The sequence below is a fragment of the Pseudomonas ogarae genome, assembly GCF_014268695.2.
Lineage (GTDB): Bacteria > Pseudomonadota > Gammaproteobacteria > Pseudomonadales > Pseudomonadaceae > Aquipseudomonas > Aquipseudomonas kilonensis.
The window spans coordinates 1,970,832-2,199,517 of sequence record NZ_CP077086.1; the positions used below are offsets into that span (position 1 = coordinate 1,970,832).

General features: G+C 59.9%; 213 protein-coding genes and 3 pseudogenes (2 of these 216 cut by a window edge). 162 read left to right on the forward strand and 54 right to left on the reverse strand.

From position 1 onward, the window contains the following. On the reverse strand, nt 1-246 hold the 5' end (the start) of the coding sequence (locus HU749_RS08790) for a helix-turn-helix transcriptional regulator (RefSeq protein ID WP_057448540.1). The gene continues 504 nt to the left of window position 1, outside the view; only the first 246 of its 750 coding nucleotides appear in the window; the start codon lies at nt 244-246; its stop codon lies beyond the left edge, outside the window. Nucleotides 247-381: 135 nt separating this feature from the next. On the opposite strand from HU749_RS08790, the gene HU749_RS08795 reads away from it, so the two are divergent. Then, nucleotides 382-1,200 (forward strand): UDP-2,3-diacylglucosamine diphosphatase, encoded by an 819-nt coding sequence (locus HU749_RS08795; protein WP_079305217.1) that lies wholly within the window; start codon nt 382-384, stop codon nt 1,198-1,200. A 145-nt stretch (nt 1,201-1,345) separates the two neighbouring features. Here the strand turns inward: HU749_RS08795 and HU749_RS08800 are convergent, their stop codons facing one another. Beyond that, nucleotides 1,346-1,933 carry an HD domain-containing protein gene (locus HU749_RS08800; protein WP_095963611.1) on the reverse strand — a complete coding sequence of 196 codons (588 nt, stop codon included), beginning with the start codon at nt 1,931-1,933 and terminating at the stop codon, nt 1,346-1,348. A 14-nt stretch (nt 1,934-1,947) separates the two neighbouring features. Next, nucleotides 1,948-2,259 (reverse strand): Mpo1-like protein, encoded by a 312-nt coding sequence (locus tag HU749_RS08805; RefSeq protein ID WP_186649684.1) that lies wholly within the window; start codon nt 2,257-2,259, stop codon nt 1,948-1,950. Nucleotides 2,260-2,578: 319 nt separating this feature from the next. Between HU749_RS08805 and HU749_RS08810 the strand changes: the two genes are divergently transcribed. Beyond that, entirely contained in the window at nt 2,579-3,592 is a 1,014-nt protein-coding gene (locus HU749_RS08810) for an AraC family transcriptional regulator (protein WP_095963631.1), read from the forward strand. A gap of 4 nt (nt 3,593-3,596) precedes the next feature. Here the strand turns inward: HU749_RS08810 and HU749_RS08815 are convergent, their stop codons facing one another. Next, complete coding sequence (locus HU749_RS08815) at nt 3,597-5,051, reverse strand: TrkH family potassium uptake protein (RefSeq protein ID WP_014337125.1); 1,455 nt, start codon at nt 5,049-5,051, stop codon at nt 3,597-3,599. A 161-nt stretch (nt 5,052-5,212) separates the two neighbouring features. On the opposite strand from HU749_RS08815, the gene HU749_RS08820 reads away from it, so the two are divergent. After that, complete coding sequence (locus HU749_RS08820) at nt 5,213-5,776, forward strand: NAD(P)H nitroreductase (RefSeq protein ID WP_095963630.1); 564 nt, start codon at nt 5,213-5,215, stop codon at nt 5,774-5,776. 102 nt (nt 5,777-5,878) lie between these two features. On the opposite strand, the gene HU749_RS08825 is transcribed toward HU749_RS08820, so the two are convergent. The 3 genes from HU749_RS08825 to phhA all read right to left on the reverse strand — a co-directional run bounded on the left by HU749_RS08825 (nt 5,879) and on the right by phhA (nt 8,312). Continuing rightward, nucleotides 5,879-7,072 (reverse strand): amino acid aminotransferase, encoded by a 1,194-nt coding sequence (locus HU749_RS08825; protein ID WP_079305220.1) that lies wholly within the window; start codon nt 7,070-7,072, stop codon nt 5,879-5,881. Beyond that, nucleotides 7,072-7,428, reverse strand: a complete 357-nt coding sequence (locus HU749_RS08830) for a 4a-hydroxytetrahydrobiopterin dehydratase (protein ID WP_003184087.1) — start codon at nt 7,426-7,428, stop codon at nt 7,072-7,074. The genes HU749_RS08825 and HU749_RS08830 overlap by 1 nt, the downstream gene beginning before the upstream one ends. 98 nt (nt 7,429-7,526) lie before the next feature. After that, entirely contained in the window at nt 7,527-8,312 is a 786-nt protein-coding gene (gene phhA / locus HU749_RS08835) for a phenylalanine 4-monooxygenase (protein WP_186649687.1), read from the reverse strand. Between the two features lie 290 nt (nt 8,313-8,602). On the opposite strand from phhA, the gene HU749_RS08840 reads away from it, so the two are divergent. The 60 genes from HU749_RS08840 to HU749_RS09135 all read left to right on the forward strand — a co-directional run bounded on the left by HU749_RS08840 (nt 8,603) and on the right by HU749_RS09135 (nt 73,405). Next, nucleotides 8,603-10,165 (forward strand): sigma-54-dependent transcriptional regulator, encoded by a 1,563-nt coding sequence (locus HU749_RS08840; RefSeq protein WP_079305227.1) that lies wholly within the window; start codon nt 8,603-8,605, stop codon nt 10,163-10,165. Between the two features lie 323 nt (nt 10,166-10,488). After that, the gene (locus HU749_RS08845; RefSeq protein ID WP_014337130.1) at nt 10,489-11,226 is read left to right on the forward strand and encodes a flagellar basal body rod protein FlgF; all 738 of its coding nucleotides are present in this window, start codon (nt 10,489-10,491) and stop codon (nt 11,224-11,226) included. Between the two features lie 49 nt (nt 11,227-11,275). Further along, complete coding sequence (gene flgG, locus HU749_RS08850; RefSeq protein ID WP_024617478.1) at nt 11,276-12,061, forward strand: flagellar basal-body rod protein FlgG; 786 nt, start codon at nt 11,276-11,278, stop codon at nt 12,059-12,061. Between the two features lie 72 nt (nt 12,062-12,133). Next, complete coding sequence (gene flgH / locus HU749_RS08855; protein ID WP_018614454.1) at nt 12,134-12,829, forward strand: flagellar basal body L-ring protein FlgH; 696 nt, start codon at nt 12,134-12,136, stop codon at nt 12,827-12,829. Between the two features lie 45 nt (nt 12,830-12,874). Then, nucleotides 12,875-13,945, forward strand: coding sequence for a flagellar basal body P-ring protein FlgI (locus tag HU749_RS08860; RefSeq protein WP_161798353.1), 1,071 nt, complete (start codon nt 12,875-12,877; stop codon nt 13,943-13,945). A gap of 14 nt (nt 13,946-13,959) precedes the next feature. Next, nucleotides 13,960-15,264 carry a flagellar assembly peptidoglycan hydrolase FlgJ gene (gene flgJ, locus HU749_RS08865; RefSeq protein ID WP_046063051.1) on the forward strand — a complete coding sequence of 435 codons (1,305 nt, stop codon included), beginning with the start codon at nt 13,960-13,962 and terminating at the stop codon, nt 15,262-15,264. 10 nt (nt 15,265-15,274) lie between these two features. Continuing rightward, nucleotides 15,275-17,341, forward strand: a complete 2,067-nt coding sequence (flgK, locus tag HU749_RS08870) for a flagellar hook-associated protein FlgK (RefSeq protein ID WP_186649689.1) — start codon at nt 15,275-15,277, stop codon at nt 17,339-17,341. A gap of 13 nt (nt 17,342-17,354) precedes the next feature. After that, entirely contained in the window at nt 17,355-18,920 is a 1,566-nt protein-coding gene (locus tag HU749_RS08875) for a flagellar hook-associated protein 3 (RefSeq protein ID WP_079305231.1), read from the forward strand. A 94-nt stretch (nt 18,921-19,014) separates the two neighbouring features. Beyond that, nucleotides 19,015-22,590, forward strand: a complete 3,576-nt coding sequence (locus HU749_RS08880; protein WP_079305233.1) for a glycosyltransferase — start codon at nt 19,015-19,017, stop codon at nt 22,588-22,590. A gap of 240 nt (nt 22,591-22,830) precedes the next feature. Then, on the forward strand, nt 22,831-23,604 hold the full coding sequence (rfbF, locus tag HU749_RS08885) for a glucose-1-phosphate cytidylyltransferase (RefSeq protein ID WP_079305235.1): 774 nt from the start codon (nt 22,831-22,833) through the stop codon (nt 23,602-23,604). Continuing rightward, a complete protein-coding gene (rfbG, locus tag HU749_RS08890) occupies nt 23,595-24,668 on the forward strand; it encodes a CDP-glucose 4,6-dehydratase (RefSeq protein WP_413037918.1) in 1,074 nt (357 codons plus the stop codon). Before rfbF ends, rfbG begins: the two co-directional genes overlap by 10 nt. Then, nucleotides 24,665-25,225, forward strand: a complete 561-nt coding sequence (locus HU749_RS08895; protein ID WP_079305238.1) for a dTDP-4-dehydrorhamnose 3,5-epimerase family protein — start codon at nt 24,665-24,667, stop codon at nt 25,223-25,225. The genes rfbG and HU749_RS08895 overlap by 4 nt, the downstream gene beginning before the upstream one ends. Further along, on the forward strand, nt 25,222-26,448 hold the full coding sequence (locus HU749_RS08900) for a class I SAM-dependent methyltransferase (protein ID WP_079305240.1): 1,227 nt from the start codon (nt 25,222-25,224) through the stop codon (nt 26,446-26,448). Before HU749_RS08895 ends, HU749_RS08900 begins: the two co-directional genes overlap by 4 nt. Continuing rightward, nucleotides 26,445-27,302: an NAD-dependent epimerase/dehydratase family protein gene (locus tag HU749_RS08905; RefSeq protein ID WP_079305242.1), complete on the forward strand. Its 858-nt coding sequence runs from the start codon at nt 26,445-26,447 to the stop codon at nt 27,300-27,302. The genes HU749_RS08900 and HU749_RS08905 overlap by 4 nt, the downstream gene beginning before the upstream one ends. After that, nucleotides 27,292-28,362, forward strand: a complete 1,071-nt coding sequence (locus tag HU749_RS08910) for a class I SAM-dependent methyltransferase (protein WP_079305244.1) — start codon at nt 27,292-27,294, stop codon at nt 28,360-28,362. Before HU749_RS08905 ends, HU749_RS08910 begins: the two co-directional genes overlap by 11 nt. A gap of 15 nt (nt 28,363-28,377) precedes the next feature. Beyond that, the gene (locus HU749_RS08915) at nt 28,378-29,115 is read left to right on the forward strand and encodes a cephalosporin hydroxylase family protein (protein WP_024617489.1); all 738 of its coding nucleotides are present in this window, start codon (nt 28,378-28,380) and stop codon (nt 29,113-29,115) included. 50 nt (nt 29,116-29,165) lie between these two features. Continuing rightward, nucleotides 29,166-32,099: a TIGR00180 family glycosyltransferase gene (locus HU749_RS08920; protein WP_079305246.1), complete on the forward strand. Its 2,934-nt coding sequence runs from the start codon at nt 29,166-29,168 to the stop codon at nt 32,097-32,099. 229 nt (nt 32,100-32,328) lie between these two features. Then, a complete protein-coding gene (locus tag HU749_RS08925; RefSeq protein ID WP_018611808.1) occupies nt 32,329-33,255 on the forward strand; it encodes a ketoacyl-ACP synthase III in 927 nt (308 codons plus the stop codon). Nucleotides 33,256-33,338: 83 nt separating this feature from the next. Further along, complete coding sequence (locus HU749_RS08930; protein ID WP_186649691.1) at nt 33,339-34,631, forward strand: motility associated factor glycosyltransferase family protein; 1,293 nt, start codon at nt 33,339-33,341, stop codon at nt 34,629-34,631. Further along, the gene (locus HU749_RS08935; RefSeq protein WP_079305250.1) at nt 34,628-34,897 is read left to right on the forward strand and encodes a hypothetical protein; all 270 of its coding nucleotides are present in this window, start codon (nt 34,628-34,630) and stop codon (nt 34,895-34,897) included. The genes HU749_RS08930 and HU749_RS08935 overlap by 4 nt, the downstream gene beginning before the upstream one ends. A 254-nt stretch (nt 34,898-35,151) precedes the next feature. Continuing rightward, nucleotides 35,152-36,003, forward strand: a complete 852-nt coding sequence (locus HU749_RS08940; RefSeq protein WP_079305252.1) for a flagellin domain-containing protein — start codon at nt 35,152-35,154, stop codon at nt 36,001-36,003. A 72-nt stretch (nt 36,004-36,075) separates the two neighbouring features. After that, nucleotides 36,076-36,441 carry a flagellar protein FlaG gene (locus tag HU749_RS08945; RefSeq protein ID WP_079305254.1) on the forward strand — a complete coding sequence of 122 codons (366 nt, stop codon included), beginning with the start codon at nt 36,076-36,078 and terminating at the stop codon, nt 36,439-36,441. An 82-nt stretch (nt 36,442-36,523) separates the two neighbouring features. Further along, a complete protein-coding gene (fliD, locus tag HU749_RS08950) occupies nt 36,524-37,960 on the forward strand; it encodes a flagellar filament capping protein FliD (protein WP_079305256.1) in 1,437 nt (478 codons plus the stop codon). 131 nt (nt 37,961-38,091) lie between these two features. Further along, nucleotides 38,092-38,487, forward strand: a complete 396-nt coding sequence (fliS, locus tag HU749_RS08955) for a flagellar export chaperone FliS (protein WP_014337156.1) — start codon at nt 38,092-38,094, stop codon at nt 38,485-38,487. Between the two features lie 11 nt (nt 38,488-38,498). Continuing rightward, complete coding sequence (locus tag HU749_RS08960) at nt 38,499-38,795, forward strand: flagellar protein FliT (RefSeq protein ID WP_186649693.1); 297 nt, start codon at nt 38,499-38,501, stop codon at nt 38,793-38,795. A gap of 169 nt (nt 38,796-38,964) precedes the next feature. Further along, nucleotides 38,965-40,440, forward strand: coding sequence for a sigma-54 dependent transcriptional regulator (locus HU749_RS08965; protein ID WP_003199076.1), 1,476 nt, complete (start codon nt 38,965-38,967; stop codon nt 40,438-40,440). Nucleotides 40,441-40,550: 110 nt separating this feature from the next. Then, nucleotides 40,551-41,759, forward strand: coding sequence for a sensor histidine kinase (locus tag HU749_RS08970; RefSeq protein WP_437127836.1), 1,209 nt, complete (start codon nt 40,551-40,553; stop codon nt 41,757-41,759). A gap of 5 nt (nt 41,760-41,764) precedes the next feature. Continuing rightward, a complete protein-coding gene (fleR, locus tag HU749_RS08975; protein WP_186649695.1) occupies nt 41,765-43,159 on the forward strand; it encodes a sigma-54-dependent response regulator transcription factor FleR in 1,395 nt (464 codons plus the stop codon). Nucleotides 43,160-43,382: 223 nt separating this feature from the next. Continuing rightward, complete coding sequence (gene fliE / locus HU749_RS08980) at nt 43,383-43,709, forward strand: flagellar hook-basal body complex protein FliE (protein ID WP_003199082.1); 327 nt, start codon at nt 43,383-43,385, stop codon at nt 43,707-43,709. Nucleotides 43,710-43,724: 15 nt separating this feature from the next. Next, nucleotides 43,725-45,509 carry a flagellar basal-body MS-ring/collar protein FliF gene (gene fliF, locus HU749_RS08985; RefSeq protein ID WP_079305262.1) on the forward strand — a complete coding sequence of 595 codons (1,785 nt, stop codon included), beginning with the start codon at nt 43,725-43,727 and terminating at the stop codon, nt 45,507-45,509. Continuing rightward, nucleotides 45,502-46,521 (forward strand): flagellar motor switch protein FliG, encoded by a 1,020-nt coding sequence (gene fliG, locus HU749_RS08990; RefSeq protein ID WP_003199086.1) that lies wholly within the window; start codon nt 45,502-45,504, stop codon nt 46,519-46,521. The genes fliF and fliG overlap by 8 nt, the downstream gene beginning before the upstream one ends. Nucleotides 46,522-46,528: 7 nt before the next feature. Next, the gene (fliH, locus tag HU749_RS08995; protein WP_046062990.1) at nt 46,529-47,374 is read left to right on the forward strand and encodes a flagellar assembly protein FliH; all 846 of its coding nucleotides are present in this window, start codon (nt 46,529-46,531) and stop codon (nt 47,372-47,374) included. After that, on the forward strand, nt 47,364-48,722 hold the full coding sequence (fliI, locus tag HU749_RS09000; protein WP_018611783.1) for a flagellar protein export ATPase FliI: 1,359 nt from the start codon (nt 47,364-47,366) through the stop codon (nt 48,720-48,722). The genes fliH and fliI overlap by 11 nt, the downstream gene beginning before the upstream one ends. A gap of 6 nt (nt 48,723-48,728) precedes the next feature. Next, on the forward strand, nt 48,729-49,178 hold the full coding sequence (gene fliJ, locus HU749_RS09005) for a flagellar export protein FliJ (protein ID WP_079305264.1): 450 nt from the start codon (nt 48,729-48,731) through the stop codon (nt 49,176-49,178). 102 nt (nt 49,179-49,280) lie between these two features. Further along, nucleotides 49,281-49,586, forward strand: a complete 306-nt coding sequence (locus HU749_RS09010; protein ID WP_014337164.1) for an STAS domain-containing protein — start codon at nt 49,281-49,283, stop codon at nt 49,584-49,586. 5 nt (nt 49,587-49,591) lie between these two features. Further along, complete coding sequence (locus HU749_RS09015; protein ID WP_186649697.1) at nt 49,592-51,298, forward strand: ATP-binding SpoIIE family protein phosphatase; 1,707 nt, start codon at nt 49,592-49,594, stop codon at nt 51,296-51,298. Nucleotides 51,299-51,329: 31 nt separating this feature from the next. Further along, nucleotides 51,330-51,674 (forward strand): Hpt domain-containing protein, encoded by a 345-nt coding sequence (locus HU749_RS09020; RefSeq protein ID WP_014337166.1) that lies wholly within the window; start codon nt 51,330-51,332, stop codon nt 51,672-51,674. 88 nt (nt 51,675-51,762) lie between these two features. After that, the gene (locus HU749_RS09025) at nt 51,763-53,136 is read left to right on the forward strand and encodes a flagellar hook-length control protein FliK (RefSeq protein WP_079305268.1); all 1,374 of its coding nucleotides are present in this window, start codon (nt 51,763-51,765) and stop codon (nt 53,134-53,136) included. Nucleotides 53,137-53,369: 233 nt separating this feature from the next. Next, nucleotides 53,370-53,873 carry a flagellar basal body-associated protein FliL gene (gene fliL / locus HU749_RS09030; protein ID WP_046062994.1) on the forward strand — a complete coding sequence of 168 codons (504 nt, stop codon included), beginning with the start codon at nt 53,370-53,372 and terminating at the stop codon, nt 53,871-53,873. 9 nt (nt 53,874-53,882) lie between these two features. Beyond that, the gene (fliM, locus tag HU749_RS09035; RefSeq protein WP_003199105.1) at nt 53,883-54,851 is read left to right on the forward strand and encodes a flagellar motor switch protein FliM; all 969 of its coding nucleotides are present in this window, start codon (nt 53,883-53,885) and stop codon (nt 54,849-54,851) included. Nucleotides 54,852-54,910: 59 nt separating this feature from the next. Next, on the forward strand, nt 54,911-55,369 hold the full coding sequence (gene fliN / locus HU749_RS09040; protein ID WP_003199107.1) for a flagellar motor switch protein FliN: 459 nt from the start codon (nt 54,911-54,913) through the stop codon (nt 55,367-55,369). Next, entirely contained in the window at nt 55,370-55,807 is a 438-nt protein-coding gene (fliO, locus tag HU749_RS09045) for a flagellar biosynthetic protein FliO (RefSeq protein ID WP_079305270.1), read from the forward strand. It begins immediately after the preceding gene. Further along, a complete protein-coding gene (gene fliP / locus HU749_RS09050) occupies nt 55,807-56,556 on the forward strand; it encodes a flagellar type III secretion system pore protein FliP (RefSeq protein ID WP_003199111.1) in 750 nt (249 codons plus the stop codon). Before fliO ends, fliP begins: the two co-directional genes overlap by 1 nt. A 23-nt stretch (nt 56,557-56,579) precedes the next feature. Further along, nucleotides 56,580-56,849, forward strand: a complete 270-nt coding sequence (gene fliQ / locus HU749_RS09055) for a flagellar biosynthesis protein FliQ (RefSeq protein WP_014337170.1) — start codon at nt 56,580-56,582, stop codon at nt 56,847-56,849. Between the two features lie 3 nt (nt 56,850-56,852). Further along, nucleotides 56,853-57,635: a flagellar biosynthetic protein FliR gene (gene fliR / locus HU749_RS09060; RefSeq protein WP_014337171.1), complete on the forward strand. Its 783-nt coding sequence runs from the start codon at nt 56,853-56,855 to the stop codon at nt 57,633-57,635. 3 nt (nt 57,636-57,638) lie between these two features. Beyond that, complete coding sequence (gene flhB, locus HU749_RS09065; RefSeq protein WP_046062996.1) at nt 57,639-58,775, forward strand: flagellar biosynthesis protein FlhB; 1,137 nt, start codon at nt 57,639-57,641, stop codon at nt 58,773-58,775. Between the two features lie 231 nt (nt 58,776-59,006). Then, entirely contained in the window at nt 59,007-61,136 is a 2,130-nt protein-coding gene (gene flhA / locus HU749_RS09070) for a flagellar biosynthesis protein FlhA (RefSeq protein ID WP_095962660.1), read from the forward strand. Between the two features lie 11 nt (nt 61,137-61,147). Beyond that, complete coding sequence (flhF, locus tag HU749_RS09075; protein ID WP_095973956.1) at nt 61,148-62,497, forward strand: flagellar biosynthesis GTPase FlhF; 1,350 nt, start codon at nt 61,148-61,150, stop codon at nt 62,495-62,497. A 116-nt stretch (nt 62,498-62,613) separates the two neighbouring features. Further along, nucleotides 62,614-63,444 carry a flagellar synthesis regulator FleN gene (gene fleN / locus HU749_RS09080; protein ID WP_003184001.1) on the forward strand — a complete coding sequence of 277 codons (831 nt, stop codon included), beginning with the start codon at nt 62,614-62,616 and terminating at the stop codon, nt 63,442-63,444. Beyond that, nucleotides 63,441-64,184 carry an RNA polymerase sigma factor FliA gene (gene fliA / locus HU749_RS09085; RefSeq protein WP_014337177.1) on the forward strand — a complete coding sequence of 248 codons (744 nt, stop codon included), beginning with the start codon at nt 63,441-63,443 and terminating at the stop codon, nt 64,182-64,184. Before fleN ends, fliA begins: the two co-directional genes overlap by 4 nt. Nucleotides 64,185-64,351: 167 nt before the next feature. Further along, the gene (locus tag HU749_RS09090) at nt 64,352-64,723 is read left to right on the forward strand and encodes a chemotaxis response regulator CheY (protein ID WP_008006721.1); all 372 of its coding nucleotides are present in this window, start codon (nt 64,352-64,354) and stop codon (nt 64,721-64,723) included. Nucleotides 64,724-64,741: 18 nt separating this feature from the next. Continuing rightward, nucleotides 64,742-65,527 carry a protein phosphatase CheZ gene (locus HU749_RS09095; protein WP_041475794.1) on the forward strand — a complete coding sequence of 262 codons (786 nt, stop codon included), beginning with the start codon at nt 64,742-64,744 and terminating at the stop codon, nt 65,525-65,527. 30 nt (nt 65,528-65,557) lie between these two features. Beyond that, nucleotides 65,558-67,813, forward strand: a complete 2,256-nt coding sequence (locus HU749_RS09100; protein WP_186649699.1) for a chemotaxis protein CheA — start codon at nt 65,558-65,560, stop codon at nt 67,811-67,813. 48 nt (nt 67,814-67,861) lie between these two features. Next, the gene (locus tag HU749_RS09105) at nt 67,862-69,001 is read left to right on the forward strand and encodes a protein-glutamate methylesterase/protein-glutamine glutaminase (RefSeq protein ID WP_014337181.1); all 1,140 of its coding nucleotides are present in this window, start codon (nt 67,862-67,864) and stop codon (nt 68,999-69,001) included. Beyond that, nucleotides 69,001-69,741, forward strand: coding sequence for a flagellar motor protein (locus HU749_RS09110; RefSeq protein WP_003199135.1), 741 nt, complete (start codon nt 69,001-69,003; stop codon nt 69,739-69,741). The genes HU749_RS09105 and HU749_RS09110 overlap by 1 nt, the downstream gene beginning before the upstream one ends. 15 nt (nt 69,742-69,756) lie before the next feature. Then, nucleotides 69,757-70,641 (forward strand): flagellar motor protein MotD, encoded by an 885-nt coding sequence (motD, locus tag HU749_RS09115; protein WP_079305274.1) that lies wholly within the window; start codon nt 69,757-69,759, stop codon nt 70,639-70,641. A 49-nt stretch (nt 70,642-70,690) separates the two neighbouring features. Further along, entirely contained in the window at nt 70,691-71,482 is a 792-nt protein-coding gene (locus tag HU749_RS09120; protein ID WP_014337183.1) for a ParA family protein, read from the forward strand. 95 nt (nt 71,483-71,577) lie between these two features. Further along, nucleotides 71,578-72,450, forward strand: coding sequence for a CheW domain-containing protein (locus HU749_RS09125; protein WP_079305276.1), 873 nt, complete (start codon nt 71,578-71,580; stop codon nt 72,448-72,450). A gap of 72 nt (nt 72,451-72,522) precedes the next feature. Beyond that, a complete protein-coding gene (locus tag HU749_RS09130; protein WP_003199144.1) occupies nt 72,523-73,008 on the forward strand; it encodes a chemotaxis protein CheW in 486 nt (161 codons plus the stop codon). Between the two features lies 1 nt (nt 73,009). Further along, the gene (locus HU749_RS09135; RefSeq protein WP_003183966.1) at nt 73,010-73,405 is read left to right on the forward strand and encodes a DUF2802 domain-containing protein; all 396 of its coding nucleotides are present in this window, start codon (nt 73,010-73,012) and stop codon (nt 73,403-73,405) included. 182 nt (nt 73,406-73,587) lie between these two features. Here HU749_RS09135 and HU749_RS09140 read toward each other — a convergent pair whose 3' ends face one another. Then, nucleotides 73,588-73,917 carry an EscU/YscU/HrcU family type III secretion system export apparatus switch protein gene (locus HU749_RS09140; protein ID WP_046063001.1) on the reverse strand — a complete coding sequence of 110 codons (330 nt, stop codon included), beginning with the start codon at nt 73,915-73,917 and terminating at the stop codon, nt 73,588-73,590. Beyond that, complete coding sequence (gene fliK, locus HU749_RS09145; RefSeq protein ID WP_095962659.1) at nt 73,914-75,485, reverse strand: flagellar hook-length control protein FliK; 1,572 nt, start codon at nt 75,483-75,485, stop codon at nt 73,914-73,916. The genes HU749_RS09140 and fliK overlap by 4 nt, the downstream gene beginning before the upstream one ends. A 198-nt stretch (nt 75,486-75,683) precedes the next feature. Between fliK and ccmA the strand changes: the two genes are divergently transcribed. From ccmA to HU749_RS09200, 11 genes are all read left to right on the forward strand, one after another. Next, complete coding sequence (gene ccmA / locus HU749_RS09150) at nt 75,684-76,319, forward strand: cytochrome c biogenesis heme-transporting ATPase CcmA (RefSeq protein WP_079305280.1); 636 nt, start codon at nt 75,684-75,686, stop codon at nt 76,317-76,319. After that, complete coding sequence (gene ccmB, locus HU749_RS09155) at nt 76,316-76,984, forward strand: heme exporter protein CcmB (RefSeq protein ID WP_003199151.1); 669 nt, start codon at nt 76,316-76,318, stop codon at nt 76,982-76,984. The genes ccmA and ccmB overlap by 4 nt, the downstream gene beginning before the upstream one ends. Nucleotides 76,985-77,078: 94 nt before the next feature. Next, nucleotides 77,079-77,834: a heme ABC transporter permease gene (locus HU749_RS09160; RefSeq protein WP_079305282.1), complete on the forward strand. Its 756-nt coding sequence runs from the start codon at nt 77,079-77,081 to the stop codon at nt 77,832-77,834. After that, a complete protein-coding gene (gene ccmD, locus HU749_RS09165) occupies nt 77,831-78,007 on the forward strand; it encodes a heme exporter protein CcmD (protein ID WP_014337190.1) in 177 nt (58 codons plus the stop codon). The genes HU749_RS09160 and ccmD overlap by 4 nt, the downstream gene beginning before the upstream one ends. Then, nucleotides 78,004-78,459: a cytochrome c maturation protein CcmE gene (ccmE, locus tag HU749_RS09170; RefSeq protein ID WP_014337191.1), complete on the forward strand. Its 456-nt coding sequence runs from the start codon at nt 78,004-78,006 to the stop codon at nt 78,457-78,459. The genes ccmD and ccmE overlap by 4 nt, the downstream gene beginning before the upstream one ends. 3 nt (nt 78,460-78,462) lie before the next feature. Further along, nucleotides 78,463-80,451: a heme lyase CcmF/NrfE family subunit gene (locus HU749_RS09175; protein WP_046063003.1), complete on the forward strand. Its 1,989-nt coding sequence runs from the start codon at nt 78,463-78,465 to the stop codon at nt 80,449-80,451. Then, nucleotides 80,448-80,984: a DsbE family thiol:disulfide interchange protein gene (locus HU749_RS09180; RefSeq protein ID WP_018606541.1), complete on the forward strand. Its 537-nt coding sequence runs from the start codon at nt 80,448-80,450 to the stop codon at nt 80,982-80,984. Before HU749_RS09175 ends, HU749_RS09180 begins: the two co-directional genes overlap by 4 nt. Further along, nucleotides 80,981-81,454 (forward strand): cytochrome c-type biogenesis protein, encoded by a 474-nt coding sequence (locus HU749_RS09185; RefSeq protein ID WP_018606539.1) that lies wholly within the window; start codon nt 80,981-80,983, stop codon nt 81,452-81,454. Before HU749_RS09180 ends, HU749_RS09185 begins: the two co-directional genes overlap by 4 nt. Next, on the forward strand, nt 81,447-82,649 hold the full coding sequence (gene ccmI / locus HU749_RS09190; RefSeq protein ID WP_186649701.1) for a c-type cytochrome biogenesis protein CcmI: 1,203 nt from the start codon (nt 81,447-81,449) through the stop codon (nt 82,647-82,649). Before HU749_RS09185 ends, ccmI begins: the two co-directional genes overlap by 8 nt. Nucleotides 82,650-82,663: 14 nt before the next feature. Then, nucleotides 82,664-83,071 carry a hypothetical protein gene (locus tag HU749_RS09195; RefSeq protein WP_095962656.1) on the forward strand — a complete coding sequence of 136 codons (408 nt, stop codon included), beginning with the start codon at nt 82,664-82,666 and terminating at the stop codon, nt 83,069-83,071. A gap of 377 nt (nt 83,072-83,448) precedes the next feature. Continuing rightward, complete coding sequence (locus HU749_RS09200; RefSeq protein WP_186649703.1) at nt 83,449-85,542, forward strand: LTA synthase family protein; 2,094 nt, start codon at nt 83,449-83,451, stop codon at nt 85,540-85,542. Between the two features lie 62 nt (nt 85,543-85,604). Here the strand turns inward: HU749_RS09200 and HU749_RS09205 are convergent, their stop codons facing one another. Next, nucleotides 85,605-85,757, reverse strand: a complete 153-nt coding sequence (locus tag HU749_RS09205) for a DUF3309 family protein (protein WP_003183939.1) — start codon at nt 85,755-85,757, stop codon at nt 85,605-85,607. 230 nt (nt 85,758-85,987) lie between these two features. Between HU749_RS09205 and HU749_RS09210 the strand changes: the two genes are divergently transcribed. The 3 genes from HU749_RS09210 to csrA all read left to right on the forward strand — a co-directional run bounded on the left by HU749_RS09210 (nt 85,988) and on the right by csrA (nt 87,546). Beyond that, nucleotides 85,988-86,803, forward strand: coding sequence for an SDR family oxidoreductase (locus tag HU749_RS09210; protein ID WP_018606529.1), 816 nt, complete (start codon nt 85,988-85,990; stop codon nt 86,801-86,803). A gap of 57 nt (nt 86,804-86,860) precedes the next feature. Beyond that, nucleotides 86,861-87,193 (forward strand): YnfA family protein, encoded by a 333-nt coding sequence (locus HU749_RS09215; protein ID WP_079305382.1) that lies wholly within the window; start codon nt 86,861-86,863, stop codon nt 87,191-87,193. Between the two features lie 152 nt (nt 87,194-87,345). Beyond that, entirely contained in the window at nt 87,346-87,546 is a 201-nt protein-coding gene (gene csrA, locus HU749_RS09220; RefSeq protein WP_046063008.1) for a carbon storage regulator CsrA, read from the forward strand. Here the strand turns inward: csrA and HU749_RS09225 are convergent. The 5 genes from HU749_RS09225 to mnmC all read right to left on the reverse strand — a co-directional run bounded on the left by HU749_RS09225 (nt 87,535) and on the right by mnmC (nt 94,966). Next, complete coding sequence (locus HU749_RS09225; RefSeq protein ID WP_003199186.1) at nt 87,535-87,762, reverse strand: YheU family protein; 228 nt, start codon at nt 87,760-87,762, stop codon at nt 87,535-87,537. The two genes, csrA and HU749_RS09225, sit on opposite strands and share 12 nt — an antisense overlap. Nucleotides 87,763-87,903: 141 nt before the next feature. Then, complete coding sequence (locus HU749_RS09230; RefSeq protein ID WP_014337201.1) at nt 87,904-89,094, reverse strand: osmoprotectant NAGGN system M42 family peptidase; 1,191 nt, start codon at nt 89,092-89,094, stop codon at nt 87,904-87,906. Between the two features lie 180 nt (nt 89,095-89,274). Further along, a complete protein-coding gene (ngg, locus tag HU749_RS09235; RefSeq protein ID WP_186649705.1) occupies nt 89,275-91,020 on the reverse strand; it encodes an N-acetylglutaminylglutamine synthetase in 1,746 nt (581 codons plus the stop codon). A gap of 3 nt (nt 91,021-91,023) precedes the next feature. Further along, a complete protein-coding gene (locus HU749_RS09240; RefSeq protein ID WP_186649708.1) occupies nt 91,024-92,796 on the reverse strand; it encodes an N-acetylglutaminylglutamine amidotransferase in 1,773 nt (590 codons plus the stop codon). 187 nt (nt 92,797-92,983) lie between these two features. Continuing rightward, a complete protein-coding gene (gene mnmC / locus HU749_RS09245; RefSeq protein ID WP_079305296.1) occupies nt 92,984-94,966 on the reverse strand; it encodes a bifunctional tRNA (5-methylaminomethyl-2-thiouridine)(34)-methyltransferase MnmC2/FAD-dependent 5-carboxymethylaminomethyl-2-thiouridine(34) oxidoreductase MnmC1 in 1,983 nt (660 codons plus the stop codon). 150 nt (nt 94,967-95,116) lie between these two features. On the opposite strand from mnmC, the gene pap reads away from it, so the two are divergent. Both pap and HU749_RS09255 read left to right on the forward strand, forming a co-directional pair. Beyond that, the gene (gene pap / locus HU749_RS09250) at nt 95,117-96,631 is read left to right on the forward strand and encodes a polyphosphate:AMP phosphotransferase (protein WP_079305298.1); all 1,515 of its coding nucleotides are present in this window, start codon (nt 95,117-95,119) and stop codon (nt 96,629-96,631) included. Nucleotides 96,632-96,734: 103 nt separating this feature from the next. Further along, a complete protein-coding gene (locus HU749_RS09255; protein WP_186649711.1) occupies nt 96,735-97,919 on the forward strand; it encodes a thiolase family protein in 1,185 nt (394 codons plus the stop codon). A 175-nt stretch (nt 97,920-98,094) separates the two neighbouring features. Here HU749_RS09255 and HU749_RS09260 read toward each other — a convergent pair whose 3' ends face one another. Beyond that, nucleotides 98,095-98,292, reverse strand: coding sequence for a DUF6316 family protein (locus HU749_RS09260; protein WP_003199200.1), 198 nt, complete (start codon nt 98,290-98,292; stop codon nt 98,095-98,097). A 190-nt stretch (nt 98,293-98,482) separates the two neighbouring features. Here HU749_RS09260 and HU749_RS09265 point away from each other — a divergent pair, with 190 nt between their 5' ends. Further along, entirely contained in the window at nt 98,483-99,433 is a 951-nt protein-coding gene (locus HU749_RS09265; RefSeq protein WP_186649713.1) for a DMT family transporter, read from the forward strand. 54 nt (nt 99,434-99,487) lie between these two features. Here the strand turns inward: HU749_RS09265 and HU749_RS09270 are convergent, their stop codons facing one another. Continuing rightward, nucleotides 99,488-100,882, reverse strand: a complete 1,395-nt coding sequence (locus HU749_RS09270; protein ID WP_014337208.1) for a class II fumarate hydratase — start codon at nt 100,880-100,882, stop codon at nt 99,488-99,490. 202 nt (nt 100,883-101,084) lie between these two features. Here HU749_RS09270 and HU749_RS09275 point away from each other — a divergent pair, with 202 nt between their 5' ends. From HU749_RS09275 to HU749_RS09305, 7 genes are all read left to right on the forward strand, one after another. Beyond that, the gene (locus tag HU749_RS09275; RefSeq protein WP_018602923.1) at nt 101,085-101,603 is read left to right on the forward strand and encodes a DUF2059 domain-containing protein; all 519 of its coding nucleotides are present in this window, start codon (nt 101,085-101,087) and stop codon (nt 101,601-101,603) included. Between the two features lie 12 nt (nt 101,604-101,615). Next, on the forward strand, nt 101,616-101,915 hold the full coding sequence (locus HU749_RS09280) for a BolA family protein (protein ID WP_186649716.1): 300 nt from the start codon (nt 101,616-101,618) through the stop codon (nt 101,913-101,915). 314 nt (nt 101,916-102,229) lie between these two features. Further along, nucleotides 102,230-103,171 (forward strand): oxygen-dependent tRNA uridine(34) hydroxylase TrhO, encoded by a 942-nt coding sequence (gene trhO / locus HU749_RS09285; RefSeq protein ID WP_014337211.1) that lies wholly within the window; start codon nt 102,230-102,232, stop codon nt 103,169-103,171. Between the two features lie 36 nt (nt 103,172-103,207). Then, entirely contained in the window at nt 103,208-103,810 is a 603-nt protein-coding gene (locus tag HU749_RS09290) for a DsbA family protein (protein ID WP_172898761.1), read from the forward strand. Continuing rightward, nucleotides 103,803-105,629: an ABC transporter ATP-binding protein gene (locus tag HU749_RS09295; RefSeq protein WP_186649718.1), complete on the forward strand. Its 1,827-nt coding sequence runs from the start codon at nt 103,803-103,805 to the stop codon at nt 105,627-105,629. The genes HU749_RS09290 and HU749_RS09295 overlap by 8 nt, the downstream gene beginning before the upstream one ends. Nucleotides 105,630-105,819: 190 nt before the next feature. After that, a complete protein-coding gene (locus HU749_RS09300) occupies nt 105,820-108,279 on the forward strand; it encodes an EAL domain-containing protein (RefSeq protein ID WP_095962652.1) in 2,460 nt (819 codons plus the stop codon). A gap of 77 nt (nt 108,280-108,356) precedes the next feature. Further along, a complete protein-coding gene (locus HU749_RS09305) occupies nt 108,357-109,127 on the forward strand; it encodes an iron-containing redox enzyme family protein (RefSeq protein WP_189664586.1) in 771 nt (256 codons plus the stop codon). A gap of 126 nt (nt 109,128-109,253) precedes the next feature. Here HU749_RS09305 and HU749_RS09310 read toward each other — a convergent pair whose 3' ends face one another. The 5 genes from HU749_RS09310 to HU749_RS09330 all read right to left on the reverse strand — a co-directional run bounded on the left by HU749_RS09310 (nt 109,254) and on the right by HU749_RS09330 (nt 114,272). After that, the gene (locus tag HU749_RS09310) at nt 109,254-110,180 is read right to left on the reverse strand and encodes a GGDEF domain-containing protein (protein WP_079305310.1); all 927 of its coding nucleotides are present in this window, start codon (nt 110,178-110,180) and stop codon (nt 109,254-109,256) included. 353 nt (nt 110,181-110,533) lie between these two features. After that, nucleotides 110,534-111,274, reverse strand: a complete 741-nt coding sequence (locus HU749_RS09315) for a YciK family oxidoreductase (protein ID WP_014337217.1) — start codon at nt 111,272-111,274, stop codon at nt 110,534-110,536. Between the two features lie 230 nt (nt 111,275-111,504). Then, complete coding sequence (mupP, locus tag HU749_RS09320) at nt 111,505-112,176, reverse strand: N-acetylmuramic acid 6-phosphate phosphatase MupP (protein ID WP_003199221.1); 672 nt, start codon at nt 112,174-112,176, stop codon at nt 111,505-111,507. Between the two features lie 4 nt (nt 112,177-112,180). Continuing rightward, nucleotides 112,181-112,879, reverse strand: a complete 699-nt coding sequence (ubiG, locus tag HU749_RS09325) for a bifunctional 2-polyprenyl-6-hydroxyphenol methylase/3-demethylubiquinol 3-O-methyltransferase UbiG (protein ID WP_014337219.1) — start codon at nt 112,877-112,879, stop codon at nt 112,181-112,183. A 61-nt stretch (nt 112,880-112,940) separates the two neighbouring features. After that, nucleotides 112,941-114,272, reverse strand: a complete 1,332-nt coding sequence (locus HU749_RS09330) for a TRZ/ATZ family hydrolase (RefSeq protein ID WP_186649721.1) — start codon at nt 114,270-114,272, stop codon at nt 112,941-112,943. A 106-nt stretch (nt 114,273-114,378) separates the two neighbouring features. Between HU749_RS09330 and mtnA the strand changes: the two genes are divergently transcribed. From mtnA to HU749_RS09505, 36 genes and pseudogenes are all read left to right on the forward strand, one after another. Continuing rightward, complete coding sequence (gene mtnA, locus HU749_RS09335) at nt 114,379-115,455, forward strand: S-methyl-5-thioribose-1-phosphate isomerase (protein ID WP_186649723.1); 1,077 nt, start codon at nt 114,379-114,381, stop codon at nt 115,453-115,455. Between the two features lie 449 nt (nt 115,456-115,904). Then, nucleotides 115,905-118,574, forward strand: a complete 2,670-nt coding sequence (gene gyrA / locus HU749_RS09340; RefSeq protein WP_079305314.1) for a DNA gyrase subunit A — start codon at nt 115,905-115,907, stop codon at nt 118,572-118,574. A gap of 289 nt (nt 118,575-118,863) precedes the next feature. After that, on the forward strand, nt 118,864-119,949 hold the full coding sequence (gene serC, locus HU749_RS09345; protein ID WP_046063021.1) for a 3-phosphoserine/phosphohydroxythreonine transaminase: 1,086 nt from the start codon (nt 118,864-118,866) through the stop codon (nt 119,947-119,949). Beyond that, complete coding sequence (gene pheA, locus HU749_RS09350) at nt 119,949-121,043, forward strand: prephenate dehydratase (protein WP_014337224.1); 1,095 nt, start codon at nt 119,949-119,951, stop codon at nt 121,041-121,043. Before serC ends, pheA begins: the two co-directional genes overlap by 1 nt. A 13-nt stretch (nt 121,044-121,056) precedes the next feature. After that, nucleotides 121,057-122,169 carry a histidinol-phosphate transaminase gene (gene hisC / locus HU749_RS09355; RefSeq protein ID WP_018602951.1) on the forward strand — a complete coding sequence of 371 codons (1,113 nt, stop codon included), beginning with the start codon at nt 121,057-121,059 and terminating at the stop codon, nt 122,167-122,169. 28 nt (nt 122,170-122,197) lie between these two features. Beyond that, complete coding sequence (locus HU749_RS09360; protein ID WP_264084032.1) at nt 122,198-124,405, forward strand: bifunctional prephenate dehydrogenase/3-phosphoshikimate 1-carboxyvinyltransferase; 2,208 nt, start codon at nt 122,198-122,200, stop codon at nt 124,403-124,405. Beyond that, a complete protein-coding gene (gene cmk, locus HU749_RS09365) occupies nt 124,402-125,091 on the forward strand; it encodes a (d)CMP kinase (protein WP_014337227.1) in 690 nt (229 codons plus the stop codon). Before HU749_RS09360 ends, cmk begins: the two co-directional genes overlap by 4 nt. Nucleotides 125,092-125,211: 120 nt before the next feature. Beyond that, nucleotides 125,212-126,906 carry a 30S ribosomal protein S1 gene (gene rpsA / locus HU749_RS09370; RefSeq protein WP_014337228.1) on the forward strand — a complete coding sequence of 565 codons (1,695 nt, stop codon included), beginning with the start codon at nt 125,212-125,214 and terminating at the stop codon, nt 126,904-126,906. A gap of 230 nt (nt 126,907-127,136) precedes the next feature. After that, nucleotides 127,137-127,415, forward strand: coding sequence for a hypothetical protein (locus HU749_RS09375; RefSeq protein WP_079305320.1), 279 nt, complete (start codon nt 127,137-127,139; stop codon nt 127,413-127,415). A 136-nt stretch (nt 127,416-127,551) separates the two neighbouring features. Then, a complete protein-coding gene (gene ihfB / locus HU749_RS09380; RefSeq protein ID WP_003199243.1) occupies nt 127,552-127,848 on the forward strand; it encodes an integration host factor subunit beta in 297 nt (98 codons plus the stop codon). 26 nt (nt 127,849-127,874) lie between these two features. After that, complete coding sequence (locus HU749_RS09385) at nt 127,875-128,099, forward strand: lipopolysaccharide assembly protein LapA domain-containing protein (RefSeq protein WP_079305322.1); 225 nt, start codon at nt 127,875-127,877, stop codon at nt 128,097-128,099. Between the two features lie 191 nt (nt 128,100-128,290). Continuing rightward, nucleotides 128,291-129,364 (forward strand): LPS O-antigen chain length determinant protein WzzB, encoded by a 1,074-nt coding sequence (locus tag HU749_RS09390; protein WP_186649726.1) that lies wholly within the window; start codon nt 128,291-128,293, stop codon nt 129,362-129,364. Between the two features lie 955 nt (nt 129,365-130,319). Continuing rightward, a pseudogene (locus HU749_RS09395) lies at nt 130,320-130,601 on the forward strand (polysaccharide biosynthesis protein); the annotation flags it as partial. Nucleotides 130,602-131,120: 519 nt separating this feature from the next. Further along, complete coding sequence (gene rfaH / locus HU749_RS09400; protein WP_079305386.1) at nt 131,121-131,642, forward strand: transcription/translation regulatory transformer protein RfaH; 522 nt, start codon at nt 131,121-131,123, stop codon at nt 131,640-131,642. Between the two features lie 629 nt (nt 131,643-132,271). Continuing rightward, a complete protein-coding gene (wecB, locus tag HU749_RS09405) occupies nt 132,272-133,393 on the forward strand; it encodes a non-hydrolyzing UDP-N-acetylglucosamine 2-epimerase (protein WP_186649727.1) in 1,122 nt (373 codons plus the stop codon). Between the two features lie 96 nt (nt 133,394-133,489). Beyond that, nucleotides 133,490-134,761, forward strand: coding sequence for a UDP-N-acetyl-D-mannosamine dehydrogenase (wecC, locus tag HU749_RS09410; protein ID WP_079305328.1), 1,272 nt, complete (start codon nt 133,490-133,492; stop codon nt 134,759-134,761). Nucleotides 134,762-134,843: 82 nt separating this feature from the next. Further along, nucleotides 134,844-135,842 carry a UDP-N-acetylglucosamine 4,6-dehydratase (inverting) gene (gene pseB, locus HU749_RS09415; RefSeq protein ID WP_079305330.1) on the forward strand — a complete coding sequence of 333 codons (999 nt, stop codon included), beginning with the start codon at nt 134,844-134,846 and terminating at the stop codon, nt 135,840-135,842. Between the two features lie 3 nt (nt 135,843-135,845). Beyond that, complete coding sequence (gene pseC, locus HU749_RS09420) at nt 135,846-137,006, forward strand: UDP-4-amino-4,6-dideoxy-N-acetyl-beta-L-altrosamine transaminase (RefSeq protein ID WP_079305332.1); 1,161 nt, start codon at nt 135,846-135,848, stop codon at nt 137,004-137,006. Further along, complete coding sequence (pseF, locus tag HU749_RS09425) at nt 137,003-137,710, forward strand: pseudaminic acid cytidylyltransferase (RefSeq protein ID WP_079305334.1); 708 nt, start codon at nt 137,003-137,005, stop codon at nt 137,708-137,710. The genes pseC and pseF overlap by 4 nt, the downstream gene beginning before the upstream one ends. After that, nucleotides 137,707-138,819 (forward strand): UDP-2,4-diacetamido-2,4,6-trideoxy-beta-L-altropyranose hydrolase, encoded by a 1,113-nt coding sequence (pseG, locus tag HU749_RS09430; RefSeq protein WP_079305336.1) that lies wholly within the window; start codon nt 137,707-137,709, stop codon nt 138,817-138,819. The genes pseF and pseG overlap by 4 nt, the downstream gene beginning before the upstream one ends. A 1-nt stretch (nt 138,820) precedes the next feature. After that, a complete protein-coding gene (pseH, locus tag HU749_RS09435) occupies nt 138,821-139,342 on the forward strand; it encodes a UDP-4-amino-4,6-dideoxy-N-acetyl-beta-L-altrosamine N-acetyltransferase (RefSeq protein WP_225919146.1) in 522 nt (173 codons plus the stop codon). Nucleotides 139,343-139,353: 11 nt separating this feature from the next. Beyond that, nucleotides 139,354-140,415, forward strand: a complete 1,062-nt coding sequence (pseI, locus tag HU749_RS09440; protein WP_079305340.1) for a pseudaminic acid synthase — start codon at nt 139,354-139,356, stop codon at nt 140,413-140,415. A gap of 31 nt (nt 140,416-140,446) precedes the next feature. Then, nucleotides 140,447-141,364 carry a polysialyltransferase family glycosyltransferase gene (locus HU749_RS09445; protein WP_139381158.1) on the forward strand — a complete coding sequence of 306 codons (918 nt, stop codon included), beginning with the start codon at nt 140,447-140,449 and terminating at the stop codon, nt 141,362-141,364. 175 nt (nt 141,365-141,539) lie between these two features. After that, the gene (locus tag HU749_RS09450) at nt 141,540-142,604 is read left to right on the forward strand and encodes an O-antigen ligase family protein (protein WP_139381159.1); all 1,065 of its coding nucleotides are present in this window, start codon (nt 141,540-141,542) and stop codon (nt 142,602-142,604) included. Continuing rightward, nucleotides 142,604-143,101: an acyltransferase gene (locus HU749_RS09455; protein WP_079305346.1), complete on the forward strand. Its 498-nt coding sequence runs from the start codon at nt 142,604-142,606 to the stop codon at nt 143,099-143,101. The genes HU749_RS09450 and HU749_RS09455 overlap by 1 nt, the downstream gene beginning before the upstream one ends. Beyond that, nucleotides 143,085-144,308, forward strand: coding sequence for an MATE family efflux transporter (locus HU749_RS09460; RefSeq protein WP_079305348.1), 1,224 nt, complete (start codon nt 143,085-143,087; stop codon nt 144,306-144,308). The genes HU749_RS09455 and HU749_RS09460 overlap by 17 nt, the downstream gene beginning before the upstream one ends. A 201-nt stretch (nt 144,309-144,509) precedes the next feature. After that, the gene (locus tag HU749_RS09465; RefSeq protein ID WP_079305350.1) at nt 144,510-145,727 is read left to right on the forward strand and encodes a glycosyltransferase family 4 protein; all 1,218 of its coding nucleotides are present in this window, start codon (nt 144,510-144,512) and stop codon (nt 145,725-145,727) included. Beyond that, complete coding sequence (locus HU749_RS09470) at nt 145,724-146,317, forward strand: sugar transferase (protein WP_079305352.1); 594 nt, start codon at nt 145,724-145,726, stop codon at nt 146,315-146,317. Before HU749_RS09465 ends, HU749_RS09470 begins: the two co-directional genes overlap by 4 nt. Before the next feature lie 45 nt (nt 146,318-146,362). Next, entirely contained in the window at nt 146,363-147,004 is a 642-nt protein-coding gene (locus HU749_RS09475) for an acetyltransferase (RefSeq protein WP_079305354.1), read from the forward strand. A 116-nt stretch (nt 147,005-147,120) separates the two neighbouring features. Next, on the forward strand, nt 147,121-148,299 hold the full coding sequence (locus HU749_RS09480; RefSeq protein WP_079305356.1) for a DegT/DnrJ/EryC1/StrS family aminotransferase: 1,179 nt from the start codon (nt 147,121-147,123) through the stop codon (nt 148,297-148,299). A gap of 78 nt (nt 148,300-148,377) precedes the next feature. Next, nucleotides 148,378-148,659: an IS66 family insertion sequence element accessory protein TnpB gene (tnpB, locus tag HU749_RS09485; protein ID WP_235868046.1), complete on the forward strand. Its 282-nt coding sequence runs from the start codon at nt 148,378-148,380 to the stop codon at nt 148,657-148,659. Between the two features lie 18 nt (nt 148,660-148,677). Next, nucleotides 148,678-150,025 (forward strand): annotated as a pseudogene (tnpC, locus tag HU749_RS09490) (IS66 family transposase). Between the two features lie 259 nt (nt 150,026-150,284). Continuing rightward, nucleotides 150,285-152,279, forward strand: coding sequence for a polysaccharide biosynthesis protein (locus tag HU749_RS09495; protein ID WP_095962639.1), 1,995 nt, complete (start codon nt 150,285-150,287; stop codon nt 152,277-152,279). A 114-nt stretch (nt 152,280-152,393) separates the two neighbouring features. Then, nucleotides 152,394-152,729, forward strand: a complete 336-nt coding sequence (locus HU749_RS09500; protein WP_079304276.1) for a ComEA family DNA-binding protein — start codon at nt 152,394-152,396, stop codon at nt 152,727-152,729. 124 nt (nt 152,730-152,853) lie between these two features. Then, nucleotides 152,854-153,050: pseudogene (locus HU749_RS29195) on the forward strand (GntR family transcriptional regulator); the annotation flags it as partial. Between the two features lie 15 nt (nt 153,051-153,065). Next, nucleotides 153,066-153,917: an urea carboxylase-associated family protein gene (locus tag HU749_RS09505; RefSeq protein WP_079304278.1), complete on the forward strand. Its 852-nt coding sequence runs from the start codon at nt 153,066-153,068 to the stop codon at nt 153,915-153,917. A gap of 177 nt (nt 153,918-154,094) precedes the next feature. On the opposite strand, the gene HU749_RS09510 is transcribed toward HU749_RS09505, so the two are convergent. Then, nucleotides 154,095-154,262, reverse strand: coding sequence for a DUF2897 family protein (locus tag HU749_RS09510; RefSeq protein ID WP_014337248.1), 168 nt, complete (start codon nt 154,260-154,262; stop codon nt 154,095-154,097). Nucleotides 154,263-154,383: 121 nt separating this feature from the next. Continuing rightward, entirely contained in the window at nt 154,384-155,748 is a 1,365-nt protein-coding gene (gene eat / locus HU749_RS09515; RefSeq protein ID WP_095963609.1) for an ethanolamine permease, read from the reverse strand. A 301-nt stretch (nt 155,749-156,049) separates the two neighbouring features. Here eat and kdpF point away from each other — a divergent pair, with 301 nt between their 5' ends. The 6 genes from kdpF (at nt 156,050) to HU749_RS09545 (ending at nt 164,265) form a co-directional block, all read left to right on the forward strand. Continuing rightward, nucleotides 156,050-156,139 (forward strand): K(+)-transporting ATPase subunit F, encoded by a 90-nt coding sequence (kdpF, locus tag HU749_RS09520; RefSeq protein ID WP_033033323.1) that lies wholly within the window; start codon nt 156,050-156,052, stop codon nt 156,137-156,139. 8 nt (nt 156,140-156,147) lie between these two features. Further along, nucleotides 156,148-157,842, forward strand: a complete 1,695-nt coding sequence (gene kdpA, locus HU749_RS09525) for a potassium-transporting ATPase subunit KdpA (RefSeq protein WP_095973944.1) — start codon at nt 156,148-156,150, stop codon at nt 157,840-157,842. An 11-nt stretch (nt 157,843-157,853) separates the two neighbouring features. Next, a complete protein-coding gene (gene kdpB / locus HU749_RS09530) occupies nt 157,854-159,908 on the forward strand; it encodes a potassium-transporting ATPase subunit KdpB (protein WP_186649728.1) in 2,055 nt (684 codons plus the stop codon). Nucleotides 159,909-160,112: 204 nt separating this feature from the next. Continuing rightward, nucleotides 160,113-160,658, forward strand: a complete 546-nt coding sequence (gene kdpC / locus HU749_RS09535; RefSeq protein WP_186649729.1) for a potassium-transporting ATPase subunit KdpC — start codon at nt 160,113-160,115, stop codon at nt 160,656-160,658. Nucleotides 160,659-160,850: 192 nt separating this feature from the next. After that, nucleotides 160,851-163,502 carry a DUF4118 domain-containing protein gene (locus HU749_RS09540; RefSeq protein ID WP_186649730.1) on the forward strand — a complete coding sequence of 884 codons (2,652 nt, stop codon included), beginning with the start codon at nt 160,851-160,853 and terminating at the stop codon, nt 163,500-163,502. Between the two features lie 64 nt (nt 163,503-163,566). Next, entirely contained in the window at nt 163,567-164,265 is a 699-nt protein-coding gene (locus tag HU749_RS09545) for a response regulator (protein WP_186649731.1), read from the forward strand. Nucleotides 164,266-164,383: 118 nt separating this feature from the next. On the opposite strand, the gene HU749_RS09550 is transcribed toward HU749_RS09545, so the two are convergent. Continuing rightward, a complete protein-coding gene (locus HU749_RS09550; protein ID WP_014337255.1) occupies nt 164,384-165,421 on the reverse strand; it encodes a patatin-like phospholipase family protein in 1,038 nt (345 codons plus the stop codon). A 207-nt stretch (nt 165,422-165,628) separates the two neighbouring features. Here HU749_RS09550 and HU749_RS09555 point away from each other — a divergent pair, with 207 nt between their 5' ends. The 3 genes from HU749_RS09555 to HU749_RS09565 all read left to right on the forward strand — a co-directional run bounded on the left by HU749_RS09555 (nt 165,629) and on the right by HU749_RS09565 (nt 167,722). Next, nucleotides 165,629-165,919 (forward strand): hypothetical protein, encoded by a 291-nt coding sequence (locus HU749_RS09555; RefSeq protein ID WP_039588883.1) that lies wholly within the window; start codon nt 165,629-165,631, stop codon nt 165,917-165,919. 105 nt (nt 165,920-166,024) lie between these two features. Beyond that, complete coding sequence (locus tag HU749_RS09560; protein ID WP_186649732.1) at nt 166,025-166,780, forward strand: CHAD domain-containing protein; 756 nt, start codon at nt 166,025-166,027, stop codon at nt 166,778-166,780. A gap of 144 nt (nt 166,781-166,924) precedes the next feature. Further along, entirely contained in the window at nt 166,925-167,722 is a 798-nt protein-coding gene (locus tag HU749_RS09565) for an acyl-CoA thioesterase (RefSeq protein ID WP_186649734.1), read from the forward strand. Nucleotides 167,723-167,749: 27 nt separating this feature from the next. Here the strand turns inward: HU749_RS09565 and HU749_RS09570 are convergent, their stop codons facing one another. The 3 genes from HU749_RS09570 to HU749_RS09580 form a co-directional block, all read right to left on the reverse strand. Then, entirely contained in the window at nt 167,750-168,124 is a 375-nt protein-coding gene (locus tag HU749_RS09570) for an Mpo1-like protein (protein WP_046063749.1), read from the reverse strand. A 258-nt stretch (nt 168,125-168,382) separates the two neighbouring features. After that, nucleotides 168,383-169,864, reverse strand: a complete 1,482-nt coding sequence (locus tag HU749_RS09575) for a methyl-accepting chemotaxis protein (RefSeq protein WP_046063750.1) — start codon at nt 169,862-169,864, stop codon at nt 168,383-168,385. A 244-nt stretch (nt 169,865-170,108) separates the two neighbouring features. Further along, nucleotides 170,109-170,918 (reverse strand): TatD family hydrolase, encoded by an 810-nt coding sequence (locus tag HU749_RS09580; RefSeq protein WP_018603038.1) that lies wholly within the window; start codon nt 170,916-170,918, stop codon nt 170,109-170,111. 235 nt (nt 170,919-171,153) lie between these two features. Between HU749_RS09580 and HU749_RS09585 the strand changes: the two genes are divergently transcribed. From HU749_RS09585 to HU749_RS09595, 3 genes are all read left to right on the forward strand, one after another. After that, complete coding sequence (locus tag HU749_RS09585) at nt 171,154-172,575, forward strand: MltF family protein (RefSeq protein ID WP_079304294.1); 1,422 nt, start codon at nt 171,154-171,156, stop codon at nt 172,573-172,575. Between the two features lie 100 nt (nt 172,576-172,675). Then, on the forward strand, nt 172,676-173,110 hold the full coding sequence (locus HU749_RS09590; RefSeq protein ID WP_053186701.1) for a DoxX family protein: 435 nt from the start codon (nt 172,676-172,678) through the stop codon (nt 173,108-173,110). 1,209 nt (nt 173,111-174,319) lie between these two features. After that, nucleotides 174,320-174,628, forward strand: a complete 309-nt coding sequence (locus HU749_RS09595) for a hypothetical protein (RefSeq protein WP_024618163.1) — start codon at nt 174,320-174,322, stop codon at nt 174,626-174,628. An 8-nt stretch (nt 174,629-174,636) separates the two neighbouring features. On the opposite strand, the gene greB is transcribed toward HU749_RS09595, so the two are convergent. Genes greB through HU749_RS09610 form a run of 3 tightly spaced genes read right to left on the reverse strand, consistent with a single transcriptional unit; the run spans nt 174,637 to nt 178,356 of the window. Next, the gene (greB, locus tag HU749_RS09600; RefSeq protein ID WP_003199337.1) at nt 174,637-175,134 is read right to left on the reverse strand and encodes a transcription elongation factor GreB; all 498 of its coding nucleotides are present in this window, start codon (nt 175,132-175,134) and stop codon (nt 174,637-174,639) included. A gap of 34 nt (nt 175,135-175,168) precedes the next feature. Next, nucleotides 175,169-177,673, reverse strand: coding sequence for an ABC transporter permease (locus tag HU749_RS09605; RefSeq protein WP_186652263.1), 2,505 nt, complete (start codon nt 177,671-177,673; stop codon nt 175,169-175,171). Further along, nucleotides 177,673-178,356 carry an ABC transporter ATP-binding protein gene (locus HU749_RS09610; protein ID WP_003199342.1) on the reverse strand — a complete coding sequence of 228 codons (684 nt, stop codon included), beginning with the start codon at nt 178,354-178,356 and terminating at the stop codon, nt 177,673-177,675. The genes HU749_RS09605 and HU749_RS09610 overlap by 1 nt, the downstream gene beginning before the upstream one ends. A 10-nt stretch (nt 178,357-178,366) precedes the next feature. Between HU749_RS09610 and HU749_RS09615 the strand changes: the two genes are divergently transcribed. From HU749_RS09615 to HU749_RS09625, 3 genes are all read left to right on the forward strand, one after another. Beyond that, nucleotides 178,367-178,972 carry an arylesterase gene (locus tag HU749_RS09615; RefSeq protein WP_014337266.1) on the forward strand — a complete coding sequence of 202 codons (606 nt, stop codon included), beginning with the start codon at nt 178,367-178,369 and terminating at the stop codon, nt 178,970-178,972. A gap of 56 nt (nt 178,973-179,028) precedes the next feature. Then, a complete protein-coding gene (locus tag HU749_RS09620) occupies nt 179,029-179,322 on the forward strand; it encodes a hypothetical protein (protein WP_003199347.1) in 294 nt (97 codons plus the stop codon). A 226-nt stretch (nt 179,323-179,548) separates the two neighbouring features. Beyond that, nucleotides 179,549-180,520 (forward strand): L,D-transpeptidase family protein, encoded by a 972-nt coding sequence (locus HU749_RS09625; protein ID WP_014337267.1) that lies wholly within the window; start codon nt 179,549-179,551, stop codon nt 180,518-180,520. A 124-nt stretch (nt 180,521-180,644) separates the two neighbouring features. Here the strand turns inward: HU749_RS09625 and oprI are convergent, their stop codons facing one another. Beyond that, entirely contained in the window at nt 180,645-180,896 is a 252-nt protein-coding gene (gene oprI / locus HU749_RS09630) for an outer membrane lipoprotei OprI (RefSeq protein WP_003183784.1), read from the reverse strand. A 635-nt stretch (nt 180,897-181,531) separates the two neighbouring features. Here oprI and HU749_RS09635 point away from each other — a divergent pair. Next, nucleotides 181,532-181,813, forward strand: a complete 282-nt coding sequence (locus tag HU749_RS09635; protein WP_014337268.1) for a GNAT family N-acetyltransferase — start codon at nt 181,532-181,534, stop codon at nt 181,811-181,813. An 83-nt stretch (nt 181,814-181,896) separates the two neighbouring features. On the opposite strand, the gene HU749_RS09640 is transcribed toward HU749_RS09635, so the two are convergent. After that, entirely contained in the window at nt 181,897-182,973 is a 1,077-nt protein-coding gene (locus HU749_RS09640) for a 3-deoxy-7-phosphoheptulonate synthase (RefSeq protein WP_003183777.1), read from the reverse strand. A gap of 267 nt (nt 182,974-183,240) precedes the next feature. On the opposite strand from HU749_RS09640, the gene HU749_RS09645 reads away from it, so the two are divergent. The 4 genes from HU749_RS09645 to cysB all read left to right on the forward strand — a co-directional run bounded on the left by HU749_RS09645 (nt 183,241) and on the right by cysB (nt 186,803). Continuing rightward, complete coding sequence (locus tag HU749_RS09645; RefSeq protein WP_186652536.1) at nt 183,241-184,194, forward strand: putative 2-dehydropantoate 2-reductase; 954 nt, start codon at nt 183,241-183,243, stop codon at nt 184,192-184,194. A 21-nt stretch (nt 184,195-184,215) separates the two neighbouring features. Next, nucleotides 184,216-185,121 (forward strand): 5'-nucleotidase, encoded by a 906-nt coding sequence (locus tag HU749_RS09650; RefSeq protein WP_003199368.1) that lies wholly within the window; start codon nt 184,216-184,218, stop codon nt 185,119-185,121. Nucleotides 185,122-185,217: 96 nt separating this feature from the next. After that, the gene (locus tag HU749_RS09655; RefSeq protein WP_079304302.1) at nt 185,218-185,718 is read left to right on the forward strand and encodes a universal stress protein; all 501 of its coding nucleotides are present in this window, start codon (nt 185,218-185,220) and stop codon (nt 185,716-185,718) included. Between the two features lie 110 nt (nt 185,719-185,828). After that, on the forward strand, nt 185,829-186,803 hold the full coding sequence (gene cysB, locus HU749_RS09660; protein WP_003199376.1) for an HTH-type transcriptional regulator CysB: 975 nt from the start codon (nt 185,829-185,831) through the stop codon (nt 186,801-186,803). Between the two features lie 7 nt (nt 186,804-186,810). Here the strand turns inward: cysB and HU749_RS09665 are convergent, their stop codons facing one another. After that, nucleotides 186,811-187,293: a GreA/GreB family elongation factor gene (locus HU749_RS09665; RefSeq protein ID WP_003199378.1), complete on the reverse strand. Its 483-nt coding sequence runs from the start codon at nt 187,291-187,293 to the stop codon at nt 186,811-186,813. A 2-nt stretch (nt 187,294-187,295) separates the two neighbouring features. Then, the gene (locus HU749_RS09670; protein ID WP_186652535.1) at nt 187,296-187,682 is read right to left on the reverse strand and encodes a hypothetical protein; all 387 of its coding nucleotides are present in this window, start codon (nt 187,680-187,682) and stop codon (nt 187,296-187,298) included. A 121-nt stretch (nt 187,683-187,803) separates the two neighbouring features. On the opposite strand from HU749_RS09670, the gene earP reads away from it, so the two are divergent. Both earP and HU749_RS09680 read left to right on the forward strand, forming a co-directional pair. Beyond that, the gene (gene earP, locus HU749_RS09675; RefSeq protein ID WP_079304306.1) at nt 187,804-188,937 is read left to right on the forward strand and encodes an elongation factor P maturation arginine rhamnosyltransferase EarP; all 1,134 of its coding nucleotides are present in this window, start codon (nt 187,804-187,806) and stop codon (nt 188,935-188,937) included. Nucleotides 188,938-188,985: 48 nt separating this feature from the next. Next, nucleotides 188,986-189,555 carry an elongation factor P gene (locus HU749_RS09680; protein ID WP_003199385.1) on the forward strand — a complete coding sequence of 190 codons (570 nt, stop codon included), beginning with the start codon at nt 188,986-188,988 and terminating at the stop codon, nt 189,553-189,555. Between the two features lie 218 nt (nt 189,556-189,773). Here the strand turns inward: HU749_RS09680 and HU749_RS09685 are convergent, their stop codons facing one another. The 3 genes from HU749_RS09685 to HU749_RS09695 all read right to left on the reverse strand — a co-directional run bounded on the left by HU749_RS09685 (nt 189,774) and on the right by HU749_RS09695 (nt 192,085). Continuing rightward, nucleotides 189,774-190,787, reverse strand: coding sequence for an alpha/beta hydrolase (locus HU749_RS09685; protein WP_186652534.1), 1,014 nt, complete (start codon nt 190,785-190,787; stop codon nt 189,774-189,776). Between the two features lie 35 nt (nt 190,788-190,822). After that, complete coding sequence (locus HU749_RS09690; RefSeq protein WP_003199389.1) at nt 190,823-191,242, reverse strand: organic hydroperoxide resistance protein; 420 nt, start codon at nt 191,240-191,242, stop codon at nt 190,823-190,825. Between the two features lie 381 nt (nt 191,243-191,623). Then, on the reverse strand, nt 191,624-192,085 hold the full coding sequence (locus tag HU749_RS09695) for a MarR family winged helix-turn-helix transcriptional regulator (protein WP_095963385.1): 462 nt from the start codon (nt 192,083-192,085) through the stop codon (nt 191,624-191,626). 144 nt (nt 192,086-192,229) lie between these two features. Between HU749_RS09695 and HU749_RS09700 the strand changes: the two genes are divergently transcribed. Further along, the gene (locus HU749_RS09700) at nt 192,230-192,979 is read left to right on the forward strand and encodes a sulfite exporter TauE/SafE family protein (protein ID WP_095963386.1); all 750 of its coding nucleotides are present in this window, start codon (nt 192,230-192,232) and stop codon (nt 192,977-192,979) included. Here the strand turns inward: HU749_RS09700 and HU749_RS09705 are convergent. Further along, nucleotides 192,969-193,823 carry a LysR substrate-binding domain-containing protein gene (locus HU749_RS09705; protein ID WP_018603125.1) on the reverse strand — a complete coding sequence of 285 codons (855 nt, stop codon included), beginning with the start codon at nt 193,821-193,823 and terminating at the stop codon, nt 192,969-192,971. The two genes, HU749_RS09700 and HU749_RS09705, sit on opposite strands and share 11 nt — an antisense overlap. Nucleotides 193,824-193,920: 97 nt before the next feature. On the opposite strand from HU749_RS09705, the gene HU749_RS09710 reads away from it, so the two are divergent. Continuing rightward, complete coding sequence (locus HU749_RS09710) at nt 193,921-194,139, forward strand: DUF1127 domain-containing protein (protein WP_003199394.1); 219 nt, start codon at nt 193,921-193,923, stop codon at nt 194,137-194,139. A 64-nt stretch (nt 194,140-194,203) separates the two neighbouring features. After that, entirely contained in the window at nt 194,204-195,433 is a 1,230-nt protein-coding gene (locus HU749_RS09715; protein ID WP_186652533.1) for a winged helix-turn-helix domain-containing protein, read from the forward strand. Nucleotides 195,434-195,567: 134 nt separating this feature from the next. On the opposite strand, the gene HU749_RS09720 is transcribed toward HU749_RS09715, so the two are convergent. Then, nucleotides 195,568-196,914, reverse strand: coding sequence for a class II 3-deoxy-7-phosphoheptulonate synthase (locus HU749_RS09720; protein WP_072340590.1), 1,347 nt, complete (start codon nt 196,912-196,914; stop codon nt 195,568-195,570). A 142-nt stretch (nt 196,915-197,056) separates the two neighbouring features. On the opposite strand from HU749_RS09720, the gene HU749_RS09725 reads away from it, so the two are divergent. Then, complete coding sequence (locus HU749_RS09725; protein WP_003199402.1) at nt 197,057-197,812, forward strand: spermidine synthase; 756 nt, start codon at nt 197,057-197,059, stop codon at nt 197,810-197,812. A gap of 490 nt (nt 197,813-198,302) precedes the next feature. Further along, nucleotides 198,303-199,976: a DEAD/DEAH box helicase gene (locus tag HU749_RS09730; RefSeq protein ID WP_014337279.1), complete on the forward strand. Its 1,674-nt coding sequence runs from the start codon at nt 198,303-198,305 to the stop codon at nt 199,974-199,976. Between the two features lie 197 nt (nt 199,977-200,173). On the opposite strand, the gene HU749_RS09735 is transcribed toward HU749_RS09730, so the two are convergent. Further along, nucleotides 200,174-200,941 carry a DODA-type extradiol aromatic ring-opening family dioxygenase gene (locus HU749_RS09735; protein ID WP_186652532.1) on the reverse strand — a complete coding sequence of 256 codons (768 nt, stop codon included), beginning with the start codon at nt 200,939-200,941 and terminating at the stop codon, nt 200,174-200,176. A 104-nt stretch (nt 200,942-201,045) separates the two neighbouring features. On the opposite strand from HU749_RS09735, the gene HU749_RS09740 reads away from it, so the two are divergent. Next, a complete protein-coding gene (locus tag HU749_RS09740; RefSeq protein WP_186652531.1) occupies nt 201,046-201,699 on the forward strand; it encodes a thiopurine S-methyltransferase in 654 nt (217 codons plus the stop codon). A gap of 923 nt (nt 201,700-202,622) precedes the next feature. Here HU749_RS09740 and htpX read toward each other — a convergent pair. Further along, nucleotides 202,623-203,510: a protease HtpX gene (gene htpX / locus HU749_RS09745; RefSeq protein WP_003183732.1), complete on the reverse strand. Its 888-nt coding sequence runs from the start codon at nt 203,508-203,510 to the stop codon at nt 202,623-202,625. A gap of 302 nt (nt 203,511-203,812) precedes the next feature. Beyond that, nucleotides 203,813-205,024, reverse strand: coding sequence for a pyridoxal phosphate-dependent aminotransferase (locus tag HU749_RS09750; protein ID WP_095963474.1), 1,212 nt, complete (start codon nt 205,022-205,024; stop codon nt 203,813-203,815). A gap of 220 nt (nt 205,025-205,244) precedes the next feature. On the opposite strand from HU749_RS09750, the gene msrB reads away from it, so the two are divergent. The 3 genes from msrB (at nt 205,245) to HU749_RS09765 (ending at nt 206,768) form a co-directional block, all read left to right on the forward strand. Then, on the forward strand, nt 205,245-205,640 hold the full coding sequence (msrB, locus tag HU749_RS09755; RefSeq protein WP_046063765.1) for a peptide-methionine (R)-S-oxide reductase MsrB: 396 nt from the start codon (nt 205,245-205,247) through the stop codon (nt 205,638-205,640). 184 nt (nt 205,641-205,824) lie between these two features. Next, a complete protein-coding gene (locus HU749_RS09760) occupies nt 205,825-206,310 on the forward strand; it encodes a glutathione peroxidase (RefSeq protein ID WP_003199416.1) in 486 nt (161 codons plus the stop codon). Then, on the forward strand, nt 206,307-206,768 hold the full coding sequence (locus HU749_RS09765; RefSeq protein ID WP_079304320.1) for a MarR family winged helix-turn-helix transcriptional regulator: 462 nt from the start codon (nt 206,307-206,309) through the stop codon (nt 206,766-206,768). The genes HU749_RS09760 and HU749_RS09765 overlap by 4 nt, the downstream gene beginning before the upstream one ends. On the opposite strand, the gene HU749_RS09770 is transcribed toward HU749_RS09765, so the two are convergent. Further along, nucleotides 206,752-209,073, reverse strand: coding sequence for a hybrid sensor histidine kinase/response regulator (locus HU749_RS09770; protein ID WP_046063766.1), 2,322 nt, complete (start codon nt 209,071-209,073; stop codon nt 206,752-206,754). The genes HU749_RS09765 and HU749_RS09770 overlap by 17 nt on opposite strands. A 163-nt stretch (nt 209,074-209,236) precedes the next feature. Here HU749_RS09770 and HU749_RS09775 point away from each other — a divergent pair, with 163 nt between their 5' ends. Both HU749_RS09775 and HU749_RS09780 read left to right on the forward strand, forming a co-directional pair. After that, nucleotides 209,237-210,127, forward strand: coding sequence for an ATP-binding protein (locus HU749_RS09775; protein ID WP_046063767.1), 891 nt, complete (start codon nt 209,237-209,239; stop codon nt 210,125-210,127). After that, nucleotides 210,124-210,606 (forward strand): GAF domain-containing protein, encoded by a 483-nt coding sequence (locus tag HU749_RS09780; RefSeq protein ID WP_014337288.1) that lies wholly within the window; start codon nt 210,124-210,126, stop codon nt 210,604-210,606. Before HU749_RS09775 ends, HU749_RS09780 begins: the two co-directional genes overlap by 4 nt. On the opposite strand, the gene HU749_RS09785 is transcribed toward HU749_RS09780, so the two are convergent. The 7 genes from HU749_RS09785 to HU749_RS09815 form a co-directional block, all read right to left on the reverse strand. After that, the gene (locus tag HU749_RS09785; protein ID WP_079304322.1) at nt 210,607-213,555 is read right to left on the reverse strand and encodes an HD domain-containing phosphohydrolase; all 2,949 of its coding nucleotides are present in this window, start codon (nt 213,553-213,555) and stop codon (nt 210,607-210,609) included. Between the two features lie 116 nt (nt 213,556-213,671). After that, nucleotides 213,672-217,292, reverse strand: a complete 3,621-nt coding sequence (locus HU749_RS09790) for a transporter substrate-binding domain-containing protein (protein ID WP_172436113.1) — start codon at nt 217,290-217,292, stop codon at nt 213,672-213,674. Nucleotides 217,293-217,303: 11 nt separating this feature from the next. Then, the gene (locus tag HU749_RS09795; RefSeq protein ID WP_014337291.1) at nt 217,304-217,930 is read right to left on the reverse strand and encodes a response regulator transcription factor; all 627 of its coding nucleotides are present in this window, start codon (nt 217,928-217,930) and stop codon (nt 217,304-217,306) included. Nucleotides 217,931-218,390: 460 nt separating this feature from the next. After that, a complete protein-coding gene (locus tag HU749_RS09800; RefSeq protein WP_046063771.1) occupies nt 218,391-219,719 on the reverse strand; it encodes a deoxyguanosinetriphosphate triphosphohydrolase in 1,329 nt (442 codons plus the stop codon). 111 nt (nt 219,720-219,830) lie between these two features. Continuing rightward, entirely contained in the window at nt 219,831-220,163 is a 333-nt protein-coding gene (locus HU749_RS09805; protein WP_046063772.1) for a hypothetical protein, read from the reverse strand. Beyond that, nucleotides 220,160-220,549, reverse strand: coding sequence for a phage holin family protein (locus tag HU749_RS09810; RefSeq protein ID WP_024618372.1), 390 nt, complete (start codon nt 220,547-220,549; stop codon nt 220,160-220,162). The genes HU749_RS09805 and HU749_RS09810 overlap by 4 nt, the downstream gene beginning before the upstream one ends. Nucleotides 220,550-220,551: 2 nt before the next feature. Continuing rightward, nucleotides 220,552-220,866, reverse strand: coding sequence for an ElaB/YgaM/YqjD family protein (locus HU749_RS09815; RefSeq protein ID WP_003199441.1), 315 nt, complete (start codon nt 220,864-220,866; stop codon nt 220,552-220,554). Nucleotides 220,867-221,206: 340 nt separating this feature from the next. On the opposite strand from HU749_RS09815, the gene HU749_RS09820 reads away from it, so the two are divergent. Next, nucleotides 221,207-222,415: an ammonium transporter gene (locus tag HU749_RS09820; protein WP_046063773.1), complete on the forward strand. Its 1,209-nt coding sequence runs from the start codon at nt 221,207-221,209 to the stop codon at nt 222,413-222,415. An 8-nt stretch (nt 222,416-222,423) separates the two neighbouring features. Here HU749_RS09820 and HU749_RS09825 read toward each other — a convergent pair whose 3' ends face one another. Beyond that, on the reverse strand, nt 222,424-224,136 hold the full coding sequence (locus HU749_RS09825) for a cation:proton antiporter (protein ID WP_046063774.1): 1,713 nt from the start codon (nt 224,134-224,136) through the stop codon (nt 222,424-222,426). 189 nt (nt 224,137-224,325) lie between these two features. On the opposite strand from HU749_RS09825, the gene HU749_RS09830 reads away from it, so the two are divergent. The 3 genes from HU749_RS09830 (at nt 224,326) to HU749_RS09840 (ending at nt 225,938) form a co-directional block, all read left to right on the forward strand. After that, nucleotides 224,326-224,562 (forward strand): glutaredoxin family protein, encoded by a 237-nt coding sequence (locus HU749_RS09830; protein ID WP_014337295.1) that lies wholly within the window; start codon nt 224,326-224,328, stop codon nt 224,560-224,562. Nucleotides 224,563-224,654: 92 nt separating this feature from the next. Further along, nucleotides 224,655-224,975 carry a hypothetical protein gene (locus HU749_RS09835; protein ID WP_014337296.1) on the forward strand — a complete coding sequence of 107 codons (321 nt, stop codon included), beginning with the start codon at nt 224,655-224,657 and terminating at the stop codon, nt 224,973-224,975. Nucleotides 224,976-225,047: 72 nt separating this feature from the next. Beyond that, the gene (locus HU749_RS09840; protein WP_186650214.1) at nt 225,048-225,938 is read left to right on the forward strand and encodes an RluA family pseudouridine synthase; all 891 of its coding nucleotides are present in this window, start codon (nt 225,048-225,050) and stop codon (nt 225,936-225,938) included. Between the two features lie 943 nt (nt 225,939-226,881). Here HU749_RS09840 and HU749_RS09845 read toward each other — a convergent pair. Both HU749_RS09845 and mobA read right to left on the reverse strand, forming a co-directional pair. Then, a complete protein-coding gene (locus HU749_RS09845) occupies nt 226,882-227,103 on the reverse strand; it encodes a YgdI/YgdR family lipoprotein (protein WP_003199454.1) in 222 nt (73 codons plus the stop codon). 75 nt (nt 227,104-227,178) lie between these two features. Next, nucleotides 227,179-227,781, reverse strand: a complete 603-nt coding sequence (mobA, locus tag HU749_RS09850; protein WP_095963510.1) for a molybdenum cofactor guanylyltransferase MobA — start codon at nt 227,779-227,781, stop codon at nt 227,179-227,181. Between the two features lie 78 nt (nt 227,782-227,859). Here mobA and moaB point away from each other — a divergent pair, with 78 nt between their 5' ends. After that, nucleotides 227,860-228,399, forward strand: coding sequence for a molybdenum cofactor biosynthesis protein B (moaB, locus tag HU749_RS09855; RefSeq protein WP_003183685.1), 540 nt, complete (start codon nt 227,860-227,862; stop codon nt 228,397-228,399). A 22-nt stretch (nt 228,400-228,421) separates the two neighbouring features. Further along, on the forward strand, nt 228,422-228,686 hold the 5' portion of the coding sequence (locus tag HU749_RS09860) for a molybdopterin molybdotransferase MoeA (protein ID WP_172898786.1). The gene runs 923 nt beyond the window's last position; only the first 265 of its 1,188 coding nucleotides appear in the window; it begins with the start codon at nt 228,422-228,424; the stop codon falls past the right edge of the window.

Consider the following 228,686-nt stretch of genomic DNA (forward strand, 5'->3'; position numbering starts at 1 on the left):
CAGGCATTGCCCGACCCAATCATCACTGGGCACATCCAACACCAGGCAGCGGCTGCCGTGGGGGCTGCCGCAGCCGTGATGCGCGCCGGCCGGTACCACCACGAAGCTTTGTTGTACCACCTGGCTGCCATGCCCTTCGACCTCGAAATCCAGCGCGCCAGACAGCCCGAACACCAGTTGGGCATGGTCATGGCTGTGGGCGATCAAGTCGTGGCTGTAGTGGCGTAGCGTGAGGATCGGTCTCATCGCGGTCTCCCGTGTCAGGCCGCCAGCATACACCGAGGGCGCAATGCCCGGCGCTGTCATGCAATGGACTTGTGTTTGTCATGGGCCATTAACCGCTGGCGTGCACAGTGGCAAAAACGATCAGAGGGTTGCCCAATGACCAGCGCCGAGCTCGCCAGACCCAGCCGCAAACAGCGTGTTCGCACCCTGTGGATTTCCGATGTGCACCTGGGTACCCGGGATTGCCAGGCCGAGCACCTGTCGCAGTTTCTCAAGGGCTATCACGCCGACAAGATCTACCTGGTGGGTGACATCATCGACGGCTGGAAGCTGCGCGGTGGCATGTATTGGCCCCAGGCCCACACCAACGTCATTCGCCGCTTGCTGACCATGAGCAAGCGCGGCACCGAGGTGATCTACGTCACCGGCAACCATGACGAATTCCTGCGGCGCTATTCGAAGCTGATCCTGGGCAATATCCAGTTGGTGGACGAAGCGGTGCACGTCACTGCCGATGGTCGGCACCTGTTGGTGATCCATGGCGATCAGTTCGATGTCATCACCCGTTACCACCGTTGGCTGGCGTTCCTCGGGGATTCGGCCTACGAGTTCACCCTCACGCTGAACCGCTGGCTCAACCATTGGCGCGCCCGTTACGGCTACGGTTACTGGTCGCTGTCGGCATACCTCAAGCACAAGGTCAAGACCGCCGTCAGCTTCATCAGTGACTTTGAGGAAGCCATCGCCCACGAGTGTGTGAAGCGCGAACTGCATGGCGTGGTCTGTGGGCATATCCACCATGCCGAGATCCGCAAAGTGGGTGAGGTGGAGTACCTCAATTGTGGCGACTGGGTCGAATCCTGCACGGCGCTGATCGAGCACTGGGACGGGTCGATCGAGTTGTATCGGTTGGCGGAGGCCCAGGCGCGGGAGGCGCTGGCCAAGACTGAATTGAAAGTGACCGAGCCGGTGTAGGCCGGCCTGACGCTTTCTAAAGCGAACACATAACCCCTGTGGCGAGGGAGCTTGCTCCCGCTGGGCTGCGCAGCAGTCCCTTTTTATGAGCGCTGCGCACTCAAGCGGGAGCAAGCTCCCTCGCCACAGGGATTTGCTGTGTCTGTCAGGCCGGTGTGTCAGTCATCGCCGCCTTGTAGATCGATTGCTTCGGCGCGGCAAACACCCTTTCCAGCATCGGCTCGAAGAAGCTCAACGGCAGCGTGTCGTACTCGGAGTCGAACGCCGCCGCGTCATATTTCGCACAAAAGTCGATGGTCGCCTGGTACTGCGGATGATCGAAAAACTGCTCGCGCAGGTGCCGGTCCATGCCCAGGTGATGGAAGAAGTAATAGCCCTGGAAAATCCCGTGTTTTTCCACCATCCACAGGTTTTCGGCGCTGACGAAGGGCTTGAGGATCGCCGCGGCGATGTCCGGGTGGTTATACGAGCCCAGGGTGTCACCGATATCGTGGAGCAGGGCGCAGACCACGTACTCCTCGTCCTGCCCGTCACGGTAGGCGCGGGTGGCGGTTTGCAGGGAGTGGGTGAGGCGATCCACCGGGAACCCGCCGAAATCGCCGTCCAGCAGCTTCAAGTGGGTCAGGATCCGGCTCGGCAATTGCCGTGCGTAGGCGCTGAAATCGGTCGCGATGAGCGCCCAGTCTTCCTGGGTGCCGTCCTGCATGTGGGTAAAGCGTGCATGGGTGGTCATGGGCAGTCCTTTGGCTAGAACGCAACCTTGCCCAGCAGCATGTCGCGGTACATGACGAAATCGCCGAGCAGGCTGTAGAACGGGTGCTGGAAGGTGGCGGGACGGTTCTTTTCGAAGAAGAAGTGCCCGACCCAGGCAAAGCCGTAGCCGGCCACGGGCAGGGCGAGCCACAACCACCTGCTACCCACGACGAGGGCCATGACGAAAATCAGGATGACCAGGGAGGTGCCGATGAAATGCAATCGGCGGCAGGTGCTGTTGCTGTGTTCGCTGAGGTAATACGGGTAGAACTCAGCGAACGTATTGAATTGTCTGGTGTTTTCCACGACTGCGCTCTCTGTGGTTATTGTTCTGGCGATCGATGCTTCAGGCTTCTCATTCAAGTCTAGAGTGATCATTTGCAACGGCCAGTGACAATGGGCGCCACTCTAGTGTCCGGTCTTACCAATAACGCCCCTTTTGGACGGCTTCTGTTGCCGTCATGCTGCGTTGCCACTCCTCGCCATAGCGGGCTATGACTCGTCGTGGCGCCTTGCCTGACAACAACAGCCGCTCGTCCAAAAGGGGCGTTATTGGTAAGACCGGACACTGCTATCCTTCGCAAATCCAGCCGTACCCTGCGGCTCGTCATGCAAGTAAAACGTCATGAACGAACGAACGACTTCTTCAAGCTGGGCGATGGGGATTGTCAAAGCGTTGGAAATGGACGGCCTGGATTGTCGGGTGCTATTCCAGCAACTGGGGCTGGACTTTGATGCGCTGGACGATCCGGATGCACGTTTCCCCCAGGATTCGATGACGCGGCTCTGGCAACGGGCGGTGGAGGTGTCGGGTAACCCGGCCATTGGCTTGAACATGGGCAAAGTGGTGCGCCCGGCCTCGTTCCATGTGGTTGGCTACGCCTTGATGTCCAGTCGCACCCTGGCAGAGGGCTTTCAACGGCTGGTGCGATACCAGCGGATCATTGCCGAAAGCGCCGAATTGAGTTTTCGTCGGTTGGAAGAAGGCTACGGGCTGATCCTGACGGTGCATGGGGACCATCTGCCCCCCACTCGCCAAAGTGCCGAAGCGTCCCTGGCCTGTGCGTTGGCGCTATGCAGTTGGCTGACCGGGCGCGCCCTGCACCCGGTGAAAGTGCTGTGCCAAGGCGCTGAGCCCTTGGACCTGGCGCCTTATCAGCGAGCTTTCTGCGCGCCGTTGGTGTTCGGCGCACCTTACGACGCATTGATTTTTGAGCGGGCCGACATGGAGGCGCCGCTGCCGACGGCCAACGAAGCCATGGCGCAGCTTCACGACCGGTTTGCCGGGGAGTATCTCGCACGTTTTTCGGAAAGCCGCGTGACCCACAAGGCGCGCCAAGTGTTGTGCCGACTGTTGCCCCAGGGCGAGCCCAAGCGAGACGTAGTGGCGCAGACGCTGCACCTGTCGCAGCGCACCTTGCAGCGGCGTTTACAGGAGGAAGGCACGAGTTTCCAGAGCCTGCTCGAAGACACCCGTCGCGAACTGGCCGAGCAGTACCTGGCGCAGCCGGGCATGACGCTGCTGGAAATCGCCTATCTGCTGGGGTTTGCCGACCCGAGCAATTTTTTTCGGGCCTTTCGCCGCTGGTTCGACACCACGCCGGGCGAGTACCGGGCACGGTTGTCGAGCCAGTCTTGACCGGTCAGTGACGCCAGAACGCCGGGATACACAGCACGAATACCGTAATGATTTCCAGTCGGCCCAGCAGCATGCCGCCTGACAGAATCCACTTGGCCGCGTCCGGCAGCGGTGCGAAGTTGCCAGCCGGCCCGATGGTTTCCCCCAACCCCGGGCCGACGCCGGACACGGTACTGGCTGCACCGGTCAGCGCCGTCATCCATTCCACGCCCAGCAGCGACAGCAGCAGCGCGATCACGCAGATGGTGATGGCGAAGAAGAACGAGAACGTAAGGATCGAGCGGACGATTTCTTCGTCGAGGCGATGACCGTTGTATTTCTGCTTGATCACCGCGCGCGGGTGGATCAGTTGATTAAGGTTGGCCCGCAGCAGGATGTAGGCGACCTGGAAGCGGAAGATCTTGATCCCGCCAGCCGTCGAGCCCGAGCAACCGCCGACGAACCCCAGGTAGAAGAACAGCATCAGCGAAAAATTGCCCCACAAGCTGTAGTCGCCCAGGGCAAAGCCGGTGGTGGTGACGATGGACGTCACGTTCAGTGCCACGTGCCGCAGCGCGTCCAGCCAGTGCAGGTCGGTGGTTGCCCAATACCAGGTGCCGAGCACCAGCCAGGTCACCAGCAGTACGCCGATAAGCCCCTGGACCTGCTGGTCCTTGATCAGCGCCCGGCGATTGCCTCGCAGCGTCGATACATACAGGGCAAACGGCAGGCTGCCGAGGATCATGATGACGATGGTGACCCAGTGCACGGCCGGCTGGGTCCATTTGGCCAGGGACAGGTCCGAGGTGGAAAAACCACCGGTGGAGATTGCCGACATCGCATGGTTGATGGCATCGAACAGGCTCATCCCGGCCCACCAGAGTGCCAGGGTGCCGAGAATGGTGATGCCCACGTAGGACGCCACGATCAACCGCGCCACCATGTGGGAACGGGGCATGACTTTTTCCGAGCGGTCCGACGACTCGGTCTGGAACAACCGCATGCCACCGATGCGCAGCAGGGGCAGGATCGCCACCGCCATGCCGATGAAGCCGATGCCGCCGAGCCAGTGCAGCAGCGAGCGCCACATCAGGATGCCCGGGGACATGTTGTCCAGGCCACTCAGGACGGTTGCGCCGGTGGCGGTGATGCCGGACATGCTTTCGAAAAACGAGTCGGTGTAGCTGATCTTCTGGGTCAGCAGGAACGGCAGCGCGGCAAACACACACACCACCAGCCAACTGCTGACGGTCAGCAGGTACATGTCCCGAGGGCGCAGGTGGATGTGCTCCGGGCGTCCGGGAAGAATCAGGGCCAGGCCGGCAACAAAGGTGATCATGCTCGACCAGAGGAAAGACGGCAGGTCGCTGGTGCGCTCGTAGATCAGCAGCGTGGCCATGGGCACGACCATGAAGATCGCCAGGGTGATCAGGAAGATGCCGATGATGAAACCAATGATCCGCAGGGTCGGCAACGCCATGAAGTCCGCTCAGGCTGAAAGGGAAGGGCGCCATTCTACCTACGGCAAGCGTCCTGTAAACCGGCACCCGGCACCGAGTGGGCGCCGGCTCGCGGATTTTGCGCTAACGAACTCGCCGCACAGCCACTAGAATAGCCGGACATTTTTTCAGGAGGTGGCCGATGCAGGCTCTCGACGCTTTGCTCAACCGTGTTTCCGTCCCGCGCCTGGTGGACCCAGCCCCCACGCCGGAGCAGCGCGAACTCATGTTCGCCGCGGCCATGCGGGCGCCGGATCACGGCCAGTTGCGGCCATGGCGCTTTCTGACGGTCGAAGGGCAGGCGCGCAATCGCATGGGCGAACTGCTGGCCGAAGCGGCGCGGTTCAATGACCCGCTGGTACCGGAAACGGTCGTGGAAAAGGCCCTCAACGGCCCATTGCGTGCGCCTTTGGTCGTGGTGGTGATTGCCCGCCTGCAGGACCATTTCAAGATCCCCAAGTCCGAGCAACTGCTGGCGGCCGGCTGCGCGGCTCATGGCATCCTACTGGCGGCGTATGCCCAAGGGGTCGGTGGGGTATGGCGGACCGGTGAGCTGGCGTACTCGCCGCATGTGGCCAGGGGGCTTGGCCTTGAAGACGGGGAAGAGGTGATTGGTTTCCTCTACCTGGGCACGCCGCAGAAAGAAGCGCGTACGGCACCGAAGGTGGAAACCGCCGAATTTGTCAGCGAGTGGACAGGCCTGTAGGTAGAGAGTCTGGCACAGCGCCTGTGGTGAAGAGGACTTATCTGTGGCGAGGGGATAAATCCCCTCGCCACAAGGGGATCTGTTCAGCTATTTAAAGGCTGGTTATCTGCAAACGTCAGCAATCGCCTCGGCCAGCAGGTCCAGGCGCGTCGCATCGATGCCAGCCACGTTGGCCCGGCCGGTGCCGACCATGTAGACGCTGTGGCGCTCGCGCAGGTGCCTGACCTGTTCCGGGGTCAGGCCGGTGTAGGAGAACATCCCGCGTTGCACGCCGATATGGGCGAAGCGTTCGCGCAAGCCATGGGGTTCGAGGGCCTCCAGCAAGCCGCTGCGCAATTGCGCGATGCGCAGGCGCATGGCCTGGACTTCATCGGCCCAAAGGCTCTTGAGTTCCGGGTTGCCGAGGATGGTCGCCACCACGGCCGCGCCATGGTCCGGCGGTGTCGACCACAGGTTACGGGCGATGTTTGCCAGTTGACTGCGGATGTCCACCAGCTTCTCGGCATCCCGGGCGCAGACGATCAACGCACCCGTACGATCGCGGTAGAGGCCGAAGTTCTTCGAGCAGGAACTGGTGACCAGCACTTCCGGCAGGGCCTGGGCAAACAGCCGGACCGCCCAGGCATCCTGCTCCAACCCATCGCCGAAGCCCTGGTAGGCGAAGTCGATCAGCGGTAGCAGGTCGCGGCTGCGCACCACCTCCAGCACCTGACGCCATTGCTCATGGGACAGGTCGAACCCGGTGGGGTTGTGGCAACAGGCGTGCAGCAGCACCACATCACCCTTGGGCGTCTGGTTCAGGACCGCCAGCATCGCCTCGAAATCCAGACGGTTATCGGTGCCCACGTACGGGTAGTGACTGACCTTGACCCCGGCCGCGGCGAAGATGGTTTCGTGGATCGGCCAGGTCGGGTTGCTCAGCCATACGCCACGGCCCGGCAGGCACTGGGCGATGAAGTCGGCGCTCAGGCGCAGGGCACCGGTGCCGCCCGGTGTCTGGGTGGCGCCGGCACGTTTTGCGCTGATCAGCGGCGAGTCGGCGCCCAGCACCAGCTCGTTGATCAACTGGCCGAACGCAGCGTCGCCGTGACCGCCGATGTAGGTCTTGGTGGTCTGGCGATCCACCAGTCGCTGCTCGGCCTGCTTCACGGATTGAAGAATCGGCGTCAAGCCCTGGGCGTCCTTATAGACGCCCACGCCCAGGTCGAACTTGCTCGGGTTGCTGTCCGCCCCGTAGGCCTCCATCAGGCCAAGGATCGGGTCGCCGGGTACCCGGCCGATGGCGTCGAAATGCATTACTTGCGGCCCTCGGCGGTCTTGGCCACGTCATCGGTGCGGGCGGCCATGATGAAGTCGTTGCGGTGCAGGCCCTTGATGGAATGGCTCCACCAGGTCACGGTGACTTTACCCCATTCGGTGAGCAGGCCTGGGTGGTGGCCTTCGGCCTCGGAGATTTCACCGACGGCGTTGGTGAATGCCAGGGCATGTTTGAAATTCTTGAACAGGAAAACTTTTTCCAGCTGCATCACGCCGTCGCGCACTTCGATGTTCCAGTCGGGGATCTGCTTGATCAGTACCGGCAGTTCTTCGTCGCTGACTTGTGGGGCGTCGGCGCGGCAGGCTTCGCAATGGGCTTGGTTCAGAGTGTTCATGGTGTGTTCCTGGATCGAATTTTTGAAAACGTCGATGCACCCACGCTAAAGCAAAGCCGCGTTGTGCAACAGACTCAATTGAGATTAAAAGACGCGGTTCACGCAGCCTTTGGTGGGAATTTCGGCGTGTGCAGGCCCAGTTCCCGACCGCGCTTGACCATGCCCATGATGTCTTCGTGGGCCAGGTCGAACAGGCGCTTGAGCTTGGGTAGCACGAAATACACCGGTTGCAGGATGTCGATGCGATACGGCGTGCGCATGGCTTCCAGTGGATCGAAGACCTGGTGCTCGGGCTCGTCGGACAGGCAGTACACGGTTTCCTTGGGCGAAGACAGGATGCCGCCGCCATAGATGCGCCGGCCCTGTGGGGTCTCCACCAGGCCGAACTCGATGGTCATCCAGTACAGGCGCGCCAGGTAAACGCGTTCTTCCTTGGACGCCTGTAGGCCGAGTTTGCCGTAGGTGTGGGTGAATTCGGCAAACCAGGGGTTGGTCAGCAACGGGCAGTGGCCAAAGATCTCGTGGAAAATGTCCGGCTCTTGCAGGTAATCCAGCTCTTCACGGGTACGAATAAAGGTCGCCACCGGAAACTGCTTGCTGGCGAGCAATTCGAAAAAGGTCTGGAAGGGGATCAACGCCGGCACCCGGGCGACTTGCCAGCCCGTGGTCTCGCCCAGCACTTGGTTGATTTCGCCCAGTTGCGGGATGCGGTCGTGGGGCAGGCCCAGCTTGTCGACGCCGTCCAGGTATTCCTGGCACGCACGGCCTTCGATGACTTTCAGCTGGCGGGTGATCAGCGTGTTCCACACCGCGTGTTCTTCGGCGGTGTAGTGGATAAAACCTTGCGCATCGGGCTCGCGGGCCACGTACTGCGTCTGCTTCATGCTGCTCTCCTGCTGATTTCCCTCTGGGGGAAGACGTGTTGTTGTTATGTCCAGCGATGTATTAGAGATAACTCGAAGCGGGGGCGTGTGCAGCAGGCTGATGAAGAGGGGGAGGGTGAGGGATTCACCAATTCGTAAAGATTTCGTTACGAATAGACTGTGACTACCGTGTTGCTGGGAATTTCGAGTGGGAAACGGCCTACAACTGTCACATAATCTTGACGGCTATTTACGCTACCGGGCAGAAAAACCTTGTGGCTGGGAACTCCTAATACACATCGGGCCTCTTCATGCGCATCAAAGTCCATTGCCAGAACCGCATCGGCATCCTGCGGGACATCCTCAACCTGTTGGTGGAGTACGGCATCAACGTCGCCCGGGGGGAGGTCGGTGGCGAGCATGGCAACGCGATCTACCTGCACTGCCCGAACCTGATCAACATCCAGTTCCAGGCGCTGCGTCCGAAATTCGAAGGCATCGCCGGGGTGTTTGGCGTCAAGCGTGTAGGACTGATGCCTAGCGAGCGTCGGCACATGGAGCTCAACGCCTTGCTCGGCGCCCTGGAGTTTCCGGTGCTGTCCATCGACATGGGCGGTTCGATCGTTGCAGCCAACCGGGCGGCGGCGCAGTTGCTCGGCGTGCGGGTGGACGAGGTGCCGGGGATCCCCCTGTCCCGCTACGCCGAGGATTTCGATTTGCCGGAACTGGTGCGCGCCAACCAGTCGCGCATCAACGGCCTGCGGGTCAAGGTCAAGGGCGACGTGTTCCTGGCCGACATCGCGCCGCTGCAATCGGAGCACGACGACAGCGAAGCCATGGCCGGTGCGGTGCTGACGCTGCACCGGGCCGACCGGGTGGGCGAACGTATCTATAACGTGCGCAAACAGGAGCTGCGTGGCTTCGATAGTATTTTCCAGAGTTCGAAGGTCATGGCGGCGGTGGTCCGTGAGGCCCGGCGCATGGCACCGCTGGACGCGCCGCTATTGATAGAGGGTGAAACCGGCACGGGCAAGGAGCTGCTGGCCCGCGCCTGTCACCTGGCGAGTCCGCGCGGGCAATCGCCCTTGATGGCGCTCAACTGTGCCGGGCTGCCGGAGTCCATGGCCGAGACCGAGCTGTTCGGCTATGGCCCGGGTGCCTTCGAAGGTGCCCGGGCCGAAGGCAAGCTCGGCCTGCTGGAACTGACCGCCGGGGGAACGCTGTTCCTCGACGGTGTGGGGGAGATGAGCCCGCGCTTGCAAGTGAAACTGCTGCGCTTTCTGCAGGACGGTTGCTTCCGGCGTGTTGGCAGCGATGAGGAGGTGTACCTGGACGTCAGGGTGATCTGCGCCACCCAGGTCGATTTGTCCGAACTCTGCGCCCGGGGCGAATTCCGTCAGGATCTGTACCACCGCTTGAACGTCCTTTCCTTGCACATCCCACCGCTGCGCGAATGCCTCGATGGCCTGGCGCCGCTGGTGGAGCATTTCCTCGACCAGGCCAGCCGCCAGATCGGCTGCGCCTTGCCCAAGCTGGCCTCGGCGGCGATGGACCGTCTCAGTCACTACCACTGGCCGGGCAACGTCCGGCAGTTGGAAAACGTGCTGTTCCAGGCCGTTTCCCTGTGCGATGGCGGCACGGTCAAGGCTGAGCATATCCGCCTGCCGGATTACGGCGTGCGCCAACCCCTTGGCGATTTTTCCCTCGAGGGTGGCCTGGACGAGATCGTCGGGCGTTTCGAGAAAGCGGTGCTGGAGCGCTTGTACTCCGAGCACCCGAGCAGCCGGCAGTTGGGCAAGCGGCTGGGGGTTTCCCATACGACCATTGCCAACAAGTTGCGTGAGTATGAAGTGGGCAAAGAATCCGGCGCGTGAAGATAGGCGTTTCGTGGCGAGGGAGCTTGCTCCCGCTCGATTGCGCAGCAATCGCCAAAAGTGTGGGGTCGCTACGCAGCCCAGCGGGAGCAAGCTCCCTCACCACAGGGGGCGTCCATTGATCAGGTTAGGCGGACACTTGCCGTAAGCGGCACGACACCGCCGGTTTTTCGTCTTCGATACTTTTGCAGAATCCCTTCCAGAACCTCCAGGCCCTTTGTTTCCCGGGGGCATCAGCGCCAGAAAAAAGTTGGTCTGCAAATTGCTTAAGGCTGTGCAACACAGCAGTGGGCGGCAAACGTCCGGCATGCAGAGGAACGACAGTGGACAAGTACCTTTATGTGGCAATGACCGGCGCCAGCCAGAACGCACTGGCGCAGCGGGCCCATGCCAACAACCTGGCGAACATCTCCACCAATGGTTTTCAGAAAGACCTGGAGCAGGCACGTTCGATGCCGGTGTTCGGCGACAGCTTTCCGGCGCGGGCGTTTGCCCTCTCCGAACGGCCTGCCACGGATTTCACCCCGGGTGCGCTGATTGAAACCGGTCGTGACCTGGACGTGGCGGTCAGCGGGCCTGGCTGGATGGCCGTGCAGAACCCTGACGGCGGCGAAAGCTACGTGCGCACCGGCAGCCTCAATGTCGATGCCCTGGGCGTACTTCGGGCCGGCAACGGCATGCCGGTAATGGGCAACGGCGGTCCGATCGCCGTGCCGCCGGAGCAGAAGATCGAGATCGGCCAGGACGGCACCATCAGCATCCGCGCCATGGGTGAAGGCCCGCGGGTGATGGCTGAAGTGGACCGCATCAAGCTGGTCAACCCGGACCTCAAGACCATGACCAAGGGTCTGGATGGTTCGATCCGTACCAAGGACGGCCAGCCGGCGCCCATCGACGGCAACGTGCAGTTGGTGTCGGGTTTCCAGGAGGCGAGCAACGTCAATGCCGTGGATGAGATGACCTCGGTGCTGGCCCTGGCCAAGCAGTTCGAGCTCCACGTCAAGATGATGAACACCGCCAAAGAAGGCGATGAAGCCATGGCTCGGGTCTTGCAGATCTAACTATTAATTACAGCGTCGCGCCGAAAAACAGGCGTACGAGGAGAATCGAATGCTTCCGGCTCTTTGGGTTGCCAAAACAGGTCTGTCCGCCCAGGACACCAACCTTTCCACTATTTCCAACAACCTGGCGAACGTTTCGACCACGGGTTTCAAGCGTGATCGTGCCGAGTTCCAGGACCTGCTGTATCAGGTAAAACGCCAGCCTGGCGCCCAGTCGACCCAGGACAGCGAACTGCCGTCGGGCCTGCAAGTGGGTACCGGTGTGCGCATCGTCGGCACCCAGAAAAACTTCAACGCCGGCAGCCTGCAAACCACCGAGCAGCCGCTGGACATGGCCATCGACGGTCGCGGTTTCTTCCAGATCCTGCAACCGGACGGGACCACGTCCTACACCCGTGACGGCACGTTCCACCTCGACTCCAATGGCCAGATCGTCAACGCCAGCGGTTTCGCCCTGGAGCCAGCCATCGTTATCCCGAACGATGCCCAGACCTTTACCGTGGGCCGTGACGGCACCGTGTCCATCACGGTGGCGGGCAACCCGGCCTCCCAAGTGATCGGCAACCTGCAGACCGCCGACTTCATCAACCCGGCCGGCCTGCAAGCGGTGGGCAATAACCTGTTCCTGGAAACCGCCGCCAGTGGCGCGCCGCAAGTCGGCACCCCCGGCCTGAACGGTTTCGGTACCACGCTGCAGAACACCCTGGAAACGTCCAACGTGAGCACCGTTGAGGAGATGGTCAACATGATCACCACCCAGCGCGCCTACGAGATGAACTCCAAGGTGATCTCCACCGCCGACCAGATGCTCTCGTTCGTTACGCAGAATCTGTAATCACGTCACAACGTCCGTCATTACGTAGACAGGGCGTCCCCAGGGTCGCCTGCAACACCAAGAGGTAGGGTCATGAAACGCTTCGTATCTGTTCTGGCACTGAGTGGGATCACCGCACTCGCGGGCTGTGTCGCGCCGACACCCAGGCCCAATGACCCGTATTACGCCCCGGTGTTGCCGCGCACGCCGTTGCCGGCTGCCGCCAATAATGGCTCGATCTACCAGGCCGGTTTCGAGCAGAACCTGTACAGCGACCGCAAGGCTTTCCGGGTCGGTGACATCATCACCATCACCCTGAACGAGCGGACCCAGGCCAGCAAGAACGCCAACTCGCAAATCGACAAGACCAGCGAGACCAGCGTCGGCCTGACCTCGCTGTTCGGCTCCAGCCTGACCACCAACAACCCGATCGGGAGCAATGACCTGAGCCTCAACGCTGGGTATAGCGCTGACCGGGCCACCAAGGGCGACAGCCAGTCCGGCCAGAGCAACAGCCTGACCGGTTCGATCACCGTGACCGTCGCCGATGTGTTGCCCAACGGCATCATCGCCGTGCGTGGCGAGAAGTGGCTGACGCTCAACACCGGTGACGAACTGGTGCGCATCGCCGGCATGGTTCGCGCCGATGACATTTCCACTGACAACACTGTTCCGTCGACCCGTGTAGCCGATGCCCGCATCACTTATTCGGGTACCGGTGCCTTTGCCGATGCGAGTCAGCCGGGCTGGTTCGACCGTTTTTTCCTCAGCCCGAAGTTCCCTTTCTAGGTGGCCCAGTTGAATCTTAAGCAGCTGTTGATCGGTGCCCTGGTGATGTCGGCGGCCTTTACCGCTCAAGCCGAGCGTTTGAAGGACATCGCCAGCATTTCCGGCGTGCGTTCCAACCAGTTGATCGGCTACGGCCTGGTCGTGGGCCTGAACGGTACCGGTGACCAGACCACCCAGACCCCGTTCACCCTGCAGACCTTCAACAACATGTTGTCGCAGTTCGGCATCAAGGTGCCGGCCGGCTCCGGCAACGTGCAGTTGAAGAACGTCGCGGCGGTGTCGATCAGTGCCGATCTGCCGGCGTTCGCCAAGCCTGGCCAGCAGGTGGATATCACCGTCTCGTCCATCGGTAACTCCAAGAGCCTGCGCGGCGGTACCTTGCTGCTGACGCCACTCAAGGGTATCGACGGCAACGTCTACGCCATTGCCCAGGGCAACCTGGTGGTGGGCGGTTTCGATGCCGAGGGCCGCGACGGTTCGAAGATCACCGTCAACGTTCCGTCGGCCGGCCGCATCCCAGGTGGTGCGTCGGTGGAGCGGGCGGTGCCGAGCGGTTTCAACCAGGGCAACAGCCTGACGCTGAACCTCAACCGTTCCGACTTCACTACCGCCAAGCGCATTGTCGACAAGATCAACGACATGCTCGGCCCAGGCGTCGCCCAGGCCATCGACGGCGGCTCGATCCGCGTCACCGCGCCACTGGATCCGAGCCAGCGGGTCGACTACCTGTCGATCCTGGAAAACCTTGAGGTCGACCCGGGCCAGGCGGTGGCGAAAGTCATCATCAACTCGCGTACCGGCACCATCGTGATCGGCCAGAACGTCAAGGTGTCTCCGGCCGCCGTGACCCACGGCAGCCTGACGGTGACCATCACCGAAGATCCGATCGTCAGCCAGCCGGGGCCGTTGTCCAACGGCCAGACCGCCGTGGTACCGCGTTCGCGGGTCAATGCCGAGCAGGAAGCCAAGCCGATGTTCAAGTTCGGCCCGGGCACTACCCTGGATGAAATCGTCCGGGCGGTGAACCAGGTCGGCGCGGCACCGGGCGACTTGATGGCCATTCTCGAAGCCTTGAAGCAGGCCGGCGCGTTGCAAGCCGACCTGATCGTGATTTAAGGAACACGGCCATGGTGGATATGCGCAAAGGCGCCTTGATCAGCGGGGATTCGGGGTCCTACTCGGACTTGAACCGCTTGAACCAGCTCAAGGTCGGCGACAAGAACAGTGAAGGCAACCTGCGTAAAGTGGCGCAGGAATTCGAGTCGCTGTTCCTCGGCGAAATGCTCAAGTCCATGCGTTCGGCCACCGAGGCCTTGGGCAAGGACAATCCGATGAACACGCCGGAAGCCAAGCAGTACCAGGAAATGTACGACCAGCAGTTGGCCGTTTCCATGTCCCGCGAAGGCGGTGGTATCGGCCTGGCCGACGTGCTGCTGCGCCAGATGTCCAAGAACAAGCCGCTGGTGTCTGGCGAGGCGGCGACATTGTCGGCTGCCAAGCAGCAAGAGGCGCAGGACAAGGTCGCCAAGGCGCCGGTGCCGACGCCAGTGGCGGCCGGGACCCTGCCCACCGATGGCCCGTTGTCGCGTATCAGCGGCCAGCGTCCGTTGTGGGCTTCGCGGGCCGTGAGTGCGCCGCAAGGGGCTGAGGGCGTCCATCGCAACGACATGGAATTGCTCAACCAGCGCCGCCTGGCCCTGCCGCCGAAACTGGCCGACCGCCTGCTCGCCGGCCTGGTGCCTTCGGCGTCGGCCAATGCCGATGTGCCTGCACAGAACCTGCTGCCTGATCGCGCCATCGCCGCCGTCAAGCCGGCCACCGGCGAGCTGGCCAATGGCGACTGGCTGGCCGCGCTCAAGGCTTCCGAGCCCAAAGGCGACATGCAGGTCTATGGTCGCGCCGTGGCACAGCCACCGCTGGCACCGGCGCGCAAGGCCTTCCGCGATGCCGATGAATTCGTCAATGCCATGCTGCCAATGGCCAAGGAAGCGGCGGACCGCATCGGTGTCGACCCGCGTTACCTGGTGGCCCAGGCCGCCCTGGAAACCGGTTGGGGTAAATCGGTCATGCGCCAGCCCGATGGCAACAGCAGCCACAACCTGTTCGGCATCAAGGCCAGCGCCAATTGGAAGGGCGATTCGGCGCGGGCGATCACCAGCGAATTCCGCAATGGCGCGATGGTCAAGGAGACGGCCGAGTTCCGTTCCTACGCCTCGTACCGCGACAGTTTCCATGATCTGGTCAATCTGCTGCAAAGCAACAGCCGCTATCAAGATGTACTGAAGTCGGCCGATAACCCGGAACAGTTTGTACGCGAGTTGCAGAAGGCCGGTTACGCCACCGACCCGAACTACGCCAGCAAGATTTCGAACATAGCCCGGCAGATGACGAGTTACCAAAACTACGCTTCTGCAGGCGCCACCACGACTTTATAAGGTCTGAACCATGAGTTTGCTCAATATAGGGATGTCGGGTCTGTCAGCAAGCCAGACTGCGTTGGTGACCACGGGTAACAACATTGCCAACGTCGATACCGCCGGTTATTCGCGGCAGCAGACCGTGCAGACCACCAAGGCGTCGAACCAATACGGCAACGTGTTCATCGGTTCCGGTACGACCCTGGCCGATGTACGTCGGGTGTATAACGCCTTCCTTGAAGCACAACTGAAAACCACCACGTCGCTCAACAGTGACGCGGCGGCCTATCAGGGCCAGATCACTCCGCTCGACTCCCTGTTGTCGGACAGCGGCACCGGTCTCAACGGGGCGCTGACCAAGTTTTTCGCCTCGGTGCAGAACGTCAACGCCAAACCGGGTGACGATGCATCCCGCCAGTTGCTGCTCAGCGATTCCCAGGCCCTGAGCAACCGTTTCAATTCGATTGCCAGCCAGTTGACGGAGCAGGGCCAGAACATCAACGGCAACCTGTCGAACATGGTCGATCAGGTCAATAACCTGGCGGCCACCGTTGCGCAGTTGAACAAGAAAATCGCCGAAGTCTCCAACGCCGGCGGCGCCCCTAACGACCTGCTCGATGCCCGCAGCGAAACCATTCGCCAGCTCTCGACCTTCACCGGTACGCAGGTCGTCGAGAACGGCAGCAGCCTGGACATCTACCTGGGCTCCGGCCAACCGTTGGTGATGGGCAATACCGTCAATACCCTGGAAGCGGTGCCGGACAAGAACGATCCGGGGCGCATAGGTATTCAGCTCAACAGTGGTTCCAGCTCCATGGACTTGACGTCGGTGCTCACTGGCGGCGAGATCGGTGGCCTGATGCGCTACCGCAGCACCGTACTCGACCCAGCCATGAACGAGCTGGGGCGCGTGGCGCTGGTGGTCGCCGACCAGATGAACAGCATCCAGGCGTCGGGCATCGACATGAACGGCGCCTTTGGCTCCAACCTGTTCACCAGCATCAACAGCACTGCGCAAATGAGTCAGCGCAGCGTTGCGTCGTTGAACAACAGTGCGGGCTCCGGCAACTTCAACGTGTCCATCGAAGACACCGGAAAACTGACCACCAACGACTACAAAATTACCTTCACCAGCGCCACCAATTACACCGTGCAGCGCTTGCCTGACAACACGTCGATGGGCGCATTCAGCACTACGACCACGCCAGCACCGATCGTCGATGGCTTCTCGCTGACCTTCGCCAGTGGCACCGCGGCCGCAGGCGATTCGTTCAAGATCACTCCGACCCGTAATGCGGCGAGCAGCATCAAGACCGAGATGACCGACTCCAAGCGGCTGGCAATTGCCGCGCCGTTGGGCGCCGCCATCGTGCCAGGGGGCAGCGGTACGCTGACCATTCCGGCCAGCGGCCAGCCCACCATGACCACGAAGCTGGACATCTACGATGAGGCCACCACCAGCATCATCCAGAACGGCATCAAGAATTCCATGCCGGTCAAAGTGGTGTTCGGCGCGACGTCCACTGATGGCACCAGCCAGGCTTACCAATTACTCGATGCCAAGGGCTTCGAGATCAGCAATGGCACGATCAAGCCTGGCCAGAGCAACACCCTGAGCCTGAGCGTTCCGCTCACGGACGCCAGTGGCAACCCGATCATGGATTCGTCCGTACCGCCGGTGCAGCGCACCGTAACGTTCGACATGTCCATTGCCGGTGCGCCATCCGAGGGTGCTGGTATCAATGTCAGCCTCAGCCAACCCGGCACCCTGGACAACCGTAACGGCACCGCCCTGGCCGGTTTGCAGACCGCCAAGACCGTGGACACCGGTTCCTCCAGCGCGGGCATTTCCTTGAACGATGCCTACGGCAAGCTGGTGGAAGGCGTAGGTTCCAAGGCCGCCCAGGGCAAGCTCGACAGTGCCGCCACCGGTGCGATCCTGGACAACGCCAAGAACGCCCGCGACTCACTGTCGGGCGTGGACCTGGATGAGGAAACCGGCAACCTGGTCAAATTCCAGCAGTACTACACCGCGTCTTCGCAGATCATCAAGGCTGCGCAGGAAATTTTCAGCACGCTGATCAACAGTCTTTAAGGAGCCGTAGCCCATGCGCATTTCCACCTCCCAGTTTTACGAAAGCACGGCTGCGAACTATCAGAAAAACTTCGCCAACGTGGTCAAGACCAGCGAAGAGGCCAGCAGCCTGGTGCGCGTGAACACCGCTGCCGATGATCCGGTAGGGGCTTCGCGTCTGCTGCAACTGGGCACGCAAGCGTCGATGCTGGCTCAGTACGAAACAAACGCCAACACCATCAAGGCAACCCTGGGCACCACTGAGGCGGTGATGACCAGCATCGGCAATGTGCTGCAACGCGCCAAGGAATTGGCCGTCGGTGCCGGCAACGCCGGCTACACCGATGCCGACCGCCTGGCCAACGCCTCGGAGCTGGCACAGATCGAAGAACAACTGCTGAGTCTGATGAACAGCAAGGACGAGAATGGCAAGTACATTTTCGCCGGCTCCAAGGGCGACACCATTCCGTTCACCCGCAACAACGATGGCAGCTACAGCTATAACGGTGACCAGGTGACCCTCGACCTGCCCGTCGGCGACACCATGTCGATGGCCACCAACAGCACCGGCTGGGAAGTGTTCCAGCAGGCCGTCAACACCAGCCGCAGCCTGGTCACCATGACCGCGCCTGCGGTGGATGATGGCCGCGTAGTACTCTCCAACGGCCAGGTGTCGTCCAGTGTCAGCTACAACAGCAAATTCCGCAGTGGCGAACCGTACACCGTTGAATTCACCAGCGGCACGCAACTGAGAATCACCGACTCCGGCGGCAACGATGTCACCGCCGAAGCCAGTCAGGGCGGCGCTTTTGATCCCAGCAGCAAAAGTGGTCAGGCGGTACAGTTCCGTGGCCTGGAACTGACCCTGAACATCAACCTGCAAACCGGTGATACTGCGGGCACAGTGTTGCCTGGCCACACCTTCACCCTGGCCGCCAAGCCGGATACTTTTGTCACGACCCGCAGCCCGGGCAACCCGACCACGGTCCAGGTCACTGGCAGCGAAATCACCGACCCGGTGGCCTATCACGCCAGTTTCCCTACCGGTGCGGCCGTATTGAAGTTCACCAGTGCCACTGATTTTGACCTCTACTCCGCGCCGCTGACCGCCAACAGCCAGCCGGTGTCCAGCGGTACCCTGGCCGGCAACGTGGCCACCGCCTCGGGCGTGAGCTTTACCCTGGACGGTACGCCTGCCGCTGACGATCAGTTCAGCATCGCGGTCAACACTCACGAAACCCAGAACATTCTGGACACCGTGAACCAGCTGAAAACCGCGCTGAACACGCCGACCAACAACGATCCGATCGCGTTGCAGAAGTTGCAGGCGTCGCTGGCTTCCGGCATCGGCAACCTGGCCAGCGGCACCGATCAGTTGTCCAGTGCCTTGAGCTCGGTAGGTGGGCGTGGCCAGGCTCTGGAAAACCAGAGCGACACGAACCAGAGCCTGCTGTTGGCCAATAACCAGACTCAATCGTCGATTCGTGATTCCGATGCGGCCGAAGTGATGACTCGCCTGACCTTGCAGCAGACCATGCTGCAAGCCTCGCAATTGGCGTTCAGCAAGATCACCCAGTTGGGCTTGTTCAACAAGATCTGAGCCGGTATCGACCGAGCCGCCAACCGTCTTTTTTTAAGCGGTTCCGGGGCTCCGACCTGAAAAGGCCGGGGCCCGCCGCTCGAGAGTTTTAACCGTGAAGTCACTTCCCCTCGTTAGCATCGTTATCCCGGCCTACAATCCTCGGTTCTTCGACCAGGCACTGCTCAGTGCCCTGGCCCAGACCTACGAACACATCGAGATCATCGTTTGCGATGATTCGCCTGGCGATGAGATTCGCCAGATCGTCGACTCCTTCCCTGAACCGTCCCATCCGATCCGCTATTTGCGAAACCCGCAGCGACTGGGGCTTCAGGGCAACCTGTTGCGGTGTGTCGAAGAGGCCAGCGGTGAGTTCATCAAGGTGCTGTGCGACGACGACCGTCTGTTCGCACCGAGCATTGCGATGCAGGCCCAGGCGTTGATGGATCATGCTGACGTGAGTGTGGTGTTTGCGCTTCGGCTGTTGTGCGACGCAGGCAACTTCATCTTGCCACCCCGGGTGGACAACTGCCGCTTCTCGCCGAATGACGCCTTGCTCAAGGGCGACGACATGCTGGCGATTTTCGAGAGCACGCCAACCAACTTCATTGGCAATTTCAGTTCGACCCTGATGCGTCGAGCCGATGTGCTGGAATTGTTGCCAACCCTGATTCAGGACGGTGCCGGTTTTGTTGCGGTGCTCGATTTTGCTTTGTTTGTCTGCTTGATGCGGCGCGGCAACCTGATTGCCTTGAATACCGTGTTGAGTATCGAGCGTCTCTACCCGGAGCGTTTGAGCAAGACCCCGGAAATGCTCAAGGCTGCCAAATCAGAGTGGGAATGGCTGGCGCAGATGCTTGTTGCGCGCAGCGGTGAAGCGGCTCCAGCCTCGGGTTGGGTGCGCTGCATCGATTTGAATAAAATCACTGACCAGCCTCATGCCTGGCAGGAGCTCTGTGTAACCCGCGTGCTGGGCAACCGCAATACCGTCGTCAATGGTCGGGTAGGCGCCCAGAGCGAGAGCTATGCCGAGTTCTACCGTGAATGGCTGTCGATTCGTCGTTTCAGTGAAGTCGAACAGCGTGTCATGCCTGCGCGCATCGACAGCTGGCCGTTGCGTCCGAACATCGTGCCCATTGTCATCGACGGTGCCGGTGACGATGTGGCATTGGCGTCCACGCTGCGCAGCATAGACGGCCAGCTCTATCCGGCCCAGGCTGTCGTGGTACTTTCCGACGCCCGTTGCGAGGCCAATGACCGGGTGTTGCAGTTGCCTTATCAGCCCGATTGGGCGCGGCAACTCAATGCCATTGTCCCGCAGTTGGAGGGCGCGCATTGGTTCTATCTTCTGCGCGCTGGCGATACTCTCCGTGATTCAGCGTTGTTGATCCTGGCCGAACGCGTGGCCGGGAAACCGGGAATTCTCTGCGCTTACAGCGATGAGGGCGCACTGGTAAACGGCGAGTCCATCGAGCCGGTATTCAAGCCTGATTTCAACCTCGACCTGATGCGCGCCTATCCCTACGTCGGCCGGGCCCTGGCCTTCGAGCGTGAGCGTTTCATGACCGTGGGCGGTTTCGACCCGGCCCATGGCGAGCTGGCACCTCACGATTTGCTCTGGCGGTTGGTAGAAGAGGCTGGCCCGCAGACCATCGAGCACATTGCCGAGATTCAGGTGGAATCCAGCCTCAGCTTTGCCCAATGGTTGTCGAGGCCCGAGGTCATCGAGGGCAACGCCGCGATGGTGGGGGCACACTTGGACCGCATTGGGGCGGTTCATGAGATTCGCCAGGATACGTTGCCGTTGATCAATCGCATCGACTACCGACACGGCTCGCGTCCCTTAGTGTCGATCATCCTGCGCACCGGTCACTCGCTTGCAGCATTGCAGCGTTGTACCGAAAGCCTGATCGAACGTACGGCCTATACCCACTATGAAATTCTGATCGTGGACAGTGGCGTCCGAGACCTGGCCATGCTCGATTGGCTGGCGAACATGGCGCAACTGGGCGCGAACATGCTGCGCGTATTGCGATACGCCGGCGATGACAGTGATGCGGCGGTGCACAATTTTGCTGCGGGCCAGGCCCGGGGCGAATACTTGCTATTGCTCAGTCCGCAAACAGTCATTTGTGAAAATGACTGGTTGGACGAACTGATCAATCATGCCCAGCGTCCCGAAGTTGCGGTGGTCGGTGCGAGAATACTCAGCCCCCAAGGCACGATTGTTGGCGGCGGGCAGGTCCTCGGGTTGGCCGGGCCGGTGGGCACGCCATTTTATGGTGAGTCGGCAGCTTCTCGCGGCTATATGCAGCGCTTGCACACCACCCAGAACTGGAGCGCAGTCAGTGGCGATTGCCTGATGGTGCGCAAGCAGGTGTTCGAAGACCTCGGCTGCCTGGACGACGCCACCTTTACTCTCGGCCTCAGCGATGTCGATCTGTGCTTGCGTGCAGGCAAGGATGGCTACTTGGTGGTCTGGACGCCTTATGCGAGTGTCATGCAGGTGGTTGCTCCACGGTCATCATCGGATCAATCCGAAGAAACGACACTGTTGGAGCGTGAGCGCGAAATTTTCTATCGCAATTGGTTGCCCCAGATTGCCCGTGACCCTGCCTACAGTCCTTCTCTGACACTGGGAGCATCCAGTTTCAGCCTGGAACCTTCTCTGCGTCACAACTGGAATCCCTTCTGCTCTCGTGCTTTGCCACTGATACTTGGCCTGCCGGTCAACGCTACTGCGGTTGGTCATTATCGCGTCACGGCCCCATTGGCCGAGCTCGAAGCCGCGGGGAGGGTGATCGCCCGGGTGGCCTATGAGTCACCTACGACCGTTGATATCGAGCGATTGTCTCCAGATACCATCGTATTGCAGGGGCGCTACAGTGAAGGTTCCGCAGGCGACATCCTGCGGATGAAGAAATATTCCGGCGCCTTGAGAATTTTCGAACTCGACGACTATGTGGTCAGCGCGCCTAAGAAAAACACCCACGCCCGTAACAAACCGGTCAACACCGAGCAGATGCTGCGCGAGGGAATTGGTCTGTGTGACCGGGTGGTGGTGACGACCCAGCCGCTGGCCGACGCCTTGTCCAGCATGCATAGTGAAATCCGGGTGGTACCCAACATGCTGCCGCCCGAGCCTTGGGCCCGGTTGTCCAGCCGGCGCGGAACGTCATCCAAGCCTCGGGTTGGATGGGGCGGCGGGACCAGCCATAGCGGCGACCTCGAAATCATTGCGGATGTAGTTCGTGAGCTGGCCAACGAGGTGGACTGGGTATTCTTCGGAATGTGTCCGGACGCGCTACGCCCCTACATCCATGAGTTCCATAGCTCAGTCGCTTTGACCCACTATCCGTTCAAACTGGCCAGCCTGAACCTCGACTTGGCGCTGGCTCCCCTGGAGTTCCACATCTTCAACGACTGCAAGAGCAACCTGCGTTTGCTGGAATACGGCGCCTGTGGCTACCCGGTCATCTGTACCGATACCAAGGCCTACGACGGCTTCCTGCCGTGTACCAAGGTACGTAGCAACAGCACCGAGGAATGGGTCGCGGCAATCCGCATGCACTTGGCCGACCCTGACGCCAGTTATCGGATGGGCGATGAGCTGCGCGAAGCGGTGTTGCGGGACTACATGCTCAGCGGCAAGAACCTGCAACATTGGTTGTGGGGGTGGTTGCCGGATTGATATGTGGGAGGGTAGATCCCCTCGCCACAAAAACAGTGCTCAGTTTCCTTTCTGACCTCTATGCCCCCCGAAACGCTGCCTTCTGAGCTGGCGCGTTTCCTGCAAGCCCCCCTCATATCGCCATAAAACGAGCGCTCGCGGCCCATCGCAGCGCCCGGATCGGCATTGAAGGTGTAATCCCCGCGCCAGCAGAGCGAAACAACGCTTGGCCGAGCCCGGTGATGAACAAGAGGGGAGACGATGAAGGCAGTTATCTTGGCAGGTGGTCTCGGCACGCGGATCAGCGAGGAGTCGCACCTCAAGCCCAAGCCGATGATCGAGATCGGCGGCAAGCCAATTCTTTGGCACATCATGAAGCAGTATTCCGCCCATGGAATCCACGACTTCGTGATCTGCCTTGGCTACAAGGGCTATGCCATCAAGGATTTTTTCGCCAACTACTTTCTGCACACCTCTGACGTCACCTTCGATATGTGCAACAACCGCATGGACGTTCATCAGAACTACAGCGAGCCGTGGCGCGTGACTCTGATCGACACCGGCGAAGACACCATGACCGGTGGGCGTCTGCGTCGGGCGGCGCGTTATCTGGAAAATGAAGAGGCGTTCTGCTTCACCTATGGTGATGGCGTGTCGGACCTCAATATTGGCGCGCTCGTAGATTTTCATTTGTCTCACGGCAAGCTTGCCACCGTGACGGCAGTCCAGCCCCCCGGGCGTTACGGTGCGTTGGAGCGCGACGGCGATAGCGTTCTGGGTTTCACCGAAAAACCTCGAGGTGACGGTGGCTGGATAAATGGGGGCTTCTTTGTGCTCTCGCCAAAAGTCTTGCCTTTTATCACCGATGACCAAACGTCCTGGGAGGCCGAGCCGCTGGCGGCGTTGGCGTCCGAGCAGCAGCTACAGGCGTTCCAGCACGATGGTTTCTGGCATCCAATGGACACCTTGCGGGATAAAAACCACCTCGAAGCCCTGTGGCAAAGCGGCGAGGCCCCATGGAAACAATGGTCTTGAATCCGGAATTCTGGCGTGGCAAGCGCGTACTGGTCACCGGCCATACCGGCTTCAAGGGCAGTTGGCTGACGCTGTGGTTGCAAAGCCTGGGGGCCAGGGTCAGTGGCTTTTCCCTTGACCCGGCCACCCAGCCAAACCTGTTCGAGCTGGCCCGCGTGGGCGAGGGCATCGATGACCGGCGCGGTGACTTGCGCGACCTCGGCGCCTTGTTGGAGCTGCTGGCCGACGTGCAGCCGGAGATTGTCCTGCACCTCGCGGCGCAGCCGTTGGTGCGCGAAGGTTATCGCGACCCATTGGGCACGTATTCCAGCAACGTCATGGGAACTCTTAACCTGCTGGAAGCGGTTCGCCAGGTAGGTGGTGTCAAGGCGTGTGTACTGGTCACCACCGACAAGGTCTACGCCAACCAGGAATGGTTATGGCCCTACCGCGAAAACGAGGCCCTGGGCGGTCACGATCCCTATAGCAGCAGCAAGGCCTGCTGCGAATTGCTGGCGCAGTCTTATGCCGCCTCATTCTTTTCGGCTGAGCGCTATGCCGAGCACGGCCTGGCCCTGGCCACGGCGCGGGCCGGCAACGTGCTGGGGGGCGGTGATTTCGCTCCCGAGCGCCTGATTCCCGACGTGCTTAAAGCCTGGTCGGCAGACGAGCCGGTGACACTGCGTTATCCACAAGCCGTTCGTCCATGGCAGCACGCCCTGGAACCATTGGCCGGTTATCTGCAATTGGCTGAGTGTCTGTATCGACAAGGCCCGGAATTCGCCGGTGCCTGGAACTTCGGTCCAAGTGAAGCCGACATGTGCAGCGTCGGCGAAGTCGTCCAGTTGTTGGCCGAGCGCTGGCCGCAAGCGCCGGGCCTGCGCATCGAGCCAAGCGATTTGCACGAGGCCGGCCTGTTGCGCCTGGACAGCAGCCGTGCCCGGCAGCTGCTCGGTTGGCAGCCGCGCTGGTCGTTGCAACAGTGCCTGGCCCAGACTCTGGATTGGCACTTGGCATGGCAGAACGGCGACGACATGCGGCAAGTCACCCTCGGCCAACTGAACCTGTACCGAGGCGCGTTGTGAGCGAGTTTTCCTTGAAGGCATTGCCGCTGGCCGATCTGTTCAGCGTCCAGCACAAACGCTTCGAAGACCAGCGCGGGCATTTCGCCCGGCTGTTCTGCGAAGGTAGCCTGAGCGCATTCGGCCAGCCGTTCCATATCCGTCAGATCAATCATTCCTGCACCCATGAGCGCGGTAGCGTGCGTGGGTTGCATTATCAGAACGCGGCGCAACCGGAAGCCAAACTGATTACCTGTCTGCGTGGCGAAGTCTGGGATGTGGCCGTGGATTTGCGTCCCGATTCCGACACTTTCCTGCATTGGCATGCCGAGCACCTGAAGGCTGGCGATGGTCGCAGCCTGTTGATCCCGGCCGGGTTCGCCCATGGCTTCCAGACCCTCACCGACGATGCCGAACTGCTTTACTTGCATAGCGCCGACTACGCCCTGGAGCATGAGGGCGGCCTGTCGGTGACTGATCCGCGGCTGGCGATTTCCTGGCCGCTGCCTGTCAATAATCTGTCGAGTCGGGACAGCAACCATCCCTTGCTCGACGAGCGTTTCGCTGGAGTGCGTCTATGAACTGCCGAGGTTGCGGGACTGCCCTGGCTTTGCCACTGATCGATCTCGGTACTTCACCGCCGTCCAACGCCTATGTGCGGGCCGACCAGTTGGATCAGGCCGAGCAGTGGGTGCCGCTCAAAGTCGCGGTGTGCCAGCAATGCTGGTTGGTGCAGACCGAGGATTACACCCGCGCGGACACACTGTTCGACGCCGAGTACGCCTATTTCAGCTCTTTTTCCAGCACTTGGTTGGCCCACGCCGAGCGCTATGTTGCCGAGATGGCCGAGCGCTTCGAACTGAGTGCTGACAGTCGCGTGGTGGAAATTGCCGCCAACGATGGCTACCTGTTGCAGTACGTGGCCAAGCGCGGTATTCCCTGCCTGGGCGTCGAGCCGACGCGCAGCACCGCCGAGGCCGCCCGTGCCAAAGGCCTGGAGATCCGTGAGTTGTTCTTTGGTCGCGAAACGGCCACGCAGCTGAACAGCGAAGGCTGGGCAGCGGATTTGATGGCGGCCAACAACGTATTGGCCCACGTGCCGGACATCAATGATTTCCTCGCCGGTTTTGCGATGCTGCTCAAGCCAACCGGCGTCGCTACTTTCGAGTTTCCGCAACTGCTCACATTGATGGCCGGCCAGCAGTTCGACACGCTGTACCACGAACATTTTTCCTACTTGTCGCTGACGTCCGTGCAAACCCTGTGTGAGCGCAATGGGCTGGAAGTATTCGATGTCAGCCAATTGTCGACTCATGGCGGTTCGTTGCGAGTTTTCGCCCAGCGTGCCGACGGCGTTCGTCGCCCGATCCAGGCCTCGGTGCAACAGCAGTTGCAGGCCGAACTGGATGCCGGCGTGAAAACTGCCGCGTACTACACCACTCTGGCGCCGGCCGCCGAGGCGATCAAACATGGTCTGTTGCGCTTTTTGTTGCAGGCCAAGGCCGATGGCAAGCGTGTGGTCGGTTATGGCGCGGCCGCCAAGGGCAACACGTTGCTCAACTACGCCGGGGTCAAGCCTGACTTGTTGGCGTGGGTGGCCGATGCCAATCCGCACAAACAGGGTAAATATTTACCGGGCAGTCGGATTCCTATCGTGTCGCCCGAGCATATCGCGATAGAGCAACCCGACTACGTTCTCGTCCTGCCCTGGAACTTGCTGAGCGAAGTCAGCCAGCAGTTGGCTGAGGTTCGCCAATGGGGCGGGCAATTCGTCATCGCAGTGCCTGAGTTGACGCTGCTATGAAGGTTTTAGTGACCGGCGCCACCGGGTTTGTCGGCCGTCATCTGGTCACGGCCTTGCTCGCGCGCGGTTGTAAGGTCCGGGCCGTTGCACGCCGGGTGGAACCGGCCAGGGCATTGCCCTGGTTCGACCGGGTTGAATTCGTCGCGACCGATGTCCACGCAGAAGAACTGGACGTCGCTGCCTTGGTCGAGGGCGTCGATGCCTTGGTGCATCTCGCGTGGCCGGGGCTGCCGAATTACCAGGCACTGTTTCATTTCGAACATAACTTGCTGGCCGATTATCAGTTCATCAAACAGGCTGTCGTGGCGGGGGTCGGGCAGGTGCTGGTCACCGGTACTTGTTTCGAATACGGCCTGCAGAGTGGACCGCTCGATGAGCAGATTGCGCCGCAGCCGGCCAACCCTTACGGCTTGGCAAAAAATACCTTGCGCCTGTTTCTTGAACAGCTGCAATGCGAGCACCCGTTTACCTTGCAGTGGGCACGTTTGTTCTACCTGCACGGTGTCGGTCAGAACCCCAACAGCCTGCTTGCGGCGCTGGACCGGGCCATCGATGCCCAAGCCTCGGTCTTCGACATGTCCGGGGGCGAGCAACTGCGCGATTACCTGGCAATCGAAACAGCGACCGCTTATCTGGCGGGGCTGGTGTTGCGGCGCGAGTTCAATGGTGTCGTCAATTGCTCAAGTGGCGTACCAGTGTCGGTTCGCTCGCTGGTGGAAACACGGCTGCGCGAGCGTGGCGCGGCCATTCGCCTGAACCTGGGCCATTACCCATACCCGACTCACGAACCCATGGCGTTCTGGGGCGTGGCCGAACGCTTGCACACCTTGTTGGGAGCCGAACATGACGCGTGAGTTGTACCGGGCCACCGGCCTTCCGGTCCTGCAGAACCGGACCTTCGCCGATGAACAGTCGGCCAAAGCCTCGGCGTGTGCCGATATGGTTTTGGTCCAGGACGAAGTGAGCGGGTTGGTCTTCAATCAGGCATTCGATGCGGACAAGCTCTGCTATGACAGTGATTATCAGAACGAACAGGCCCACTCAGGGCAGTTCCAGCGGCACCTGGCTGATGTGGAGGGCATCATTGCTCGACATTTCAGCGGCCAGGAACTGATCGAGGTCGGTTGTGGCAAAGGCTATTTCCTGGAGCTGCTCAAAGAGCGGGGCTATGCCATCACTGGCATCGACCCTGCTTATGAAGGCGACAACGCTGACGTGATCAAGGCGCCGTTCACTCGCGATTTGGGCCTATCAGCTGACGCGGTGGTGCTGCGTCACGTGCTTGAGCATATCCAGGACCCGGTGGCTTTCCTTTCTGAAATCGCAGCGGCCAACCAGGGCGGGCAGATTTACATCGAAGTGCCGTGTCTGGACTGGATCCTGGACCATCGTGCCTGGTTCGACCTGTTCTACGAGCATGTGAATTATTTCCGCCTCGATGACCTGCGCCGGATGTTCGGTACGGTACATGAAGCCGGACACCTGTTCGGCGGTCAGTACCTATACATCGTTGCCGATCTGGCCACGTTGCGTCTGAAGCCGGAACAGCCCGTTCCAGCCTTGCAGTTGCCCGCTGAATTCACCGCCAGTCTCGGGCGTGCGGTGCAGATTATCCAGGCTGCGCCGCAGCAAGGTTCGGCGATCTGGGGGGCATCCTCCAAGGGCGTGATCTATTCGCTGTTCCTGCAACGAGCCGGGGTTGCTGTGGACTGCGTGGTGGATATCAACCCGGCCAAGCAGGGGCGGTATCTGCCGTTGAGTGGTGCGCGGGTTTCATCGCCCGAGGAGGCGACGGGTGCTCTGCCTGAAGGGGCGCACGTATTTGTAATGAATTCCAATTACCTCGAAGAGATCAAACGGATGACCGGTGGGCGCTACGTCTATCACGCCGTTGACAGTGCTTCGTTTCAATAACCACGAGATTCGAAAATGACCGACAACACTATCCATAAAGCTTTCGAAGCCCAATGCCAGACCGAAATCGCCGGTCAAGGCCAAGACCAGAAACTCGTCGGCTTGGCCAAGGAGTTTTTCAACGAATCGGCCCGCCACAAGTACAGCTACCATTTTTCATGGATGGGCCGGCCAATCATCCAACTGCCACAGGACATGATGGCGATGCAGGAGTTGATCTGGCAGATCAAGCCTGACCTGATCATCGAATGTGGCATCGCTCACGGTGGCTCGATCATTTATTACGCCTCGTTGCTGGAGCTGCAAGGCCATGGCGAAGTGCTGGGCATCGATCTGGATATCCGCCCTCATAACCGTGAAGCCATCGAGAGCCACCCGATGAGCAAACGCATCTCGATGATCGAGGGTTCGAGCATCGATCCGGCCATCGCCGAGCAGGTCCATGCAGCGGCCAAAGGCAAGAAAGTCATCCTGGTGCTCGATTCCAACCACACCCATGATCATGTGCTCGAAGAGCTGCGCCTGTACGCGCCGCTGGTCTCGGTGGGCAGCTATTGCGTGGTGATGGACACCGTGGTCGAAGACATGCCAGCGGACTTTTTCCCGGATCGCCCATGGGGGCCTGGCGATAACCCGAAAACCGCCGTGTGGAAATACCTTGAGGAAAACGCTGATTTTGAAATTGACCAGCAATTGCAGAACAAGCTGCTGATCACCGTTGCTCCAGACGGTTATCTGCGTCGGGTTCGTTAATTCATCCGTTTCAAGTCATTGGCGTCTGGCAGGTTGTGGGGACAGGAAATATGCAGGTTCGAAACAATATTCAAAACAACGTGGCACCGCTGAACGAGCGGTTCACCGTGGTGGTGATTTCCCACAACCGCAGCGCATTCCTGCGGCGTACATTGCATTACTACAGCAGCTATCCGTGTTCGGTACTGGTGCTTGATTCGTCGGTTGAGCGCGATGAGCAGATCACCCGGGATTTTCCCTCGGTCGACTACCGACACTTGCCTCAGTTCACCTACAAGGGGCTGCAGGACAAACTGGTGTACGGCGTCAATCAGGTCACGACGCCGTACATGGTATTTGCTGCCGATGACGATTTCCTGCTGCACGATGCGTTGACCGAATCGGTGGAGTTTCTCGAAACCAACCCCGACTATGGCCTGTGCCATGGCTACGGGATCATGTATCTGTCCTGCGCGACTGAAGTGAATTACTTCCGTCGCGATCGCAAGGTGCATGAGGATTACAGCAGCGAGCTGGCCGAAGACCGGGTCATCCGCTTCATGGATCAGTTCCTGCCGCCATTTTATGCCGTGACCCGCACTGATCTGCTGCAACAGTGGTATGGCCTGTTGCCGCCGGGCACCAGTTTCGAATGGCAGGAGATCGGCCACACCTTTTATCTGCTGGCCTGCGCCAAGGCGCGGATCCTGCCGATTCCATTCGCCGTTCGTGAACTCAACTACGGCGGTTCGGAACACAACACCAACGTGTTGACCGTGCTCAGCTACAAGGACGCAAAAAGCGTTGCCGAGCGTGAGCAATTCGCCGAGTTCCTGGCGTCCCTTCCAACACCGCTGCGCGAGCAGGCTCCGGGGCGGGTCAAACAGATTGCCCTGGACAGCTTCGCGGCCATGGCTGACTGCCTGCTGCAGGGGCGCTCACTCAAAGGCACCCAGATCATTCGTTCGGCCTGGTTGGAGGCGGGTGGCGAGCCGGTTCGTTCGTTTGGCCCGCAACAGTTTGTCGAGATGCCTTTTTACAACCAGCGTGTATTCGACCTCCTGACCGAGTTTGAATTCCTGTTGCACGCCATGCCGGCCGGTCGCCTGCAGCTTCAGCAGTTGGAAGGTATTTTGCTGCGCCAGCATGAACTGATGCGCGTGCACCCTAATGACAACGAGCGCACGGTGCGCAGTCGTTTGTGGGAGGCCCAAGGCTTGTATGCGTTCAACCGTACCGTGGTCAAGCGCTTGGCCGAATCGTTGAAGAGCAGCGATGAGCCTGAGGAGGCGGTGAAGTTGCAAGCCTGGGCCGAGCGACTGGACGCGCTACCGGGTCAGCAGGATCGCCGGTTGCTGGAAAACATGCACTCCGGTCGTCTGTTGAACTGGCTTGAGGCACGTAATCCAGATGCACAGCAGCTCAAGTCCATCGCGGCTCACCTGGCTGAGCATCAAGGTGGACCGCGATTCGGCATCCTCTTGCTGGATCTGGACGCTGACATGTTCAAGCTGCAGGCCACCTTCGACAGCCTGGTCAACGGCCACTGCAAGGCGTTCAATGTGGTGGTATTCACCACCGGCGCCTTACCAGCGACCACCTCGGTACATGACACCGTGCACTTCGTCAAAGTCAGCACGACTAATTATGTCGAGCGCATCAACCAGATCATCGAGCAGTCCGCCGCCGACTGGATGGTGCTGGTCGAGGCCGGTGACCAGTTCACCCAAAACGGCCTGCTGCGCGCCAGCCTCGAATTGATCGGTGCCGAAGGTGTGCGCGCCGTGGCCATGGATGAAATCCAGCGCAAGGCTGACGGCAGCCTCACCGACGTGTTCCGTCCGGGCGTCAACCTCGATCTGCTGCAATCGGTGCCCTCGTTGATGGCGCGTCACTGGCTGATTCGTCGTGATGTGCTGGCCCAGGCTCGCGGCTTTACCGCTGAATACACTCAGGCCCTGGAGCTGGATCTGTTGTTGCGCCTGATTGAAGACGCAGGGTTGGCCGGCCTGGCGCACCTGGCCGAGCCATTGTTGATCTGCAACGCCCCGGTCCAGGAAGAAAACCTCCAGGAGCGTCAGGTCCTGACACGTCACCTGGCTGCCCGAGGGTATCGCGCCCAAGTCACCTCGGCACAGCCGCTGACGTATCAGATCGACTACCAGCACGCCGAACGGCCCTTGGTATCGATCATTCTCGAAAGTCGGGACAACTTTGAACAAGTCCAGCAGGCGCTGGTCAGCGTGCTGCAGCGCACGCGTTACCATCGTCATGAAATTCTGATCGCGGACAATCATAGCCAGTCCGAAGCGTTGGCTCAGTGGCTCGACAGTCTTGAAGGGAAGGGTGATCGGATCCGCATCCTGCGCAGCGACCGGCGCCTCAGCGCTTCGGCCCTGAACAACTGGGCGAGCGCCGAGGCCAAGGGCGAATACCTGGTACTGTTGTCTGCCGAGGCCCAAGTGATCAATGCCAACTGGCTCGATAGCCTGCTCAACCAAGCCCAGCGACCAGAAGTGGGGATCGTCGGCAGCAAACAGATGAATATTCGTGGTATCACCACCCAGGCTGGCTTGGTGCTCAAGCCCGACGGGCAGGTGGCCTCGGTGTTCGTTGGCGAGCGCAAGGATGCCAAGGGCTATCTCAACGGCCATCAGTCGGAACAGAACTACTCTGCGGTGTCCGGCGCTTGCCTGATGATCCGCAAGGATCTGTTCGAAGCCGTGGGAGGCCTGGACGAGGCACATTTCGCCGACGCCTTCGCGGATGTCGACCTGTGCTTGAAAGCGGCGGATGCGGGGTATCTCACGGTCTGGACGCCTCAGGCCCAAATGCTGCACGCCGGCACATTCGCCGACGCGCCCCAGACGGCAGGCGCCTTGCGCGATAAATGGCAGGCGCGCTTCGAACACGACGCTGCTCGTAACCCCAACCTGGCCTTGACCGACACTGGCTTTGCGCTGGGCGAGGCCTCGGCGGTGGATTGGGCGCGGTTGCTTCCATAGGCCTGCTTGCTCCTGCTGTTGCCGATATGGCCTTTTCAAAAAAGGCTTTATCGGCAAAATAGCGTGACCTGCGAGTCATAACGCGCATCTTCACTGTATTGTATTGACCGGGAAGATGGCGCCTGGCCCTTATCAGGCCCAGTGATAGCCCTTTACACTTCCCGTTTGTCGGCGCCCCTCGATTCCTTGCGAGCGGTGGTATTGGGCTGTTTTTGATTGGGAAGCCGTAATGATTGGCATAAAAAGCATTGCGAGCTACGTTCCTGTAGCCGGCGTGGACAATTACGCACAAGGTGCGAAGTTTGAAAAGGATGAAGAGTTCATCCTGGGCAAGATCGGTTCGGCCTTCTTGCCACGCAAGGATGACGGGCAGGAAACCTCGGACCTGTGTGTCGAAGCGGTCAATGCGCTGTTTGCCAACAATCCCGGCCTGAAACGCGAATCCATCGACGTGCTGATCGTTGTCACCCAGAACGGCGATGAAGAAGGCTTGCCGCACACGGCGGCTATCGTCCAGGACAAACTCGGCTTGCCGACCACCGTGGCGGCGTTCGACATCTCCCTGGGGTGTTCGGGTTATGTCTATGGCATCTACGCCATCAAGGGCTTCATGGAGGCCGCTGGCCTGAAGAATGGCCTGTTGGTGACGGCCGATCCGTATTCGAAAATCGTCGACCCGGAAGACCGCAACACCACGATGCTGTTTGGCGACGCCGCCACCGCCACCTGGATGGGTGAAGATGCGCCGTGGCAACTGGGCAAGGCCAAGTTCGGCACCGACGGTTCCGGCGCGCCCCACCTGAAGGTCAGCGACGGCGTGTTCTTCATGAACGGCCGCCAGGTGTTCAACTTCGCTTTGCTCAAGGTGCCAGCCCATCTGCATGAGTTGCTCGCCGATTCCGATCTGCAAGCCAGCGACATTGATGCGTTTTGCATTCACCAGGGTAGTGCGGCGATTGTCGATGCCGTGGCACGGCGTTTCGAGGGCGAGCCGGAGAAGTTCATCAAGGATATGGTCGAGACCGGGAACACCGTGTCGTCGAGCATTCCGTTATTGCTGGAAAAGCACGTGCTCGATTCCGATTGGAAGCGCGTGGCCTTGAGCGGTTTCGGCGTAGGCCTGTCCTGGGGCTCGGCGATCATCTATCGGCCGTGAGCCACTAAAACCCGGGCACAAAAATAGCGTCCAAGGTGTAACCTTGAACGCTATTTTTTTGCCTGATCGAAAAGCGAGGCGCCATGAGCGAGTTTTTTCAGCGCAATCTCCAGGTGATCGAGCAACGTTGGCCTGCCCTGGCTGAACGCCTGCTGCTGGAGGATGCTGGTGCGTTGCAGGCAGATCTGGTCGAGGGGCTTGGATCGACCTTGAGCATCAATGGCATCCAGTTGACCAGCCGCCATGACCGTCTCGCCGAGGCTGACCTGCAAGCCGCCAGCCTACCGCCGGACGCTGCCGTTGTGCATGTCTATGGCACCGGATTGGGGGACCTGCAAAACCATATGCTGGAGCGGGCAGGGGTTGAACGTCTGTACGTGCATATCCTCAATGGCTCAGTGTTTGCCCTGGTGTTGCAGTTGCTGGATCAATCGCCATGGCTTGCCGACTCGCGGGTCGAATTGCTCTATGCGGGCGATCTGGCGGAAATCCAGCTGCCATTTTTTGCATTGCCCGCCGAGCTGGTGCTGGCCGATGATTTCAATGCAAAAATTCGCGACCGATTGATCAGTGAAATCCATCTGGCCTTCAGTAACCGGGAATTCGACCCCAAGGCGCCGGAGATCATCGAGCGCCTGCAAGCCACTTTCAATCTCGTGCAAACGGATCACGACGTCACCGAGCTGTTTGGCTCCTTCAATGGACGGGAGGCGTTTGTCATTGCCACCGGCCCCAGCCTTGAGCAGCACTTTGAAAAATTGCGCAAGCTGAATGACCAGGCCGAGCGGTCGCTATTGATTTGCGTCGATACGGCCTACCGACCGTTGATCAACCACGGCATTCGACCGGATGTCGTGGTCAGCATCGATCAACGCATCTCGGCACGCCATCTCCCCCCTGAAGACACCGGCGATATTGCACTGGTTTACCTGCCAATGGCTGACCCCTCAGTGATTGAAGCCTGGCAGGGGCCACGTTATGTCGGTTATTCCGCCAGCCCCATCTATCACCAGATACGACAGCTACTGCGCCGAGGCGAACTGTACGTGGGCGGGAGCGTGATTCATCCGGCGGTGGACCTTGCGGTGAAAATGGGCGCGGCGCAAATCACCCTCTTCGGCGCCGACTTCGCTTTTCCCCATGATAAAACCCACGCCGGTTGGGGCGACGGTGATCTGGGGCCACAACTGGGCGTGGCAAAACACTGGGTGCTCGATGGTCATGGGCAGCGGGTCAAGACTCAGCTCAACTTCCGTAGTTATCTGTGTGAGCTGGAGCGATTTATCGCCGGGCATCCCCAAGTGCGTTTCTATAACAGCAGTCGGGACGGGGCGCGGATCGTCGGCGCTGATTTCCATCCGGAGTACGTGCAATGACCGGGTTTCAAGGGGTAATCGATGATGCGCGTGAGTGCGCACGGCTGTTTCGCCTGGGGCGGGATGTCGAGGCGGGGCTGGCGATGGTTGCATTGGTCGAGGCGGCTCAGCCGTTGGTCGAGCTTATGCCGAGCGACGTCCAGTCATCGTGGAACGGGCTGCTGGGGCTGATGTTCAACGATCAGCAGGCTCAGAACTGGCTTTCGCTGGCGGACTATCTTGAATACGAATGGGTTGAACTGTTGACCGCTGGTCAGGCGGTGTAATTCCTTTTCTTGATGAGCTGGCGCCGCTGCCCAAGCGAATCGCGCCCCCGGCATTTCCCTGGCGTCATTTTTTCACCTGTCGATCGCTGCCAAGCCCTTGATTTATGAGGGGTGGCACCCTGATGGCAAAATTTTTGAAAAAACCGCTAAAGCAAGTTCCGATTACGACGATAACTATTACGAAGGTTCTCTAGGCCACACCCGGCGGTTGCCAGGGCCGGAAGCCGCAGTACCCAACCAACGAGGAATTCGTCATGGCTTTAACAGTAAACACTAACGTCACATCGTTGAACGTTCAGAAGAACCTGAACAAGGCTTCCGATGCTCTGTCCACTTCGATGACCCGTCTGTCTTCCGGCCTGAAAATCAACAGCGCCAAAGACGACGCCGCCGGCCTGCAGATCTCTACCCGTATGACCTCGCAAATCCGCGGTCAGACTGTTGCGATCAAGAACGCCAACGATGGTATCTCCATCGCTCAGACCGCTGAAGGCGCTCTGCAAGAATCCACCAACATTCTGCAACGTATGCGTGAACTGGCAGTACAGGCACGAAACGACAACAACGGCACTGCTGACCGTGATGCTCTGAACAAAGAATTTGCTCAGATGTCGGACGAACTGACCCGTATCGCTGATTCGACCAACCTGAACGGCAAGAACCTGATCGACGGTTCCGCTGGCACCATGACCTTCCAGGTCGGCTCCAACACCGGTGCTACCAACCAGATCACTCTGACCCTGAGCGACAGCTTCGACGCTGCGACCCTGAGCGTTGACTCTGGTGCCATCGCGATCAGTGCTGCAGACAGTGCTGAAGCTGAAACCAACACTTCCGCTGCAATCGACGCGATCGACGCCGCTCTGGCGACCATCAACGCCAGCCGTGCGGACCTCGGTGCTGCCCAGAACCGTCTGACCAGCACCATCTCCAACCTGCAGAACATCAACGAAAACGCCGCTGCTGCACTGGGTCGCGTACAAGACACTGACTTCGCTGCTGAAACTGCCCAGCTGACCAAGCAGCAGACTCTGCAACAGGCTTCCACTTCGGTTCTGGCCCAGGCCAACCAACTGCCATCCGCTGTACTGAAGCTGCTTCAGTAATAGCCGGATGAGTTTTAGCGGGGGAGTGCGCTTGCGTACTCTCTCGCTTTTTCCGTTCAAGAGGTGATGGACATGGATATGAGCGTGAAGCTGAACTTGTCTTATCCAGCTGCGAAGCCGGCGACGACATTTGCCGACAAACCAGTGGAGAAGCCTCGAACCGATGCTGCCACCGTGGTACCGGTCAAGGATGAGCCAAAAGACGCTGCGGCCGAGCAAGAGAAACTGAAGAGGGCGGTTCAGGAAATTGAAACCTTCGTTCAGTCGGTCAAGCGCAACCTGGAGTTCTCAATCGATGAGCCTTCAGGCAAAGTAGTTGTCAAAGTGATTGCCAGTGGTTCCGGTGAAGTGATTCGCCAGATCCCTAATGAAGAAGTGCTTAAACTGGCGAACAGTTTGAATGATGCAAGCAGCCTGTTGTTCAGCGCGCAAGCCTGACCGCTGGCACGAATTTTGTTGTTAAGTTCTTTTGGGCGTTGTAATGGTCAAAAGGCCGGCGACACACTGAAGGGAGTTCCACATGGCAAGTCCAATTCTACCTGGCTTGGGTCTAGGCTCTGGCCTTGATACCGGTGCTATCGTCAAGGCATTGGTGGATTCTGACAAAGCAGCCAAGCAAGGTCAGATTGACCGTGCCACCAAGACCAATACGGCCAATATTTCCGGGATTGGCACCCTGAAGTCTCTGTTGACTACCTTCCAGTCTACGTTGGAGGCCTTGGGCAGCACGACCACCCCTCAATTTACCGGTGTTGCCGCCACTTCGGCCAATACCAGTGCGTTGACGGTAACGGCGGGCAACTCGGCGGTAAGCGGTACCTACACGGTAAACGTCACGCAACTGGCCACCTCTTCAAAAGTTGCGACGGCTGCTTTTGCCGGTGGGGCTAGCAGTGCGGTGGAGACCGGTACGCTGACTATCAGTCAGGGGGGCACGAATTACGCCCTTGATATTCCAGCTGATTCGACGCTGCAATCGGTTCGGGATGCCATCAACAGCAAGTACTCATCCAGTGGTCTGACCGCCAACATCGTGACCGACAGCTTCGGTTCACGCCTGGTGGTCGGCTCGACTAAAACCGGTGCGGGTAATGATATCTCCCTCAGCGGTATTGCCAGCCTCGCAGCTGACGGCTCCGTAGCCATGGCCTCATCACCCACCGCGACTTCTTCGGGTTCACTGGGGTTTGCCAAGGACGCTATTTTTACTGTTGATGGCTTGGCAATGACCAGCCCGACCAACAAGCTGGATAACGTGGTCTCGGGCTTGAGCATGACGTTACTCGTCGAGGACACTGGCCCGACAGTCGTTACCGTCGCTACCAACGCCGACGGCCTGAAAGCTTCGATCCAGAAGTTCGTCGATGCTTATAACGCTGTTGCGAAGGCCGTGACGTCCCTGACCAAGCCGACCACAGATGCTGAGGGTAACTCGGTTCCAGCGGCCTTGACGGGTGACTCGTTGCCTCGCTCGCTTTTGGCGGCCATTCGCGCACCTTTGTCTGAGGCCGGCGCAGGTGACAAGCTGACCGTTCTTTCCCAGTTGGGAATCACCACCAATCAGACGACCGGAGCTCTGGATTTCGACAGCGGGAAATTCACCACTGCGTTGAATGACAAGCAGTTGGGTGGGGAGATCCAGACACTGTTCGTAGGTGAGAATGGCCTGCTTGAGCGCATGGATAACGCCATCAAGCCGTACACTGAAGGCAAAACGGGTGCGGGTGGTATCGGGGGCTCAGAGGCCATCCTGACTACTCGCTCCAAGAACCTTGACATCATCAAGACGAAGCTGTTCGAAGATCAGCAGGCTCTTGATCGCCGCATCGAAACCCTCACCGCCGTATTGACCAAAAAGTACAACGACATGGACACCCTGGTCGGCAGGCTGAAAGCCACCGCCAGCAACATCACCTCCATGTTCGAAGCGATGACGGCACAGCAGAAAAACAGCTGATTTTCGACCGATGCAAAGAGCCCGGCAACGTTTTGACAACGTTCCGGGCTTTCGGCTTTTCGACCTAAAGTTTTTTGACGCAGCGTCGATACGCTGTTTATACGAACTGAAGTTTTTTGATGAGGTAGAACATGAATCCGATGTTAGCCCTTCGCCAATACCAGAAGATTGGCGCCCAGGCGCAAACCTCCGAAGCAAGTCCCCATCGTCTGGTGCAGATGCTCATGGAGGGCGGGCTGGATCGCATTGCCCAGGCCAAGGGTGCGATGGAGCGCAAGGATATTGCCAACAAAGGCGTACTGATCAGCAAGGCCATCGGCATTATCGGCGGTTTGCGTGAAGGCTTGGACCTGGAAAACCAGGCCGAGTCGGTAACCGAGCTGGATAACCTCTACACCTACATGATGAAACGCCTGGCCGAAGCCAACGCCAAGACCGATCCGAAGATCCTCGACGAAGTCGCCGATCTGCTTGGCACGGTCAAGGAAGGTTGGGATGCCATCGCTGTACCGGGTCCGCAATTCTAAGGAGTACGCTCATGAGTCTTGTCTTGCAGCGAATCGAACAAACCCGTGATGCCCTGGTCGATGCCCTGGCCGAGCGTAACTGGGAGGCCATCGGTCAGTTGGACTTGGCCTGCCGTTCCTGCATGGAAGACGTCCTGAGCGAGTCCCAGCTGGATGAGGCGGCGTTGCGGATCAATCTTGAGGAATTGCTAGGGGTGTATCGGCAATTGCTGGAGGCGGCGACGGGAGAGCGTCAGGCGATCGTCGACGAGATGCAACAGATCCATCAAGCACAGAACGCGGCAAAGGTTTACCATCTGTTCGGTTAATGCTCAGTTAATCCGAGCCCGTTGCGCCATAAATTTGACTGTGCACGGTTTTTTGACTTAACTAGTAGCTGTTTACAGATTTAAGGCGTCTACAGGCATGACAAGTCTGCAAGCGTCTAGCTTGCCCCCTAATTTCGGGCATTGGGTTGACTAGGGAAGTTGCTATTGCATGTGGCGTGAAACCAAAATTCTCCTGATCGATGACGATAGCGTCCGCCGCCGCGACCTGGCGGTGATCTTAAATTTTCTTGGCGAAGAAAATTTACCCTGCGGAAGCCATGACTGGCAGCAGGCCGTCGGCTCTTTGTCGTCCAGTCGCGAGGTCATCTGTGTCCTTATCGGGACCGTGAATGCCCCCGCAACGCTTTTGGGCTTGCTAAAGACACTCTCAACCTGGGATGAGTTCCTTCCGGTTTTGTTAATGGGCGAAAATTCTTCCCTCGACCTGCCTGAAGACCAGCGCCGCCGAGTACTTTCCACGCTCGAAATGCCGCCCAGCTACAGCAAGCTGCTTGATTCGCTGCACCGCGCGCAGGTTTATCGCGAGATGTACGATCAGGCTCGCGAGCGCGGCCGGCATCGCGAACCCAACCTGTTCCGCAGCCTCGTCGGCACCAGCCGGGCGATCCAGCACGTGCGGCAGATGATGCAGCAGGTCGCCGATACCGACGCCAGCGTGCTGATCCTGGGCGAGTCGGGCACCGGCAAGGAAGTGGTCGCGCGCAACCTGCATTACCACTCCAAGCGCCGTGAAGCGCCGTTCGTGCCGGTCAACTGTGGCGCGATCCCGGCCGAGTTGCTGGAGAGCGAGCTGTTTGGTCATGAGAAGGGTGCCTTTACTGGTGCGATCACCAGCCGCGCCGGGCGTTTCGAATTGGCCAACGGCGGTACGCTGTTTCTCGACGAAATTGGCGACATGCCGCTGCCGATGCAGGTCAAGCTGTTGCGGGTCCTGCAGGAGCGCACCTTCGAGCGCGTGGGCAGCAACAAGACCCAGAGCGTCGATGTGCGAATCATCGCCGCCACGCACAAGAACCTCGAGAGCATGATCGAGGTTGGCAGCTTCCGCGAAGACCTCTATTATCGCCTCAACGTTTTCCCGATCGAAATGGCGCCACTGCGTGAGCGCGTCGAAGACATCCCGTTGCTGATGAACGAGCTGATCTCGCGCATGGAGCACGAAAAGCGCGGTTCGATCCGCTTCAATTCGGCGGCGATCATGTCCCTGTGCCGCCATGGGTGGCCGGGCAACGTCCGGGAGCTGGCCAACCTGGTGGAGCGCATGGCGATCATGCACCCGTACGGGGTGATCGGCGTGAACGAACTGCCGAAGAAATTCCGCTACGTCGACGACGAAGATGAGCAAATGGTCGACAGCCTGCGCAGCGATCTGGAAGAGCGGGTGGCAATCAACGGCCACACACCGGATTTCACCGCCAATGCCTTGTTGCCGCCCGAAGGCCTGGACCTCAAGGATTACCTGGGAGGCCTGGAACAAGGGCTGATCCAGCAGGCACTGGACGATGCCAACGGTATCGTTGCTCGCGCGGCAGAACGCCTGCGCATCCGTCGCACCACCCTGGTGGAGAAGATGCGCAAGTACGGCATGAGCCGTCGCGAAGGAGATGAACAGGCGGATGATTGACGCCTGTTTTCCAACCGCCTGATTTTCAGGCGGTTTTTTTTCGGCACGGGTATTGCTATAGCCCTCGCAACGTTCCGTTTAACTGACGGTCAGCCAAGCGAGAGAGCACGATGACCCAAGCCGCCCAGATGTCTCCTGTCCCCGAACCGGGACACATGCCGTCCGCCGAGCAGGCAAGCCGGCTTGGACTTGAGCAGGCATTTTCGCTGTTCAACCAGATGTCCAGTCAACTGACCGATTCCTACAGCCTGCTTGAAGCTCGGGTCACCGAGCTCAAGGGGGAGCTGGCCGTGGTCAGCGCCCAGCGCATGCAGGAGCTGGCGGAAAAGGAGCGCCTGGCTAATCGTCTGCAAAACCTCCTCGATCTGTTGCCCGGTGGCGTTATCGTCATCGACGCACACGGTCGTGTGCGCGAAGCCAACCCGGCGGCTTGCGAGTTGCTCGGCCTGCCGTTGGAAGGTGAGCTGTGGCGGCATGTCATCGCCCGCTGCTTTGCGCCCCGTGAAGACGACGGCCATGAAGTGTCCCTCAAGGACGGTCGGCGCCTGTCCATCTCGACACGCTCGCTGGATGCCGAGCCTGGGCAGTTGGTGCTGCTCAATGATTTGACTGAAACCCGTCACCTGCAGGACCAGTTGGCTCGCCATGAGCGCCTGTCTTCCCTGGGGCGGATGGTGGCGTCGCTGGCCCACCAGATTCGTACCCCGCTTTCTGCCGCGCTGCTTTACGCCAGTCATCTGACTGAGCAGCAATTGCCGATGGAAACCCAGCAACGCTTCGCCGGACGCTTGAAAGAGCGCCTGCACGAGCTGGAGCACCAGGTGCGAGACATGCTGGTATTCGCTCGCGGCGAGCTGCCGTTGACCGACCGTGTTACCCCCAAGGTTTTATTGCAATCGTTGCAGGCCGCGGCGCTGACCCATGTACAGGATTTGCCGATCCGCTGGCAGTGCGACAGCCATGTCGGCGAAGTGTTGTGTAACCGCGACACCTTGGTGGGCGCGGTGTTGAACCTCATCGAAAACGCGATCCAGGCCAGCGGCGGCGACGTCCGGCTGAAAGTGCACTTATATACGCGCGACAACACCTTGCGCCTGTGTGTCAGCGACAGCGGCACCGGTATCGAGCCGGCCGTGCTGGCACGCCTGGGCGAGCCATTCTTCACCACCAAGACCACGGGCACCGGCCTGGGCCTGACCGTGGTCAAGGCTGTGGCCCGTGCCCATCAGGGAGAATTGCAACTGCGCTCGCGGCTGCGCCGTGGCACCTGTGCGACGGTGTGCTTGCCGCTGTTTTCCAATGCGCCAGGGGTGGAGTGAAAGCAATGGCGATCAAGGTGTTACTGGTTGAGGATGACCGGGCCCTGCGTGAGGCGCTGGCCGATACGCTGGTGCTGGCCGGGCACGACTACGCCGCCGTCGGTTCGGCGGAAGAAGCGCTGCTGGCGGTGGGGCGCGAAGCGTTCAGCCTGGTGGTCAGTGACGTCAATATGCCGGGCATGGACGGCCATCAATTGCTCGGCCTGTTACGTGCCCGCCAGCCGCAACTGCCGGTCTTGCTGATGACGGCTCACGGCGCCGTCGAGCGCGCGGTGGATGCCATGCGCCAGGGGGCTGCGGATTACCTGGTCAAGCCGTTCGAGCCCAAAGCCCTGCTGGACCTGGTGGCGCGTCATGCCCTGGGCAGTCTTGCGGTCGAGGGCGAAGGCCCGGTGGCCATCGAGCCGGCCAGTGCGCAACTGCTGGAATTGGCCGCACGGGTGGCTCGCAGCGATTCGACCGTGTTGATTTCCGGCGAGTCCGGTACGGGCAAGGAAGTGCTGGCGCGCTACATCCATCAACAGTCCCGGCGCGCCAGCGAACCGTTCATCGCGATCAATTGCGCGGCAATTCCTGACAACATGCTCGAGGCGACACTGTTCGGTCACGAGAAGGGTTCGTTCACGGGGGCCATCGCGGCCCAGGCTGGCAAGTTCGAGCAGGCCGACGGCGGCACGATCCTGCTCGATGAAATTTCCGAAATGCCGATGGGCCTGCAGGCCAAGCTGTTGCGGGTCTTGCAGGAGCGGGAAGTGGAGCGGGTCGGTGCGCGCAAGCCCATCAGCCTGGATATCCGCGTGGTGGCAACCACCAACCGCGACCTGGCCGGCGAAGTGGCGGCGGGGCGTTTTCGTGAAGACCTTTATTACCGCTTGTCGGTGTTCCCGCTGGCCTGGCGTCCGTTGCGCGAGCGCACCGCCGATATCCTGCCGCTGGCCGAGCGTCTGCTGAACAAGCACGTCAATAAAATGAAGCATGCGGCTGCCCGGTTTTCAGCCGAGGCCCGGGCCTGCCTGATTGCCTACCCGTGGCCGGGCAATGTCCGAGAGCTCGATAACGCCATCCAGCGGGCCTTGATCCTGCAACAGGGCGGTTTGATCCAGCCGGAGGATTTCTGCCTGGCCGGCCCGGTGGCCTGCGCGCCATTGCCTGCATTGTCGCCAGTGCCGGCAGCGGCCTTCGCGCCCTCGGTGGAAGTGGAGGGCGAGTCGGCCGGCGCCTTGGGAGACGATCTGCGTCGTCGCGAGTTCCAGATGATCATCGACACCCTGCGAGCCGAGCGCGGGCGTCGCAAGGAGGCGGCCGAACGCCTGGGGATCAGTCCGCGCACCCTGCGCTACAAATTGGCGCAGATGCGTGATGCCGGCATGGATGTCGAGGCTTATTTGTTCGCCAGTTGAATAAGCGCCAAAAATCCCTGTGGGAGCGAGCTTGCTCGCGATAGCGGTGGGTCAGTCAAGTTGAGGTTGGATGTGATGGGTTATCGCGAGCAAGCTCGCTCCCACAATGGAGTGGTGCGCGCATTTGTTTCCTGCGGCCATGGAGCTGGCACCCTTGTTGCTAATACCTGAATACCCGCTGAGTAAGTGTCAAAAAAATGCGGGCCGCCAGAGAGAGTAGACCATGAGCCAAGGTATTGAATTTAATCGGTTGATGTTGGACATGCGGGCCATGCAAATGGACGCCATGGCCCAGCCTAAATCGGTCGCGGTCCCCCAGGTGGGTGGCAGCAGCTTTTCCGACATGCTCGGTCAGGCCGTCAATAAAGTGAACGATACCCAGCAGGCATCGAACCAGTTGGCCAGTGCTTTCGAGATTGGCAAAAGTGGCGTCGACCTGACGGACGTAATGATCTCCTCGCAGAAAGCCAGTGTCTCGTTTCAGGCGTTGACCCAGGTTCGCAACAAACTGGTTCAAGCCTACCAAGACATCATGCAGATGCCGGTTTAAGGAAGTTATTGAGTCATGGCAGAAGCAGCCGTAGATAACGTTCCGGCCAAGGCCACTCCGGTAGACGGCAAACCGCCGCTGTTCGGTCTGTCCTTCCTGGAAAATCTCTCCGAGATGACCATGCTGCGTCAGGTAGGCCTGTTGGTCGGCCTGGCTGCCAGCGTGGCGATTGGTTTTGCCGTGGTGCTGTGGTCCCAGCAGCCGGACTACCGGCCGCTGTATGGCAGCCTGGAGGGCATGGACGCCAAGCAAGTCATGGAAACCCTGGCTTCCGCCGATATTCCTTACACCGTCGAACCCAATTCCGGCGCGTTGCTGGTCAAGGCCGACGACGTTGCCCGTGCGCGCCTCAAGCTCGCAGCCGCTGGCGTGACGCCTACTGATGGCAACATTGGTTTCGAGATCCTCGACAAGGACCAGGGCCTGGGCACCAGCCAGTTCATGGAAGCGACCCGTTATCGTCGCGGCCTGGAAGGTGAGTTGGCGCGGACCATTTCCAGTCTGAACAACGTCAAGGGTGCCCGTGTGCACTTGGCGATTCCGAAAAGCTCGGTGTTCGTGCGCGATGAGCGCAAACCCAGTGCTTCGGTACTGGTTGAGTTGTATTCGGGCCGTTCCCTGGAGCCAGGCCAGGTCGTTGCCATCATCAATCTGGTGGCGACCAGCGTACCCGAGCTGAGCAAATCGCAGATCACCGTGGTCGACCAGAAAGGCAATCTGTTGTCCGATCAGGCGGAAAACTCCGAACTGACCATGGCCGGCAAGCAATTCGATTACAGCCGTCGCATGGAAGGCATGCTGACCCAGCGAGTGCACAACATCCTGCAACCGATCCTGGGTAACGACCGCTACAAGGCCGAGGTGTCGGCCGATGTGGATTTCAGCGCCGTCGAGTCGACGTCCGAACAGTTCAATCCCGATCAGCCTGCGCTGCGCAGCGAGCAGTCGGTGACCGAGCAGCGTACCGCCAGCAATGGTCCCCAAGGTGTACCGGGAGCCCTGAGCAACCAGCCGCCGTCTCCGGCCAGCGCACCGCAAACCACCGGTGGCGCCACCGCAGCCGCCGGCATGGTGCAGCCAGGCCAGCCGCTGATCGATGCCAACGGCCAGCAGATCATGGACCCGGCCACCGGCCAGCCGATGCTGGCGCCGTACCCGGCCGACAAGCGTCAGCAGTCGACCAAGAACTTCGAGCTTGACCGTTCCATCAGCCACACCAAGCAGCAACAAGGTCGTTTGAATCGCCTGTCGGTCGCCGTAGTGGTGGACGATCAGGTCAAGGTCAACGCAGCCAACGGCGAAACCAGCCGTGCGCCATGGAGCGCCGACGAATTGGCGCGCTTCACTCGCCTGGTGCAGGACGCCGTCGGTTTCGACGCCAGCCGTGGCGACAGCGTCAGCGTGATCAACGTACCGTTCTCCCTGGAGCGCGGTGAAGTGGTCGCCGATATTCCGTTTTATTCGCAACCCTGGTTCTGGGATGTGGTCAAGCAAGTATTGGGTGTGCTGTTTATCCTGGTGCTGGTGTTCGGCGTGCTGCGTCCGGTGCTCAACAACATCACCGGTGGCGGCAAGAACAAGCAGTTGGCAGCTTTCGGCGATGTCGAGCTGGGAGGCATGGGCGGCCTGGATGGCGAATTGGCCAACGATCGCGTCAGCCTCGGCGGGCCGCAGAGCATTCTGCTGCCAAGCCCGAGCGAAGGCTATGACGCTCAGTTGAACGCCATCAAGAGTCTGGTGGCAGAAGACCCGGGTCGTGTGGCCCAGGTCGTGAAAGAGTGGATTAACGCAGATGAGTGATAATCGAGCCGCTGTTGCCAAATTGTCCCGGGTCGACAAAGCCGCGATCCTGCTGCTGTCCCTGGGTTCGACCGACGCTGCCCAAGTGTTGCGCCACATGGGGCCCAAGGAGGTCCAGCGCGTGGGCGTGGCCATGGCGCAAATGGGCAACGTGCACCGTGAGCAGGTCGAGCAGGTGATGAGCGAGTTCGTCGACATCGTCGGCGATCAGACCAGCCTGGGCGTCGGTTCCGACGACTATGTGCGCAAGATGCTCACCCAGGCACTGGGCGAGGACAAGGCCAATGGCCTGATCGACCGGATCCTGTTGGGTGGCAATACCAGCGGCCTGGACAGCCTCAAGTGGATGGAGCCGCGGGCGGTTGCCGACGTGATCCGTTACGAGCACCCGCAGATCCAGGCGATCGTGGTGGCTTACCTCGACCCGGACCAGGCCGGTGAAGTGCTGGGCAACTTCGACCACAAGGTGCGCCTGGACATCATCCTGCGGGTGTCTTCGCTCAACACCGTGCAGCCAGCGGCCCTGAAAGAATTGAACCAGATTCTCGAAAAACAGTTCTCGGGCAACTCCAATGCCTCGCGCACCACCCTGGGTGGTATCAAGCGCGCGGCGGACATCATGAACTTCCTCGACAGTTCGATCGAAGGTCAGTTGATGGACTCGATCCGCGAGTTCGACGAAGACCTGTCCGGTCAGATCGAAGACCTCATGTTCGTGTTCAACAACCTGTCCGATGTCGACGATCGTGGCATCCAGGCGCTGTTGCGCGAAGTGTCGTCCGACGTGCTGGTGCTGGCCCTCAAGGGCTCGGACGAAGGCGTCAAGGAAAAGATCTTCAAGAACATGTCCAAACGGGCGGCCGAACTGTTGCGCGACGACCTCGAGGCCAAGGGCCCGGTGCGCGTCAGCGACGTGGAAACCGCACAGAAGGAAATCCTCACCATCGCCCGCCGCATGGCCGAAGCCGGGGAGATCGTTCTCGGTGGCAAGGGCGGCGAAGAGATGATCTAAGGTCGTTATGTCTGCCAAGAGTGATGAAGCACCCAGCGACCTGATCCGCGCTCGCGACGTCGGTGGTTTCGACGTCTGGTCGCTGCCCAGCTTCGACCCCCATGTTCCCGAGCCTGAGCCGGAACCGGTGGAAGAGCTGCCGGAGCCGGAGGAAGTGCCGCTGGAGGAAGTCCAGCCACTGACCCTCGAGGAAGTCGAGGGCATTCGCCAGGAAGCCTACAACGAAGGCTTTGCCGTGGGTGAAAAGGAAGGCTTCCACAGCACTACGCTCAAGGTCCGCCAGGAAGCCGATGTGGCGCTGACGGCCAAGCTTCGTGCGTTGGAATCGCTGATGCTCAACCTGTTCGATCCCATCGCCGAGCAGGACACCCAGATCGAGAAATCCCTGGTGGGCCTGGTGCAGCACATCGCCAAACAAGTGATTCAGCGCGAACTGGCCATCGATTCGACCCAGATCGAACATGTCATGCGCGAAGCGCTCAAATTGTTGCCATTGGGCGTGGGGAACGTACGGCTGTACATCAATCCCCAGGACTTCGAGTTGGTCAAGGCCCTGCGCGAGCGCCACGAAGAAACCTGGCGCATCGTCGAGGATGCTGCGCTGCTGCCCGGCGGTTGCCGTGTGGAAACTGAGCACAGCCGCATCGACGCCACCGTTGAAACCCGCATCAGCCAGATCATGGCCAAATTGTTCGACCAATTGCACGAACAGGCCCTGCACCCGGCTGCCGCCGACCTGAGCCTGGAGTTGCCGGACGAGCCCCTGATCAGCGCTGATGCGGCGCCAGCCGATGCAGGGTTGGAGGTGCCTGAATTGGACGCTTCTGCACTGGACAGCCGCGATGCGCCTTGAGCGAACCAGCTTCGCCAAGCGCCTGGGCAGCTACGCCGAGGCCAGCGAACTGGCTGGCCAACCGATCCTGGAAGGGCGCCTGCTGCGTATGGTCGGCCTGACCCTCGAAGCCGAAGGCTTGCGTGCCGCCATGGGCAGCCGCTGCATGGTGATCAACGACGACAGCTATCACCCGGTGCAGGTCGAGGCCGAAGTCATGGGCTTCTCCGGCAGCAAGGTGTTCTTGATGCCGGTGGGCAGTGTCGCCGGCATTGCCCCGGGCGCGCGCGTGGTGCCCTTGGCCGACAACGGTCGTCTGCCCATGGGCATGAGTATGCTTGGGCGTGTGCTGGACGGGGCCGGACGGGCCTTGGACGGCAAGGGCGGCATGAAGGCTGAAGACTGGGTGCCAATGGACGGCCCGACGATCAACCCCCTCAAGCGTGACCCCATCAGCGTGCCGCTGGACGTGGGCATCCGCTGCATCAACGGTTTATTGACGGTCGGTCGCGGCCAACGTCTCGGCCTGTTTGCCGGTACCGGCGTAGGTAAGAGTGTGCTGCTGGGCATGATGACCCGCTTCACCGAAGCCGACATCATTGTGGTGGGGCTGATAGGCGAGCGGGGTCGTGAGGTGAAGGAGTTCATTGAGCACATTCTTGGCGAGGAGGGGCTCAAGCGTTCGGTGGTGGTGGCTTCGCCAGCGGACGATGCGCCATTGATGCGTTTGCGCGCGGCCATGTATTGCACGCGTATTGCCGAGTATTTCCGCGACAAGGGCAAGAACGTCCTGTTGCTGATGGATTCGCTGACCCGTTTCGCCCAGGCCCAGCGGGAAATCGCCCTGGCCATCGGCGAGCCGCCGGCCACCAAGGGTTATCCGCCTTCGGTCTTCGCCAAGCTGCCGAAACTGGTGGAGCGCGCCGGCAATGCGGAAAAGGGCGGCGGTTCGATCACTGCTTTCTATACCGTGCTGTCCGAAGGCGATGACCAGCAAGACCCCATCGCCGACTCGGCCCGGGGCGTACTCGACGGGCACATCGTGCTGTCCAGGCGCCTGGCCGAGGAAGGGCATTACCCGGCCATCGACATCGAGGCTTCCATCAGTCGGGTCATGCCGTCGGTGATCAGTGCCGAGCACATGAAGCGGGCCCAGCAGTTCAAGCAGTACTGGTCGCGCTACCAGCAAAGCCGCGACCTGATCAGCGTCGGCGCCTACGTCCCCGGCGGTGACCGCGAGACCGACACCGCTATCAGTCTTTACCCGGCCATGGCCGTTTACCTGCGCCAGAGCCTGAACGACAACATCGGCATGGGCGCCAGCGAAGCGCACTTGCAGAGTATTTTCACCCCGGTTGCCGGCGGGTAACCGGCCATGGCCACGAGTCGTGCGGCACGCCTGGCGCCAGTGGTGGACATGGCGGAAAAGGCCGAGAAGACCGCCGTCCAGCGTCTGGCGTATTTCCAGGGCCAGGTCAAAGTCGCTGAAAGCAAACTGGCTGACCTCGAGAACTTTCGACTCGAGTATCAGGAGCAGTGGATCGCCCGTGGCGCCCACGGGGTTTCCGGGCAGTGGTTGTTGGGTTACCAAGGGTTTCTTGCGCAGTTGGGCACCGCTATCGACCAGCAGCGCCAGAGCCTGATCTGGCACCAGAACAACCTGGAGAAGGCCCGCCAGAGTTGGCAAGAGGCGTTTGCCCGGGTCGAGGGGCTGCGCAAGCTGGTGCAGCGCTATATTGATGAGGCACGGCAACTGGAAGACAAGCGCGAACAGAAACTGCTCGATGAATTGTCCCAGCGCCTGCCGCGGCAGAATCCCTATTGATGCGAAACCAGGATTTTGTCGGCTGAATGAGGCAAAACCTTGCTCAGACCTTTACCAGATGCTACACCTTGTACACGTATGTCCATGACAAGGAAGCCGATCATGTCAGTCGTTACCGAAGTATCCCCCGATGGGCACAAACTGACGATTTCGATCAAAGGTCGATTCGATTTCGGGCGGCATCAGGAGTTTCGTGAGTCCTATGAACGGCTCAATCAGAAACCTGACTCCATCGTGGTGGATTTGAAAGAGGCCACTTATCTCGACAGTTCCGCCTTGGGCATGCTCCTGCTGTTGCGCGATCATGCCGGTGGCGACCAGTCGGATATCCGGGTCGTCAACAGCAGCAATGACGTCAAGAAAATCCTCGCAATCTCCAATTTCGACAAGCTGTTCGACATCAGTTGATCGCCATGCAATCGTCGTCGGAGTCGCTGACGGTCCTGATTGCCGAAGACAGTGCCGCTGATCGACTGCTGTTGTCGACCATTGTCCGCCGTCAGGGGCATCACGTGCTCACTGCGGCCGATGGCGCCGAAGCGGTCGAGGTCTATCTGGAACAGCGTCCGCACCTGGTGCTGATGGATGCGATGATGCCAGTGATGGACGGTTTCGAAGCCGCGCAGAAAATCAAGCAGTTGGCCGGGGACCAGTTGGTCCCGATCATTTTCCTCACCTCATTGACTGAGAGTGAAGCCTTGGCCCGTTGCCTGGAAGCGGGCGGCGACGATTTCCTGGCCAAACCCTACAACCAAGTGATCCTGGCGGCCAAGATCAAGGCCATGGACCGCTTGCGTCGATTGCAGGCCACCGTGGTGGAGCAGCGCGACCAGATCGCTCGGCACCACGACTACCTGCTCAACGAGCAGCGGGTCGCCAAGGCCGTATTCGACAAGATCGCCCACTCCGGCTGCCTGAGCGCGCCGAACATCCGGTACTTGCAATCGCCTTATGCCTTGTTCAATGGCGACCTGCTGCTGGCGGCGTTCAACCCGGCCGGCGACATGCACATCCTGCTGGGGGATTTCACCGGCCACGGTTTGCCGGCGGCGGTCGGTGCGATGCCGCTGGCGGAAGTGTTCTACGGGATGACTGCCAAGGGCTACGGCCTGGCGCAGATCCTGCGAGAAATGAATGCCAAGCTCAAACGCATCCTGCCAGTGGACATGTTCTGTTGCGCGACGTTGTTATGCCTGAGCTTCCAGCGTTGCACGGTGGAGGTCTGGAACGGCGGCATGCCTGATGGGTACCTGCATGACAGCCTCAGCGGCGTGCGCACGCCGTTGCCCGCGCGGCACCTGCCGTTGGGCGTGCTTACACCTCAATTATTCGATGACCGCACCGAAGTGCATCCGATGTCGCTGGGGGACCGGGTGTTCCTGTTGTCCGATGGCGTAATCGAGACCAGTGACCGCGACGACCAGCCATTTGGCGTGGAACGGTTGCAGCAGGTATTTTCAGCCAACCGTGAACCTGACCGTCTTTTTGAGGATATCCAGCAGGCCCTGCAGGATTTTCGCGGTGAGGCCCGTGACGATTTCAGTATGGTAGAGGTGCGACTGGTCGCACCAACGCAACTCAATCCGCCACCACCGGTCTATTCCGATAGCGGCCAGTCCAGCCCGCTGGATTGGTCGGTGAGCTTCGAGTTCCGGGCGCAGACGCTCAAGCGCTTCAATCCGATGCCCTACCTGCTGCAATTGCTGCTTGAGGTCCATGGGCTCAGGGCGCAGAGTGGCGCCCTTTACAGCGTCATGTCGGAACTGTATTCCAATGCCCTGGATCATGGGGTGCTCGGGCTCGACTCGAGTCTCAAGCGTGACGCGGCGGGTTTCGCCCGCTACTACCGGGAGCGCAATACGCGCCTGGATGAACTGAGCGACGGTTACGTGCGGGTGCACTTGCTTGTCTCGCCAGATGGCGAGGGTGGTCGCCTCGCCATAGAGGTCGAAGACAGTGGCGAGGGGTTTGATGTCGCCAGGGTGCTGGCGCGGCCCGTGGACTGTGATCGGTTGTCGGGGCGCGGCGTGAGCCTGGTACGCCAGTTGAGCCACCAGGCCAGTTGGTCAGACGATGGTCGTAGTGCGCGCGTGGAGTTTTTCTGGGAGGCTCCGGCATAATCGGGGCCACTCTTGATCAGGGAGCGAACAAGTGAACGAGATTCATCTGGACCGCGACGTGCTCAGCACGTTGAAAGAAGTCATGGAGGAGGGGTATCTGGAGTTGCTGGATACGTTTCTCAACGACTCCGAGGCTCGCCTGCGCGTGCTGCATGAGGCACGGGACGCTGAAAAACTGAGCGCCACGGCCCACAGCTTCAAAGGTAGCAGCAGCAACATGGGCGCTATCCGCCTGGCCGAGCTGTGCGGCGAACTGGAACAGCGTGCCAAGCAGCCGTCATTGGGCGGTATCGAGAAACTGGTCAGCGAAATCGACAGCGAATTCGCGCATGTCCGCAAGCTTTGCAGGGAAGAGCGCGAGGGCTTTCACTGCTGAGTTTTGACGGTCGGGCTGACATTGGCCCGTGCCTTGCATTGCCTAGTCTCGACTGTACCTATGATTCCAGTGCAGCGGAGACCTTTTTATGCCCGTTACCCCTAATTCACTGCTTCAGGCCTCTGTCCAGGCCAAGCCCCAGGTCGCCGTCAATTCACCGGCAGCGGCCCCGGATCTCGGGGATAGAGCCTCCAGCTTCGCTCAAGTCTTCGCCAAGCAGGCGCCTGCCAAGTCAACGGCGGCCCCTGAGCCATCGGTGAAATCGGCGCGCGACAAGGCTGCTGACAACACCGTCAAAAAAGACACCGGCAACGAAACCCCTGCCGCCCCGGAACCGACGGTTGCCGATAGCGGCAAACCCTTGCCCGCGGACAAACCGGCCAGCGCCGACGACCAGGCTGCCAGCGCCGACGATGCCGACTCGGCGCAAACACCAGTAGCGGATGTTGCACCTGTCGATCCGAGCCTTGATCCAGGGCTGCTTCCAGACACGACGGTGCCGCTCGCGTCAGCCGCAGTGGAGCCTGCACCTGTGGTGGTTACGACTGAGGCCCAGATGAGCACGGCAGTTGCAGCGCCGGTTGTCCCGCCGGCCACACCGCTCCCGGCTGCGGTCCTGGTGGACGATCCTGCCTTTGACCCTGAAGCTGACCCGCTCGACGCATTGCCCGCCTTGCGTTTGGCGATGGAGCAGGGTGGTCATGTTTCCGCCGCCAGCCAGGCCCAGCCCAAGAGCGCTGCCCCGGCGTCGCCCGACGGTGAGCCGACTTCGGCGCAGACCTTTGCCGCCGGTATGGCAAGCATGCTCAGCGTGCAAGCCGATCAGAACAGTACCGAGTCCGGCAGCCAGGGCGGCGACAAGGCCTTTGGTGGCTTGATCAGTGAAGGTCTCAAGGATCTGGGCGGCGCTTCCAGTGACACGCGGGTGGACGATTTCGCCAACCGCTTGGCCGCCCTGACCCAGGCCGCAACGCCCAAAACCGCCAACGCGGTGCCGGTCAACCAGCCTATAGCGATGAATCAGAGCGGTTGGACCGAAGAAGTGGTCAACCGGGTGATGTATCTGTCCAGCGTCAATCTCAAGGCGGCCGACATCCAGTTGCAGCCTGCCGAACTCGGGCGCCTGGATATCCGGGTGAACATGGTTCCGGATCAGCAGACCCAGGTCACGTTCATGAGCGCCCACTCCGGCGTTCGCGAAGCCCTCGAAGGCCAGATGCATCGCCTGCGGGACAGTTTTGCCCAGCAGGGCATGGGTCAGGTCGACGTCAGCGTATCCGATCAATCCCGTGGTTCGCAGAATCAGGAGCAGCAGGCCCAACAGCAGGCCCAGGCCGGGCGTACCGCGTCATCTGGCGGGCGAGTGGATTCAGCGGATGAAACTGTTCCTGCCAGCATCGCTGAAGTGGCGGCCAGCACGACCAGCGTCATCGGCACCAGCGCGGTCGACTACTACGCCTGATCCAACGAGTTTTTCCCCTGTGGGAGCGAGCTTGCTCGCGATAGCGGTTTGTCAGTCACCATTTGCTGGGATTGATCCACCGCTATCGCGAGCAAGCTCGCTCCCACATTGGTTTTATGGGGGATTGGAGATCGCATCTGCCCGTCATCCTTAGTACCGACACTTCTGGCATAACACTTGCTCCAGCCTTGCCGTGCATCAGTGAAAACCCCGATTAGTGACGGATTATTGGCATGGCGAAGAGTGAAGCAGCAGCTGTAAAAGACCCTGCAACCAAAGGCAAACTCAAGCTGATCATCATGATCGTGGTGGGTTTGCTCCTGGCGGTCGGTGTGTCCGTGGGGGCGACCTGGTATTTCATGCACAGCGCTCAAAGCAAGCCGGCAGTGGCGGCCGAAGCCGCGCCAGTGGGCAAGCAGCCGGCGATTTTCGAACCGATGGCGCCAGCCTTCGTGGCCAACTACACCCAGAACGGTCGCCAACGCTACATGCAGGTGAGCATTACCCTGCTGGGCCGCAACCAGGCTGACCTGGAAGCGCTGCGGGTGCATATGCCGCTGATCCGCAACAACCTGGTGATGCTGTTTTCCGGACAGAATTTCGACACCCTGGCCACCCCGGTCGGCCAGGAAATGCTGCGCCAGAAAGCCACGGCCAGCGTGCAGGAAGTGGCTCAGAAAGAGCTCGGCAAAGTGGTGATCGAACAGTTGCTCTTCACTAACTTCGTATTGCAGTAGGAACACGACATGGCCGTGCAGGACCTGCTGTCCCAGGACGAAATCGATGCGCTGTTGCATGGTGTCGACGATGGCCTGGTGCAGACCGAAAACGCTGCTGAACCGGGCAGCGTCAAAAGCTACGACCTGACCAGCCAGGATCGCATCGTTCGCGGACGCATGCCGACCCTGGAAATGATCAACGAACGTTTCGCCCGCTACACCCGCATCAGCATGTTCAACATGCTGCGCCGTTCGGCCGACGTGGCCGTCGGTGGTGTGCAGGTGATGAAGTTTGGTGAGTACGTACACTCGCTGTATGTGCCTACCAGCCTCAACCTGGTGAAGATCAAGCCGTTGCGTGGCACCGCGTTGTTCATTCTTGACGCCAAGCTGGTGTTCAAGCTGGTGGATAACTTCTTCGGTGGCGACGGTCGTCACGCCAAGATCGAAGGTCGTGAATTCACCCCGACCGAGCTGCGGGTCGTGCGGATGGTGCTGGAGCAGGCCTTCGTCGACTTGAAGGAAGCCTGGCAAGCGATCATGGAAGTGAACTTCGAGTACATCAACTCGGAAGTGAACCCGGCCATGGCCAACATCGTCGGCCCGAGCGAGGCCATTGTGGTCTCGACCTTCCACATCGAGCTCGATGGCGGTGGTGGCGACCTGCACGTGACCATGCCGTACTCGATGATCGAGCCGGTACGTGAAATGCTCGACGCCGGTTTCCAGTCGGACCTCGACGACCAGGACGAACGCTGGATCAACGCGCTGCGCCAGGACGTGCTGGATGTCGACGTGCCGATCGGCGCGACGGTCGCCCGGCGTCAACTGCGTCTGCGGGACATCCTGCACATGCAACCGGGGGACATTATCCCCGTCGAGATGCCGGAAGACATGGTCATGCGCGCCAATGGCGTGCCGGCCTTCAAGGTCAAGATGGGCTCTCACAAAGGCAACCTGGCGTTGCAGGTGATCGAGCCGATCGAACGCCGCTGAGCGGTGTCGAATTTTTAAGTTTGCGTTTTTAACTGATTTTTGCCCGCCGAGGACAAATGATGGCTGACGATATGAATACCCAGGATGACCAGGCGCTGGCCGATGAATGGGCTGCGGCCCTGGAAGAAACCGGCGATGCCGGGCAAGCAGACATCGATGCCTTGCTGGCGGCCGACACTGGCGCCCATGCGTCCAGCCGCTTGCAAATGGAAGAATTTGGCAGCGTTCCGAAGAGTCATGAGCCGGTGACGCTCGATGGCCCGAACCTGGATGTGATCCTCGATATCCCGGTGTCGATCTCCATGGAAGTGGGCAGCACCGACATCAACATTCGCAACCTGCTGCAGCTCAACCAGGGCTCGGTGATCGAGCTGGACCGCCTGGCTGGCGAGCCGCTCGACGTGCTGGTCAACGGCACCTTGATCGCCCATGGCGAAGTGGTGGTGGTCAACGAGAAGTTCGGCATTCGCCTGACGGACGTGATCAGCCCGAGCGAACGCATCAAGAAGCTGCGCTGAGTGAAAGGTTTTTTCGCTGCAGTCGCGATGCTGCCATTGAGCGTGCTGGCGGCCGAACCGGTTGCCACGGCCGCCGCTGCGCCGGCAGTAGGCAGTGGTGTCGCCGGACAATTGGCGCAACTGGTACTTGGCTTGCTGCTGGTGCTGGGCTTGATCTTCTTTCTCGCCTGGCTGTTGCGGCGCGTGCAGCAGGCGGGGCCGGCGGGCAAGGGGCAGGTCATCGACATCATCGGTTCCCGCGCGCTCGGGCCGCGCGACCGGCTGGTGCTGGTGCAGGTCGGCAATGAGCAGATCCTGCTGGGCCTGAGCCCGGGCACCATTACCGCCTTGCACGTCCTCAAGGAGCCGGTGCAGATGCCCTCCGCCGAGCAGGCCAGCCCCGAATTTGCCCAGCGGCTCATGGAACTGTTGGGTAAAGACCAGAAGGATAAAAAGTAATGCCGTTGCGCATTCTGTTGGCATTGGCCCTGATGCTGGCCGCACCGTTGGCGTTCGCCGCCGATCCGCTGTCGATCCCGGCGATCACCCTCGGCACCAATGCCGAAGGGGCCCAGGAATACTCGGTCAGCCTGCAGATCCTGCTGATCATGACCGCGCTGAGTTTCATTCCGGCGTTCGTCATGCTGATGACCAGCTTTACCCGGATCATCATTGTCTTTTCGATCCTGCGCCAGGCCCTGGGCCTGCAACAGACGCCCTCGAACCAGATCCTCACCGGCATGGCGCTGTTTTTGACCATGTTCATCATGGCGCCGGTGTTCGACCGGGTGAACCAGGACGCGCTGCAACCCTACCTGGCAGAAAAAATCACCGCTCAGGATGCCGTGGCCAAGGCTGAAGTGCCGATCAAGGATTTCATGCTGGCGCAGACTCGCAGCAGCGACCTGGAGCTGTTCATGCGCCTGTCCAAGCGCACCGATATCCCCAGTGCCGATCAGGCGCCGCTGACCATCCTGGTGCCGGCGTTCGTGACGTCCGAGCTCAAGACCGCTTTCCAGATCGGTTTCATGATTTTCATCCCGTTCCTGATCATTGACCTAGTGGTCGCCAGTATCCTGATGGCCATGGGCATGATGATGCTCTCGCCGCTGATCATTTCCCTGCCGTTCAAGATCATGCTGTTTGTGCTGGTGGATGGCTGGGCGCTGATCATCGGTACCCTGGCGGGCAGTTTCGGCGGTGTTTAGGCCTTTTGTGCGGGTAGGACGATATGACGCCTGAAGTAGCGGTAGACCTGTTCCGTGAAGCGCTCTGGCTGACGACCATAATGGTTGCCATCCTGGTGATCCCCAGCCTGCTGGTGGGGTTGCTGGTGGCAATGTTCCAGGCCGCGACCCAGATCAACGAACAGACCTTGAGCTTCCTGCCGCGCCTTCTGGTGATGCTGGTGACGCTGATCGTCGCTGGCCCCTGGCTGGTACAAACCTTCATGGAATACATCCTGCAGCTGTACGGCAGTATTCCGCAGTTGATCGGCTGACCCATGTCGATGCTCGCGCTGACGGACACCCAGATCAGTACCTGGGTGGCGTCGTTCATCCTGCCGCTGTTTCGCGTCGCCGCGGTGCTGATGAGCATGCCAGTGTTCGGTACGACCCTGGTGCCGACCCGCGTGCGGCTGTATTTCGCCTTGGCCATCACGGTAGTCATTGCGCCTGGATTGCCACCGATGCCGCCGGTCAATGCCTTGGATCTCAGCGGCCTGATGTTGATTGCCGAGCAGATCCTCATCGGCGCCTTGATGGGGTTTTCTCTGCAACTGTTCTTCCAGGCCTTCGTGGTGGCCGGGCAAATCATCTCGATCCAGATGGGTATGGCCTTCGCGTCCATGATCGACCCTACCAACGGCGTCAACACAGCGGTGATCGGTCAGTTCCTGACGATGCTGGTGACTCTGTTGTTCCTCGCCATGAACGGGCATCTGGTGGTGTTCGAGGTATTGACCGAGAGTTTCACCACGATGCCGGTGGGCAGTGCGTTGCTGGTCAATCATTTCTGGGAAATCGCCGGCAAGCTCGGCTGGGTCCTGGGCGCGGCGATGGTGCTGGTATTGCCGGCGATCACCGCGTTGCTGGTGGTCAACATCGCGTTTGGCGTGATGACCCGCGCGGCGCCGCAACTGAATATTTTCTCCATTGGCTTCCCGCTGACCCTCGTGCTGGGCATGGTGATTTTCTGGGTCAGCCTGGGGGATATCCTCAACCAGTATCAGCCGCTGGCCACCCAGGCCTTGCAGCTATTACGCGACATGGCACAGGCACGCTGAACCATGGCCGAGAGTGAGAGTGGTCAGGACAAGACAGAAGACCCCACGGAAAAGCGCAAGCGCGAGTCCCGGGAAAAGGGTGAGATTGCCCGATCCAAGGAGCTCAACACGCTGGCGGTGATGCTGGCCGGGGCGGGCGGGTTGCTGATTTATGGTGGCGGGTTGGCCCTGGACCTGTTGGATATCATGCGCCTGAACTTCTCCCTGCCTCGTGAGGTGCTGCTCAGTCCGGGCGCGATGGGTCAGTATTTGCTGCATTCAGGCAAAATCGCGATTCTGGCGGTACAGCCGGTGCTGATATTCCTCCTGCTGGCAGCCATCATTGGTCCTATTTCTTTGGGTGGCTGGTTGTTCGCCGGGAAGAGCCTGGCGCCGAAATTCAGCCGGATGAACCCGGCCAGCGGCCTCAAGCGGATGTTTTCCACGACTGCCTTGATGGAGTTGCTCAAGGCTCTTGGAAAATTCTTCCTGATTCTTTTCGTCGCGTTGACGGTTTTACAAGCCGACATCGACGACCTGCTGCGCATCGCTCACGAGCCGCTTGAACAGGCGATCATCCATAGCGTGCAGTTGGTGGGCTGGAGTACGTTGTGGATGGCCTGCGGCCTGATCCTGATCGCTGCCATCGATGTGCCGATCCAGCTCTATCAGAGCAAGCAGAAGTTGATGATGACCAAGCAGGAGATACGCGACGAGCACAAGGATCAGGAGGGCAAGCCGGAGGTCAAGCAGCGGATCCGTCAGTTGCAGCGCGAGGTCTCCCAGCGGCGGATGATGGCGGCGATCCCCGACGCCGATGTGGTCATCACCAACCCGACTCACTACGCCGTAGCCCTCAAGTACGACCCCGAAAAAGGCAACGCTCCCGTGTTGCTGGCCAAAGGCAGTGACTTCCTGGCGCTCAAGATCCGTGAGATCGCCGTGGCCAATGAGGTGATGCTGCTCGAATCCCCGGCCCTGGCGCGGTCGATTTACTACTCCACCGAACTCGACCAGGAAATCCCTGGCGGCCTGTACCTGGCCGTGGCCCAGGTGCTGGCCTACGTCTACCAGATCCGCCAACACCGCGCCGGCAAGGGCAAGCGCCCCGAGCCGCTAAAAGACCTGCCGATCCCGCCGGATTTGCGCCGCGATTCCTGAGTCGGCTGGCACAAAACCCTGTGGGAGCGAGCTTGCTCGCGATTGCGCTGGTTCAGTCGACTATGGGTGTGACTGACAAATCGCTATCGCGAGCAAGCTCGCTCCCGCAGGTCAGCGTCCCTTCAACCCCTCTATTTCAGCCTTTGAGAAAAGTTGGAAGGCTTCTTGCAATACCCCGTCTGCGCCCCCTCCGGGCGTCAAAAGATTGCTTCACAGGAACGGGGAATATTGGTGGATCGCTCTCAGTTATTCAGCACCGCACGCAGCAACGTAGCAGACCTCAGTCGGGGTAATCTGGGCGTGCCGCTGTTGCTGCTGGTCATGCTCGCCATGATGATGCTGCCGGTACCGCCGTTCCTGCTGGACGTGTTCTTCACGTTTAACATCGCCCTGTCGATCGTCGTGCTGCTGGTATGCGTATACGCCCTGCGGCCGCTGGACTTCGCGGTGTTCCCGACCATTCTGCTGGTGGCGACGCTCATGCGTCTGGCGCTGAACGTGGCGTCCACCCGCGTCGTGATGATCCATGGTCATGAGGGCCACGCGGCTGCCGGTAAGGTGATCCAAGCCTTCGGTGAGGTGGTGATCGGCGGCAACTACGTGGTCGGTATCGTGGTCTTCGCCATCTTGATGATCATCAACTTCGTCGTGGTGACCAAAGGTGCCGGGCGGATTTCCGAGGTGAGCGCACGTTTCACTCTTGATGCGATGCCCGGCAAGCAGATGGCCATCGACGCCGACCTCAACGCTGGCCTGATCGACCAGGGCCAGGCCAAGGCACGACGCCTTGAGGTCGCCCAGGAAGCCGAGTTCTACGGTTCCATGGACGGTGCCAGCAAATTCGTGCGCGGTGACGCCATCGCTGGCCTGCTGATTCTGTTCATCAACCTGATCGGCGGCATGGCCGTCGGTATCTTCCAGCATGGCATGACGTTCGGCGACGCTGGCAAGGTCTACGCCTTGTTGACCATTGGTGACGGTTTGGTGGCGCAATTGCCATCACTGTTGTTATCCACAGCTGCCGCGATCATGGTGACCCGTGCTTCGGGCTCCGAAGACATGGGCAAGCAGATCGGCCGGCAAATGTTCGCCTCGCCCAAGGCCCTGGCGGTTGCTGCCGGCCTGATGGCTGTAATGGGCCTGGTGCCGGGAATGCCGCACTTTTCCTTCCTGAGCATGGCTGCTCTGGCTGCCGGCGGCGCCTACCTGTTCTGGAAAAAACAGAACGTGCAGAAAGTCCAGGCCCTGCAAGAGGTCAAGCGCCAGCAGGAACTGCTGCCGTCGCCGGCCCGCGCCATGGAAACCAAGGAGCTGGGCTGGGATGACGTGACGCCGATCGACATGATCGGCCTGGAAGTCGGCTATCGCCTGATTCCATTGGTCGACCGCAACCAGGGTGGTCAGTTGCTGGCGCGGATCAAGGGGGTGCGCAAGAAGCTCTCCCAGGACCTGGGCTTCCTGATGCCCACCGTGCATATTCGCGACAACCTAGACCTGGCGCCGAGCGCCTATCGCCTGACCTTGATGGGGGTGATTCTGGCCGAGGCCGAGATCTACCCCGACCGCGAATTGGCGATCAACCCCGGGCAGGTCTACGGCAGCCTCAACGGCATCACCGCCAAGGATCCGGCTTTCGGCCTGGAAGCGGTGTGGATCGAAATCAGCCAGCGGGCCCAGGCCCAGTCCCTCGGCTATACCGTGGTGGACGCCAGTACGGTGGTGGCGACCCACTTGAACCAGATCCTGTACAAGCACTCCAGCGAGCTGATTGGCCACGAAGAAGTCCAGCAACTCCTGCAAGTATTGGCAAAAGGCTCGCCCAAGCTGGCTGAAGAGCTGGTGCCGGGTGTGGTTTCGTTGTCGCAATTGCTCAAGGTGTTGCAGGCGCTATTGGCCGAGCAAGTGCCTGTGCGCGACATACGCAGTATTGCCGAGGCTATCGCCAACAACGCTTCCAAGAGTCAAGATACCGCCGCCCTGGTGGCTGCGGTTCGGGTCGGCGTGTCCCGCGCAATCGTCCAAAGCATTGTAGGCACTGAGTCTGAGCTGCCTGTGATCACCTTGGAGCCAAGGTTGGAACAGATATTGCTCAATAGTCTGCAGAAGGCAGGACAAGGCTCGGAAGAGGGTGTCCTGCTGGAGCCAAGCATGGCCGAGAAGCTGCAGCGTTCGCTGATCGAAGCAGCCCAGCGGCAAGAGATGCAAGGCCAGCCGGTGATCCTGCTGGTGGCCGGTCCGATTCGCGCGATGCTCTCGCGATTCGGGCGCCTCGCGGTCCCGGGGCTGCATGTGCTGGCGTACCAGGAAATACCGGACAACAAGCAAGTGACCATCGTTGCGACAGTAGGGCCCAACGGCTGAGGTAGTGGTTTATGCAAGTGAAGCGTTTTTTCGCCGCCGACATGCGTCAGGCCATGAAACTGGTTCGTGACGAGCTGGGCGCTGAAGCAGCCATCATTGGCAACCGTCGTATCGCCGGCGGTGTCGAGCTGACGGCTGCCCTGGATTACAAACTGTCTGCGTTGGCCCCGCGGGTTCCTAACATGGAACTCGAAGACGAGCTGCGCAAGACCCAATCTCGCATCGCCAGCGCCCAGGCCGAACTGAGCCTGCGCAGCAGCGAAGGCGAGGGCGCGGCGGGTACCAATCGTCAATTGTTCGCCGGTCAGCCGCTGACCGCCGGCCTGCCATTGACCGCTGCCGAACCGCTGATCGAGCAGGCCCAAGCCGAACCGCGTCGTCCTGAGCCGGCGCCAGCAGCGCCTGCCCGGGGTGTCGACCCGCGCGCCCTGGACTCGATGCGCTTTGAACTCAACAGCCTGCGCGAGCTGATGGAAGTCCAGCTCGGCTCCCTGGCCTGGAACCAACTGCAAGGCAGCCGTCCAGCCCAGGCCAACCTGTGGCGTCGCCTGCAACGCATCGGCCTGTCCGGCCCGTTGTCCCGGGACCTGCTGGCGCTGATCAATGGTATCGAAGAGCCTCGCCAGGCCTGGCGCATGTTGCTGGCGCACCTGGCGCGGATGATCGCCACGCCGGAAGTCGAGCCGCTGGAAGAGGGTGGGGTGATTGCCATGGTCGGTCCTGCCGGCATGGGCAAGACCACCACCCTGGCCAAGCTCGCCGCCCGTTATGTACTCAAGTACGGCGCCCAGAGCATTGCCTTGGTGAGCATGGACAGTTTCCGCATCGGTGCCCAGGAGCAACTCAAGACCCTCGGCCGGATTCTCAATGTGTCGGTGACCCATGTGGATCCGGGTCAATCCCTGGCCCAGGCACTGGAGCCGCTGCTGCGCAAACGCGTCGTGCTGATCGATACCGCGGGCCTGCAAGCCAGCGATCCAGCCCTGCGCATGCAGCTCGAGAGCCTGGCCGGGCGCGGTATCAAGTCAAAAAATTATCTCGTGTTGGCAACCACCAGCCAGAAACAGGTTCTAACCGCCGCATACCACAGCTACAAACGCTGCGGGCTGGCCGGCTGCATCCTGACTAAGCTGGACGAAACGGCAAGCCTGGGCGAGGTGTTGAGCCTGGCGATCGGTCATGAACTACCGGTGGCCTACCTGACCGACGGGCCGCGGATCCCGGATGATTTGCATCTGCCGCGCCGTCATCAACTGGTCAGTCGTGCCGTGAGTGTGCAAATGCAGGAAGAACCCAGCGAAGAAGCCATGGCTGATATGTTCGCTGATATCTACCACAGCCCGACCAAGCAGGTCGGCTGAGGTAATCATGAATATTTTTTGTACCTACATCGATGGTCTGCCATGCATTGTTCCGTATGCGAACGCGCAGCCAGTAATGTGGCCTCCGTCTAAGTAAGACAAGGTAAAGAACGAACATGGGCAGCATGCATCCCGTACAGGTGATCGCGGTGACCGGCGGCAAAGGTGGCGTCGGGAAGACTAACGTGTCAGTGAACTTGTCCCTGGCTCTGGCAGAGCTTGGCCGACGGGTCATGCTGCTGGACGCCGACCTGGGCCTGGCGAACGTCGACGTGTTGTTGGGGCTTACACCCAAACGCACCCTGGCGGACGTGATTGAAGGGCGCTGTGAACTGCGTGACGTGTTGTTGCAGGGGCCGGGCGGGATTCGCATCGTGCCGGCTGCCTCCGGCACCCAGAGCATGGTTCACCTGACCCCGGCCCAGCACGCGGGCCTGATCCAGGCGTTCAGCGACATCGGCGACAACCTTGATGTGCTGGTGATCGATACCGCGGCCGGTATTGGTGACTCGGTCGTCAGTTTCGTCCGCGCTGCCCAGGAAGTGCTGCTGGTGGTCTGCGACGAACCGACGTCCATCACCGACGCCTATGCCCTGATCAAACTGCTTAACCGCGACTATGGCATGAACCGCTTCCGCGTCCTGGCCAACATGGCCCAGAGCCCGCAGGAAGGACGCAACCTGTTCGCCAAGTTGACAAAGGTCACGGATCGCTTCCTGGACGTCGCCCTACAATACGTCGGCGCAGTGCCTTACGACGAAAGCGTTCGCAAGGCCGTCCAGAAGCAACGTGCCGTTTATGAAGCCTTTCCACGTTCCAAATGCGCGCTGGCGTTCAAGGCGATCGCCCAGAAGGTCGACACCTGGCCACTGCCGGCCAACCCCCGCGGGCATCTGGAATTTTTCGTCGAGCGTCTTGTGCAACAAACAGCAGGGCCCGTGCTATGACAGCCAGCGGTTACAACCATCTCTACAAAAAATCGGCACGGGACGCCCAGTACGAATTGATCGAGCGTTACGCACCGCTGGTCAAGCGTATCGCCTATCACTTGCTGGCGCGTTTGCCGGCCAGTGTCCAGGTCGAAGACTTGATCCAGGCGGGCATGATCGGCCTGCTCGAAGTGTCGAACAAATACGACGCGAGCAAGGGCGCCAGTTTCGAGACGTATGCCGGTATTCGCATTCGCGGGGCCATGCTCGATGAAGTCCGCAAGGGCGATTGGGCGCCGCGTTCGGTGCATCGCAATACCCGCATGGTCAGCGATGCAATTCGGGCAATTGAAGCTAAAACCGGGCGTGACGCTAAAGATCACGAGGTTGCGGCCGAACTCCAATTGAGTCTCGACGATTATTACGGGATTTTGAACGATACCTTGGGCAGCCGCCTGTTCAGTTTCGACGACCTGTTGCAGGACGGCGAACACGAAGGGCTGCATGAGGATAACGCGAGTGCTCACATGGAGCCGTCGCGTGACCTGGAAGATGAACGTTTCCAGAGTGCGCTGGCGGATGCGATTGCCAATTTGCCGGAGCGTGAGCGACTGGTCTTGGCGCTGTACTACGACGAAGAGCTGAACCTCAAGGAAATCGGTGAGGTCCTGGGGGTCAGCGAATCGCGGGTCAGCCAGTTACACAGCCAGTGCGCGGCCCGTTTGCGGGGGCGTTTGGGGGAGTGGCGAGCGCGTTGACAGGCAGTGTGGGGACGCTGCGAACGAGGCTGGCCTGGCAGGTACTGCGCCAGTCTCCATCCGTTGTGCTCCGGACCGTTGTCGAGTGTTGTGCCGGATTGATTGAAATGGCGCGTCCAGGTGCTGGGCGCGTTTAAGACTGCTTGGAGGTCGAATTGGACAAGAACATGAAAATCCTCATCGTTGATGACTTCTCAACGATGCGGCGGATCATAAAAAACCTGTTGCGTGACCTTGGGTTCACCAACACGGTCGAGGCGGATGATGGCATCACAGCCATTCCGGTCCTCAACAGCGGGAGCATCGACTTTCTGGTAACTGACTGGAACATGCCCGGCATGACCGGTATCGACTTGCTGCGCCATGTGCGCGCCGACGAAAAGCTCAAGCATCTTCCGGTGCTGATGGTCACTGCCGAAGCCAAGCGCGAGCAGATCATCGAAGCGGCCCAAGCCGGTGTAAACGGCTATGTGGTCAAACCCTTCACGGCCCAGGCGTTGAAAGAGAAGATCGAAAAAATCTTCGAACGCATCGGTTAACGGCGCCACGGGGGAGCTATGGACAACGAATCTTCAATGGGCGATTTCGAATCGACCCTGAAAAAACATGCCCGCGAACTGGTCGACAGCCTTGAAAAAGGTCGCTTTGGCGATGCGGTTCAAATGATCCATGAGCTCAACCAGACCCGTGACCGCGGTCTGTATCAGGAAGTGGGCAAGCTCACGCGTGAATTGCACAGCGCGATTGTCAATTTCCAGATCGACCCGCATATGCCGCAGGCCGAGGAAGTCTCGCAGATCACCGACGCCACCGAGCGTCTGGGTTATGTGGTCAAGCTGACCGAGGCCGCGGCCAACCGCACCATGGACCTGGTGGAAAGTGCAACGCCGCTGGTCAATGGCCTGAGCGAAGAAGCCCAGGCCTTGAGTACCGACTGGGGCCGGTTCATGCGTCGCGAAGTCGGCGCTGAAGAGTTTCGGGAGCTGGCCCGTCGCGTCGACGGTTTCCTGACGCGCAGCGGCACCGAGAACCGCGCCGTGGCAAGCAATCTCAACGACATTCTGCTGGCTCAGGACTATCAGGACCTGACCGGCCAAGTGATCAAGCGTGTGACCCAACTGGTCACCGAAGTGGAAAGCAACCTGCTCAAACTGGTGTTGATGGCCAGCCAGGTCGACCGCTTTGCAGGCATCGAACACGACCGTGAAGCGATGCTTGCTGAAAAAGATCCACAAAAACATCTCTCTCAGGGTGAAGGTCCGCAGATTCATGCCGATAAAAGAGAAGACGTTATGTCCGGTCAGGACGATGTGGACGATTTGCTGTCCAGCCTTGGATTCTGAGTTTTAGCCCTGTTTTAGGAGCAGCCATTAATGAGCTTCGGCGCCGATGAAGAGATCCTTCAGGATTTCCTGGTTGAGGCCGGCGAGATTCTAGAGCAACTGTCCGAACAGCTGGTCGAGCTGGAAAGCCGACCAGATGATGCGGATCTGCTCAATGCAATTTTTCGCGGTTTCCACACTGTAAAAGGAGGCGCCGGCTTCCTCCAGCTCAACGAGCTGGTGGAGTGCTGTCACATTGCCGAGAACGTGTTCGACATCCTGCGCAAGGGTGAGCGTCGCGTTGATTCGGAATTGATGGACGTGGTGCTTGAAGCGCTGGATGCGGTCAACAGTATGTTCAGCGAAGTGCGTGAGCGCTCGCCGATTACGGCTGCCACCCCCGAATTGCTCGCCGCGCTGTCGCGCCTGGCCGAGCCGCAATCGGCTGACGAAGCGGCTCCGGTTGCCGAGGCCGTGGTTGAAGAACCGGTCGCCGAGGAATCGGGCGACATCACCGATAACGAATTCGAACAACTGCTGGACTCCCTGAATGCCGTCAAGGCCCAGGCCGAGGCACCGGCTGCACCTTCTGCACCTGCAGCGCCGGCCGCCGATGGGGCTGGCAGCGATGAAATCACCGATGCCGAGTTCGAGTCACTGCTCGACCAGCTCCATGGCAAGGGCCAGTTCGCGCCTGATGCCGTGGTCCCGGCGGCGGCCCCCGCCGCGCCGAAAGCCGCGGGCGACAGCTCGGACATCACCGACGACGAATTCGAAGCGTTGCTCGATCAGTTGCATGGCAAGGGCACCTTTGCCGTTGACGCACTGGATTCGGCCATCGCTTCGGCGCCGACGCCGGCCAAGCCCGCCGCCGCTGCCGCGGGCAGCGACCTGATCAGCGACCACGAATTCGAATCCCTGCTCGATGAGCTGCATGGCAAAGGCAAGTTCAGCGAAGTCGGTACGGCTTCTGCTGCGCCTGCTGCCGCCACTGCGGCCGCGCCGGCGGCCAAGGTTGCGCCAAAACCCGCTGCCAAGGCACCGGAACCGAAGGCCGAGCCCGCCAAGCCTGCCGCTGCTGCCCCGGCGCCAGCCCGTGCTCCGGCGGCTGCGCCAGCGGACAAACCGGCCAGCGAAGCCGAGACCACCGTTCGGGTCGATACCGCACGCCTGGACGAGATCATGAACATGGTCGGCGAACTGGTGCTGGTGCGTAACCGTCTGGTGCGCCTGGGCCTCAATAGCCAGGACGAAGCCATGTCCAAGGCCGTGTCGAACCTCGACGTGGTCACGGCGGACCTGCAGACCGCGGTCATGAAGACCCGGATGCAGCCGATCAAGAAAGTCTTCGGGCGCTTCCCGCGCCTGGTTCGCGACCTGGCTCGCCAGCTCAAGAAAGAAATCAACCTGGAACTGGTGGGTGAAGAGACCGACCTCGACAAGAACCTTGTCGAGGCCCTGGCCGACCCGCTGGTCCACTTGGTGCGCAACGCGGTTGACCACGGCATCGAGTCGCCGGAAGAACGCGAAGCTTCAGGCAAGGTCCGTGGCGGCAAGGTGATCCTGGCCGCCGAGCAGGAGGGCGACCACATCCTGTTGTCGATCTCCGACGACGGCAAAGGCATGGACCCGAACGTGTTGCGTGCCATCGCGGTGAAACGCGGTGTGATGGACAAGGATGCCGCCGACCGCCTGAGCGACACCGAGTGCTACAACCTGATCTTCGCCCCGGGCTTCTCGACCAAGACCGAGATCTCCGACGTGTCGGGCCGTGGCGTGGGCATGGACGTGGTGAAAACCAAGATTTCCCAGCTCAACGGTTCGATCAATATCTACTCGACCAAGGGCCTGGGCTCGAAGATCGTCATCAAGGTCCCGTTGACCCTGGCGATCATGCCGACCCTGATGGTGATGCTGGGCAACCAGGCATTCGCCTTCCCGCTGGTCAACGTCAACGAGATCTTCCACCTCGACCTGTCGCGCACCAACGTGGTGGACGGCCAGGAAGTGGTGATCGTACGGGACAAGGCACTGCCACTGTTCTACCTCAAGCGCTGGCTGGTCAGCTCCGCCGCTCATGTAGAGCAGGGCGAGGGCCATGTGGTGATCCTTTCGGTGGGCACCCAGCGGATCGGCTTTGTCGTCGACCAATTGGTGGGCCAGGAAGAAGTGGTCATCAAGCCGTTGGGCAAGATGCTCCAGGGCACCCCGGGCATGTCCGGCGCCACCATCACCGGCGACGGTCGCATCGCATTGATTCTCGATGTGCCAAGCATGCTCAAGCGTTACGCCGCCCGGCGTATTTGATTCTGGAGGGGCGTGGCCCAGGGCCGCGCCTCGTCTAACGGAGTGTTTATGGTAGTTAAAGTCCTGGTGGTGGACGATTCGGGGTTTTTCCGCCGCCGCGTCTCGGAAATTCTTTCGGCGGACACGAGTATTCAGGTCGTCGGTACCGCGACCAACGGCAAAGAGGCGATCGATCAGGCCCTGGCACTCAAGCCGGACGTGATTACCATGGACTACGAGATGCCGATGATGGACGGCATCACGGCCGTGCGGCATATCATGCAGCGCTGCCCGACGCCGGTATTGATGTTCTCCTCCCTGACCCACGAAGGCGCCCGAGTGACCCTCGATGCGCTGGACGCCGGGGCGGTGGATTTCCTGCCGAAGAACTTCGAAGACATTTCGCGCAACCCCGACAAGGTCCGGCAGTTGCTATGCGAAAAAGTCCATAGCATTTCCCGCAGCAACCGCCGTGTCGGTGCCTACAGCGCACCGGCGCCAGCCCCTGTTGCGGCGCCAAGCCCGGCACCGTCGCCGACGCCGACTGCATCGAGCAGCTTCAATCCGGCACCGGTACGCAGCGCCCCGGCACCTGCGCCGGCTCGCCAGGCGCCCGCCAGTGCGTCGTCGCCGGCACCCAAGCGCAAGGCCTACAAGCTGGTCGCTATCGGCACGTCCACGGGTGGCCCGGTGGCGCTGCAACGGGTCCTGACCCAGTTGCCGGCCAACTTCCCGGCCCCCATCGTGCTGATCCAGCACATGCCCGCAGCGTTCACCAAGGCGTTTGCCGAGCGCCTGGACAAGCTGTGCAACATCAGCGTCAAGGAAGCCGAGGATGGCGACATCCTGCGTCCAGGCCTGGCGTTGTTGGCCCCGGGTGGCAAGCAGATGATGATCGATGGCCGCGGCGCGGTGAAAATCCTGCCGGGCGACGAGCGTCTGAACTACAAGCCTTGCGTGGACATTACCTTCGGTTCTGCGGCCAAGTCCTACGGTGACAAAGTTCTGGCGGTGGTGCTCACCGGCATGGGGGCCGATGGTCGCGAAGGCGCGCGCCTGCTCAAGCAGGGCGGCAGTGCAATCTGGGCCCAGGACGAAGCCAGTTGCGTGATCTACGGCATGCCAATGGCCATCGTCAAAGCCGATCTTGCCGACGCGGTGTACGGATTGGACGACATCGGTAGACACCTGGTCGAGGCCTGCATTTAATGGATGTGCTCAGCCTGATTGGCATCATCATGGCGTTCGTCGCCATCATTGGCGGCAATTATCTGGAAGGCGGTCATCTGGGCGCGCTGGCCAACGGCCCGGCGGCGTTGATCGTGCTCGGTGGCACCATTGGCGCGGCGCTGTTGCAGTCGCCCATGAGTGCTTTCAAGCGTGCCATGCAAGTGCTGATCTGGATTCTGTTCCCGCCCCGTGTCGATTTGGCCGGTGGTATCGATCGCGTGGTGAACTGGAGCCTGACCGCGCGCAAGGAAGGCTTGCTGGGCCTGGAAGGGGTGGCTGATGCCGAGCCCGACAGCTACTCACGCAAAGGCCTGCAATTGCTGGTGGACGGCGCCGAGCCGGAAGCCATCCGCAGCATCCTGGAGGTGGATTTCTACACCCAGGAAAGTCGCGACATCGAGGCCGCCAAGGTATTCGAAAGCATGGGCGGCTACGCGCCGACCATCGGCATCATCGGTGCGGTGATGGGCCTGATCCATGTGATGGGCAACCTGGCCGATCCGTCGCAACTGGGCAGCGGCATCGCCGTGGCGTTTGTCGCCACGATCTACGGCGTGGCGAGTGCCAACCTGGTGCTGCTGCCCATCGCGGCCAAGCTCAAGTCCATCGCGTTGCGCCAGTCGCGCTATCGCGAAATGCTGCTGGAAGGGATCCTGTCGATCGCCGAAGGTGAAAACCCGCGCTCCATTGAGTTGAAGCTGCAAGGCTTCATGGACTAATGGGGGATATGGAGCATGGCACGTCGTAGGCATCGTGAAGAACACGTCAACCATGAACGCTGGCTGGTTTCCTACGCCGACTTCATCACGCTGCTGTTCGCTTTTTTCGTGGTCATGTATTCGATCTCGTCGGTCAACGAAGGCAAGTACAAAGTCATTTCCGAGGCGTTGATCGGTGTCTTTACCGACTCCGATCGCGCCCTCAAGCCTATCCCCATCGGCGATGAACGGCCCAAGACCACCACGCCGGCCAAACCCCTGGTCAAGGACAGCGAGCAGGTCGATGCCGGTATCTCCGGTGGCAGCGATCCATTGAAAAGCATCGCCGACGACATCAGCGCGGCGTTCGGCGACCTGATCAGCTCCAACCAGATGACCGTGCGCGGCAACGAGTTGTGGGTCGAGATCGAACTCAATTCCAGCCTGTTGTTCGGCAGCGGCGATGCCATGCCCAGCGACATGGCGTTCAACATCATCGATAAGGTCGCGGCGATCCTCAAGCCCTTCGACAACCCGATCCATGTCGAAGGCTTCACGGACGACCAACCGATCCGTACCGCGCAGTACCCGACCAACTGGGAACTGTCCTCGGCCCGTTCGTCGAGCATCGTGCGCATGCTGGCGATGCAGGGCGTGAAGCCTGGTCGCCTGGCCTCGGTGGGCTATGGCGAGTTCCAGCCGGTCGCCAATAACGCCACTGCCGATGGGCGTGCGCGCAACCGGCGGGTGGTGCTGGTGGTGTCGCGTAACCTCGATGTGCGTCGCAGCCTGACCGGTACCGGTACGACCAATGCAACTCCGGATGCGGCACTGAAGCGGGCTGGCACACAAACTGCACCGGCTCCGGTCAAGTCGCCGGGAAGACAGAGTGCCGTCAATTCTCCGTCACCCGCTTTATAACCGAGCTATTTCTCGGTCGAGCCTGTTTCGGCCGGGAGGAACGATCCGAATGAGAGTCTGGGCAGTCGCCAATCAAAAAGGTGGTGTGGGCAAGACCACATCTTCCATCGCTTTAGCCGGGTTGCTGGCCGAGGCGGGCAAGCGCGTGGTCATCGTCGATCTGGACCCCCATGGCTCGATGACCAGCTATTTCGGCTACGACCCCGACAGCCTGGAGCACAGCAACTACGACCTGTTCCTGCACAAGGGCGTTGTGCCCGAGGGCCTGCCGGGGCAGTTGCTATTGTCCACCAGCGATGAGCGGATTTCCCTGCTGCCGTCGAGCACCGCCCTCGCCACCCTGGAGCGACAGTCGCCCGGGCAGAGCGGGCTTGGCCTGGTGATCGCCAAGAGTCTGGCGCAGCTGTGGCAGGATTTCGATTACGCGATCATCGACAGCCCACCGTTGCTGGGTTTGCTGATGGTCAATGCCTTGGCAGCCAGCCAACAATTGGTCATTCCGGTACAGACCGAGCACCTGGCGGTCAAGGGCCTGGAACGCATGGTCAATACACTGGCGATGGTCAACCGCTCGCGTAAGCAGACGCTGGCCTTCAACATCGTGCCAACCCTGTTCGATCGTCGTACCCAGGCCTCCCTGGGCACCTTGCGGGTGTTGCGGGACAAGTACCCGGAGGACATCTGGCAAGGCTATATCCCCGTCGACACCCGCCTGCGGGACGCTAGTCGCGCCGGAGTGACCCCTTCGCAATTCGATGGCAAGAGCCGTGGCGTGCTGGCTTACCGGGCGCTGCTCAAGCACCTGCTGGCCCAGCAGCTTGTTCCGCAGCAGGTGGCTTAAGTGACGAGGCTTTCCACTGGCATCGTGTTCGCTTGCGAGCGCTCAAGTCCTACCGCATTCATGCCGATAACCTCTTCAAGTGGCGCACTGTTCCTATGAGCCGCCCGATAAAGACAACCTCGCGTCCGCAAATGGCCCTGCAATCCTATCTGGATGGGCTGTTGCAGGAAGCGACCGAAGAAATGCCACCACAGCCAAGCGTGATCGAGGCGTTGCCCGAGAATGTCGAAGCCAAGGGTGTGCTGGATGAATTTCAAGCGGCCGTGCTCGAAGAGCAGGCCCGTGACGCACAGAAAGCAGTAGTGGCTGCAGCGGTCGAGGCACCGTTTATCAAGCCTCAGGTGGCGGTCATGGACGCGCCTGCGCCGATCCTGGCGCCGGTCTCGACCGTTGCCCCGCTGCTACAAGGCCTGGTGACGCCGGTGGTGGAAATCCACCTGCCGCCGAGCAATCCGCCGCCACCGGTGCCGGGAGACGACCGTCCGGCCTGGGCTGCCGAGCCGTTCGAGTGTTTGTTGTTCGATGTGGCCGGGTTGACCCTGGCGGTGCCGCTGGTATGCCTGGGATCGATTTATTCCCTGGCCGGGCAGGAATTGACACCGTTGTTTGGCCAGCCGGAATGGTTCCTCGGGATCCTGCCGAGCCAGGCCGGCAACCTGAAGGTCCTGGATACCGCGCGCTGGGTCATGCCGGACCGTTATCGCGATGATTTTCGCCAGGGCTTGCAGTACGTGATTTCGGTGCAGGGTTACGAGTGGGGGTTGGCGGTGCATCAGGTCAGCCGTTCGCTACGCCTGGACCCGAACGAGATCAAGTGGCGCAGCCATCGAGGGCAACGGCCATGGCTGGCCGGTACGGTGATCGAGCACATGTGCGCCTTGCTGGACGTTTCCGAGCTGGCGGAGCTGATCGCCAGCGGCGGGGCAAAACACCTGGGCGGCAGCAAGCCGGTCCAGAAACCGAAATAAGACAACCGGTGGCGCACAGCGTCGCCGGACAGAATACACGCCGCCACAGGCGGTTTTTCGAGGGGTCAGGGTATGAATGATAAGGCGTCGTCTCAAAAGGGTTCTGAAGATCCGATTCTGCAATGGGTGACCTTCAAGCTCGATAACGAAACCTACGGCATCAACGTGATGCGCGTTCAGGAAGTGCTGCGCTATACCGAGATCGCCCCGGTTCCGGGTGCGCCGAGCTACGTGCTGGGCATCATCAACCTGCGTGGCAACGTGGTCACGGTGATCGATACCCGCCAGCGCTTCGGCCTGATGAATGCCGAGATCAGCGACAACACCCGGATCGTCATCATCGAAGCCGACAAGCAAGTGGTTGGCATCATGGTCGACAGCGTCGCCGAAGTGGTTTACCTGCGTCAGTCGGAAATCGAGACTGCGCCTAACGTGGGTAACGAAGAGTCCGCCAAGTTCATTCAGGGCGTGTGCAACAAGAACAACGAGTTGCTGATTCTGGTTGAACTGGACAAGATGATGAGCGAAGAAGAGTGGTCGGAACTGGAGAGTATCTGATTTGATTCTTGAGGTAGCAGTCATTGTCCTGTTCCTTTTCTGGGCAGGCACGCTGGCGATGTTCTTGGCGTACATACGTGGCCAGCGGCAGATCGCCGCTCAGCAGGCCCAGGGCGATGCGCTGCGCGACCAGCGCATCAAGGACCTGGCCAAGCGCGTCGACGATTACCAGAACGGCACCGTGCGCATGGGCGAAGCGCTCCATGAGCTGCGTGCCGTGGTCGCGCCGTTGCCGGATAAACTCGCCCAGTTGGAACAGCGCGACCCCTCCAGCCTGTCCTTCGCCCAGGCCGCCCGCCTGGTGGGCATGGGCGCCAGCGTCGACGAACTGACCCAAGCCTGCGGCCTGACCCAGGCCGAGGCGGAGTTGATGAGCAAGCTGCACAAGGGCGGCTGATCGCCTTCACCCCCAATCCAATGTGGGAGCGAGCTTGCTCGCGATAGCGGTGTGACAGTCGATAGAAATGTCGGATGTGAGCCCGTCATTGCGAGCAAGCTCGCTCCCACAGGTTTTTCTGGCGAACTGATTTTTCCGGCCCGGCGCCCCCGTGGCGAGGGGATAAATCCCCTCGCCACAGATCAGTAATCGTCGCCGCGGTCGGTTACATCCTTCTCGACACTCTGCACATTCGGGTCATGGCCTTGGGGAAACTTGCCCTTGAGGTTCCAGGCAAACGCGATGATCTCGGCAATCGTGCGGTACAGCTCTTCCGGGATGCTGTCTCCTAACTCCATCCGTGCCAACAGCTTCACCAGCTCGGCATTTTCATAGATCGGTACTTCGCTTTCGCGGGCAATACGCAGGATCTCCTCGGCCAGGGCTTCGTCGCCCTTGGCGGTGAGGGTCGGGGCGTGGTGGCCATCGTACTTGAGGGCAATGGCCTGGCGGGGTTCGGTGTGGGTTGTCATGCGGTTTCGTCCACCCAGCGTTGTTCCAGGCGCGTCTTGGGGCCTTGGGGCGGGGTGCCGAGGTGGCAGTCCAGGTCGCCGACGTTCAGGCCACAGGTCACCAGGCGCTCCCGCAAGGCTGTCAGGTTGTTTTCGATCAGGCTCGCGGTATACGGCCGTTCTGCCCACAACTGGCTGGACAGGCTGCCGCTGAGCAACTGGGCCTGAACCTGCAAGGGGCCAAGCGGTTCCATGTCGAATGCCAGTTCCACCCGCCAGAGTTGCTGTTTCGGCTCGCGTTCTTCCCGGCGCTCGTGTGGTTGTTCTCGTGGCGGGGTTTCCTCGCGCTGGAACTTGACCTGTAACGGCACGATGTCCTGCAGGTTGCGCATCGGGATTTCCAGTTGCCAGGTGCTCATCAGCCGACCGTCGTCGGTCAGGCCGGTCTGCTCCAGGCTCGACAATTGATGGCTTTGCAGGCGTGACACGGCGGCAGCGGCCAGGCGCAGCAGGTGTTCGAGGTCGCCTTCTTCGTCCTGGCCTTTCATCTGGCGCGAGGGCAGGGGGAAACTGGTGGGTTGCGGCTTGGCGCTGACCTGGCCGAGCATCCCCAGGGCGCTGCGTACGAAGCTGGGCAGAACTTGGGCCAGCGTATTGGCGGCAATGATGGCGCTGAGGTTGGTGGAGGCGGGCAGGGCCGGTGTCAGTTGGGCGATCAGTTTCAGCAGGTCACCTTTCATGTCCGGCGCCAGGCTCGGTGGTTGTCCGGCGAGCAATTTGCTTTCCAGGAATACGCCGCTGGCGACCATGGCTTGGGCCAAACCCTTGGGTGTGCTCAGTTGCTGGACATCCGGCAGGCCCGCCAGCAAACGAGTCACCGCGGCGCGCAGTTCGGTGCCGGTGTCATCAGTGGCCGGCAGGTTTTGCAGTGCGCTGATCAGGCTGTCCAGCGAGCCCTGGCGACTCACTTGGGTGACCAGTTGCTGGCTCACCGCCAGTTGCTCCTGGCGGTTGCTCAGCGGAACGAATTTCAGCGTCCGGGCATCTTGCACCTGGGCGCTCAACAGCGTGCCGATGCGCAGCGGTTGGGGGCTGTCGATGTCCAGGGTAGTGCCAGCCTGGGCGGTGTTGAGCAGGCTCACCAACGACCGATAGACCGCCGGTTGCCCGGGCAATGCTGGCAACGCCTGGCTGGTCAGCACCTTGCCTTGCAGCAGCGTGCCGACCGGCATCTGCGCCGTGTCGATGCGCGTCAAGGTGGCCACGCTGGACGCCACGGCCTGTTGCACGGCAATCGCCAGGTTGCTGGCGGACGGTTGGGTCACGGCCAGGCTGGTGCCCTGAGGGAGCGGCTGGGTGCTGGTGGCTTGCACGGTGGTCTGGCGGCCGCTCTCCAGGGTGACCTTGAGCAACAGCTGGAAAGTCTGGTCGGCCTGCTTGAGCGATAGCACTTCGGCCTGGGCGGTCTGGCCCGAGCCGATCAGGCCTTGGGCCGGCACCAGCAGTTTGAGCAGCTCGCCACTGACCACCGGTGTACGCGTCGTTGCCGTGGGCTGGGGCAGCGGCAGGATGTTCATGTCGCCTGTCATTTGCGGTCTTACCTTGGGGAAATAAGCTCTCTTGAGAGTAGGGTAGGGCATGTATAATGCCGCCCGTCTTTCAGGGAGTGGCGAAAACCTTGCAATTGTTTGACGCAGCTCTGTGGAACAGGTCGTCAAAGCATCTATGCTGCACCTCTTTAACGGCCGCTGCACCGCCGACTTGAACCGTATAAGGCCCGCGATCCCTTGAGCAATCCTCTCCTGCAAACCGTCGGCCTCGCCTGTGAGCGAGACTTGCGACTGCTTTTCGAAAATCTCGAATTGAGACTCTCGCGTGGCGATATGGTGCAAATCAGTGGCCCCAACGGCAGCGGCAAGACCAGCCTGCTGCGCCTGTTGGCCGGATTGATGCAGCCCACCGCAGGCCAGGTGTTGCTCAATGGCCAACCCTTGCACAGCCAGCGCAGCGAACTGGCCCGCAACCTGCTCTGGATCGGCCATGCCGCCGGCATCAAGGACTTGCTGACCCCCGAAGAAAACCTCAGTTGGCTCTGCGCATTGCATACGCCGGCCGGCCGCGAGACGATCTGGCAGGCGTTGGCGGCGGTAGGGCTGCGCGGCTTCGAAGACGTGCCGAGCCACACCCTGTCCGCCGGCCAGCAACGCCGCGTGGCCCTGGCCCGGCTGTACCTGGACAGCCCTCCGCTGTGGATTCTCGACGAACCATTCACCGCCCTGGACAAGCAGGGCGTCGCGCAGCTCGAGGAACACCTGGCCCGGCACTGTGAAAACGGCGGCATGGTGCTCTTGACCACCCACCACACGCTGGCGCGAATGCCGGCCGGTTATCGCAACATTGATCTGGGGAACTGGGCCGTATGAGTGTGTTTGGCCTGTTGCTTGCCCGCGAGGCGCGCCTGCTGTTCCGTCGTCCGGCCGAACTGGCCAATCCGCTGGTGTTCTTCGCGATCGTCATCGCGCTGTTCCCGTTGGCGGTCGGTCCGGAGACTCAATTGTTGCAAACCTTGTCTCCGGGGCTGGTCTGGGTGGCCGCGCTTTTATCGGTCCTGCTCTCGCTGGACGGGCTTTTCCGCAGTGATTTCGAAGACGGTTCACTGGAACAGTGGGTCCTTTCGTCGCACCCCCTGGCCCTTCTGGTTTTGGCCAAGGTACTGGCACACTGGGTTTTTTCCGGGCTGGCGCTGGTGCTGCTCTCGCCGCTGCTGGCGATGATGCTGGGGCTGCCCGGCGCGTGCATGCCGGTGCTGCTGGTATCACTGCTGCTGGGCACGCCGGTGCTGAGCCTGCTCGGTGCGGTGGGCGCGGCATTGACGGTGGGTTTGAAGCGCGGCGGCCTGTTGCTGGCGCTGCTGATCCTGCCGTTGTATATCCCAGTCTTGATCCTGGGCAGTGGTGCCTTGCAAGCGGCCTTGCAAGGGATGCCCGCGACCGGTTATCTGCTGTGGCTTGGGAGCCTGACCGCCCTGGCGATAACCCTGACACCCTTTGCAATAGCCGCTGGCCTGAAAATCAGCGTCGGCGAATAATAACGAGGCCTGGTCAAAAACTGACCACTTCTTCGGAAGTAAAGGCTGACCCGGCGGTTCGCGATGGCGAGCCGCAACCGTGATGGAAACAGCAATGAACTGGACCTGGTTTCACAAGCTCGGCTCACCCAAATGGTTCTACGGCATCAGTGGCAAACTGCTCCCATGGTTGAGCATTGCTGCGTTGTTGCTGATTGGTTTTGGCGTAGTCTGGGGCCTGGCCTTCGCACCGCCGGACTACCAGCAAGGCAACAGCTTCCGCATCATCTACATCCACGTGCCCACGGCGATGCTGGCCCAGTCCGTCTACGTGATGCTGGCGGTGTGCGGTGTGGTCGGGCTGGTGTGGAAGATGAAGCTGGCCGACGTCGCCCTGCAATGCGCCGCGCCCATCGGTGCCTGGATGACCGCCGTGGCGCTGGTCACCGGGGCCATCTGGGGCAAGCCGACCTGGGGGTCGTGGTGGGTCTGGGATGCGCGACTGACGTCGATGCTGATCCTGCTGTTCCTGTACTTCGGTCTTATTGCGCTGGGCAACGCCATCAGCAATCGTGACAGTGCCGCCAAGGCCTGCGCCGTGCTGGCGATTGTCGGTGTGATCAACATCCCGATCATCAAGTACTCGGTGGAGTGGTGGAACACCCTGCACCAGGGCGCGACCTTCACCCTCACCGAAAAACCGGCGATGCCCGTCGAAATGTGGCTGCCGCTGTTGCTGACCGTGCTGGGTTTCTACTGTTTCTTCGGCGTGGTGCTGTTGCTGCGCATGCGCCTGGAAGTGCTCAAGCGCGAGTCCCGGGCCAGTTGGGTGAAGGCCGAAGTACAGAACTGCCTGGAGGCCGCTCGATGAGTTTCGCTTCATTCGGCGATTTCCTCGCCATGGGCCATCATGGCCTGTATGTCTGGTCAGCCTATGGCATTTGCCTGGCAGTGGTAGTCCTCAACGTGGCGGTGCCGATCCTGGCCCGCAAGCGGTATCTGCAACAAGAGGCGCGTCGTCTGCGCCGGGAGAACGGTCAGTGAATCCGCTGCGCAAAAAACGTCTTATCATCATTCTTGCGATCCTGGTGGGTGTCGGTGCCGCAGTCGCCCTGGCCCTGAGCGCCTTGCAGCAGAACATCAACCTGTTCTACACCCCGACCCAGATCGCCAACGGCGAAGCGCCGAAAGACACGCGTATCCGCGCCGGCGGCATGGTGGAAAAAGGTTCGCTGGTGCGTTCCGGGGATTCGCTGGACGTGAAGTTCAACGTCACCGACTTCAGCAAGACCGTGACCATCACCTATCGCGGCATCCTTCCGGACCTGTTCCGCGAAGGGCAGGGCATCGTTGCCCTGGGCAAGCTCAATGCCGACGGCGTGGTGGTGGCCGACGAAGTGCTGGCCAAGCACGACGAAAAATACATGCCGCCGGAAGTGACCAAGGCCCTGAAAGACAGCGGCCAGTCGGCGCCCGCTCCTGTGAAGGAGGGCTGATTCATGACGACCGGCATCTTTATTCCCGAGTTGGGCCACCTGGCGATGATCCTCGCCTTGTGTTTTTCCGTGGTGCAAGCCGTGGTGCCCTTGCTGGGGGCCTGGCGCGGTGATCGCTTGTGGATGAGCCTGGCCCAGCCGGCGGCGTGGGGGCAGTTCGCCTTTATGCTGTTCGCCTTCGGTTGCCTGACCTATGCGTTCATGGCCGATGACTTTTCCGTGGAATACGTCGCCAGCAACTCCAACAGCGCCTTGCCCTGGTACTACAAGTTCAGCGCCGTGTGGGGCGCCCACGAAGGCTCGCTGTTGCTTTGGGCGTTGATCCTCGCCGGCTGGACCTTCGCCGTCTCGGTGTTCTCCCGACAGTTGCCGCAAGTGATGCTGGCCCGGGTGCTGGCGGTTATGGGCATGATCAGCACCGGTTTCCTGCTGTTTTTGATCGTCACCTCCAACCCGTTCGAGCGCATCCTGCCGCAGATGCCGACGGATGGCCGTGACCTCAACCCGTTGCTGCAAGACATCGGCCTGATCGTTCACCCGCCGATGCTCTACATGGGCTACGTCGGCTTCTCCGTGGCCTTCGCTTTCGCCATCGCCGCGTTGCTCGGTGGTCGTCTCGATGCCGCGTGGGCGCGCTGGTCGCGCCCATGGACCATCGTCGCCTGGGCCTTCCTCGGCATCGGCATCACCCTCGGTTCGTGGTGGGCCTACTACGAACTCGGCTGGGGCGGCTGGTGGTTCTGGGACCCGGTGGAAAACGCCTCGTTCATGCCCTGGTTGGTGGGCACGGCGCTGATCCACTCCCTGGCCGTCACGGAAAAACGCGGTGTGTTCAAGAGCTGGACCGTGCTGCTGGCCATCGCGGCGTTCTCGCTGAGCCTGCTGGGGACGTTCCTGGTGCGTTCCGGCGTGCTGACGTCGGTGCACGCCTTCGCCTCGGACCCTGAGCGTGGCGTGTTCATCCTGATGTTCCTGATGTTCGTGGTCGGCGGCTCGCTGACGTTGTTCGCCCTGCGTGCGCCAGTGGTCAAGAGCCAGGTCGGCTTCAACCTCTGGTCGCGGGAAACCCTGCTGCTGGGCAACAACCTGGTGTTGGTGGTGGCCGCGTCGATGATCCTGCTGGGAACGTTGTACCCGCTGGTGCTCGACGCGCTGTCCGGCGCCAAGCTGTCGGTCGGGCCGCCGTACTTCAATGCGCTGTTCATCCCGCTGATGGCGATCCTGATGGTGGTGATGGCCATCGGCATGCTGGTGCGCTGGAAAGACACTCCGGTCAAGTGGCTGCTGGGCATGTTGACCCCGGTGCTGTTGGGCACGGCCGCCCTGGCCGTGGTGGCCGGCGTGGCGTATGGCGACTTCAACTGGGCGGTGCTGGCGACGTTCGTGCTGGCGGCCTGGGTGTTGCTGGCGGGGGTACGGGACATCTTCGACAAGACCCGGCACAAAGGCCTGATCAAGGGCCTGCCGACCCTGACCCGCAGTTACTGGGGCATGCAGATCGCCCACCTGGGCATCGCGGTCTGTGCCCTTGGTGTGGTGCTGTCCAGCCAGAACAGCGCCGAGCGCGACCTGCGCCTGGCGCCGGGTGAGTCCATGGACCTGGCCGGCTATCAGTTCGTTTTCGAGGGTGCCAAACATTTCGAGGGCCCGAACTTCACGTCCGACAAAGGCACCGTGCGGGTCATCCGCAACGGCCAGGAAATCACTGTGCTGCACCCGGAAAAACGTCTCTACACCGTGCAGAACTCGGTCATGACCGAAGCCGGGATCGATGCCGGTTTCACCCGCGATCTCTACGTGGCGCTAGGCGAGTCCCTGGGCGACGGCGCGTGGGCGGTGCGGGTCCATGTCAAGCCGTTCGTACGCTGGATCTGGTTCGGTGGCTTGCTCACCGGCCTGGGTGGGGTGCTGGCGGCGCTGGATCGTCGTTATCGAGTCAAAGTGAAAACCCGGGTGCGTGAAGCCTTGGGCGTGACGGGAGCCACTGCATGAAACGTTGGTTGATGTTGGTGCCGCTGGCATTGTTCCTGTTGATGGCGGTGTTCTTGTATCGTGGGCTGTACCTGAACCCGACCGAGTTGCCCTCGGCGATGATCGGCAAACCGTTCCCGGAGTTCTCCCTGCCTTCGGTGCAAGGTGACAAGACCCTGACCCGCGCCGACCTGCTGGGCAAGCCGGCCCTGGTCAACGTATGGGGCACCTGGTGCATTTCCTGCCGGGTTGAACACCCGGTGCTGAACAAGCTGGCCCAGAACGGCGTGGTGATCTACGGCGTCAACTACAAGGACGTCAACGCCGACGCCTTGAAGTGGCTGGCCGAGTTCCATAACCCGTATCAGTTGGACATCCGTGACGAAGACGGCTCCCTGGGCCTGAACCTGGGTGTCTACGGGGCGCCGGAAACCTTCTTCATCGATGCCAAGGGCATCATCCGCGACAAGTTCGTCGGCGTGATCGACGAGCAGGTCTGGCGCGAGAAACTCGCCGCCAAGTATCAGGCTCTGGTGGACGAGGCCAAGCCATGAAGCGCTGGTTAGCCGCCGCCATCCTCGGTTTGAGCCTGGCCGGTGTGGCCCATGCCGCCATCGACACCTACGAATTCGCCAACGACGGCGAGCGCGAGCGGTTTCGCGAACTGACCAAGGAACTGCGCTGCCCCAAGTGCCAGAACCAGGACATCGCCGACTCCAACGCGCCGATTGCCGCCGACCTGCGCAAGGAAATCTTCCGCATGCTCGGCGAGGGCAAGGACAACCAGCAGATCATCGATTTCATGGTCGATCGCTACGGTGAGTTCGTGCGTTACAACCCCGCCCTGTCCTCCAAGACCGCGCTGCTCTGGTTCGGCCCCGCCGGGCTGTTGCTTGGCGGTTTCGTCGTCATTGCAGTGATCGTCCGTCGCCGCCGGGTCCAGCGCACGGCCGCCCCCGACACGCTTTCTGTCGAAGAGCGCCAGCGCCTCGACCAACTGTTGGATAAAACCAAGCATGATTGATTTCTGGCTCGCCGCAGGTCTGCTTCTTCTGGTTGCCCTGAGTTTTCTGTTGATCCCTGTTCTACGTGGTCGTCGCGCTCAACGCGAGGAGGACCGTACCGCGCTCAACGTGGCGCTGTACCAGGAGCGTGTTGCCGAACTGCAGGCCGAGCGGGAGGAGGGCGTGCTCAACGCCGCGCAACTGGACACCGGTCGCGCCGAAGCCGCCCGTGAACTGCTCGCCGACACCGAGGGTGCCGATGCGCCGCGCGAATCCCGGTTGGGCAAGCCGTTGCCGTTGCTCGCCGCTGTGTTGGTGCCGGTATTGGGCCTGGCGCTGTACCTGCATTTCGGTGCCAGCGACAAGGTTGAGCTGACCCGTGAATTCGCCCAGGCGCCGCAGTCGATGGAAGAGATGACCCTGCGCCTGGAACGTGCGGTGGCGGCGCAACCGGATAACGCCGAGGGCCTGTATTTTCTCGGGCGTACCTACATGGCCCAGGATCGACCCGCCGACGCGGCGAAGCTCTTCGAGCGCACCGTGGCGGTGGCCGGTCGTCAACCCGAACTGCTGGGCCAATGGGCCCAGGCGCAATATTTTGCCGATGGCAAGAAATGGTCGGACAAACTCCAGGCCCTGACCGACGAAGCGTTGAAGCTCGATCCGAAGGAAGTCACCAGCCTCGGCCTGTTGGGCATTGCTGCCTTTGAAGGTGAACGCTATCAGGACGCGATCGATTACTGGGGGCGTCTGCTGGTGGAGCTACCGGAGGGCGACAAATCCCGTGAAGCGCTGCAGGGTGGCATCACCCGCGCCACCGAGAAGCTGCAAGCCAGTGGCGGCAAGGTCGCCCAGGCTCCGGTGACCAAGGCTGCGGCGTTGCTCAAGGTGCGCGTCGACCTGGCGCCGGCACTCAAGGCCAAGGTGCAGCCGGGCGACAGCGTGTTCATCTTCGCTCGCGCCGTCAGCGGCCCTCCGGCACCGCTGGCCGCCAAGCGCCTGACGGTCGCCGATCTGCCGGTCACGGTAGAACTGGGTGACGCGGACGCAATGATGCCGCAGTTGAAACTGTCGAACTTCCCCGAAGTCCAACTGGTGGCGCGCATCTCCCGGGCCGGCCAGCCGACCGCGGGTGAGTGGATCGGCCGCAGCCAGCCCCTGGCGAGCAGCACCACGGCGCCGCAACAACTGACCATCGACAGCCCGGACAAATAACAGGAATTCGCACCATGACCGCCATCGCTCGTATCACCCTGCTCACGCTCGTCATGGGCCTGAGCGCTTGTGCGGTCCAGCGTCCGTCGGAGCCCTCGGCGCCGCTGCCACCGATCCCACCGTCGACCCCGACCACCAAACCGGCCCCGTCCACACCGCCGGTCAAACCTGTCATCCCGAACAAACCGGCCAAACCACTGCCGCGCACCTCTGCCAGCTTCGCTCCGCCGCCAGGTGGCAATAGCCACTGGGACGCCAAGCTTGGGGTCTATGTGCTGGACAACCAGACGAACACGTTCTATCGCCAGCGTACCTATTACCGCTGGAACAACGGTTGGAGCCGTTCCGTCAGCCCGAATGGCCCATGGGAAGACACCACCATCGAAGGCGTGCCGGCGGGCTTGGGACGGCAATTCCATTAAGTAACGGGAGCCCCGGAGGCAGGGGCATCTGTGGGAGCAAAGCTTGCTCGCGATAAAGGCGATGCGGTCTTTCAGGAATCGAGGCGCCTGTTTCGCGAGCAAGCTTTGCTCCCACAGATAAATCCCCTCGCCACAACAGCATTCGGCCCAAGCGCATCAGCAGGCTGGGCTTTTTGTATTTCTGAATATCTTTTGAACGAAATTTTCACCACGTCTTGCGGACAATCCCCCGCGTTCATATCGCCACCGGTTATTTAATGGCAATGCCATAGCCGTTTGTGCACATTTGCGCACGCCCCGAGGCCAGGCTTTGGTCAACAGAGGGCGCGCCGTTGTTTCTTTCTGTCACTCCAACTCCAATAGGGTCCTTAAACGACATGGCAATCCCGGACGCCCTGAGTCAGCAGCGCACTACACATCGCCTGCTGCAACCTACCGTCAAATCGCACCTGTCCTACATGTTGCTTTGCGCCCTGGTGATGATGGTCATGTTCAGCCTGCTGCGCGTGGCGCTGCTGGTCTACAACCGCGAGATGATCCTCGATACGCCGGCCTCGACCTTCGTTGAAGCGTTCTTCAACGGCCTGCGTTTGGACTTGCGCCTGGTGGTCTACCTTTGCATCCCGTTGTTGCTGGCGTTGTTCAGCGCAAGGGCCATGGCGGCCCGTGGGTTCTTCCGTTTCTGGCTGACCGTCACTTCCAGCATCGCGCTGTTCCTCGGCTTGATGGAAATGGATTTCTACCGTGAATTCCACCAGCGCCTCAACGGCCTGGTCTTCCAGTATGTGAAGGAAGACCCGAAAACCGTGATGAGCATGCTTTGGTACGGTTTCCCGGTGGTGCGCTACCTGCTGGCCTGGATCGGCGGCACCATCATCCTCAGCCTGGCGTTCAAGGGCGCCGACCGCGCCACGCGTCCCCGTGGGCCGTTCAGTGGCGGCACCATTGGCACTCGGCAGATCGCCCCGTGGTATGGGCGTGTCGCGGTGTTTGTCGTTTGCCTGCTGGTCGCCGTGACCGCCGCGCGCGGTACCTTGCGCCAAGGGCCGCCCCTGCGCTGGGGTGACGTCTACACCACCGATTCGAACTTCGCCAACCAGTTGGGCCTCAACGGTACGCTGTCGCTGGTGGCCGCAGCCAAGAGCCGGATGTCTGGAGACCGCGACAACATCTGGAAAGCCACCCTCGAGCAACCGCTGGCACAACAGACCGTGCGCGACATGTTGGTGATGCCTGACGATAAACTGGTGGACACCGCGACAGCCGCCGTGCGCCGCGACTACACGCCGCCGGCCGACAAGACCCTGCCGATCAAGAACGTGGTCGTGATTCTCATGGAAAGCATGGCCGGTCACTCGGTGGGTGCCCTGGGCGCGCCGGGCAATATCACGCCTTACCTGGACAAGCTCTCCAAGGAGGGCCTGCTGTTCGACCGTTTCTTCTCCAATGGCACCCACACCCACCAAGGCATGTTCGCCACCATGGCGTGCTTCCCGAACCTGCCGGGTTTCGAATACCTGATGCAGACGCCGGAAGGCAGCCACAAGCTGTCGGGCCTGCCGCAACTGCTCAGCGCCCGTGACTACGACGATGTGTATGTCTACAACGGCGATTTTGCCTGGGACAACCAGTCGGGTTTCTTCAGCAACCAGGGCATGACCACGTTCATCGGGCGTAACGACTTCGTGAACCCGGTGTTCTCCGATCCGACCTGGGGCGTGTCCGACCAGGACATGTTCGACCGCGGCCTGATCGAGCTCAAGGCGCGGGAAAACGGCAAGCCGTTCTATGCCTTGCTGCAAACCCTGTCCAACCACACGCCCTATGCGTTGCCGACGCCGTTGCCGGTCGAGCGGGTCACCGACCGTGGCAGCCTGAACGAACACCTGACCGCCATGCGCTATTCCGACTGGGCGCTGGGCCAGTTCTTCGAGAAGGCGCGTAAAGAGCCTTACTTCAAGGAAACGCTGTTCGTGGTGGTCGGCGACCATGGCTTTGGCAACGAACGCCAGATCACCGAAATGGACCTGGGCCGTTTCAACGTACCGATGCTGTTGATCGGCCCGGGTATCCAGGAAAAATTCGGCCAACGTAGCCACACCGTGGGCACTCAAGTCGACATCGTGCCGACCATCATGGGCCGGATCGGTGGGCAGGTGCGTAACCAGTGCTGGGGCCGTGACCTGCTGAACCTGCCGCAAGGCGATCCCGGCTTTGGTGTGATCAAGCCGTCGGGCAGCGAACAGACCACGGCGATCATCCGCGATGACCACATCCTGGTCCTGCCGAAGGAAAAGGAAATGGTGCCGAAGATGTATCGCTATGAACTGGGCGCCAACCCGCGAGCGGAAATCATCCCGGATGCACCGGACACCGCGCCGATGAAACTCAAGCTCGAATCTTTCCTGCAAACCGCGACCAAGAGCCTGCTGGATAACACCGCTGGCGTCGTTGACGGCAAGCCGGACTGATAAACGGCACGCATAAAAAAGAGGCTTGAAAAAGCCTCTTTTTTTTGCGCTTACTTAGGGGGTTATATTTTGCCCAGTAACAGCAGGACCAGCAGCACCACCAACACCACACCGATGATACCGGACGGGCCGTAACCCCAACTTCTGGAGTGCGGGAAGACCGGAAGGCCACCGATCAGCAGGAGAATCAGGATAATGATGAGTATTGTGCCCATTGTAGATTTCCTTATTGGTCAGTTCTGGAGTGATACAACTTTCAACTGCCAGCGCGCATGCGTTAAATCCGGGCGGCTTAATAAATCTGACCGTAGCGCTCTGTAGAAAATTCAAAGTTTTTATACGTCTACAGTTTGCCCTTGCCATTCAGCAATCTGATGGAGCTTGGTCCGCCGAACGCCTTCGCTACACTCGGCCTATCTCTCCCGGAACAACAAGGCTGTTTGCTATGCAAAATCGCATGATGATCACTGGTGCCGGCTCTGGCCTGGGTCGCGAAATCGCGCTGCGCTGGGCTCGCGAAGGCTGGCGCCTGGCCTTGTCGGATGTCAGCGAGCCGGGTCTTGTGGAAACCCTCAAGCTAGTACGCGCCGCCGGTGGCGACGGCTTCATCCAGCGCTGCGATGTGCGCGACTACAGCCAATTGACTGCATTCGCCCAGGCCTGCGAAGAGAAGCTCGGTGGCATCGATATCATCGTCAACAATGCCGGCGTGGCCTCGGGTGGGTTCTTCAGTGAACTTTCGCTGGAGGATTGGGACTGGCAGATCGCGATCAACCTCATGGGCGTGGTCAAGGGCTGCAAGGCGTTCCTGCCGCTATTGGAAAAAAGCCGCGGCAAGATCATCAACATCGCCTCCATGGCAGCCCTGATGCAGGGGCCGGCCATGAGCAACTACAACGTAGCCAAGGCTGGCGTCGTGGCGTTGTCGGAAAGCCTGCTAGTGGAACTGGCGCAGCAGGAGATCGGTGTACACGTGGTGTGTCCGTCGTTCTTCCAGACTAATCTGCTGGACTCCTTCCGCGGCCCGACCCCGGCCATGAAGGCCCAGGTTGGCAAGTTGCTGGAAAGCTCGCCGATCAGCGCCACGGATATTGCCGACTACATCTACCAGCAGGTCGCCCAGGGCCAGTTCATGATCCTGCCCCACGAACAGGGACGCATGGCTTGGGCGCTCAAGCAGAAGAATCCGCAGTTGCTGTACGACGAAATGACCGTCATGGCCGACAAGATGCGCGCCAAGGCCCGGCAAAACCTCAATTGACCTGGATGCCCGATGTCCTCAGGATGGCGCCATTCGGCCTTCCTGATGGACATCTGCATGCTCAATTACCTGTGGTTTTTTCTCGCCGCGCTGTTTGAGATCGCTGGCTGCTACGCCTTCTGGATGTGGTTGCGCCAGGGCAAGAGCGCCTGGTGGATCGTTCCTGCGTTGCTCAGCCTCACGTTGTTCGCCCTGTTGCTGACCCGCATCGAAGCGACGTATGCCGGGCGCGCCTACGCCGCCTATGGCGGCATCTATATCGTTGCCTCGATCGGTTGGTTGGCCGTGGTGGAGCGGGTCCGGCCGCTGGCTTGCGACTGGATCGGTGTGGCGCTCTGCGTGCTGGGGGCAAGTGTGATTCTATTCGGCCCACGGTTCTCAGCTCCCTGAAATAACCTACGGTCCAACAGGTTTTTTGCAGGAAGTTTCCGTCAGTCACGAGAACTTTGCTTGTAGGGCCTTACTGAATTCTCTCGGGTGTCTTGAGAACAGGAAACAGGCCGGGCATGGTCAGGGTCCAGACATTCTTAAGGACAAGAACCATGCTTGTACTAAGCCGCGCTGTAGGTGAGTTGATTTCCATCGGTGACGATATTTCAGTCCGTGTGCTGTCGGTCAGCGGCGGTACCGTGCGTTTTGGCGTGGAAGCGCCCCGGCACGTCGATGTCCATCGCTCCGAAATCTACGACAAGATCCAGAGGAAAAAGGCCCTTGCCACTCGCAAGGCCTGTTCAGTCGAATAGGTGCTTGGGCACGTCGTGCTTGAGCATCAGTTGGCACTGTTCGCTTTCGGGGTCGAAGACGATCAACGCCTGGCCTTTGGTCAGGGCTTGCCTGACCCGCAGAACCCGCGTTTCCAGGGGCGTGTCGTCACCATTGTCGGTGCCGTCGCGGGTCACGAAATCCTCGATCAGGCGGGTGAGCGTGTCGACTTCGAGTTGGTCGTGGGGGATGAGCATGGGGTACCTCGGCTAGACAATGGGGCGATGCTACGGCCAATGGGCTTTTGCGGCTAGCCTGGTTTTATGGCCATTGCAGATCCTTGTGGGAGCGGGCTTGCTCCGAGGGAGTCATGCTGTCAGCCGGTATCGCGAGCTGGATCAGTTATCGGAGCGCTGCCCCACCAGGCTATCCACCGACGGCACCCGGGTGTCGCTTTCCATTTGCGCATCGTGCTCGATCTGATGACTGAAGCGGTCCAGCGAGCCTTGGGCCGGTTGCGCGTCGCTGGCAAACACCGGTGGGCTGAGGATGTAGGCGCCGAGCAGACGGCTGAGGGCGGCCAGGCTGTCGATGTGGGTGCGTTCGTAGCCATGGGTGGCGTCGCAGCCGAAGGCGAGCAGGGCGGTACGAATGTCGTGGCCGGCGGTAATGGCTGAATGGGCGTCGCTGAAGTAGTAGCGGAACAGGTCGCGGCGTGCCGGTACGTCGTTCTCCTTGGCCAGTTTCAACAAGTGTCGTGACAGGTGGTAGTCGTAAGGGCCTCCGGAGTCCTGCATCGCCACGCTGACTGCATGTTCGCTTGAGTGTTGGCCAGGGGCGACCGGCGCGATGTCGATGCCGACGAATTCGCTGACATCCCAGGGCAGTGCGGCGGCCGCACCGCTACCGGTTTCCTCGGTGATGGTGAACAGTGGGTGACAATCGATCAGCAGTTCTTCACCGCTGTCGACAATCGCCTTGAGCGCCGCCAGCAACGCCGCGACCCCGGCCTTGTCGTCCAGGTGCCGGGCGCTGATATGGCCACTTTCGGTGAACTCCGGCAAGGGGTCGAAGGCCACGTAATCGCCGATACCCACCCCCAGGGTTTCGCAATCGGCGCGGGTGGCGCAGTAGGCGTCCAGGCGCAGCTCGATGTGGTCCCAACTGATGGGCATTTCATCCACGGCGGTGTTGAACGCGTGCCCGGACGCCATCAACGGCAGCACGCTGCCACGAATCACCCCTGTGTCGGTAAACAGGCTGACCCGGCTGCCTTCGGCAAAGCGGCTGGACCAGCAACCCACTGGCGCCAGGGTCAGGCGGCCGTTGTCCTTGATGGCCCGCACCGAGGCACCGATGGTATCCAGATGCGCCGACACGGCCCGGTCGGGGCTGCTCTTGCGCCCCTTGAGCGTGGCGCGGATCGTGCCACGGCGGGTCATCTCAAAAGCGATACCCAGCTCTTCGAGCCGCTCGGCGACGTAGCGCACGATGGTGTCGGTAAAGCCGGTAGGGCTGGGAATGGCGAGCATCTCCAGCAGGACCTTTTGCAGGTATTCGAGATCCGGTTCGGGAATTTTGCTGATCATGGAAACTCCTCACGGAACGTTAAGTTGAATTAGGGGAACCTTGTGGCGAGGGAGCTTGCTCCCGCTGGACCGCGAAGCGGTCCCCTTTGAGCTCCAGGTCAATGCACAAACCTGGAGGGTTACGGGGAAGGGCCGCTTCGCAGCCCAGCGGGAGCAAGCTCCCTCGCCACAGAAGAAGGGCTAAGCCACCGGCTGGCTATGAGGAAACAACAAATCCACAAAGCGCTCGGCGGTGGGTTGTGGTTCGTGATTGGCCAGGCCTGCGCGTTCGTTGGCTTCGATGAACACGTACTCGGGTTGATCGGCCGCCGGCACCAACAGGTCGAGGCCGACCATGGGGATGTCCAGCGCCCGTGCGGCGCGTACCGCCGCATCAGCGAGGGTCGGATGCAGGATGCCGGTGACATCCTCCAGCACGCCGCCGGTATGCAGGTTCGCCGTCCGCCGTACGAACAGGTGTTCCCCAGCCGGTAGCACGCTGTCGTAGTCGAACCCCGCCGCGCTGAGCGTGCGCAGGGTCTCGGCGTCCATCGGGATTTTGCTTTCGCCGCCCGTGGCCGCTTGCCGTCGGCGGCTCTGGGCTTCGATCAACGCACCGATGGTGTGCCGGCCATCGCCGATCACCTCCGCCGGGCGCCGGATCGCCGCCGCCACCACTTCAAAACCGATCACCAGGATGCGCAGGTCCAGCCCCTCGTGGAAACTTTCCAGCAAGACCTGGCTATCGAACTGCCGGGCCGCTTCGATGGCGTTCTGCACCTCCTCGATGGTGCGCAGATCCACCGCCACGCCTTGGCCCTGTTCACCGTCCAGCGGCTTGACCACCACCCGTTCGTGCTCGTCGAGAAACGCCAGGTTGTCATCGGCATTGCCCGCCAACTGTTGGGCTGGCAGATTCAGGCCGGCGTTTTTCAGCACTTTGTGCGTCAGGCTTTTGTTCTGGCAAAGCGTCATGCTGATGGCGCTGGTCAGGTCGCTCAAGGATTCGCGGCATCGGACCCGGCGGCTGCCATGGACCAGGGTAAACAAGCCGGCCTCGGCATCGTCCACCTGCACGTCAATGCCTCGGCGGTGAGCTTCTTCGACAATGATTCGCGCATAAGGATTGAACTGCGCTTCTGGGCCTGGCCCCAGAAACAACGGCTGGTTGATGCCGTTCTTGCGTTTGATGGCGAAGGTCGAAAGATTGCGAAAGCCGAGTTTGGCGTAGAGGTTCTTCGCCAGGCGATTGTCGTGCAACACCGACAGGTCGAGGTAACTCAAGCCACGGCTCATGAAATGCTCGATGAGGTGACGCACCAGTACTTCGCCAACACCGGGCCGCGGACATTGCGGGTCCACGGCCAGGCACCAGAGGCTGCTGCCGTTTTCCGGGTCGTTGAAGGCCTTCTGGTGATTCAGGCCCATGACGCTGCCGATCACCGCGCCGGTGTCGTCGTCTTCGGCCAGCCAGTAGACCGGCCCGCCCTCGTGACGCGGGGTCAGGCGCAGCGGGTCGATGGGCAGCATGCCCCGGGCCTGGTAGAGCTGGTTGATGGCTTGCCAGTCGGTCTCGTTCTGGGCCCGGCGAATCCGGAAACCGCGAAACACCCGTGTGGACTGGCGATAGTCGCTGAACCACAAGCGCAAGGTGTCGGACGGATCGAGGAACAGTTGTGCCGGTTCCAGCCCCAGTACTTGCTGGGGCGCGGCCACGTACAAGGCAATGTCGCGTTCGCCGGGTTGTTCGTTGAGCAGTTCCTGGGCCAGGCTCGCCGGGTCGGGGAAGGTATGGCCGATCAACAGTCGGCCCCAGCCGCAATGCACCGCGATCGGGTCGGCACCCAACTCGCTGCCGTCTTCGGCCAGGCGTGCCTGCAGGCGTTCGTAGGAGGGCGCCTGGCCGCGCAAGAGGCGTTGGTTGTGAACCGTTGCATGAGGTTTCATCGATCAGATTCCTTGCTCGCTGAGCCACAGGTTCAGCGCCGCCAGTTGCCACAGTCGCGAGCCGCGTAATGGCGTGAGCTGGCCGTTGGGGTCGGTCAGCAGGCGGTCGAGCATGGCCGGGTTGAACAGGCCGCGGTCCTGGCTCGGGTCCAGCAGCAACTCGCGAACCCAGGCCAGGGTGTTGCCTTCCAGGTGCTTGAGGCCTGGCACCGGGAAATAGCCTTTCTTGCGGTCGATCACCTCGCCGGGGATCACCCGCCGGGCGGCCTCCTTGAGCACCTGCTTGCCGCCATCGGGCAGTTTGAACTTCGCTGGGACCCGCGCCGAGAGTTCCACCAGGCGGTAGTCCAGGAAGGGCGTGCGCGCTTCCAGACCCCAGGCCATGGTCATGTTGTCGACACGCTTGACCGGGTCGTCCACCAACATCACGGTGCTGTCCAGGCGCAGGGCCTTGTCTACCGCCGCATCGGCCCCGGGCTGGGCGAAATGTTCTTTGACGAAGTCACCGGCCGCATCGTTGACCGTCAGCCATTTGGGCTGCACGGTGGCGGCATATTCTTCGTAGCTGCGGTCGAAGAACGCGGCGCGATAGGCCGCGTACGGATCGCTGGCGCCATCGACCTGCGGGTACCAGTGGTAACCGGCGAACAGCTCGTCGGCGCCCTGGCCGCTTTGCACCACTTTGCAGTGCTTGGCCACTTCCCGCGACAGCAGGTAGAAGGCGATGCAATCGTGGCTGACCATCGGCTCGCTCATGGCACGAAACGCTGCCGGCAGTTGCTCGATGATCTCTTTCTCGTCGATGCGCAGTTGGTGATGGCGGGTGCCGTAATGCTTGGCGATCAGGTCCGAATACTGGAACTCGTCACCGCGCTCGCCGCCGGCATCCTGGAAACCGATGGAAAACGTGGACAGGTCTTCAACGCCCACTTCGCGCAACAGGCCCACCAACATGCTCGAGTCCACGCCACCGGAAAGTAGCACGCCGACATCCACGGCGGCGCGTTGGCGAATGGCGACCGCTTCACGGGTGCTGTCGAGCACGCGATCGATCCAGTCTTCCAGGTTCAGGTGCTGTTCCTCGGCTCGAGGGCCGTAAGGCAAGGTCCACCAGGTTTTCTGCTCGGTGCTGCCGTCGGCTTCGATGCGCATCCAGGTGGCGGGCGGCAGTTTTTCAACACCGGCCAGCAAGGTGCGGGGTGCCGGGACCACCGCGTGGAAATTCAGGTAATGGTTGAGAGCCACTGGGTCGAGCATCGGGTTGATGTCGCCGCCCTTGAGCAGCGCCGGCAATGCCGAGGCGAAACGCAGCCGCTGGCCGGTGCGTGACAGGTACAGCGGCTTGACGCCGAGGCGGTCGCGGGCGATGAACAGCCGCTTGGCATCGCGCTCCCAGATGGCGAAGGCGAACATGCCGTTGAGCTTGGGCAGCAGCGCTTCACCCCAGGCGTGGTAGCCCTTGAGCAGCACTTCGGTGTCACCCCCGGAATAGAAGCTGTAGCCCAGGCCTTCGAGCTCGCTGCGCAGTTCCGGGTAGTTGTAGATCGCGCCGTTGAAAGCCAGGGACAGGCCCAACTGATTATCGATCATCGGCTGGGCCGAGCCGTCCGACAGGTCCATGATTTTCAGGCGCCGATGGCCCAGGGCAATTGGCCCCTGGCTATGAAAACCCCAGGCGTCGGGGCCGCGAGGGGCCAGGTGATGGGTGATTCGCTCTACGGCCGCAAGGTCCGCAGGTTGTTGATCGAAACGTAACTCTCCAGCTAATCCGCACATAAGTCCTTACCGGTTTTTCCGTTGGGGAGGGGTCAAGCCGCACCCGCCAAAAGGGCGGGTACCCTGAAACTGACCGGAGGGATTGCTGTGAGTTTTAGATCGATGCGTTATAAGCCGGCGGGATGGGTCCCGTTTGGTCGGATGTTGCAGGGCTCCCACAGGGTTTGTGGCGGGTCAATAATCGGTGTTAGGCCTTGCCCCGAATCAATGCCCGCAACGCAAACCGGTTCGGATGGCAGGCTTCGGCCACGCTGCGGGGCAGGGGCAGGGGTTCGTTGTCCAGCCAGGCGGCGATCAGTTCGCCCGACAGCGGCGCGGTGATCAGGCCGCGGGAGCCGTGGCCGCTGTTGATGTACAGGCCGTCGAGCCACGGGCAGGGAGTGTCCGGCACCTGGCGGGCGTCCTTGCCGAGGGCCGCATAGGCCTCGGTAAAGGCCTGGCGGTCCGCCAACGGTCCGACAATCGGCAGGTAATCCGGGCTGGTGCAACGGAACGCCGCGCGACCTTCGAGGCGTTCCGGGTCCAGGCTGCCAGCGTTCAGGCGATCCACCAGGTCTTGGGAGATTTCTTCGAGCATCTGCAGGTTGCCGGCGTGCTCGGCGGCGGTGGGCGTCAGGTCGTCGCTGTTGAAATCGAAACTGGCGCCCAGGGTGTGCTCGCCCAGCCGCGGCGGAGCCACATAGCCTTCGGCGCACACCACGGTCGCCAGGCTCTGGCTGCGGCTGGTTTGCGGCAGTCGGGTGATTTGCCCGCGAATGCGCTTGAGCGGCAAGTCGGCGGCCGGTTCGAAACGTTTGATTTCGGCGGCGCTGGCGAGGATCACCACCGGCGCGCTGGCCAGGCAGCGTTTGCCGTCCCATGCCTGCCATTGGCCGTCGACTCGGCGCAGTTGCAGCACTTCATGATGGGGTTGCACATCAATCGCCGGCCTCGAGGCTTGCCAGCGACACAACGCCGGTGGATGCACCCAGCCGCCCTCGGGGTAAAACAGACCGCCACAGGCCAGGCCGATGCCGGACCGCACCTGCGCCTCGGATTGATCGAGGGGGTGCAGCAAATCCCTTGGGAACGCCTCGGCCAGTTGCGCCTGACGCTCGGCTTCCTTGTTGTTGAAGGCCAGTTGCAAGACCCCGCAGGCGTCCCAGTCAATGCCGCGTTGCAGTTGCTCCAGCACACGCCGGGTGTAGCCGAAGCCGCTGAGGATCATCTGCGATAACGCCGTGCCGTGGGCCGACAGCTTGAGGTACAGCACACCCTGGGGGTTGCCGGAAGCTTCCTCGGCCAACCCGGCATGACGCTCCAGCAGCGTCACCTGCCAGCCACGCGCGGCGAGGCTGGCAGCGCTGGCACAACCGGCCAGGCCGCCGCCGATCACCAGTGCCCGGCGCTCGCCGGTCAGCGCGGTGGGGCGGGCGTACCAGGGTTTTGCCGGGGACGGCGCCGGTGTCTGCTCCGGCCAGCCGAGAAACACACCGCGCAGGATTTCCCACTTATGGCCGATGCCCGGCGTGCGCTTCATCTTGAAGCCCGCCGCGTTCAGCAACCGCCGGACCCAACCGGTGCTGGTGAAGGTGCTGAGGGTGGCGTCGGGTGCGGCCAGCCGGGCCAGTTCGGCGAACAGCTCGGCGGTCCACATCTCGGGGTTCCTGGCCGGCGCAAAACCGTCGAGGAACCAGGCGTCGATCTGCCCGTCCAGTTGCGGCAACTGCTCCAGGGCATCGCCGATCAACAAGGTCAGCGTCACCCGTCCGTCCGCCAAGACCAGGCGCTGGAAACCCTGGTGGATCGCCACGTACTGCTCAAGCAATTGCTCCGCCTGAAGGCTCAGTTGCGGCCACAAGGCCAGGGCCCGGCGCAGGTCCTCGGGGCTCAAGGGGTACTTCTCGACACTGACGAAATGCAGCCGGGCGCCTGCCGGTGCGCACTGTTCGAACAGTTGCCAGGCGCAGAGGAAATTCAAGCCGGTGCCAAATCCGGTTTCGCCGATCACCAGCCGCCCGTCATCGGTCAGGGCCGTGAAACGCTCGGCCAGGTTGTTCTGCTCAAGGAACACATAACGGGTTTCTTCCAGCCCCGACTGGTCGGAAAAATACACATCGTCGAACACCCGCGAACGCGGGCGACCCTGATCATCCCAGTCGAGTTGGGCGTGTTGCTGGATGGGCGTCATGGCTGGCTCGGTCAAAACTGAGCGGCCATTCTAGCCGATCGGTATCGGCTTGCTTGACCCATCGCAACAGAGCGCGCATCTGGATGGAATCTGCTGCACAGGACCGCATCCAATCCGCTAGTCTTGGCCCATCCCCGGAAGGAGCTGCCCATGTTTGAATCCGCTGAAATCGGTCATGTCATCGATAAAGACACCTTTGAGGCCGAGGTGCCGGCCCTGCGTGAAGCGCTGCTGGAGGCGCAATTCGAGTTGCAGCAGCAGGGCCGGTTTCCGGTCATCGTGTTGATCAACGGCATCGAAGGTGCGGGCAAGGGCGAGACGGTGAAGTTGCTCAACGAGTGGATGGACCCGCGGCTGATCGAAGTGCGCACCTTCGACCAACAGACCGACGAGGAGCTGGCGCGTCCTCCGGCATGGCGCTACTGGCGGATGCTACCGGCCAAGGGGCGCATGGGTATTTTCTTCGGCAACTGGTACAGCCAGATGCTGCAAGGTCGGGTCCATGGCGAGTTCAAGGACCCGCGGCTCGACCAGGCGATTGCCGGGGCCGAGCGCCTGGAGAAAATGCTTTGCGATGAAGGCGCGCTGATCTTCAAGTTCTGGTTCCACCTGTCCAAGAAACAGATGAAGGCTCGGCTCAAGGGGCTCAAGGATGACCCGCTGCACAGCTGGCGCATCAGCCCGCTGGACTGGCAGCAGTCCCAGACCTACGACAAGTTCGTCAAATACGGCGAGCGTGTGCTGCGCCGCACCAGTCGCGACTACGCGCCGTGGCATGTAATCGAAGGCATGGACAGCTGTTATCGCAGCCTCACCGTCGGGCGGATCCTGCTCGACGGCTTGCGACAGGCCCTGGACCGGTCGAAGATCAAGCCGCAAAAGGTCAACGTGGCGCCGTTGCCTGCGCTGGACGGCCAGGTCACGCTGCTCGACAGCCTGGACATGACCCGCCGCCTGGACAAGGCCGACTACGAAGAGCAACTGATCACCGAGCAGGCCCGGTTCGCCGGCCTGCTGCGGGATAAACGCATGCGCCAGCATGCCTTGGTCGCGGTGTTCGAAGGCAATGACGCGGCAGGCAAGGGCGGGGCGATCCGACGGGTTGCGGCGGCCCTGGACCCGCGCCAATACAGCATCGTGCCGATTGCCGCGCCCACTGAAGAAGAGCGCGCCCACCCCTACATGTGGCGGTTCTGGCGGCATATTCCCGCGCGAGGCAAGTTCACCATGTTCGACCGCTCCTGGTACGGCCGGGTGCTGGTGGAGCGGGTCGAAGGGTTTTGCAGCCAGGCCGACTGGTTGCGGGCCTACGGTGAAATCAACGACTTCGAGGAACAGATCGCCGATGCCGGCGTGGTGGTGGTCAAGTTCTGGCTGGCCATCGACAAGGAAACCCAGCTGGAGCGTTTCCAGGAGCGCGAGGAGATCCCGTTCAAGCGTTTCAAAATCACCGAGGATGACTGGCGCAACCGCGACAAGTGGGACGCCTACCGCGCGGCGGTGTGCGACATGGTCGACCGCACCAGCACCGAGATTTCCCCTTGGACATTGGTGGAAGCCAACGACAAGCGCTGGGCGCGGGTCAAGGTGTTGCGCACCCTCAACCAGGCGCTGGAGGCAGCTTTCGAGCGGACTGCAAAACAGGCTCGCAAGAAGAAGCGCTAGGGCGATGGGCACGCATACGCGGGGTGAATGATTGTCGCGGTCGGTTATGCAGTGGATTTATGCTCGATCCACTCTCAACCGACTACAACAATGAGGTACAGCCATGCGTGAAGTGGTGATCGTCGACAGCGTACGGACCGGCCTGGCCAAGTCCTTTCGCGGCAAGTTCAACATGACCCGTCCGGATGACATGGCGGCCCATTGTGTCGATGCCTTGCTGGCGCGCAACGACATCAACCCGGCCAGTGTCGAGGACTGCATCGTCGGAGCCGGGTCCAATGAAGGTGCCCAGGGCTACAACATCGGGCGCAACGTGGCGGTGCTCTCGCAATTGGGCACCGGCACCGCCGGCATGACCCTCAACCGTTTCTGCTCCTCGGGTCTGCAAGCCATTGCCATCGCCGCCAACCAGATCGCTTCCGGTTGCAGCGACATCATTGTGGCGGGCGGCGTGGAATCCATCAGCCTGACGATGAAAAGCGTCAACACCGACAACCTGATCAACCCGCTGCTCAAGGAACAGGTGCCCGGGATCTATTTCCCCATGGGCCAGACGGCCGAGATCGTTGCCCGTCGTTACCAGGTCAGCCGCGAGGAGCAGGACCGCTACGCCTTGCAGAGCCAGCAACGCACCGCCAAGGCCCAGGCGGCCGGGTTGTTCGATGACGAAATCATCCCGATGGCGGTCAAGTACCGGGTCGAGGACAAGCACACGGGCGCTGTGCAGATCCTCGATGGCGTGGTCGACCGCGATGATTGCAACCGTCCGGACACCACCTATGAAAGCCTGGCCGGCCTGAAACCGGTGTTCGCCGAAGACGGTTCGGTGACGGCGGGTAACTCGTCGCAGTTGTCCGACGGGGCCTCGATGACCTTGGTGATGAGCCTGGAGAAAGCCCTGGCGCTGGGGCTCAAGCCCAAGGCATTTTTCCGTGGCTTCGCCGTGGCCGGTTGTGAGCCGGACGAGATGGGCATCGGCCCGGTGTTTTCAGTGCCCAAGCTGCTCAAGGCCAAGGGCTTGCAGATCGCCGATATCGACCTGTGGGAACTCAACGAGGCGTTTGCTTCCCAGTGCCTGTACAGCCGCAACCGGCTGGAAATCGATCCTGAGAAATACAACGTCAACGGCGGCTCGATCTCCATCGGCCATCCGTTCGGCATGACCGGCTCGCGGCAAGTGGGGCATCTGGTGCGCGAGCTGCAACGGCGCAACCTGCGCTACGGCATCGTGACCATGTGCGTGGGCGGTGGGATGGGGGCTACGGGGTTGTTTGAGGCGGTGAGGTAACCGGGCGCTGACGAGGGGATTATTTATGGCAAGGGGATTTATCTCTGTGGGAGCTAGGCTTGCCCGCGATGAAGTTGATGCGGTCTCTCAAACCGAGGTGTCTGCATCGCGAGCAAGCTTTGCTCCCACAGATAAATCCCCTCGCTACAAGGTGCTGCGCCAGCCGTGGAAGTGTTTAGCTGGCAACCTGAGTCAGCTGCTGCATCCGCTGGATATACGCTTCTATCTCCACTTCTGCCGCCTCGCGGGTGGCGAACGGACCCTCTTGGGTGCCCTCACGTGTATTGAAATAAAACTCGCCGTTAACCCGGCAGATCCGGTCACTGCGAAAAATAGTCGTAGGGGCGGGATCCAAGGCGCGTTTTCCAAGCATGTCGGGTCTCCAGAGTGCAGCGAGGTCTGTTTAAAATGAGCATATGTGTTGTCCCAGATTCCCGCCTGTCCAGCCGATCGACGGCTACGACCCATACAATCCCATGGGCGGCCTCTGCCCAACTGTCCCTGTGTCGTGACGCAATAGACGCCTAGAATGGACGTCCTTTGTCTTGGGCTTCGAGGGTTGCATGCACATATCGTCCGGTCGTTGGGTCTACGGCCTGTTCCTCGCCCTGTTGACTGCCCTGCTCTGGGGAATCCTGCCGATCAAGCTCAAGCAAGTGCTGCAAGTGATGGACCCGGTCACCGTGACCTGGTTTCGCTTGCTGGTGTCCGGCGGTTTGCTGTTCATCTATTTGGCGGCGACCCGACGCCTGCCCAGTCACAAGGTCCTGGGCCCACGCGGCGGCTGGCTGGTGGCGATGGCGGTGCTCGGGCTGGTGGGCAACTACGTGTTGTACCTGATGGGCCTGAATCGCTTGAGCCCCGGCACCGCGCAATTGGTGGTGCAGATGGGGCCGATCATGTTGCTGGTCGCCAGCCTGTTCGTGTTCAAGGAGCGGTTCAGTGTGGGGCAGGGCATCGGCCTGCTGGTGCTGCTGACCGGTTTCGCGCTGTTCTTCAACCAGCGCCTGGGCGAGTTGCTGACGTCCCTGAGCGACTACACCGCCGGGGTCTTGATGGTGTTGCTGGCGTCGACGGTCTGGACGTTCTATGCCCTGGGCCAGAAGCAATTGTTGACGGTGTGGAATTCGTTGCAGGTGATGATGGTGATCTACCTGTTCTGCGCGTTGCTGCTCACGCCCTGGGTGCATCCGTTGGAGGCGCTGCAATTGAGCCCGTTGCAAGGCTGGCTGTTGCTCGCGTGCTGCCTCAACACGCTGATTGCCTATGGTGCGTTTGCCGAAGCCTTGGCCCATTGGGAAGCCTCGCGGGTCAGCGCGACGCTGGCGATCACGCCGCTGGTGACGTTCGCCGCAGTGGCGATGGCGGCTTGGTGGTGGCCTGATTATGTCCATGCCGAGCAGATCAATCTGCTGGGGTATGGCGGGGCGGTGCTGGTGGTGCTGGGGTCGGCGCTGGTTGCCCTGGGCCCGTCGCTGATCGCCGGGCTCAGGGCCCGGCGTGTGGGGCGTTAGCCCCCTGTGGGAGCGAGCTTGCTCGCGATAGCGGCCTATCGATCAACGCAAGACTCAGCCCTGGCTACCGGCCTCCAGCATATTCTCCGGCCGCACCCAGGCATCGAACTCTTCATCGGTCAGGTACCCCAGTTGCAGCGCCGCCTCACGCAGGGTTAGCCCTTCGCCGTAGGCTTTCTTGGCGATTTCTGCAGACTTGTCGTAGCCGATGTGCGGGTTCAGCGCGGTCACCAGCATCAACCCACGTTCCAGGTGCGCGGCCATCTGCTCGGCATCCGGTTCGAGCCCGGCGATGCAGTGCTGCTGGAAGTTGCTGCAGCCGTCGGCCAGCAGGCGAATCGATTGCAGCAGGTTGTGGATGATCACTGGTTTGAACACGTTCAACTGCAAATGCCCCTGGCTGGCGGCAAAACCGATGGTCACGTCGTTGCCCATGACCTGGCAGGCCAGCATCGACAAGGCTTCGCACTGGGTCGGGTTGACCTTGCCGGGCATGATGGAGCTGCCCGGCTCGTTGGCCGGCAGTTTCACCTCGGCGAACCCGGCCCGTGGTCCGGAGCCCAGCAGGCGCAGGTCGTTGGCGATCTTCATCAAGGTCACGGCGAGGGTTTTCAGCGCGCCGGACAACGAGGTCAGGGGTTCATGGCCGGCCAGCGCGGCAAACTTGTTCGGTGCGGTGACGAACGGCAGGCCCGACAGCGCTGCCAGTTCAGCGGCAATCGCTTCGCCGAAACCATGAGGTGAATTGAGCCCGGTGCCGACCGCCGTGCCACCCTGGGCCAGTTCGCAGACTGCGGGCAGCGCGGCGCGGATCGCCCGTTCGGCGTAATCGAGTTGAGCGATGAACGCCGACAATTCCTGGCCAAAGGTGATCGGCGTGGCATCCATCATGTGGGTGCGGCCGGTCTTGACCAGTTTCATGTGGCGCGCCGCCAGTTCCGCCAGGCCGCCGGACAGCTCGCTGATGGCCGGGAGCAATTGCTGGTGGACGGCCTGGGCGGCGGCAATGTGCATCGCGGTGGGGAAGCAGTCGTTGGAACTCTGCGAGCGGTTGACGTGGTCGTTGGGGTGCACCGGGCTCTTGCCGCCGCGCGGGTTGCCGGCCAGTTCGTTGGCGCGCCCGGCAATCACCTCGTTGACGTTCATGTTGCTCTGGGTTCCGCTGCCGGTCTGCCAGACCACCAGCGGGAACTGGTCGTCATGTTGGCCGGCCAGCACTTCGTCGGCGGCCTGTTCGATCAGGCGGGCAATGTCGACGGGGAGGTCGCCATTGCGATCATTGACCCGCGCGGCGGCTTTCTTGATCAGTGCCAAGGCGTGCAACACCGACAGCGGCATGCGTTCGTTGCCAATGGCAAAGTTGATCATGGAACGCTGCGTCTGGGCGCCCCAGTAGGCGTCGTCCGGGACTTCAACCTGGCCCAGGCTGTCGGTTTCGATACGGCTCATCGGGTCAAACTCCTTAAGGGCTGAATGCGCAGTTTAGGCCCAGATGGGCGGCTCCGGTTCCCTCAATCATCCCTCAATCCAGGAGCGGTGGGTTCGGCCCGTCAATCGGACCCGGCAAGCTCCGGGGTTGAGGCCCGGCGTTTTTTAGGCGCAGAATGGTCGCCCTTGGGGTTTTACCTCGCCTGTAATGAAAGGAAACTCGATGACCCGTCTTCGTGCCATCTGTACCGCAGTTGCTCTGGTGTGTGCCAGCGGCCCTGTTTTCGCCGATACCGCCAGCCACAACGCCAGCGCCGAAGCGTTCCTGACCCTGGCGCACGCTGACAAACTGGGTACTCCGGTGTACATGCAAGTGCAGCAGATGTTTGCCCAGCGCTTTGAACAGACCAAGGCCCCTGAGTCGAAAAAAGCCACCCTGGAAACCTACCAGGCCAAGGCCAATGCCGCGCTGGACCAAGCCATCGGCTGGAACAAGCTCAAGCCGGACATGGTCAAGCTCTACACCAGCAACTTCAGCGAATCGGAGCTCAAGGACCTGGTCGCTTTCTACCAATCGCCATTGGGCAAGAAAGTCCTCGAGAAAATGCCGCAGTTGACCCAGCAATCGGCCCAACTGACCCAGGCCAAGCTTGAAAGCGCGGTCCCGGTGGTCAACAAACTGCTCGCGGACATGACGGCCGAGCTCGAGCCAAAAGCCGCCCCAGCCAAGAAAAAGCCGTAAGCGGAGCCTGGTATGAGCATGCAACAACGCATCGAATCGACACTCGGGCTCCTGCAGCCCGAGCACTTGCAAGTGCTGGATGAAAGCCACATGCACAGCCGTGGCCTGCAGACCCACTTCAAGGCCGTGTTGGTCAGCCAGCAGTTCGAAGGGCTCAATCGCGTCAAGCGTCACCAGAAGGTCTACGGCACGCTGGGCGAGTTGATGGGTGAGTTCCATGCGTTGGCGCTGCACACCTACACCCCCGAAGAATGGGCGCAGATCGACGCGGCCCCGGCTTCGCCGACGTGTGCCGGTGGCAGCAAGCACTGATTGGACTGCGGTGGATGGCAAAGCCTTGAGTCTGTGGGAGCAAAGCCCTGTGGGAGTGAGCACTTGTGGGAGCAAAGCTTGCTCGCGATGAAGTTGATGCGGTCTCTCAAAAACCGAGGTGTCTGCATCGCGAGCAAGCTTTGCTCCCACAGGGTCTTGCTCCCACAGAGTGATCCTCACGGCGCTGTTGCCCACAGCAATCGCTGTCTGCACCCCTCCTGTTTTTTGTTAGAATCCGCAACGCGCCTTCCCGGGCGCGTTTTTTTTCGCATCCGGTTCACCCTTTACGAGGGTAGCCACCTGGAGAAACACCCATGGCACAACCCATTGTCGTGGCGGCACTGTATAAGTTCGTCACCCTTGAAGATTACGTCGAACTGCGTGAGCCCTTGCTCAAGGCCATGCTCGACAACAGCATCAAAGGCACGTTGCTGATCGCCGAAGAAGGTATCAACGGCACGGTCTCCGGCACTCGCGAAGGCATCGACGGCCTGCTGGCCTGGCTCAAGAACGATCCGCGCATGATCGACATCGACCATAAAGAGTCGTACTGCGATGAGCAGCCGTTCTACCGCACCAAGGTCAAGCTCAAGAAAGAAATCGTCACCCTCGGCGTCGAAGGCGTGGACCCGAACAAGCAGGTCGGCACTTATGTCGAGCCGCAGGATTGGAACGCGCTGATCAGCGATCCTGAAGTGCTGTTGATCGACACCCGCAACGATTACGAAGTGTCCATTGGCACCTTCGAAGGCGCCATCGACCCCAAGACCACCAGCTTTCGTGAATTCCCTGAGTACATCAAGGCCAACTTCGACCCGGCCAGGCACAAGAAAGTCGCGATGTTCTGCACCGGCGGCATTCGTTGTGAAAAAGCTTCCAGCTACATGCTCGGCCAGGGTTTCGACGAGGTCTATCATCTCAAGGGCGGCATCCTGAAATACCTCGAAGAGGTCCCTCAGGAAGAAACCAAGTGGCGCGGCGACTGCTTCGTGTTCGACAACCGCGTAACCGTTCGCCACGACCTCAGCGAAGGGGACTACGATCAATGTCACGCTTGTCGTACCCCGGTGAGCGTAGAAGACCGCGCTTCGGAGCACTATGTGCCTGGCATCAGCTGCCCGCATTGCTGGGATAAACTGAGCGAGAAGACCCGTCGCAGCGCCATCGACCGGCAGAAGCAGATCGAGTTGGCCAAGGCGCGCAACATGCCGCACCCGATCGGCTACAACTACAAGCAAACATCTTCCGAGGCTTGAACCATGGCGTCACGCCTGCTCTATGTGATGGACCCGATGTGCTCCTGGTGCTGGGGCTTTGCGCCGGTGGCCGAGGCGTTGGTAGAGCAGGCGCATGCCGCAGGGGTGGAATTGCACCTGGTGGTGGGCGGTTTGCGTACCGGCAGCGGTTCGGCGCTGGAACCGACCACCCGGCGCTACATTCTTGAACACTGGCAGGCGGTCACCCAGGCCACCGGCCAGCCCTTCAAGCTTGAAGGCGCGTTGCCGGACGGTTTCGTCTACGACACCGAACCTGCCTGCCGGGCATTGGTGACGGCCCGCAGCCTGGCTCCAGACCTGGCCTGGAAGCTGGTGAAGCTGATCCAGCAGGCTTTTTATGTGCAAGGCCGTGACGTCACCCACGCCAGCGTCCTGGTTGAGCTGGCCGAACAGGCCGGGCTGCCACGCATCGAGTTCGCCGCGGCCTTCGACCGTGCCGACCAACATGCGGCCACGGCTGCGGATTTCACCTGGGTGCAGGACTTGGGCATCGCCGGGTTTCCCACGCTGTTGGCCGAGCGTGACGGCCAGTTGGCCTTGCTGACCAACGGTTACCAGCCCCTGAGCCAACTGTCGCCTTTGCTTGGCCGCTGGCTGGAGCGCGCGGCCTGTGCCTGACCGGCCGCCAGATACATCGCCCTCGCAGCGCATCGACCGGTTGAGCTGGGCACAAATCCGTCGCCTGGCCCTCAAGCATAAAAAAGCCCTGTGGATCGCCAACGGTGTGGCCGTGCTGGCGACACTGTGCAGCGTGCCGATCCCGTTGCTGTTACCGCTGCTGGTGGATGAAGTGCTGCTGGGGCATGGCGATGCAGCCCTGAAAGTCATGAACCAGGCATTGCCCACGCAGTGGCAGCGCGCTGCTGGCTACATTGGGCTGATGTTGCTGGTGACCCTGGCCCTGCGCTGTGGCGCATTGCTGTTCAACGTGCTGCAGGCGCGCTTGTTCGCCCGGTTGGCCAAGGACATCGTCTATCGCATTCGCATCCGCTTGATCGAACGGCTCAAGCGCATATCCCTGGGTGAGTACGAAAGCCTGGGCAGTGGCACCGTGGCGGCCCACCTGGTCACTGACCTGGACACCCTCGACAAATTCATTGGCGAAACCCTCAGCCGTTTCCTGGTGGCGATGTTGACCCTGGTGGGCACCGCCGGGATCCTGGTGTGGATGCACTGGGAGCTGGCGCTGCTGATCCTGCTGTTCAACCCGCTGGTGATCTATGCCACGGTGCAGTTGGGCAAGCGGGTCAAGCACCTCAAGAAACTGGAGAACGACAGCACCTCACGCTTCACCCAGGCCTTGACCGAAACCCTGGATGCGATCCAGGAAGTGCGCGCCGGTAACCGCCAGGGTTATTTCCTTGGTCGTTTGGGGATGCGTGCCAAGGAGGTCCGTGATTACGCCGTGAGTTCGCAGTGGAAAACCGACGCCTCGAACCGCGCCAGTGGTTTGCTGTTTCAGTTCGGCATCGATATTTTTCGCGCAGCGGCCATGCTCACCGTGGTGTTCTCCGACCTGTCCATCGGCCAGATGCTGGCGGTGTTCAGCTACCTCTGGTTCATGATCGGGCCGGTCGAGCAACTGTTGAACTTGCAGTACGCCTATTACGCTGCCGGCGGCGCCTTGAGTCGAATCAATGAACTGCTGGCCCGGGCCGACGAGCCGCAGTACACGGGCGGCGTCGATCCGTTCAAGGGCCGTGACACCGTGGGCATCGATATCCAGGGGTTGAGTTTCGGTTACGGCGAGGAGCTGGTGCTCAACCAGTTGAACCTGTCCATCTCGCCGGGCGAGAAAGTCGCCATCGTCGGCGCCAGCGGCGGCGGCAAGAGCACCCTGGTGCAGTTGTTACTGGGGCTGTACACGCCACAATCGGGCAGCATTCGTTTCGGCGGCGCCACGCAGCAGGAGATCGGCCTGGAGACCATCCGGGAGAATGTTGCAGTGGTGTTGCAACATCCGGCGCTGTTCAACGATACGGTGCGGGCCAACCTCGCCATGGGCCGTGAGTGCAGTGACGACGACTGCTGGCGAGCACTGGAAATCGCCCAGCTCGATGCTACCGTACGGGCGCTGCCCCAGGGCCTGGAGAGCGTCGTTGGACGTTCCGGGGTGCGGCTGTCGGGCGGGCAGCGTCAACGGCTGGCCATCGCCCGCATGGTACTGGCCGACCCACGGGTGGTGATTCTCGACGAAGCCACCTCGGCACTGGACGCTGCCACCGAGTACAACCTTCACCAGGCACTGGCGCGCTTTTTGAGTGCACGCACCACGCTGATCATCGCCCACCGGCTCTCGGCGGTGAAGCAGGCCGATCGGGTATTGGTGTTCGACGCAGGGCAAATCGCTGAGGACGGTGACCATTTGCAGTTGATTGCCGAAGGAGGCCTCTACGCTCGACTCTACGGCCATTTGCAACAGATACAGCAGCCTTGAGTTTCCCGGGTTTTTCTGCGCTTAGTGTCGGAAAAAAAGCAGGCAAACACGCCGATTTTTCCGAATTCCACGCAAAGCCTGTCGATCTGTTCATCCATTCATTCGAAGGGTTGAAAACTAGCCTAGGCTATTGAGTCAGGAGCGGAATTCTGGCGGGTGTTCGTCCAGCAATACCTGTGCAAGGGACCTCATGAAGCAAAAGCAGACTCTCGCAACACCACGGCTGCTGGGCATCGTCTGGCCCTTTATCGCCGTCGTGCTCTTTCAGGCATTGCTTGGCGGCGTCAGCCTTTACGTGCTGTCCGCCGTTCGCGGCTACGTGGCGGGGGAGAGTCTCTGGTCCAAGGGCCAGAAAGACGCCATCTATTACCTCAACCTCTACGCCGACAGCCGCGACGAGGCGATTTTCCGCAAGTACCAGCAAGCCATCGCCGTACCTGAAGGCGGCCATGAGCTACGGGTGGCGCTGGACCGCGAACCGCCGGATCTGGAAGCGGCACGGGTCGGGATTCTCAAAGGCGGCAACCATCCTGACGACGTGTCCAGCGTGATCTGGTTGTACCTCAATTTCCGTCACTTCAGTTACCTGGAAGAAGCCATCGATCTCTGGACGGTGGGCGACGGCTACCTGATCGAGCTGGATAACGTCGCCCGGCAGATGCACAGCAGCATTACCGCAGGCCAGGCGACGGAGGTGGATATCCGCGGCTGGAAGGCCCAGATCTTTGCGATCAACGATTCCGTCACCCCGGCCGCCAAGGCATTCAGCGACGCGCTGGGCGAGGGCTCGCGGTTCATTCTGCGGCTTTTGCTGGTGACCAATTTCGCCACCGCCCTGGGGTTGATCGTCCTGGCGTTGTTGCGTACCCATAAACTGCTGGCCCAGCGGCAGGTGTTCGCCAACGCGCTGCAAATGGAGAAGGAACGGGCGCAGATCACCCTGCAATCCATCGGCGATGGGGTCATCACCACCGACGTCGAGGGGGCCATCGCCTACATGAACCCCGCTGCCGAGGCGATGACCCATTGGAAAGCCGAACACGCCTCGGGCTTGCCCCTGGCCGCGCTGTTCAATTTGCTCGATGACAACGCCCAGACCGAGGGGCTGACCCTGATCGAGCACATCCTCAGCGGCCGGCTCAGCGGCGCCAGCGAACATTCGAAACTGATCCAGCGCCTGGATGGCAGCACCGTGTCGGTCACTCTGGTGGGCGCGCCGATCCGCCATGCGGGCAAGGTCAGCGGCGCGGTGCTGGTGTTGCATGACATGACCCAGGAACGCCAGTACATCGCCAACCTTTCGTGGCAGGCTACCCATGACGCCCTGACTGGCCTGGCCAACCGTCGGGAGTTCGAGTATCGCCTCGAGCAGGCCTTGCACAACCTCACTCGCCAGATCGGGCGCCATGCCTTGATGTTTCTCGACCTGGACCAGTTCAAGCTGGTCAACGATACCTGCGGCCATGCAGCAGGCGACGAATTGCTGCGGCATATCTGCGCCTTGTTGCAATCAGGGCTGCGGGAAAACGACACCCTGGCCCGGCTGGGCGGGGATGAGTTCGGGATCCTGCTGGAGAACTGTTCGCCGGAAGCGGCGGAAAAAATCGCCGAAGGGCTGCGCCAGACCGTGCAGAACCTGCACTTTGTCTGGAAGGGCCGGCCGTTCGTGACCACCGTGAGTATCGGCCTGGTGCATATCGCCCAGACGCCGACGACCCTGGAGGCGTCCCTGCGGGCTGCCGACATGGCTTGCTACATGGCCAAGGAAAAGGGGCGCAACCGAGTCCAGGTCTATCATGCCGACGACTCGGAGCTGTCCCTGCGCTTTGGCGAGATGGCCTGGGTCCAGCGCCTGCACATGGCCCTGGAGGAAAACCGCTTCTGCCTCTACGCCCAGGAAATCGCCGCGCTGGGCCCGGGCGATCATGGCGGTGGACACATTGAAATCCTGTTGCGCCTGCATGACGAAGCCGGGCGGATGATCCTGCCGGACAGCTTCATTCCCGCGGCGGAGCGCTATGGCCTGATGACCTCCCTGGACCGTTGGGTGGTGGAGAATGTCTTCAAGATCATCCGCCAGTGCCTGAATGATTCACGACAGGGGCCCATGGCGATGTGTGCGATCAATCTGTCAGGCACAACGATCGGAGATCAAGCATTCCTCGACTTTTTGCGTAAACAGTTCGCGGCTTATTCGATTCCGCCAGAAATGATTTGTTTTGAAATTACAGAAACCAGCGCTATTTCGAATTTGGGCAGTGCGATTCGCTTTATCAATGAACTCAAGAGCTTGGGATGCTACTTCTCGCTGGATGACTTTTGCGCCGGAATGTCTTCATTCGCTTACCTGAAACATTTACCTGTAGACTTCCTGAAGATCGACGGGAGTTTCGTAAAGGATATGCTGGACGACCCGATTAACCGTGCAATGGTCGAAGTGATCAATCACATCGGCCACGTCATGGGTAAGCGCACGATTGCCGAGTTTGTTGAAACCGCCCAGATCGAGCAGGCATTGCTGGAGATTGGGGTGGACTACGCTCAGGGGTATGTGATCGAACGCCCGCAATTGTTTACCTGCGACACGTTGCAATGTCGGCCGGCCCGGCCCCAGCCGTTGTTATTCAAGGCCCCCGGCACGTTCCGCTGAACCTCTTGTTGATCTGGAAAATCACAATCAAAAGGAGCCCGACAGTGATCGACACATTCAACCGAACAGGCCCGCTCATGGACGCCACGAGCTATCCGAAATGGGCACAGCAGCTCATTACCGATTGCAGCGAGAGCAAGCGCCGGGTTGTCGAACACGAACTGTATCAGCGCATGCGCGACAACAAGCTCAGCGCCAGGACCATGCGCCACTACCTCATTGGTGGTTGGCCGGTCGTCGAACAGTTCGCTTTATACATGGCACAGAACCTCACCAAGACCCGCTTTGCCCGCCACCCCGGCGAGGACATGGCGCGTCGCTGGCTGATGCGCAACATTCGTGTCGAACTCAATCATGCCGACTACTGGGTCAATTGGAGCGCCGCCCATGGCGTGACCCTGGAAGACCTGCAAGCCCAGCATGTGCCGCCTGAGCTGCATGCCTTGAGCCACTGGTGCTGGCACACCAGTTCCTCGGATTCGCTGATCGTGGCCATTGCCGCGACCAACTATGCCATTGAGGGGGCCACGGGGGAGTGGTCGGCGCTGGTGTGTTCCAGCGGTGTCTACGCGGCCGCTTTCGCCGAGGAAGACCGCAAGCGGGCGATGAAATGGCTGAAGATGCATGCCCAGTATGACGATGCCCATCCTTGGGAAGCCCTGGAAATCATCTGTACGCTGGCGGGAATGAACCCAAGCAAGACCCTGCAAACGGAGCTGCGCCAGGCCGTGTGCAAGAGCTATGACTACATGTACCTGTTCCTGGAGCGTTGCATGCAACTGGAGCAGTCGGAGACGGTGAGTAAGTCTTCATTCACCCGCGAGCGCCTGGCACTGGCGGAGAGCTGATTTTTACCCCAACAGATAGCCACAACCCATGTGGGAGCGAGCCTGCTCGCGAAGCGGTCTGACAGTCGACGGGGAGGTTGACTGCCAGACCGCTTTCGCGAGCAAGCCCGCTCCCACAGTTGTTTTTCAGCCTGCCATTGCCAGTCGGTTACGGCCTTCGCGCTTGGCCACGTACAGCGCGCTATCGGCCCTGCGCAGCAGGCTTTCCGATGATTCCCCCGGTAGCAGGGTGGCGCACCCCAGGCTGACCGTCAGCTCGATCCTTTTGCCTGTGGCGAAATAGTCCTGGGTCTGGGCGGCATAACGCAGTCGTTCACCGACCATGGCTGCAGCATCCCGGCTGGTATTGGCCAGCAGGATCAGAAACTCTTCACCGCCGAACCTGAACACCATGTCCACGTTGCGCAGTTGGCTCTTGATCGACTCGGCCACAGCCTTGAGCACTTCGTCGCCAACGCCGTGACCATGGCTATCGTTGATGCGCTTGAAATGATCGATGTCGAGCATCAGCACCGACAAGGGTTGCGAATGACGCTTGGCCATGTCGATTTCACGCATCAGCGTCTGGTCCATGGCGATGCGGTTGCCGGTACCGGTCAGCGGATCGCGCAGGGCGCTTTGGGTGGCGGCGCGGTAGAGCAGCGCGTTGCGCAGTGGGTACAGCAGTGTCGACATGATGGATTCAAGGTCGCTCTGCTCCGGCTCGGTGAAGCGTTGGTTGCGACGGAATACCAGTTCACCCAGGTGTTCGCCTTCATGGCTGAGGTTATAGCTGAGGGTGTGATGCCCGCGTTGTCCGAACTCCAGGCGCAGGTCACTGGCCTTGTGCTGATAGGCCAACGCATCCAGGGGTACCAACCGCTGGATTTCCCGGAAAAACAGGCCAAGGATGCGCTGTGGCTCCAGGCTGGTCTGCAATTGCTGGCTCAGTTGCTGGCGCAATTGCGAAAGGCTGACGGAGCGTGCCGCGAGCGGCGATGGCTGGCCAAGACCCAGACGCTGCAATTTGGCGCTGTCGAAGTCAATCGCGTTGATCTGGGTGGGCGTTTTCATATGGCGTTAGCCCCTAAGCTAAATCTGTCCTGGCAGGTTGGGTGTGGCGGCTTTGGGCTGCACGTCGTACTGGTCCTTCAGTCCCGTAGGACACTGATTTGAGTTTAGTCTGCTTTCCCTGGCAGGCATAAGTCTCGTCTCAACGTCCATTACTTGCCGAACATGGCATGTTTGAGGAAGTTTAGAGCGAAAGTCATGCCATTCGGTTCACTTCTATAAAAACCGATTGAAAATCAATGAATTGGCAGCAAGGTGCGGCAAGCCCGGCGACGTGGAGTTGGCGGTTCGCCTCGCTGGGCATCGACCTGGGCCGGTGTCGCGACGGTAAATCGTCGCGACACCGGTAGGGCTCATTATTGCGCGTTGAACGCCTGGCCATTGACGCCAGTGCTGTCCGGGCCCATGAGGTACAGGTAGACCGGCATGATCTCCTCGGGCGTCGGATTGTTGAGCGGGTTTTCCCCCGGGTACGCCTGGGCGCGCATGCTGGTGCGGGTGGCACCGGGGTTGATGCTGTTGGCGCGCACGGCGGCAACGGTGTCGACTTCGTCGGCCAAGGTCTGCATCAGCCCCTCGGTGGCGAACTTGGACACGCCGTAGGCGCCCCAGTACGCCCGACCCTTGCGCCCGACGCTGCTGGAGGTGAACACCACGGACGCATCCTTGGACAGCTTGAGCAGGGGCAGCAAGGTGCTGGTGAGCATGAACATCGCGTTGACGTTGACGTGCATCACCCGCATGAAATTCTCACCGGACAACTGCTCCAGCGGCGTGCGCGGGCCGATGATCGAAGCGTTGTGCAGCAGGCCGTCCAGATGACCGAACTCGGTTTCGATCATCGCCGCCAGTTCATCGTACTGATGAGGCAGCGCGGTTTCGAGGTTGAACGGAATCACCGCCGGCTGCGGATGGCCGGCCGCTTCGATTTCATCGTAGACCTGTGTCAGGTTGGCTTCGGTCTTTCCCAGCAGCAGCACGGTGGCACCGTGGGCGGCGTAGGCTTTCGCCGCAGCGGCACCGATCCCGCGACCGGCGCCGGTGACCAGGATCACCCGGCCATTGAGCAGGTCGGGGCGGGCGGAATAATCAAACATAAAAAAACCTCAACAAATTAAAGCGGCACGGTACTGTGGGTGCAGAGCAATCATGGCCAGTGAGCTTAGTGAGCTTAGTGAGCTTAGTGAGCTAGGTGGGCTCTTGTGGCGAGGGAGCTTGCTCCCGCTGGACCGCGAAGCGGTCCCCAGGCGATGGCTTCGCCGCCGGACGGGAGCAAGCTCCCTCGCCACAAAAGCGACATCACCAAAGCGACATCGGCAGAATCAGCTCAGCAACCGCACAACGCGTTATCCAGCACCTCGCGCAGCGCCGAGGGGTGATCGATCACCACATCCGCGCCCCAGTGCCGGGGGTTGTCATCCGGGTGGATGTAGCCATAGGTCACCGCGCAGGTCTTGGTGCCGGCGCTGCGACCGGACTCAATGTCCCGCAGGTCATCACCCACGAACAGCACGCTGGCCGGGTCCAGGTCGAGCAGCTTGCACGCCAGGGTCAGCGGTTCCGGGTCCGGTTTGCTGTTTTTCACGTGGTCAGGGCAGATCAGCACTTTCGAGCGTTCGGCCAGGCCCAGTTGCTGCATGATCGGTTCGGCGAAACGCACCGGCTTGTTGGTGACCACGCCCCAGATCAGGTTGGCCGCTTCGATATCGGCCAGCACCTCGGCCATGCCGTCGAACAAGTGGCTGTGGACCGCGCACCCCTTGAGGTAGCGATCCAGGAACTCCTGGCGCAGTTCCTCGAATCCTGGTGATTCCGGGTCCATGGAAAAGGTCACCGCGACCATCGCCCGGGCACCGCCGGAAATCTCGTCGCGAATGTGCTGCGTGTTCATCGGTGGCAAGCCACGGTCGGCGCGCATGGCCTGGCAGATGGCGATGAAATCCGGCGCGGTGTCGAGCAGCGTGCCGTCCATGTCGAAGAGAACCGCTTTGAGACGCATCGACTTACTCCTCGCGCAGGGTTTGGATCATGTAGTTGACGTCAACGTCGGCGGCCAGCTTGTAGTGCTTGGTCAGCGGGTTGTAGGTCAGGCCAATGATGTCCTTGACGGTCAGTCCGGCCGCACGGCTCCAGGCGCCCAGTTCGGAGGGGCGGATGAATTTCTTGAAATCGTGAGTGCCGCGCGGCAACAGCTTCATGATGTATTCGGCGCCGACGATGGCGAACAGGTAGGCCTTCGGGTTGCGGTTGATGGTGGAGAAAAACACCTGGCCACCGGGTTTGACCATGCGGAAGCAGGCGCGGATGACCGACGATGGGTCCGGCACGTGCTCGAGCATTTCCAGGCAGGTGACCACGTCGAATTGGCCAGGCATTTCTTCGGCCAGGCCTTCGGCGGTGATCTGCCGGTATTCCACGCTGACACCGGACTCCAGTTGATGCAGTTGTGCAACCGCCAGCGGCGCTTCGCCCATGTCGATGCCCATCACCGTCGCGCCGCGCTGGGCCATGGCTTCGCTGAGGATGCCGCCGCCGCAACCGACGTCGAGCACCTTCTTGCCGGCCAGGTTGACCCGTTCGTCAATCCAGTTGACCCGCAGCGGGTTGATGTCGTGCAGCGGTTTGAATTCGCTTTCACGGTCCCACCAGCGATGGGCCAGGGCTTCGAATTTGGCGATTTCGGCGTGGTCGACGTTGCTCATGTGCAGATCCTCGAAAAGCTTGAAAAATCAGGTGCCCCGAGCCGCGGCTCAAGGGGCGTGGTCATTCGTTGTGGCCGCTGATGCGGCGACCCCAGGCCTGGGCCGTGGCGATCAGTGTTGATTCGTCCATGCGGGTCAGTCGGCCATCTTCCAATAGCGGCTTGCCGCCCACCCACAGGTGTTTTACACAATCGCGCCCGGTGGCATAAATCAGTTGCGATACTGGGTCATAGATCGGCTGCTGGGCCAGGCCCGACAGATCGAAGGCCACCAGGTCGGCGGCCTTGCCGACTTCCAGCGAACCGACTGTCGCTTCGATGCCCAGCGCCCGGGCGCCATTGAGCGTGGCCATGCGCAGCGCCCGATGGGCATCCAGGGCCGTGGCCGAACCGGCGACGGCCTTGGCCAGCAGGGCAGCGGTGCGGGTTTCGCCGAGCAGATCCAGATCGTTGTTGCTCGCCGCACCGTCGGTGCCGAGGGCGACATTGACACCGGCCTGCCACAGGCGCTCCACCGGGCAGAAACCACTGGCCAGTTTCAGGTTCGATTCCGGGCAGTGGATCACGCTGCAATTGCTTTCTACCAGCAAGGCCTGGTCTTCGTCGCTGATTTGAGTCATGTGCACGGCCTGAAAGCGTGGCCCCAGCAGGCCAAGGCGTCCCAGGCGAGCCATTGGTCGCTCAGCGGTGTTATCCACAGCCTGCTGCACTTCGAAGGCGGTTTCGTGAACGTGCATATGAATGGCCGCGTCCAGTTCCTCGGCGATCACGCGGATTTTTTCCAGGTTCTCGTCGCCCACGGTGTAGGGCGCGTGCGGGCCGAATGCGACTTTGATCCGCGGGTGGTGCTTGAGATCGCCAAACAACTCGATGCCCTGACGAATGGCTTCGTCGGCGCTGGCGGCACCGGGGATCGGGAAGTCGAGGATCGGAATCGCGATTTGCGCACGAATGCCGCTGTCGTGAACACACTCGCTGGCAATCTTGGGGTAGAAATACATGTCGGAGAAGCAGGTGATGCCGCCCTTGATCTGCTCGGCGATTGCCAGGTCGGTGCCATCGCGCACGAAATCTTCATCGACCCATTTGGCCTCGGCCGGCCAGATGTGCTGTTCCAGCCAGGTCATCAAGGGCAGGTCGTCGGCCAGGCCGCGGAACAGGGTCATGGCCGCGTGGCCGTGGGCGTTGATCAGGCCGGGGCAGAGCAGCATGCCGGGCAGCTCACGGACTTGGGCGGCATTACACTTCAGGGCTTCTGCCCGTGGGCCGATGAACACGATGCAACCGTCGCGAATGCCCAGGCCATGATCCTTGAGCACTACACCGGCGGGTTCGACAGGCACCAACCAGGTCGGCAGCAATAATAAGTCGAGCGCAACGGCAGGCTTGGGCATCGTGGAGCGGTTCCATGGGGTATAAAGGATGGCGAAGTATACCCGAGCGTCTTCGCGGAGGGATCGCTATAATCGGCGGCTTTTGTTCATGAGTACGGGGTGAAGGATGCGCGATCGACTATTGGCTGCGGAGAAGGTGAAGGCCATCGATTGGCGCGATGGCGTCCTGTACCTGCTGGATCAGCGTGTCCTGCCGTTCGAGGAAAGCTGGATCGCCTGCACCCGTGCCGCCGATGTGGCCGAGGCCATTGGTTCGATGGCAGTGCGCGGCGCGCCGATCATCGGCATCAGTGCGGCTTATGGTGTTGTGCTGGCAGCGCGGACCAGGATCGCCGAGGGCGGTGACTGGCAAACGGCGCTGGAGGCGGATTTTACCCTGCTGGCCGAGGCTCGGCCGACGGCGGCAAACCTCTTCTGGGCGCTGGATCGGATGCGCGACCGGTTGGGGCGCTTGAAAGAGCACGCCGAGCCGCTGGCGGTGCTTGAGGCCGAAGCCATCGCGATCCACGAGAGTGACCGCGAAGCCAACCTGACCATGGCTCAACTGGGCGTCGACCTGATCCGCAAGCACCAGGGCAATGCCCAGGCCATCCTGACCCATTGCAACACGGGTGCCCTGGCGACCGGTGGCTTCGGCACGGCCTTGGGCGTCATCCGTGGCGCGTATATTGAAGGCATGGTGGAGCGCGTCTATGCCGACGAAACCCGTCCATGGCTGCAAGGCTCGCGCCTGACAGCGTGGGAGCTGGCCCGCGAGGGCATCCCGGTGACCCTCAACGCCGATTCCGCCGCTGCCCACATCATGAAGACCAAGGGTGTGACCTGGGTGGTCGTCGGTGCCGACTGCATCGCCGCCAATGGCGACGTGGGGAGCAAGATCGGCACCTATCAACTGGCGGTCTGTGCCATGCACCATGGCGTGCGCTTCATGGTGGTGGCGCCGAGCTCGACCATCGACATGAGCCTGGCCAGTGGTGATGACATCCCGGTCGAGGAGCGCGACGGGCGCGAACTGCTGGAAATCGGCGGCAAGTGGCTCGGCGCGGAGGTGGACGCCTTCAACCCGGTATTCGATGTCACCCCGGCGGACCTGATCGACGTCATCGTCACGGAGAAGGGCATCATCGAGCGCCCGGACACCGCCAAGCTGGCGCAGTTGATGTGTCGCAAGCGGTTGCATTGAAGATTTGGGGTGTCTGATCCATTGCCTTCGCGAGCAAGCCCGCTCCCACACTGGATTTGTGTTATGTCCGAAGTCTCAGGCATATAAAAAAGCCCCCTGTGGGAGCGGGCTTGCTCGCGAATAGGCCCTTAACGGCAACAAATACCTTGCATTTGCCCCCTGAATCTCCATCCGCAGCGCTTCTAAGCCCCTCTGATCCCATACCAGCCTGTCACCGGTCAACTAACTATGCACCATGCGCATCTGGGGGATAGGTGCGTGGCGGCTCTTGTGATAACATCCGGCGGTTTCCAAGGCTGCCTCGCGAGGTGGCCTTTACTGCGCAGATCCATGGCATAACTCGTTGATTTGTCGTAAGTCGCTGCACGGCATTTGTTCTGCAGCGGCGAGCTTCGTTCGTCCCATCTGGATGTGACGAGGTTTCACCAGAAAAAGGAATCAGGCTTCTCATGGGCGAACTGGCCAAAGAAATCCTCCCGGTCAATATCGAAGACGAGCTGAAACAGTCCTACCTCGACTACGCGATGAGCGTAATCGTCGGGCGGGCGCTGCCGGATGCGCGCGATGGCTTGAAGCCCGTGCACCGGCGCGTGTTGTTCGCGATGAGCGAGCTGGGCAACGACTTCAACAAGCCGTACAAGAAATCTGCCCGTGTCGTCGGCGACGTGATCGGTAAGTATCACCCCCACGGCGACACTGCCGTGTACGACACCATCGTTCGTATGGCCCAGCCATTCTCCTTGCGCTACCTGCTGGTAGACGGCCAGGGCAACTTCGGTTCCGTGGACGGCGACAACGCCGCGGCCATGCGATACACCGAAGTGCGCATGACCAAGCTGGCCCACGAACTGCTGGCCGACCTGCACAAGGAAACCGTGGACTGGGTGCCGAACTACGACGGCACCGAAATGATCCCGGCGGTCATGCCGACCCGTATCCCGAACCTGCTCGTCAACGGCTCCAGCGGTATTGCCGTGGGCATGGCGACCAACATCCCGCCGCACAACCTCGGTGAAGTCATCGACGGTTGCCTGGCCCTCATCGACAATCCCGAGCTGACCGTCGATGAGCTGATGCAATACATCCCGGGTCCGGACTTCCCGACCGCCGCGATCATCAACGGTCGCGCCGGCATCATCGAAGCCTACCGCACCGGCCGTGGCCGCATTTACATGCGTGCCCGCTCCACCGTCGAAGACATCGACAAGGTTGGCGGCCGCCAGCAGATCGTCATCACCGAGCTGCCGTACCAGCTGAACAAGGCTCGCCTGATCGAGAAGATCGCCGAGCTGGTGAAAGAGAAGAAACTCGAAGGCATCACCGAGCTGCGTGACGAGTCCGACAAGGACGGCATGCGCGTCGTGATCGAGTTGCGTCGTGGCGAAGTGCCTGAGGTGATCCTCAACAACCTCTACGCCCAGACCCAACTGCAAAGCGTGTTCGGCATCAACATCGTCGCGCTGATCGACGGCCGTCCGCGGATCCTGAACCTCAAGGACCTGCTGGAAGCCTTCGTACGTCACCGTCGCGAAGTGGTCACCCGCCGTACCGTGTTCGAACTGCGCAAGGCTCGCGAGCGTGGTCACATCCTTGAAGGCCAGGCCGTTGCCCTGTCGAACATCGACCCGGTGATCGCCTTGATCAAGGCTTCGCCAACGCCGTCGGAAGCCAAGGAAGCGCTGATCAGCACCCCTTGGGAGTCCTCCGCGGTGGTGGCAATGGTCGAGCGCGCTGGCGCCGACTCGTGCCGCCCGGAGAACCTCGACCCGCAGTACGGCCTGCGCGAAGGCAAGTATTTCCTGTCCCCGGAACAGGCGCAAGCCATCCTGGAGCTGCGCCTGCACCGCCTGACCGGCCTGGAGCACGAGAAGCTGCTGGCCGAGTACCAGGAGATTCTCAACCAGATCGGCGAGCTGATCCGCATCCTCAACAGCGCCACGCGCCTGATGGAAGTGATCCGCGAAGAATTGGAAGTGATCCGCGCCGAATACGGCGACGTGCGCCGCACCGAGATTCTCGATGCGCGCCTGGACCTGACCCTGGGTGACATGATCCCGGAAGAAGAGCGCGTGGTGACCATTTCCCACGGCGGCTACGCCAAGACCCAGCCGCTGGCCGCCTACCAGGCCCAGCGTCGCGGCGGCAAAGGCAAGTCGGCGACCGGCGTCAAGGACGAGGACTACATCGCTCACCTGCTGGTCGCCAACAGCCACACCACGCTGCTGCTGTTCTCCAGCAAAGGCAAGGTGTACTGGCTCAAGACCTACGAGATCCCGGAAGCATCCCGTGCCGCACGTGGTCGTCCGCTGGTCAACCTGTTGCCGTTGGACGATGGTGAATACATCACCACCATGCTGCCGGTGGAGGAATACACCGAAGGTCACTACATCTTCATGGCTACCGCCAACGGCACCGTGAAGAAGACCCCGCTGGAATCCTTCAGCCGCCAGCGCAGCGTCGGCCTGATCGCCCTGGAGCTGGACGAAGGCGACGTGCTGATTTCCGCCGCTATCACCGACGGCGAGCGTGAGGTCATGCTGTTCTCCGACGGTGGCAAGGTCACTCGCTTCAAGGAATCCGACGTGCGTGCCATGGGTCGTACCGCCCGTGGTGTGCGCGGCATGCGCCTGCCGGAAGGCCAGAAGCTGATTTCCATGCTGATCCCCGAAGAAGGCAGTCAGATCCTCACCGCTTCGGCGCGTGGTTATGGCAAGCGCACGGCCATCAGCGAGTTCCCTGAGTACAAACGTGGCGGCCAGGGTGTGATCGCCATGGTCAGCAACGACCGTAACGGTCGTCTGGTCGGCGCTGTCCAGGTGCTCGATGGCGAGGAGATCATGTTGATCTCCGACCAGGGCACCCTGGTGCGTACGCGAGTCGCCGAAGTGTCGAGCCTGGGCCGTAACACCCAGGGCGTGACGCTGATCAAGCTGGCCAGCGACGAAACGCTGGTAGGGCTTGAGCGAGTGCAGGAGCCATCGGAAGTCGAAGGCGAGGAGCTGGAAGGAGAGGAAGGTGAAGGCACGGCATTCGACGGCACCCTGGGTGCCGATGTCGACGACCTGACCGGCGACCAACCGCTCGACGCTGCCGCAGACGAAGAAGAACCGCAGGACTAAGCGGACACGCGGGGGGCGGATGAAGATTCGCCCCCTTGTTGTTTGTCTCGTTTGAAATTTCGTATCAAATTGCAGCTTTGTGAGAGCAAGGCTTGTGTGGGAGCAAGGCTTGTGGGAGCAAGGCTTGCCCGCGATGACGGTAGACCAGTCAACATCAATGTTGGATGACAGTCTGCTATCGCGGGCAAGCCTTGCTCCCACACCTTTGCTCTCCCGCCCTAGGTCCACAATGCGCACCACCTGATACCGTATTAATTGCGTGAACCCCCAGATCAGAGCGAGATTGGATGTGAGCAAGAGAGCCTATAACTTCTGTGCCGGCCCGGCGGCGCTTCCTGAGGCGGTCCTGAAGCGTGCCCAGGGTGAACTTCTCGACTGGCACGGCAAGGGCCTGTCGGTCATGGAAATGAGCCATCGCAGCGATGAGTTCGTATCCATTGCCACCAAGGCCGAGCAGGACCTGCGTGATCTGCTGAGCATCCCGTCCAATTACAAGGTGCTGTTCCTGCAGGGCGGCGCGAGCCAGCAGTTCGCCCAGATCCCGTTGAACCTGCTGCCGGAAAGTGGCAAGGCCGACTACATCGATACCGGTATCTGGTCGCAGAAAGCCATCGAAGAAGCTTCGCGCTACGGTCACGTCAACGTGGCTGCCACCGCCAAGCCCTACGACTATTTCGCGATCCCCGGCCAGAACGAATGGAACCTGTCCAAGGACGCGGCCTACGTTCACTACGCGCCGAACGAAACCATCGGCGGCCTGGAATTCAACTGGATCCCGGAAACTGGCGACGTGCCATTGGTGGCCGACATGTCCTCGGACATCCTCTCGCGCCCTGTGGATATCTCCCGTTTCGGCATGATCTACGCCGGCGCCCAGAAAAACATCGGCCCAAGCGGCATCCTGGTCAACATCATCCGTGAAGACTTGCTGGGGCGTGCCCGTTCCCTGTGCCCGACCATGCTCAACTACAAGGTCGCGGCTGACAACGGCTCGATGTACAACACCCCGCCGACCCTGGCCTGGTACCTGTCCGGCCTGGTCTTCGAGTGGCTGAAAGAGCAGGGCGGTGTCGAAGCCATTGGCAAGCTCAACGAAGTGAAGCAGCGCACGCTGTATGACTTCATCGACGCCAGCGGTCTCTACAGCAACCCGATCAACAAGACCGATCGTTCGTGGATGAACGTTCCGTTCCGCCTGGCCGACGACCGTCTGGACAAGCCGTTCCTGGCCGGTGCCGACGAGCGTGGCCTGCTGAACCTCAAGGGCCACCGTTCGGTCGGTGGCATGCGTGCCTCCATCTACAACGCCGTCGACATCAACGCCGTCAATGCGTTGATCGCCTACATGGCAGAGTTCGAGAAGGAACATGGCTGATGTCTGAGCAAGAACTCAAGGCGCTGCGCCTGCGCATCGATGCCCTGGACGAAAAGGTCCTGGAGCTGATCAGCGAGCGCGCGCGCTGCGCCCAGGAAGTTGCCCGGGTGAAGATGGCCTCCCTGGCCGAAGGCGAAGTGCCGGTGTTCTATCGTCCTGAGCGTGAAGCTCAGGTGCTCAAACGTGTCATGGAGCGCAACAAGGGGCCGCTGGGCAACGAAGAGATGGCGCGCTTGTTCCGCGAAATCATGTCGTCGTGCCTGGCGCTCGAGCAGCCGCTGAAAATCGCCTACCTGGGCCCGGAGGGCACCTTCACCCAGGCAGCGGCCATGAAGCACTTCGGTCACGCCGTGATCAGCAAACCGATGGCTGCCATCGACGAAGTCTTCCGTGAAGTCGCCGCCGGTGCGGTGAATTTTGGCGTGGTGCCGGTGGAAAACTCCACCGAAGGCGCGGTCAACCACACGCTGGACAGCTTCCTTGAGCATGACATGGTGATCTGCGGCGAAGTCGAGCTGCGCATCCACCATCACCTGCTGGTCGGCGAGAACACCAAGACCGACAGCATCAGCCGGATCTATTCCCACGCCCAATCGTTGGCCCAGTGCCGCAAGTGGCTGGACGCCCATTACCCGAATGTCGAGCGCGTGGCGGTATCGAGCAACGCCGAAGCGGCCAAGCGGGTCAAGGGGGAGTGGAACTCGGCGGCGATTGCTGGCGATATGGCGGCCGGCCTCTACGGGCTGACTCGCCTGGCCGAGAAAATCGAGGATCGCCCGGACAACTCCACGCGGTTCCTGATGATCGGCAGCCAGGAAGTACCGCCGACCGGCGACGACAAGACGTCGATCATCGTGTCCATGAGCAACAAGCCCGGCGCGCTCCATGAACTGCTGGTGCCGTTCCACGACAACGGTATCGACCTGACGCGGATCGAGACCCGTCCGTCGCGCAGCGGTAAATGGACCTACGTGTTCTTCATCGATTTTGTCGGCCACCACCGCGATCCGCTGGTAAAAGGTGTGCTGGAGAAAATCAGTCAGGAAGCAGTGGCACTCAAGGTGCTGGGTTCCTACCCCAAGGCAGTTCTTTAAGGGCGGATAGCAAATGAGTGGCAACTTCCTCGCTCTGGCTCAGCCAGGCGTGCAACAACTCTCGCCTTACGTTCCGGGCAAGCCCGTGGACGAACTGGCCCGCGAGCTGGACCTGGATCCGGCCAGCATCGTCAAGTTGGCGAGCAACGAAAACCCGTTGGGCGCGAGCCCCAAGGCACTGGCGGCGATCCGCGACGAACTGGCCGAGCTGACCCGTTACCCCGATGGCAATGGGTTTGCATTGAAAAGCCTGCTGGCCGAGCGCTGTGGTGTCGAGCTCAACCAAGTGACGCTGGGCAATGGCTCCAATGACATTCTTGAGTTGGTGGCGCGCGCGTACCTGGCACCAGGTCTCAACGCCGTGTTCAGCGAGCACGCGTTTGCGGTCTACCCGATCGCGACCCAGGCCGTCGGCGCCGATGCCCATGTGGTTCCCGCCAAGAACTGGGGGCACGATCTGCCGGCCATGCTGGCTGCCATCGACGCCAACACCCGCGTGGTCTTCATCGCCAACCCGAACAACCCGACTGGCACCTGGTTCGACGCCCAGGCCCTGGACGACTTCCTGCAAGACGTGCCCGCGCATGTGCTGGTGGTGTTGGACGAGGCCTACATCGAATACGCCGAAGGCAGCGATTTGCCCGATGGCCTGGATTTTCTCGCGGCTTATCCGAACCTGCTGGTTTCACGCACGTTCTCCAAAGCTTATGGCCTGGCTTCGCTGCGGGTCGGCTACGGCTTGTCCACCGCGGTGGTGGCCGATGTGCTGAACCGCGTGCGCCAGCCGTTCAACGTCAACAGCTTCGCCCTGGCTGCCGCCTGCGCCGCATTGCAGGATGAGGCCTACCTGGCTGAAAGCCGTCGTCTCAACGCGGCCGGCATGCAGCAGTTGGAAGTGGGGTTCCGGGAGCTGGGTCTGAGCTGGATTCCATCCAAAGGCAACTTCATCTGCGTCGACCTGGGCCGTGTCGCTGCGCCGGTGTATCAGGGGTTGTTGCGCGAAGGTGTGATCGTGCGTCCGGTGGCCAATTACGGCATGCCGAATCACCTGCGTATCACCATCGGCCTGCCAGCGGAAAACAGCCGCTTCCTCGAGGCGTTGAGCAAGGTTCTGGCTCGTGGTTGATGTCACTTCGCTGCAACCTGCTGCCCCTATGATCGGTCGCCTGGTGGTGGTCGGTCTGGGGTTGATCGGCGGTTCGTTTGCCAAGGGCTTGCGTGAAAGCGGCCTGTGCCGCGAGGTGGTCGGTGTCGACCTGGATCCGCAGTCGCGCAAGCTGGCCGTGGAGTTGGGGGTGGTCGATCGCTGCGAGGATGACTTGGCGATCGCTTGCCAGGGCGCGGACGTGATCCAACTGGCGGTGCCGATCCTGGCCATGGAAAAACTGCTGGCGCGTCTGGCGACCATGAACCTGGGGCAAGCGATCCTGACCGACGTCGGCAGTGCCAAGGGCAACGTCGTACGTGCGGCCACTGAGGCCTTCGGTGGGGTGCCGGCGCGCTTCGTGCCCGGCCATCCGATTGCCGGTTCCGAGCAGAGCGGGGTGGAAGCCTCCAACGCCGAACTGTTTCGTCGCCACAAAGTGATCCTCACGCCGCTGGAGCAGACCGATCCTGCCGCGCTGGCGGTGGTGGACCGTTTGTGGCGGGAACTGGGCGCCGATGTCGAGCACATGCAGGTCGAGCGTCACGATGAAGTGTTGGCTGCCACCAGCCACTTGCCGCACCTGTTGGCGTTCGGCCTGGTGGATTCGTTGGCCAAACGCAATGAAAATCTTGAGATCTTCCGTTACGCTGCCGGCGGTTTCCGCGATTTCACGAGAATCGCTGGAAGCGACCCGGTCATGTGGCACGACATCTTCCTCGCAAACCGCGAAGCTGTCTTGCGCACACTCGATACATTTCGCAGCGATCTCGACGCCTTGCGCGACGCGGTCGATGCAGGGGACGGGCACCAATTGCTGGGCGTTTTCACACGCGCCAGGGTGGCCCGCGAGCATTTCAGTAAAATCCTGGCCCGTCGGGCCTATGTGGACGCTATGAACTCCAACGATCTGATTTTCCTGGCACAACCTGGTGGCTCCCTGAGCGGGCGTATTCGTGTACCGGGCGATAAATCGATTTCCCACCGTTCGATCATGCTCGGCTCCCTGGCCGACGGCGTGACCGAGGTGGAAGGTTTCCTCGAGGGCGAAGACGCCCTGGCGACGCTGCAAGCGTTTCGCGACATGGGGGTGGTCATCGAAGGTCCGCACCACGGTCGCGTGACCATCCATGGTGTCGGCCTGCATGGCCTCAAGCCTGCCCCGGGGCCGATCTACCTGGGTAACTCCGGGACCTCGATGCGCCTGTTGTCCGGCCTGCTGGCTGCGCAGGACTTCGACAGCACCCTGACCGGTGACGCCTCGCTGTCCAAGCGCCCGATGAATCGCGTCGCCAACCCGTTGCGGGAAATGGGCGCGGTCATCGAGACTGCCGCAGATGGTCGTCCGCCGATGATCATCCGTGGTGGCAACAAGCTCAAAGGCCTGACCTACACCATGCCGATGGCCAGCGCCCAGGTGAAATCCTGCCTGCTGCTGGCGGGGCTCTACGCCGAAGGCAAGACCACCGTCACCGAACCGGCCCCGACCCGCGACCACACCGAGCGCATGCTGCGCGGCTTCGGCTACCCGGTCACGGTCGACGGTGCCACGGCGTCCGTTGAGTCTGGTAGCAAGCTGACCGCTACCCACATCGAAGTGCCGGGCGACATCTCGTCGTCGGCATTCTTCCTGGTGGCCGCCTCGATCGCCGAAGGCTCCGACCTGGTGCTCGAGCACGTCGGCATCAACCCGACTCGTACCGGCGTGATCGACATCCTGCGCTTGATGGGCGCTGACATCACCCTGGAAAACCAGCGTGAAGTCGGCGGCGAACCCGTGGCGGACCTGCGCGTACGAGCAGCTAAACTCAAGGGTATCGAGATTCCGGAGGCGCTGGTTCCGCTGGCCATCGACGAGTTCCCGGTGCTGTTCGTGGCGGCCGCCTGTGCAGAAGGGCGTACCGTGTTGACGGGCGCCGAAGAACTGCGGGTCAAGGAATCGGATCGCATCCAGGTGATGGCAGATGGCTTGCTCGCCCTTGGCGTCAAGTGCCAGCCAACGCCGGACGGCATCATCATCGACGGCGGCCAGATCGGCGGCGGCGAAGTCCATGGTCACGGTGACCATCGTATCGCCATGGCCTTCAGTGTGGCGTCTTTGCGCGCCAGCGCGCCGATTCGCATCCATGATTGCGCCAACGTCGCGACGTCGTTCCCGAACTTCCTGGCGCTGTGCGCACAGGTCGGTATCCGAGTGGCACAAGAGGCACAGTCGTGAACATCAAAGCACCGGTCATCACCATTGATGGCCCAAGCGGTTCGGGCAAGGGCACCGTCGCCGGGATCCTGGCCAGGCAATTGGGCTGGAACCTGCTTGATTCGGGTGCGTTGTACCGTCTGCTGGCCTTCGCCGCCGCGAACCACGGCGTCGACCTGACCAACGAAGAACTGCTCAAGGCACTGGCCGCTCATCTGGATGTGCAATTCATTGCGGCGACCGACGGTCAGCTTCAGCGCATTATTCTGGAAGGCGATGAGGTCAGCGACGTCATTCGTACCGAGAGTGTTGGCGCAGGGGCCTCCCAGGTCGCCGCGCTGCCGGCGGTGCGCGAAGCCTTGCTGCAGCGCCAGCGCGCATTCCAGGAGCCGCCGGGGCTGGTGGCCGACGGTCGAGACATGGGCACGGTGGTTTTCCCCGATGCACCGTTGAAGATTTTCCTCACTGCCAGTGCGGAGGAGAGGGCGCGTCGCCGATATTTGCAGTTGAAGGGCAAAGGCGAGGATGTTAGTCTGTCGAGTCTGCTAGATGAGATCCGTGCACGCGATGAGCGTGACACCCAGCGCGCAGTAGCCCCGCTCAAGCCGGCGGCCGACGCGATACAGCTGGATTCCACGGAGTTGTCCATCGATCAGGTGCTGCAACGCATCATGAGTGAGATCGCCATTCGCGATATCGCCGGGTGACCAGGAAGCTTCGCAGGGGACCAGTCATAGTCCTGCGATGCTTCTTTTATATGAAACTAACCCACATCGTCTGGGATGTGGAGGCGGGCGTATTCTTCGCCCTAATCAACAGGAATTAAAATGAGCGAAAGCTTTGCGGAACTCTTTGAAGAAAGCCTGAAAACCCTGAACCTTCAGGCAGGCTCCATCATCACCGGTGTTATCGTTGATATCGATTACCAAGCTCGCTGGGTAACCGTTCACGCTGGTCTGAAGTCTGAAGCACTCATCCCGCTTGAGCAGTTCTACAACGACGCTGGCGAACTGAACATCAACGTCGGTGACGAAGTTCACGTTGCGCTGGACTCGGTTGAAGATGGCTTTGGTGAAACCAAGCTGTCCCGTGAAAAAGCCAAGCGCGCTGAATGCTGGATCGTTCTGGAAGCGGCTTTCGCAGCTGAGGAAGTGGTCAAGGGCGTTATCAACGGTAAGGTTAAAGGCGGCTTCACTGTCGACGTTAACGGCATCCGTGCGTTCCTGCCAGGTTCCCTGGTTGACGTCCGTCCAGTGCGCGATACCACGCACCTGGAAGGCAAAGAGCTGGAATTCAAGGTCATCAAGCTGGACCAGAAGCGCAACAACGTTGTCGTTTCCCGTCGCAGTGTCCTGGAAGCCGAGAACTCCGCCGAGCGTGAAGCTCTGCTGGAATCGCTGCAGGAAGGCCAGCAGGTCAAGGGTATTGTCAAAAACCTCACCGATTACGGCGCATTCGTCGATCTGGGTGGCGTCGATGGCCTGCTGCACATCACCGACATGGCCTGGAAGCGTATCAAGCATCCTTCGGAAATCGTCAACGTTGGCGACGAGATCGATGTCAAGGTTCTGAAGTACGATCGCGAGCGCAATCGTGTTTCCCTGGGCCTCAAGCAACTGGGTGAAGATCCATGGGTCGCTATCAAAGCCCGTTACCCAGAAAGCACCCGCGTCACCGCTCGTGTTACCAACCTCACCGACTACGGCTGCTTCGCTGAGCTGGAAGAAGGCGTTGAAGGCCTGGTACACGTTTCCGAAATGGACTGGACCAACAAGAACATCCACCCTTCGAAAGTCGTACAAGTCGGCGACGAAGTGGAGGTCATGGTTCTGGACATCGACGAAGAGCGTCGTCGTATCTCCCTCGGCATCAAGCAGTGCAAGTCCAACCCATGGGAAGACTTCTCTGGCCAGTTCAACAAGGGCGATAAAATTTCCGGCACCATCAAGTCGATCACCGATTTCGGTATCTTCATTGGTCTGGACGGCGGCATCGACGGCCTGGTTCACCTGTCCGACATCTCCTGGAACGAAGTGGGCGAAGAAGCCGTACGTCGTTTCAAGAAGGGCGACGAGCTGGACACCGTTATCCTGTCGGTTGACCCAGAGCGCGAGCGCATCTCCCTGGGTATCAAGCAACTGGAAAGCGATCCGTTCTCCGAGTACGTTCAAGAGAACGACAAAGGCGCAATCGTTAAGGGCATCGTGAAAGAAGTTGACGCCAAAGGCGCCATCATCACCTTGGCCGACGATATCGAAGCGACTCTGAAAGCCTCCGAAATCAGCCGTGACCGCGTTGAAGACGCGCGCAACGTTCTGAAAGAAGGCGAAGAAGTAGAAGCCAAGATCATCAGTGTTGACCGCAAGAGCCGCGTAATCCAGCTCTCCATCAAGTCGAAAGACGATGCTGAAGAGAAAGAAGCAATCCAGAGCCTGCGCGACAAGCCAGCTACCTCTGACATTGCTGCTGGTCCTACCACTCTGGGCGACCTGCTGCGTGCGCAAATGGAAAAACAGAACTGAGTTCTGTCAGACCATAGAAAAAGGGCGACTTCGGTCGCCCTTTTTTGTGCCTGCGATATTTTCAGATTTTTCCGACTCCCATAAGCGCCGCCAAACTGCGACCATTTGAGATGCTACGAAACCAACCCCTCAACCGGAGTGTCTCTTTTATGAAACAGATCAATAATCTATCCAAGGGAGTTCCGGCTTGTGTGCGTAATGGGTCCAGGCTCTCTACCTAAAGGATCTGAATGAACAAGTTCTTTCTGGTGTTGGTCGTGCTGATGCTGGCGGGTTGCTCTACAAGCGCTAAAACTCACGCAGTGCGTGGTGTTAGTGGTATCGAGATCGACTGCTCGGGGTTGGGTTCCGGCTGGGAGAAGTGCCATAGGAGAGCTGCACGGGAGTGCAAGGGGGCGGGTTACAAGGTGATTACCCGATCCGACGACGCGAAGGACGAAGATTGGTATCCCTTTGGTTTCAATCCGGCTGGCTACCTGACTCGCACGATGCTGGTGATCTGCCGATAGCGTCTCGCTGCTTGCGCGGAAAGAGGCTGTAGGGGAGTCAAGAAGAATGTCAATACTTGGGCTGTTCAAATCCCTCCGACCATGCTAAAACCTTTTCAAGCGATTTTCCTAGCTGCTTGAAAAAGAAGGGAAAAATATGACGAAGTCGGAGTTGATCGAACGAATTGTCACCCATCAAGGGCTACTCTCATCCAAGGATGTGGAGCTGGCCATCAAGACCATGCTTGAACAAATGTCCCAATGCCTGGCTACGGGAGATCGTATCGAAATCCGTGGTTTCGGCAGCTTTTCCCTGCATTACCGCGCTCCGCGGGTTGGGCGCAATCCGAAGACCGGACAGTCCGTCAGTCTTGACGGGAAGTTCGTTCCTCATTTCAAGCCGGGCAAAGAGCTTAGGGATCGTGTGAATGAGGAGGAGGGGGATGAGCTCTGACGGGGCAGCCCAAAAAGGAGGTGCTCATGTGGAACTTTAAGCGTTTGGCATTTGTCGTACTTGCGGTACTCGTAGCTTCAGCTATCGTGCTGTTCGTACTTGAAAATAATCAGCCTGTCGCGCTGCTATTCTTGGGGTGGCCGGCTCCGCAACTTCCTGTTTCGGTTTTTGTGTTGCTGGCGCTTCTCGTGGGTATGATGATTGGGCCGTTTCTCGCATGGTTCGGGGGCGTGCGTAGACGGTTGAAATAATGGATGTGTGAAGCCTGGAGTTTTGGAGTAAGGATCACTGCCTACATTTTTTTCTGACTTTGGGTGTATTTTGTTCGTATTTAATCTGACTTCGTTTGCCGTCGTGTCCGCCGGAGACTTGCCCGCCTTGCCTTTTAATGCGTCCAGTGTGTCTGTAAGCGCAGGGTCGAAAAAAGCTAGCGAGGCTACTCATGCAAGATAATCGTGTTGAAGGTCGTAGTGCGGATGAAATTGACCTGATTGAGCTTGTGCGTGGGCTATGGGCGCAGAGGTGGTTGATCATAGGTGTTGCTCTTTTGGTCACTGCTGGCGCAGCCGCCTATGCATTTGTTAGTAAACCAGTCTATGAAGCCAAACTTTTTATCGTGCCCCCTACTCAGAACGGTATTGCTGAGTTGAATTATGGGCGGGGGGGGAAAAGCTCGGATCTGGATCCTTATTCCATTCAATATGTTTATGACGTGTTCGCTCGAAATCTTCAGGGCGAATCCCTTCGTCAAACCTTCTTTAATGATATATATCTTCCTTCGCTTGACGAATCTCAGAGAAGGGGGGCGCTAGACCGCTTGTACGTGCGTTTCTCTCGAGAATTAGTCATAAAAGGGCCTAGTAAGGATACTCCTGATCGTTTTTCGGTAACTGTTCAAGGTGGCGACCCGGTGCGGGCGACAGAATGGGTTAAGGCTTATGTTAAGCGCGCCAGTGAAGCTGCCGAGTCCGAGTTGATCAAAAACGTCACGACTGAAGCGTCTGTGAAGGCGCGAAATCTGGAGCAGCGGATTGTAAGCTTGCGTGAGACTGCACAGCGGCTGCGAGAAGATCGGATTCAGCAGCTGCGGGAGGCATTGAAAATTGCCGAGGCGATTGGCTTGACTACACCGAGAACAAATTCTTCTGGAGTGGTGGATATTACTGTAGAAGCCGATAATAGAATGGATTATCAGCGTGGCAGTAAGGCTTTGGCTGCTGAAATTAATGCGCTGGAGTCTAGAGCTTCCGATGATGCATTTATATCGAATTTACGCTCCCTGCAGATGCGCTATAACTTTTACCGTATGCTGAATATCGATCCTGAGCGTATTTCCGTTTATCGGCAGGACGGTAGTGTGGAAGTACCAGGGAGTCCGATTAAGCCCAAAAAAATCTTGATCATTGGGCTCGCTTTTTTCGCCGGGCTTGTGTTGGGTGTATTTATCGCATTGGTTTGCTTTGTATTGTCCCGCAATCAAGGTGCTTGGAGGGTCGGGGAAGTCGGTAGAGGTTGAATACTGCCTCATGATTTCGTCCATGCTGAAACCCTATAGGTAGGCAGTACTAAATAGCTTGTCATTGTTGAGAGTTTTTCTTGGTAATAAGAGGTTTTTGATGTTTGTCTGAATTCCAAGGCCCTATCTGGCTCGGAGTCGGTTTGCTTTGTTAGTTGGATAATTTGAAATGCTGAAGGCGCCGTTGGTAGTCGTGATGGCGGTGGCGGGTTCCTTTAAGAATATTCGAGTTTTTATGGGGATGCAGGAGATGGACGTCTCGGCATCATACTGCAACTGCTAGAGGCTACGGCATTCATAGGGCTGATTTTACTTGGCATTTTTATCATTGATGCAGCAGTAGTGTTGAAAACACAGGCTTGTGCGGAGCGGCAAGACGAATGAAGGCCTATCGCCATCAACTTTATCAGTTCGCTTCGCGGAAATTCGGCTGACATCTCCTGATGACCTTCGCGGTCGTTGCAATCAACCTGTTTTGGCCGCTGTATGTGTCGTTTTATTGAATATGGATGGCGCGCTACCTTTAGCGTTACTTTACGTGTCGCTGGTGCTTCTTGATTAAGTTTCATGCTGGCAAAACTGAAGGTTTAATCTGGAATAGGGCTCACCTTCGGGACGAGGCTGTCGAATCTTTCTTGCATGAATTTCAATGCCAGAAATGGATTTCAGTTTTGGTAGCTGACCAAGGTGCGTAAAGGGTCATGGATAAAATAAGATCGGTTTTGTTGGAGCTAACGAGGCATCACAAATGCGCAATCCAGGTAGTGACGGATGAGGTTCTGGTCTGGGTGGCCCTATGGCTGGCGTTCGTCGTTCGGCTGGGGGGAGGAGTTGTTCGCTCCGGTCGCGACGCATTTTTGGCTTTTCGCCTCTGCCCTCCTGGTTGCAAATCCAATTTTCATCCGCTTTGGCATGTATCGCGCCGTCATGTGTTACTTCAGTAACGACGCGCTTCATTTCAATCAAGTTCACGGGGTTTCGTCCAGGCGAGAAGCTTTACGAGGAGTTGCTGATTGGTGACAACGTCGTCGCGACCCCGCATCCGATGATCATGAGTGCCAACGAAGATCGTCTGCCGTGGGATGTGCTCAAGGCCAGCCTGCCTGATCTGCTCGCTGCTTTTGAGCGTGATGATTATGCCAGCGTTCGTCAGTTGCTTAGAAACGTGGTTAGTGGGTATGCCCCGGACGACGAGATTGTCGACTGGATCTACCAGCAGCGCCGCCTTGAGCCTTGATTGTTACATATGCTGTAACGTACGCATTTTGAGAGTGCTCCATCCTTGTCTAGGTAGGGTCGCGGGGGGAGCAAAAACTCTGTATCTGTTGGTTCCGGGAGTAAACCTGCAGTGCGGGCAAAGCCTAGGTCGGATGGCGTATTGTCTGTCGTCTACAGTCAAGGCGCTATCTAGCCTGGAGCTATCATTCCCAGTGGTACCAACGATGTTAGACTGTGTGGGGATTGGAGGACTTTGGGTCTCGAATGCTTTGGGTATTGACGGCTTCGCGACCAAAACGGAGCGCAGCGGTTCGTGTATATGTAGAAAGCGTTTTCCACAAAGGGTAAAAATGAACCTAAACAGGTTGCCACAGGGCACCTGGCGACAGACGGATATGGCTTCGGCAGCCAGAGTCCCCTCTTCATCCTAACCAGTTGGCTAGGCTAAACGAATCCTGCACCCAGCTTAATCAAGTTAGCTGCACAGAGGAGTAAACTGTCGGTGTGCAAGTATTGCGCCGATTTGGTTGTTACCCATATGAATGTAAGCGTTACGAATCCCATAAGCATTGCAGATACGGCCCCGGCCTGGTACCTCGTGCACTGCAAGCCCCGCCAGGATGAGCGTGCAGAGGAGAATCTGCTACGCCAGGGTTACACCTGCTATCGGCCGCAGCACAGCTACGAGCGAGTAGTGCGGAGCCGTCGGCTAATGGTCGCTGAATCGCTGTTTCCTGGATATCTATTCATCCAACTGGCTGTCGATGCTAATTGGGCACCCCTGCGCTCGACTCGCGGGGTCTGCCGCGTAGTGAGTTTCGGTGGCATTCCGCTGCGGCTCGATAACAGTCTGATCATGCATTTGCAGCAACGCACGGCAAAAGCGATTAAACCGGCATTTTCGGCAGGGGATAGCGTACGCATTACCCAGGGCGGCTTTGCCGAGTTGGACGCCGTCTTCGTATCAATGGATGGCGAGCAACGCGTAATACTGCTGCTCAATATGCTCAACCGTCAGCAAAAAATCAGTATGCCGCTGGTGAGTATAATCAAGAATTGAATCAGCCTCGGCAGAGGCAGAGGCAGAGGCAGAGGCAGAGGCAGAGGCAGAGGCAGAGGCAGAGGTGGAGGTCGAGGTCAAAGTAACACCCCGGCTGTGCCTGTAAAATTTTAGAGCCTGCGCCGTTCTCAGGAAACCAACGGTAAATCCTGGGGCGGTAGCGTGTCTGATGCAGATCAAACCTTCAACCTCGTATGTACATGTAGGGGCTGCCTTCGGTGTCCTGGCGCGATTTTTTGTTTTACAGGTTTGGTTTTGCGAGAGTTATCCGCAATCACCCCAAAGGGGGGCTATAGGGAGTGCACATGTCTACATCTGTCAGGAGGGCCCTCAGGGCGGAACGCTGTGCGTGTCTAAAGCTCTTGTCCTACAGCTGCTGGTAGCCGGACCGATGAGGAACCAGGGCAAGTCCTTATCGCAATTGATGGGCGAAGCGTATGACGGACCATCCTGGAGCGACGAGATCAACTGCGCCGTTATTGAGGTCGGTCTAACTTAGCGCTAGCTACTGGGCACTTGAGAAGATCGGACAAATCGCGACTTAAAAGTGTTTGACAATTTCTTGGTTGTGGGTGTGATTTTTTAGCTTTAAATGGCCGTCGTATATTCTGGCCAAGGAACTTATCTAGATGAAAACTCTTTGTGTATTTGGTACCCGCCCCGAGGCAATCAAAATGGCACCTTTGGCTTTGGCTTTGGCTGCTGACGAGCGCTTCGAGGCGAAGGTATGCGTGACTGGCCAGCACCGAGAAATGCTTGATCAAGTTTTGGGGTTGTTTGCAATTGAGCCTGATTTCGACCTGAATATCATGAAGCCTGGACAGGATCTGACAGATGTAACGACTTCTATTCTTCAGGGCATGAAAACTGTTTTCGCTGAGTTCAAGCCAGACATCGTGTTGGTTCATGGCGATACGGCCACAACGTTTGCCGCCAGTCTGGCGGCTTATTACCAGCAAATCCCGGTCGCACACGTAGAAGCGGGCTTGCGGACAGGAAATATTTATTCCCCCTGGCCAGAAGAGGCCAATCGCAAACTGACCGGTGCTTTAGCCAACCTTCATTTCGCGCCCACTGAAACCTCTCGTGCCAACCTGCTGCGAGAAGGCATTACCCCCGAGAAGATCATTGTCACGGGTAACACTGTGATCGATGCACTATTGGATGTTATCAAGCGCCTCGACAATGATGAAGAGCTGAACATCATAGCCTCCGCACCTTCGGCATTTCTGGATCCTGCTCGCAAACTAATCCTGGTTACCGGGCATCGCCGTGAAAGTTTCGGTGACGGCTTTGAGCGTATTTGCCAGGCACTGATGGAAGTTGCCCAACAACATCCTGATGTCGATATCGTTTACCCGGTTCACCTCAATCCCAACGTGCGTGAACCAGTCAATCGTCTGCTCAGTGGTATCAGCAACATTCATCTGATCGAACCGTTGGACTACCTGCCCTTCGCCTCCCTGATGAGCCGCGCACACATTATCTTGACCGACTCGGGTGGCATCCAGGAGGAAGCGCCTTCGTTGGGTAAGCCGGTGTTGGTCATGCGCGATACCACTGAGCGTCCCGAAGCCGTAGATGCAGGTACCGTTAGACTAGTGGGTACGGACACCCGCAATATAGTTAGCGAACTGGATCGGCTGCTAACTGATCAAGACGCATACCGCGCCATGAGTTACGCCCATAATCCCTACGGCGATGGCCACGCCTGCGGTCGAATCATTGACGCCTTGTGCAAGATATTCTGAGCTTGCATCGAGCACTGGTGGCTGGAGGAGCGAGCCTGCTCGCAATAACTGGCCCTAGTGCAAACATATTTAATTAAGAATAATCAAGGAAGCACTATGCTCTTCCAAACCATTTCCGTCATAGGCCTCGGCTATATCGGTCTACCTACTGCTGCAGTATTTGCATCCCGCAAGAAGAAAGTTATTGGTGTTGATGTCAATCAGCAGGCGGTGGATACCATCAACCGTGCGGGAATTCATATTGTCGAACCCGATCTAGATATGGTCGTGCATGCTGCGGTCACCGAAGGTTATCTGCGTGCGACGACACAGGCAGAGCCAGCGGATGCGTTTTTAATTGCGGTACCAACCCCGTTCAAGGGCGATCACGAACCGGATCTCTCATATATAGAATCAGCGAGTAAGGCTATTGCGCCAGTCCTAAAGAAAGGTGACCTGGTGATTCTAGAATCTACCTCCCCGGTGGGCGCGACTGAACAAATGGCGGCCTGGTTGGCTGCGGCCCGCCCCGATCTGAGCTTCCCGCAAACTCATGGGGAAGACTCTGACATTCGCGTAGCGCACTGCCCCGAGCGGGTTTTACCAGGCCATGTCTTGCGGGAGCTTGTGCAGAATGATCGAGTGATTGGCGGCATGACAGCCAAATGCTCCGAGGCAGCGGTAAAACTTTATAAGATTTTCGTAGAAGGCGAGTGCGTCATTACTAATGCACGCACCGCAGAAATGTGCAAGCTGACCGAAAACAGCTTCCGCGACGTGAATATCGCCTTCGCCAATGAATTATCGATCATCTGCGACAAGCTGGATATCAACGTCTGGGAATTAATCCGTCTGGCTAATCGTCATCCGCGAGTGAGCATCTTGCAGCCAGGTCCAGGGGTAGGCGGGCACTGCATTGCGGTGGATCCTTGGTTTATCGTTAGTAGTACTCCAGAAGAAGCAAAGCTGATCCGTGCTGCGCGCGAGGTTAACGACAGCAAGCCGCATTGGGTTGAGGATAAAGTGAAATTGGCCGTAGCTGAATTCTTACAGCAGAATCCAGAGAGGACCGCTTTGGATGTGACTATCGCCTGTTTTGGCCTGGCTTTTAAGCCTGATATCGATGATCTGCGTGAAAGCCCCGCCTTAGCAATTTCCCAGAAGATTGCCGCAGCCCACCCCGGTTGCGTGTTGGTGGTTGAACCAAATATTGACGCGCTGCCGATTAAGCTAGCGGGAAAAAAACTGGTTCTGAAAAATATTGATCAAGCACTTGCCGAGTCTGATGTGTTGGTGTTGTTGGTTGATCACAAGGTCTTTAAAACTATTCCAGTGGCCGCACTTCAGGGCCATAAGATCATTGACACCCGGGGTGTTTGGATCTCTTGATTGGCGATTTGTTCGTGGGTGTCGAGATTTAAATCTACCCAATAGAACTATTTCAAAGTTTAACTTAAACGGGATTGATCAAATGTTCACTAACCAAACTATTCTCGTCACTGGCGGAACTGGCTCCTTCGGCAACACCTTCGTGCCGATGACCTTGGCCAAGTACAATCCGAAGAAAATTATCATTTTCTCCCGTGATGAGATGAAGCAGTGGGACATGGCGAAGAAGTTCGAGGGTGACCCCCGCGTGCGTTTTTTCATCGGCGATGTGCGTGACAAGGACCGTCTGTACCGTGCCCTGGATGGTGTCGACTACGTCGTGCATGCTGCCGCAACCAAGATTGTTCCGACCGCCGAGTACAACCCGTTCGAGTGCGTCAAGACCAACATCAATGGCGCCATGAATTTGATCGATGCCTGTATCGACAAAGGCGTCAAGCGCGTGGTTGCGCTGTCCACGGACAAGGCCAGCAGCCCGATCAATCTGTACGGCGCGACCAAGTTGGCTTCGGACAAGCTATTCGTCTCTGGCAACTCCTATGCCGGTGGGCATGACACCCGTTTCGCCGTCGTCCGTTATGGCAATGTAATGGGCTCGCGTGGTTCGGTGATTCCGTTCTTCATGTCAATCAAGGACAAGGGCGTGCTGCCTATCACCGATGACCGCATGACCCGCTTCATGATTTCCCTTGAAGAAGGCGTCGAACTGGTTTGGCACGCTTTCGAAGACATGGAGGGCGGCGAGATCTATGTGAAGAAGATCCCGTCCATGAAGGTGACGGATTTGGCTCGTGTGGTCGCGCCCGAAGCCAAGCAGGAAATCATCGGCATTCGTCCTGGCGAAAAACTGCATGAGCAGATGATCAGCGCAGAAGACTCGTACTATACCTATGACTACCCCGAGCATTACAAGATCCTGCCGGTCATCAACAATTGGTCGACGTGCGCCAAGCGGATCAAGGATGGCACGAAAGTCCCCGAAGGCTTTGTCTACTCCAGCGACAACAACGCCGAGTGGATGAGCGACGAGGAACTGCAGGCCTGGATCGATACGAACCGCGAAAAGATCGGGAGCATCTGATCAATGATCCCCTACGGTCGCCAAGACATCACCCAGGCCGATATCGATGCGGTTCTGGAAGTACTGAAATCCGACTTCCTGACTCAGGGCCCCATGGTGCCGCGTTTCGAGCAAAGTGTGGCACAGCATGTTGGCGCCAGCCACGCGTTGGCCGTGAACAGCGCCACCTCGGCGCTGCATATCGCCTGTCTGGCGCTTGGGCTTGGTCCCGGTGACCGCTTGTGGACCACCCCGATCACTTTCGTCGCCTCTGCCAACTGTGGCCTGTACTGCGGAGCGGAGGTCGACTTCGTCGATATCGACCCGCACACCTATAACCTCTGCCCGCAAGCCCTTGAGCGCAAACTGGAGCGTGCCGAGCATGAAGGCAAGTTGCCCAAGGTCGTGGTGCCCGTGCATCTGTGCGGGCAACCCTGCGATATGCAAGCCATCCATACGCTGGCCCGGCGCTATGGTTTCAAGGTGATAGAGGATGCCTCTCATGCCATCGGCGGTAGGTACCGCGGCGAATTTATTGGTAACTGCTGCTACAGCGACATCACTGTGTTCAGCTTCCACCCAGTGAAAATAATCACCACCGCCGAAGGTGGCATGGCGCTGACCAATGATACCGAGCTGGCCAGCAAGATGGCCTTGCTGCGCAGTCACGGCATCACCCGCGATCCGGCGCTGATGACCCACGGAGCCGACGGCCCCTGGTACTACCAGCAGGTCGACCTCGGTTTCAATTACCGCATGACTGAGTTGCAGGCTGCCTTGGGTGTCAGCCAGATGACACGTTTGGATCAGTACGTGGCGCGTCGTCACCAATTGGCTCGCCGTTACGACGAGTTGCTGGCTGAGTTACCGCTCACCACGCCCTGGCAGCATCCGGACAGCTACTCGGGGCTGCACCTGTATGTCATCCGCCTGCAATTGGACAAGCTTCAGAAGAGTCATCGTCAAGTATTCGACTCCCTGCGGGAGCTGGGTATTGGGGTCAACCTGCACTACATCCCGGTGCATACCCAGCCGTACTACAAATGTATGGGATTCAAGGTCGGCGACTTCCCCTTGGCAGAAAGCTATTACAGCGAAGCTATTAGCCTGCCGATGTTCCAGACCATGAGCGAAGAGCAACAGGACACCGTCATTGCCGCTCTGCGTGAGGTGCTCAACGAATGAGACTGGCAGTCATCCCTGCACGAGGTGGCAGCAAACGCATCCCGCGCAAGAACATCAAACCGTTCTGTGGCAAACCGATGATCGTCTGGTCCATCGAGGCGGCGCTTCGAAGTGGATGCTTCGATAAGGTCATCGTCTCCACCGACGATACGGAGATTGCCGACGTCGCTCGCCAGTATGGCGCCAGTGTACCGTTCATGCGCCCGGCCGAACTGTCCGACGATTACACCGGCACCCTTCCGGTGATTCGGCATGGCATCGAGTGGTTCAACGCCCAGGGGCAGGCGATTGAACAAGTCTGTTGCCTGTATGCCACCGCGCCTTTTGTCCGAGTTGAGGACATTCAGCGAGGGTTGCAGATCCTCGAAGAGACGTGTGGCGACTATGCCTTTTCGGTGACCAGCTACGCCTTCCCGATCCAGCGGGCCATTCGCCTCACCGAGCAGGGCCGAGTCGAGATGTTCAGTCCCGAACATTTCAATACCCGCTCCCAGGATCTGGAAGAGGCCTTCCATGATGCAGGTCAGTTCTACTGGGGCCGCGCCAGCGCCTGGCTACAAGGCAAAATGATCTTCAATCCCGGCTCGGCGCCTGTCCTTTTGCCACGCCATCGTGTGCAGGATATCGATACGCCGGAAGACTGGGTGCGAGCTGAGTGGCTGTTCAAAGCGATGCAGGCGCAACAGGATACAGATCAGTTATGAAGGTTGTCTTCCGCACCGATGCCTCGCAACAGATCGGTACCGGCCATGTCATGCGCTGTCTGACCCTGGCCGATGCCCTCAATGCCCGGGGGGCAGAATGTCGGTTCATCTGTCGCGAGCACCCCGGCAACCTGATCGAGTTCATTCGTAGCAAGGGCTATCCAGTCCATGGCTTGCCTCTCAGTGAACCGCAAGGAGCGAGCGTGCTCGTGACCTATGAAGCTGGCAGCGGACCGGAATTGCCCCACACTGCTTGGCTCGGGACCACCCAGGAGCAGGATGTCGCCGAGTGTGCCGTCATCCTTGGCGAGCTGGATACCGATTGGCTAGTCGTCGATCACTACGCCCTCGATGCCCGTTGGGAAGTTGCACTCAAACGGCAATACCACAAGCTGATGGTGATCGATGACCTGGCTGATCGTTCCCATCAAGGTGATCTGCTGCTGGACCAGACCTTCGGTCGCCATCCGGCAGACTATGCTCCGTGGGTGCCTGCTACATGCACGCTACTCTGCGGCTCACAATACGCCTTGCTACGCCCCGAGTTTGCCGCACTGCGAGCCTACAGTCTGGCTCGTCGGGGAAATGCGCAGCTCAGGCATCTGCTCATTACCATGGGCGGCGTCGACAAGGACAACGCGACCGGGCGGGTACTGTGTGCCCTCCAGTCCAGCGAACTGCCTGCCAATTGCCGCATCACTGTGGTGATGGGCGCAACCGCGCCCTGGCTTACTGAGGTTCGTCAGCAGGCTGAGCAGATGCCATGGCCTGTTGACGTCCGAGTAAACGTCGGCGATATGGCACAGTTGATGGCCGATAGCGACCTGGCGATTGGCGCGGCCGGCTCGACGTCCTGGGAACGCTGCTGTCTGGGACTGCCGACCGTGCTGGTAGTTCTTGCCGACAATCAACAACAGGTCGCACGAGGTCTCGAACAAGCGGGGGCGGTCAATGTTCTGCAGGGACCGCAAATGATCACGGAGCATCTCCCTCAGGCACTGGCTTCGCTGGTTTCATCCTCAGACTTTCGGGCTGATATGAGCTTGGCTGCGCAGCGCATTGCAGACGGCGATGGGGTGGCTACTGTAATCCAACACCTGGAGTTTTGATGTGACCGCAACAGTATCGGCTCAACAACGAGTACGCCCGATGACATACGAGGATCTTGAGCGTGTGCTTGCTTGGCGTAACCACGAAGAAGTGCGCCGCTATATGTACACTCAACACGAGATCAGCCTCATCGAGCACTCGCGCTGGTTCGAGCGGGCATCCCAAGATGCCAGCCGCCACCTGCTGGTATTTGAAAGTAATGCTGTGCCTCTAGGCTTCATAAACCTCCATCAGATTGCGCCCGGTGGCGTGGTGGACTGGGGCTTCTATGTTGCTCCTGACGCGCCGAGGGGAACAGGCCGCCTACTGGGGCATGCAGTTTTGCAACATGCCTTCACCCATATAGCCTTGCACAAGCTCTGTGGCCAGGCGCTGTGCTTCAATACGCGGTCCATCAAGTTTCATCAGAGACTTGGCTTCCAGCAGGAAGGAATTCTGCGTGAGCAACACTTTGACGGCCAGAGCTATCACGATGTTGTGTGCTTTGGCCTTCTTGCCTCTGAATGGCAATCGAACCTCTGAGAGATAACCGTATGTCGACTATCCCAAGTATCAGCATTGCCGGTCGACGCATCGCTCTCGATGCGCCGCCTTATATAATCGCCGAACTTTCCGCGAACCATAATGGCAAGCTGGCGACAGCACTGAAAATAATCGAAGAAGCTAAAAAGGCGGGTGCCGACGCCATCAAGCTTCAGACCTACACTGCCGACACCATTACCTTGGATTGCGATTCGGAAGAGTTCCAGATCCACGGTGGATTGTGGGACGGCAAGAGTCTCTATCAGCTTTACCAAGAGGCCCATATGCCTTGGGAATGGCATGCCCCACTGTTCGAGCATGCGCGTAAATTAGGTATCACCATCTTCAGTTCGCCGTTCGACAACACCGCTGTCGACCTGCTGGAAAGCCTCTGCGCCCCAGCCTACAAGATCGCCTCCTTCGAGGCCGTCGATCTGGCGCTGATCAAATATGTCGCCAGCACCGGCAAACCGATGATCATCTCTACCGGTATGGCTGATGCGGAAGAGATTCAGGAAGCGATAGCGGCTGCGCGCGACGGGGGATGCAAGGAGTTGGCTATATTGCATTGTGTAAGTGGCTATCCTGCCCCAGCAGAAGACTACAACTTACGCACTATTCCCGACATGATCCAGCGTTTCGGCTTGGTTACGGGATTGTCTGATCATACGCTCGATAATACTACCGCTATTACAAGTGTTGCTCTGGGGGCCTCGGTGATTGAAAAGCACTTTACCCTAGACCGCAACGGTGGAGGGGCAGATGACAGCTTCTCTCTAGAGCCCGCCGACCTCACTGCGCTTTGTCGTGATAGTAAAACCGCCTGGGCAGCTCTCGGTAGGGTTGATTATGGTCGTAAGTCTAGCGAGCAAACTAATGCAAAGTTTCGACGATCTCTTTATTTTGTGAAAGATCTGAAGGCTGGCGATGTGATTACTGAAAGTGCAGTGCGAAGTGTGCGGCCGGGGTATGGTGCAGCACCGAAATATTTAGACTATGTGCTTGGTAGGACAGTAATGTCCGATGTTTCTGCTAATAGCCCCGTTATTTTGGAAGGGTTGAGAGATGCATGAGTGGCATCTTATAATTTTTGAGTTTAAGTAAATGAAGAGCAAGGTATTGATTGTAGTAGAGACGCCGTTTCAGCTCTTATGTGCTTATGAGTATTCGCGTAAGAATCCAGCCGCTATTTCTTTATACGTAAGAAATAGCGGAGTGGGCAGTAATGATCAGCAAATGAGCGCAATGGTCAGGGACCTGAAGCTTCAAGTCAAAAAAGAGTTCTTGGTTAGGCCCGGTAATAAGATAGATTATTTTTTGTCAGTCTTAGGCTTCTTGTTCAGCGGCTTTCATCGTTACGACAAGGTTGTTTTAGGTAGTTTTTTTTCTGGCTTTCAGAAAATGCTTTCTTCTATTGTCCAAAAAAAGGAAGTGATTCTGTTAGACGATGGTGTGGCGACTTTATTGGCTGATAAAATAATAAGTGAGCGAGGAGGGGTGTATTCAGTATTTAGTATATTTGATTTGGATAAAAGTAATTATGTCAATTATGAGCTGAATCGGTTTGATTCAATCGCCGGTGAGTATGATTGTAGAGAAAATGAAGAATATGCAGTTTTTTTTGTAGGGCAGAAATTGGTTGATATCGGCGCCATGGATATGGTTGCTTACGTTAGAGTTTTAGAGTCTGCGGTAAGAGAATCATCTGGATCAGTTGTGCATTACATTCCGCATCGCACTGAAAGTGCAGAGTGTCTAGAGTATGTTAAGAAAGTAAAAGGTCTCCAGTTGTTGCATGCAGATGTGGCTGTGGAGTACTTCATGTTGCGAAATAAGTGGCGTCCACGGAAAATTTATTCAGTTAACTCCACGGCGCTCTTTACGCTGGCGAGTCTATTTCCTGATGCTAAGGCCATTGCCATGATTCCGACTACATTAAAGACGCAAATGTTTGTGCATCATGATCTGATAATGAAGTCTTTTGAAAGACATAAATCGATCGTGATAAATCATGTTTCATAGTTCTTTGTGGTGAAGATTGTTTCGTGTTCTACGGTGGCGTAGGTTTCTTGCGTTAACAGATACATTATCTATAGGCATTTAAATGCTTGGATTGCTCGCTTTTTTTTCGACGATAGTGTTTTTTTCTCCAGTCGTTAATCTATTGCTTCTCCCGATTGCCTTCTATAGATTGTTTATGACTAACTATGGAAGAGATTTGAGTTTTCTGAAGGCGTGGCATAAGATCGGAATATTGCTGTTGCTGTTATCAGCGTTCCTGTCAGTTGCCGTATTTGCCTTTGTGGAACCTTTGATTGGTAATTTTGAAAAGTCCATTTTGGGTGCTTTTCCTTATGTGGTTTTAATTCTGATTTCTTTGTTAGTGGGTATGGCATTTCGCAGAAAAGATTTGATGGTAGTGCTTTTTCTGATTTCTTTTGAAATAGCTATAGGTGCTGCTGAGTATATTGTTGGAGTGCATTCGTTTTTTTCGGTTGAGTTTAAAGGGCAGACTCAGATCGGTGATACTGAGTTGCTTTACTATAATCGGGTTTTTGGCTTGAGCGTGAATTCTAGTGTCTATGCTTTCAAGGTATTAGTTGGTTTTGTTATTTTGATGGCTATAAGGTCTGAGTTGTCTCGACGTGTTTTTTTGCTTTGTGCGGCGATAATCATGGTCGGGCTTCTTACGTCGTTCAATAGGACCGCCATTGTTGCTGTCGTGATTAGTCTGATGTTCTATTATGCTACTAATTGGAGGGTTATGCTTTCCGGATGTGTGGTAGGTTGTGCATTGGGCGCTTTCTACTTGTCCACTATTATTGAGAACCTTACGCGTGGCAGAGGTGAGCTGGATTTATCTGGCCGGGATTTTGTTTTCTATGAGTTTTTTACTATTCTGAAACAAAGTCCATTCTTTGGTAACGCTGCGCAAAAAGTTTGGCTGCAAATTAATGATGGTTTATATCACGCGCATAGTTCATATCTTGAGTTTTTAGTGTCAAACGGCATCTTTATCTCGCTTTTGTTTTTCTCAGGTTACTATCTTTTGGTTTTGCGCGGTCGGATGCTGGCGGCGTTACCCCTACTGATCTATTCAGTGTTTCAGTATGGCTTGCTTTGGGGGTTGGTATTTAATGATGTGGTGTTTTTTGGATTGATGTTCTATCTGTTAAGAGCGAAGTCTGAACAGCGAACTGTTAAGGTTAAACTCCGAACAGCGAGTGGCGATAAACTTTCCTCTGGGAACGAAGGTGATTGATGTTTAAGCGCGTAGCTAAGAAGGTTCTTTCCGAGGTTTTCTACCTGACTTCTGGGCGTAATTTTATTGCGTCCGCAGGTCGGCCTAAAATAAACGGTTTTTGTAAATTTGGGGCTAAGTTGATTTTGGGGGTTAACGCCAATTTTAATGGAGCGAGAACTTATGGGGCTGGTAAGATTTATATTGGGGATAACTTTCACTCAGGTGTAGGTTTGAAAATATTGACCCAGAGTCATAACTATAGTGGCGAATCTATCCCTTATGACAAAACTATTATAGTGAAGGATGTCATTATCGGTGACAATGTTTGGATTGGTATGAGTGTAATGGTTCTGCCGGGGGTGAGAATAGGGGAGGGAGCAATCATTCAAGCTGGATCTGTGGTTTCAAAGTCAATACCTGATCTAGCGATTGCGGGCGGTAATCCAGCCGAAGTTATTCGGTTTCGCGATAAGAACCATTATTTTAAGATGAAGCAAGATGAACGCTATCTATAAAAATTTAGGTTTGGTGTTTGGTTATTCGTCGGTCTTGTTGACGTCCAAAGGGCTTACCCTGTTGGTAGGTTATTTGGTGGCATTTTCTGTGGATAATGCTGAGTTTGGCTATTTTTCACTTGCTCAAGCATTTTTTGTTACTGCGGTTGCTTTGTTGGGGTTCAATTCTTCTGCAGCATATGTTCGTTTTTTTTATAGCGAAGGCGTTTCTGCGATTTATAACGCATTAAGGCGGATTTACTTTGTATTGTTTGTGCTTTCTGTTTTTTTGGGGTTGCTGTTGTATTTTGTTTTTTTAGGGCATCCATATTTTGTTTGGTTTGCGTTACTTCCTTTTTCTGGCTTTTTGGCGGCACATATTGCTAGTTTTAATGCAATATATAGATGTTCCAATAATTTACCGGCTTATGCTTTTTCTGAGTTAGGGAGACCCCTTCTAGTTTTTCTTTCATTGGTGATTTTTTTGTGGATGAAATTCGAATTTTCTGTGGTTGCGGTATATTTACTTACTCTTTGTTTTTCTTTGCTGTTGGTCGTTTTTTTCTCGGTCTTTTACCTTCGTTTTAAGTTGTTTGAAAAGTCGCAGTCATCTCTGGGTGAGAGGGAGATTGTGGTGTATTTGTTTCCACTGGTTATGGTTCAGTTGATGGCCTTGCTTAATAATGTTGGGGATAGATATATTATGAGCATTTTTGTAACGGTGGACGAGATTGGTAAGTACGGTAAGGCCTATCTTATAGGGTCGGCTGTGGGAATGCTCATTGATAGCTTTTCCTTACTGTGGGCGCCACATATTGTCAGAAGAATCGATGATTTTAAGATTGATCTTTATCCTAAGGCTTTGCTTGTTTTTGGAGGTGCGACTTTCTTATCTTTGCTTTTGTTGTTTGTGGCCGGTTTCGTTTTTTTCTATAAGATTTCATTTTTCTCTTTCGATTACCTTTTTTGGGTGATGGCGATCATTGTGCTTTCTGCGTTTATGGCTCGTGTGGGGTATCAAATATTCGTACCCGTACTGAGCGCCTATGATCTTACAGGTGTTGTCGCCAAATTATCTTTTGCAGGTGCTGTTAGTGGTATTATTGCGAACTTTGCCTTGATTCCTTTTTGGGGCGGGGTAGGGGCAGCTATAGCGACCTGGATTTCATTTTTTATTTTCTCCATTCTTTCTTTCTGGGTTGTACGAGAAAAAATTCTTCGGGTATGAGCTATTTATCAAATGGCCACTGTCCGAGTCGAGGGTTCAGGACTTTGCAAAGGTGAGCATACGCTGGCACTGAATATTTAAATGCCTGTCGCTCGCTTCGAACTAGTTGAGGGATGTATTACCCGGAGAAGGAAAAAACCCGGTATTGGAAATTGAATTTCATCAGCCGGAATTGCTAATTACGGAGTATCGTTGGATCCTATGAAAGTTCTGTATTTTCACCAACACTTTTCAACCCCGAAAGGCACGGTCGGTACCCGTTCTTATGAGATGGCTCGTCGTTTGCTTGCGCGTGGTCATCAAGTGACGATGGTGTGCGGGAGTTATAGTGGCGGGGAGACTGGTTTAAGTCTACCTTTCATTGGCGGCAAACGACGTGGAACAGTCGACGGGATCGACATTATTGAGTTCGATCTGGCGTATTCAAATAGTGATGGCTTAGCCAAGAGGGCTGCAACCTTCGCCAAATTTGCTCTACGCAGCATCGGTTTGGCACTTACTGAGCGCTACGATCTTGTATTTGCAACGACTACACCATTGACTGCAGGTATTCCCGGCGTTTTCGCCCGCTGGCTACGCGCTAAACCTTTCGTATTTGAGGTGCGCGATCTGTGGCCGGAATTGCCCAAGGCTATGGGAGTGATCCGGAATCCCCTAGTGTTGGGTGCCATGTCGATACTGGAGTGGTTAAGCTATCGCTCGGCGCATAGGTTGATTGGCTTGTCCCCTGGAATAGTTGAGGGTATTGCTAAACGTGGGGTCCCGCGCGAGCGGATTGCTTTGGTCCCCAATGGCTGCGATCTCGGTATTTTTGCTGGCGACGTCGACCCTTGGCGCCCCGAGGAGGTAAAGCCGGACGATCTGCTGGCTGTTTTTGCGGGCACTCATGGCATGGCCAATGGCCTGGATGCGGTGCTCGATGCGGCAGCGGAACTGAAACGGCGTGGACGTGACGATATCAAGTTGCTTTTGATCGGCCAGGGCAAGCTCAAACCTGCTCTACAGGCACGGGCGCAGCGCGAAGCGTTGGGCTGTGTTGTGTTTCATGAGCCAGTTAACAAGTCTCGGCTTGCTGGTCTGATGGCTAGTACGGATGTGGGGTTGCAGGTATTGGCAAATGTGCCTGCTTTTTACGTCGGCACGTCACCCAACAAGTTTTTCGACTACATTGCAGCTGGCTTGCCAGTACTCAATAATTATCCTGGCTGGTTGGCGGGGATGATTCGCGACAACCTATGCGGCTATCCAGTTGAACCAGAAAATCGGCACGCTTTTGCCGATGCACTGGAGCTGGCCGCGAGTGATAGGGTGGGAGCAAAGGCGATGGGCAAACGAAGCCGTGAGTTGGCTGAGCGAGAGTTTGACCGCGAATTACTGGCAAATCGCTTTGTCGATTGGCTGGAGGGGGTAAAGCGATGAGCAAGCGCCTTTGCGATATCGTCGCCTCTTTTTGCGGTCTCTTACTGCTAGCACCAGTTATTGCCATCGTTGCATGGCAGATTCGCCGAAAACTTGGTTCTCCTGTGCTCTTTCGTCAGATGCGCCCGGGTCTGAATGGTGAGCCATTCGAGATGATCAAGTTCCGTACCATGCGCGATGCTGTGGATGTGGTAGGTAATCCATTACCAGACTCCGAACGCATGACGCCATTTGGCAGTTTCCTGCGCTCTAGTAGCTTGGACGAGTTGCCGGAGTTGTGGAATGTATTAAAGGGCGATATGAGTTTGGTTGGGCCTAGGCCATTGTTAATGGAGTACTTATCTCTTTATTCTCCTGAGCAATATAGGCGCCATTTAGTTCGTCCCGGTGTAACAGGTTGGGCCCAAGTTAATGGTAGAAACTCTTTGAGTTGGGAGAAAAAATTTGAGTTGGATATCTGGTATGTTGACAATCATACGTTTTGGCTAGATGTGAAGATTGTTTTTCTTACAATCAAGAAGGTTGTTCTTCGTGACGGTATTAATGAGGGGGGCGAAGCTTCGATGTCTAAATTTACTGGTACAAAATGATTTTTGAAATCGGTAGTATTTCTCGTTGCACTGTAGGGGGTTAAAGTGGTGCCGGTCAGAAATTTGATTATCATAGGATTTGGTGGTCTAGGCAAGGAGGTGCATTGGCTGGCCGCGCGCTTAGGAGTCAACGTGCGTGGCTTTCTCGACGATAACCCCGACTTGCTTGGCGCGAAGTTTTGTACTGCTACCGTGTTGGGTAATGTGAGCAATTGGGAGATTTATAGTGATTGTGAGTTTATAATTGCGATTGGAAATCCTCGCGTTCGTAAAAAGATTCGAGAAGCAATGCTCGCACATGGCGTACCTCAGTTTGCTACATTGATCGATCCTAGTGCTGTTGTTGATTTGAGTCAGGTTTCTGTGGGAGAAGGAAGCTTGATTTGCGCTGGAACAACTTGCACTGTCGAAATCAATATAGGTGCTCATGTAGTAATTAATCCCAGTTGTTCTATTGCGCATGAGGTCATTATTAAAGACTTCGTTACATTAGCGCCTATGGTTGCTGTTTCGGGTAATGTGCATATCGAGTGTTTAGCAGAGATAGGCACGGGTTCATGTGTTCGCCAGGGACTTGATCTTGGTGCGGGTTCGATGTTAGGTATGGGGAGTGTGTTGACAAAAAATATTCCGGAATCTGAACTTTTTTACGGGAATCCCGCAAAATATATAAGGGCTTGGGAATAAGGATTGTCAAATTTGGCGTGAGCTCTTTCACTGCTGCTGGATTTTATTATTAAAGATCATTTGGTCGTGAAGTGAAGTTGGCGTTTTTTTTAAAGTACTGATAGAGTGGATTTGGAATGCTTAACTCTCCTTTTGCTCCCTGGCCATCCTTCACCGAAGAAGAAGCCGATGCTGTTCGTGATGTCATTCTTTCTAATAAGGTAAATTATTGGACCGGTTCTGAGTGTCGAGAATTTGAAAAAGAATTTGCGACTTGGGCTGATGCCCGTTATGCAGTTGCTGTTACCAATGGCACCGTCGCGTTGGATTTGGCATTGTTAGCTTTAGATATCGGCGCTGGCGATGAGGTTATTGTAACTTCCCGTACTTTTCTCGCCTCTGTTTCTTGTGTTGTCAACGCTGGCGCGACCCCCGTGTTTGCTGATGTTGACCTCAACTCGCAAAACATTACCGCCGATTCTATTGAAGCGGTGCTTACCCCTCGGACACGGGCTCTGATTTGTGTGCATTTGGCTGGATGGCCCTGCGATATGAATCCGATTATGGATCTTGCGGCTAAGCACGGCTTGAAGGTTATCGAAGATTGCGCCCAGGCGCATGGTGCTCATTACAAAGGACGCCCGGTTGGGTCAATTGGGCATATCGGAGCTTGGTCGTTCTGTCAGGATAAAATTATGACCACTGGTGGAGAAGGTGGCATGGTGACGACGAATGATCACGCCCTATGGTCAAGAATGTGGTCTTATAAAGATCATGGAAAGAGCTGGGAGGCAGTTTATGAGCGTAAACATGCACCTGGTTTTCGTTGGCTGCATGACAGCTTCGGTACCAACTGGAGGATGCTTGAGGTTCAGGGGGTCATTGGACGTATACAGTTACGACGTATGGCTGAATGGCATGATAAACGCTTGAATAATGCCAACCGAATTTGGGAATGCGCTCAGAAAATAGATAGCTTGCGGGTTCCAATGATTTCCTCCGAGAGTATTCATGCAGCATACAAATGTTACGTATTCTTGAGGCCCGATCAGCTTGCAACTGGTTGGGATCGTGATCGAATTTTACAAGCGATCTCCGCTCAAGGTGTTCCTGTTTTTTCAGGATCATGCTCCGAGGTTTATTTAGAGAAAGCATTCGATGGGACAAATTTGCGTCCGTCCAAATCTTTGCCAGCAGCTAAGGAGTTAGGAGAAACAAGCCTCATGTTCCTTGTGCATCCGACTTTAACAGATGATGAAATAGCTAAGACATGTGATGTTTTGAGCGATGTTTTAAAACAGGCATCTCACGGTTAGGCGGCTCTGTAGTTGCTCTATTAATAAACTTCGACATTCTACCCAAAACCGGTGGACTTTCGAAAGTCCATCGATGGCTTGGCGGCGCTGGTTGAACTGGATATCAAAGTCGCGGTGTTTAACCCAGTGCTCTTTGTTTTTCTGAATCGACACCGCAATTGCGTCAAGGTGTTGTACTTGGTGCGCGCCGGCTTCTGCCTTTGGTTCAAACGCCTTGAGTTTGAACGCTTTAAAACTTCACCCGACGCCACCGACGAGGCGATCGAGTTGACGGTGCAAGAACTGAACTGGCTGCTCGATGGTTTTGATCTTTGGCACAATCGTCCTCATCAGGTTTTGAGGCCTCGTTTCGTCGTCTGAACCGGTATAATCCGGGCGATGATTTCCCTGCACAATGACCTTCCTGATGAACCTGTTCTGCTCAAGCAGTTGTTGCTTAAGCACTGACCGGTCAAGCAAAAACAGCTCAAGTGCTGGAAGCCCATGAAGGCCACGTCGTTGATTTGAAAGAACAGATCAAGCTTTTTGCGCGATCGCTTGTTCGGGCGAAAATCCGAGCAAACGGTCGAGCCCAATACCCCGCAACTGGCGCTGTTCAACGAGCCTGAAAGTGACCCGCTGCTGGCCGTCGAGGATGTGGAAGAGGAAGTCGTTGCTCCGACTAAGCACCGAGGCAAACGCAAACCGTTGTCGGTTGAACTGCCGCGTATCGAAGTCATCCACGAACTACCTGAACACGAACGGACGTGTGCCTGCGGTTGCCGCAAACATGCCGTAGGCGAAGAAACCAGCGAACAGTTGGATATCGTGCCGATGCCGATCCGGGTGATCAAACACATCCATAAAGTTCACGCCGCTGGCACCTGCCACCGCTACTGAACCTGATGCGTGAGTGGCTGCTGGAAAGCCCGTTCATCCACTGCGATGAAACCCGCGTCCAGGTACTCAAAGAACCGGATCGAGACCCGACCAGCCAGTCCTGGATGTGGGGGCCGGCCAGCAGGCCGCCCGATCGAAAACTCGTGCTATTTTACTACACTACCAGTTGTGCGCAGGAAGTCCCCTTGCGCCTGCTGGAAAGTTACCGCGGTCACGTGATGACCGACGATTACGCGGGCTATAACGCCTTGGCGTTGCAGCCCGGTGTGGAGCGGTTGGCTTGCATGGCTCATGCGCGACGCAAGTTTATCGACGCGCAAAAAGTGCTGTCCAAGGGCAAGACTGGGCGTGCGGATATCGCGCAGACGATGATTAACAAATTGTACGGCATTGAGCGTGAACTCAAGGACGTCAGCGAAGCTCAGCGATTTATTGGCCGTCAGGAAAAGAGCCTGCCGATCCTGGTCCAGTTGAGAAGCTGGCTGGAGAAAACGCACTCTCAAGTTACGGCACAGAGTGCGCTGGGCAAGGCGGTTAATTATCTGGCCAGTAACTGGAGCCGGCTGGAGCGTTACGTGGAGGCTGACTTTTTACCGATCGACAACAACCGGCAGAACGCGCAATAAAGCCGTTTGTGATCGTTCGTAAGGCTTGGCGGTTCAGCGACACGCACGAAGGCGCGACGGCCAGTGCCCAGATCTATAGTTTGGTCGAAACGGCCAAGGTCAACGGCCAGGAGCCTTATACGTGGCTGCGCCACGTTCTGGAGCGACTGCCGCATGCGCAGTCGGTAGCTGACTATGAAACATTATTGCCGTGGAATTGCTCGCCGGAAATGCAACGGTAAACCGTTTTCCCATGCGTAACCTAGGTGCGGTTTATGGATCTGTTACTGTGGAACATGGATGGCGCGCTGGCTTTGATAGTGGCTTACGTTCCATTGGTTCTGCTAGCCGTCAGGTTTCATGCTGGCGAGCTTGAGAGGGCCCGATTTTAGAGGGGGGGTCGCGTTTTTCCATTTGTCGCTGTCCAATGGTCGATGATGTAACAACGTGCTTCGGGAATGGATGAGTTTTAGGAGTTTGGCTAAGGTGCGTGAAGGAGTTATGGGTAAAATGAAAACCGCTTTGCTGGGATTGCCAAGACGGCATAAGCGCGCAATCCAGGTGGCCACCGATGTCATCTTGGTCTGGGTTGCCTTATGGCTGGCATTTGTTGTTCGACTGGGCGTCGAGGCTTTGGCCAGTCCGATTGCTACGCATCTTTGGCTTTTCGCTTCCGCTCCATTGGTTGCCATTCCCATTTTCATCCGCTTTGGCATGTACCGCGCCGTCATGCGTTATTTTGGTAACGATGCGCTGATCACGATTTGCAAGGCTGTCAGCCTTTCTGCCTTGCTATTGGCGCTTATCGTATATTGGTACAGCAACCACACAAATGTGGTCCCACGCTCTATAATTTTCAATTACTGGTGGCTGAGCCTGATCATGATTGGTGGTCTGCGCCTGATGATGCGGCAATATTTCCTAGGTGATTGGTTCACCGCCGCTCAGCATGTACCATTTACCAACCGTGACGATGGTCTGCCTAAAGTCGCTATTTATGGCGCCGGGGCTGCGGGTAATCAACTCGTGGCCGCATTACGTATGGGGCGGGTGATGCGGCCGGTTGCGTTCATCGACGACGACACCAGCATCGCTGATCGGGTCATTGCCGGATTGCAGGTCTACCATCCCAAACACATTCAAAAAATGATCGATGCGACTGGTGCGCAGGAGATTTTGTTGGCGGTGCCATCCTCGTCACGTGGCCGTCGTCGAGAGATACTGACGCTGCTTGAACGGTTTCCGCTGCATGTGCGAAGCGTTCCGGGTTTCATGGACCTGGCTAGTGGTCGGGTCAAGGTCGATGACATTCAGGAGGTGGACATCGCCGACCTGCTTGGGCGTGATCCGGTGCCTGCGCAAGCAGATTTGCTTGAGCATTGCATTGCAGGAATGTCGGTATTGGTAACCGGTGCCGGTGGATCAATCGGCTCAGAGCTTTGCCGGCAGATTCTGGCACTTAAGCCAACCACATTGCTGTTGTTTGAACATAGCGAATTCAATCTCTATAGCATTCTGTCCGAACTTGAACCACGCATAGTTCGGGAGTCGTTATCTGTTCGGTTGTTGCCTATCCTGGGGTCTGTACGGGATCAGAACAAGTTACTGGACGTCATGAAAACCTGGAATGTCGATACGGTCTATCATGCCGCTGCTTATAAGCATGTCCCGATGGTTGAGCACAATATCGCCGAAGGTGTCCTGAACAATGTGATAGGGACGTTGAGCACGGCGCAGGCTGCGTTGCAGGCGGGTGTGTCGAACTTTGTCTTGATCTCCACAGACAAGGCCGTGCGCCCGACCAATGTAATGGGCAGCACCAAGCGGCTTGCGGAAATGACGTTGCAGGCTCTTAGCCGCGAACTGGCCCCCGTGCTATTTGGCGATAAGGCCAATGTATCTCGCGTCAATAAAACCCGTTTTACGATGGTTCGATTCGGCAACGTGCTGGGCTCGTCCGGGTCGGTTATTCCGTTGTTCCATAAACAGATTAAATCCGGTGGGCCACTGACCGTCACCCATCCGAAGATCACGCGCTATTTCATGACCATTCCCGAAGCCGCTCAGTTGGTGATTCAGGCGGGATCCATGGGGTTGGGCGGGGATGTGTTCGTGCTGGATATGGGGGAGCCGGTGAGGATTGTCGAGCTGGCGGAAAAAATGATTCATTTGTCTGGTTTGAGCATCCGTTCGGAAAAAAACCCCCAGGGTGACATCTCAATTGAGTTTACAGGCCTGCGCCCAGGCGAGAAGCTTTACGAGGAATTGCTGATTGGCGATAACGTCGTCGCCACCCAGCACCCGATGATCATGAGTGCCAACGAGGACCATCTGTCTTGGGACACGCTCAAGGCCAAGTTGGCTGAGTTGCTGGCCGCCATTGAACACGATGATTACACAAGGGTCCGCCAGCTGCTTCGGGACACTGTCAATGGTTATGCTCCGGACGGCGAGATTGTCGACTGGATCTATCAGCAACGCCGTCTCGAACCCTGATTGTTACATACGCTGTAACCTACACATTTTTGACAGCGACACCTTATCGCCTAAGTTTGAGGGGCAGCTTCGGAAAAGCTGCTTCTTTCTTAACGATGTCATGGAGCGTCACTTATGCGTACAGGCTATTTCTACTCTCTGGTTTTTGCCTTTCTCACCAGCGCCTCGATTGCTGCTATCGCTGCCCCAGTGGTCAAACTCGAGTCGGTCGCTACGCCGCAAACAATGGAGCAGCCAGCCAAAACGCAGAGCGCCAAGGTGGACTTAAACGGGGCGGATGCTGCCACGCTGCAGCGCGAGTTGTCAGGGATAGGGAAGGGCAAGGCCGAGGCGATTGTTGCGTATCGGGAGAATAATGGACCGTTCTCTTCAGTGGAGGAGTTGCTGGAGGTCAAGGGGATCGGCAAGGCGATTCTCGACAGGAACCGTGACAAGCTGGAAGTGAATTGAGTTTGTGATTGAAGGAGGCCGGTCGAATTGACTGGCCTTTTTGCTGTCTGGCGGGCGCAAATTTTCGAGGCATTCTGGAAACCTCCACCGTTTGGCATAAATAGTGACTATCTGTGAGTGATCCATGGCACAACTGCACCTGGTGTTTAGCTCCGCGCCCGACGAGGCGCGTTTCCAGGCACCGTGGCTGGCCCGTGACTGTGCATCCATGATTGCCTGGCCGAGGGCGACAAGCTTGCGGCCCACGAAGCCATGAGCCTTTACCTCGACGATTCTGAGCAACTGCTTCTGCAATTGCTAACTCCCACCCATCACCACTGATCAAGGACCCGCGCCATGTACAAAGACTACCCAGCCGCCTACCAGGTCAGCAAAGGCTCAGCCCTGCAAGTGGACAAACCCTTCTACGACCGCATCCGTACCCAGCAGGACAAGCGCACCTTGATCGAACAGTTCGAGATACCCATCCGCACCGGCCGCGCTTGGCACGTACCTGCCGGTCATGTGTTCCGCGTCACGACCCCGGTGGGCCCGCAGGTAGGAGACTTCAACGTCTGGAATGCCAATGATCCACGGGAACGCTTGTGGGCAGCGCGCACACGCCAGCTTCAAGGCGCCCACGTCAGCACCCATGATCGGTTGTGGTCGAACCTGCCATTCCTGCGGCCCTTGGTGACCATCACCGATGACAGTCTGGCCGGCTATGGCATCGACGAGCATGGTGGACGGTTGCACGATCTACTGGGGACGCGTTGTGATCCGTATGTGAACAGGATGCTGACGGGGGAGGACTTCCATCATCACTGTCACTCGAACCTGACCCGGGCGGTGTTGCCCCACGGCCTTACGGAGTTCGATGTGCATGACGTGCTGAATATTTTCCAGTGCACGGGGCTTAATCATGACGACATGTACTTCATGAAGGCCTGTCCGGCGCAGAAGGGCGATTACCTGGAGTTTTTCGCCGAGATTGATCTGTTGTGCGCCCTGTCCACCTGCCCGGGTGGTGACCTGTCGCTGGCGATGTGGGGGCCGGATGCGCAGGATCCCCTTAGCGTCTGCCGCCCGCTTGGGGTTGAGATCTATCGGTTGGAGGATTCATTGCTGGAGGGCTGGAGTCAGCCTGAGCGGGCGGCGTACAAGGGGTTGCATGGCTTGCATATCGCCAAGGCAGATTGGGAGAAGTGATGCAGTAGGTGCTGGCTTTTTTGTGGCGAGGGGATTTATCCCCGCTGGGGCGCGCAGCGGCCCCCTTTCAAAAACCCAACCAGTTCATCAGGCACACTGGGTTGTAGGTTTTGGGGCTGCTGCGCAGCCCAGCGGGGATAAATCCCCTCGCCACAAAAGCGCTGAGTAGTGAGGTAATCAACGATCCTTGGCTTCCTTCGCATCCATTTCCGCATTGCGTTCGGCAACGCGCTTGCGTTGCTCATCGGTCAACTCGACCTTGTGGGCGGTGTCGCGCAGCATCATCAGACCACCTACGATTGAGCCGATTGCAACAATCAGAATCAACCAGGCATACCAGGGCATAGGGTTCTCCTTGAGGGGGGCGATGGACGGACGAACATTTCGCCGATCCATCGCACCTACCACTTATGAGCGAAGGTTGTTCGCAGTGGTTCAATACTACGCCCGTTCGGTCGGATTCACCTCAAAGCCCGGTCAGCATCGCATCGGCGGGAGCGTCTGCACGCAGTTGTGCGGTGAGGATGAAGTAGACGAAACCCACCGCCATGAAGCCTAGGAAGATCAGCCCGATCAGCGTGTTGAACCAGGCCATCGCCACCAGGCACACCACAGCCAGTGCCAGGGCGATGCCCGGCACGATCGGATAGCCCGGTGCGCGGAAAGTACGTTCCAGGTTGGGTTCGGTTTTGCGCAACTTGAACAGGCTGAGCATGCTCATGATGTACATGACGATGGCGCCGAACACGGCCATGGTGATCATCGCCGCGGTCAGGGTCATTCCGCCGAGGTTGATCAGGCCGTCGCTGTAGATTGCGGCAATGCCGATCAGTCCACCGGCGATGATGGCCCGGTGCGGCGTCTGGAAGCGCGACAGTTTGGCCAGGGAGGCGGGCAGGTAGCCGGCGCGGGCGAGGGCGAAGAACTGCCGCGAGTAGCCAAGGATGATGCCGTGGAAACTCGCCACCAGGCCGAACAGGCCGATCCACACGAGCATGTGCAGCCAGCCGGAGCTTTCACCGACCACGGTTTTCATGGCTTGGGGCAGGGGATCGTTGATGTTCGACAGGGTGCGCCAATCACCGACGCCGCCGGCAAAGAACATCACGCCCATTGCCAGGAATACCAAGGTCAGGATGCCGCTGATATAGGCCTTGGGAATCGTGCGTTTCGGATCCTTGGCTTCTTCGGCGGCCATGGCCGCGCCTTCGATGGCCAGGAAGAACCAGATGGCGAAGGGAATCGCGGCGAACATGCCGGCGATGGCCGGTGCGCCAAACACATCGGAGCCGGCCCAGCCGTTCAGGGCGAAGCTGCTGAAACTGAACGCCGGGGCCACGACGCCCATGAATACCAGCAGTTCGGCTACCGCCAATACGCAGACAATCAACTCGAACGTCGCGGCCAGCTTGACCCCGAGGATGTTCAGGCCCATGAACACGATATAGGCGCCGACCGCTGCGTGTTTCGGATCCAGCGCCGGGAATTGCACGTTCAGGTAGGCGCCAATGGCAAGGGCAATGGCCGGCGGGGCGAAGACGAATTCGATCAGCGTCGCCAGCCCGGCGATCAACCCGCCTTTTTCGCCGAAGGCACGACGGCTGTAGGCAAACGGCCCGCCGGCATGGGGAATGGCGGTGGTCAGTTCGGTGAAGCTGAAAATGAAGCAGGTGTACATGGCCGCGACCATGAATGACGTCACCAGAAAGCCCAGCGTCCCGGCCACGCCCCAGCCGTAGCTCCAGCCGAAATACTCGCCGGAAATCACCAGGCCGACGGCAATACCCCATAAATGCAGGGTGCCCAGGGTGGGTTTGAGTTGTGTGTTCATCGATGGCTCCCCTCGATCCTTAGCAAAAGCGCTGAGGAGCGCAGTGCAGTGGGCGTGCCAGTGTGGCGAGGGCGGTCGTAATGGGTGAAATCGTGTCGTATCGGGGATGTTCGCTGCCGGATGGCTTGGTTTTGTGCCCCAGTTCAGAGCGTCGGCGCCTGGGCTGGCCTCATCGCGAGCCCAGCCAACACTTTTTACGGATTCTTTATCCCCCAGCCCCACCCTCGATCTCGTTCCTTTACAGCCTCCCTGCCGACAATCACTCCACACACGGCACGACGCCGTACCACGGAGTAATCCCATGAATGTTCTGGATGGGGTGTCGCTGCTGCTGGCAGTGGCGCTGTTCATTTATCTGCTGGTTGCGCTGTTGCGCGCCGATCGGAACTAGGAGCGGCTATGCACGGTTATGACTACGGGCTGATCCTCGGCTTTTTCGCCCTGGTGCTGATTCCGGCACCGTATCTGGGGCGTTTTTACTACCGGGTGATGGAAGGCCAGCGCACTTGGCTTTCGCCGATCCTCGGCCCGGTGGAGCGCGGTTGCTATCGCCTGGCCGGTGTCGACGCCACCGTTGAGCAGAGCTGGCAGAAATACACCCTGGCCTTGCTCGCGTTCAACCTGGCGGGTTTTGTCTTGCTGTTCGCCATTCTGCTGCTGCAGGGATATTTGCCCCTCAATACCGAGCAACTGCCCGGCATGGAGTGGACCCAGGCCTTCAACACGGCCGTGAGTTTCACGACCAACACCAACTGGCAGTCCTACAGCGGTGAAGCGTCCCTGAGTTACCTGAGCCAGATGGTCGGCCTGACCGTGCAGAACTTTGTCAGCGCCGCCACCGGCCTGGCCGTGCTCGTGGCGCTGTGTCGCGGAATCGGGCGCAAGTCCGCCGCAACGCTGGGTAACTTCTGGGTCGATATGACCCGCGCCACCCTCTACGGGCTGTTGCCGCTGTGCCTGCTGCTGGCATTGTTCCTGGTCTGGCAGGGCGTGCCGCAGACCTTTGCGCACTATGTGCACGGCGTCACGATGCAAGGCGTCGACCAGGTCATCCCGTTGGGCCCGGCCGCCAGTCAGATCGCGATCAAGCAACTGGGCACCAACGGCGGTGGTTTCTTCGGCGTCAACTCGGCGCATCCGTTCGAAAACCCGACGGCCTGGAGCAACCTGTTCGAAGTCGCTTCGATCATCCTGATTCCCGCCGCGCTGGTGTTCACCTTCGGTCATTACGTCAAGGACCTGCGCCAGAGCCGGGCGATCATCGCCTGCATGCTTGCCCTGTTCCTGATTGGCGGCGCCACGTCACTGTGGGCCGAATACCAACCCAACCCGGCCCTGAACAACCCGGCCGTCGAGCAAGCGGCACCGCTGGAAGGCAAGGAGGCGCGCTTCGGCACCACCGCCACGGTGCTGTGGTCGGTGACTACCACGGCGGCCTCCAACGGCTCGGTCAACGGTATGCACGACAGTCTCAACCCACTCAGCGGCATGGTGTCGCTGGTGAACATGATGGTCGGCGAGGTGATCTTCGGCGGCGTTGGGGCCGGGCTTTACGGAATGCTGTTGAACGTGTTGATCGCGGTGTTCCTGGCCGGCTTGATGATCGGTCGCACCCCGGAATACCTGGGCAAGAAGCTGGGCGCCCGGGAAGTGCAACTGTTGGTGGCAACCCTGCTGGTGATGCCCGTGAGTGTGCTGGTGCTGGGGGCCGTCGCCGCAAGCCTGCCCGGGCCGGCCGCAGCGGTGAGCAATCCGGGTGCCCACGGTTTCAGCCAGTTGTTGTACGCCTACACCTCGGCGGGGGCGAACAACGGTTCGGCATTCGCCGGGTTCGGCGCCAACACACCGTTCCACAACCTGATGCTGGGCCTGGGCATGTTGATCGGCCGGTTCGGCTACATCCTGCCGGTGCTGGCATTGGCCGGTAGTTTGGCCTTGAAGAAGACCGCGCCGATTGGCCAGAACAGTTTTCCCACCCACGGCCCGCTGTTCGTGACCCTGTTGACCGTGACCATCCTGTTGGTGGGCGGCTTGACCTTCCTGCCGACCCTGGCCCTGGGGCCGATTGCCGAACACTTGAGCCTGGGCTTCTGAGGGATATGAAGATGAATATGCCGATGAGCAAAACCGTCGCCGCCAAGGCACCGGAACAACCGAAGACCCACCTGTCGGCCCTCTGGCGGCCGGCGCTGGTGCAAGCCTTCGTCAAGCTCGATCCACGCCAGTTGCACCGCGCACCGGTGATGCTGGTGGTGGAACTGACCGCGATCCTCACCACCGTGTTGTGCTTCATCCCCGACAGCGCCGTGCCGACGTTTGTCGCCGCGCAAATTGCGTTGTGGCTGTGGTTCACCGTGCTGTTCGCCAACTTCGCCGAAGCCTTGGCCGAAGGCCGCGGCAAAGCCCGGGCCGATAGCCTCAAGGCCGGCAGCGAAGGCCTCAACGCACGTCGCCAGACCGCGAGCGGTTTTGAAATCATCCCCGCCACCCGTTTGCGCAAAGGCGATGTTGTACGCGTCGAGGCCGGCGACATGATCCCGGGCGACGGTGAAGTGGTTGAAGGCATTGCTGCGGTCAATGAGGCGGCGATCACCGGCGAATCGGCGCCGGTCATCCGCGAGTCCGGCGGCGATCGCTCGGCCGTCACCGGCAATACGCGGCTGGTCTCCGACTGGTTGCTGATACGCATCACCAGCAATCCCGGCGAGTCCACCCTGGACCGCATGATTGCCTTGGTCGAAGGCGCCAAGCGCCAGAAAACGCCGAACGAGGTGGCGCTGGATATCCTGTTGATCGGCCTGACGCTGATCTTCCTGTTGGTGGTGGTGACGCTGCAACCGTTCGCCCATTTCGCCAACGCCAGCCTGCCGCTGGTGTTTCTGGTGGCACTGCTGGTCACCTTGATTCCCACCACCATCGGCGGGCTGCTGTCGGCCATCGGCATCGCCGGGATGGACCGGTTGGTGCGCCTGAACGTGATCGCCAAATCCGGCCGTGCGGTCGAGGCGGCGGGGGATGTGCATGTGCTGATGCTGGACAAGACCGGCACCATCACCTTTGGCAATCGTCGCTGTACAGCGGTCTATGCCGCCCCCGGTGTGAGTGCCAAGGAACTGGCCGAAGGCGCGCTGTTCGCCTCGTTGGCTGACGACACCGCCGAGGGCAAGTCCATCGTCGAGTACCTGCGAGGTTTGCATCCACAGTCTGAGCCCGGCGTCGAAGCGCTGACGGCCGTGCCGTTCAGTGCTGAAACCCGTTTGTCCGGGGTCGACTATCAGGGCCGTATCTACCGTAAGGGCGCCGTGGACTCGTTGCTGGATTTCATCGGCTCTGCACGCAATGAATTGCCGTCGGCACTGGCGCGGGAGGTCGACAAGATCGCCCAGAGTGGCGGCACGCCGTTGCTGGTGTGCGTGGACGGCAAGCTGCTCGGCGCTATCCACCTCAAGGACGTGGTCAAGCCCGGCATCCGCGAGCGCTTTGCCGAGCTGCGCAAGCTGGGGATTCGCACGGTGATGGTCACCGGCGACAACCCGTTGACCGCCGCGGCGATTGCCGCCGAGGCCGGTGTCGATGACGTGCTGGCAGAGGCCACGCCGGAGAAAAAACTGGCGCGTATCCGTCATGAGCAAAATGACGGTCGGCTGGTGGCCATGTGCGGCGACGGTGCCAACGACGCCCCGGCTCTGGCTCAGGCCGATGTCGGCATGGCGATGAACGACGGCACCCAGGCCGCGCGGGAGGCGGCCAACATGGTCGACCTCGACAGCGACCCGACCAAACTGCTGGACGTGGTGCAGATCGGCAAGGAACTGCTGGTGACCCGTGGGGCGCTGACCACCTTTTCCATCGCCAATGACATCGCCAAGTACTTCGCGATCCTGCCAGCACTGTTCGCCTCGATTTATCCACAGCTCGGCGTGTTGAACGTGATGCACCTGAGCAGCCCGCAGAGCGCGATCCTGTCGGCCATCGTCTTCAACGCATTGATCATCGTCGTACTGATCCCCCTGGCCTTGCGCGGCGTGCGAGTGCACGCGGCAAGTGCGGCGGCGCTGTTGCGACGCAATCTGTTGATCTATGGCCTGGGCGGGATCGTGGTGCCGTTCGTGGGGATCAAGGCGATCGATATGTTGCTGACGGCGTTGCATCTGGTTTGAGTCGTTGTGGCAGGTGAGGCCGTTGTGGCGAGGGAGCTTGCTCCCGCTGGGCTGCGAAGCAGCCCCAAAAAGCTGAATGCTATCTGCCCTGCACACCGCATTCGCTGATTTTCAGGGCTGCTGCGCAGCCCAGCGGGAGCAAGCTCCCTCGCCACAAATAGGTATGCCTGGAAATCAGCTGTTTTCTTATTCGAGGGTTTTGAGATGTCCACTCTGATTCGCCCGGCCTTGAGCCTGTTATTCCTGATGACCCTGATCACCGGTGTCGCTTACCCGCTGGTGGTCACCGGCGTGGCGCAAGTCGCCTTTCCCGTCCAGGCCAATGGCAGTTTGATCGTCGATGCCGCCGGCAAGGTCCGTGGTTCGACGCTGATCGCCCAGGATTTCACTGGCGATGCGTGGTTTCATCCACGGCCATCGGCCGGTGCCTTTGCCACGGTCGCCAGCGGCGCCAGCAACTTTTCCCCGAGCAATCCGGCCCTGGCCACCCGAGTGATCGATGACGCTCACCAACTCCTGGTGCCCGGCCAGGGCCCGGTGCCGCTGGCATTGCTGACCACCTCCGCCAGCGGGCTGGATCCGCACTTGCCTCCGGCGGCGATTGCCTATCAACTGGCGCGTGTCGCCGCAGCGCGCAACCTGCCGGCCTCGACCTTGCAGCAACTGCTTGATGACAACACCGAGCAACCCTTGGTGGGCCCGCCAGTGGTGAATGTACTGGCGCTGAACCTGGCCCTGGAAAAACTGTAAAACCTGTGGGAGTGGCGCCTGTGGGAGCAAAGCTTGCTCGCGATGAACGATAACGCGGTCCATCCGTTTAACTGTGTCGCCTTGATCGCGAGCAAGCTTTGCTCCCACAGGTCCAGTTCCCATAAGCTTTGCTCCCACAGGTCCGACTCCCCACAGGGTGTTTGATCAATATTTGAAAGAGATTTCCACGCCATGAGCGACTCCGGCCGCGCCGACGCACTGTTAGCCAATCTGCCCCGCAACGACCGTGGTCGACTCAAGGTCTTTCTTGGCGCGGCCCCAGGTGTGGGCAAGACCTACGCCATGCTGCAAGCGGCCCACAGCCAACTGCGTCAAGGCGTGAAGGTCATCGCCGGAGTGGTGGAGACTCACGGTCGAAGCGAAACCGAAGCTCTGCTCGGCGGCCTGGCGCAGCAGCCGTTGGTGCGCTCGGAATATCGCGGTGTGATGCTTGAGGAAATGGACCTCGACGGCCTGCTCGCCGCCCGCCCGACCCTGGTCCTGGTGGACGAACTGGCCCACAGCAACGCGCCCGGCAGTCGCCATGCCAAGCGTTGGCAGGACATTCAGGAACTGCTCACGGCTGGCATCGATGTCTACACCACCGTCAATGTCCAGCATCTGGAAAGCCTCAACGACCAAGTGCGCGGCATTACCGGTGTGCAGGTGCGCGAGACGTTGCCGGATTGGGTCTTGCAGGAGGCCGATGAACTGCTGCTGATCGACCTGCCACCGCGTGAGCTGCTGGAGCGCTTGCGCGATGGCAAGGTCTACGTGCCGGAACAGGCCCGGGCGGCGATCGATGCGTTTTTCACCCAGACCAACCTCACCGCATTGCGTGAGCTGGCCATGCAGACCGCCGCCGCTCAGGTCGACAATGACCTGACCCAGGGTTATCGACAACTGGGCCAGGCCGCACCCGCGGTACGCGGACGCTTGCTGGTGGGGGTGGACGGTGACGTGCAGGCTGAACGTTTGGTGCGTCATGCCAGCCGCGTTGCACAGCGTCGGCATCTGCCGTGGAGCCTGGTGCATGTGGACAATGGCAGCGCCCGTGACGAACCCTCGCGCCAGCGCCTGCAGAATGCCCAGCAACTGGCCGAACGCCTCGGGGGTGAAGTGGTGCTGCTGCGGGCCGGCGAAGTGGCCAGGACGCTGATCCAGCATGCCAGCGAGCGTCGCGCCACGCTGCTGCTGGTGGGGCAGTCCCGGCCGCGTTTGCGGCGGCGGATGTTCGGCGGGGGGTTGGCTTCACGCTTGCTGCGCGATGCCCGGGGCCTGGAAATCAACGTGCTGGACAGCGATGAACAGCCCCGCCCCGCCCGCGTGCGTTCGAACGCCGTCCAGACCGGGTTCGACTATGTGTTGGCGCTGACCGCGACCGTGGCCGCCAGCGCGTTGGCCTGGGGTATTTCAGGGTGGCTGGCGCTGCCCAATATCTCCCTGGTGTTCCTGATGGCGGTGCTGCTGGTGGCGGTACGCAGCAGCCTCGGCCCGGCGCTGGCCTGCGCGGCGATGTCGTTCCTGGCCTATGACTTCCTGTTCATCCCGCCGAATTTTTCCTTCACCATCCAGCGCGAAGAAGACGTGTTGACGCTGGTGTTTTTCCTGCTCATGGCCGCCCTGACTGGCAACCTTGCCGCTCGTCAGCGTCGCCAGTTGCAGGCCCTGCGCGATACCCAGCAGGAAACCGGCGAGTTGCTCGACCTGTCCCGCAAACTCACGGCCGCCACCGACCGCCAGGCGGTGATCAGCGCTGCCGCGCAGCACCTCAACGGTTGGCACGACTTGCAACTGTGCCTGCTCAACCGCGACAACCAGGGCGGTTGGAAAATCGAGAGCGGTGAGCCGTTGACGTTCACCGAGGCCGAGCGCGCGGCGGCCGACTGGTCCTGGCAGCATGATCAGCCGGCCGGCGCCGGCACTGGGACATTGCCTTCCGGGCGTTGGTGGTGGTGGCCATTGTCGGCGGAGGGCGGGCCGCTGGCCTTGCTGGGCGTATGCCCGAAAGAAGGCAAGCCGTTGAGTGGCCAGCGTCGGCGTTTGCTGGCGGCCCTCAGTCAACCATTGGCCCAGGCGTTGGCCCGGGCGCAACTGGCTCAGGATCTGGAAGCGGCGCGCCTGCACGGTGAAACCGAGCAACTGCGCAGCGCCTTGCTGGCTTCAGTGTCCCACGATCTGCGCACACCGCTGACCGCCATGCGCGGCAGCATCGACAGCCTGTTGGCGCTGGGGGAGGCGATCCCGCTGGCCGATCGTCGCGAGCTGCTCGAAGGCACCCGCGATGAGGCCGAGCGGCTGGATCGCTACATCCAGAACCTGCTGGACATGACCCGTCTTGGCCACGGCGCTCTGAAGCTGGCGCGAGACTGGGTGTCTCCAGCCGATATCGTCGGTAGCGCGCTGAACCGCCTGCGGGCGGTGTTGACACCGCTGGCGCTCAGTGTCGAGGTGCCCGCTGAATTGCCCTTGCTGTATGTCCATGCGGCGTTGATCGAACAGGCCCTGGTGAACGTGCTGGAGAACGCTGCGCGATTTTCGCCGGCCCAGGGGCGGCTGTTGCTGAGCGCCGGGGCGACCGACAGCGAAGTGTTTTTTGCCGTGGCCGACGAGGGGCCAGGGATCCCTGAAGAGGAGCGGGCGAAAATCTTCGATATGTTCTATACCGCCGCGCGCGGTGATCGGGGCGGGCAGGGCACGGGGTTGGGATTGGCGATCTGCCAGGGCATGGTCGGTGCCCATGGCGGGCGCATCAGCGTGGCCGATGGCCTCGACGGGCGCGGCACCTGCATCACGTTGCACCTACCCTTGCAGGCACAGCCGGGCATGGACGATGAAGCTTGAGCGGCGCTGAGTTACTCTCGTCCTACCTGCTTGCCTTTTCACCTGATTGCAACGAACGAACCCCATGAGCCAGACCGCGACCCTTTTGGTCATCGATGACGAACCACAAATCCGCAAATTCCTGCGCATCAGCCTGAGTTCCCAAGGCTACAAGGTGCTGGAAGCCGGCACCGGCGCTGAAGGCCTTGCCCAAGCGGCGCTGAACAAACCCGATCTGCTGGTGCTCGACCTGGGCCTGCCGGACATGGACGGTCAACAAGTGTTGCGCGAGTTTCGCCAATGGTCGACGGTGCCGGTGCTGGTGCTCTCGGTGCGGGCCAGCGAAGCGCAGAAGGTCGAGGCGCTGGACAACGGTGCCAACGATTACGTGACCAAGCCGTTTGGCATCCAGGAGTTCCTTGCCCGCATCCGCGCCTTGTTGCGCCAGGCCCCGACGGGCGAGCCACAGGAAGCCGCGCTGAAGTTTGGCCCGCTGACGGTGGACCTGGCCTATCGACGGGTGCTGCTGGACGGCACCGAAGTGGCCCTGACTCGCAAGGAGTACGCCGTACTGGCGCAACTGGCGCGGCACCCGGGGCGGGTCATCACCCAGCAGCAACTGCTCAAGGATATCTGGGGCCCGACCCACACCGAAGACAGTCATTACCTGCGGATCGTGGTCGGTCACCTGCGCCAGAAACTGGCCGACGACCCGACCCGGCCGCGGTTCATTGTGACGGAGGCGGGGGTGGGGTATCGGTTGTTGGGAGAGGGTGGGCTTTAGTCTTGTGTTGTCAGGGCTGCCGCCATCGCGGGCAAGCCTTGCTCCCACAGGGTTCACCGCAGATCAATGTGGGAGCGAGCTTGCTCGCGAAGAGGCCCTAACAGCCACTTGAGATCTTTCAGTTCTGTTCACTCTCATACCGATCCAGGGTGTCGCTGGCAATCTCCCGCCCCAACGCGATCAACTCCGGCGCCTTGTAGAACTCGAAGAACCGGCACACCCGTTTCGGCACGTTGATCAGCACATCCGGTGGGTAACCGGCGATTTTGTACTGGGCCAGCGAGGTCTGCATCACTTCGAAGCTCTGGTTGATCAAGTCCAGCAACGACGCCGGGCCGACGTTGTCGATGATGAACGAGCCAGTGGCGGATTTCGGTGCGCCTTCGTTCTCTGGCGCGGCGGCCGGTTGTTGGCCTTCGGGCTCGGCCGAGTCGATCCACGGGTTGATGTCCGCCGCTTCGGCCTTCAGGGCTTCCTGCTCCAGCAGCAACAACTGCTCGGCCTGCTTGCGGCGAAACGGCAGGCGCGACCCCAGGGAGCTGACCAGGGTGTCGAAGCGCCGCCGGAACGCGGCGGGGCGCGGGATCACCGGTAATCGGTACTGTCTCTGGTTGGTGGCGTTGAGGTTGACCGCGATGATCAGGTCGCAGTGGCTCGACACCACCGGCACGATCGGCAACGGATTGAGCAGGCCACCATCCACCAACATGCGGTTGCCTTGCATCACGGGCGTGAACAGGCTGGGAATCGCCGCCGAGGCGCGCATTGCCTGATGCAGGCAACCTTCCTGGAACCAGATTTCCTGCTGGTTGGTCAGGTCGGTGGCCACGGCGGTGTAGGGAATGCGCAGGTCCTCGATATTGATGTCGCCGACGATCTTGTGGATCTGCCCGAAAACTTTCTCACCGCGAATCGCCCCCAGGCGAAAGCTGACGTCCACCAGCCGCAGGACATCCAGGTAGTCGAGGCTTTCGATCCAGTCGCGGTAATCCTTGAGCTTGCCCGCGGCATAGATTCCGCCGACGACAGCGCCCATGGAACAACCGGCGATGCAGGCAATGTCGTAGCCACGTCGTTCGATTTCTTCGATCACCCCGATATGGGCATAGCCTCGGGCGCCACCGGAACCCAATACCAATGCGACACGTTTTGTCATGACCCGGCCTCTTGTCGAACAGACTTCAACAATGCACCCATCGACGGCTCGGCTCAATCGTTGTGGTGCAGGCGTCGTTTTTTGACACGCCGGCGTGGCATTTGCGTATTCTCATCCACACTGAATTTACACGGTCGGGTCTTGGCACTTTTTGCCGGCGCGACCGTCTTACCAGCACGACTGTTTTCCTGACTTGAGGTGTAATCGATGAAAGCCCGGATCTGCCTGCCCCTGGTGGCATCCCTGATGGTTCTGGCCCTGGCCGGTTGCGCAGGCAAAACCGCTTACCGTGACAGCTGCGGCAGCCAACTCGACAGCGCCTGGCGTGAGCTGGACCTGGCCAAGGCCGAAGGTTTTGCCGGCACCGTCAGCTACTCCAAGGCCCTGTCCCTGCTGACGGGTGCCAAGACCCAGCAGCAATTCGAAGCATTCGAAGGCTGCACCAAGAAAGCCGAGAAGGCGCGTTTCTACATCCGCGAGTCCCGCGCCGGACGATAAAGGCAGCGACAAGCAATCAACTGCAAGCTACAAGGGAAGGATGCCAAATCGTTTTCCACTTGTAGCTTGCGGCTTGACGCTCAACGCTGTGTACGGAGTACGTCCATGATTGATCGGCTGGTGGCCCGAATACTGGGCCTGGAAGTCCGCCTGCTGGCCTGTCAGGCCCGCCTGAATGTCCATACCGACAGCGAAGCGCTGCATGACCTGCGCACCACGGTTCGCCGTTTGCGCAGCCTGCTTCGCCCATTGCGTGGGTTGCCCGGCGTCGAACAGCTGGAGACGGCTGCTTCGGCGGTCGGTACCCTGACCACGCCCTTGCGCGACCGGGAAGTGTTGGCCGCTTACCTGGAGCAGCATGGCCAGGCCGAGGCGGCGCGGCGACGCCAGGTGCAAATGGCCGAGGCTTATCCCGCCGTGGCCGCGAGTGTTGAACTGGCGCAGTTGCTGATGATCATCGATGCCTTCCCGCGCTTCATTCGCGCCGCCCAGCGTGAGGGCCTGCTCAAGGGCTTGCGCAAACGCATCGAAAAGCGCCTGGACAAACAGTGGAAGAAACTCGGCGAAGCCCTGCGCGATCCAGCCCATGACCGCCATCGATTGCGCTTGCTGATCAAGCGCGTGCGCTACGCCATCGAAGCCTACCCAGAACTCGACCGCCTGCCCGAAGCAGCCATGCCCCGGCTCAAGTCCGCCCAGGCCGCGCTGGGCGATTGGCACGATTGCTGGCAATGGCTGGCCAGGGCCAAGGAAGAAACCGATCTGCACGCTTGTGTGCCCACCTGGCACGCCACGATGGACAAGGCTGAGGCCAGGTCCGACAAGGTGCTCGACAAGCTGCTTGTCAGTTGCTTCAAATAATCCTGAACCCAGCACATCCCCCTCTGTGGGGTTAATTCAAAGACTGCGGCTTTTCTGTCAGTCTCTTTGGCCGGAATGAGCCCTGTGCCGCCAGCCCGGGCTGGTTAAGATCCGTTCATCTTTTTCCCTGTTTTCGAGGTCGTCATGCGCTTTTCCGATTTGATCGATGCCGTGCGCCGGCAGCCAGGTGCGGTGAGCATTGCGCCTGAGTGGGGCCAGGGGCGGGCCAGTTTTGGTGGGTTGGTGGCGGCACTGCAATATGAGGCGATGCGTGCCCAAGTGCAGGCGGATCGCCCGGTGCGCTCGCTGGCGATCACCTTTGTCGGCCCGGTCGAACCCGATGTGCCTGTCAGTTTCGAAGTCGACGTGTTGCGTGAAGGCAAGGCAGTGAGCCAGGTGCTGGGGCGCGCGGTGCAGAACGGCCAGGTGGTGACCGTGGTGCAAGGCAGTTTCGGCGCATCGCGCTCGTCCGTAGTGGCGGTGCAGGCCGACCCCGCGCCAGAATTCAAAAGCGTGGAGCAATGCCAGGAACTGCCTTACGTCAAGGGCATGACCCCGGAATTCATGCGGCACCTGGCGATGCGCTGGAGTGTTGGCGGCTTGCCGTTCAGCGGCAATAAATCCCGGAGCATGGGCGGCTGGGTGCGCTTGCGCGGCGATGTGCAGGAGGAGCCGCTGAACGAAAGTCATATCCTGGCCTTGGTGGACGCCTGGCCGCCGGCCTTGTTGCCGCACCTTTCGCAAATGGCCCCGGGCAGCACGCTCACGTGGACCATCGAGTTCGTCCAGCCGCTGCTGGAACTCACGACACTGGACTGGTGCAAGTACCTGGCCGAGATCGAACATGCCCAGGACGGCTACGGCCATGTCGCCGCGAAGTTCTGGAGCGCAGATGGCCGCTTGATCGCCCTGAGTCGGCAGACGGTCACGATCTTTGGGTAAGGCTGCTCCGGTTAAGACTTGCTTCGGTCAAGGCTTGCGGTGGTGACGGTGGCGCTCCCGCCAGGCGCGCCACCAGCCACCGCTGAGAAAGAACCGCGGAAAAGTCAGGAACTGTTCCACCAGCAGGCGTGACACGGCATCCTTGCGATCGCTGAACGGCTCGGAGGCCTGGGCCTCCAGGCTGTGTCCGTGACGTTGCAAGCCGAGCGCCGCGACCAGGCCGATGATGCCGATGGCGATATCACCCAGGCTCAAGCTGAACACCCCCGACACAATCAGCAGAAACGCGATGATGAACAGCGGCACGGCAATCAGGTGCAACACCAGGTTGGTGGGGTGCCGATGATTGTTGGGGTAGGCGCGCCATTGCCAGGCCGGAAGATTGGGGTGACGTTTGCCCATGATGCTGTTCCTTGAATGAAACTTAATAATCCAAGGATAGGTCCGGTCGGGCGGGGCGGCGAATGGCGGTTGGCTATCGAAGCGATAGGCGGCCATACAGTTTTGCTGTTGTGGCGAGGGACTTATCTGTGGGAGCAAGGCTTGCCCGCGATGGGCGCGATGCGGTCTTTGGTGAACCGAGGTGCCCCCATCGCGGGCAAGCCTTGCTCCCACAGAGAGAATCTCCTCACCACAGTGGGACTAGGGCAAGCCAGCGTTCTACAGTTTCAACTGCCCAATCGCCTTGCTCAACTCGCCCGCCAACGTCGCCAATTCGTGGCTGGTGGTGGCTGAGTCGACGGTCTGGCGCACGGTGTTCTCGGTCACGTCGCGAATGCTCACCACTGCTCGGTTCATTTCCTCGGCGACGTGGCTCTGCTGTTCGGCCGCGACAGCGATCTGGGTGTTGCTCTCGCGCATTTGCGCAACCGCTGCGGTGATCTGTGCCAACGCATCGCCGGCCTCGCGGGCCTGTTGCACGCAATCGTCTGCCTTGAGCGAGCTCTCCTGCATGAAGTCCACCGCGTCTCGAGTCCCGGCCTGCAGGGCCGAGACCATGGTGGTGATTTCATCGGTGGAGGTCTGTACCCGCTTGGCCAGGTTGCGCACCTCGTCGGCCACCACGGCAAAACCCCGGCCCATTTCTCCAGCCCGTGCTGCTTCGATCGCCGCGTTCAGGGCCAGCAGATTGGTTTGTTCGGCGATGCTGTGGATCACGCTGACCACCCCGTTGATCTTCTGGCTGTCTTCGGCCAGGCGCTGGATCATTTCGGCGGTCTGCTGCACACCCGAAGACAGCCCGGTGATCGACTGCTGCACCCGACCGACCACTTCCTGACCGTTGCCGGCCAGGGTGTCGGCGGTTTTCGACAGGTCGCGGGTGGCGCCGGCATGCTGGGCGATGTGATAAACCGTGGCGGACATTTCGTTGATCGCCGTGGCCGCCTGATCGGTTTCGCTTTGCTGGCCGAGCATGCCGTGACGAACATCGTTCATGCTCGACGCCAGGCGCGCCGCACCGCTGTCCAACTGCCGGGCGGTGCTGGCAACGGTGTCGACCACCCGTTGATAACCGGCCTGCATGGCGTTGAACGCCGCCGCCATCTGGCCCACTTCGTCCTTGCAGGCCAGGGGCACGCGGGCGGACAGGTCACCGGTTTTTTCCACGTGCAGCATCACGTCTTTGAGTGTGTTGAGCTGGCTGAGCAGAAAACGGATCAACAGCTGCGAGGCGCCCAGCATCGCCAGCATCAACACGAACACGGCTGCGGCGTATTGGCTGAAGCGTTCACCGAACACTTGGCTCAGGCTCACACCTTGGGCCAGCACGGCGATTTGTTGGCCGTCACCACGACGGATCACTTGGGCGCCCAGCAGCGGGTCGTCGCCAAACAGCAGTGCGCTGTCGAGTTTGACCCAGCCGTTGGCCTGGGCCAGTGAGGGCAACGGTTGTTTGTTGAACACTGGGACTTGGTCGCGCTGGAATACCAGGAGGTCATCGGCCTTGGGCAGGGGTTGGCTGGCCGGCCAGGCAGCAAGCACGTGTGCCTGGGCCTGGGCATTCGCCTGGGCTGCGTGGTTGCGCGCCTGCTGTTCGAGGTGCACCGCGTAGAGCACCAGCAGCAACGTGGTGACAAAGGCGACCGCATTGACCGCCCAGAATTTGTATTTCAACGAGATATTGCTAAGCCAGGCACCCATGGAAGGTCTTCTCTGATAGCGGAAACAGCATTGGCAAGGTGCCATTATTCTGCCGCTACTCAGGTGACGGGATTTTGATGTGGGTCAACAGACAACATCGAACCCAGGATTTTGATATGGGCCCACAGACAATCAGATCCCCTTGTGGGAGCGGGCTTGCTCGCGAATGCGTTGAGTCAGTCACTATTGTATTTGCTGATCCACCGCATTCGCGAGCAAGCCCGCTCCCACAGGAGATGTGTGTTTATTCGGAAATGGCGGGTAAACCAAAAAACGCCCGGGCGCACGCGGTGCTGTGGGCTGCCAGGTCTTCCTGGGTTTCGCCCCGGTGCAACGCCACTTCGCGCAGGACCTCCGTCAGGTAGGCTGGTTCATTGCGGCCATTCTTGGGTTTGGGCCTCAGCGTGCGGGGCAGCAGGTACGGTGCGTCGCTTTCGAGCATCAGCCGACCACGAGGTATCTCGCGCACCAACGGGTGCAGGTGCGTGCCCCTGCGTTCGTCGCAGATCCAGCCGGTGATGCCAATGTGCAGGTCCAGATCGAGGTAGCTGAACAGTGCCTTTTTTTCACCCGTGAAGCAGTGCACCACGGCCGCCGGCAACTGATCGCGAAAATCCCGGAGGATGTCCAGCAAGCGCTGGTCGGCGTCGCGTTCATGCAGGAACACCGGCAGTTGCAATTGGACTGCCAAGGCAAGGTGCTCCTCCAGGACCTTTTCCTGCTGCGGTCGGGGGGAGAAGTCCCGGTTGAAATCCAGTCCGCATTCACCCACCGCGCGGACTCGGCTGTGCATCAGCAGCTCCTTGAGGTGCCGGGCGCTGTCGGCGGTCCACTCGCTGGCGCTGTGGGGGTGAATGCCGGCGGTGGAAAACAGCCGCTCACCCGTGTCGTCGAGGTGTTGGCACAGTTCCAGAGCCTGTTCGCTGCCCTCGATACTGGTGCCGGTCAAGACCAGTTGGCAGACCCCGGATTCATAGGCGCGCTCGAGCACCGCTTGATGTTTGTCGGCGAAACTGGGGTTGGTCAGGTTGACGCCGATATCGATGAGTTGCATGGTGCTACCTCGGCCCAAAGGTTGGAAAGCATATCAGAGCTGTAGATTTATAAGAAAAGCCAAGAACTACAACGAGTTGAGGCTGTCTGTTAAGGCCGCGAGACACATCGGGTTGGTATAAAAGCCATCACTGTGCCAGTCTTCCGCACTTTTTCAGCGCCCCAGGCGCTCTGTTTCTGTCGACTCAGCCTCGTTTTCAAGGGAGGCGGTCCGCAGTATTCCTTCCGGAGAGTGGATGACACGTCCCCAGGTATTGCTACTGTTGTGTTGTTCGCTGTTGTTGCCAATGCCGGCCGAAGCGCGGCTGCCCGGACCGGTGCAGGCGGTAGCGCCGGGCACGGTGCGCGACCTGGCGCAAATCCGCAGCAGCCGGGTGTTGAAGGTGTTGGTCAACCAGAGCCGCAACAGCTCCGGTGAAGTCCAGGGGCAACCCATTGGCGTCGAGTACCATCGACTGCGTGCTTTCGAGCAATACCTCAACGGCCACGCCCGGGATGGCCAGGAAATCACCCTCAAGATCATTCCCAAGGCCAAGGACCAATTGCTCGGCGCCCTGCAGCGCGGGGAGGGCGACCTTGTGGCACCGGGTGAATTGCTCGAGCCCCAGGCCGGCCAGGCGGTCAGCGCCAGCAATCCGATCCGTACCGACGTGCCATTGCTGCTGGTGGGTATCAAGGGCGAGAAGCGCTACACCCGCGTGGAACAACTTTCCGGCAAGACCCTGGCCCTGCCCAACGGCAGCGCAGCGGGCGACGCCGTGGGCCAGATCAACCAGAAGCTGGCGCTGCTTAAGCTGCCGCCGGTGAAGATCGAATGGGTCGATCCCTCCCTGGCTGTGGAGGATGTCCTGGAAATGGTCCAGGGCGGGATTTTTCATTTGACCATCGTCGAGCAGCCCATCGCGGAGCGCTGGGGCAAGATCCTGCCCAAGCTGCGCTTCGACCGCCAGGTGCTGATCGGCGAGCCGGGTGACGAGTATTGGTTCGTTCGCCGTGACGCCGCCATGCTGCGGGCGAGCATCGATCGATTCCTGGTGACCTATAAGGTGCCCTCCAACCAGGACGCTGCATTCCTGCGTATCTACCGGCGTTTGTACCAGGTCCACTATCCGTTGGCCCGGGCCAATCGACAACGCCTGGAAAAACTGCGCCCGGTGCTGCAAAAACATGCCGATGCCCAAGGCATGGACTGGCTCAACCTGGCGGCCCTGGCCTTCAAGGAGTCAGCCCTGCAACCCAACGCCCGCAGCGGTGCAGGCCCCACCGGCCTGATGCAGATCACCCCGTCGGCGGCCCAGCGGGTCGGGGTCGGTAATATCCAGAACCTGGATGCCAATGTGCAGGCCGGCGCCAAGTACCTGGCCCTCATCCGCCGCAAGTTCTTTGCCAGCCCCAAGCTCAACGAGCGCGAGCGCATGGCCTTCGTCCTGGCCGCCTACAACATGGGCCCCGAACGCGTCCAAGGCATGCGAGCCGAGGCCCGGCGGCGGGGGCTGAACCCCAACCAATGGTTCTTTCAGGTTGAGCGCATTGCCATGGAACAGGTGGGAATGGGCGCCGTCAGCTACGTTAATAGTGTGAATAAGTACTACTTGGCGTTTGACCGTGAACGCGAGTCGCTGGAGCCTGGAGATCAAAAGGTTGCCCAGCGTAAATAATCGATTAATTCGATTTCTATCTCGCATTTTTTGCGCTTTTAGTACAAGTTTTTTTGATTAATATAGCGGCCAACAACCACACACCTAGGGATGAACCCGCATGAGCTCGTTGATCAATAAAGTCTTGTTTACTCGCGCTGGCTACGGCCTGACGGTCCTGCGCATTGTCGTTGGTGTCATATTTGCCGCCCACGGCTCGCAGAAACTCTTCGGCCTGTTCGGTGGCTACGGCTTGGCAGGCACGGCGCAGTGGATGGAAAGCATCGGCCTGACCCCAGGTTACGTGATGGCGACACTGGCGGGCGGTACTGAGTTTTTCGCCGGGTTGGCGCTGATCATCGGCTTGCTCGCGCGTCCTGCAGCACTGGGCCTGGCCTTCCTGTCGCTGGTGGCGATTTTCTCCGTGCACATCGGTAACGGCTTGTTCATGGCCAACAACGGTTATGAGTTTGCCCTGGCGTTGCTGGCGGGCAGTATTGCCGTACTGATCGAAGGGGCGGGCAAGCTGTCGGTCGATCGTGCCATTGCGGGTTGAGTGCACGATTTGAACCCGTCTTGTACGTGATGCTGTTCACTTCGGAAAAACGGCGCTTCTTCCAGAAATGGGAAAGCGCCGTTTTTTTTGGTTTTGTTGTTTTGGTGTGTATATCCGTTTTTTGCGTAACGGCGGCTTATGGTTCCGCTCTTACAGCGGGTCACTTTTGAGAAGCGCAAAAGTAACCAAAACGCTTCTGCCCCACCACTTGGCACCTCGCTTAGGCTCGGTGTGCCCTCACTCCGGCATTGCTCCGTGGGCCCGCCGCGAAGGGCCATCCATGGCCCAGCGCGGCTATCCCGGCATCCATGCCGGGATGCCCACTCCACAATGCCTGCGTTCGGCCAGCGTGGTTAACGGGGCGCCGAGATCAACGTCCACCGCGAGGCGGCCTTATAGCCGACCTGGTTCTTGGTGGGACCGTGTTTTTCCTGTGGGAGCGGGCTTGCTCGCGAAGGCGGTGTGTCAGTTTGCGGTGATGTTGGATGTGCCGGCCTCATCGCGAGCAAGCTCGCTCCCACAGGTTTTTATATCGTGTGCAAATGTTGTGAACGCCCACAACCCCCTGTGGGAGCGAGCTTGCTCGCGATAGCGGTGGTGCAACCACATAGATACTGGACATGCACCGCTCTGGCTTTGCTTTGCTTTGCTTTGCTTTGCTTTTGATCTTGATCTGAACGCCCCGTTAAACCACGCTGGCCGAACGCAGGCATTGCGCAGTGGGCACCTCGGCATGGATGCCGAGGTAGCCGCGCTGGGCCATGGATGGCCCTTCGCGGCGGGCCCACGGAGCAATGCCGGAGTGAGGGCATGCCGAGCCTAGGCGAGGCACCGAGTGGTGGGGCAAAGCGCTTTTGGTTACTTTTGGCGCTCTTCCAAAAGTGACCCGCTGTAAGAGCGGAACCGTAAGTGGCCGTTACCGCAGAAACGGATATACACACCAACCCACGCCTCTCGGAACAGATAATCAGAAAACAGCATTACCGTCTTCTACGGGCCTTTTTATGCGGAGTGATTCTTGACACTGGCCAGTCAGCTTCTCTAGGATGCCGCTCATGCGCCGATTTAAACAGCTACTTGCGGGGCGCCAGGTGACTCGTCCAGTTGCCGATAGAAGCCGGAAGACAAGGCTTCGAAATACCGCTAAAGCGCTGGTTCGGTGTTGCCTCTCACCTGCCATGCAGACTTTTGAGGCAGAGACACGACACGATGAACGCACCCAGCCCCCTTGTACGTCTTGCGCCGATCACGGCGAACCTTGTGCAACGCAACCCGAAAATTCTCCTGGGCGGCACTCACCAGCCAACGCTCTTGCGCTATCTCGACGGTTGGCCGCGTCGCAACCACGGGCCCGCCGCTTTCCTGATCCAGTTTGTCGAAGACGGTGAGTCGCTGGCGCGGTTCGCCAATGACAGTTTCGACCTGGCCGTCATCCAGTCCCCCAGCGCGGCGGACGCTCCTGAAATGATCCGGCAACTGACCCGTGTCGCCCGGCAGGGCTTGATCACGCGCCGCTGAGGCGAGGATTACGGATACGCGATGTCCACGATGTAGACCCGTTTCTCGCCGGTAGGCGTCTGGACGCTGACCTCGGCATCCAGGGCCTTGCCGATCAGGGCCCGGGCCAACGGTGAGTCGATACTGATTAGGTTCTGCTTCAGGTCCAGCTCGTCCGGGCCGACGATGCGATAGCGTGATTCCTTGCCATCCTCATCTTCGACCGTCACCCAGGCACCAAAGTACACCTTGTTCGGATCGCTGGGTTTTTCACTGACCACTTTGAGCGCTTCAAGGCGCTTGGTGAGGAAGCGCACGCGACTGTCGATTTCCCGCAGCATTTTCTTGCCGTAGGTGTATTCGGCATTTTCCGAACGGTCACCCTGGGCCGCCGCCTCGCTGACCGCCTGGGTCACCTGGGGACGGCGCACATGCCACAGCTCATGGAATTCGGCGCGCATCCGCGCTTCACCCTCGGGGGTGATCAGCGCGGTGCCGGCGGTGCGAGGTGGGCGATAACGGCTCATGGCAACTTCTTGTAATAGCGAAGCCGGGAGTCTATCAACCCTCGCGCAATACTGTCAGCGGGCTGGCGTTGAGCGCTCGACGGGTGCCAAACACCCCGGCCGCACCGATCAACAAGGCCCCCAGCAGCGGCAATGCCAACAGCCATGGATGCGGATGCCAGGGCAGGTCGAAGGCGTACCGGTAAAGCACCAGGCTCACCAGTTCCGAACCCAGGGCCGCAAGCAGACCGCTGACCGCGCCCAGCAGGCCGAACTCGATGCGCCGGGCCTTGACCAGCAGAGGCCGTTCGGCGCCCAGTGCGCGCAACAGCGCGCCTTGGTGAATCCGCTCGTCGAGCGTCGCCTGCAGGCCGGAAAACAGCACCGCCATCCCCGCCGCCAGCACAAACAGCAACACGTACTCCACCGCCAGGGTCACCTGGGCCAGAATGCTGCGCAGTTGCTCGAGCAGGGCTTCGACTTGCAGGATCGTCACCGCCGGAAAGGCCCGGGACAGGTCGACGATCTGTTGGTCGTGGCCCGGCGCCAGGTAGAAACTGGTGAGATAGGTCGCCGGCAGATCCTTCAATGTGCCGGGCTGGAAGATCATGAAGAAGTTGGGCTGGAAATTGTCCCAGTTGATCTCCCGCAGGCTGGTGACCTTCGCTTCACGGTTGACACCCCCCACGCTGAACACCAGGCGGTCGCCCAGTTTGATCTTGAGGTTCTCGGCCACTTTGCCTTCCACCGAAACCCCGGGGATATCGTCCGGTGGCTGCTGCGGCCACCAGGCCCCTGCGGTGACGATGTTGCCCGCCGGCAGGTCTTCGGCCCAGGTCAGGCTCAGGTCACGTTGCAGCGCCCGGTCACCGGCCGATTCCTTGGTGACGAACTCTGTGGCCGGCTCGCCATTGATGCTGATGAGACGCCCGGGTACCACGGGGTAGAGCGGGGCCGATTGCGCCGACAATGCCAGCAGCTTGTCGGTGAAGGCCTGCTTGTCGTTGGGCAGGATATTCAGGGCGAAATAGTTCGGGGCGTTTTTTGGCAACTGGTTTTGCCAGGTGTCCAGTAATTCACCGCGTAACAGCGCGATCAGCGCCATGGACAGCAGGATCAGGCCGAACGCCAGGGCCTGGCCCGCCGCCGCCAAGGGATGGCGCAGCAATTGGCCGAGGCCCAGCCGCCAGGGCAAGGCGGCGCGGGCCAGCAGGCGACGCAGGCTCTGGAGCAGCAGCAACAACAAGCTGCCGAGCACCAGTGCGGCAACGACGCCACCACCGAGCAGGGCGAAGGTCAGGACCAGATCCAGGCTCAGGCGCCACATGATCAGGCCCAGGGCACCCAACGCGGCACCGTAGATCACCCAGGAGCTGGAGGGGATCGGCAGCATGTCCCGGCGCAGCACGCGCAACGGTGGTACCCGGCCCAGCGCAGCCAGTGGCGGCAGGGCGAACCCTGCCAGCGCCACCAGCCCGGTGCCGATCCCGGCGATCGCCGGCAGCAGGCCACCCGGCGGAACGGTGGTGGGCAGCAGGTCATGCAGCAGGGCGAACAGGCCCAGTTGGGCGATCCAGCCGAGCAGGGCGCCACTGATGCTGGCGAGCAGGCCCAGCACCATCAATTGCAGGCTGAACAGCGCCATGGTTTCCCGGCGTGACAGGCCCAGGCAGCGTAGCAGCGCACTGGCATCGAAACGTCGGGTGGCAAAGCGGTTGGCCGAGAGCGCGACGGCGACACCGGACAGCAACACCGCCACCAGGCTGGCCATGTTCAGGTAGCGTTCGGCCTTGCCCAGGGCCCCACCGATCTGCCGGTTGCCGTCGCGGGCATCCTGCAGGCGTTGGTTGGCTTCAAGGCCCGGCTTGACCAGGTCGCGGTAGGTTTGCAGCGCCGGCGCCGGGCCACGCCACAGGTCGCGATAGCTGACACGGCTGCCCGGTTGGACCACGCCGGTGGCCTCCAGGTCCTTGAGGTTGATCAGCACCCGCGGGGTGAGGCTGTAGAAGTTGCCGGCGCGGTCGGGCTCGTAAGTCAGTACGCGGCTCAGGCGCAAGGTCTGGTTGCCGACGTCGATGCTGTCGCCGATCTTCAGGTCCAGTGCCGTCAGCAGTCGTGCTTCGACCCAGGCCTCGCCAGGGTTCGGACGTCCGCCGATTTCTTCCGGGGCGAACGGGGTTGGGGTGCTTTTCAGCTCGCCTCGCAGGGGGTAGCTGTCATCGGCCGCCTTGACGCTGGACAGTTGGATGCCATTGTCGGTGGCCACGACACTGGAGAACTCCACGACCCGGGCGTGTTCCAGGCCCAGTTCGGTGCCGCTGCGGATCTGCTCCGGGCGGGCAGGGGAGCTGCCTTCGAGCAGCAGGTCGGCACCGAGGAACTCGGTGGCGCGCATCATCATCGCGCCGTTGAGGCGCGCGCCGAAGTAACCGATGGCGGTACTTGCCGCCACCGCCACCAGCAGGGCGAAGAACAACACCCGCAACTCACCGGCGCGGGCATCGCGAAGCAATTGACGGACAGCGAGACTGAACAGGCGCAACAGCGGCAAGCGTGCCATCAAGGCTCCAGAGGGGCGACCATCTCGCCGGCTTCAAGTCGGATCAGGCGCCGGCAGCGATGGGCCAGGCGTTCATCATGGGTCACCAGCACCAGGGTCGTGCCGCGTTCCTTGTTCAATTCGAACAGCAAGTCGCTGATGCGCTCGCCGGTGTGGCTGTCGAGGTTGCCGGTGGGTTCGTCGGCAAACAGCACGTCGGGCTCGGCGGCAAAGGCGCGGGCAATCGCCACCCGTTGCTGTTCGCCACCGGAGAGCTGGCGCGGCGAGTGGGTCAGGCGCTGGCCCAGGCCAACGCGCTGCAACAGTTGCGTGGCGCGTTCGCGGGCATCCTTGCGCCCGTCCAGTTCCAGCGGCAGCATGACGTTTTCCAGTGCGTTGAGGCTGTCGAGCAACTGGAACGACTGGAAGACGAAACCGACATGCTCGGCGCGGATCCGCGCGCGCTGGTCTTCATCCAGTGCGCTGAGGGCCTGGCCGGCGAGCGTCACCTCGCCGCTGCTGGGCAGGTCGAGGCCGGCCAGCAGACCCAGGAGGGTGGATTTGCCGGAACCGGACGCGCCAACGATGGCCAGGCTGTCGCCCTTGTTCAGTTCCAGGCTGAGTTCGTGCAGGATGGTCAGTTCACCTTCCGCGCTGGAGACCACTTTGCTAAGGTCCGTCGCGGTGAGAATGCTTGAGCCCATGGAGAATCCGATGCGTGTGTGGTTTTTGAGTGCCGGCCTGGCCTTGATGTGCATGGCCCAGAACGCAGCGGCGGGTACAGTCCTGATCGTTGGCGATAGTATCAGCGCGGCTTTCGGCCTGGATACCCGGCAAGGGTGGGTGTCGTTGCTCGAACAACGGCTCAAGGCCGAGGGTTTTGACGATAAAGTGGTCAATGCGTCCATCAGTGGCGACACCAGCGCCGGAGGCCAGGCGCGGCTGCCGGCGCTGCTTGCAGCCCATAAGCCGGACCTGGTGATCCTGGAACTGGGTGGCAACGATGGCTTGCGCGGACAGCCGCCAACACAATTGCAACAAAACCTTGCAGCGATGATCGACAGCGCCCGCGCCAGCGGAGCCAAGGTGCTTTTGCTGGGCATGCAACTGCCGCCCAATTACGGGCGGCGCTACACCGAGGCCTTTGCCCGGGTCTACAGCACCGTGGCCGAGGAGAAGAAAGTCCCGTTGGTGCCGTTTTTCCTCAAGGACGTCGGTGGCATCCCGACCATGATGCAAGGCGACGGATTGCACCCGTCCGTCGCGGCCCAGGGCCAGTTGCTGGAAAATGTCTGGCCGACGCTGAAACCGCTGCTTTGACGCTTTTCTACGGGCGGGCTTTCGGCTAATGTGGCGCCCCCGATTTGGAGCCCTCGATGCCGCGTCCCGCCTGGTCCCTGTTTGCCTACCAACTGATCGAGCCTGACGAGCAGCTGGATCTGTTCGCCTGCCAGGAAGTACGGGTGCACTTGGTGACCCGGCAGTTGGAGCTGGGTGGCTCGGCCGACCGGACCCTCTGCGGCAGCCTGCTGCCGGCCCAGCCGCGCTGGTCGAGCGTCGATCGCAAGATTTTCCAGGATCATCGCCTGTGCTCGCTGTGCCGGGCGATCCTGGAATCCCAGAAGCGCGGCACTTCGCCGATCTGGCCGGAGCTGCGGTTCGAGCTGTAATCCCCGTTCCAGTGTGGGAGCGAGCTTGCTCGCGATAGGGCCGGCACCTCCGATACAGGATGAGCAGGCCCACCGCTATCGCGAGCAAGCTCGCTCCCACAGGGGGCATTTCAACTTCCAGGCATGTTGCACATCGGACGCCTTTGTACCGCTCTCCCCGAAATAACAGGTGGCAGTGTACAATCGCCGTTTTCATACCCTGTTCGATCTGCGAAGGATTTCCCGGATGTTGCCGCGCTTGCCTGCCGTCGCCCGCTGCCTGTCTCTTGCCGCCCTGTGTATGGCGGGCCCCGTTGCCGCCCTGGAGCTGCCTCTGCCACCGCCGGGTGAAGACATCATTGGCCAGGTGCAGGTCATCAAGGCCAAATACGAAGACACCTTCGCCGACTTGGGCACCACCTATGACCTGGGCTACAGCGAGATGGTCGCCGCCAACCCGGGCGTCGATCCCTGGTTGCCGGGTGCTGGCACCGAGATCGTGCTGCCGACTCGCTTCATCCTGCCACCGGGCCCGCGCGAAGGCATCGTGATCAACCTGGCCGAGTACCGTCTCTACTATTTCCCCAAGGGGCGGAACGTGGTCTACACCTTCCCGCTGGGGATTGGGCGTGAGGGCTGGGGATCGCCGATCGCCCACACCAGCATCATCGCCAAGACACCGAACCCGACCTGGACCCCGCCGGCATCGATCAAGGCCGAACACGCCGCCGACGGCGACCCGCTGCCGAATGTCGTGCCGGCCGGTCCCGATAACCCGCTGGGCCCGTTCAAGTTCACCCTGGGCACCCCGGGCTACCTGATCCATGGTTCGAACAAGAAGTTCGGCATCGGCATGCGGACCAGCCACGGCTGCTTCCGGATGTTCAACAACAACGTCCTGGAAATGGCGGGCATGGTGCCGGTGGGTACATCGGTGCGGATCATCAACGACCCCTACAAGCTGGGCTTGAGCGGTGGCAAGGTGTACCTGGAAGCTCACACACCGTTGGACGACAAGGGCAACCCGTCGGTGGTGGACAAGCACACCGCAGTGATCAACGCGATGCTCAAGCGTGAAGACATCACCAGCAACTTGCGCATGAACTGGGACGTGGTGCGGGACGTGGTAGCGGCCGAAGATGGCCTGCCGGTGGAAATCGCTATTCCGAACACCTCGGCACCGATGGTTACGAGCGCGCCGATCGACTTGCAGCAGTAAAAAGCTCGAAAACAACCCGCCGACGTTTCGCGATGTCGGCGGGTTTTTTATTGCCTGCTAAAACTCAAGCAATAAAAAAGCCGACCCAAAAATGGGTCGGCTCGATAACAATCCCGAGGGACTATTACTTGCGGCTAGCTTTTTCCAGCATGCGCAGAGCACGCTCGTTAGCTTCGTCAGCAGTCTGTTGTGCTTTTTGAGCAGCAGCCAGAGCTTCATCAGCTTTACGGTAAGCTTCGTCTGCACGAGCCTGGGAGCGAGCTGCTGCGTCTTCGGTAGCAGTCAAACGTGCTTCGGTTTCTTTCGATGCGCTGCTGCAACCGGTAGCCAGAACTGCGGCCAGGGCCAGAGCAGAGAATTTCAGAACGTTGTTCATCGGTTTCCCCTTCAAGGACTTTCTATTAGTGACTGTCTCCCCAGACTGAGGAGTTAGCCGGCGTACATACTACCCATTACTTGTAGTAAGTAAACTGACGTAGCGCAAGAAGCAAAAAAATTGTAGGCGGTGATTCTTTTTCGAGCAACTTTTCTTAGGGTTGTTTAAAAAATATACAGCCCCAAGCCCTTGGCTGGAGCGCGTCGGCGGAAAAAAGTTCCGCAGCGGGGCGAACTCTTGCAGCCCTCGCTAACGTCGTTGTTTATTGATTCACCTACACTTTTGTACATTTTTTGTGCAGTCCTCCAGGCATCTTTATTGGTATTGGCGGTGACTTTAACTACGCGCGCTCGTCTCAAGACTCAACAACTGGCGATGTTCAGCTATTTGCACCGTGACCGACTACAGCGCGACGATGGCGCTCAATCGATAAACCCGACCAGGTTTACCCCCTTCGATGACAGGCGTGCCTTGAGCATTTGCGTCATTGGTGCCTACTATTCACGACGTGCTCGGGTTTGAGCGGATCGGTTTTGGCGCTCGGTGACCAGGAAGGCACGGGGTGGCGTAGATGTTCCTTCGCCGGAAAAACATCGGTAAGGTAGGGGTCGCATTCAGACCCGCGAGGAGTAGTGATGAGCGAGGCGGTTTCCATCCACCATGACCAGGCTGGTCATCAGTTCGAGACCAATGTGGACGGTCATCGTGCCTATCTGACCTATATGGACCTGGGCAAGCAGACCCTGGACATCTATCGCACCTTCGTGCCCAACGCCTTGCGTGGCCGAGGCATCGCAGCCGCGTTGACCGAACGGGCGCTGCAGTACGCCGAAGAAATGGGCTACACGGTGATCCCGTCCTGCTCCTACGTGGAGCGCTACATGGAGCGTCACCAGCGGCACGCGGCGAAACTCTGAGAAAACGGATTCCCAAAAAAACGCCGGGCTGAAGAGCCCGGCGTTTTTTTATGCGTTGCTTTTTATGCGTTGAAGCAGGCCGATCAGCTGCGTTGACGCTTCGGCAATACATCCTTGAGCTTGGCATGCATGCTGCGCAGGGTGTTCTCGGTCGCGCTCCAGTCGATGCAGGCATCGGTGATGGAGACGCCGTACTGCAAGTCGGCGAGGTCTTTCGGGATCGCCTGGCAGCCCCAGTTCAAGTGGCTTTCGACCATCAGGCCGATAATCGACTGGTTGCCTTCCAGGATCTGGTTGGCCACGTTCTCCATCACCAGCGGTTGCAGTGCCGGGTCCTTGTTGGAGTTGGCGTGGCTGCAGTCGACCATGATGTTCGGCTTGATCTTGGCTTTGTTCAGCGCCTGTTCACACAGCGCGACGCTGACCGAATCGTAGTTCGGCTTACCGTTGCCACCGCGCAGTACCACGTGACCGTAGGCGTTGCCCTTGGTGGTGACGATCGACACGCCACCTTCCTGGTTGATGCCCAGGAAGCGGTGTGGGCTGGAAACCGACTGCAAGGCGTTGATCGCCACGGTGAGACCACCGTCGGTGCCGTTCTTGAAGCCCACTGCCGACGATAGGCCAGAGGCCATTTCGCGGTGGGTCTGGGATTCGGTGGTGCGCGCGCCGATGGCCGACCAGCTGATCAGGTCCTGCAAGTATTGCGGCGAGATCGGGTCCAGGGCTTCGGTGGCCGTGGGCAGGCCCATTTCCGCCAGGTCCAGCAGCAATTGGCGACCGATGTGCAGGCCGTCCTGGATCTTGAAGGAGTCGTCCAGGTACGGGTCGTTGATCAGGCCTTTCCAGCCGACGGTGGTCCGAGGCTTCTCGAAATACACCCGCATGACCAGGTACAAGGTGTCGGAGACTTCCGCAGCCAGCACCTTGAGGCGCTCGGCGTATTCGTGGGCGGCCTTGATGTCATGGATCGAGCAGGGCCCGATGACCACGAACAGGCGATGATCGGTGCCGTCCAGGATGTTGCGGATGACTTCCCGGCCCTTGGTCACGGTGCGCAGGGCAGCGTCGCTCAGGGGAATATCGCGCTTGAGCTGGTCAGGCGTGATGAGGGTCTCGTTGGAGGCGACGTTAAGGTCATTGATCGGTAAATCAGCCATCGTGTTACTCGTCAGGTCACGGGTGCCGGCCGCCAGCGATCCCCGCGCGGCGGTGCACAGCGGATTTTAAGCGCGTCGGGGAGCCGAACCTTATCGCGTTACGAGGCTGCTCGACAATGGGCTGGGACGGGTTTAATGCCCTATAGGCTGGGGAAAAGGCCTTGGAGATGGCTCTGCAACAGATTCGTGAGCAGATGTAATGAAGATTGCATGCCATGCCGCTCGCGCTGATAGTGTGCAGGGACTTTTACCAGGAGAGTTGCAAAGATGCAGGCAGGCGTGAAACCGCGGATCGGGATGATCGGCACCGGGGCGATCGGTGGGTTCTACGGCGTGATGCTGGCGCGTGCCGGTTTTGACGTGCACTTTTTACTGCGCAGCGAATTTGCTGCCGTGGCCGAAGCCGGTTTGCGGATCGACAGCGCGGTTCACGGTACGCTGACCCTAAACCCCGTCCAGGCGTATCGCTCGGCAGCCGATATGCCGCCCTGCGACTGGCTGCTGGTCGGCGCCAAGACCACCAGCAATGCCGAGCTTGCCCCGGCCATTACCCAGGCTGCCGCTGATGGTGCAAAAGTCCTGTTGCTGCAGAACGGCCTGGATGTCGAAGACGATCTTCGACCGTTGTTGCCCGATTCGTTGCACCTGTTGGGTGGACTGTGCCTGATCTGCGTGCATCGCGTCGGCCCTGGTGTCGTCACCCACCAGGCCCTTGGTGCGGTCAACGTCGGCTATCACAGCGGTCCTTGCGCCGATCAGGCACAACGCATGGTGATCGTCGAAGAGGCAGCGACGTTGTTCCGCAGCGCCGGTATCGACGCCCAGCCCATGCCGGGCCTGCAACAGGCCCGCTGGCAGAAGCTGGTATGGAATGTGCCATACAACGGTCTTTCGGTTCTGTTGGGCGCCAGTACCACGCCGTTGATGGCCAACGACCATAGCCGCGAATTGATCCAGGCGCTGATGGGGGAGGTGGTCCGCGGTGCGCAAGCCTGCGGGCATCACATCGCGCCGGGTTATGCCGAGTATCTGTTCACGATGACCGAGAAGATGCCCGACTACTGGCCGAGCATGTACCACGATTATTCCCACAAGCGTGCGCTGGAGCTGGACGCGATCTACGGCCGGCCATTGGCGGCAGCGAAAGCGGCAGGGTGTGAGCTGCCGAAAATCGAAGCTTTGTACCAGGCGTTGGCGTTCGTGGACCGATATAACCGCTGAGCGGGCGAAAGGGGGAGCGGTATGGCAAACAATATCGACGACAAACTGGTGCTGGCGATTTCGTCGCGGGCGCTGTTCGACCTGCGGGAAAGCCACAAGGTGTACTTGTCGAGTGGCGTCGAAGCCTATCGGCAATACCAGATCGAGCATGAAGACGAAGTCCTGGCGCCCGGTGATGCGTTCGCCCTCGTGCAAAAGCTGCTGAACCTCAACGAGCACCTGGGGCGTGCCCGGGTCGAGGTAATTCTCGTTTCGCGCAACAGTGCCGACACCGGCCTTCGAGTGTTCAACTCGATTCATCATTATGGGCTGGCGATTTCCCGCGCGGCCTTCGTTGGCGGCCGCAGTCCTTACCCTTACCTCAAGGCATTCGGTTGCGATCTCTTTTTGTCCACCCACGCTGAAGACGTGCGCAGCGCCCTGGACGCCGGATTTGCCGCCGCGACCATCCTGTCGGGTGGTGCCAGTCGCGCGGCCAGCGAGGAACTGCGCATTGCCTTCGATGGCGACGCCGTGCTGTTTTCCGATGAATCGGAGCGCGTCTATCAGGCCGATGGGTTGGAAGCTTTCCAGGCCAGCGAACGACAGGCCGCCCGCGAGCCGCTGCGAGGCGGGCCGTTCAAGGGCTTCCTGGCGGCGCTCAATGCACTGCAGCGCGAGTTTCCCGAGGACGCCTGCCCCATTCGTACGGCGCTGGTGACGGCCCGTTCGGCACCGGCTCACGAGCGGGTTATCCGGACCTTGCGTGAGTGGGATATTCGCCTGGACGAGTCGCTGTTCCTGGGCGGCCTGACCAAATCGGCTTTCCTCGAAGCCTTCGCCGCCGATGTTTTTTTCGATGACCAGACCGGCCACTGCGAACTGGCTCGTGAGGTGGTTGCCACCGGCCACGTGCCCCACGGTATCAGTAATGAAATGAAGCCCTGACTGCCCTTGGTCCGGGACGTCAAGCCGCACGTCGCAGTCCCCGAGGCGCTGCTAAGCTGAATCAATCTCCGCCATTTTGGCACGCGAGGAGGTCACATGATTCGTTCGATGCTGTACGCCACAGACCTGGGCCTCTATGCCCCTTATGTGATGCAGCATGCCTTGGCGTTAGCACGGACGTTTGAAGCCGAGTTGTATGTGGTGCATGCGGTAGAACCGATGGGGTTGTTCGCCGAGTCGGTGTTGCAAAGCTATCTTGACGAGCAGGCGCTGAACGAATTCCACCGCCAAGGTCTGAATACGGTGATGGCCAATATCGAACAGCGGGTGCTCGACAGTTTCCGCGAGGAGTGGGGGGAAGGGCAGCAGGACTTGAAACTGATCAAGTCGGTCAGGGTGTACCAGGGCGATCCTTCCCAAGTCATCCTGGAGCAGGCTGCGAAACTCTCCGTCGACTTGCTGATCGTAGGCAGTCATTGCCAAGGGGCAAGCGGTGAAACCCCCTTGGGCCGAACCGCTGCACGGGTATTGCAGTTATCCCGGGTACCGGTCTACCTGGTACCGCTGGTACAGCGCCGACGCCAGGGAGAGGCCTGAGGCGAAATGATGGCTTTTTATAAAAAGTTCTAGATTTATTGTCGAAACCTTTCATATAGTTATATACCGTCGCTGATGCCCGTGGCGTCCAACTGCTTTGAGGGATACATATGAAGCTTCAACAACTGCGCTACATCTGGGAAGTGGCGCACCACGACCTCAACGTTTCCGCTACTGCCCAAAGCCTCTACACATCGCAACCCGGCATCAGCAAGCAGATCCGCCTGTTGGAAGATGAACTGGGCGTCGAAGTCTTCGCCCGCAGCGGCAAACACCTGACCCGCGTGACACCGGCCGGCGAGCGCATCATCACCACCGCTGGCGAGATTCTGCGCAAGGTCGAAAGCATCAAGCAGATCGCCCAGGAATTCTCCAACGAGAAAAAAGGTACCCTGTCGATCGCCACCACCCACACCCAGGCCCGCTACGCGCTGCCGCCGGTGATCAGCAATTTCATCAAGCAATACCCCGACGTGGCGCTGCATATGCACCAGGGTTCGCCGATGCAGATCGCCGAGATGGCCGCCGATGGAACAGTGGATTTCGCCATCGCCACCGAGGCCCTGGAATTGTTCGGGGACCTGGTGATGATGCCGTGCTATCGCTGGAACCGCTGCGTGGTCGTGCCCCAGGGCCATCCGTTGACCAAGCTGCCGAAGCTGACCCTCGAAGCCCTGGCCGAATACCCGATCGTGACCTACGTATTCGGTTTTACCGGGCGTTCCAAGCTCGACGAAGCTTTCAGCCATCGTGGCCTGACGCCGAAAGTGGTGTTCACTGCCGCCGACGCCGACGTGATCAAGACTTACGTTCGCCTGGGCCTGGGCGTGGGCATCGTCGCGAAGATGGCCGTCGATACCAAGCTCGACAGCGACCTGGTGGTACTGGATGCCAGCGAATTGTTCGAATCCAGCGTGACCAAGATCGGCTTCCGTCGTGGCACTTTCCTGCGGGGTTTCATGTGCGATTTCATCGAGAAATTTGCACCGCACCTGACCCGGGAAGTCATGGCCAAGGCCATTCAGTGCCACAACAAGCAAGAACTCGAAGAGTTGTTCGACGGCGTCGAACTACCGGTGCACTAAGACCCTTCTAGATCGCCTCGGTGACAGCGAACTGTTGCCGGGCGCCCGCTACCACGATCTCCACTTCATCCCCTTCGAACTTGCCCAAAAGGCCGCGGCCCAGCGGTGAGCGAGGGGTGATGACGGTGATCGGCTGGCCCACCAGCGAGACCTTCAAGCCCGCCGCATCCGGCCCCAGGAAGAGCCATTGCTGGCGACCGTCCTCATCTTCCAGCCCGATCAAGGTGCCGACCTGAATACCGCGCTGTTCGTCGTAAGGCCTTAGCGTCAGGTTCTGGCAGAGGGTGAGGGCCTGGCGGATTTCCTCCACGCGCCTGGCTTGTCCGGCGGCGAGGTAGGACGCCTCGAGGCCCAGGGTGTCGTACTTGTTCTCGGCGATGTTTTCTTCGTGGGTCGCGGTTTCGTAGGCGGTCTGCGCGGCGCGTTCGGCGATGTCGAGATCAATCTTGAGTTTGTCGAGAATCAGCTGGTGGACGGTCTGTTTGTTCATGGTCATTCGCAGAATTGCAGGACGTTGGCGCGGCTTTTTTCACTGGGCGCATTCTGGTCCTGTTGCAGCCAGAACTGGCACTTGGGGTTGGACAGGTTGCGCGGATTGTTGCGGGCCTGATCGAGCGCTTGGCGCTGCTCGTTCCTCTGCAAGTTCTGCCGGTACTGCTCGAACATCGGTGTGGGCGGCTCTGGGGGTGGTTGCACCGCCGGTGGTTGCGCCAGTTGATGGACGGCAGCGGCCACGGGTGCCAGTTGTTCGTTGAACAGAAATCTGGACAGCAGCCAGCCCGTCAATACGATGGCGAGGAACCCCAGCCACAGGCCCAGGGCGATGCTGACGGTCAATTGCAAAGCCGTGAGGCGCGAGGGTGTCGAGTGATCGGGCATGGCTGCTTCCTGGCAGGGTCATGGGCAGGCGGTGATTGTCGCATGAAGATTAATCGCCGTCGGCTCTTCTGCGTGATCGGTTTATTCGGGACAATCAGGCCTTTGCCACAGGGAGTCGGGAATGACCGTGCGTTGGGATATTTTTTGCACCGTCGTCGATAACTTTGGCGACATTGGTGTCACGTGGCGCCTGGCTCGGCAGTTGGTGGCCGAACATCGATGCGCGGTGCGGCTATGGGTCGACGACCTGCGTGCCTTCGAACGACTGTGCCCGGAAATCGACATCACCCTGTCCGAGCAATGGCAGCAGGGCGTGCAAGTGCGTCACTGGCCCGGGGAGTGGGCGGCCACCGAAGCCGCCGACGTGGTGATCGCTGCGTTTGCCTGTCAGCTGCCGAGCGCCTACATGGATGCGATGGCCGCGCGCCAGACGACGCCCCTGTGGATGAACCTCGATTATTTGAGTGCCGAGGACTGGGTGATCGGTTGCCACGGCTTGCCGTCGGTGAAATACAAGCACGTGCAGAAATATTTCTTTTTCCCGGGCTTCCAGGAGGGAACCGGCGGCCTGCTGCGTGAGGCGGGTCTTCTGGAACGCCGTCGGCAATTTCAGCAGGACGCCGAAGCACAACGCGTTTTCCTGCAAGGATTGGGCGTCGAACGGGCGCCGCAGGCCTGCCTGATCTCGCTGTTTGCCTACGAGAACGCCGGGTTGGCGAGCTGGTTTGACGCAATGGCCGCCGATGCCCAGGCGTTTCATGTGCTGGTTCCCGAAGGGCGGGTGCTGGGTGATGTCGAGCGTTGGCTTGGGGTCGATGACCTGGCGGTCGGTGCGGTACATCGACGCGGCGCACTGACGGTGCAGGTGTTGCCGTTCATCCGCCAGGACCAGTACGACCAACTGCTATGGTGCTGCGATTTCAACGCCGTGCGTGGCGAAGACTCTTTCGTGCGCGCCCAATGGGCTGGCCGGCCGTTGCTTTGGCATATCTACCAGCAGGAAGAAGACGTCCACCTGGAAAAACTCGAGGCGTTTCTCAGGCTCTACAATCAGGGGCTTTCGCAGGCGGCGCAAAAAGCGACCAGCGGTCTTTGGCGGGCCTGGAATGACGGCCAGGACATGACCGAACATTGGAAAGCCACCCGTGAACAGCAACAGGAACTGGCCGAACATGCCCAGGCGTGGTGTCTGGAACAGGCCTCGCGAGCCGATCTTGCCGCAGCGCTGGTGAAGTTTTATGTAAATTGGATATGATACGCGGCCTAGATTTTTGTAAATCCCATCCAAATTCGGATATTCGCAATGAAAACTGGTAAAGAACTGAAACCCGGGACCGTGATCCGTCTCGAAAACGATCCTTGGCTGGTTCAGAAAGCTGAGTTCACCAAGTCGGGTCGTAACAGCGCGATCATGAAGACCAAGCTGAAGAACCTGCTGACCGGTTACAAGACCGAGATCGTCTACAGCGCCGACGACAAACTGGACGACGTGATCCTCGACCGCAAAGAAGCGACCCTGTCCTTCATCAGCGGCGACACCTACACGTTCATGGACACCACTGACTACACCATGTACGAGCTGAACGCCGAAGACATCGAAAGCGTTCTGCCGTTCATCGAAGAAGGCATGACCGACGTCTGCGAAGCCGTGTTCTTTGAAGAGCGCCTGGTTTCCGTAGAGCTGCCGACCACCATCGTGCGTCAGGTTGACTACACCGAAGGCTCCGCTCGCGGTGACACTTCCGGCAAGGTGATGAAGCCTGCCAAACTGAAGAACGGTACCGAGCTGTCGGTAGCTGACTTCATCGAAATCGGCGACATGATCGAGATCGATACCCGCGAAGGCGGTTCCTACAAAGGCCGCGCTAAGTAAGCGAAGCCTTCTGTATGAAAAAGCCCGACCATTGAGTCGGGCTTTTTTATGCGTGCGGATCATGTTCAGACCAAGGGACAGGATGGGGTCTGTGGTGAGGGGATTGATCCTTACCCTGTGGGAGCAAAGCTTGCTCGCGATACAGGCGCCTTGGTTCCAGAGACACCGTGCTGTCGTCATCGCGGGCAAGCCTTGCTCCCACAGTGTTTCGCCACAAGTCACTTAAGGTGTTGCTTGAGCTCTTGCGACACCTGCAACATCGCCGAACGCACCGCGGGCACCTGGCTGACCACGTTAAGCAAGCCATAGTCGTGGATCATGCCGTTGTAGCGTACGGCCGTGACGGGTACACCGGCCGCGTCCAGCTTGCGGGCATAGGCTTCACCTTCATCGCGCAAGACGTCGGCCTCGGCGGTCTGTACCAGCGCGGGCGGCAGACCCTTGAGTTGTGCGGTGCTGGCGCGTAACGGTGAGGCATAGATCTCGCTGCGTTGCCCGGCATCGGTGGTGTAGTTGTCCCAGAACCACTTCATCATGTTTTTACTGAGGAAGTGCCCCTCGGCGAACTGGTTGTAGGACGCCGTCTCGAAGCTGGCATCGGTCACCGGCCACAGCAACGCCTGGAAACGGATCGCCGGCGTGCCTTTGTCCTTCGCCATCAGGGCCACGACCGCCGCCATGTTGCCGCCGACGCTGTTGCCCACCACGGCCAGGCGCTTGCCGTCGACGTTGATCTGCTTGCCGTGTTCGGCCACCCATTTCGTGGCGGCGTAAGCCTGGTTGATCGCGATCGGGTAATGCGCCTCGGGTGAGGGCGTGTAGTTGACGAACACCGCGACAGCGCCCGAGCCCGCCACCAGATCCCGAACCAGGCGTTCGTGGGTTGGGAAGTCGCCCAATACCCAGCCACCGCCGTGGAAGAACATGAACACGGGCAACTCACCCTTGACCCCGGCTGGGCGAACGATGGTCAGGCTGATCGGCTGGCCATTGACCTGGATAGTTTTCTCGCTGATGTCGGCCTTGGGCAGGGCCAGTTTTACCCCTGCCTGGGCGCCCACCAATACGGCGCGGGCGTCCTTGGGCGACAGTTGCTCCAGGGGTTTGCCGGTGCCGGCATTCAGCGCGTCGAGAAACGCCTGGGTGTTGTGTTCGACGATGCCGTCGGCGAAGGCACTGCTGACGCTGAGGGCGAGAAAGGTGGCGGTCAAGGCTTTGCTGAGCGTGTTCATGTGCATCTCCTTAGGTTCGGGTCCAGGGTCGGTGGTCAGACGGTGACGTGCAGGCGCACATCAACGTTGCCGCGAGTGGCGTTGGAGTACGGGCAGACTTGGTGAGCCGCATCCACCAGGCTTTGCGCGTCGGCCTGGTCCAGCCCTGGCAGGCTGATGTGCAGGTCGATGTCGAGGCCGAAACCGCCGGGGATCTGGCCGATGCCGACATGGGCGGTAATCGAGGCGTCGTCCGGGATCTTGCGTTTGCTCTGGCTGGCCACGAATTTCAGCGCGCCGATGAAGCAGGCCGAGTAGCCGGCGGCAAACAGTTGCTCAGGGTTGGTCGCCGCCCCGCCTGCACCACCGAGTTCCTTGGGCGTGGCGAGTTTGACGTCGAGGATGTTGTCACTGGAGATCGCACGACCATCACGGCCGCCGGTGGAGGTTGCGATTGCGGTGTAGAGAGTTTGCATGATGGGAGCCTCGTTTCTGGGTGGGTGTTGTTGCGCTAAATGTTTGTGCGCTAATTAGGTGCGAGGCAAATGTATAGCGCTAATATTTAGTGCGCAAGATAAATTTTTGAGGCGAGATGGAATCGGCAAACTGAAAAGGCCTGAAAGCCTTTAGCTAGAGCGGTTATTGAGCGTAAAAATTTTTTGAGGAGGGCAGGGTAGACAGGGCTGCCGCTATCGCGAGCAGGCTCGCTCCCACACTGGATCTCCGGTGAACACAAAGTTCATGTCCGACACAGAATCAATGTGGGAGCGAGCCTGCTCGCGATAGCGGTGGATCAGTTGGTGGGGGTATTGGATGTGCCGGCGCCTTCGCGAGCAAGCCCGCTCCCACAGGAGAGGTCAGAGGCTGTCTTGCAAATGCCCGCGCAATGCCTGCAGGTCAAGTTGCAGCTTCTTCAACTGCTCCAGGGTCAGGCCGCTGGCGGCGAGGATGCATTGGGGGATGTCGAGGGCTTTTTCGCGCAGGGCGAGGCCCTGTTCGGTGAGTTCGACAATCACCACGCGTTCGTCTTCACGGCTGCGGGTGCGGCTCAACAGGCCTTCGGCTTCCAGGCGCTTGAGCAGTGGCGTCAGCGAGCCGGGGTCTGTCAGCAAGCGTGTGCTGATTTCACCGACGGTCAATCCGTCCTTTTCCCACAACACCATCATCGCCAGGTATTGCGGATACGTCAGGCCCAGAGCCTGTAGCAGCGGCTTATAGACTTTGGTCATCAGCAGCGACGTGGAGTGCAGGGCGAAACAGACCTGGTTGTCGAGCAACAGGGCTTCGCAAGCTTCGGGGGTGTCACGCAGGGTGTTCATGGCAAAACCTTCAATCAATGATCGATACGAATCTAGCGGGCGAATCTTTAATGCGCCAGATAATTCTGACGACATGAGAGATGTTACGTTTCCCCGCTGGCGCCGACTGCGTAGGATAAGCACCCTGATGAAAGGGGAATCGTCTTGTTCGAATTTGTGCAGTTTTTGGTATTTGGTGCCGTGTTGGGCACCCTGGGGGGACTGTTCGGGATCGGCGGCGGCTTGATTGCCATTCCGGTGCTAGGCGTCTGGTTCGGCCTCGACCAGCAACTGGCCCAAGGTACGGCGCTGGTCATGGTGGTACCCAACGTGATGCTCGCGTTGTGGCGCTATCACCAGCGCAATCGCATCGAATTGCGCCATGTTCTGCCGTTGGCTTCCATGGGGTTCTGCTTTGCCTGGCTTGGTTCGATCTGGGCCGTGGGGATCGACGCGAACAGCATGCGGATCGGCTTCGTCGCGTTCCTGATCGCGCTGACCCTCTACAACCTGGCCCGCATGTTCGCCGCCACCGCACCGGCTTCGGCGCAGATGCGTTATGGCTGGCCATGGCTCGGCGTGTTGGGGGCGGCATCCGGGACCATGGGTGGTTTGTTCGGTGTTGGCGGGGCCGTCGTCGCGACGCCGATCCTGACCAGCATCTTTGGCACCAGCCAGGTGGTCGCCCAAGGGTTGTCCCTGGCGCTGGCCTTGCCCAGTACCGGCGTGACACTCGCCACTTATGCGTTTCACCATGAGGTGGACTGGAGCATCGGCCTGCCGCTGGCCGTCGGTGGCCTGCTGAGCATCAGTTGGGGGGTGAAGGTCGCCCACGCCTTGCCGGAGCGGCTGTTGCGCGGGCTGTTCTGCGGTTTCCTGGTGCTGTGCGCGGTGCTGCTCACCTTTAAAGTTTGAAGCCTTCAATGATGTGCTCGGCCAGGCACTCGGTGATCGGCGATGGGTTATGCAGGTTGCGGATCAGCATGATGCTGGCCTCGGGCAGTTCCGGCAGGTCCTCGGCCTCGCCCAGTACGCGCATGTCCGGGGTCAGCAGGCTTTCCAGTTGCGCCGTGATTGCCAGGCCGGCGCCCACCACCGCCATGAGCGCCGAAAGGCTCGAGCTGTTGTATGCCACGCGATAATCGCGGCCCATGGCATCCAGCGCATTGCAGGCCCATTGCCGGCAGAAACAGTCACTGTTGAACATCGCCAGCGGCAGCGGGGTTTGTTCATGGACGTTGAAGCAGGCGGCTTCGGCCCAGACAAAGCGCTCCTTGCGCAGCAACTGGCCGATTTCGTCCCCGGGTTTGCGGGTGACGATGGACAGGTCCAGGTCCTGGCGCAACAGCAACTGCTTGGACGATTCGCAGTGCACTTCAATTTCGATCAGGGGGTAGAACTGAGCGAAGCGCTGCAGGATGCCTGGCAGGAAGCGCATCACGTAATCGTCCGGTGTGCCGATGCGCACCGTGCCGACCATGTGCGGTTCACGCAGGGTATTGAACACCTCGCTGTGCAGCTTGAGGATCCGCCGCGCGTAACCCAGCAGCACCTGGCCTTCGGCGGTGAGCTTGACCTGGCGCCCATCACGCTCGAACAGCCGTCGCTGTAATACATCCTCTTCCAGCCGCTTCATCTGCATGCTGACGGCGGACTGGGTGCGATTGACCAATTCCCCGGCCCGGGTGAAACCGCCCTGGTCGGCGATGGCGACAAAGGTACGCAGCACTTCCGTATCGATGCTCGGGTAACTCGACAATTGATCAATCTCCGAGATGTATTGCATAAGAAACATTCGTTGGATTGATCTTATCGTTAGCGCGAGACTTGATCCATCCCCAACGGAGGACATCACGATGAAAGGTCAAAAAGGTTATCTACTGATAGACAAACTGTCCCACGGCTTTTCCGTCAGCGCCTTGCTGCACAAGTTTAGCCGCTGGTACGAATTGCACCACGAACGCGAACTGCTGGCCGGGATGAGCGACGAGGCGCTCAAGGACATCGGCGTGAGTCGTGCCGACGTGGAGCAGGAAGTGGTTCGGCCATTCTGGGATGACCCAATGCACAAATGAGCCATCCTTTCCTACACAAACCCCTTATTGGTGAGGTAGGTTGCGAGCAGACAAGGAGATCTCCATGCCCGCGACTGTGTCCTTTACCCTCAAACAGGCCCGACGTATGGCGTTGGCCGCCCAAGGATTCGATGGGCGGTCACCGCCAGCTTCGGTGCAACCCTCGCGCCTCAACCGCCTGATCGAACGCCTCGGCGTCCTGCAGATCGACTCAGTCAATGCGTTGGTGCGCTCGCATTACCTCCCGCTGTTCTCCCGCCTGGGTCACTACAATCGCGATTTGCTCGATCAAGCAGCCTGGAGCCAGGGCCGGCGTCGCACGCTTTTCGAATACTGGGGCCATGAAGCGTCGCTGCTGCCGATGTCGATGTATCCACTGATGCGCTGGCGCATGGATCGGGCTTCGGGTGGCGAAGGGATCTACCAGCAATTGGCGCGTTTCGGCCAAGAACGCCAGGATGTCATCCGCCGCGTCCTGGCCGCGGTCCAGGAACAGGGCGCCCTTGGCGCAGGCAGTTTGTCTACGCGCAAGGAAAAGGCCGGGCCGTGGTGGGACTGGAGCGCGGAGAAACATGCGCTGGAATGGCTGTTCGCCGCGGGCGAAGTCACGGTAGCGGGGCGACGCGGGTTCGAGCGGCTCTACGACTTGCCGGAACGGGTACTGCCGGCCGCGATCCTGCAGCAACCGTTGCCGGACGAGGCCCAAGCCCAACGCGGCTTGCTGGTGCATGCTGCCGACGCCTTGGGCATTGCCACCGAGAAAGACCTGCGTGACTACTTTCGCCTCGACCCCGCGGACTGTCGCGGGCGCCTGGCCGAGTTGGAGGAGGCCGGGGTACTGCTGCGCTGCCAGGTGCAAGGCTGGAAGCAACCGGCCTGGTGCCGACCCGCGGCGAAAGTTCCTCGCAAGGTCGCCGCCAGTGCCTTGCTGTCGCCGTTCGACTCGCTGGTCTGGGAGCGTGGCCGTACCGAGCGGTTGTTCGACTTTCGCTACCGGTTGGAGATCTACACCCCCGTGCACAAGCGGGTGTATGGCTATTACGTGTTGCCGTTCCTGCACCACGAACGCATTGCCGCGCGGGTGGACCTGCGGGCGGAGCGGGCTTTGGGGCAACTGGCCGTGCATGCCGTGCACGAGGATGCGTCGGGGCTGGACGAGGAGGGGATGCAGGCCCTGGCGCTGAACTTGAGGCGCATGGCCCGGTGGCTGGGGCTGGAGCGGGTCCAGCTCAATTGCCAGCGAGTGAGTGGGGTTCGGTTGGCTATGGCATTAGCGCAGATTGATGGTGACTGAGCCGACGCCTTCGCGAGCAAGCTCGCTCCCACAAGGGATTTCGGGTGATCACAGGTTTTGTGTTCAGAACCGATCCAATGTGGAAGCGAGCTTGCTCGCGAAGCAATCCAGCAGGCGCCGAATGCCTTACTGACTCACCGCCGAACCTGCTTCAACGTCTCGGCAATCAAAAACGCCAGCTCCAGCGACTGATCGGCATTCATCCGCGGGTCGCAGTGAGTGTGGTAGCGGTCCGACAGCCCGTCCTCGGTAATCGGGCGTGCGCCACCGATGCATTCGGTGACGTTTTGCCCGGTCATTTCGATGTGAATCCCGCCGGCATAAGTGCCTTCGGCTTCGTGGACCTGGAAGAACTGCTTCACTTCGCCGAGGATCTGCGCAAAGTCCCGGGTCTTGTAGCCGCTGCTGGCCTTGATGGTGTTGCCATGCATCGGGTCTGAGCTCCACAGCACTTGCTTGCCTTCACGCTGCACGGCGCGCAATAGCGGCGGCAAGTGTTCGCCGACCTTGTTGGCGCCCATCCGGGCGATCAGGTTCAGCCGGCCGGGGTCGTTGTTCGGGTTGAGCACGTCGATCAGGCGGATCAGATCGTCCGGGTCCATGCTCGGGCCGACCTTGACCCCGATCGGGTTGTTCACCCCGCGCAGGAATTCGACATGGGCGCCGTCCAACTGACGGGTGCGGTCGCCGATCCACAGCATGTGGGCCGAGCAGTCGTAATAGTCGTTGGTCAGGCTGTCACGGCGCACGAAGGCTTCTTCGTAATTGAGCAGCAACGCTTCGTGGGCAGTGAAGAAACTGGTTTCGCGCAGTTGCGGCGAGCTGTCCATGCCGCAGGCGCGCATGAATGCCAGGGTTTCGTCGATGCGGTCGGCCAGGTGGCTGTACTTTTCCGCCAGGGCCGAATTGGCGATGAAGTCCAGGTTCCACTTGTGCACCTGGTGCAGGTCGGCGAACCCGCCCTGGGCGAAGGCGCGCAGCAGGTTCAAGGTGGCGGTGGACTGGTGATAGGACTGCAGCAACCGCTCCGGGTCCGGTACGCGGCTTTTCTCGTCGAAACCGATACCGTTGACGATGTCGCCACGGTAGGCCGGCAGGGTCACGCCGTCGATGGTTTCGTCGTTGGCCGAACGCGGCTTGGCAAACTGCCCGGCCATGCGCCCGACCTTGACCACCGGGCAGCCGGCGGCAAAGGTCATGACGATCGCCATCTGCAAGAGCACCTTGAAGGTGTCGCGGATCTTGGCCGCCGAGAACTCGGCAAAGCTTTCGGCGCAGTCGCCGCCTTGCAGCAGGAACGCCCGGCCCTGGGTCACCTCGGCGAACTGACGGCGCAACTCCCGGGCTTCACCGGCAAACACCAGTGGCGGATAACTGGCCAGGGTCTGCTCCACCTGCAACAGGTGCGCGGCGTCGGGGTAGCGGGGTTGTTGCTGGATCGGCAGGGCGCGCCAGCTGTCAGGGCTCCAGGGTTGGCTCATCATGATCTCTAGGTGATTTACGCTTGGACGGCCATGTTATCAGCAAATTAGTGCGTGACCTGCTCCGGTTGCTTCGCGGACAATCGCGCCTTTGTCCCGTATGCGCAGGCTCAAGCCGGCACGGCCACCATCAGGAGATGAAATGACAGAGGAGCGCGTCGAGCATTTGCTCGCCGAGGTGCACGACGAGTTCGGCATGATTCGCGTATTCGAAGTGGCCGATTACCGGTTTCTCGAGTTTGGCGATGCCATCGAGCAGAGTTGCGTGTTCACAGCCGATCCGAGCTGGCTCGAATATGACTATACCCGCGCCATGCTGATCGGCGCGTTGTGTCACGAGCAGCCGGAAAGTGCGCTGTTTCTGGGGCTGGGCGCCGGTACGTTGACCCAGGCCTGCCTCAAGTTCCTGCCGTTGGAAGATGTCGAGGCCATCGAATTGCGTCCCGACGTGCCGCGCCTGGCCATCGAATACCTGGGGCTGGATGACGATCCGCGCCTGTACATCCGCGTCGGCGATGCACTGGAACTGCTTGAAAGTGCAGAGCCGGCGGACCTGATATTCGTCGACCTCTATACCGATGTTGGTCCTGGTGTCGGGCACCTGGCCTGGGGCTTCCTGGAAAATTGCCAGAAACGCCTCAACCCGGGTGGCTGGCTGGTGATCAACCAGTGGGCCACCGATGACGGCAAGCCATTGGGGGCGGCGCTGTTGCGCGGCTTGTACCACCGGCATTATTGGGAGCTGCCGGTGAAGGAGGGCAATGTGATCCTGATCGTGCCGGCGGACCTGGATCAGGAGCTGGACATGCAGGGACTGGTCGCCAGGGCCGAAGGGCTGGCGCCGAGGCTGGGTTATTCGTTGCAGTCGTTGATCAAGGCCATTCGCCCGGCGACTTGATCAAGCAAAGCCATAAACCCTTGTGACAAGTGAATGCCCCTGTGGCGAGGGAGCTTGCTCCCGCTGGGGCGCGAAGCGGCCCCCTTCGATTTCAGATATCAACCCAGGCGTCTGCTTCGCAGTCGAGCGGGAGCAAGCTCCCTCGCCACAGGGCTAAGCCGTCTGGAGATGAATCGTTTTAGCTGGCTGCCCCAAGGCCTTGTGACAGCGAGCCCCATAACGGGGTCAGGCAATAAAAAAAGCTCCCTTTTTTGGCGAATTCCGGTATAGTGCGCGCCGGCCTTTATCCGGGCCGCGTCAAGGTAGCGCAATTCCCCGAAGTCAGCTTCGGTTGCATGTCCGCACAACGGATGCTTCCACGACGTTCTTTTTCATTCATTCGTTTTCGCAAATCCCCGCCGACAAAGCAGCCAGGGCGACTCTTGAGTCTCAACACGGCACGCGCAGCTTTGGAGCATGGGTCTTTGCGGATGCACTTAGAGGCAGACCCATGACCCAGGAAACCGGCGGCTTCGCCGCTTTTAATCTCAACCCGAACATTCTTGCTGCCGTCACTGCGACCGGCTACGAAGAACCTTCGGCGATTCAGCAGCAATCGATCCCGATCATCATGGCCGGCCACGACATGATTGGCCAGGCGCAAACCGGTACGGGTAAAACCGCTGCGTTCGCCCTGCCGATCCTGCATCGCATCGATCCTGCCAAGCGCGAACCGCAAGCCCTGATCCTGGCGCCAACTCGTGAGTTGGCGCTGCAAGTAGCAACCGCTTTCGAAACCTATTCCAAGCAGATGCCTGGCGTTACCGTTGTGGCCGTTTACGGCGGTGCCCCGATGGGCCCACAACTGAAAGCCATCCGTAATGGCGCGCAGATCGTTGTCGCCACGCCGGGTCGTCTGTGCGATCACCTGCGTCGTGACGAAAAAGTCCTGGCTACCGTGAACCACCTGGTTCTCGACGAAGCCGACGAAATGCTCAAGCTGGGTTTCATGGATGACCTGGAAGTCATCTTCAAGGCCCTGCCAGCGACTCGCCAGACTGTATTGTTCTCGGCCACCCTGCCGCAATCGATCCGTGCCATTGCCGAGCGCCACCTGCGCGATCCGCAACACGTGAAGATCCAGACCAAGACCCAGACCGTCACCGCGATCGAGCAGGCTCACCTGCTGGTTCACGCTGACCAGAAGACGTCTGCCGTTCTCAGCTTGCTGGAAGTGGAAGACTTCGACGCCCTGATCATGTTCGTGCGCACCAAGCAAGCGACCCTGGACCTGGCCAGCGCCCTGGAAGCCAAAGGCTACAAAGCCGCTGCGCTGAACGGTGACATTGCCCAGAACCAGCGTGAGCGCGTGATCGACTCCCTCAAGGATGGCCGCCTGGACATCGTTGTGGCGACCGACGTCGCTGCCCGTGGCCTGGACGTTCCGCGCATCACCCACGTATTCAACGTGGACATGCCGTACGATCCGGAATCCTACGTTCACCGTATCGGCCGTACCGGCCGTGCCGGTCGCGAAGGCCGTGCGCTGCTGCTGGTCACCCCGCGTGAGCGTCGCATGTTGCAAGTGATCGAGCGTGTAACTGGCCAGAAGGTGGCTGAAGTTCGCCTGCCGGACGCCCAGGCCGTTCTCGATGCTCGCATCAAGAAACTGACCAACAGCTTGTCGCCACTGGTGGCTGACGCCGAATCGACCCACGGTGATCTGCTCGATCGCCTGACCGCCGACATCGGTTGCACCCCACGCGCCCTGGCTGCCGCACTGCTGCGCAAGGCCACCAATGGCCAAGCGCTGAACCTGGCTGCAATCGAGAAGGAACGTCCCCTGGTGCCGAACAACGCACCGCGTGGCGATCGTCCTGAGCGCACCGGTGATCGTCCGGACCGTGGTGATCGCGAGCGTCGTGCTCCGATCCCGCTGGCCGAAGGTCGTGCTCGCTGCCGTACCGCGCTGGGTGCCCGTGACGGCATCGCTGCCAAGAACCTGCTGGGTGCCATCCTCAACGAAGGCGGCCTGGCCCGCGAAGCGATCGGCCGCATCCAGGTGCGTGACAGCTTCAGCCTGGTAGAGCTGCCGGAAGATGGTCTGGAGAAGTTGCTGACCAAGTTGAAAGACACTCGTGTGGCTGGCAAGCAGCTCAAGCTGCGTCGCTATCGCGAAGATTGATCGGCTCTTGGGCTGATTGATCGAACATGAAAAATCCCCGACTGGTTCGGGGATTTTTTTCGCCTGTCGTTTGGTGTTCTGTCAGGGAGAGTGGTGTGACGGCCAATCGCGAGCAAGCTCGCTCCCACAGGGGGAGGCGTGAGCGGCGAAATCCAGTGTGGGAGCGAGCTTGCTCGTGATTGCAGCGACGCGGTCAGTCAGTCAAACCGATAGATGTCCATCCCCAGCGTCCCCATCGTGAACCCCGCATGAGCAACGCTGAACTTGCCCCCCGCACCCCGGGCAAAATACAGCGGCAGCAAGTGCTCATCGCTGGGGTGGCTGCGCACGGCGTTCGGCGCCTGGCGACGGTAATCATGCAGCGCGGCCTCGTCGTCGGCCGCCAGCTTCTCAACCATCCAATCGCGAAAGGCCTTGGCCCAGGGCTCAATGCTGTCGGGGCCGGCGTTCCAGTCCAGGTCGCGCAGGTTATGGGTGATGCTGCCAGAACCGATCAGCAAGATGCCCTGCTGACGCAGGCTCGCCAGGGCCTGGCCGACCTGTGTCTGCAACACCGGTCCCTGGCGGCTGGGCAGGGAAACCTGCACCACCGGGATGTCGGCCTCGGGGTACATCAAAGATAATGGCACCCAGACACCATGATCGGACGGCCGTTGAGGGTCGAGGCGTGCCGGCAGGTGCGCGGTGTTGAGCATAGCTGCGACTTGCGTCGCCAGTTGCGGATCGCCGGGCGCGGGGTACTGCACCTCATACAGGGCTGGTGGAAAGCCGCCGAAGTCGTGCCAGGTGCGCGGCTGCGGATTGGCGCTGACCAGTAGTTCGTTGCTTTCCCAGTGGGCGGACACGATGACGATGGCCTTGGGCTTGGGCAATTGAGCGGCCAGGCGAGCCAATGCCGGACCGCTGTCGCCGGGCTCCAGGGCGAGCATCGGTGAGCCATGGGAGATAAACAGGCTGGGCAGCATGAAGGGACTCCTGAGCGTTAAGATGGAGTCATCTTCCGTCAGGTCAATGATCTAAATCTAATATAAGTTTTAGCCCGTTTTGATCGAATTTTTTGGAGCGAATCATGGAGCCCGAGTTTTGGCACAAACGCTGGTCATCGAACCAGATTGGTTTTCACTTGCCGGAGGTGAACCCCTACCTGCAACGTTTCTGGCCGCAATTGGGCTTGGCCCAGGGCAGTCGGGTGCTGGTGCCGTTGTGTGGCAAAAGCCTGGATCTGCTGTGGCTTGCCCATCAGGGCTATTCGGTGTTGGGCGTGGAATTGTCGGAAAAAGCCGCCACTGATTTTTTCCTTGAGCATCAGCTTGAGCCGGTTGTGAGTGAAGAGGGTGCATTCAGGGTGTTCCGTGCCGGTGATATCGAGATTCGCTGTGGTGATTTCTTTGCCCTGGGCCCGCAGGATGTGGCCGATTGCACGGCACTGTATGATCGCGCCGCATTAATCGCGTTGCCCGTGCCAATGCGGGAACGGTACGCGGCTCATCTGCAGAAGATCCTGCCCGATGGGGTCGGCTTGTTGATTACCTTGGATTACAACCAGGATGAAATGCCTGGCCCACCGTTCTCTGTCGGGGATGATGAGGTGCAGCGGCTGCTGGGAGGTGTCTGGCAGTTGGAGGTGTTGCAGGAGCAGGATGTGTTGGGGGAGAGCTGGAAGTTTTTGCAGGCGGGTGTGAAGCGGCTGGATGAGCGTGTTTATCGGCTGTCCAGAGGTTGAAGCGTTGTTTGTGCTGATGCCATCGCGAGCTCGCTCCCACATTTGATCTGCTGTGAACATAAGACCTGCGCTCACCCGAGTTCCCCTGTGGGAGCGGGCTTGCTCGCGAAGGCGGCCTGGCAGGTGGCTTGGATTTGTTGATCGAGTACATATCCGTTGCTGCGGTAACGGCCACTTAGGGTTCCGCTTTTACAGCGGGTCACTTTTGAAGAGCGCAAAAGTAACCAAAACGCTTTTGCCCCACCACTCGGCACCTCGCTTAGGCTCGGTGTGCCCTCACTCCGGCATTGCTCCGTGGGCCCGCCGCGAAGGGCCATCCATGGCCCAGCGCGGCTATCCCGGCATCCATGCCGGGATGCCCACTGCGCAATGCCTGCGTTCGGCCAGCGTGGTTAACGGGGCGCCCCAGATCAAGATCAAGATCTAGAGCAAGAGAAAGAGCAGGGCACATCCAACATCACCGCAAACTGACACACCGCCTTCGCGAGCAAGCCCGCTCCCACAGGAGAAACGCGGTCCCATCAAGAACCAGGTCGGCTATAAGGCCGCCTCGCGGTGGATGTTGATCTCGGGCGCCCCGTTAACCACGATGGCCGAGCGCAGGCATTGCGCAGTGGGCAACCCGGCATGGATGCCGGGTTAGCCGCGCTGGGCCATGGATGGCCCTTCGCGGCGGCCCACGGAGCAATGCCGGAGTGAGGGCATGCCGAGCCTAGGCGAGGCACCAAGTGGTGGGGCATGAAGCGTTTTGCTTACTTTTGCGCTTCTCAAAAGTGAGCCGCTGTAAGAGCGGAACCATAAGCAGCCGTTACCTAAATAACGGATATACACACCAAAACAACAAAACGGCGCTTCCCATTTCTGAAAGAAGCGCCGTTTTTTCTAAGTGAACAACATTACTGCGGGTTTTTTGAGCCCAGCGATCAGCCCCGACGACGCAGTGCGTCGATACGCTCTTCCAGCGGCGGGTGGCTCATGAACATGCGTGCCAGGCCCTGCTTGATGCCACCGTTGATGCCAAAGGCATTCAGGGTGTCAGGCATGTGCACCGGCAAGCCTTGCTCGGCGCGCAGGCGCTGCAGGGCACCGATCATGGCACTGGTGCCGGCCAGGCGAGCACCGGCGTCGTCGGCGCGGAACTCGCGCTTGCGCGAGAACCACATGACGATGGCGCTGGCGAGGATGCCCAGTACCAGCTCGGCGAAGATGGTCGCCACGTAGTAGGCGATGCCTTGGCCTTCTTCGTTCTTGAAGATCACCTTGTCGACGAAGTTGCCGATGATGCGGGCGAAGAACATCACGAAGGTGTTCACCACGCCCTGGATCAGCGCCAGGGTCACCATGTCGCCGTTGGCGACGTGGCCGATCTCATGGGCCAGCACGGCCTTGACTTCATCGGGCGAGAACCGCTCGAGCAACCCCTGGCTGACGGCGACCAGTGCGTCGTTCTTGTTCCAGCCGGTGGCGAAGGCGTTGGCCTCGTAGGCCGGGAAGATCCCGACTTCCGGCATCTTGATACCGGCTTCGCGGGACAGTTGCTCGACGGTCTGCAGCAGCCATTGTTCGTGACGAGTGCGCGGCTGGCTGATGATCTGGGTGCCGGTGCTCATCTTCGCCATCCACTTGGAGATGAACAGCGAGAACAGGGAACCGGCGAAACCGAACACCGCACAGAAGATCAGCAGCTGATTGAGGTTGAGGTCAACCCCATTGGCCGCCATGAACCCGTTGAAGCCGAAGAGGCTCAGGGTGATGCTGGCAATCAGCACGACCGCCAGGTTAGTGGCCAAGAACAGCAGGATGCGCATCATGGTTGTGAAAATCTCCTCGTGCTAAAGATGTAGCGTTATGCGGGGTATATAAGGTGCTGCCGCAGGCTATTCAACTCGCCGACTATTTCAAACTGTGTCCTACAGGCGTCCTAAATGTTTGAAAGACTTTTCTGAAAGTGAATGGGGAAAAGAAATACGACGCTTGCACCCCGTGAACGTTGAGCCTGGGGGGGCGTCGGCGGTCCAACCCGTAGTGTAGAAGGCCTTGCAGAGTCGGCAGAACGGATATGTTGCTGAATCAAACAGCGTGCGAGGCGACGGCTCCCCGCACGCTGTCTGGCTTATTGACGGTAGGACTTGAGGAAGTTGCCGATCCGGCCAATGGCCTGGTCGAGGTCATCGACCCGTGGCAGGGTCACGACGCGGAAGTGATCCGGCCACGGCCAGTTGAACGCCGTACCCTGGACTACCAGCAGCTTTTCCGACAGCAGCAGGTCGAGGACGAATTTTTCATCGTTGTGGATCGGGCAGACCTTCGGGTCGATCCGCGGGAAGGCATACAGCGCGCCCATCGGCTTGACACAACTGACGCCGGGGATGTCGTTGAGCAGTTCCCAGGTGCGATTGCGCTGTTCCAGCAGCCGGCCCTGGGGCAGGACCAGGTCGTTGATGCTCTGGTAGCCGCCCAGCGCCGTCTGGATCGCATGCTGGCTCGGCACGTTGGCACACAGGCGCATGTTGGCCAGCATGTCGATGCCTTCGATGTAGCTCTGGGCATGGTGCTTGGGCCCGGAGATGGCGATCCAGCCGGAGCGGAAACCAGCGACCCGATAGGACTTGGACAGGCCGTTGAAGGTCAGGCACAGCAGGTCTGGCGCCAGGGACGCGGTGCACACATGCACGGCGTCGTCGTAGAGGATCTTGTCGTAGATCTCGTCGGAAAACACCACCAGGTTGTGCTGGCGGGCCAGTTCCAGCATGCCCAGCAGCACTTCCCTGGAATACACGGCGCCGGTCGGGTTGTTCGGGTTGATGATCACCAGTGCCTTGGTATTGGGCGTGATCTTGGCCTTGATGTCCGCCAGGTCGGGAAACCAGTTGGCCTGTTCGTCGCACAGGTAATGCACCGGGTTGCCACCGGACAGGCTCACGGCGGCGGTCCACAGCGGATAATCCGGCGCCGGCACCAGCACTTCGTCGCCGTTGTTGAGCAGGGCCTGCATGGACATCACGATCAGCTCGGACACACCGTTACCCAGGTAGATGTCCTCGATGCCGACACCTTCGACCTGCTTCTGCTGGTAGTACTGCATCACGGCCTTGCGGGCGCTGAACAGGCCCTTGGAGTCGCTGTAGCCCTGGGCGGTCGGCAGGTTGCGGATGACGTCCTGGAGGATTTCATCGGGCGCTTCGAAACCAAAGGGGGCCGGGTTGCCGATGTTCAGCTTGAGGATGCGATGGCCTTCCTCTTCCAGGCGTTTGGCGTGCTTGAGCACCGGGCCGCGAATGTCGTAGCAGACGTTGGCGAGCTTGTTCGATTTGCTGACCTGCATGGCGATGTGTTCCCGAAAATGAACGATCCAGGTGGCGTATGAACGGCCGTACTGGGGATCCTGCGTCTGTGCCCAGGCCTGACGCGGTACATGCGTCACAATCCGTTTGAATGCGCATGACGTGGCTGCCAGACTGGCGTCTGACGAGGCGCAATCATACGTGCCGCCCGATCTGCGGAAAAGCGTCGGATCGGGCTTTTTCAATTGCCGAGGTGGGACGATGGAAAAGTTGGAGAAAACCCTTGAAGAATGGCACGCCATGCTCGACCCGGAGCAGTACAACGTCTGTCGATTGAAGGGCACCGAACGGCCGTTCTCCGGTAAATACAACGCCACCAAGACCGACGGTGTGTACCACTGCATCTGCTGCAACGAACCGTTGTTCGATTCGCAGACCAAATTCGATTCCGGCTGCGGCTGGCCGAGTTTCTACGCGCCGATCGAGGGCAGCGCGGTGGTGGAGGTGCGGGACGTCAGCCACGGCATGGTTCGCACCGAGGTGGTCTGCGCCAGATGCGACGCCCACCTGGGCCACGTCTTCCCCGACGGCCCGCCGCCCACGGGGTTGCGGTACTGCATCAACTCGGTGTGCCTGGATCTGGTCCCCCGAGAATAATTTGGTGGGAGCAAAGCTTGCTCGCGAAACAGGGCATCTCGATTTCTGAACGACCGTATTGCCTTCATCGCGGGCAAGCCTTGCTCCCACAGTTTGTGGTGTGGGTATTTTTGATAATTAAATTGCGTACAATTTAATTGCTCGCTATCTTCAGCGTTCTGTTCTTCCCATCTGGAGCCTTGCCATGAGCGACAACCTGCTGAGCATCCCGTGCACCACCATCAAGGGTGAGCAAAAGACCCTCGCCGATTTCGCCGGCAAGGCGGTGCTGGTGGTCAACACGGCCAGCCAGTGCGGGTTCACCCCGCAGTACAAGGGGCTTGAGGCGCTGTGGCAGACCTACAAGGACCAGGGCCTGGTGGTGCTGGGCTTTCCCTGCAATCAGTTCGGCAAGCAGGAGCCGGGCAATGAGGGGGCGATTACCGAGTTTTGCGAGCTGAACTTCGGTGTGAGTTTTCCGCTGTTCAAGAAAATCGAGGTCAACGGTGCCAACGCCCACCCCCTGTTCGTCCAGCTTAAACAGCGGGCGCCTGGCGTGCTGGGGTCCAAAGGCATCAAGTGGAATTTCACCAAGTTCCTGATCGGCAAGGACGGTCAGGTGGTCAAGCGTTTTGCCCCGACCACCAAGCCCCAGGACCTGACTGGTGAGATCGAAGCGCTGCTCAAATGAATGACCTGTCAGCCGATTCGCTGAAGCTCGACAGCCAGTTGTGCTTCAAGCTGTACGCCGCTTCGCGTGCGGTAATCCGCGGCTACAAGCCAATGCTCGATCAGCTCGGCCTGACCTATCCGCAATACCTGGTGATGCTGGTGTTGTGGGAATGGCAGGACACGGCCCCGCAGCAGCCGACGGTCAAGGCCCTGGGTGAGCGTTTGGCGCTGGATTCCGGCACGCTGACGCCACTGCTCAAGCGCCTGGAACAGCTGGACCTGGTCCAGCGCCAGCGTTCGGCCCGGGACGAGCGGGAGGTGCACTTGAGCCTGTCGGCTGCAGGGCGAGCCTTGCGTGAACAGGTCGGCCCGCTCAAGGCCCGCCTGTTGTGTGACAGCGGCGTTGACCTGGACCACCTGGGGGCATTGCGTGACGGTCTCGATCACCTGCTGGGCCAGATCAAAGCGCTGACGTAGTCGGCACCCACTGGTCCAACACTGCGGCCAGTTCTTCGCGGCGAAACGGCTTGGACAGGTAATCGTTCATGCCGGCCGCACGGCAGCGCTCGCGTTCCTCGGGCATCGCGTTGGCCGTCAGGGCCACAATTGGCAGGTCCGACCAGCTCCCGCTGCGGCGGATCTGCCGGCTGGCTTCGTAACCATCCATCACCGGCATGTTGCAGTCCATCAACACCAGGTCGAACACCCGCTGTTCCAGTTGATCCAGGGCTTCGACGCCATGGGCCGCGACGGTGACTTCGCAGCCCAGCTTCACCAACATCCCCTTGGCCACCAGTTGGTTGACCGGGTTGTCCTCCACCAGCAGCACCCGTCCACGCTTGGCAGGCGCCAGGGCTTCGATCTGTGCGTCATTGATGATGGTCGCCTCGCTTTGCATGGCGCGTCGCAGAATCTGGTACAGCGCATGGCGCGCCAGCGGTCGGGCCTGTTGTATCAGCGGGGCGAGGGCGGCGGCTTCCTCGCCAGGCATGAAACTGCCATAGGCGGTCACCAGCAGGATCGGCGCGTCAAAGGTCGGCCGCAGGTTGAACAGGCATTCCGGGCAGTCGGTAATCAGTACGTCAGGCGTGAGCCCCAGCAACCCGTCGTCGATGGAGCGCTGCACATAATCCAGGCCCCATCCCGGCAACAGCATGCCTAGCAACTCGGCCAGCCCGCTGCTGCTGGCGGTGATGGCGACGACGTTGCCGTGCAACGGTTCGACCGGCGTCGCCGGGGTATGGCACGGCAGGGGCAGATCGGCACAGAACTGGCTGCCAAAGCCGGCTTCGGAACTGATCGTCAACCGGCCCTGCATGGCTTCGCAGAGGTTGTAGGTCAATGCCAGGCCCAGGCCGGTGCCACCAAACTGGCGGGTAATCCCGGCGCCAGCCTGGGTGAACGGTTGCAGGATTCTCGCCTGGGCTTCCTGGGGAATGCCAATGCCCGTGTCGCAGACCTCGATTCGCACGCCGCCTTCGTAATGACTCATCTTCACGTCGACCCGACCGAAGCGCGTGAACTTCAGTGCGTTGGACAGCAGGTTGCTGACGATCTGGCGCACCCGGGTCGGGTCGCCGACTACCTGCGCCGGGAACTGCGGGTCGATCAGGCACGCCAGTTCGACACTGGGGGCCGCGTTCTGGGAAAGCAGGTTGGCGGTATCCTCCACCAGGGAGCCGAGATCGAACGGAATGCGTTCGAGTTCCAGTTGGCCGGCGTCGAATTTCGACAGGTCGAGGATGTCGTTGAGCAGTTCGACCAATACCTTGCCCGAGTCATGGGCAATCGATAGCTGCTGCTGTTGTTCGGCCGTCAGGGGGCCATCCAGGGAGAGCGCGATCATGCCCAGCAGGCCGTTGAGCGGTGTACGGATCTCGTGGCTCATGTTGGCGAGGAACGCGGAGCGGGCTTCGGCCATGTCCAGGGCTGTGCGCCGGGCCACTTCCAGCTCCTCGTTGGACTGGCTGAGGCGGGCATTGATGGCCTTGAGTTCGGCGGTACGTGCCGAGACGATGTTCTCCAGTTGCGCCAAGTACTCGGTGAGGCGATTTTCGGCCGTACGCCGCTGCTGGATTTCGGTGGAGATGTTTTCGAACTGCTGGTTGGCGACGGACACCAGCACGCCGATTTCATCGGACTGATGGCCGGAAGGGCATTCCAGGTGGCTCTGTTCGCTGCTGCTCGGATCGCGGCTGCTCAGTTCGCGGATGACCCGCACCAGGGGCTTGGTCAGCATCACGTAGAACAGCGCCAGCAGCAGGCCGGTCAGGATCAGGCTGCGGGCGAAGCCGTTGAGCAAGGTGACCTCGGCACGGCGCAGGAAACGACTGCCGAACGCATAGGTGTCGACGTCCAGTCGCAGTATGCCCAGGGATTCGCTGGGCAAGTGATCCAGGTAGAGCCGGTCCTCGAACTGCCGCTGGGCGCCGAACAGGAAGTCGCTGATGAACCGGTAGCTGCTTTGCAACTCGGGCCGCTTGACGCTGGCCAGCACGGTATTGTTGTTGTCGATCAGCTCGGCCCCGATGATGGCCGGTGAGCGCAACAGGCCCATGGACAACTCCTGGGCGAGTTCGGCGTCGATGTTGTAGGCGATGCGCGAGGCCGGGTTGTGGCTGATTTCCAGCAGCGAGAGGATTTCACGGTTGATCGACGCGTCTTCGCTGGCATAATCGATGCCGATCTGCATCAGGCTGAGCAAAGTGCCCAGCACGAAGCCCACCAGGACGGTCAGGCGGGCCTGCTTATAGGAAAGCCGTTGGGTGAATCTGATGTCCATTGAGTGATGAACCACTTACGTTTCCCTTCGCCGGTCAAGCATAGCTGATCATCTCTGAATACCGGTGCAGCCGGTGTGTATTGTGTGAAGTAGACCCGCCATTGGATACGGCGTTTCGTAGCACGAGCGCCATCATTACTGTGAACCTGTCCGAGGAGAAGACGTGGACTCGCGATTGAATGCTTTTCTTGAGCGTGCCGATGCCGTGCTGGCCCGGATCGAACCTTTGTTGCCGGCGCCCCGGCCCGCCATCGATTGGGCCCAGACCCTGGCCGCCCGCTGGCAGCGTGACGGGCGCAGCGGCTATCTGATGCCGCTGCAGGTCAGCCTCGACATGCGCTTGTCGGACCTGATCGGCGTGGACCGCCAGGTTGAACAACTGGGCCGCAACACCCGGCAATTCATCGATGGCATGCCCGCCAACCATGCCTTGCTCTGGGGCTCGCGTGGCACCGGCAAGTCGTCCCTGGTGCGCGCCCTGTTGGCTGAGCATGCCCAACAGGGATTGCGGTTGATCGAGATCGAACGCGATCACCTGGCCGATCTGCCCCGCGTTGTCGAGCAGGTGGCGAAACTGCCCCAGCGCTTCGTGTTGTTCTGCGATGACTTGTCGTTCGAATCCGGTGAAGGCGATTATCGCGTGCTCAAGAGCGTGTTGGATGGATCCCTGGAGCAGGCGCCGGACAACGTGCTGCTGTATGCCACCTCCAACCGTCGTCACCTGGTGCCGGAAAAGGAAAGCGACAACGAGAATTGGAAACGGGTCGACGGCGAACTTCACCCCAGCGAAGCGGTGGAGGACAAGATCGCCTTGTCCGACCGCTTTGGCCTGTGGCTGTCGTTTTATCCGTTTACCCAGGAGCATTTCCTCAACGTGGTGGAGCACTGGATCGGCGAACTGGCGGCCAAGGCCGGGCTGGCCTGGCAGCGCGACGAAGCGCTGGATGTGCTGGCGGTGCGCTGGGCAACCGGGCGCGGCAATCGCAACGGACGTTGCGCTTATCAGTTTGCCCGTTATTGGGTAGGCCTGAAATTGTTGGAGCACAAGGCATGATCGATTTGAAGGGCACCGGAGTCGGCCTTGACGGCTACGCGCTGTTATCGGCACAGCTGGAATCCTTGCTGGCCGATGAGCGTGACTTCATCGCCAACGCCGCGCAGTTCTCGGCTTTCCTGTCCAGTCAGCTGGATGATCTGAACTGGGCCGGTTTCTACCTCAATCGCAACGAAGAGTTGGTCCTGGGACCGTTCCAGGGCCAGATCGCCTGTGTGCGGATCCCCTTTGGCCGCGGCGTGTGCGGTACGGCGGCAGCGACCCGGCAGACCCAGCGCGTCGAAGACGTCCATGCCTTCGCCGGGCACATCGCCTGCGACAGCGCGTCGAACAGCGAGCTGGTGGTGCCGCTGGTCAAGGACGGGCGCCTGATCGGCGTGCTCGACCTGGACAGTCCGAAACTGGCGCGCTTTACCGAACATGATCAAGCCGGCATCGAGCAGTTGGCCGCGATCTTCCTGCGCCTGACGGATTGCTGATCATACCTTCAACCCTGCCTTGACCAGCAGGCCGTGGGGATCGATTTCATCGATCTGGTGCGGGTCGAGGAATTGGTTGGCGTAGCTCTCGTAGATTTTTTCTTCGATGAACAGCCCGAACAGCTCGGGATCGATATGGGCGTCACGGCACATGGTGGCCATGATGCCCAGGGCCTCGCTCAGTTTCTTCGCCTTCTTGTAGGGGCGGTCGGCCGCCGTCAGCGCTTCGAAAATGTCGGCAATAGCCATCATGCGCGCCGGCAGGCTCATCTCTTCGCGTCTGAGGCGCTTGGGATAACCGCTGCCATCCATTTTCTCGTGATGACCGCCGGCGATCTCCGCCACATTGTTCAGGTGGCTGGGAAAGGGCAACTGGCTGAGCATCAGAATCGTCTGCACCATGTGATGATTGATGACGTAGCGCTCCTCGCGGGTCAGCGTGCCGCGCGTGATGCTCAGGTTGTAAAGCTCGCCGCGGTTGTATTTCCAGGCCGGTACATCGAGTTGGAAGCCCCATGGGTTGTCCGCCGGGATCAGTTCGGCCGCGTGGCGCTCGAGCAGGTGTTCGGGCTTGTCTGCCAGCAGCGGCTCAGTGACCGGTAGTGTCGGCTTGGGCGTGCGGGCCTGGCGTCGGTGCTCTTCCCAGGAAACCCCCAGGCGATCGTCGAGGGTCCGGGTCCACGGGCGTTGGGCAATCTGCTGCAGGCGTTGCAGGTCGGCCTCGGCCATGGCTTCGGCGCCCAGGTTGCAACGGGCGACGAAGGCGAAGTCGTCATCCAGGGCCGTCAATGTCGCGTCACGCTGTTGCGCCAGGGATGACGGCTCGCCGCCGCTTGCCACGGCCTGCCAGTAGTCGACCCAGGCGTCGCGCTTGAGCACTTCGAAGCGGGTGCGTATTTCGTGGATTCGATCGTTCAGGGTTTCCAGTTTGGTGGCTTTGTCGACCACGTATTCGGGGGTGGTGACCTTGCCGCAATCGTGCAGCCAGGCGGCGATGTGCAGGGCTTCCCATTCATCCTCCGTTGGCCGGTAGGCGTCGAATGCCGGTGCCTGGCTGGCAGCGGCGGCCTGGGCGAGCATCAGGGTCAGGACTGGCACCCGCTGGCAATGGCCACCGGTATAGGGACTCTTGGCGTCGATCGCGCCGGCCAGCAATTGGATGAAGGCGTCCAGCAATTGCTTTTGCCTGGCTTGCAGGCGCTGGGCCTCGATGCTCACGGCGGCGGCGCCGGACACGGCCTGGAGGAAGGCGATGCGGTCGGGCCGGAGTTTTTCCAGGTCGGCTTCGGTGCCGCTGTCGGTGACCAGCAACACCAGTACGCCGACGGTTTCCTGATGCCGATTGCGCAGGCGAATACCGATCAAGTGGACCCGCGGCGAGTCCAGCTCCCGTAGCACGCCCTGCAGGTCGCCCGCCTGTTCGAAGCCCAGGGATGCCACGAGGTTGTCCGAGGCAGCCAGTTGCTGGAGCCATGGCGGGCTGGCGCTTGCCTGTAGCTCATGACTGCGCAACTTGAAGGCGTCGAGGTCCCTGGGCGTTCCATCGATCACCAGGCCATACGGCTTGACCCGATTGTCGTCGTTCTCGCGCAGATAGATCAGGCCGGCCTGGGCCTGGCCGATCTTCACGGTTTCAAACAACACCCGTTCCAGCAACGGGGCGAAGCGGGTTTCGGCGCGCAGGCTGGCGGTGATTTCAAAGAAACTTGCCAGGGTCTCTTTCATGCGCGCCATCGAGACGCTCAACTGGTCGACCTCCAGCACCGGGGAGCGACGGGACACCGGGTAGTTGAAGTCAAAGCTGCGAATGGCATCGGCTTCCTGCACCAGTTTGCGCAAAGGCTTGACCAGGATCCTGGACGTCAGCCAGCCCAGGGGCAGGCACAGCAGCAGGGTGGCAAGGGTGATGAGCGCGCCTTGCCAGCGCATGCGATAGGCATTGTCCAGCAACTCATCTTCAGGGACCAGCAACGCCAGTTCCAGGCCTTGGGGCCCGCCTTCCTGCATGTGGCTGCGAGAAACGATCCACTGGCGTCCGGCCGCTTCCAGGCGCGTGGTGTCAGTGGTGTTGTCGAGTGCGGCGGCGATGGCCGGGCTGAGGTCGCGGGCCTTGATCAGGCGTGCCGACTGGGCGTCGGCGAGCAGCCGGCGGCTATCGGGATAACCCACAGCGTTGCCCCTGGGATCAAGCAGCACGACCTCGGTACCAGCCGTCACCTTGTGCTTGGCCAGGGTCTGGGACAGGGCCACCAGGGTCAGGTCGGCGCCGATGACAGCCTGCTCGCCACTGCGCCGGGCGAGGGTGGTGCCGACATTTTGGGTGGAGAAAAAAACGTAGGGCTCGGTGGTAATCTGCTCGGTGCTGCCGACGGCGCTGCGAAACCAGCTGCGGCCGCGGGGATCGTAGATTTCGTCGGCTATGTCCCGGCGCCCGATGAGTGTCAGGGCCTCGTCGTAGAACAGCGACTGGGAATGAACCGGGCCTTGCTCGGTGGCCCGCTCCACGGTCCAGACCTGGTAGGCCGAGTCAGCCGGCGCCTGCAGGGCAGCTTTCAGGGCCGCGGTGCGCAACGGCCGGACCATCAGGAAGTTGCCGCGCTGATCGCCCAGGTACAACGATGCCAGGTTCGGGTTGTCCCGCAGCGCCTGGCTGAAGGGCACGAGCAGGGCCAGGCGTTGCGCCATCTGCGGCGTGCGCGTCGCCGGGTAGTCAGCCAGCAGGCTCAACAGGTGACGGATGGGTTCGTAGGTGTCGTACAAATCCAGGCGCACATCCTGTTCAATACGGTTGAACAGTTTTTCACTGCTGGACAGGATGATTTGCGTGGTTTGCCGGTAATTGAAAATCCCCAGCACCACCCCGGTCAGCAGCAAAAGCAGGGTAAACATCACGCTGATGTGGACGTGCAGGGGGAACCGGCGTTTGTCCGGACGCGGTGCGCTGGGCATTGCAGTCACTCCAAGTGTCAGGGGGTGTTCTCGATGGGTGTTCCCGCGTGCAAGGGAAACCGATCGAGAACCCCCCAGGTACGCACTGCTGAGCGAATAGCATAGTAAACGCTGGATTATTTTGCCTTGGAGATCTCTGTTTCGAGGGCCCGCTCCAGTTCGGTCATGGCGCGGTCGAGGGCATCGATGCAATCATTGATTTGCTCAGGTGCCTGCGCTTGATGACAAGCGTGCTCCAACGCCTCGCATCGCTGGATCAGCGAGGTCGCCTGGACGATGCGGGCGACGCCTTTTATCTTGTGTGCCGTTTCGGTCAGCGCTTGCCTGTTTGCGCCGTGGGCGACGTCGAGCAATTCCTGGCGGTCCGAGCGGCTGCTGCTGAGCAATTCGGCCAGCAGGCGCCGGTTGGACGACGGGTCGCCGCCGGTCAACGCCTGCAGGCTTTGTACGCTGAAAGCTGTGGGGCGGCCGGCGGGTTTGACTGTCTTGATCCATTGGCTCAAGGCGCTCAGGCTGATCGGCTTGAACAGGCAGTCATCCATTCCAGCGTCCTGGCAGCGTTGTTTTTCCTCCGGTTGTGCATTGGCGGTGAACCCCAGGAGGGTGCAGGGCGGTCGTTGTTGCTCGGACTCATCGCGACGAATCGACCGGGCCAGTTCGTAGCCGTTCATGATGGGCATGTTGCAATCGGCGATGACCAGATCGAAATGGTTTTTTTGCCAGACCTCGAGCCCGTGGGCACCATCATGGGCGACCTGGTAGTGATGGCCGAGGTATTCCAGTTGCTGCGACATCAGCAGGCGGTTGGCGGGATGATCGTCCACGATCAGGACGTTCAGGGTGGCCTGGGCCGTGCCGATGACCGGTTCAAGTGGGGGGCAAACCGGCGCCGTCGACAGGACGGTCAGTTGCAGGCAGACCTGGACCTGGGTGCCGAAGCCGGGCTGGCTGCTCATGTCCAGGCTGCCGCCCATCATCCGGCACAGGTTGCGACTGATCACCAGCCCCAACCCTGCGCCGTTGCGGGCCATCCGGCTGGTGTTATCGACCTGGGCAAACGGTTCGAACAAACGTTGCAGGTCCGCCGGGTCGATGCCGATGCCACTGTCGTTGACCTCCAGGTGCATTTGCAGGACGTCGTCCTGGTCGGTTGGAGACAGCCGGACCTTGACCACGACCTGGCCCTGCTCGGTAAATTTGAGGGCATTGCTGATCAGGTTCGACAGCACCTGTTTGAATCGCAACGGGTCCATCAACACGTCAGGGCTACCCTCGGCGGCGTCGAACTGCAGGGACAACGCCAGGTTCTTCTGCCGGGCCACGCCCTCGAATACCCGAATGACCGATTGCAGCAGGGCCCCGAGATTGACGCGTTCGGGGGCCAGGCTCAGGTGACCGGATTCGATACGGGCGATGTCCAGGATGTCACCTATCAGCTCGAGCATGCCGGAGGCCGACTCGTACGCGACTTCGATGGTTGAACGGTCCACGCGGCCCTTGTCGGCCTGTTTCAGGGCCAGCTCAAGCATGCCGATCACAGCGTTCATGGGGGTGCGGATTTCATGGCTCATGGTGGCCAGGAACGTGCTTTTGGCGCGGTTTGCGTCATCGGCCCGTTGCTTGGACGCGCGCAGTTCCTCGAACAGCTGGCGCCGTTCACTGATGTCGATCCAGCCGCCGATGATGCCTTGCACTTCGGCGGCGGAGTTTCGGTAGGGGAGGATCCAGTGATAGATCGTCAGTTGCCTGTCCCCGATGTGCAGGGGCCGATCTACGATCAGGGCGGAGCCTTCGGCCATGACACGCTGGTAGTCCGCCTGGTACTCCTGCGCTTCGAAGGCGTTGCTCATGGAACCTGGCATCAGGTTCTTGCCGATGACGTCTTCGCGTTTGACGTCGAACGTTTGCAGGTAGCTGTCGTTGCAGCTTTGCAGGATGCCGTTGCGATCCCTCACGTAGATGGGGTGAGGGGTGCCGTTGAGCAGCGAATGCATGAATTCGAGCTGATCATTGAGGGCCAGTTCCGCCCGTTGACGCTGCCTGATCTGGCGCTGCATGTAGGCGTTCCACGCCAGGGAAAACAGCAGCAACAGGCCAATGCCCGCGCCGACCTGGAGGAACAGGCGGTTGTAGGTGCGCCAGGTGTGTTCCGAGGGCGAGACGTAACCGCGCCAGCGGTTGTTGATGACGCCCAGTTCGTCGGGGTCGATGCTGGTCAGGGCCTTGTCGAGGATGGCGTTCAACTCGGTGGCGTTTTTTGCCGTGGCCAGCGCGAACATGGCCTGTTGGGTGCCCACCGTGCTGCTGATTTGCAACCTGTCGCGCCACGCATAGGAGGAGATGAAATAGTTGGCCATCACCTGCGAGTTCACGCTGCCGTCGACCTGGCCATGGGCGAGCATTTCCACGGCGCGCAAGGGGCCGTCCGTTTCGATGATTTGAATGTCTGGGTACTGGCTGCGTAGCCATTCAATGACCGGATTGCCTTTGGCGATTGCCAGGCTGGCGTGGCCGAACTGATCGAGTGTCGTGGGCGTGTCGGACTGTTTGCGGGTCAGCAGGACGAACGAGCTGTCAACGTAGGGGCGGCTGAACTTCAACTGGAGTTGTCGTTCACTGCTGGGCAAGAGCGCGGCGATGATGTCGGCTTGATCGTTGAGGACCGCGGTAATCATTTCGCTGTCATTCTGGCGGCGCTGGATGTCCAGGCGCAGGCCGGTGCGCAGCCGGATCAGTTCCAGCAGGTCGGCACTGATGCCGCGAAAGTCCCCATCCGCATCGAAGAAGGTGAAGGGCGCGGAGGTTTCGTTCACCACCACCCGAACCACCGGATGCCTGGCCAGCCAGCGTTGCTCGCGGTCGGTCAGTTGTATCCTGTGGTCCGTGAGGTACAGGTCGCTGCCTGCACTCCAGCGTTTGGAGATGGCGGCTTGCTCGGCAATGGAGACTTGGTTCAGCGTAGCGTTGATGACTTCCAACAAGCGGGTGTCGCTACGTCGTACGGCGAAACCAAAGCCATGGGATTCGTGTTTGCCGAAGCTGGCCATGCGGATATTGCTCAAGTAGCCCTTGTTGATCATGTAGTGGGTGGAAAGGGTATCGCCGAGAAATACATCGGCCTGGCCGAAGGCGACGGCATTGATGGCGTTCTGGTAGGACGGGTAGGTGGTGATGAGTGCCTTGGGGTAGAGTTTTTCAATTTCCCGTAGCGGCAGGTAGTGGTAGACCATACTCAGCCGCAACCCTTCGAGATCGTCAGTCAGGGATCGGCTTTCATTCGTTCGGGTGACGAGAACGGGTTGGTCCACTGCGTACGGCGTCGACAGCACAATGTCGGGGTTGCGGGCTTCGAAACCGTTGGCGGTGCCAAGCATATCGATTTGCCCATCCTTGAGTGCGGCCATGGCCGCCTCGCGGGAGTCGAAGCGCAGGACGCTCATGGGCAGGCCGGTGGCCTTGGCGATGATGTCGGCGTAATCGGCCGTCAGGCCTTCGTAGTCGCGTCCGCTGGTGGAGAGATCGAAGGGCGGGTAATCCGGCGCGGACGTTCCCAGGACCAGCGCCTGCCGATCCTGTAGCCAGGCGCGGTGAACGTCATCCAGCTTGATCTCGGTATGGGCCATGGACGAACGGCCCAGCAACGTATAGTGCTCGGGCGCGTCCGGTGCCGCCATGAGCACTCCTGCATATAACGCTGCGCTGATCAGCAGGAGACATTCGGTTATGCGTCTGAGCATCCTGTTTCTTCTCACACCAGCGCGTTGCGCTTCGCCATTTCAATCAGCTCGACCAGGGACTTGACCTTGAGTTTCTGCATCAGCCGTTTCTTATAAGTACTGACGGTCTTATTGCTTAGAAACATGCCTTTGGCTATTTCCTTGTTGGTACGGCCTTGGGCAAAAAGTTGCAGCACCATCAGCTCCCGATCATTGACACTTTTGAAAAGGTCCAGCTCGATACTGCGAGGGTCATCCGGGCGTACCGGATTCAGTGCCTGGCTGGGGAAATAGTTATAGCCGGACAATACTGCTTTGATCGCGCTGACAAGTTCGCTGAGGTCTTCCTGTTTACAAACGTAACCAGAGGCACCGGACTGCATGCATCGAATGCCGAAGAGCGTCGGCGACTGGGCCGTGAGCACCAGTGTCTTGAGCGGAGTGGTCATGGCATTGAAGCGCGAAAGGATTTCCAGCCCGTCGAGTTTGGGGATGCTGATGTCCAGGATAACCAGGTCTGGCATGCATTCGCGCACCATTTGCATCGCGTCGACGCCGTTGTCAGTTTCTCCTACGACCTTATAGCCCTCATGCTCCAGAAGCATGCGAACGGCGAGGCGGATGACCGGATGATCGTCGACAATGAAAACGGAGTTCATGAATAAATTACCCTGCGAACTTGAATAAAGCGCGCACCTTAGCCCACTTACAACCAGGGCCGTACGAAGAGACAGGCATGCAACTTCAATTTCAGAAGTTTCCTACAAAAAAAGAGGCAAGATATTACGATGTAATCGGTTTTTTAGTAGGCGGGTGGCAACAGGAGGGGGGAGGAGTTGGCTATGTGTGAAGGGATATTTCTTTGATAGTGTTGTCTGTGCAAACAAAAGAAGCGTTTTAATCGAGGTTTTTGTAAATCATATCGTTATTTATCTACTTCAAACTCCTTGTGGCGCAGCGCTACAAAATTCACATTCACCGCCAATCCCTGTGGGAGCGAGCTTGCTCGCGATGACGGTGGCACATCCTGCATTGATGCGCACAGATCCACTGCCATCGCGAGCAAGCTCGCTCCCACAGGTTTTGTGCCAGGTGCAGCACACCGTCGATCCACGCCTTTTATTGGCGTGTGCGACCGGTCATCTCCTGGGCCATTTCGCTGGCGTAGCTGTCAGTCATCCCGGCGATGAAGTCGATCATGCGCAGGAAAGCACCATGCAAAGGGCCGTTGGGATCCGGCGCGTTGTTCCCCAGCAGGTCGAGAATGCGGCGATTCTTGAACGAAGGCGTACGGCCTCCGTGCTGTTCGAGGGCGGCTCCGCAAAATCCGTTGAGCAGGATTTCCAGCGTGGTGTAGGCACCGATTTCATGCAGGGTCTTGCGCTTGTCCTGGAAAATTTTGCGGCGCGCCATGTCCTTGGCATTCAACACGCAGCGTTTTGCCGGGCCGTGCATATGCTCCACCAAATCCCCCGGCAATGTGCCGGCAAGCAATGCTTCCTGCTGTTCGACAAAAGCCCGGGCGGCGGCGTTGGTCAGGTGTTCGATGGCCTTGCCTCGCAGGATCGCCAGTTTGCGTCGCCGCGAGTCCAGCGGCCCCAGCTGGCGGTAAGTGTCCGGAAGATCGTCGCCTACCAGGTCCAGGAGCAGCGATTCCACCTGCGGGTATTCCAGGAGATCCATCTCCACGCCGTCTTCCAGGTCGATCAGTGCGTAGCAGATGTCATCGGCGGCCTCCATCAGGTACACCAAGGGATGCCGCGCCCAGCGTTGCTCCTCGATCTGTGGCAAACCGAGTTTGTGGGCGATCTGCTCCAACAGTGGCAGTTCGCTCTGGTAGCAACCGAACTTGTGTTTCTTGTAGCCCAGCGAGTCGGCGTGGCGGGCGGTCCAGGGGTACTTCAAATAGGTGCCTAGGGTGGCATAGGTCAGACGCGTCCCACCGTCGAACTGATGGTATTCAAGCTGGGTGAGGACGCGGAATCCTTGGGCGTTGCCTTCGAAGTTGAGGAAGTCGTTGCGCTCGGCTTCGCTCATCGCATCGAGCCAACCACGGCCGGCGGCCTGCTGGAACCAATAGCGGATAGCATCCTCACCGGAGTGACCGAACGGTGGGTTGCCAATGTCGTGGGCCAGGCAGGCCGATTGCACCACCATGCCAAGATCGCTTGGCTCACACCAGTCAGGCAGGGCATTGCGGATGGTTTCTCCCACGCGCATGCCCAGGGAACGCCCGACGCAGCTGACTTCCAGGGAATGGGTCAGGCGCGTATGGATGTGGTCGTTGCTGGAGACCGGATGCACTTGCGTCTTGCGTCCGAGGCGGCGGAAGGCGCCGGAAAAGATGATGCGGTCGTGGTCCTTGTGGAAAGGACTGCGGCCCAGCTCTTGCGGACTGTGCAGCGGTTTTCCGAGGCGTTCGCGAGTCAGCAGGGTATGCCAATCCAAGGCCGGTTGCTCCGTTTGATGATGTCGATGCCCTAGCTTCCCGGTTCGTGGGCTGCCCTGCAAGGCCTATAGGCCTGCACAGACTTGATACACAACCCTGTGGCGAGGCCCTCAGGGTTTGCGCAGGTCTTTGGCCACCTTGATCAACGGCAGCAATGTCGTTGCCAGGCGGATCAGGCCTGTCAAGCCACCGCCGCCGTTGCGGGTCCGTTTGCCGGTGATGAAACCGAGCAGGGACACCGCCGCCACCCCCCACAGTGGCGCATGCTTGATGCCGAAACCTTCGTGCCAGCTTTGTGTCAAGCCGCGCACCCGTTGCAAGGGCTGCAGCAACTGGCGCGTTTCCTGACGGATTTCCTGGCGATGCATTTCCATGCGCAGACGCACCAGCGCCTTGCGCATTTCCTGTCGGGTTCGGGCTTGAGGGATATCAGGCAGGCTCATGGCAGCAGGCGCTCCCGGTCATTGGCCAGTTCTTCGAGGGTGGCGTTAAAAGGGGAGGACTCGTCATAGATCGCTGCCTTGAGCCGCAGACCGCAGAACAGCGCTGCCAGCAGATAGAACAGGCACAGGCCGATAATGCCCGCCAGGCGATAGGTGTCCCATACCAGGATCAGTACCAGCGCCGAAAGCCCGACCAACAGCAGCAAGCCGAACACCAGCGCAAGACCGGCGAACAGCAGGAGGCTGACGGTGCGTGCCTTCTGTTCCTGCAACTCCATGCCGAACAATTCGACGTGGCTATGCAGCAAGCCAAGAAACGCCGCGCCCAGGCGACGTGCTGTCGGTTGTGTGCCCGCTTCGGACGAGCCGGATTCGTCGATACCCATCATTAGCGCCGTGTCGCCAGCAGACCAATCAGAAAGCCCACGCCCGCGGCAATGCCCACGGATTGCCAAGGGTTGGCCTGTACGTATTCCTCGGTGGCGACCACCGCAGCCTGGCCGCGTTCGCGCATGGAATCTTCCGTCAGCTTGAGCGTTTCGCGGGCGCGCAGGAGGGTTTCGTGAATCTGGCTGCGCAGTGCATCGGCTTGATCGCCTGCCAGCGTCGCGGTGTGATCGAGCAACCGTTCCGTGTCGCTGACCAGCGTCTGGAAATCTTCCATCAGGGTTTCTTGAGCAGTCTTTGCCTGGGTTCTGGCCATCGGTGAATCTCCGTAAGTGACGTCTGAAACGTTCGAGTATGAGCCTTCCCGGAAGGTTCAGTGAAAGTGACTGGTACAACTTTTGCTCAGACTTTTGCCATGTACTGGTGCGTCAGCCTGCGCCAGTGCGCTGAAGCTGGGCGAAAGCCCGAAAAACCTTAACCCAAATAATCAAAACCCGCGAAGCACCTCCAGGCGGGATTTCGTTTTGACCCTTCTTGCGCACCAAAGCGGTTCAGCGGCCTGCGTCCGGCCAATGAGTCGTTTCAACTTGGTGCGCTCGCAAGGCAAGCGAGCCGATTTGGTGCTTTTTTTCAACTTTTTCAGGTCTGCCAATACCATGGAAAATATACAAAGTGCCGTGGACAGTCTGGTCCACAGCTCCAATACGCTGTTCATCCTGCTCGGCGCAGTCATGGTCCTGGCCATGCACGCCGGCTTTGCGTTTCTTGAAGTGGGAACGGTCCGGCAAAAGAACCAGGTCAATGCGCTGTCGAAAATCCTCAGCGATTTCGCGGTCTCGACCCTGGCCTACTTCTTTATAGGCTATTGGATTGCCTACGGTGTGACCTTCCTGCAACCGGCGGCGGTGCTCAGCGCCGATCATGGCTACAGCCTGGTGAAGTTCTTCTTCCTGCTGACTTTTGCCGCCGCGATCCCGGCCATCATTTCCGGCGGTATTGCCGAGCGTGCGCGGTTCGCACCGCAGTTGTGTGCCACGGTGCTGATCGTGGCGTTTGTCTATCCGTTTTTCGAAGGCCTGGTCTGGAACGGCAATTTTGGCCTGCAGGCGTGGCTGCAAGCCCGGTTCGGCGCCAGTTTCCATGACTTCGCCGGTTCCGTGGTGGTGCATGCCATGGGCGGCTGGCTGGCGTTGGCGGCGGTGCTCTTGCTCGGCCCGCGTAACGGCCGCTACCGGGACGGTCGCCTGGTGGCGTTCGCGCCTTCGAGCATTCCATTCCTGGCCTTGGGTTCGTGGATCCTGATTGTCGGTTGGTTCGGTTTCAACGTGATGAGTGCCCAGACCTTGCCCGGGGTGAGCGGGCTGGTGGCGGTCAATTCGTTGATGGCCATGGTGGGCGGTACCGTGGCGGCGTTGATTGTCGGGCGCAATGACCCAGGCTTCCTGCATAACGGCCCGCTGGCCGGGTTGGTGGCGGTCTGTGCCGGGTCCGACCTGATGCACCCGGTCGGTGCGCTGGCCACCGGTGCCATTGCCGGTGCCTTGTTTGTCTGGTGCTTCACGGCGGCCCAAGGCAAGTGGAAGATCGACGATGTGCTCGGTGTCTGGCCGTTGCACGGGCTGTGCGGGGTCTGGGGCGGCATTGCCTGTGGCGTCTTTGGCCAGAGTGCCCTGGGCGGCCTGGGTGGGGTCAGCCTGATCAGCCAGTTGATTGGCACGGCGCTGGGTGTTGTCGTCGCCCTGGCCGGCGGGTTTGCGGTCTATGGCGTGATCAAGGCCGTGCTGGGGCTGCGCCTGACCCAGGAAGAAGAGTATTACGGCGCCGACCTGTCGATTCACAAGATCGGTGCGGTCAGCCAGGACTGAGCGTTGCACTAAGGCTCCTTGTCCTGGTTGCCGGGATAAAAACCATGGAGCAGGCGATAACGGTCGTGACGGACCTGATCCACATGCTGCTGGACCTGCTGCTCGGGCAGGCCGAGCATGATCAGGGCGTGGGAAGCCAGCATCAGACTTGACTCCAGCAGCTCCGGGACCACTTCGCTGGCCCCGGCCGCCTGCAATTCGGCCAGTTGGCTGTCGTCACGGGTGCGCACCAGGATCGGTACCTGATGGTTGACCTGCCGGGCCGCCTTGAGCACGGTGATGGCGATGTCGGTCTTGTCCACCGCGATCACCAGCAACCTGGCGCGGCTCAAGCCAACGGCCGCAAGCAGGTCACCTCGTCGTGAATCCCCGTAGTGCACGCAGTTTTCCCCGACGGTGGCTTCCTGGATGATCACCGGGTCGTCATCCAGGGCGACGAACGCCTGGCCTTCGCGGCGCAGGAATCGCCCGATGGACTGGCCGACGCGGCCGTAGCCGCAAATGACCACATGGCCCGACAAGCCGGCGTTGAGTGCGCTGATCTGGTCCAGTTGCGCCTCTTCGTTGGGTTTGCGATGCAGGCGGGCGGCGACGCGGGGTGCGGCGCGCAGTAACAGCGGGGTCAGCAGCATCGAGCAGAATGTCGCGGCCAGCAGCAGGCCGCTGATGTCGGCGGGCATGAGGCGGTTCTGCTGCATCAGCGCCATCAGGGCAAAGCAGAATTCGCCGCCCTGGGCCAGCGCCAGGCCACTGCGCCAGGCGGTTTCAACGTCGCTGCCGCGCCATTTCACCAGGATCGCGACCACGCAGCCCTTGATGAGCATCAAGCCGAGGGTCAATCCCAGGATCAACAAGCCGTCATCGAGGAACAGCTGCAGGTCGATCAGCATGCCGATGCTGACAAAGAACAGCCCCAGCAGGATGTCGCGGAACGGGCGTATGTCGGCCTCGATCTGATGCCGGTAGTGGCTTTCCCCCAGCAGCATGCCCGCCAGGAATGCACCCAGGGCCGGCGACAAGCCGAGCAGGTGGGTCAGCCATGCCGTCAGCAACACGATCACCAGGGCCAGCAGCACGAACAGTTCTGCGGATCGGGACGCCGCCACTTCATGGAACAGCCGGGGCAACAGCAGCCGACTGGCCAGTAGCAGGCCGCCGAACAACACCAGGGTCTTGCCCAGGGTCAAGGGCAACGCCCAGTACCACGGGTGCTCGCTGCTGCCGGCGAATACCGGCACCAGCGTCAACAGCAGCACCGCGACCACATCCTGGAACAACAACACGCCGATGGCGTTCTGGCCGTGGCTGCTGAAAATCTCTCCCAGGCTGGTCAACTCCTTGCTGACGATGGCAGTGGAGGACAAGGCCAGCCCGGCACCGAGCAACAACGCGGCGATCACCGGCGCGCCGAGCATGACCAGCAATCCCGCCAGGACCGCCCCCGAGCACAGCACCTGCAGGCTGCCGAGGCCGAACACGACCCGACGCAGTTCGAGCATTTTCGACAGGGAAAACTCCAACCCCAGCGAGAACAGCAGGAACACCACCCCGAGCTCGGCCAGGTCTGGCAGTTCTTCGCTGTCGTTGACCCAGTCCAGCGCGGTAGGCCCGACCGCCAGCCCGACGCAGAGATAACCCAATACGGGTGGCAGGCGCAGCCGCCTGAACAAGGCGATGACCACCAGGGACGAAGCAAGGATGATCAGCAGGTTAGCAAACAAGGGGCACTCCGTTTCAAGGCTACAACGCACAGCGTAGAGGGGAAAATGCGACAAGCGTGGCTGGAAAAGCATTGGCGCTCAGTGATTTGCATCAGCGTTTTACCGATACACCCGCAAGCGAGCCAGCGACTCGACGGCTTCCCGGGTCGAGCCTAGAATGACCGTCTATCTTTTTTGGGTCTACCCGCCATGCTTCCTGAATGCCAGTTGTTCGGCACCCTGGGGTGTCATCTTTGCGAAGTAGCCGAAGCTGAACTGATGCCTTTCGTCGAACATGGATTGTTGGTGGAGCTGGTGGACATTTCAGAACGCGAAGCCTGGGTGGACAGTTATGGGCTGCGTATTCCTGTGCTGCGCAGGCTGGATACCGGTGCCGAGCTGGACTGGCCCTTCGAGGCCGAACAGATCGTGACCTTTCTCCGTTGAGCGGCTCATCCGTCAGTTCCTGATACTGCGGTTGGCGAAAGTACCATGCTTCGGTTACTGTATGCCTATACAGCTATCTGGAGTGCGTCCCCTTGGTCAATGTCGAACAACTGAAAAGCAGCGTAAACAGGATGTCCGCGGACGTTGTGCGCGAGGCAGTCCTGGAACTGCGCCTGGATGGCTTGGTTACCGAAGGCAAGACACCCTTCAATAAACTGCATTTCAACACCTGTTTTGCCGAGATCGAAGCGTTGTTCCAGCGTGCCGGCTATCACAAACAGTTGGATGTGGTGGGTTACCAGGGCCTGCTGTACGCGCTGTACGATCCAGGTCGCTGGGAGGCGGTGGAAGTACTGCGCTGGTTGAAAGAGTTCACTGAAGCGGCGGCAAAACCGACTTCAGTCACGGCGTAGGGCAATCATTGCTGGGCTGGCTGGTACGACTGTCGGATAATGCCACCCTGCAAAAATGCCTAAGAGTTTTCAATGTCCGGTTCATCGTTTTCCGCCGCTCATCATCAGGCCAGTACGTTGTATCTGCCACCCGGTTCCTGGCAGACGGTGCTGGAGTGCCTGTGCGAGCATTTCAGCGCCATCAGTCGCGAGCAGTGGCTGGACCGGATCGCTCGAGGGCGGGTATTGGACGCAGAGGGCAAGGCCATCCAGGTCGACTTGCCGTACCGCGAAGGCCTGCGCATCCACTACTTCCGTGAAGTGCCCGACGAGAAGCCGATCCCGGTGGTGGAGTCTATCCTGTACGCCGACGAACACCTGGTGGTGGCAGACAAACCACATTTTCTGCCTGTCACTCCCGCAGGTGAATACGTCGAGCAGACCTTGTTGCGACGGCTGATCCGTCGGTTTGACAACCCTCATCTGGTGCCCTTGCACCGCATCGATCGGCATACGGCCGGGCTGGTGTTGTTTTCGGCCAACCCGAACACCCGCTCGGCGTATCAGTCGTTGTTCCCGACGCGGCAGATCGAAAAACGCTACCAGGCCATTGCCCGCGCGTTGCCCGGGCTGACCTTTCCACGGGTGCATAAAAGCCGGATGATCGATGGCGAACCGTTCTTCCGAATGCAGGAAGGGCCGGGCGAACCCAATACCGAAACGGCCATCGAAGTGCTGGAAAGGAACGGCGAGTTGTGGCGCTATGGCTTGTATCCGGTTACGGGTAAGAAGCATCAGTTGCGGGTTCACATGAATGCCCTTGGGGCGGGGATCTGCAATGATCCGTTTTATCCTGATGTGCTTCGGGATGTTGAGGATGATTACTCGAATCCTTTAAAGCTGCTGGCTCAAGGGTTGCGTTTTGTTGATCCGGTTACTGGTCAGGAGCGGGTGTTCGAGAGCGGTATTTCGTTGCACTGGTAGTTTTTTGTTCAGGGGGAATGGTGTGTATATCCGTTTCTTCGGTAACGGCTACTTAGGGTTTCGCCCTTACGGCGACTCACTTTTTTTCAAACGCCAAAAAAAGTAAGCAAAAAAGGCTTGCCCCACCACTCGGCACCTCGCCTAGGCTCGGTGTGCCCTCACTCCGGCATTGCTCCGTGGGCCCGCCGCGAAGGGCCATCCATGGCCCAGCGCGGCTACCTCGGCATCCATGCCGAGGTGCCCACTGCGCAATGCCTGCGTTCGGCCAGCGTGGTTAACGGGGCGCCCCAGATCAAAATCCAAAGCAAAGCAAGAGCGGGGCACGTCCAGCATCTGTGTGGCTGAGCTGCCGCTATCGCGAGCAAGCTCGCTCCCACATGGGGCTGTGGGTATTCACAACATCAGCACACGACACAAAAACCTGTGGGAGCGAGCTTGCTCGCGATGACATAGGCACACCCACCATCATCACAAACTGATCCACCGCTATCGCGAGCAAGCTCGCTCCCACAGGAAAAACGCGGTCCCACCAAGAACCAGGTCGGCTATCAGGCCGCCTCGCGGTGGACGTTGATCTCGGCGCCCCATTAACCACGCTGGCTGAACGAAGGTATTGCGCAGTGGGCAACCCGGCATGGATGCCGGGTTAGCCGCGCTGGGCCATGGATGGCCCTTCGCGGCGGCCCACGGAGCAATGCCTTCGTTCAGGCATGCCGAGCCTAAGCGAGGCACCAAGTGGTGGGGCATGTAGCGCTTTGGTTACTTTCGCGCTTTTCGAAAGTGACCCGCTGTAAGAGCGGAACCGCCAGTGGCCGTTACCGAAGAAACGGATATACACCCAAAACCCAAAACCCAAAACCCAAAACCAAGCCCCCAAAAAAAACGGCGCCTCCCTCTTCAGGAAGCGCCGTTTTTTAGCGACATCGGGCAGCAGCGTTACAGATTACAAATCCTTAACGGTACGAACCTGATCCTTGTTCACGCGAGTCTGCTTGCCATCCAGTTGCTCGAATTCGTAGAAGCCGCTTTCTTCATCGTAATGTGGGGTATCGACGGCCTGGATTTCGCGACCGTCATTCAAGGTGATCACTGTTGGCGAAGCGCACCCGGCAAGGGTGGCGAGGCCCAGAGCGAGCATGAACGTGGCGAGGGTCCGTTGTGTCATGGTGTTTCTCCGAAATGGATTCTTCAAGTTACTGACCTTCAGACGTATACATCGCGCGCAAGTTCCTGGCTAGTGTCAATCTGACACGCCTTTGTGCCGGGCCAGTAACTCCGGTGTGTTCAGATTTGCCAGGCGGGGATCGTCGGCTGGGCATTGCAATGCAACGGCGTGCAGTGCGCGCATGATACGACCGGGGCTGCGTTCGCCTTCGCGCCAGGCTTGTTCGAAGCTCGCTGCCAGGGCCAACGGAATGACACACAGCAGCGGCTCCCAGTGCTCGCCGTGCCGCACCATCAGCGGTTGGTCGGGGTGCTGGCTGGCCGTCCTGCGCATGTTATCGAGCAGGTTGGCGTCGATTTGCGGCACATCGCACGGAAGCACCAGCAAATACGAGTGCCTCGCAGCCTTGAGACCCGCCCGGATGCCCGCCAGTGGCCCGGGAAAGTCGCCTTCCTCGTCATGCACCAACTGATCGGCATACGGTGCATAACGTTGCGCATTACGGTTGCAGGAGATGATCAGATCATCGCTCATGGCGCGGGTCTGGCGATGCAGATGGGCAATCAGCGGTTCGCCCTGCCACGGCACCAGGCCTTTGTCCTGGCCGCCCATGCGTTGTCCGCGCCCGCCCGCCAGGAGCAGAATGGAGCAGGGTGGCAGTGACGTGTTCGAGGTCATGGCGTGTCTCCGCACGGGCGAAAAAATGAAGCGCTGTGATATAACACCGGGCTGTTTCCTCCACAACTGGACGAGCCTATGAAAGCCAAGGCTGATGTACCTTTCGTGCCGCTCAATATCGCGGTGCTGACTGTCAGTGATACCCGTACCCTGGAAACCGATACGTCCGGGCAGGTCTTCGTCGATCGGCTCACGGCGGCCGGGCACAACCTGGCGGAGCGGGTCCTGCTCAAAGATGATTTGTACAAGATCCGCGCGCAAGTCGCGACCTGGATTGCCGAGGACGTGGTGCAGGTGGTGTTGATCACTGGCGGCACCGGCTTCACGGGGCGTGACAGTACGCCGGAAGCCGTCACGTGCCTGCTGGACAAGCAGGTCGATGGTTTTGGCGAGTTGTTCCGACAGATATCCGTGGCCGACATCGGCACTTCCACCGTGCAGTCCCGGGCGCTGGCTGGCCTGGCCAATGGCACGCTGGTGTGCTGCCTGCCGGGTTCGACCAATGCGGTGCGTACCGGATGGGATGGCATCCTGGCTGAACAACTGGATGTGCGGCATCGGCCGTGCAACTTCGTGGCTCATTTGAAACAGGCAGCGCCTTGTGAATCCCGTGGGTAAACCGGGCAAGGCCGGCGCCTTGATGGCCGTTGAGGTCGCGTTGGAGCGACTGCTCGAGATGGCGGCGGCCACGCCGATTGTCCAGCGCGAGCATTTACCGTTGGCCGCGGCGCTAGGGCGAGTGCTCGCCGAGGATCTGGTGTCGAGCCTTGATTTGCCGCCATGGCCCAACAGCGCCATGGACGGCTATGCCTTGCGGCTGGCTGACTGGAATGGCGAGCCGTTGACGGTCAGCCAGCGGATTTTTGCCGGGCAGGCCCCGGAGCCGCTGGCCGTTGGCACGTGCG

Bases quoted from the DNA above. Each gene is read 5' to 3' on its own strand.
- HU749_RS08795 (WP_079305217.1), top strand. From the start codon at position 382: ATGACCAGCGCCGAGCTCGCCAGACCCAGCCGCAAACAGCGTGTTCGC.
- HU749_RS08800 (WP_095963611.1), bottom strand. From the start codon at position 1,933: ATGACCACCCATGCACGCTTTACCCACATGCAGGACGGCACCCAGGAA.
- HU749_RS08810 (WP_095963631.1), top strand. From the start codon at position 2,579: ATGAACGAACGAACGACTTCTTCAAGCTGGGCGATGGGGATTGTCAAA.
- HU749_RS08815 (WP_014337125.1), bottom strand. From the start codon at position 5,051: ATGGCGTTGCCGACCCTGCGGATCATTGGTTTCATCATCGGCATCTTC.
- HU749_RS08820 (WP_095963630.1), top strand. From the start codon at position 5,213: ATGCAGGCTCTCGACGCTTTGCTCAACCGTGTTTCCGTCCCGCGCCTG.
- HU749_RS08825 (WP_079305220.1), bottom strand. From the start codon at position 7,072: ATGCATTTCGACGCCATCGGCCGGGTACCCGGCGACCCGATCCTTGGC.
- HU749_RS08830 (WP_003184087.1), bottom strand. From the start codon at position 7,428: ATGAACACTCTGAACCAAGCCCATTGCGAAGCCTGCCGCGCCGACGCC.
- phhA (WP_186649687.1), bottom strand. From the start codon at position 8,312: ATGAAGCAGACGCAGTACGTGGCCCGCGAGCCCGATGCGCAAGGTTTT.
- HU749_RS08840 (WP_079305227.1), top strand. From the start codon at position 8,603: ATGCGCATCAAAGTCCATTGCCAGAACCGCATCGGCATCCTGCGGGAC.
- flgG (WP_024617478.1), top strand. From the start codon at position 11,276: ATGCTTCCGGCTCTTTGGGTTGCCAAAACAGGTCTGTCCGCCCAGGAC.
- flgH (WP_018614454.1), top strand. From the start codon at position 12,134: ATGAAACGCTTCGTATCTGTTCTGGCACTGAGTGGGATCACCGCACTC.
- HU749_RS08860 (WP_161798353.1), top strand. From the start codon at position 12,875: ATGTCGGCGGCCTTTACCGCTCAAGCCGAGCGTTTGAAGGACATCGCC.
- flgK (WP_186649689.1), top strand. From the start codon at position 15,275: ATGAGTTTGCTCAATATAGGGATGTCGGGTCTGTCAGCAAGCCAGACT.
- HU749_RS08875 (WP_079305231.1), top strand. From the start codon at position 17,355: ATGCGCATTTCCACCTCCCAGTTTTACGAAAGCACGGCTGCGAACTAT.
- rfbF (WP_079305235.1), top strand. From the start codon at position 22,831: ATGAAGGCAGTTATCTTGGCAGGTGGTCTCGGCACGCGGATCAGCGAG.
- rfbG (WP_413037918.1), top strand. From the start codon at position 23,595: ATGGTCTTGAATCCGGAATTCTGGCGTGGCAAGCGCGTACTGGTCACC.
- HU749_RS08900 (WP_079305240.1), top strand. From the start codon at position 25,222: ATGAACTGCCGAGGTTGCGGGACTGCCCTGGCTTTGCCACTGATCGAT.
- HU749_RS08905 (WP_079305242.1), top strand. From the start codon at position 26,445: ATGAAGGTTTTAGTGACCGGCGCCACCGGGTTTGTCGGCCGTCATCTG.
- HU749_RS08910 (WP_079305244.1), top strand. From the start codon at position 27,292: ATGACGCGTGAGTTGTACCGGGCCACCGGCCTTCCGGTCCTGCAGAAC.
- HU749_RS08915 (WP_024617489.1), top strand. From the start codon at position 28,378: ATGACCGACAACACTATCCATAAAGCTTTCGAAGCCCAATGCCAGACC.
- HU749_RS08920 (WP_079305246.1), top strand. From the start codon at position 29,166: ATGCAGGTTCGAAACAATATTCAAAACAACGTGGCACCGCTGAACGAG.
- HU749_RS08925 (WP_018611808.1), top strand. From the start codon at position 32,329: ATGATTGGCATAAAAAGCATTGCGAGCTACGTTCCTGTAGCCGGCGTG.
- HU749_RS08930 (WP_186649691.1), top strand. From the start codon at position 33,339: ATGAGCGAGTTTTTTCAGCGCAATCTCCAGGTGATCGAGCAACGTTGG.
- HU749_RS08935 (WP_079305250.1), top strand. From the start codon at position 34,628: ATGACCGGGTTTCAAGGGGTAATCGATGATGCGCGTGAGTGCGCACGG.
- HU749_RS08940 (WP_079305252.1), top strand. From the start codon at position 35,152: ATGGCTTTAACAGTAAACACTAACGTCACATCGTTGAACGTTCAGAAG.
- HU749_RS08945 (WP_079305254.1), top strand. From the start codon at position 36,076: ATGGATATGAGCGTGAAGCTGAACTTGTCTTATCCAGCTGCGAAGCCG.
- fliD (WP_079305256.1), top strand. From the start codon at position 36,524: ATGGCAAGTCCAATTCTACCTGGCTTGGGTCTAGGCTCTGGCCTTGAT.
- fliS (WP_014337156.1), top strand. From the start codon at position 38,092: ATGAATCCGATGTTAGCCCTTCGCCAATACCAGAAGATTGGCGCCCAG.
- HU749_RS08960 (WP_186649693.1), top strand. From the start codon at position 38,499: ATGAGTCTTGTCTTGCAGCGAATCGAACAAACCCGTGATGCCCTGGTC.
- HU749_RS08965 (WP_003199076.1), top strand. From the start codon at position 38,965: ATGTGGCGTGAAACCAAAATTCTCCTGATCGATGACGATAGCGTCCGC.
- HU749_RS08970 (WP_437127836.1), top strand. From the start codon at position 40,551: ATGACCCAAGCCGCCCAGATGTCTCCTGTCCCCGAACCGGGACACATG.
- fleR (WP_186649695.1), top strand. From the start codon at position 41,765: ATGGCGATCAAGGTGTTACTGGTTGAGGATGACCGGGCCCTGCGTGAG.
- fliE (WP_003199082.1), top strand. From the start codon at position 43,383: ATGAGCCAAGGTATTGAATTTAATCGGTTGATGTTGGACATGCGGGCC.
- fliF (WP_079305262.1), top strand. From the start codon at position 43,725: ATGGCAGAAGCAGCCGTAGATAACGTTCCGGCCAAGGCCACTCCGGTA.
- fliG (WP_003199086.1), top strand. From the start codon at position 45,502: ATGAGTGATAATCGAGCCGCTGTTGCCAAATTGTCCCGGGTCGACAAA.
- fliH (WP_046062990.1), top strand. From the start codon at position 46,529: ATGTCTGCCAAGAGTGATGAAGCACCCAGCGACCTGATCCGCGCTCGC.
- fliI (WP_018611783.1), top strand. From the start codon at position 47,364: ATGCGCCTTGAGCGAACCAGCTTCGCCAAGCGCCTGGGCAGCTACGCC.
- fliJ (WP_079305264.1), top strand. From the start codon at position 48,729: ATGGCCACGAGTCGTGCGGCACGCCTGGCGCCAGTGGTGGACATGGCG.
- HU749_RS09010 (WP_014337164.1), top strand. From the start codon at position 49,281: ATGTCAGTCGTTACCGAAGTATCCCCCGATGGGCACAAACTGACGATT.
- HU749_RS09015 (WP_186649697.1), top strand. From the start codon at position 49,592: ATGCAATCGTCGTCGGAGTCGCTGACGGTCCTGATTGCCGAAGACAGT.
- HU749_RS09025 (WP_079305268.1), top strand. From the start codon at position 51,763: ATGCCCGTTACCCCTAATTCACTGCTTCAGGCCTCTGTCCAGGCCAAG.
- fliL (WP_046062994.1), top strand. From the start codon at position 53,370: ATGGCGAAGAGTGAAGCAGCAGCTGTAAAAGACCCTGCAACCAAAGGC.
- fliM (WP_003199105.1), top strand. From the start codon at position 53,883: ATGGCCGTGCAGGACCTGCTGTCCCAGGACGAAATCGATGCGCTGTTG.
- fliN (WP_003199107.1), top strand. From the start codon at position 54,911: ATGGCTGACGATATGAATACCCAGGATGACCAGGCGCTGGCCGATGAA.
- fliP (WP_003199111.1), top strand. From the start codon at position 55,807: ATGCCGTTGCGCATTCTGTTGGCATTGGCCCTGATGCTGGCCGCACCG.
- fliQ (WP_014337170.1), top strand. From the start codon at position 56,580: ATGACGCCTGAAGTAGCGGTAGACCTGTTCCGTGAAGCGCTCTGGCTG.
- fliR (WP_014337171.1), top strand. From the start codon at position 56,853: ATGTCGATGCTCGCGCTGACGGACACCCAGATCAGTACCTGGGTGGCG.
- flhB (WP_046062996.1), top strand. From the start codon at position 57,639: ATGGCCGAGAGTGAGAGTGGTCAGGACAAGACAGAAGACCCCACGGAA.
- flhF (WP_095973956.1), top strand. From the start codon at position 61,148: ATGCAAGTGAAGCGTTTTTTCGCCGCCGACATGCGTCAGGCCATGAAA.
- fleN (WP_003184001.1), top strand. From the start codon at position 62,614: ATGGGCAGCATGCATCCCGTACAGGTGATCGCGGTGACCGGCGGCAAA.
- fliA (WP_014337177.1), top strand. From the start codon at position 63,441: ATGACAGCCAGCGGTTACAACCATCTCTACAAAAAATCGGCACGGGAC.
- HU749_RS09090 (WP_008006721.1), top strand. From the start codon at position 64,352: ATGAAAATCCTCATCGTTGATGACTTCTCAACGATGCGGCGGATCATA.
- HU749_RS09095 (WP_041475794.1), top strand. From the start codon at position 64,742: ATGGACAACGAATCTTCAATGGGCGATTTCGAATCGACCCTGAAAAAA.
- HU749_RS09100 (WP_186649699.1), top strand. From the start codon at position 65,558: ATGAGCTTCGGCGCCGATGAAGAGATCCTTCAGGATTTCCTGGTTGAG.
- HU749_RS09105 (WP_014337181.1), top strand. From the start codon at position 67,862: ATGGTAGTTAAAGTCCTGGTGGTGGACGATTCGGGGTTTTTCCGCCGC.
- HU749_RS09110 (WP_003199135.1), top strand. From the start codon at position 69,001: ATGGATGTGCTCAGCCTGATTGGCATCATCATGGCGTTCGTCGCCATC.
- motD (WP_079305274.1), top strand. From the start codon at position 69,757: ATGGCACGTCGTAGGCATCGTGAAGAACACGTCAACCATGAACGCTGG.
- HU749_RS09120 (WP_014337183.1), top strand. From the start codon at position 70,691: ATGAGAGTCTGGGCAGTCGCCAATCAAAAAGGTGGTGTGGGCAAGACC.
- HU749_RS09125 (WP_079305276.1), top strand. From the start codon at position 71,578: ATGAGCCGCCCGATAAAGACAACCTCGCGTCCGCAAATGGCCCTGCAA.
- HU749_RS09130 (WP_003199144.1), top strand. From the start codon at position 72,523: ATGAATGATAAGGCGTCGTCTCAAAAGGGTTCTGAAGATCCGATTCTG.
- HU749_RS09140 (WP_046063001.1), bottom strand. From the start codon at position 73,917: ATGACAACCCACACCGAACCCCGCCAGGCCATTGCCCTCAAGTACGAT.
- fliK (WP_095962659.1), bottom strand. From the start codon at position 75,485: ATGACAGGCGACATGAACATCCTGCCGCTGCCCCAGCCCACGGCAACG.
- ccmB (WP_003199151.1), top strand. From the start codon at position 76,316: ATGAGTGTGTTTGGCCTGTTGCTTGCCCGCGAGGCGCGCCTGCTGTTC.
- HU749_RS09160 (WP_079305282.1), top strand. From the start codon at position 77,079: ATGAACTGGACCTGGTTTCACAAGCTCGGCTCACCCAAATGGTTCTAC.
- ccmD (WP_014337190.1), top strand. From the start codon at position 77,831: ATGAGTTTCGCTTCATTCGGCGATTTCCTCGCCATGGGCCATCATGGC.
- HU749_RS09175 (WP_046063003.1), top strand. From the start codon at position 78,463: ATGACGACCGGCATCTTTATTCCCGAGTTGGGCCACCTGGCGATGATC.
- HU749_RS09180 (WP_018606541.1), top strand. From the start codon at position 80,448: ATGAAACGTTGGTTGATGTTGGTGCCGCTGGCATTGTTCCTGTTGATG.
- HU749_RS09185 (WP_018606539.1), top strand. From the start codon at position 80,981: ATGAAGCGCTGGTTAGCCGCCGCCATCCTCGGTTTGAGCCTGGCCGGT.
- ccmI (WP_186649701.1), top strand. From the start codon at position 81,447: ATGATTGATTTCTGGCTCGCCGCAGGTCTGCTTCTTCTGGTTGCCCTG.
- HU749_RS09195 (WP_095962656.1), top strand. From the start codon at position 82,664: ATGACCGCCATCGCTCGTATCACCCTGCTCACGCTCGTCATGGGCCTG.
- HU749_RS09200 (WP_186649703.1), top strand. From the start codon at position 83,449: ATGGCAATCCCGGACGCCCTGAGTCAGCAGCGCACTACACATCGCCTG.
- HU749_RS09205 (WP_003183939.1), bottom strand. From the start codon at position 85,757: ATGGGCACAATACTCATCATTATCCTGATTCTCCTGCTGATCGGTGGC.
- HU749_RS09210 (WP_018606529.1), top strand. From the start codon at position 85,988: ATGCAAAATCGCATGATGATCACTGGTGCCGGCTCTGGCCTGGGTCGC.
- HU749_RS09215 (WP_079305382.1), top strand. From the start codon at position 86,861: ATGCTCAATTACCTGTGGTTTTTTCTCGCCGCGCTGTTTGAGATCGCT.
- csrA (WP_046063008.1), top strand. From the start codon at position 87,346: ATGCTTGTACTAAGCCGCGCTGTAGGTGAGTTGATTTCCATCGGTGAC.
- HU749_RS09225 (WP_003199186.1), bottom strand. From the start codon at position 87,762: ATGCTCATCCCCCACGACCAACTCGAAGTCGACACGCTCACCCGCCTG.
- HU749_RS09230 (WP_014337201.1), bottom strand. From the start codon at position 89,094: ATGATCAGCAAAATTCCCGAACCGGATCTCGAATACCTGCAAAAGGTC.
- ngg (WP_186649705.1), bottom strand. From the start codon at position 91,020: ATGAAACCTCATGCAACGGTTCACAACCAACGCCTCTTGCGCGGCCAG.
- HU749_RS09240 (WP_186649708.1), bottom strand. From the start codon at position 92,796: ATGTGCGGATTAGCTGGAGAGTTACGTTTCGATCAACAACCTGCGGAC.
- mnmC (WP_079305296.1), bottom strand. From the start codon at position 94,966: ATGACGCCCATCCAGCAACACGCCCAACTCGACTGGGATGATCAGGGT.
- pap (WP_079305298.1), top strand. From the start codon at position 95,117: ATGTTTGAATCCGCTGAAATCGGTCATGTCATCGATAAAGACACCTTT.
- HU749_RS09255 (WP_186649711.1), top strand. From the start codon at position 96,735: ATGCGTGAAGTGGTGATCGTCGACAGCGTACGGACCGGCCTGGCCAAG.
- HU749_RS09260 (WP_003199200.1), bottom strand. From the start codon at position 98,292: ATGCTTGGAAAACGCGCCTTGGATCCCGCCCCTACGACTATTTTTCGC.
- HU749_RS09265 (WP_186649713.1), top strand. From the start codon at position 98,483: ATGCACATATCGTCCGGTCGTTGGGTCTACGGCCTGTTCCTCGCCCTG.
- HU749_RS09270 (WP_014337208.1), bottom strand. From the start codon at position 100,882: ATGAGCCGTATCGAAACCGACAGCCTGGGCCAGGTTGAAGTCCCGGAC.
- HU749_RS09275 (WP_018602923.1), top strand. From the start codon at position 101,085: ATGACCCGTCTTCGTGCCATCTGTACCGCAGTTGCTCTGGTGTGTGCC.
- HU749_RS09280 (WP_186649716.1), top strand. From the start codon at position 101,616: ATGAGCATGCAACAACGCATCGAATCGACACTCGGGCTCCTGCAGCCC.
- trhO (WP_014337211.1), top strand. From the start codon at position 102,230: ATGGCACAACCCATTGTCGTGGCGGCACTGTATAAGTTCGTCACCCTT.
- HU749_RS09290 (WP_172898761.1), top strand. From the start codon at position 103,208: ATGTGCTCCTGGTGCTGGGGCTTTGCGCCGGTGGCCGAGGCGTTGGTA.
- HU749_RS09300 (WP_095962652.1), top strand. From the start codon at position 105,820: ATGAAGCAAAAGCAGACTCTCGCAACACCACGGCTGCTGGGCATCGTC.
- HU749_RS09305 (WP_189664586.1), top strand. From the start codon at position 108,357: ATGGACGCCACGAGCTATCCGAAATGGGCACAGCAGCTCATTACCGAT.
- HU749_RS09310 (WP_079305310.1), bottom strand. From the start codon at position 110,180: ATGAAAACGCCCACCCAGATCAACGCGATTGACTTCGACAGCGCCAAA.
- HU749_RS09315 (WP_014337217.1), bottom strand. From the start codon at position 111,274: ATGTTTGATTATTCCGCCCGCCCCGACCTGCTCAATGGCCGGGTGATC.
- mupP (WP_003199221.1), bottom strand. From the start codon at position 112,176: ATGCGTCTCAAAGCGGTTCTCTTCGACATGGACGGCACGCTGCTCGAC.
- ubiG (WP_014337219.1), bottom strand. From the start codon at position 112,879: ATGAGCAACGTCGACCACGCCGAAATCGCCAAATTCGAAGCCCTGGCC.
- HU749_RS09330 (WP_186649721.1), bottom strand. From the start codon at position 114,272: ATGCCCAAGCCTGCCGTTGCGCTCGACTTATTATTGCTGCCGACCTGG.
- mtnA (WP_186649723.1), top strand. From the start codon at position 114,379: ATGCGCGATCGACTATTGGCTGCGGAGAAGGTGAAGGCCATCGATTGG.
- gyrA (WP_079305314.1), top strand. From the start codon at position 115,905: ATGGGCGAACTGGCCAAAGAAATCCTCCCGGTCAATATCGAAGACGAG.
- pheA (WP_014337224.1), top strand. From the start codon at position 119,949: ATGTCTGAGCAAGAACTCAAGGCGCTGCGCCTGCGCATCGATGCCCTG.
- hisC (WP_018602951.1), top strand. From the start codon at position 121,057: ATGAGTGGCAACTTCCTCGCTCTGGCTCAGCCAGGCGTGCAACAACTC.
- HU749_RS09360 (WP_264084032.1), top strand. From the start codon at position 122,198: ATGATCGGTCGCCTGGTGGTGGTCGGTCTGGGGTTGATCGGCGGTTCG.
- rpsA (WP_014337228.1), top strand. From the start codon at position 125,212: ATGAGCGAAAGCTTTGCGGAACTCTTTGAAGAAAGCCTGAAAACCCTG.
- HU749_RS09375 (WP_079305320.1), top strand. From the start codon at position 127,137: ATGAACAAGTTCTTTCTGGTGTTGGTCGTGCTGATGCTGGCGGGTTGC.
- ihfB (WP_003199243.1), top strand. From the start codon at position 127,552: ATGACGAAGTCGGAGTTGATCGAACGAATTGTCACCCATCAAGGGCTA.
- HU749_RS09385 (WP_079305322.1), top strand. From the start codon at position 127,875: ATGTGGAACTTTAAGCGTTTGGCATTTGTCGTACTTGCGGTACTCGTA.
- HU749_RS09390 (WP_186649726.1), top strand. From the start codon at position 128,291: ATGCAAGATAATCGTGTTGAAGGTCGTAGTGCGGATGAAATTGACCTG.
- rfaH (WP_079305386.1), top strand. From the start codon at position 131,121: ATGAATGTAAGCGTTACGAATCCCATAAGCATTGCAGATACGGCCCCG.
- wecB (WP_186649727.1), top strand. From the start codon at position 132,272: ATGAAAACTCTTTGTGTATTTGGTACCCGCCCCGAGGCAATCAAAATG.
- wecC (WP_079305328.1), top strand. From the start codon at position 133,490: ATGCTCTTCCAAACCATTTCCGTCATAGGCCTCGGCTATATCGGTCTA.
- pseB (WP_079305330.1), top strand. From the start codon at position 134,844: ATGTTCACTAACCAAACTATTCTCGTCACTGGCGGAACTGGCTCCTTC.
- pseC (WP_079305332.1), top strand. From the start codon at position 135,846: ATGATCCCCTACGGTCGCCAAGACATCACCCAGGCCGATATCGATGCG.
- pseF (WP_079305334.1), top strand. From the start codon at position 137,003: ATGAGACTGGCAGTCATCCCTGCACGAGGTGGCAGCAAACGCATCCCG.
- pseG (WP_079305336.1), top strand. From the start codon at position 137,707: ATGAAGGTTGTCTTCCGCACCGATGCCTCGCAACAGATCGGTACCGGC.
- pseI (WP_079305340.1), top strand. From the start codon at position 139,354: ATGTCGACTATCCCAAGTATCAGCATTGCCGGTCGACGCATCGCTCTC.
- HU749_RS09445 (WP_139381158.1), top strand. From the start codon at position 140,447: ATGAAGAGCAAGGTATTGATTGTAGTAGAGACGCCGTTTCAGCTCTTA.
- HU749_RS09450 (WP_139381159.1), top strand. From the start codon at position 141,540: ATGACTAACTATGGAAGAGATTTGAGTTTTCTGAAGGCGTGGCATAAG.
- HU749_RS09455 (WP_079305346.1), top strand. From the start codon at position 142,604: ATGTTTAAGCGCGTAGCTAAGAAGGTTCTTTCCGAGGTTTTCTACCTG.
- HU749_RS09460 (WP_079305348.1), top strand. From the start codon at position 143,085: ATGAACGCTATCTATAAAAATTTAGGTTTGGTGTTTGGTTATTCGTCG.
- HU749_RS09465 (WP_079305350.1), top strand. From the start codon at position 144,510: ATGAAAGTTCTGTATTTTCACCAACACTTTTCAACCCCGAAAGGCACG.
- HU749_RS09470 (WP_079305352.1), top strand. From the start codon at position 145,724: ATGAGCAAGCGCCTTTGCGATATCGTCGCCTCTTTTTGCGGTCTCTTA.
- HU749_RS09480 (WP_079305356.1), top strand. From the start codon at position 147,121: ATGCTTAACTCTCCTTTTGCTCCCTGGCCATCCTTCACCGAAGAAGAA.
- HU749_RS09495 (WP_095962639.1), top strand. From the start codon at position 150,285: ATGGGTAAAATGAAAACCGCTTTGCTGGGATTGCCAAGACGGCATAAG.
- HU749_RS09500 (WP_079304276.1), top strand. From the start codon at position 152,394: ATGCGTACAGGCTATTTCTACTCTCTGGTTTTTGCCTTTCTCACCAGC.
- HU749_RS09505 (WP_079304278.1), top strand. From the start codon at position 153,066: ATGTACAAAGACTACCCAGCCGCCTACCAGGTCAGCAAAGGCTCAGCC.
- HU749_RS09510 (WP_014337248.1), bottom strand. From the start codon at position 154,262: ATGCCCTGGTATGCCTGGTTGATTCTGATTGTTGCAATCGGCTCAATC.
- eat (WP_095963609.1), bottom strand. From the start codon at position 155,748: ATGAACACACAACTCAAACCCACCCTGGGCACCCTGCATTTATGGGGT.
- kdpF (WP_033033323.1), top strand. From the start codon at position 156,050: ATGAATGTTCTGGATGGGGTGTCGCTGCTGCTGGCAGTGGCGCTGTTC.
- kdpA (WP_095973944.1), top strand. From the start codon at position 156,148: ATGCACGGTTATGACTACGGGCTGATCCTCGGCTTTTTCGCCCTGGTG.
- kdpB (WP_186649728.1), top strand. From the start codon at position 157,854: ATGAATATGCCGATGAGCAAAACCGTCGCCGCCAAGGCACCGGAACAA.
- kdpC (WP_186649729.1), top strand. From the start codon at position 160,113: ATGTCCACTCTGATTCGCCCGGCCTTGAGCCTGTTATTCCTGATGACC.
- HU749_RS09540 (WP_186649730.1), top strand. From the start codon at position 160,851: ATGAGCGACTCCGGCCGCGCCGACGCACTGTTAGCCAATCTGCCCCGC.
- HU749_RS09545 (WP_186649731.1), top strand. From the start codon at position 163,567: ATGAGCCAGACCGCGACCCTTTTGGTCATCGATGACGAACCACAAATC.
- HU749_RS09550 (WP_014337255.1), bottom strand. From the start codon at position 165,421: ATGACAAAACGTGTCGCATTGGTATTGGGTTCCGGTGGCGCCCGAGGC.
- HU749_RS09555 (WP_039588883.1), top strand. From the start codon at position 165,629: ATGAAAGCCCGGATCTGCCTGCCCCTGGTGGCATCCCTGATGGTTCTG.
- HU749_RS09560 (WP_186649732.1), top strand. From the start codon at position 166,025: ATGATTGATCGGCTGGTGGCCCGAATACTGGGCCTGGAAGTCCGCCTG.
- HU749_RS09565 (WP_186649734.1), top strand. From the start codon at position 166,925: ATGCGCTTTTCCGATTTGATCGATGCCGTGCGCCGGCAGCCAGGTGCG.
- HU749_RS09570 (WP_046063749.1), bottom strand. From the start codon at position 168,124: ATGGGCAAACGTCACCCCAATCTTCCGGCCTGGCAATGGCGCGCCTAC.
- HU749_RS09575 (WP_046063750.1), bottom strand. From the start codon at position 169,864: ATGGGTGCCTGGCTTAGCAATATCTCGTTGAAATACAAATTCTGGGCG.
- HU749_RS09580 (WP_018603038.1), bottom strand. From the start codon at position 170,918: ATGCAACTCATCGATATCGGCGTCAACCTGACCAACCCCAGTTTCGCC.
- HU749_RS09585 (WP_079304294.1), top strand. From the start codon at position 171,154: ATGACACGTCCCCAGGTATTGCTACTGTTGTGTTGTTCGCTGTTGTTG.
- HU749_RS09590 (WP_053186701.1), top strand. From the start codon at position 172,676: ATGAGCTCGTTGATCAATAAAGTCTTGTTTACTCGCGCTGGCTACGGC.
- HU749_RS09595 (WP_024618163.1), top strand. From the start codon at position 174,320: ATGAACGCACCCAGCCCCCTTGTACGTCTTGCGCCGATCACGGCGAAC.
- greB (WP_003199337.1), bottom strand. From the start codon at position 175,134: ATGAGCCGTTATCGCCCACCTCGCACCGCCGGCACCGCGCTGATCACC.
- HU749_RS09605 (WP_186652263.1), bottom strand. From the start codon at position 177,673: ATGGCACGCTTGCCGCTGTTGCGCCTGTTCAGTCTCGCTGTCCGTCAA.
- HU749_RS09610 (WP_003199342.1), bottom strand. From the start codon at position 178,356: ATGGGCTCAAGCATTCTCACCGCGACGGACCTTAGCAAAGTGGTCTCC.
- HU749_RS09615 (WP_014337266.1), top strand. From the start codon at position 178,367: ATGCGTGTGTGGTTTTTGAGTGCCGGCCTGGCCTTGATGTGCATGGCC.
- HU749_RS09620 (WP_003199347.1), top strand. From the start codon at position 179,029: ATGCCGCGTCCCGCCTGGTCCCTGTTTGCCTACCAACTGATCGAGCCT.
- HU749_RS09625 (WP_014337267.1), top strand. From the start codon at position 179,549: ATGTTGCCGCGCTTGCCTGCCGTCGCCCGCTGCCTGTCTCTTGCCGCC.
- oprI (WP_003183784.1), bottom strand. From the start codon at position 180,896: ATGAACAACGTTCTGAAATTCTCTGCTCTGGCCCTGGCCGCAGTTCTG.
- HU749_RS09635 (WP_014337268.1), top strand. From the start codon at position 181,532: ATGAGCGAGGCGGTTTCCATCCACCATGACCAGGCTGGTCATCAGTTC.
- HU749_RS09640 (WP_003183777.1), bottom strand. From the start codon at position 182,973: ATGGCTGATTTACCGATCAATGACCTTAACGTCGCCTCCAACGAGACC.
- HU749_RS09645 (WP_186652536.1), top strand. From the start codon at position 183,241: ATGCAGGCAGGCGTGAAACCGCGGATCGGGATGATCGGCACCGGGGCG.
- HU749_RS09650 (WP_003199368.1), top strand. From the start codon at position 184,216: ATGGCAAACAATATCGACGACAAACTGGTGCTGGCGATTTCGTCGCGG.
- HU749_RS09655 (WP_079304302.1), top strand. From the start codon at position 185,218: ATGATTCGTTCGATGCTGTACGCCACAGACCTGGGCCTCTATGCCCCT.
- cysB (WP_003199376.1), top strand. From the start codon at position 185,829: ATGAAGCTTCAACAACTGCGCTACATCTGGGAAGTGGCGCACCACGAC.
- HU749_RS09665 (WP_003199378.1), bottom strand. From the start codon at position 187,293: ATGAACAAACAGACCGTCCACCAGCTGATTCTCGACAAACTCAAGATT.
- HU749_RS09670 (WP_186652535.1), bottom strand. From the start codon at position 187,682: ATGCCCGATCACTCGACACCCTCGCGCCTCACGGCTTTGCAATTGACC.
- earP (WP_079304306.1), top strand. From the start codon at position 187,804: ATGACCGTGCGTTGGGATATTTTTTGCACCGTCGTCGATAACTTTGGC.
- HU749_RS09680 (WP_003199385.1), top strand. From the start codon at position 188,986: ATGAAAACTGGTAAAGAACTGAAACCCGGGACCGTGATCCGTCTCGAA.
- HU749_RS09685 (WP_186652534.1), bottom strand. From the start codon at position 190,787: ATGAACACGCTCAGCAAAGCCTTGACCGCCACCTTTCTCGCCCTCAGC.
- HU749_RS09690 (WP_003199389.1), bottom strand. From the start codon at position 191,242: ATGCAAACTCTCTACACCGCAATCGCAACCTCCACCGGCGGCCGTGAT.
- HU749_RS09695 (WP_095963385.1), bottom strand. From the start codon at position 192,085: ATGAACACCCTGCGTGACACCCCCGAAGCTTGCGAAGCCCTGTTGCTC.
- HU749_RS09710 (WP_003199394.1), top strand. From the start codon at position 193,921: ATGAAAGGTCAAAAAGGTTATCTACTGATAGACAAACTGTCCCACGGC.
- HU749_RS09715 (WP_186652533.1), top strand. From the start codon at position 194,204: ATGCCCGCGACTGTGTCCTTTACCCTCAAACAGGCCCGACGTATGGCG.
- HU749_RS09720 (WP_072340590.1), bottom strand. From the start codon at position 196,914: ATGAGCCAACCCTGGAGCCCTGACAGCTGGCGCGCCCTGCCGATCCAG.
- HU749_RS09725 (WP_003199402.1), top strand. From the start codon at position 197,057: ATGACAGAGGAGCGCGTCGAGCATTTGCTCGCCGAGGTGCACGACGAG.
- HU749_RS09730 (WP_014337279.1), top strand. From the start codon at position 198,303: ATGACCCAGGAAACCGGCGGCTTCGCCGCTTTTAATCTCAACCCGAAC.
- HU749_RS09735 (WP_186652532.1), bottom strand. From the start codon at position 200,941: ATGCTGCCCAGCCTGTTTATCTCCCATGGCTCACCGATGCTCGCCCTG.
- HU749_RS09740 (WP_186652531.1), top strand. From the start codon at position 201,046: ATGGAGCCCGAGTTTTGGCACAAACGCTGGTCATCGAACCAGATTGGT.
- htpX (WP_003183732.1), bottom strand. From the start codon at position 203,510: ATGATGCGCATCCTGCTGTTCTTGGCCACTAACCTGGCGGTCGTGCTG.
- HU749_RS09750 (WP_095963474.1), bottom strand. From the start codon at position 205,024: ATGCAGGTCAGCAAATCGAACAAGCTCGCCAACGTCTGCTACGACATT.
- msrB (WP_046063765.1), top strand. From the start codon at position 205,245: ATGGAAAAGTTGGAGAAAACCCTTGAAGAATGGCACGCCATGCTCGAC.
- HU749_RS09760 (WP_003199416.1), top strand. From the start codon at position 205,825: ATGAGCGACAACCTGCTGAGCATCCCGTGCACCACCATCAAGGGTGAG.
- HU749_RS09765 (WP_079304320.1), top strand. From the start codon at position 206,307: ATGAATGACCTGTCAGCCGATTCGCTGAAGCTCGACAGCCAGTTGTGC.
- HU749_RS09770 (WP_046063766.1), bottom strand. From the start codon at position 209,073: ATGGACATCAGATTCACCCAACGGCTTTCCTATAAGCAGGCCCGCCTG.
- HU749_RS09780 (WP_014337288.1), top strand. From the start codon at position 210,124: ATGATCGATTTGAAGGGCACCGGAGTCGGCCTTGACGGCTACGCGCTG.
- HU749_RS09785 (WP_079304322.1), bottom strand. From the start codon at position 213,555: ATGCCCAGCGCACCGCGTCCGGACAAACGCCGGTTCCCCCTGCACGTC.
- HU749_RS09790 (WP_172436113.1), bottom strand. From the start codon at position 217,292: ATGCTCAGACGCATAACCGAATGTCTCCTGCTGATCAGCGCAGCGTTA.
- HU749_RS09795 (WP_014337291.1), bottom strand. From the start codon at position 217,930: ATGAACTCCGTTTTCATTGTCGACGATCATCCGGTCATCCGCCTCGCC.
- HU749_RS09805 (WP_046063772.1), bottom strand. From the start codon at position 220,163: ATGAGCCTGCCTGATATCCCTCAAGCCCGAACCCGACAGGAAATGCGC.
- HU749_RS09810 (WP_024618372.1), bottom strand. From the start codon at position 220,549: ATGGGTATCGACGAATCCGGCTCGTCCGAAGCGGGCACACAACCGACA.
- HU749_RS09815 (WP_003199441.1), bottom strand. From the start codon at position 220,866: ATGGCCAGAACCCAGGCAAAGACTGCTCAAGAAACCCTGATGGAAGAT.
- HU749_RS09820 (WP_046063773.1), top strand. From the start codon at position 221,207: ATGGAAAATATACAAAGTGCCGTGGACAGTCTGGTCCACAGCTCCAAT.
- HU749_RS09830 (WP_014337295.1), top strand. From the start codon at position 224,326: ATGCTTCCTGAATGCCAGTTGTTCGGCACCCTGGGGTGTCATCTTTGC.
- HU749_RS09840 (WP_186650214.1), top strand. From the start codon at position 225,048: ATGTCCGGTTCATCGTTTTCCGCCGCTCATCATCAGGCCAGTACGTTG.
- HU749_RS09845 (WP_003199454.1), bottom strand. From the start codon at position 227,103: ATGACACAACGGACCCTCGCCACGTTCATGCTCGCTCTGGGCCTCGCC.
- mobA (WP_095963510.1), bottom strand. From the start codon at position 227,781: ATGACCTCGAACACGTCACTGCCACCCTGCTCCATTCTGCTCCTGGCG.
- moaB (WP_003183685.1), top strand. From the start codon at position 227,860: ATGAAAGCCAAGGCTGATGTACCTTTCGTGCCGCTCAATATCGCGGTG.